The organism is Arthrobacter tumbae (assembly GCF_016907495.1).
In the GTDB taxonomy this organism is placed as follows: domain Bacteria; phylum Actinomycetota; class Actinomycetes; order Actinomycetales; family Micrococcaceae; genus Arthrobacter_D; species Arthrobacter_D tumbae.
Genome location: NZ_JAFBCC010000001.1, coordinates 229,127 through 459,812, shown reverse-complemented (window position 1 = coordinate 459,812; position 230,686 = coordinate 229,127). Strand labels below are relative to the sequence as shown.

Annotated in this window: 210 protein-coding genes, 2 tRNA genes, 1 other RNA gene and 1 riboswitch (2 of these 214 cut by a window edge); of the genes, 122 read left to right on the top strand and 91 right to left on the bottom strand. The window is 63.4% G+C overall.

Annotated features, from left to right (window positions below):
• On the bottom strand, window positions 1-148 hold the 5' portion of the coding sequence (locus tag JOD47_RS02135; RefSeq protein WP_204531496.1) for a tetratricopeptide repeat protein. It extends 32 nt beyond the left edge of the window; the window shows 148 of its 180 coding nt (coding positions 1-148); it begins with the start codon at window positions 146-148; the stop codon falls past the left edge of the window.
• Window positions 145-585, bottom strand: coding sequence for an alternative ribosome rescue aminoacyl-tRNA hydrolase ArfB (gene arfB, locus JOD47_RS02130; RefSeq protein WP_204531495.1), 441 nt, complete (start codon window positions 583-585; stop codon window positions 145-147). The genes JOD47_RS02135 and arfB overlap by 4 nt, the downstream gene beginning before the upstream one ends.
• Before the next feature lie 220 nt (window positions 586-805).
• Between arfB and JOD47_RS02125 the strand changes: the two genes are divergently transcribed.
• A complete protein-coding gene (locus JOD47_RS02125) occupies window positions 806-1,177 on the top strand; it encodes a hypothetical protein (protein ID WP_204531493.1) in 372 nt (123 codons plus the stop codon).
• A 43-nt stretch (window positions 1,178-1,220) separates the two neighbouring features.
• Here JOD47_RS02125 and JOD47_RS02120 read toward each other — a convergent pair whose 3' ends face one another.
• From JOD47_RS02120 to JOD47_RS02110, 3 genes are all read right to left on the bottom strand, one after another.
• Window positions 1,221-1,814, bottom strand: a complete 594-nt coding sequence (locus JOD47_RS02120; RefSeq protein ID WP_204531491.1) for a DUF8817 family protein — start codon at window positions 1,812-1,814, stop codon at window positions 1,221-1,223.
• 92 nt (window positions 1,815-1,906) lie between these two features.
• Window positions 1,907-3,133, bottom strand: coding sequence for a glycine cleavage T C-terminal barrel domain-containing protein (locus tag JOD47_RS02115; RefSeq protein ID WP_307836179.1), 1,227 nt, complete (start codon window positions 3,131-3,133; stop codon window positions 1,907-1,909).
• A gap of 204 nt (window positions 3,134-3,337) precedes the next feature.
• Complete coding sequence (locus tag JOD47_RS02110) at window positions 3,338-4,117, bottom strand: IclR family transcriptional regulator (protein ID WP_204531487.1); 780 nt, start codon at window positions 4,115-4,117, stop codon at window positions 3,338-3,340.
• Between the two features lie 177 nt (window positions 4,118-4,294).
• Here JOD47_RS02110 and JOD47_RS02105 point away from each other — a divergent pair, with 177 nt between their 5' ends.
• From JOD47_RS02105 to JOD47_RS02090, 4 genes are all read left to right on the top strand, one after another.
• Window positions 4,295-6,931, top strand: coding sequence for a GcvT family protein (locus JOD47_RS02105; protein ID WP_239547977.1), 2,637 nt, complete (start codon window positions 4,295-4,297; stop codon window positions 6,929-6,931).
• Between the two features lie 209 nt (window positions 6,932-7,140).
• Window positions 7,141-8,934 (top strand): ABC transporter family substrate-binding protein, encoded by a 1,794-nt coding sequence (locus tag JOD47_RS02100; protein WP_204531484.1) that lies wholly within the window; start codon window positions 7,141-7,143, stop codon window positions 8,932-8,934.
• A gap of 233 nt (window positions 8,935-9,167) precedes the next feature.
• Window positions 9,168-10,709 carry an ABC transporter permease gene (locus JOD47_RS02095; protein ID WP_204531482.1) on the top strand — a complete coding sequence of 514 codons (1,542 nt, stop codon included), beginning with the start codon at window positions 9,168-9,170 and terminating at the stop codon, window positions 10,707-10,709.
• Complete coding sequence (locus JOD47_RS02090; protein ID WP_204531480.1) at window positions 10,706-11,734, top strand: ABC transporter permease; 1,029 nt, start codon at window positions 10,706-10,708, stop codon at window positions 11,732-11,734. The genes JOD47_RS02095 and JOD47_RS02090 overlap by 4 nt, the downstream gene beginning before the upstream one ends.
• Before the next feature lie 62 nt (window positions 11,735-11,796).
• Here the strand turns inward: JOD47_RS02090 and JOD47_RS02085 are convergent, their stop codons facing one another.
• The gene (locus tag JOD47_RS02085) at window positions 11,797-12,426 is read right to left on the bottom strand and encodes a PH domain-containing protein (protein ID WP_204531478.1); all 630 of its coding nucleotides are present in this window, start codon (window positions 12,424-12,426) and stop codon (window positions 11,797-11,799) included.
• Window positions 12,427-12,527: 101 nt separating this feature from the next.
• Here JOD47_RS02085 and JOD47_RS02080 point away from each other — a divergent pair, with 101 nt between their 5' ends.
• The 3 genes from JOD47_RS02080 to JOD47_RS02070 all read left to right on the top strand — a co-directional run bounded on the left by JOD47_RS02080 (window position 12,528) and on the right by JOD47_RS02070 (window position 16,995).
• Window positions 12,528-14,363, top strand: a complete 1,836-nt coding sequence (locus JOD47_RS02080) for an ABC transporter ATP-binding protein (RefSeq protein WP_204531476.1) — start codon at window positions 12,528-12,530, stop codon at window positions 14,361-14,363.
• 187 nt (window positions 14,364-14,550) lie between these two features.
• Window positions 14,551-16,467 carry a translational GTPase TypA gene (typA, locus tag JOD47_RS02075; protein WP_204531474.1) on the top strand — a complete coding sequence of 639 codons (1,917 nt, stop codon included), beginning with the start codon at window positions 14,551-14,553 and terminating at the stop codon, window positions 16,465-16,467.
• A 27-nt stretch (window positions 16,468-16,494) separates the two neighbouring features.
• Complete coding sequence (locus JOD47_RS02070) at window positions 16,495-16,995, top strand: hypothetical protein (RefSeq protein WP_204531471.1); 501 nt, start codon at window positions 16,495-16,497, stop codon at window positions 16,993-16,995.
• A 7-nt stretch (window positions 16,996-17,002) separates the two neighbouring features.
• Here JOD47_RS02070 and JOD47_RS02065 read toward each other — a convergent pair whose 3' ends face one another.
• Together JOD47_RS02065 and JOD47_RS02060 are read right to left on the bottom strand one after the other, a co-directional pair.
• Window positions 17,003-17,497 (bottom strand): ArsR/SmtB family transcription factor, encoded by a 495-nt coding sequence (locus JOD47_RS02065; protein ID WP_204531468.1) that lies wholly within the window; start codon window positions 17,495-17,497, stop codon window positions 17,003-17,005.
• Window positions 17,498-17,552: 55 nt separating this feature from the next.
• Entirely contained in the window at window positions 17,553-17,795 is a 243-nt protein-coding gene (locus JOD47_RS02060) for a putative acetyltransferase (protein ID WP_204531466.1), read from the bottom strand.
• Window positions 17,796-17,917: 122 nt separating this feature from the next.
• Between JOD47_RS02060 and fdxA the strand changes: the two genes are divergently transcribed.
• The 3 genes from fdxA to JOD47_RS02045 all read left to right on the top strand — a co-directional run bounded on the left by fdxA (window position 17,918) and on the right by JOD47_RS02045 (window position 20,806).
• A complete protein-coding gene (gene fdxA, locus JOD47_RS02055) occupies window positions 17,918-18,244 on the top strand; it encodes a ferredoxin (RefSeq protein ID WP_056544327.1) in 327 nt (108 codons plus the stop codon).
• A 7-nt stretch (window positions 18,245-18,251) separates the two neighbouring features.
• Window positions 18,252-19,391 (top strand): succinyldiaminopimelate transaminase, encoded by a 1,140-nt coding sequence (gene dapC, locus JOD47_RS02050; protein WP_204531464.1) that lies wholly within the window; start codon window positions 18,252-18,254, stop codon window positions 19,389-19,391.
• 131 nt (window positions 19,392-19,522) lie between these two features.
• Complete coding sequence (locus tag JOD47_RS02045) at window positions 19,523-20,806, top strand: citrate synthase (protein ID WP_204531462.1); 1,284 nt, start codon at window positions 19,523-19,525, stop codon at window positions 20,804-20,806.
• A 98-nt stretch (window positions 20,807-20,904) separates the two neighbouring features.
• Here JOD47_RS02045 and galE read toward each other — a convergent pair whose 3' ends face one another.
• On the bottom strand, window positions 20,905-21,918 hold the full coding sequence (gene galE, locus JOD47_RS02040; RefSeq protein WP_204531454.1) for a UDP-glucose 4-epimerase GalE: 1,014 nt from the start codon (window positions 21,916-21,918) through the stop codon (window positions 20,905-20,907).
• 148 nt (window positions 21,919-22,066) lie between these two features.
• Here galE and JOD47_RS02035 point away from each other — a divergent pair, with 148 nt between their 5' ends.
• A complete protein-coding gene (locus JOD47_RS02035; RefSeq protein ID WP_204531452.1) occupies window positions 22,067-22,678 on the top strand; it encodes a hypothetical protein in 612 nt (203 codons plus the stop codon).
• A gap of 6 nt (window positions 22,679-22,684) precedes the next feature.
• Here the strand turns inward: JOD47_RS02035 and JOD47_RS02030 are convergent, their stop codons facing one another.
• Both JOD47_RS02030 and dapD read right to left on the bottom strand, forming a co-directional pair.
• Window positions 22,685-23,554 carry a hypothetical protein gene (locus JOD47_RS02030; protein ID WP_307836178.1) on the bottom strand — a complete coding sequence of 290 codons (870 nt, stop codon included), beginning with the start codon at window positions 23,552-23,554 and terminating at the stop codon, window positions 22,685-22,687.
• Between the two features lie 8 nt (window positions 23,555-23,562).
• On the bottom strand, window positions 23,563-24,531 hold the full coding sequence (gene dapD, locus JOD47_RS02025) for a 2,3,4,5-tetrahydropyridine-2,6-dicarboxylate N-succinyltransferase (protein ID WP_204531450.1): 969 nt from the start codon (window positions 24,529-24,531) through the stop codon (window positions 23,563-23,565).
• A gap of 63 nt (window positions 24,532-24,594) precedes the next feature.
• Between dapD and dapE the strand changes: the two genes are divergently transcribed.
• On the top strand, window positions 24,595-25,686 hold the full coding sequence (gene dapE, locus JOD47_RS02020) for a succinyl-diaminopimelate desuccinylase (RefSeq protein ID WP_204531448.1): 1,092 nt from the start codon (window positions 24,595-24,597) through the stop codon (window positions 25,684-25,686).
• A 40-nt stretch (window positions 25,687-25,726) separates the two neighbouring features.
• Here dapE and JOD47_RS02015 read toward each other — a convergent pair whose 3' ends face one another.
• The 4 genes from JOD47_RS02015 to JOD47_RS02000 form a co-directional block, all read right to left on the bottom strand.
• Window positions 25,727-26,602, bottom strand: a complete 876-nt coding sequence (locus tag JOD47_RS02015; protein WP_204531447.1) for an amino acid ABC transporter permease — start codon at window positions 26,600-26,602, stop codon at window positions 25,727-25,729.
• Window positions 26,599-27,273: an amino acid ABC transporter permease gene (locus tag JOD47_RS02010; RefSeq protein ID WP_204531446.1), complete on the bottom strand. Its 675-nt coding sequence runs from the start codon at window positions 27,271-27,273 to the stop codon at window positions 26,599-26,601. The genes JOD47_RS02015 and JOD47_RS02010 overlap by 4 nt, the downstream gene beginning before the upstream one ends.
• 75 nt (window positions 27,274-27,348) lie before the next feature.
• Window positions 27,349-28,197 carry a glutamate ABC transporter substrate-binding protein gene (locus JOD47_RS02005; RefSeq protein ID WP_204531445.1) on the bottom strand — a complete coding sequence of 283 codons (849 nt, stop codon included), beginning with the start codon at window positions 28,195-28,197 and terminating at the stop codon, window positions 27,349-27,351.
• A gap of 42 nt (window positions 28,198-28,239) precedes the next feature.
• Window positions 28,240-29,028: an amino acid ABC transporter ATP-binding protein gene (locus JOD47_RS02000; protein WP_204531444.1), complete on the bottom strand. Its 789-nt coding sequence runs from the start codon at window positions 29,026-29,028 to the stop codon at window positions 28,240-28,242.
• Window positions 29,029-29,145: 117 nt separating this feature from the next.
• Between JOD47_RS02000 and JOD47_RS01995 the strand changes: the two genes are divergently transcribed.
• From JOD47_RS01995 to JOD47_RS01980, 4 genes are all read left to right on the top strand, one after another.
• A complete protein-coding gene (locus JOD47_RS01995) occupies window positions 29,146-29,928 on the top strand; it encodes an LOG family protein (protein ID WP_204531442.1) in 783 nt (260 codons plus the stop codon).
• A 3-nt stretch (window positions 29,929-29,931) separates the two neighbouring features.
• Window positions 29,932-30,261, top strand: a complete 330-nt coding sequence (locus JOD47_RS01990) for a DivIVA domain-containing protein (RefSeq protein WP_204531440.1) — start codon at window positions 29,932-29,934, stop codon at window positions 30,259-30,261.
• Window positions 30,258-30,836 carry a DNA-3-methyladenine glycosylase I gene (locus JOD47_RS01985; protein WP_204531438.1) on the top strand — a complete coding sequence of 193 codons (579 nt, stop codon included), beginning with the start codon at window positions 30,258-30,260 and terminating at the stop codon, window positions 30,834-30,836. The genes JOD47_RS01990 and JOD47_RS01985 overlap by 4 nt, the downstream gene beginning before the upstream one ends.
• Before the next feature lie 147 nt (window positions 30,837-30,983).
• Window positions 30,984-31,151 (top strand): DUF3117 domain-containing protein, encoded by a 168-nt coding sequence (locus JOD47_RS01980; RefSeq protein ID WP_081737717.1) that lies wholly within the window; start codon window positions 30,984-30,986, stop codon window positions 31,149-31,151.
• Between the two features lie 29 nt (window positions 31,152-31,180).
• Here JOD47_RS01980 and JOD47_RS01975 read toward each other — a convergent pair whose 3' ends face one another.
• Window positions 31,181-31,819: an O-methyltransferase gene (locus JOD47_RS01975; protein ID WP_204531436.1), complete on the bottom strand. Its 639-nt coding sequence runs from the start codon at window positions 31,817-31,819 to the stop codon at window positions 31,181-31,183.
• Window positions 31,820-32,123: 304 nt separating this feature from the next.
• Between JOD47_RS01975 and sigE the strand changes: the two genes are divergently transcribed.
• The 3 genes from sigE to JOD47_RS01960 are packed head-to-tail and all read left to right on the top strand — an operon-like array spanning window position 32,124 to window position 34,226.
• Window positions 32,124-32,759 carry an RNA polymerase sigma factor SigE gene (sigE, locus tag JOD47_RS01970; RefSeq protein WP_204531434.1) on the top strand — a complete coding sequence of 212 codons (636 nt, stop codon included), beginning with the start codon at window positions 32,124-32,126 and terminating at the stop codon, window positions 32,757-32,759.
• A 4-nt stretch (window positions 32,760-32,763) separates the two neighbouring features.
• A complete protein-coding gene (locus tag JOD47_RS01965) occupies window positions 32,764-33,735 on the top strand; it encodes an anti-sigma factor family protein (protein WP_204531431.1) in 972 nt (323 codons plus the stop codon).
• A 41-nt stretch (window positions 33,736-33,776) separates the two neighbouring features.
• Window positions 33,777-34,226, top strand: a complete 450-nt coding sequence (locus JOD47_RS01960) for a twin-arginine translocase TatA/TatE family subunit (RefSeq protein ID WP_204531429.1) — start codon at window positions 33,777-33,779, stop codon at window positions 34,224-34,226.
• A gap of 33 nt (window positions 34,227-34,259) precedes the next feature.
• Here JOD47_RS01960 and JOD47_RS01955 read toward each other — a convergent pair whose 3' ends face one another.
• The 3 genes from JOD47_RS01955 to JOD47_RS01945 are packed head-to-tail and all read right to left on the bottom strand — an operon-like array spanning window position 34,260 to window position 37,253.
• Window positions 34,260-35,384, bottom strand: coding sequence for an Mrp/NBP35 family ATP-binding protein (locus tag JOD47_RS01955; protein WP_307836177.1), 1,125 nt, complete (start codon window positions 35,382-35,384; stop codon window positions 34,260-34,262).
• Window positions 35,381-35,980: a DUF1003 domain-containing protein gene (locus JOD47_RS01950; RefSeq protein ID WP_204531427.1), complete on the bottom strand. Its 600-nt coding sequence runs from the start codon at window positions 35,978-35,980 to the stop codon at window positions 35,381-35,383. Before JOD47_RS01950 ends, JOD47_RS01955 begins: the two co-directional genes overlap by 4 nt.
• A complete protein-coding gene (locus tag JOD47_RS01945) occupies window positions 35,973-37,253 on the bottom strand; it encodes a magnesium transporter MgtE N-terminal domain-containing protein (RefSeq protein ID WP_204531425.1) in 1,281 nt (426 codons plus the stop codon). Before JOD47_RS01945 ends, JOD47_RS01950 begins: the two co-directional genes overlap by 8 nt.
• A 129-nt stretch (window positions 37,254-37,382) precedes the next feature.
• On the opposite strand from JOD47_RS01945, the gene JOD47_RS01940 reads away from it, so the two are divergent.
• A complete protein-coding gene (locus JOD47_RS01940; RefSeq protein WP_204531423.1) occupies window positions 37,383-38,267 on the top strand; it encodes a YflT domain-containing protein in 885 nt (294 codons plus the stop codon).
• Window positions 38,268-38,431: 164 nt separating this feature from the next.
• On the opposite strand, the gene JOD47_RS01935 is transcribed toward JOD47_RS01940, so the two are convergent.
• Window positions 38,432-40,006, bottom strand: coding sequence for an aminopeptidase P family protein (locus JOD47_RS01935; RefSeq protein WP_204536350.1), 1,575 nt, complete (start codon window positions 40,004-40,006; stop codon window positions 38,432-38,434).
• A 117-nt stretch (window positions 40,007-40,123) separates the two neighbouring features.
• Between JOD47_RS01935 and JOD47_RS01930 the strand changes: the two genes are divergently transcribed.
• Entirely contained in the window at window positions 40,124-40,969 is an 846-nt protein-coding gene (locus tag JOD47_RS01930; RefSeq protein WP_204531419.1) for a PHP domain-containing protein, read from the top strand.
• Here JOD47_RS01930 and JOD47_RS01925 read toward each other — a convergent pair.
• The 3 genes from JOD47_RS01925 to JOD47_RS01915 form a co-directional block, all read right to left on the bottom strand.
• The gene (locus tag JOD47_RS01925) at window positions 40,959-41,837 is read right to left on the bottom strand and encodes a DNA-methyltransferase (protein ID WP_204531418.1); all 879 of its coding nucleotides are present in this window, start codon (window positions 41,835-41,837) and stop codon (window positions 40,959-40,961) included. The two genes, JOD47_RS01930 and JOD47_RS01925, sit on opposite strands and share 11 nt — an antisense overlap.
• Window positions 41,838-41,845: 8 nt before the next feature.
• Window positions 41,846-43,465, bottom strand: a complete 1,620-nt coding sequence (locus JOD47_RS01920; protein WP_204531416.1) for a DEAD/DEAH box helicase — start codon at window positions 43,463-43,465, stop codon at window positions 41,846-41,848.
• Window positions 43,466-43,759: 294 nt separating this feature from the next.
• Window positions 43,760-45,274: an RNB domain-containing ribonuclease gene (locus tag JOD47_RS01915; protein ID WP_307836176.1), complete on the bottom strand. Its 1,515-nt coding sequence runs from the start codon at window positions 45,272-45,274 to the stop codon at window positions 43,760-43,762.
• Window positions 45,275-45,349: 75 nt separating this feature from the next.
• On the opposite strand from JOD47_RS01915, the gene JOD47_RS01910 reads away from it, so the two are divergent.
• Complete coding sequence (locus JOD47_RS01910; protein WP_307836175.1) at window positions 45,350-46,075, top strand: ferritin-like fold-containing protein; 726 nt, start codon at window positions 45,350-45,352, stop codon at window positions 46,073-46,075.
• Window positions 46,076-46,204: 129 nt separating this feature from the next.
• Window positions 46,205-47,713 carry an HNH endonuclease signature motif containing protein gene (locus JOD47_RS01905; protein ID WP_239547975.1) on the top strand — a complete coding sequence of 503 codons (1,509 nt, stop codon included), beginning with the start codon at window positions 46,205-46,207 and terminating at the stop codon, window positions 47,711-47,713.
• Between the two features lie 125 nt (window positions 47,714-47,838).
• Here the strand turns inward: JOD47_RS01905 and thiE are convergent, their stop codons facing one another.
• Window positions 47,839-48,489, bottom strand: a complete 651-nt coding sequence (gene thiE / locus JOD47_RS01900; protein WP_204531414.1) for a thiamine phosphate synthase — start codon at window positions 48,487-48,489, stop codon at window positions 47,839-47,841.
• A gap of 149 nt (window positions 48,490-48,638) precedes the next feature.
• On the opposite strand from thiE, the gene thiO reads away from it, so the two are divergent.
• Genes thiO through JOD47_RS01885 form a run of 3 tightly spaced genes read left to right on the top strand, consistent with a single transcriptional unit; the run spans window position 48,639 to window position 50,810 of the window.
• Window positions 48,639-49,772 (top strand): glycine oxidase ThiO, encoded by a 1,134-nt coding sequence (thiO, locus tag JOD47_RS01895; RefSeq protein ID WP_307836174.1) that lies wholly within the window; start codon window positions 48,639-48,641, stop codon window positions 49,770-49,772.
• A complete protein-coding gene (gene thiS, locus JOD47_RS01890; protein WP_204531413.1) occupies window positions 49,769-50,017 on the top strand; it encodes a sulfur carrier protein ThiS in 249 nt (82 codons plus the stop codon). Before thiO ends, thiS begins: the two co-directional genes overlap by 4 nt.
• A gap of 1 nt (window position 50,018) precedes the next feature.
• Window positions 50,019-50,810, top strand: a complete 792-nt coding sequence (locus JOD47_RS01885; protein WP_204531412.1) for a thiazole synthase — start codon at window positions 50,019-50,021, stop codon at window positions 50,808-50,810.
• Window positions 50,811-50,863: 53 nt separating this feature from the next.
• Here JOD47_RS01885 and JOD47_RS01880 read toward each other — a convergent pair whose 3' ends face one another.
• From JOD47_RS01880 to JOD47_RS01870, 3 genes are all read right to left on the bottom strand, one after another.
• Window positions 50,864-51,169, bottom strand: a complete 306-nt coding sequence (locus JOD47_RS01880; RefSeq protein WP_204531411.1) for a hypothetical protein — start codon at window positions 51,167-51,169, stop codon at window positions 50,864-50,866.
• 17 nt (window positions 51,170-51,186) lie between these two features.
• Window positions 51,187-51,411 carry a DUF3107 domain-containing protein gene (locus JOD47_RS01875; protein ID WP_204531410.1) on the bottom strand — a complete coding sequence of 75 codons (225 nt, stop codon included), beginning with the start codon at window positions 51,409-51,411 and terminating at the stop codon, window positions 51,187-51,189.
• 79 nt (window positions 51,412-51,490) lie between these two features.
• The gene (locus JOD47_RS01870; protein ID WP_307836173.1) at window positions 51,491-52,111 is read right to left on the bottom strand and encodes a TetR/AcrR family transcriptional regulator; all 621 of its coding nucleotides are present in this window, start codon (window positions 52,109-52,111) and stop codon (window positions 51,491-51,493) included.
• Between the two features lie 187 nt (window positions 52,112-52,298).
• On the opposite strand from JOD47_RS01870, the gene moeB reads away from it, so the two are divergent.
• Complete coding sequence (gene moeB, locus JOD47_RS01865; protein WP_275577869.1) at window positions 52,299-53,480, top strand: molybdopterin-synthase adenylyltransferase MoeB; 1,182 nt, start codon at window positions 52,299-52,301, stop codon at window positions 53,478-53,480.
• An 87-nt stretch (window positions 53,481-53,567) separates the two neighbouring features.
• Here the strand turns inward: moeB and JOD47_RS01860 are convergent, their stop codons facing one another.
• Complete coding sequence (locus JOD47_RS01860; protein ID WP_204531408.1) at window positions 53,568-54,890, bottom strand: glutamyl-tRNA reductase; 1,323 nt, start codon at window positions 54,888-54,890, stop codon at window positions 53,568-53,570.
• A 205-nt stretch (window positions 54,891-55,095) separates the two neighbouring features.
• Here JOD47_RS01860 and hemE point away from each other — a divergent pair, with 205 nt between their 5' ends.
• The 8 genes from hemE (at window position 55,096) to hemL (ending at window position 63,755) form a co-directional block, all read left to right on the top strand.
• Window positions 55,096-56,163, top strand: coding sequence for a uroporphyrinogen decarboxylase (hemE, locus tag JOD47_RS01855; protein ID WP_204531407.1), 1,068 nt, complete (start codon window positions 55,096-55,098; stop codon window positions 56,161-56,163).
• Window positions 56,160-57,605 carry a protoporphyrinogen oxidase gene (gene hemG / locus JOD47_RS01850; protein ID WP_204531406.1) on the top strand — a complete coding sequence of 482 codons (1,446 nt, stop codon included), beginning with the start codon at window positions 56,160-56,162 and terminating at the stop codon, window positions 57,603-57,605. Before hemE ends, hemG begins: the two co-directional genes overlap by 4 nt.
• Window positions 57,606-57,692: 87 nt before the next feature.
• The gene (gene hemQ / locus JOD47_RS01845) at window positions 57,693-58,418 is read left to right on the top strand and encodes a hydrogen peroxide-dependent heme synthase (protein ID WP_204531405.1); all 726 of its coding nucleotides are present in this window, start codon (window positions 57,693-57,695) and stop codon (window positions 58,416-58,418) included.
• Entirely contained in the window at window positions 58,415-59,617 is a 1,203-nt protein-coding gene (locus JOD47_RS01840) for a ferrochelatase (protein ID WP_204531404.1), read from the top strand. Before hemQ ends, JOD47_RS01840 begins: the two co-directional genes overlap by 4 nt.
• Window positions 59,614-60,570, top strand: coding sequence for a hydroxymethylbilane synthase (gene hemC / locus JOD47_RS01835; protein ID WP_204531402.1), 957 nt, complete (start codon window positions 59,614-59,616; stop codon window positions 60,568-60,570). The genes JOD47_RS01840 and hemC overlap by 4 nt, the downstream gene beginning before the upstream one ends.
• A gap of 74 nt (window positions 60,571-60,644) precedes the next feature.
• Window positions 60,645-61,445, top strand: a complete 801-nt coding sequence (locus JOD47_RS01830; RefSeq protein ID WP_204531400.1) for a uroporphyrinogen-III synthase — start codon at window positions 60,645-60,647, stop codon at window positions 61,443-61,445.
• Window positions 61,446-61,448: 3 nt separating this feature from the next.
• Complete coding sequence (gene hemB / locus JOD47_RS01825; protein ID WP_204531398.1) at window positions 61,449-62,432, top strand: porphobilinogen synthase; 984 nt, start codon at window positions 61,449-61,451, stop codon at window positions 62,430-62,432.
• Window positions 62,433-63,755 (top strand): glutamate-1-semialdehyde 2,1-aminomutase, encoded by a 1,323-nt coding sequence (gene hemL, locus JOD47_RS01820; protein WP_204531396.1) that lies wholly within the window; start codon window positions 62,433-62,435, stop codon window positions 63,753-63,755.
• Between the two features lie 108 nt (window positions 63,756-63,863).
• On the opposite strand, the gene JOD47_RS01815 is transcribed toward hemL, so the two are convergent.
• The 4 genes from JOD47_RS01815 to JOD47_RS01800 all read right to left on the bottom strand — a co-directional run bounded on the left by JOD47_RS01815 (window position 63,864) and on the right by JOD47_RS01800 (window position 67,573).
• Window positions 63,864-64,709, bottom strand: a complete 846-nt coding sequence (locus JOD47_RS01815) for a MetQ/NlpA family ABC transporter substrate-binding protein (RefSeq protein ID WP_204531394.1) — start codon at window positions 64,707-64,709, stop codon at window positions 63,864-63,866.
• A 140-nt stretch (window positions 64,710-64,849) separates the two neighbouring features.
• Window positions 64,850-65,602 carry a methionine ABC transporter permease gene (locus tag JOD47_RS01810; protein ID WP_204531392.1) on the bottom strand — a complete coding sequence of 251 codons (753 nt, stop codon included), beginning with the start codon at window positions 65,600-65,602 and terminating at the stop codon, window positions 64,850-64,852.
• The gene (locus JOD47_RS01805; RefSeq protein WP_204531389.1) at window positions 65,599-66,579 is read right to left on the bottom strand and encodes a methionine ABC transporter ATP-binding protein; all 981 of its coding nucleotides are present in this window, start codon (window positions 66,577-66,579) and stop codon (window positions 65,599-65,601) included. Before JOD47_RS01805 ends, JOD47_RS01810 begins: the two co-directional genes overlap by 4 nt.
• 307 nt (window positions 66,580-66,886) lie before the next feature.
• On the bottom strand, window positions 66,887-67,573 hold the full coding sequence (locus JOD47_RS01800) for a 3'-5' exonuclease (RefSeq protein WP_204531387.1): 687 nt from the start codon (window positions 67,571-67,573) through the stop codon (window positions 66,887-66,889).
• A 100-nt stretch (window positions 67,574-67,673) separates the two neighbouring features.
• On the opposite strand from JOD47_RS01800, the gene JOD47_RS01795 reads away from it, so the two are divergent.
• Genes JOD47_RS01795 through JOD47_RS01785 form a run of 3 tightly spaced genes read left to right on the top strand, consistent with a single transcriptional unit; the run spans window position 67,674 to window position 74,922 of the window.
• Entirely contained in the window at window positions 67,674-68,117 is a 444-nt protein-coding gene (locus tag JOD47_RS01795) for an MGMT family protein (RefSeq protein ID WP_307836172.1), read from the top strand.
• A 2-nt stretch (window positions 68,118-68,119) separates the two neighbouring features.
• Window positions 68,120-71,416 (top strand): ATP-dependent helicase, encoded by a 3,297-nt coding sequence (locus JOD47_RS01790; RefSeq protein WP_239547973.1) that lies wholly within the window; start codon window positions 68,120-68,122, stop codon window positions 71,414-71,416.
• Window positions 71,413-74,922: an ATP-dependent helicase gene (locus JOD47_RS01785; protein ID WP_204531385.1), complete on the top strand. Its 3,510-nt coding sequence runs from the start codon at window positions 71,413-71,415 to the stop codon at window positions 74,920-74,922. The genes JOD47_RS01790 and JOD47_RS01785 overlap by 4 nt, the downstream gene beginning before the upstream one ends.
• Here JOD47_RS01785 and JOD47_RS01780 read toward each other — a convergent pair.
• Window positions 74,919-75,959, bottom strand: a complete 1,041-nt coding sequence (locus JOD47_RS01780) for a phosphotransferase (protein WP_204531383.1) — start codon at window positions 75,957-75,959, stop codon at window positions 74,919-74,921. The two genes, JOD47_RS01785 and JOD47_RS01780, sit on opposite strands and share 4 nt — an antisense overlap.
• Window positions 75,960-76,092: 133 nt before the next feature.
• On the opposite strand from JOD47_RS01780, the gene nudC reads away from it, so the two are divergent.
• Genes nudC through JOD47_RS01765 form a run of 3 tightly spaced genes read left to right on the top strand, consistent with a single transcriptional unit; the run spans window position 76,093 to window position 79,743 of the window.
• Complete coding sequence (nudC, locus tag JOD47_RS01775; protein WP_239547972.1) at window positions 76,093-77,070, top strand: NAD(+) diphosphatase; 978 nt, start codon at window positions 76,093-76,095, stop codon at window positions 77,068-77,070.
• Entirely contained in the window at window positions 77,070-79,175 is a 2,106-nt protein-coding gene (locus tag JOD47_RS01770; protein ID WP_204531381.1) for an ATP-dependent DNA helicase UvrD2, read from the top strand. The genes nudC and JOD47_RS01770 overlap by 1 nt, the downstream gene beginning before the upstream one ends.
• A gap of 28 nt (window positions 79,176-79,203) precedes the next feature.
• On the top strand, window positions 79,204-79,743 hold the full coding sequence (locus tag JOD47_RS01765) for a M48 metallopeptidase family protein (protein WP_204531379.1): 540 nt from the start codon (window positions 79,204-79,206) through the stop codon (window positions 79,741-79,743).
• 60 nt (window positions 79,744-79,803) lie between these two features.
• Here the strand turns inward: JOD47_RS01765 and JOD47_RS01760 are convergent, their stop codons facing one another.
• On the bottom strand, window positions 79,804-81,258 hold the full coding sequence (locus JOD47_RS01760; RefSeq protein WP_204531377.1) for a zinc-dependent metalloprotease: 1,455 nt from the start codon (window positions 81,256-81,258) through the stop codon (window positions 79,804-79,806).
• A 291-nt stretch (window positions 81,259-81,549) separates the two neighbouring features.
• On the opposite strand from JOD47_RS01760, the gene JOD47_RS01755 reads away from it, so the two are divergent.
• From JOD47_RS01755 to JOD47_RS01740, 4 genes are all read left to right on the top strand, one after another.
• Window positions 81,550-82,668 (top strand): YlbL family protein, encoded by a 1,119-nt coding sequence (locus JOD47_RS01755; protein ID WP_307836171.1) that lies wholly within the window; start codon window positions 81,550-81,552, stop codon window positions 82,666-82,668.
• Window positions 82,669-82,830: 162 nt separating this feature from the next.
• A complete protein-coding gene (locus tag JOD47_RS01750; protein WP_372432779.1) occupies window positions 82,831-85,854 on the top strand; it encodes a UPF0182 family membrane protein in 3,024 nt (1,007 codons plus the stop codon).
• Window positions 85,855-85,911: 57 nt separating this feature from the next.
• Window positions 85,912-85,985, top strand: a tRNA-Met gene (locus JOD47_RS01745).
• Window positions 85,986-86,082: 97 nt separating this feature from the next.
• Window positions 86,083-86,607, top strand: a complete 525-nt coding sequence (locus tag JOD47_RS01740; RefSeq protein WP_204531375.1) for a DUF6328 family protein — start codon at window positions 86,083-86,085, stop codon at window positions 86,605-86,607.
• Here JOD47_RS01740 and JOD47_RS01735 read toward each other — a convergent pair.
• The 3 genes from JOD47_RS01735 to JOD47_RS01725 all read right to left on the bottom strand — a co-directional run bounded on the left by JOD47_RS01735 (window position 86,576) and on the right by JOD47_RS01725 (window position 90,990).
• The gene (locus JOD47_RS01735; protein WP_204531373.1) at window positions 86,576-87,964 is read right to left on the bottom strand and encodes a cryptochrome/photolyase family protein; all 1,389 of its coding nucleotides are present in this window, start codon (window positions 87,962-87,964) and stop codon (window positions 86,576-86,578) included. The two genes, JOD47_RS01740 and JOD47_RS01735, sit on opposite strands and share 32 nt — an antisense overlap.
• Window positions 87,965-88,061: 97 nt before the next feature.
• Complete coding sequence (locus JOD47_RS01730; protein WP_204531371.1) at window positions 88,062-88,829, bottom strand: PspA/IM30 family protein; 768 nt, start codon at window positions 88,827-88,829, stop codon at window positions 88,062-88,064.
• Between the two features lie 52 nt (window positions 88,830-88,881).
• Window positions 88,882-90,990, bottom strand: coding sequence for a TPM domain-containing protein (locus tag JOD47_RS01725; protein WP_204531370.1), 2,109 nt, complete (start codon window positions 90,988-90,990; stop codon window positions 88,882-88,884).
• A gap of 295 nt (window positions 90,991-91,285) precedes the next feature.
• Between JOD47_RS01725 and JOD47_RS01720 the strand changes: the two genes are divergently transcribed.
• The 4 genes from JOD47_RS01720 (at window position 91,286) to JOD47_RS01705 (ending at window position 95,443) form a co-directional block, all read left to right on the top strand.
• On the top strand, window positions 91,286-92,743 hold the full coding sequence (locus JOD47_RS01720) for a S1C family serine protease (RefSeq protein ID WP_204531369.1): 1,458 nt from the start codon (window positions 91,286-91,288) through the stop codon (window positions 92,741-92,743).
• A gap of 130 nt (window positions 92,744-92,873) precedes the next feature.
• Window positions 92,874-93,692, top strand: coding sequence for an electron transfer flavoprotein subunit beta/FixA family protein (locus JOD47_RS01715; RefSeq protein ID WP_204531368.1), 819 nt, complete (start codon window positions 92,874-92,876; stop codon window positions 93,690-93,692).
• Between the two features lie 42 nt (window positions 93,693-93,734).
• On the top strand, window positions 93,735-94,682 hold the full coding sequence (locus JOD47_RS01710; protein ID WP_204531367.1) for an electron transfer flavoprotein subunit alpha/FixB family protein: 948 nt from the start codon (window positions 93,735-93,737) through the stop codon (window positions 94,680-94,682).
• A 2-nt stretch (window positions 94,683-94,684) separates the two neighbouring features.
• Complete coding sequence (locus JOD47_RS01705; RefSeq protein ID WP_204531366.1) at window positions 94,685-95,443, top strand: PIG-L deacetylase family protein; 759 nt, start codon at window positions 94,685-94,687, stop codon at window positions 95,441-95,443.
• Between the two features lie 42 nt (window positions 95,444-95,485).
• Here JOD47_RS01705 and JOD47_RS01700 read toward each other — a convergent pair whose 3' ends face one another.
• The 5 genes from JOD47_RS01700 to JOD47_RS01680 all read right to left on the bottom strand — a co-directional run bounded on the left by JOD47_RS01700 (window position 95,486) and on the right by JOD47_RS01680 (window position 99,330).
• Complete coding sequence (locus JOD47_RS01700; protein WP_239547971.1) at window positions 95,486-96,274, bottom strand: anti-sigma factor; 789 nt, start codon at window positions 96,272-96,274, stop codon at window positions 95,486-95,488.
• A 16-nt stretch (window positions 96,275-96,290) separates the two neighbouring features.
• Complete coding sequence (sigK, locus tag JOD47_RS01695; RefSeq protein ID WP_239547970.1) at window positions 96,291-96,908, bottom strand: ECF RNA polymerase sigma factor SigK; 618 nt, start codon at window positions 96,906-96,908, stop codon at window positions 96,291-96,293.
• A 197-nt stretch (window positions 96,909-97,105) separates the two neighbouring features.
• Window positions 97,106-97,903, bottom strand: a complete 798-nt coding sequence (locus JOD47_RS01690) for a class I SAM-dependent methyltransferase (RefSeq protein ID WP_204531362.1) — start codon at window positions 97,901-97,903, stop codon at window positions 97,106-97,108.
• On the bottom strand, window positions 97,900-98,394 hold the full coding sequence (locus JOD47_RS01685) for a tRNA (cytidine(34)-2'-O)-methyltransferase (RefSeq protein WP_204531360.1): 495 nt from the start codon (window positions 98,392-98,394) through the stop codon (window positions 97,900-97,902). Before JOD47_RS01685 ends, JOD47_RS01690 begins: the two co-directional genes overlap by 4 nt.
• 9 nt (window positions 98,395-98,403) lie before the next feature.
• The gene (locus JOD47_RS01680) at window positions 98,404-99,330 is read right to left on the bottom strand and encodes a J domain-containing protein (protein ID WP_204531358.1); all 927 of its coding nucleotides are present in this window, start codon (window positions 99,328-99,330) and stop codon (window positions 98,404-98,406) included.
• A gap of 107 nt (window positions 99,331-99,437) precedes the next feature.
• On the opposite strand from JOD47_RS01680, the gene JOD47_RS01675 reads away from it, so the two are divergent.
• From JOD47_RS01675 to JOD47_RS01665, 3 genes are all read left to right on the top strand, one after another.
• Complete coding sequence (locus JOD47_RS01675; RefSeq protein ID WP_204531356.1) at window positions 99,438-100,025, top strand: pentapeptide repeat-containing protein; 588 nt, start codon at window positions 99,438-99,440, stop codon at window positions 100,023-100,025.
• Complete coding sequence (locus JOD47_RS01670) at window positions 100,022-100,912, top strand: diacylglycerol/lipid kinase family protein (RefSeq protein ID WP_204531354.1); 891 nt, start codon at window positions 100,022-100,024, stop codon at window positions 100,910-100,912. Before JOD47_RS01675 ends, JOD47_RS01670 begins: the two co-directional genes overlap by 4 nt.
• Window positions 100,913-101,034: 122 nt before the next feature.
• On the top strand, window positions 101,035-101,733 hold the full coding sequence (locus tag JOD47_RS01665) for a hypothetical protein (RefSeq protein WP_204531352.1): 699 nt from the start codon (window positions 101,035-101,037) through the stop codon (window positions 101,731-101,733).
• Here the strand turns inward: JOD47_RS01665 and JOD47_RS01660 are convergent.
• Together JOD47_RS01660 and folP are read right to left on the bottom strand one after the other, a co-directional pair.
• A complete protein-coding gene (locus JOD47_RS01660) occupies window positions 101,730-102,476 on the bottom strand; it encodes a pyrimidine reductase family protein (RefSeq protein WP_204531351.1) in 747 nt (248 codons plus the stop codon). The two genes, JOD47_RS01665 and JOD47_RS01660, sit on opposite strands and share 4 nt — an antisense overlap.
• A complete protein-coding gene (folP, locus tag JOD47_RS01655; protein ID WP_307836170.1) occupies window positions 102,473-103,405 on the bottom strand; it encodes a dihydropteroate synthase in 933 nt (310 codons plus the stop codon). The genes JOD47_RS01660 and folP overlap by 4 nt, the downstream gene beginning before the upstream one ends.
• 85 nt (window positions 103,406-103,490) lie before the next feature.
• On the opposite strand from folP, the gene JOD47_RS01650 reads away from it, so the two are divergent.
• From JOD47_RS01650 to JOD47_RS01635, 4 genes are read left to right on the top strand one after another with little or no spacing between them, the layout of a single operon-like run.
• Window positions 103,491-104,699 carry a cysteine desulfurase family protein gene (locus JOD47_RS01650; protein ID WP_204531350.1) on the top strand — a complete coding sequence of 403 codons (1,209 nt, stop codon included), beginning with the start codon at window positions 103,491-103,493 and terminating at the stop codon, window positions 104,697-104,699.
• A gap of 14 nt (window positions 104,700-104,713) precedes the next feature.
• On the top strand, window positions 104,714-105,853 hold the full coding sequence (mnmA, locus tag JOD47_RS01645) for a tRNA 2-thiouridine(34) synthase MnmA (RefSeq protein ID WP_204531349.1): 1,140 nt from the start codon (window positions 104,714-104,716) through the stop codon (window positions 105,851-105,853).
• Window positions 105,854-105,913: 60 nt separating this feature from the next.
• Complete coding sequence (locus JOD47_RS01640; RefSeq protein ID WP_204531348.1) at window positions 105,914-106,276, top strand: chorismate mutase; 363 nt, start codon at window positions 105,914-105,916, stop codon at window positions 106,274-106,276.
• Window positions 106,269-107,306 (top strand): uroporphyrinogen decarboxylase/cobalamine-independent methonine synthase family protein, encoded by a 1,038-nt coding sequence (locus JOD47_RS01635; RefSeq protein WP_204531347.1) that lies wholly within the window; start codon window positions 106,269-106,271, stop codon window positions 107,304-107,306. The genes JOD47_RS01640 and JOD47_RS01635 overlap by 8 nt, the downstream gene beginning before the upstream one ends.
• Before the next feature lie 16 nt (window positions 107,307-107,322).
• Here JOD47_RS01635 and JOD47_RS01630 read toward each other — a convergent pair whose 3' ends face one another.
• From JOD47_RS01630 to JOD47_RS01605, 6 genes are read right to left on the bottom strand one after another with little or no spacing between them, the layout of a single operon-like run.
• A complete protein-coding gene (locus tag JOD47_RS01630; RefSeq protein WP_204531345.1) occupies window positions 107,323-107,994 on the bottom strand; it encodes a DUF4166 domain-containing protein in 672 nt (223 codons plus the stop codon).
• Window positions 107,995-108,049: 55 nt separating this feature from the next.
• Entirely contained in the window at window positions 108,050-109,342 is a 1,293-nt protein-coding gene (locus JOD47_RS01625) for a DUF58 domain-containing protein (RefSeq protein WP_204531344.1), read from the bottom strand.
• A gap of 13 nt (window positions 109,343-109,355) precedes the next feature.
• Entirely contained in the window at window positions 109,356-110,408 is a 1,053-nt protein-coding gene (locus JOD47_RS01620; protein WP_204531343.1) for an AAA family ATPase, read from the bottom strand.
• The gene (locus JOD47_RS01615; protein ID WP_204531342.1) at window positions 110,405-111,640 is read right to left on the bottom strand and encodes a DUF4350 domain-containing protein; all 1,236 of its coding nucleotides are present in this window, start codon (window positions 111,638-111,640) and stop codon (window positions 110,405-110,407) included. Before JOD47_RS01615 ends, JOD47_RS01620 begins: the two co-directional genes overlap by 4 nt.
• Window positions 111,637-112,314 (bottom strand): DUF4129 domain-containing protein, encoded by a 678-nt coding sequence (locus JOD47_RS01610; RefSeq protein ID WP_204531341.1) that lies wholly within the window; start codon window positions 112,312-112,314, stop codon window positions 111,637-111,639. Before JOD47_RS01610 ends, JOD47_RS01615 begins: the two co-directional genes overlap by 4 nt.
• Window positions 112,315-112,319: 5 nt before the next feature.
• Window positions 112,320-113,549 (bottom strand): DUF7847 domain-containing protein, encoded by a 1,230-nt coding sequence (locus tag JOD47_RS01605; protein ID WP_204531340.1) that lies wholly within the window; start codon window positions 113,547-113,549, stop codon window positions 112,320-112,322.
• Window positions 113,550-113,845: 296 nt separating this feature from the next.
• Between JOD47_RS01605 and mtrA the strand changes: the two genes are divergently transcribed.
• From mtrA to secA, 7 genes are all read left to right on the top strand, one after another.
• Entirely contained in the window at window positions 113,846-114,523 is a 678-nt protein-coding gene (mtrA, locus tag JOD47_RS01600; RefSeq protein ID WP_204531339.1) for an MtrAB system response regulator MtrA, read from the top strand.
• Window positions 114,524-114,650: 127 nt separating this feature from the next.
• Window positions 114,651-116,243: an MtrAB system histidine kinase MtrB gene (gene mtrB, locus JOD47_RS01595; RefSeq protein WP_372432778.1), complete on the top strand. Its 1,593-nt coding sequence runs from the start codon at window positions 114,651-114,653 to the stop codon at window positions 116,241-116,243.
• A 2-nt stretch (window positions 116,244-116,245) separates the two neighbouring features.
• The gene (locus JOD47_RS01590) at window positions 116,246-117,937 is read left to right on the top strand and encodes an LpqB family beta-propeller domain-containing protein (RefSeq protein ID WP_204531336.1); all 1,692 of its coding nucleotides are present in this window, start codon (window positions 116,246-116,248) and stop codon (window positions 117,935-117,937) included.
• Window positions 117,938-118,012: 75 nt separating this feature from the next.
• Complete coding sequence (locus tag JOD47_RS01585; RefSeq protein WP_204531335.1) at window positions 118,013-118,960, top strand: ComF family protein; 948 nt, start codon at window positions 118,013-118,015, stop codon at window positions 118,958-118,960.
• A gap of 110 nt (window positions 118,961-119,070) precedes the next feature.
• Entirely contained in the window at window positions 119,071-119,790 is a 720-nt protein-coding gene (hpf, locus tag JOD47_RS01580; protein ID WP_204531334.1) for a ribosome hibernation-promoting factor, HPF/YfiA family, read from the top strand.
• Between the two features lie 29 nt (window positions 119,791-119,819).
• On the top strand, window positions 119,820-121,136 hold the full coding sequence (locus JOD47_RS01575; RefSeq protein ID WP_204531333.1) for a winged helix-turn-helix domain-containing protein: 1,317 nt from the start codon (window positions 119,820-119,822) through the stop codon (window positions 121,134-121,136).
• Window positions 121,120-123,858 (top strand): preprotein translocase subunit SecA, encoded by a 2,739-nt coding sequence (gene secA / locus JOD47_RS01570; protein ID WP_204531332.1) that lies wholly within the window; start codon window positions 121,120-121,122, stop codon window positions 123,856-123,858. Before JOD47_RS01575 ends, secA begins: the two co-directional genes overlap by 17 nt.
• A 30-nt stretch (window positions 123,859-123,888) precedes the next feature.
• On the opposite strand, the gene JOD47_RS01565 is transcribed toward secA, so the two are convergent.
• Both JOD47_RS01565 and JOD47_RS01560 read right to left on the bottom strand, forming a co-directional pair.
• Window positions 123,889-124,434, bottom strand: coding sequence for an Rv3235 family protein (locus JOD47_RS01565; RefSeq protein ID WP_307836169.1), 546 nt, complete (start codon window positions 124,432-124,434; stop codon window positions 123,889-123,891).
• A gap of 14 nt (window positions 124,435-124,448) precedes the next feature.
• Window positions 124,449-125,192 carry a LysM peptidoglycan-binding domain-containing protein gene (locus JOD47_RS01560; RefSeq protein ID WP_204531331.1) on the bottom strand — a complete coding sequence of 248 codons (744 nt, stop codon included), beginning with the start codon at window positions 125,190-125,192 and terminating at the stop codon, window positions 124,449-124,451.
• 120 nt (window positions 125,193-125,312) lie between these two features.
• On the opposite strand from JOD47_RS01560, the gene JOD47_RS01555 reads away from it, so the two are divergent.
• The gene (locus tag JOD47_RS01555) at window positions 125,313-125,861 is read left to right on the top strand and encodes a hypothetical protein (protein WP_204531330.1); all 549 of its coding nucleotides are present in this window, start codon (window positions 125,313-125,315) and stop codon (window positions 125,859-125,861) included.
• Window positions 125,862-125,914: 53 nt separating this feature from the next.
• On the opposite strand, the gene JOD47_RS01550 is transcribed toward JOD47_RS01555, so the two are convergent.
• Window positions 125,915-126,142: a helix-turn-helix domain-containing protein gene (locus JOD47_RS01550; protein WP_307836168.1), complete on the bottom strand. Its 228-nt coding sequence runs from the start codon at window positions 126,140-126,142 to the stop codon at window positions 125,915-125,917.
• Window positions 126,143-126,353: 211 nt separating this feature from the next.
• Here JOD47_RS01550 and JOD47_RS01545 point away from each other — a divergent pair, with 211 nt between their 5' ends.
• Genes JOD47_RS01545 through JOD47_RS01530 form a run of 4 tightly spaced genes read left to right on the top strand, consistent with a single transcriptional unit; the run spans window position 126,354 to window position 134,737 of the window.
• Window positions 126,354-127,007: a CpaB family protein gene (locus tag JOD47_RS01545; protein WP_307836167.1), complete on the top strand. Its 654-nt coding sequence runs from the start codon at window positions 126,354-126,356 to the stop codon at window positions 127,005-127,007.
• Window positions 127,004-128,329 (top strand): CpaE/TadZ family protein, encoded by a 1,326-nt coding sequence (locus tag JOD47_RS01540; RefSeq protein WP_204531329.1) that lies wholly within the window; start codon window positions 127,004-127,006, stop codon window positions 128,327-128,329. Before JOD47_RS01545 ends, JOD47_RS01540 begins: the two co-directional genes overlap by 4 nt.
• Window positions 128,330-128,375: 46 nt before the next feature.
• Window positions 128,376-133,217: an NAD-glutamate dehydrogenase gene (locus tag JOD47_RS01535; RefSeq protein ID WP_204531327.1), complete on the top strand. Its 4,842-nt coding sequence runs from the start codon at window positions 128,376-128,378 to the stop codon at window positions 133,215-133,217.
• Window positions 133,218-133,228: 11 nt separating this feature from the next.
• Window positions 133,229-134,737 carry a sensor histidine kinase gene (locus JOD47_RS01530; RefSeq protein ID WP_204531325.1) on the top strand — a complete coding sequence of 503 codons (1,509 nt, stop codon included), beginning with the start codon at window positions 133,229-133,231 and terminating at the stop codon, window positions 134,735-134,737.
• A 93-nt stretch (window positions 134,738-134,830) separates the two neighbouring features.
• On the opposite strand, the gene JOD47_RS01525 is transcribed toward JOD47_RS01530, so the two are convergent.
• Window positions 134,831-135,079, bottom strand: a complete 249-nt coding sequence (locus JOD47_RS01525; protein ID WP_019483052.1) for a WhiB family transcriptional regulator — start codon at window positions 135,077-135,079, stop codon at window positions 134,831-134,833.
• Between the two features lie 237 nt (window positions 135,080-135,316).
• Between JOD47_RS01525 and JOD47_RS01520 the strand changes: the two genes are divergently transcribed.
• On the top strand, window positions 135,317-135,748 hold the full coding sequence (locus JOD47_RS01520) for a hypothetical protein (RefSeq protein WP_307836166.1): 432 nt from the start codon (window positions 135,317-135,319) through the stop codon (window positions 135,746-135,748).
• 10 nt (window positions 135,749-135,758) lie between these two features.
• On the opposite strand, the gene JOD47_RS01515 is transcribed toward JOD47_RS01520, so the two are convergent.
• On the bottom strand, window positions 135,759-139,673 hold the full coding sequence (locus JOD47_RS01515) for a type VII secretion EssC family protein (RefSeq protein ID WP_204531323.1): 3,915 nt from the start codon (window positions 139,671-139,673) through the stop codon (window positions 135,759-135,761).
• Between the two features lie 187 nt (window positions 139,674-139,860).
• Between JOD47_RS01515 and JOD47_RS01510 the strand changes: the two genes are divergently transcribed.
• From JOD47_RS01510 to JOD47_RS01490, 5 genes are read left to right on the top strand one after another with little or no spacing between them, the layout of a single operon-like run.
• A complete protein-coding gene (locus JOD47_RS01510) occupies window positions 139,861-141,150 on the top strand; it encodes a nucleotide sugar dehydrogenase (RefSeq protein WP_204531320.1) in 1,290 nt (429 codons plus the stop codon).
• Between the two features lie 20 nt (window positions 141,151-141,170).
• Window positions 141,171-141,767, top strand: a complete 597-nt coding sequence (locus JOD47_RS01505) for an acyltransferase (protein ID WP_204531318.1) — start codon at window positions 141,171-141,173, stop codon at window positions 141,765-141,767.
• Window positions 141,764-142,855 (top strand): DegT/DnrJ/EryC1/StrS family aminotransferase, encoded by a 1,092-nt coding sequence (locus JOD47_RS01500; RefSeq protein ID WP_204531316.1) that lies wholly within the window; start codon window positions 141,764-141,766, stop codon window positions 142,853-142,855. Before JOD47_RS01505 ends, JOD47_RS01500 begins: the two co-directional genes overlap by 4 nt.
• On the top strand, window positions 142,855-143,847 hold the full coding sequence (locus JOD47_RS01495; protein ID WP_204531314.1) for a Gfo/Idh/MocA family protein: 993 nt from the start codon (window positions 142,855-142,857) through the stop codon (window positions 143,845-143,847). Before JOD47_RS01500 ends, JOD47_RS01495 begins: the two co-directional genes overlap by 1 nt.
• Entirely contained in the window at window positions 143,844-144,986 is a 1,143-nt protein-coding gene (locus JOD47_RS01490) for a glycosyltransferase family 4 protein (RefSeq protein ID WP_204531312.1), read from the top strand. Before JOD47_RS01495 ends, JOD47_RS01490 begins: the two co-directional genes overlap by 4 nt.
• Window positions 144,987-145,017: 31 nt before the next feature.
• Here the strand turns inward: JOD47_RS01490 and wecB are convergent, their stop codons facing one another.
• Window positions 145,018-146,079, bottom strand: coding sequence for a non-hydrolyzing UDP-N-acetylglucosamine 2-epimerase (gene wecB, locus JOD47_RS01485; RefSeq protein ID WP_204531311.1), 1,062 nt, complete (start codon window positions 146,077-146,079; stop codon window positions 145,018-145,020).
• A 10-nt stretch (window positions 146,080-146,089) separates the two neighbouring features.
• Window positions 146,090-147,250: a glycosyltransferase family protein gene (locus JOD47_RS01480; RefSeq protein ID WP_204531310.1), complete on the bottom strand. Its 1,161-nt coding sequence runs from the start codon at window positions 147,248-147,250 to the stop codon at window positions 146,090-146,092.
• A 117-nt stretch (window positions 147,251-147,367) separates the two neighbouring features.
• Here JOD47_RS01480 and glf point away from each other — a divergent pair, with 117 nt between their 5' ends.
• Genes glf through JOD47_RS01460 form a run of 4 tightly spaced genes read left to right on the top strand, consistent with a single transcriptional unit; the run spans window position 147,368 to window position 152,147 of the window.
• Complete coding sequence (glf, locus tag JOD47_RS01475; RefSeq protein WP_204531309.1) at window positions 147,368-148,555, top strand: UDP-galactopyranose mutase; 1,188 nt, start codon at window positions 147,368-147,370, stop codon at window positions 148,553-148,555.
• Window positions 148,552-150,561 carry a glycosyltransferase gene (locus JOD47_RS01470; protein ID WP_239547969.1) on the top strand — a complete coding sequence of 670 codons (2,010 nt, stop codon included), beginning with the start codon at window positions 148,552-148,554 and terminating at the stop codon, window positions 150,559-150,561. The genes glf and JOD47_RS01470 overlap by 4 nt, the downstream gene beginning before the upstream one ends.
• Complete coding sequence (locus JOD47_RS01465; protein ID WP_204531308.1) at window positions 150,558-151,421, top strand: ABC transporter permease; 864 nt, start codon at window positions 150,558-150,560, stop codon at window positions 151,419-151,421. The genes JOD47_RS01470 and JOD47_RS01465 overlap by 4 nt, the downstream gene beginning before the upstream one ends.
• Window positions 151,422-152,147: an ABC transporter ATP-binding protein gene (locus JOD47_RS01460; RefSeq protein ID WP_204531307.1), complete on the top strand. Its 726-nt coding sequence runs from the start codon at window positions 151,422-151,424 to the stop codon at window positions 152,145-152,147. It begins immediately after the preceding gene.
• Window positions 152,148-152,161: 14 nt separating this feature from the next.
• Here the strand turns inward: JOD47_RS01460 and JOD47_RS01455 are convergent, their stop codons facing one another.
• Window positions 152,162-154,150 (bottom strand): DUF6541 family protein, encoded by a 1,989-nt coding sequence (locus JOD47_RS01455; RefSeq protein WP_307836165.1) that lies wholly within the window; start codon window positions 154,148-154,150, stop codon window positions 152,162-152,164.
• Between the two features lie 156 nt (window positions 154,151-154,306).
• Between JOD47_RS01455 and JOD47_RS01450 the strand changes: the two genes are divergently transcribed.
• Genes JOD47_RS01450 through JOD47_RS01430 form a run of 5 tightly spaced genes read left to right on the top strand, consistent with a single transcriptional unit; the run spans window position 154,307 to window position 159,381 of the window.
• Window positions 154,307-154,945 carry a glycosyltransferase family 2 protein gene (locus tag JOD47_RS01450; protein WP_239547968.1) on the top strand — a complete coding sequence of 213 codons (639 nt, stop codon included), beginning with the start codon at window positions 154,307-154,309 and terminating at the stop codon, window positions 154,943-154,945.
• Between the two features lie 2 nt (window positions 154,946-154,947).
• Window positions 154,948-155,346 carry a DUF2304 domain-containing protein gene (locus JOD47_RS01445; RefSeq protein WP_204531305.1) on the top strand — a complete coding sequence of 133 codons (399 nt, stop codon included), beginning with the start codon at window positions 154,948-154,950 and terminating at the stop codon, window positions 155,344-155,346.
• A gap of 18 nt (window positions 155,347-155,364) precedes the next feature.
• Window positions 155,365-157,164, top strand: a complete 1,800-nt coding sequence (locus JOD47_RS01440; protein ID WP_204531304.1) for an ABC transporter ATP-binding protein — start codon at window positions 155,365-155,367, stop codon at window positions 157,162-157,164.
• A 10-nt stretch (window positions 157,165-157,174) separates the two neighbouring features.
• Window positions 157,175-158,383 carry a glycosyltransferase family protein gene (locus JOD47_RS01435; protein ID WP_204531303.1) on the top strand — a complete coding sequence of 403 codons (1,209 nt, stop codon included), beginning with the start codon at window positions 157,175-157,177 and terminating at the stop codon, window positions 158,381-158,383.
• Window positions 158,380-159,381: a glycosyltransferase family protein gene (locus JOD47_RS01430; protein ID WP_204531302.1), complete on the top strand. Its 1,002-nt coding sequence runs from the start codon at window positions 158,380-158,382 to the stop codon at window positions 159,379-159,381. The genes JOD47_RS01435 and JOD47_RS01430 overlap by 4 nt, the downstream gene beginning before the upstream one ends.
• Before the next feature lie 196 nt (window positions 159,382-159,577).
• On the opposite strand, the gene JOD47_RS01425 is transcribed toward JOD47_RS01430, so the two are convergent.
• Entirely contained in the window at window positions 159,578-160,843 is a 1,266-nt protein-coding gene (locus tag JOD47_RS01425; protein ID WP_239548206.1) for a GH25 family lysozyme, read from the bottom strand.
• A gap of 645 nt (window positions 160,844-161,488) precedes the next feature.
• On the opposite strand from JOD47_RS01425, the gene JOD47_RS01420 reads away from it, so the two are divergent.
• The 15 genes from JOD47_RS01420 to JOD47_RS01350 all read left to right on the top strand — a co-directional run bounded on the left by JOD47_RS01420 (window position 161,489) and on the right by JOD47_RS01350 (window position 172,460).
• The gene (locus tag JOD47_RS01420) at window positions 161,489-162,712 is read left to right on the top strand and encodes a TadA family conjugal transfer-associated ATPase (protein ID WP_204531299.1); all 1,224 of its coding nucleotides are present in this window, start codon (window positions 161,489-161,491) and stop codon (window positions 162,710-162,712) included.
• Window positions 162,709-163,566 carry a type II secretion system F family protein gene (locus tag JOD47_RS01415; protein WP_204531298.1) on the top strand — a complete coding sequence of 286 codons (858 nt, stop codon included), beginning with the start codon at window positions 162,709-162,711 and terminating at the stop codon, window positions 163,564-163,566. Before JOD47_RS01420 ends, JOD47_RS01415 begins: the two co-directional genes overlap by 4 nt.
• Window positions 163,566-164,495 (top strand): type II secretion system F family protein, encoded by a 930-nt coding sequence (locus JOD47_RS01410; protein WP_204531292.1) that lies wholly within the window; start codon window positions 163,566-163,568, stop codon window positions 164,493-164,495. The genes JOD47_RS01415 and JOD47_RS01410 overlap by 1 nt, the downstream gene beginning before the upstream one ends.
• Before the next feature lie 94 nt (window positions 164,496-164,589).
• Entirely contained in the window at window positions 164,590-164,772 is a 183-nt protein-coding gene (locus JOD47_RS01405; protein WP_239548205.1) for a hypothetical protein, read from the top strand.
• A 4-nt stretch (window positions 164,773-164,776) separates the two neighbouring features.
• Window positions 164,777-165,193, top strand: coding sequence for a TadE/TadG family type IV pilus assembly protein (locus JOD47_RS01400; RefSeq protein ID WP_307836164.1), 417 nt, complete (start codon window positions 164,777-164,779; stop codon window positions 165,191-165,193).
• Entirely contained in the window at window positions 165,174-165,629 is a 456-nt protein-coding gene (locus JOD47_RS01395; RefSeq protein ID WP_204531290.1) for a hypothetical protein, read from the top strand. The genes JOD47_RS01400 and JOD47_RS01395 overlap by 20 nt, the downstream gene beginning before the upstream one ends.
• Window positions 165,629-166,090 (top strand): pilus assembly protein TadG-related protein, encoded by a 462-nt coding sequence (locus tag JOD47_RS01390; RefSeq protein ID WP_204531289.1) that lies wholly within the window; start codon window positions 165,629-165,631, stop codon window positions 166,088-166,090. The genes JOD47_RS01395 and JOD47_RS01390 overlap by 1 nt, the downstream gene beginning before the upstream one ends.
• A 37-nt stretch (window positions 166,091-166,127) precedes the next feature.
• Entirely contained in the window at window positions 166,128-167,243 is a 1,116-nt protein-coding gene (prfB, locus tag JOD47_RS01385) for a peptide chain release factor 2 (protein ID WP_204531288.1), read from the top strand.
• Window positions 167,244-167,406: 163 nt separating this feature from the next.
• Window positions 167,407-168,117 carry a cell division ATP-binding protein FtsE gene (gene ftsE / locus JOD47_RS01380; RefSeq protein ID WP_204531287.1) on the top strand — a complete coding sequence of 237 codons (711 nt, stop codon included), beginning with the start codon at window positions 167,407-167,409 and terminating at the stop codon, window positions 168,115-168,117.
• On the top strand, window positions 168,114-169,025 hold the full coding sequence (gene ftsX / locus JOD47_RS01375) for a permease-like cell division protein FtsX (protein WP_204531286.1): 912 nt from the start codon (window positions 168,114-168,116) through the stop codon (window positions 169,023-169,025). The genes ftsE and ftsX overlap by 4 nt, the downstream gene beginning before the upstream one ends.
• Before the next feature lie 28 nt (window positions 169,026-169,053).
• Window positions 169,054-170,634 (top strand): M23 family metallopeptidase, encoded by a 1,581-nt coding sequence (locus JOD47_RS01370; RefSeq protein ID WP_204531285.1) that lies wholly within the window; start codon window positions 169,054-169,056, stop codon window positions 170,632-170,634.
• A 125-nt stretch (window positions 170,635-170,759) separates the two neighbouring features.
• Window positions 170,760-171,233 carry an SsrA-binding protein SmpB gene (gene smpB / locus JOD47_RS01365; protein ID WP_204531284.1) on the top strand — a complete coding sequence of 158 codons (474 nt, stop codon included), beginning with the start codon at window positions 170,760-170,762 and terminating at the stop codon, window positions 171,231-171,233.
• The gene (locus JOD47_RS01360) at window positions 171,230-171,601 is read left to right on the top strand and encodes a hypothetical protein (RefSeq protein ID WP_204531282.1); all 372 of its coding nucleotides are present in this window, start codon (window positions 171,230-171,232) and stop codon (window positions 171,599-171,601) included. The genes smpB and JOD47_RS01360 overlap by 4 nt, the downstream gene beginning before the upstream one ends.
• A 118-nt stretch (window positions 171,602-171,719) precedes the next feature.
• Window positions 171,720-172,087: a transfer-messenger RNA gene (gene ssrA, locus JOD47_RS01355) on the top strand.
• Between the two features lie 148 nt (window positions 172,088-172,235).
• A complete protein-coding gene (locus JOD47_RS01350; protein WP_204531279.1) occupies window positions 172,236-172,460 on the top strand; it encodes a hypothetical protein in 225 nt (74 codons plus the stop codon).
• A gap of 1 nt (window position 172,461) precedes the next feature.
• Here JOD47_RS01350 and JOD47_RS01345 read toward each other — a convergent pair whose 3' ends face one another.
• Window positions 172,462-173,601, bottom strand: a complete 1,140-nt coding sequence (locus JOD47_RS01345; RefSeq protein WP_204531277.1) for an ROK family transcriptional regulator — start codon at window positions 173,599-173,601, stop codon at window positions 172,462-172,464.
• A gap of 129 nt (window positions 173,602-173,730) precedes the next feature.
• Between JOD47_RS01345 and JOD47_RS01340 the strand changes: the two genes are divergently transcribed.
• Genes JOD47_RS01340 through JOD47_RS01320 form a run of 5 tightly spaced genes read left to right on the top strand, consistent with a single transcriptional unit; the run spans window position 173,731 to window position 180,676 of the window.
• Window positions 173,731-175,890 (top strand): alpha-galactosidase, encoded by a 2,160-nt coding sequence (locus tag JOD47_RS01340; RefSeq protein WP_204531275.1) that lies wholly within the window; start codon window positions 173,731-173,733, stop codon window positions 175,888-175,890.
• 10 nt (window positions 175,891-175,900) lie between these two features.
• Window positions 175,901-177,178 carry an ABC transporter substrate-binding protein gene (locus JOD47_RS01335; RefSeq protein ID WP_307836163.1) on the top strand — a complete coding sequence of 426 codons (1,278 nt, stop codon included), beginning with the start codon at window positions 175,901-175,903 and terminating at the stop codon, window positions 177,176-177,178.
• Window positions 177,175-178,065 carry a carbohydrate ABC transporter permease gene (locus JOD47_RS01330; protein ID WP_239547967.1) on the top strand — a complete coding sequence of 297 codons (891 nt, stop codon included), beginning with the start codon at window positions 177,175-177,177 and terminating at the stop codon, window positions 178,063-178,065. Before JOD47_RS01335 ends, JOD47_RS01330 begins: the two co-directional genes overlap by 4 nt.
• A complete protein-coding gene (locus JOD47_RS01325) occupies window positions 178,065-178,958 on the top strand; it encodes a carbohydrate ABC transporter permease (RefSeq protein WP_204531273.1) in 894 nt (297 codons plus the stop codon). Before JOD47_RS01330 ends, JOD47_RS01325 begins: the two co-directional genes overlap by 1 nt.
• Complete coding sequence (locus JOD47_RS01320) at window positions 178,955-180,676, top strand: alpha-glucosidase (RefSeq protein WP_204531271.1); 1,722 nt, start codon at window positions 178,955-178,957, stop codon at window positions 180,674-180,676. The genes JOD47_RS01325 and JOD47_RS01320 overlap by 4 nt, the downstream gene beginning before the upstream one ends.
• Before the next feature lie 61 nt (window positions 180,677-180,737).
• On the opposite strand, the gene JOD47_RS01315 is transcribed toward JOD47_RS01320, so the two are convergent.
• From JOD47_RS01315 to JOD47_RS01285, 7 genes are all read right to left on the bottom strand, one after another.
• Window positions 180,738-181,838: a carboxylate-amine ligase gene (locus JOD47_RS01315; RefSeq protein WP_204531270.1), complete on the bottom strand. Its 1,101-nt coding sequence runs from the start codon at window positions 181,836-181,838 to the stop codon at window positions 180,738-180,740.
• Between the two features lie 73 nt (window positions 181,839-181,911).
• Window positions 181,912-182,310: a fluoride efflux transporter FluC gene (locus JOD47_RS01310; protein WP_204531268.1), complete on the bottom strand. Its 399-nt coding sequence runs from the start codon at window positions 182,308-182,310 to the stop codon at window positions 181,912-181,914.
• The gene (locus JOD47_RS01305; RefSeq protein WP_204531266.1) at window positions 182,307-182,705 is read right to left on the bottom strand and encodes a FluC/FEX family fluoride channel; all 399 of its coding nucleotides are present in this window, start codon (window positions 182,703-182,705) and stop codon (window positions 182,307-182,309) included. Before JOD47_RS01305 ends, JOD47_RS01310 begins: the two co-directional genes overlap by 4 nt.
• Window positions 182,702-183,427 (bottom strand): metal-dependent transcriptional regulator, encoded by a 726-nt coding sequence (locus JOD47_RS01300; protein WP_204531264.1) that lies wholly within the window; start codon window positions 183,425-183,427, stop codon window positions 182,702-182,704. The genes JOD47_RS01305 and JOD47_RS01300 overlap by 4 nt, the downstream gene beginning before the upstream one ends.
• Before the next feature lies 1 nt (window position 183,428).
• On the bottom strand, window positions 183,429-184,307 hold the full coding sequence (locus tag JOD47_RS01295) for a metal ABC transporter permease (RefSeq protein ID WP_204531262.1): 879 nt from the start codon (window positions 184,305-184,307) through the stop codon (window positions 183,429-183,431).
• A complete protein-coding gene (locus JOD47_RS01290) occupies window positions 184,308-185,081 on the bottom strand; it encodes a metal ABC transporter ATP-binding protein (RefSeq protein WP_204531260.1) in 774 nt (257 codons plus the stop codon). It lies immediately after the preceding gene.
• Window positions 185,078-185,989 carry a metal ABC transporter substrate-binding protein gene (locus JOD47_RS01285; protein ID WP_204531258.1) on the bottom strand — a complete coding sequence of 304 codons (912 nt, stop codon included), beginning with the start codon at window positions 185,987-185,989 and terminating at the stop codon, window positions 185,078-185,080. Before JOD47_RS01285 ends, JOD47_RS01290 begins: the two co-directional genes overlap by 4 nt.
• 152 nt (window positions 185,990-186,141) lie before the next feature.
• Between JOD47_RS01285 and JOD47_RS01280 the strand changes: the two genes are divergently transcribed.
• Window positions 186,142-186,306 (top strand): hypothetical protein, encoded by a 165-nt coding sequence (locus tag JOD47_RS01280; protein WP_204531256.1) that lies wholly within the window; start codon window positions 186,142-186,144, stop codon window positions 186,304-186,306.
• Here JOD47_RS01280 and JOD47_RS01275 read toward each other — a convergent pair.
• The 7 genes from JOD47_RS01275 to JOD47_RS01245 all read right to left on the bottom strand — a co-directional run bounded on the left by JOD47_RS01275 (window position 186,303) and on the right by JOD47_RS01245 (window position 193,157).
• Window positions 186,303-187,061: a class I SAM-dependent methyltransferase gene (locus JOD47_RS01275; RefSeq protein WP_204531254.1), complete on the bottom strand. Its 759-nt coding sequence runs from the start codon at window positions 187,059-187,061 to the stop codon at window positions 186,303-186,305. The two genes, JOD47_RS01280 and JOD47_RS01275, sit on opposite strands and share 4 nt — an antisense overlap.
• A 109-nt stretch (window positions 187,062-187,170) precedes the next feature.
• The gene (locus JOD47_RS01270) at window positions 187,171-188,526 is read right to left on the bottom strand and encodes an aminotransferase class V-fold PLP-dependent enzyme (protein ID WP_307836162.1); all 1,356 of its coding nucleotides are present in this window, start codon (window positions 188,524-188,526) and stop codon (window positions 187,171-187,173) included.
• 41 nt (window positions 188,527-188,567) lie between these two features.
• Window positions 188,568-188,682, bottom strand: a riboswitch (SAM riboswitch).
• A gap of 57 nt (window positions 188,683-188,739) precedes the next feature.
• The gene (gene hisN, locus JOD47_RS01265) at window positions 188,740-189,564 is read right to left on the bottom strand and encodes a histidinol-phosphatase (protein WP_204531252.1); all 825 of its coding nucleotides are present in this window, start codon (window positions 189,562-189,564) and stop codon (window positions 188,740-188,742) included.
• A 209-nt stretch (window positions 189,565-189,773) separates the two neighbouring features.
• A complete protein-coding gene (locus tag JOD47_RS01260; RefSeq protein WP_026545912.1) occupies window positions 189,774-189,977 on the bottom strand; it encodes a cold-shock protein in 204 nt (67 codons plus the stop codon).
• Window positions 189,978-190,150: 173 nt separating this feature from the next.
• Complete coding sequence (rsgA, locus tag JOD47_RS01255) at window positions 190,151-191,272, bottom strand: ribosome small subunit-dependent GTPase A (protein ID WP_204531250.1); 1,122 nt, start codon at window positions 191,270-191,272, stop codon at window positions 190,151-190,153.
• Window positions 191,269-192,603, bottom strand: coding sequence for a 3-phosphoshikimate 1-carboxyvinyltransferase (aroA, locus tag JOD47_RS01250; RefSeq protein ID WP_204531248.1), 1,335 nt, complete (start codon window positions 192,601-192,603; stop codon window positions 191,269-191,271). Before aroA ends, rsgA begins: the two co-directional genes overlap by 4 nt.
• Before the next feature lie 5 nt (window positions 192,604-192,608).
• Window positions 192,609-193,157 carry a DoxX family protein gene (locus JOD47_RS01245; RefSeq protein WP_204531246.1) on the bottom strand — a complete coding sequence of 183 codons (549 nt, stop codon included), beginning with the start codon at window positions 193,155-193,157 and terminating at the stop codon, window positions 192,609-192,611.
• A gap of 308 nt (window positions 193,158-193,465) precedes the next feature.
• On the opposite strand from JOD47_RS01245, the gene JOD47_RS01240 reads away from it, so the two are divergent.
• Window positions 193,466-194,143 (top strand): sigma-70 family RNA polymerase sigma factor, encoded by a 678-nt coding sequence (locus tag JOD47_RS01240; RefSeq protein ID WP_239548198.1) that lies wholly within the window; start codon window positions 193,466-193,468, stop codon window positions 194,141-194,143.
• A complete protein-coding gene (rsrA, locus tag JOD47_RS01235) occupies window positions 194,140-194,400 on the top strand; it encodes a mycothiol system anti-sigma-R factor (protein WP_204531244.1) in 261 nt (86 codons plus the stop codon). Before JOD47_RS01240 ends, rsrA begins: the two co-directional genes overlap by 4 nt.
• Before the next feature lie 79 nt (window positions 194,401-194,479).
• Here rsrA and JOD47_RS17840 read toward each other — a convergent pair whose 3' ends face one another.
• Complete coding sequence (locus JOD47_RS17840) at window positions 194,480-194,554, bottom strand: 50S ribosomal protein bL37 (RefSeq protein WP_369299106.1); 75 nt, start codon at window positions 194,552-194,554, stop codon at window positions 194,480-194,482.
• Between the two features lie 192 nt (window positions 194,555-194,746).
• Between JOD47_RS17840 and JOD47_RS01230 the strand changes: the two genes are divergently transcribed.
• The gene (locus JOD47_RS01230; protein WP_204531242.1) at window positions 194,747-195,718 is read left to right on the top strand and encodes a zinc-binding dehydrogenase; all 972 of its coding nucleotides are present in this window, start codon (window positions 194,747-194,749) and stop codon (window positions 195,716-195,718) included.
• 40 nt (window positions 195,719-195,758) lie between these two features.
• Here the strand turns inward: JOD47_RS01230 and JOD47_RS01225 are convergent, their stop codons facing one another.
• The gene (locus JOD47_RS01225) at window positions 195,759-196,358 is read right to left on the bottom strand and encodes a GDSL-type esterase/lipase family protein (RefSeq protein WP_204531240.1); all 600 of its coding nucleotides are present in this window, start codon (window positions 196,356-196,358) and stop codon (window positions 195,759-195,761) included.
• 131 nt (window positions 196,359-196,489) lie between these two features.
• The gene (locus tag JOD47_RS01220) at window positions 196,490-200,344 is read right to left on the bottom strand and encodes a multifunctional oxoglutarate decarboxylase/oxoglutarate dehydrogenase thiamine pyrophosphate-binding subunit/dihydrolipoyllysine-residue succinyltransferase subunit (RefSeq protein WP_204531237.1); all 3,855 of its coding nucleotides are present in this window, start codon (window positions 200,342-200,344) and stop codon (window positions 196,490-196,492) included.
• Between the two features lie 233 nt (window positions 200,345-200,577).
• Between JOD47_RS01220 and guaB1 the strand changes: the two genes are divergently transcribed.
• The 6 genes from guaB1 (at window position 200,578) to JOD47_RS01190 (ending at window position 207,725) form a co-directional block, all read left to right on the top strand.
• A complete protein-coding gene (guaB1, locus tag JOD47_RS01215; protein ID WP_204531235.1) occupies window positions 200,578-202,026 on the top strand; it encodes a GMP reductase in 1,449 nt (482 codons plus the stop codon).
• Window positions 202,027-202,419: 393 nt separating this feature from the next.
• Complete coding sequence (locus JOD47_RS01210; protein WP_204531233.1) at window positions 202,420-203,769, top strand: hemolysin family protein; 1,350 nt, start codon at window positions 202,420-202,422, stop codon at window positions 203,767-203,769.
• Window positions 203,766-204,866 carry a hemolysin family protein gene (locus JOD47_RS01205; RefSeq protein ID WP_204531231.1) on the top strand — a complete coding sequence of 367 codons (1,101 nt, stop codon included), beginning with the start codon at window positions 203,766-203,768 and terminating at the stop codon, window positions 204,864-204,866. Before JOD47_RS01210 ends, JOD47_RS01205 begins: the two co-directional genes overlap by 4 nt.
• A gap of 134 nt (window positions 204,867-205,000) precedes the next feature.
• Window positions 205,001-205,972: a metal ABC transporter solute-binding protein, Zn/Mn family gene (locus tag JOD47_RS01200; RefSeq protein ID WP_204531229.1), complete on the top strand. Its 972-nt coding sequence runs from the start codon at window positions 205,001-205,003 to the stop codon at window positions 205,970-205,972.
• Window positions 205,973-206,016: 44 nt separating this feature from the next.
• Window positions 206,017-206,847 (top strand): metal ABC transporter ATP-binding protein, encoded by an 831-nt coding sequence (locus tag JOD47_RS01195; RefSeq protein ID WP_204531227.1) that lies wholly within the window; start codon window positions 206,017-206,019, stop codon window positions 206,845-206,847.
• On the top strand, window positions 206,844-207,725 hold the full coding sequence (locus JOD47_RS01190) for a metal ABC transporter permease (RefSeq protein WP_204531225.1): 882 nt from the start codon (window positions 206,844-206,846) through the stop codon (window positions 207,723-207,725). The genes JOD47_RS01195 and JOD47_RS01190 overlap by 4 nt, the downstream gene beginning before the upstream one ends.
• On the opposite strand, the gene JOD47_RS01185 is transcribed toward JOD47_RS01190, so the two are convergent.
• Window positions 207,722-208,153 (bottom strand): Fur family transcriptional regulator, encoded by a 432-nt coding sequence (locus JOD47_RS01185; RefSeq protein WP_204531223.1) that lies wholly within the window; start codon window positions 208,151-208,153, stop codon window positions 207,722-207,724. The two genes, JOD47_RS01190 and JOD47_RS01185, sit on opposite strands and share 4 nt — an antisense overlap.
• 176 nt (window positions 208,154-208,329) lie before the next feature.
• On the opposite strand from JOD47_RS01185, the gene JOD47_RS01180 reads away from it, so the two are divergent.
• A complete protein-coding gene (locus JOD47_RS01180) occupies window positions 208,330-208,992 on the top strand; it encodes an MBL fold metallo-hydrolase (protein WP_204531222.1) in 663 nt (220 codons plus the stop codon).
• A gap of 8 nt (window positions 208,993-209,000) precedes the next feature.
• On the opposite strand, the gene JOD47_RS01175 is transcribed toward JOD47_RS01180, so the two are convergent.
• Complete coding sequence (locus tag JOD47_RS01175; RefSeq protein ID WP_204531221.1) at window positions 209,001-210,671, bottom strand: alkaline phosphatase D family protein; 1,671 nt, start codon at window positions 210,669-210,671, stop codon at window positions 209,001-209,003.
• A gap of 159 nt (window positions 210,672-210,830) precedes the next feature.
• Between JOD47_RS01175 and JOD47_RS01170 the strand changes: the two genes are divergently transcribed.
• Together JOD47_RS01170 and JOD47_RS01165 are read left to right on the top strand one after the other, a co-directional pair.
• Complete coding sequence (locus tag JOD47_RS01170) at window positions 210,831-211,664, top strand: sulfurtransferase (protein WP_204531220.1); 834 nt, start codon at window positions 210,831-210,833, stop codon at window positions 211,662-211,664.
• 71 nt (window positions 211,665-211,735) lie between these two features.
• On the top strand, window positions 211,736-212,161 hold the full coding sequence (locus tag JOD47_RS01165) for an HIT family protein (protein ID WP_204531219.1): 426 nt from the start codon (window positions 211,736-211,738) through the stop codon (window positions 212,159-212,161).
• Window positions 212,162-212,242: 81 nt separating this feature from the next.
• On the opposite strand, the gene hrpA is transcribed toward JOD47_RS01165, so the two are convergent.
• Window positions 212,243-216,169: an ATP-dependent RNA helicase HrpA gene (gene hrpA / locus JOD47_RS01160; RefSeq protein WP_204531217.1), complete on the bottom strand. Its 3,927-nt coding sequence runs from the start codon at window positions 216,167-216,169 to the stop codon at window positions 212,243-212,245.
• A 52-nt stretch (window positions 216,170-216,221) separates the two neighbouring features.
• Between hrpA and pip the strand changes: the two genes are divergently transcribed.
• The gene (gene pip, locus JOD47_RS01155; protein ID WP_204531216.1) at window positions 216,222-217,160 is read left to right on the top strand and encodes a prolyl aminopeptidase; all 939 of its coding nucleotides are present in this window, start codon (window positions 216,222-216,224) and stop codon (window positions 217,158-217,160) included.
• 11 nt (window positions 217,161-217,171) lie between these two features.
• Here pip and JOD47_RS01150 read toward each other — a convergent pair whose 3' ends face one another.
• Both JOD47_RS01150 and JOD47_RS01145 read right to left on the bottom strand, forming a co-directional pair.
• A complete protein-coding gene (locus JOD47_RS01150) occupies window positions 217,172-217,858 on the bottom strand; it encodes a DNA alkylation repair protein (RefSeq protein WP_204531215.1) in 687 nt (228 codons plus the stop codon).
• 31 nt (window positions 217,859-217,889) lie between these two features.
• Window positions 217,890-218,897 (bottom strand): helix-turn-helix transcriptional regulator, encoded by a 1,008-nt coding sequence (locus tag JOD47_RS01145; protein WP_204531214.1) that lies wholly within the window; start codon window positions 218,895-218,897, stop codon window positions 217,890-217,892.
• A gap of 86 nt (window positions 218,898-218,983) precedes the next feature.
• Between JOD47_RS01145 and JOD47_RS01140 the strand changes: the two genes are divergently transcribed.
• Window positions 218,984-219,565 carry a DinB family protein gene (locus tag JOD47_RS01140; RefSeq protein ID WP_204531213.1) on the top strand — a complete coding sequence of 194 codons (582 nt, stop codon included), beginning with the start codon at window positions 218,984-218,986 and terminating at the stop codon, window positions 219,563-219,565.
• Here JOD47_RS01140 and JOD47_RS01135 read toward each other — a convergent pair.
• From JOD47_RS01135 to JOD47_RS01095, 9 genes are all read right to left on the bottom strand, one after another.
• Window positions 219,543-220,088, bottom strand: coding sequence for a hypothetical protein (locus JOD47_RS01135; RefSeq protein ID WP_204531212.1), 546 nt, complete (start codon window positions 220,086-220,088; stop codon window positions 219,543-219,545). The two genes, JOD47_RS01140 and JOD47_RS01135, sit on opposite strands and share 23 nt — an antisense overlap.
• Entirely contained in the window at window positions 220,085-221,461 is a 1,377-nt protein-coding gene (locus tag JOD47_RS01130) for a DUF58 domain-containing protein (protein ID WP_204531210.1), read from the bottom strand. Before JOD47_RS01130 ends, JOD47_RS01135 begins: the two co-directional genes overlap by 4 nt.
• A complete protein-coding gene (locus JOD47_RS01125) occupies window positions 221,451-222,428 on the bottom strand; it encodes an AAA family ATPase (RefSeq protein WP_204531208.1) in 978 nt (325 codons plus the stop codon). Before JOD47_RS01125 ends, JOD47_RS01130 begins: the two co-directional genes overlap by 11 nt.
• A complete protein-coding gene (locus JOD47_RS01120) occupies window positions 222,425-222,928 on the bottom strand; it encodes a hypothetical protein (RefSeq protein WP_204531207.1) in 504 nt (167 codons plus the stop codon). The genes JOD47_RS01125 and JOD47_RS01120 overlap by 4 nt, the downstream gene beginning before the upstream one ends.
• Window positions 222,925-223,698, bottom strand: coding sequence for a DUF4129 domain-containing protein (locus JOD47_RS01115; RefSeq protein WP_204531206.1), 774 nt, complete (start codon window positions 223,696-223,698; stop codon window positions 222,925-222,927). Before JOD47_RS01115 ends, JOD47_RS01120 begins: the two co-directional genes overlap by 4 nt.
• A gap of 81 nt (window positions 223,699-223,779) precedes the next feature.
• A tRNA-Arg gene (locus tag JOD47_RS01110) sits at window positions 223,780-223,852 on the bottom strand.
• A 100-nt stretch (window positions 223,853-223,952) separates the two neighbouring features.
• Entirely contained in the window at window positions 223,953-225,464 is a 1,512-nt protein-coding gene (locus tag JOD47_RS01105; RefSeq protein ID WP_204531205.1) for an FAD-dependent oxidoreductase, read from the bottom strand.
• Window positions 225,465-226,334 (bottom strand): FAD:protein FMN transferase, encoded by an 870-nt coding sequence (locus JOD47_RS01100; RefSeq protein ID WP_307836161.1) that lies wholly within the window; start codon window positions 226,332-226,334, stop codon window positions 225,465-225,467. It lies immediately after the preceding gene.
• Window positions 226,331-226,795 (bottom strand): FMN-binding protein, encoded by a 465-nt coding sequence (locus JOD47_RS01095; protein WP_204531204.1) that lies wholly within the window; start codon window positions 226,793-226,795, stop codon window positions 226,331-226,333. The genes JOD47_RS01100 and JOD47_RS01095 overlap by 4 nt, the downstream gene beginning before the upstream one ends.
• Window positions 226,796-226,967: 172 nt before the next feature.
• Here JOD47_RS01095 and argS point away from each other — a divergent pair, with 172 nt between their 5' ends.
• The 3 genes in view from argS to JOD47_RS01080 are tightly spaced (at most 8 nt apart) and all read left to right on the top strand, a layout consistent with a single transcriptional unit that may run on beyond the window.
• Complete coding sequence (argS, locus tag JOD47_RS01090; RefSeq protein ID WP_204531203.1) at window positions 226,968-228,608, top strand: arginine--tRNA ligase; 1,641 nt, start codon at window positions 226,968-226,970, stop codon at window positions 228,606-228,608.
• A gap of 1 nt (window position 228,609) precedes the next feature.
• Window positions 228,610-230,070, top strand: coding sequence for a diaminopimelate decarboxylase (gene lysA, locus JOD47_RS01085; protein ID WP_204531201.1), 1,461 nt, complete (start codon window positions 228,610-228,612; stop codon window positions 230,068-230,070).
• An 8-nt stretch (window positions 230,071-230,078) separates the two neighbouring features.
• Window positions 230,079-230,686, top strand: the beginning of a protein-coding gene (locus JOD47_RS01080) for a homoserine dehydrogenase (protein ID WP_204531200.1). The gene runs 727 nt beyond the window's last position; 608 of the gene's 1,335 nt are visible here — the first part of the coding sequence; it begins with the start codon at window positions 230,079-230,081; its stop codon lies beyond the right edge, outside the window.

Below are 230,686 nucleotides of genomic sequence, written 5' to 3'. Positions count from 1 at the left end.
ACTCAGTGAGCGCGGCGGCGTAGATGCGCATCGACCGCTGGTGGCGGGGCAACGTTTCTGTCTTCGCTTCGATAGTGATACGGAGTGCTTCATCCTTGCGTCCAACGCTATGTCTTGGTAGCCACGCTCCATAAATCACGCGGCTCATTCGGGCCCAGGGCGCCTGCGGTCGCGCTTGGTCTCGGAGCGTAACCGTTTTCCTTCGAGGCGACGACGTCGCGAGCCACTCGTCGGACGGGTCGGTCGCCGGATGACAGTGGGAGCCACTGCGTCTCGCAGGACTGCGGCGAGGCGTTGTCTCGCCGCAGTCCTATTAAGTCGTTGGGAGCGGTGCGCGGAGGCACTTATCGTAAGCACCGTGCCCGAGAGTCTCCCGGAGAGCCGGTCGATGACGAGTTCGCGTTGGGCCTCACTCAGTGCCGTTGTCGTACCTAGATCGAGACTGAGTTGCACACGTGAGTCGGCGGTATTGACGCTCTGGCCGCCGGGGCCGGAGGCTCGGGAGAACTGCTCGACCAGCTCTCCCGCTGGTACCCGGAGGCCGCGGGGCGCTCCGGGCCCCGGGGCCACACGCAAGTCGTCCACATGATTATTGTGCCGCAACCCCGACGACACGGTTGCCCCGATCAGCGCCGGTTGGAGGAGTTCCGCTTCACCGTCTAGATCGGCCCGGTAGTGGCCGCGGCCGTAGCCGTCCGCTGCCTTGTTCCGGCGAATCTTGCCAGAGCATGACCTTCTCTACCTCGACAAGGCAGGGACGCACCTGCAGCGGCCAACCGCTTCTCGCATCCCGTATCGTTAACTGGTGGTCACACGACGTGAAGCAGCTCAGATCCTTGATATTCCGCTGGAGATGGCACACCGTCACGGAATCCCTGCCAGACTGTCAGACGCTGAGTTGTCGGAGCTTTTGCACAATCCACCGGTCTGGCTCGTCCAGTCCAAGGAAAACCGGACGAGCAAGCGACCTGTCTGGGTCCAGTTGACCTGCGCGGTCTGTGGTTTCTCGGAAGCCACGCGGCCTAAGAAGTGGTGGCCGACGTTCACCTACGTTTGTTGCGCCCACCACGCCCTCGATGAAATCCCGCCGGTAATGCCGGGTCTGGTTCGCAGCGAGTACGACGGAATTGGCAGCCGGTTCGTCGGCATCGTTGATGTAGAAGTGCCCGTTTCCTGACATCCGTCGCCCGGCCGTGATCCGAGCGAATCCCGGCTCAATCTCAGCCGTCCGACAGGCGCTCGGTCAGCTCGTCGATGAAGCTCCGAGCGTCGCCTTGCGCCGGATCGTCAGCGGATGCGCGCTTGATGGCACCCTGGAGGACCTTGGCGGCCTGAGCGACGTCCCCTTTGCTATCAGCGAGCACCACCGCGTTCTGAACCGCCTCGCCCAACCGACTGAGCTCGGAAGGCGAGGTCCCCGCGCTTCCGTCGCGGAAGAAGCGAAGCCAGTTGCCAGCAGGGTCGACGAGTCTGAATCCGCTCATACCGTCCGCGTTCTTGCGGGAGCGCGGCCGTGTGATCCGCGGGAATCCCTTGATCGGCAGTTTTCCGTACGCCTCGCGGAGGCCTGCAGCGAACTCCTCCCAGATCGGGCCGGTGTCATCGACGATGACGAGGCAGGAGCTGTGCGAGGACTCTGGTGTGTGGCCGTCCAGTCCGTAGTACTGCAGGTCGAACCCGTGACCGTTGAGGCCGAGGGCCGGATTCGGTCGAAGTTGGCGGTAGGTGGTGCGGAAGCCTAGGGTGGCGAAGAAAGGTTCGATCTCGTCGATGTCGGCGCAAGGCAGCAGGGGAATCGTGCGGGGGTAGGACACCTCAGCACTCTACGCCGGGAGAATCGACGATCCAGACCTTGCTCCGTGCTGGAACATGGTTGAGTTCCGCCAGGTCGGTCGTGTCCGCAACCTCAGATGGCGGCGTCCATCCCGCGGGTCTTCAGCAGCTCGCGCTGGTTGGGGTGCACCGACTCGCGGAACGGCATCTCAACCACGTCGGCGCTGACTGGGCTCCCGGGCTCCGTAGCGTAGGAGTCAGGCAGGTGTACCCACATCTTCGTGCCAAGCGCAGCGAGATCAAGTGGAACAAATCCCATCGCGATGTTGGTGCCCAGCTCCGGCGAATACCAGGGTGAGGTGACGTAGCCGATGGGATCGCCGTCCTGCGCTGCGCTGATCAACCAGAAGTCGGGTGCATAGTCGTCGATCGGCAGGCCACCGAGTTTCATGCCCACGAGGGTGTGGGTATATGGAGGTGATCCGGCTTCCACTGCGTCACGCGCCGCTTCCAAGGCTTCTTTCCCGATGTAGTTCGCGGTCTTCTGCCTGGGAATCTGATAGCCCAGATTGACCTGGAACGGCAGCGTCTCGGCATCCATATCCTGGCCCCAGGACAGAATCCCTGCTGCGATCCGCCGGTGGTGTGCCGGAGCGACCACCATGAGGCTGTGTCGTTTGCCTGTTTCCAGAACGGCATTCCACAGTTGCTCCGCGTGCAGGGTCGCGTCACGAAGATAGATCTCGTACCCTTTCTCGCCGGTGAACCCAGTCTGCGAAACGATGACCTCACAACCGCCGACCGATGAGGAAAGCAATCCGTAGGAGGGGATCTCCGCGGCTTCCTGCCCAATCAGGTCCACCATAAGGTCGACAGATTTAGGTCCCTGGATCTGCACGGGCGAAACGTCGATCTCGCTGATACTCACATTGAAGCGCTTGCCTACATTGACTCCTTGAAGCCATAGCCACAGGTCGGAGTCGGAGAGACTGAACCAGAACTCGTCGTCCGCAACGCGAAGCAACACCGGGTCGTTGAGGATTCCTCCGGCTTCGTTGCACAGGATTACGTATCGCGCCCGCATAGGTGGAATCTTTGTGGCATCGCGGGTGATGACAAAGTCCACGAAGGCCTCCGCATCCGGGCCCTTGACCTGAATCTGGCGCTCGACGGCAACGTTCCACATGGTGACGTGTCTGACCAGTGCCTCATACTCGGCCATCATCCCGCCGTCCTCGGGGCGAATGTAGCCTCTCGGGTGGTACATCCGGTTGTAGACCTGCGCACGCCAGCAGCCTGCTTCGTGGGAAAGGTGCCAATACGGTGATTTCCGGACCCGGGTGTCTATCTGCAATTCCACGGGCGTTGGTCCCGATTGGCGGAGGTTGATCGGAACTATTCGATCACGCTGGTTAACCGATGGGACGTTGTGATGCATCGGAACTCCCTCTCGGCCGGCGCAGGGGAACTATAGACCGAAGCAGTCGGCGTAGTCTCATAAGGTGGAACTGAAGTCCCACATAATGAGTGTAGGAGCACGCGGATGTGGCGTGCAAGGGATCTGTCAGCTGAAAGCGCCGGGGTCAGGAAAAGATGCTTCTTTGCCTGCACGCCGGGCCAGGATTCGTGAAAGCAAGCCGGCTTCGGAAACCAGCAGGGCACCAATTTCCTGGTGGGAGTGCTCCAGCCTGAAGGCCGGACCTGATACTCCAATGGCCGCAAGAACTCTTCCATGGCTGTCACTGACGGGTGCGGCGAGTGCGTCCAGCCCCTCCTCAAGCTCACTTCGGGTCAGCGAATAGCCCTGTTCCCGGACCGTGGCGAGCTCACCCTCGAGCGCTGCAACACTCCGCACCGTGGTGGGTGTCCTCTGCTCGAGTGGATCTTTGGGTAGGGGGAGAGCCCCGAAGGCATACAGCACTTTGCCGAGTGCCGAGCAGTGCGGCGGTAGATCCACTCCCACCCAATTAGTCGTGCCAAGGAGATAACTGGAGTCGGTCTGGGCAACGTGAACTACCGCGTCACCGCGGGGAACACCAAGAGTTACAGATTCGCCGGTTTCCTCGGCGATCCGTTCAAGCATTGGTTGTGCGGCGGTGGCCAGGGACTCCACGCGGTCAAACCGGTTCGCATAGTGGGTGAACAGCGCGCCTCCCTGGAAGTGCCCCTCATGGTTGCGTTCCAGCATTCCATTGCGTTCAAGCGCCTGTAGCAGTCGCGAAACGGTGGACCGCGCCAACCCGGTCCGGTCCACCAGCTCGGTGAAGGAGATCGGATCGGCGGCACGTACTACCAGGGAGAGCAGCAGCGCGGCACGGTCAATGGATTGAGATCCGTTGGTCACCTGCTGCCTCCTTCACCTGCTCGCCGCAACACTTCTCCGATCCGCCCGAAAGTCGGCCGCTGACGGCAGGTCCAGACTCTACCAGCGGCGAGCGCGCGGGCGTCGCGCCGGGCAGCGACCATGCCATTCCCGGCTCACTGCACGACATTGCAGGGCCCACGGAATCGAGGCGGATTCTTGACACCCGGATTCCTGACAACGATTCTGGGAGGGCTCCGTGCGGAAGCAGGCGCGGCGGACGACGGCGAGACGCAGGCTGCAGGGCACGCGGAGAACCGGGTGATGGAGGAGCAGACCATGAATACCGTTCCAACCCGGGCGCAGGCAGTGGTCATTGGCGCAGGCATTGTAGGCAACTCCCTGGTGCATCACCTTGCGCGGCTGGGTTGGCGGGACATTGTGCAGATCGACAAGGGCCCTCTCCCCAATCCCGGCGGTTCAACCGGTCACGCATCCAACTTCATTTTCCCCGTGAACCACCCGCGGGGCGTTACAGACCTCATTCTGGACAGCGTTCGCCAGTACAGGGAAATGGGGGTGTTCACCGCATCCGGCGGGTTCGAGGTGGCGCGCACGGAGGAGCGGATGGAGGAACTCCGCCGGCGTATGTCCTCAGCGAAGGCGTGGGGCATTGATTCCGAACTGGTCACACCAGGGCAAATTCATGAGTTGGTTCCCTTCCTTGACCCGTCGGTACTTGTCGGTGGTTTCTGGACCCCGTCAGCCGGCGTCGTCGACTCCGTGCGTGCGGGTGAAATCATGCGCGAACAGGCGCTGCAACGTGGGGCGCTGCAGGTTGTTTCCGAGGTGGAGGTGATCGGTCTCGACGTCGAGGGTGGCCGGATTCGCCGTGTCAGGACCACCGGAGGAGATATCGAGGCCGCGACCGTCGTCGTGGCATGTGGGGTGTGGAGTCCGCGCATAGCGGCAATGGCCGGGGCATCCATCCCGCTGACGCCTGCCGTGCACCAGCTCATCAAGGTGGGTCCGGTGCCCCGGTTCGCAGATACATCAGGGGAAATTTCCTTCCCCATCATCAGAGACATGGATACTTTCTGCTACGAACGCCAGCACGGTTCCGACCTGGAGGTCGGATCCTATGCGCACCGTCCCATACTGCTCGATGCCGACAGGATCCCATCGATTGACCAGGCGGTTCTCTCGCCCACCGAAATGCCGTTCACCGCGGGTGATTTTCAGCCGCAACTGGAGCAGGCCAGGGAGTTGATGCCTGAGATTCTGGGGAATCCGGACGTGAAGATCAACTACGCGATCAACGGACTGCTCTCGCTTACCGCGGATGGCGGACAGATTCTGGGAGAGACGCCGGAGGTTGCGGGCCTCTGGTCAGCGGCCGCGGTGTGGATCAGGGAAGGTCCGGCCGTTGGGCGTCTGTTGGCCGAGTGGATGACCCATGGGAATCCCGGAATCGATCTTCACCACGCCGACGTCGGGCGTTTCTATCCACACCAACGGACCCGCGAGCACGTAAGGGCACGCGCAGCGGAGGGATTCAACAAGACATACGGGATTGTGCATCCCGGGGAGCAGTGGGGCAGCAACCGCAACGTACGGCTGGCACCGATGCACTCCAGCCAGCGCGAACTCGGGGCGGAGTTCTTCGAGGCCGCCGGCTGGGAACGACCCATGTGGTACAACTCCAACGAGGCCCTGTTGGGTGAGTACGGTGACGCCGTCATGCCGCGGGAGGTGGAGTGGGACAGCCGGTGGTGGTCGCCCATCATCAACGCCGAGCATCTTGCGATGCGCGAGCGCGCGGGTGTCGTTGACCTGTCGTCGTTCGCGATCTTCGATGTCGTTGGTCCGGGGGCGCTCGCGGCAGTTCAGCGCACGATCGTGGCGCAGGCCGACGTCGGGATTGGCCGGGTCATCTACACGCCTGTGCTCGATTCCCGCGGCGGTATCCGCGCCGACCTCACGGTGATGCGGCTCGGCGACGGGCACTACCGTGTGGTTACCGGCGGGCTGACGGGCAATATCGACCGCAGGCGGTTTCAGGATCATCTGCCGACCGATGGCAGCGCCCAGCTTGTCGACCAGACATCGGCCTATACAACCGTCGGACTCTGGGGGCCGCGTGCCCGGGACATTCTTGGGGCCCTCACGGATCACGACGTCAGTCATGAGGGCTTCCTGTTCAGCTCCTGCCGCAACATCCAGGTTGGCCCGCTCTCCGTGCTCGCGTCCCGGATATCCTACGTTGGCGAGCTGGGATGGGAACTCTATGTACCGATGGAGCAGGGCGCGCGGCTGTGGGACCTCGTCCGCTCGGCGGGGGCGCCGCACGGGCTTGTTCCGGTGGGAACCGGTGTCTATGGAGGCACCGGACGCATCGAAAAAAGCTACCGGGCGCACGGCGCCGAACTCGACACTGAGCGCACCCTGGTTGAGGCCGGACTGATGCGGCCCCGCGTCAAGGACGCCGAGTTCACCGGCCGCGACAAATACATTGCACAGCGCGCCGAGGATCCCGCAGCCATCCTCTGTTCCCTGACGGTGGACGATCATGTCTCTGCCAACGGACGACGTCGATACATGCTTGGCGGCGAACCGATCGTTGAGCGAGATGGAGCGCCCCTGATCGACGGACTCGGGCGGCGCGCATACGTCACCTCAGCGGGGTCCGCGCCGTCCCTGGGAAAGCATGTGCTGATGAGCTATCTTCCGCCCGCGCTCGCAGTAGTTGGCACCGAATTGGCCGTCGACTACATGGAGGATTTGTATCCCGTCACGGTGGCGGCGACCGGTGCCACACCACTGTTCGATGCGGAGAACAAACGGATCAAGGCGTAGCGGCCCGTTGCCTTGCCGTGCCCTGATGGGAAAATTTGGTTGCATCTCGGTAACAACCATCACCACGCTTTGCTTTTGATACCTAGTGGTAACAATTACCCCTTAGGCTTTTCTGCATGTGAGGCACGCCACTTTGAAGACCAAAGTGCGTGTCAGTCCTTTGTAAAACCATGAAGGACATCTTCCACAACATGAAACAAGGAGGCGGAATGCGTTTCGGACGTACTTCCAAAGCCGTAGGTGTAGCTGCTGTAGCTGCACTTGCACTGAGCGCCTGCGCCGAAAGCGGCGGCGGCGAAGATCCCGGCACAGGGGGCGAGGGGCAGGCCCAGGGCGGCACCATAAGCGTTGCTGAAGTGAACCCCTTCAGCTCGTTCAACTCGGACACCGCCACTGGCAATGTGGATATCAATAACAAGGTTGGGCTTCTCACCAAGAACAACTTCAACTACATCAACAGTGACCTTGAGGTAGTTCCCCGCGAGGAATTTGGCACCTACGAGGTCGTCTCTGAAGATCCGCTCACGGTCACTTACACAGTTAACGAAGGCGTTACCTGGTCTGATGGTGAAGCGGTTGACGCTGACGATCTCTTGCTGTCATGGGCTGCCACTTCTGCCTACTTCGACGACGAATCGGATCCCGATCCGGAGGTAGAAGGCGACGAGACCGGCACTACTTACTTCTCCGCTGCCTCTACTGCTGGGCTCGACCTCACCGCAATGCCGGAACTTGGAGAGGATGGGCGTTCAATCACCCTTGTCTACTCCGAACCCTACGCGGATTGGGAGATCGCCTTTGCGGTCACCGATACTCCTGCGCACGTCGTTGCTACCAATGCAGGGCTCGCTGACGGTGACGCTCTGATCGAAGCAATTCAGAACGCCCCGGAAGGGGACCCTGAGAACCCTGAGGATCGACCGGATATCTCTGCCATGGCAGACTTCTGGAATGCCGGATTCGACTCGACAAGCCTGCCGAGTGATCCTTCCCTCTACCTCTCGAGCGGACCTTACGTCATCTCGGAGATGGTCCCGGACCAGTCCATGACGCTGATTCGCAACGATGACTACAACTGGGGCCCGGTCCCTGCGATCGATGAGATCACCATCCGTTACATCGGAGATGCGAACGCTCAGGTTCAGGCGTTGCAGAACGGTGAGGTTGACATCATCCAGCCTCAGGCTTCAGCGGATACCTTGACGGCCCTTGAGGCGATTGACGGCATCGAGGTTCTTCAGGGACCAGAACTGTCCTTCGATCACCTTGACCTTTACCAAGAGGGTGGAGTCTTCGCCGATGAGAACGTGCGCAAAGCGTTCATGAAGACGGTGCCGCTGGAAGCAATCGTTGATGCGACAGTTCGCCCCCTCGATCCTGAGATCGGTCCGCGTATGTCGCACATTTTCGACTTCGGCACTGAGCCTTACAATGCTGCGATCGAGGAGAACGGCTCATCTGAGTACGCTGAGGTCGACATCGAGGGCGCCATGGAGTTGCTTGACGGGGCGACTCCGGAAGTTCGGATCATGTACAACGCGGAGAACCCCAACCGCGTGGATGCTTATACGCTCATTGCCGAAAGTGCCGAGCAGGCTGGCTTCCGTGTAGTTGACGTCGGGCTTCCCGGCGCTGAATGGGGACCTGCCCTTGAAGAGGGTGGCGCTCGCTGGGATGCGACGATCTTCGGATGGATCAGCCCCGGAGTTGGCGTAACCGGAGTTCCTCAGCTCTACGGCTGTGGTTCTGCATCGAACTACGCGAAATGGTGCAATGAGGAAGCCGATGCCGCAATGGACGAGCTCATCCTGACCACTGATCCGGCCGAGCAGCAGGAACTTCAGATCCAGGTTGACACGGCGCTCTACGAGACCGGTTTCGGCCTCCCGCTGTTCCAGTCTGTTGGTATCAACGGCGTCAGTGACCGAATCGAAGGCACTGAGTACATGTCCAACCAGGACGGCATCTGGTGGAACTACTGGGAGTGGACCGTAGCCGAGTAGTTAGCGGCCGGCCATAAGTCCGGACGACGACCGAAAATCAGGAAGCGCTGGGGTCGCTAGGCGGCTCCAGCGCTTTCTGACGTTCGACGCGGTTCCTGACACGAGCTTTCTACTGATTGGGAAAACCCAAATTCTAGTTCGGCGTGACCTGGATTACGCTCTTTCATGACCTCCCGGCTTGTCCGGGTCCAACCGGGGAGATCCCGGACGCTCAACCCTGAGGCTTACAAAAAATGCTGACGTATATCGTTCGGCGGCTGATCGTCGCTGTACTCATACTTCTTGGCGCTTCTTTCCTGGTCTATATTCTGACGGCGGTGTCAGGCGATCCCCTCGGAGACCTTCGTGAGAGTAACGCGCCCAATAGGGAACAACTCATAGCGTTTCGCATAGATCTGCTGAACCTGGATGTTCCACCCATACTCCGATACTTCGAGTGGCTCGGTGGAGCGGCTGGGTGCCTCGTCCCCTTCGCCGCAACCTGCGATCTCGGCAACGCCATCAACGGCGCAGAGGTGACCGTTCTTCTTGAGAGGGCCATGGGTCAGACGATCCTTCTGGTCACCGCGGCAACGATTCTGGCGATCCTGATCGGCATCACCCTCGGGGTCATTACTGCGCTTCGCCAATACAGCGGACTCGACTATGGCGTCACTTTCATGGCGTTCCTCTTTTTCTCACTGCCCATCTTCTGGGTGGCGGTTCTGCTCAAGGAGTATGGGGCGATCAGCTTCAACAACTTCCTTCGAGAACCTGATATTTCGCTATTTGCCTTGGTTGTTTGCGGGCTACTCAGTGCGTTCCTCTTCTATCTGGTGTCCGTCGGCAACTTGAAGAAGCGCCTCCTTGCTGCCCTGATCGGATTTGTATTCGCGGTTGCGCTGTTGTGGACATTGGACACACTGGGCTGGTTCCTGACACCCGCGTTTGGGCCAGTCGTTATTGCAATTATTGGCATCGGGCTGGCGTATGGCGTCACTCTCCTCACCGCAGGCCTGAAGAACCGCAGGGCTTTGTACAGCGCGCTCACCGTAGTAGGAATCGGCATGGTGGCGTACTTCGCAGTTCAGCCGCTTCTGGACCGGGCCACCGGCCTCATGATTCTGCTACTCGCAGTAGCGACAGTGCTCGTTGGAGCGGTCGTGGGTTATTTCATGGGCGGATACGACCGTCGGCAGAATATGACGGCCGCCGGGCTGACAGCGTTCCTCATGGGATTCTTCATTCTGCTGGACCGCTTCATGCAGTCGTGGCCGGACTACTTCGACAACAGCCGAATCCGGGGCCGGCCGATTGCCACTATTGGTTCAGCAACGCCCAACATCCAAGGTGATTTTTGGATCATAGGACTCGACACCTTCACTCATCTCCTTCTTCCGACAATCGCCTTGATGCTCATTTCACTTGCGGGCTACAGCCGGTACTCTCGTGCGTCAATGCTCGAAATCATGAATCAGGACTACATCCGCACCGCCCGCGCCAAAGGTTTGGGTGAACGGACCGTCGTCATGCGCCATGCATTCCGCAATGCCCTGATTCCACTGGCTACCCTCGTTGCCTTCGATATCGGTGGGTTGATTGGCGGGGCAATCATCACGGAACAGGTTTTCGCATTCAGCGGCATGGGCCAACTGTTTGTACAGGCGCTGCGCGATGTCGACCTCAACCCGGTCATGGGTGTATTCCTGATAACAGGCATACTTGCCCTGGTCTTCAACCTGGTGGCTGACCTTGTTTATTCGGTCCTTGATCCGCGCGTAAGGGTGAAAGCATGAGCACACGAATCGGCGAAAAAAAGAACAAAGTGAACGTGGGCGGCGAGACAAAGGGTCTCAGCCAGGGACAAATCGTTCGTAAGCGTTTCCTCGGCCACACGGCAGCTGTAGTCAGCATGGTGGTGTTCATTGCAGTAGTACTGCTGGCTTTCACATCCATCGGCTATGCAGGCATACCGGGGTGGTGGAAATGGGACTATGTCGAAACACCAACGTTGGCCACTCCCAATGGCGCTCCGACCTGGACTCTTCCGTTCAACTTCGGAGACCATCCCTTCGGGCAGGACCGGGTTGGCAGAGATCTCTTCGCGATGACCATGCGCGGGGCGCAGCTCTCCCTGATCATCATGTTCATCATCGGTACTATCGGAGGCATCATCGGCGTCGTCGTCGGCGGGGTATCGGGTTACTTCCGCGGATGGGTAGAAGCGGTGTTGATGCGCCTCACCGATGTCATCATCATCATCCCGTTGCTCATTCTTGCCGCAGTTCTTGGCACCGTGGGCTCCGAACTATCCGGACGAGGAACTTTCTTCGACGCGATATTTGGCGGAAGCGCCGGAATCATACTGCTCGGTGTCTTCATCGGGCTGGTCATCTGGACCGGCCTCGCAAGGCTTGTCCGCGGTGAGTTCCTCTCCCTCCGTGAGCGAGAGTTTGTAGACGCCGCAAGAATTGCGGGGGCGTCGAACTCGCGGATCATCTTCAAACACATTCTTCCGAATGCCGTGGGAGTGATCATTGTGAACACCACCCTGGTCATGGCCTCCGCAATCCTCCTGGAATCCGGGCTTTCGTTCCTTGGGCTCGGCGTGCAGCCACCGGATATCTCGCTCGGGAATCTCATCAGTCAAAATCAGGCCGCATTTGCTACGCGCCCTTGGCTCTTCTGGTGGCCGGGTCTGTTTATCGTGATCATCTGTTTGTCGATCAACTTCATCGGCGACGGGTTACGCGATGCGTTCGACCCCCGGCAGAAGAAGTTCAACGCCAAGAAGGCTGCAGAACCAAAGAAGCCGGCCTGATGACCCGCACGATCGTTGGGACTCGACCCAGCGCCGGCCGCGCGCGCGGTGCGGGCATGCTGTCACTGCAGCAAGAAAGTAAGCACGCTCAGCAGCAGCAGCCCGACGACCACGCAAAGCGGTCGCCAGTTGATCCGGCGCTCCACCCTGGCCGCTTCGGTGGCGTCGACGTCGATCAGTCCGCTGTTCACCTGTCGTTCCCATTCGGACCGCACCAGCAGCGCGGCGAGACCGGAGTCAGTGTTGCTCAGGTCCCCGGGCCGGACGCTTCCACCCGCTCCGTAACTCGTGCCCGGAAGGTTCTGCATGTGCTCGGGTTTGCCCGCATGGGTTCCGCGCACTCCGGGAGCGGGGGCGGCCCACGCACTATAGCTACCGTTCGGTGTGACCAACTTCAGCGCGTACTTGGTGTCCACGTGAATCAGGCCGGCCCAGGGAACATCCACGGTCTGGACAGGATTGCGCAGTTGGACTCCGCCGGGCCCGACAACCACCGCCGGAAACCAGAACAGCCACCATGCAAGGGCCGCTGCCGCCAGCAGCGGCGCGGCCGTAACCAGCGCCTGCGGTCCGGACGTCACGACGGAGGCCAACAGACCAACGGCCACAATGACGCCCGCAATCGCGAGTATCCAACGGCTGCTGCGGGGACGGAAAACAGTGGTTTGAGTGGGACCTGCAGGCGAGTTCATACCCCCATATTCCCAACATTTAGCATCAGCGCAGTATTCAGTGGGCAAACAGTCCGCTCGACTGCGCCATATGCACGGTCACACAGTGGAAGGACAGCACTATGACCCACGACATCATTGACGGCAACGGGAGCAATGGATCACCAGAATCCGCTCGCGGACCGGTGCTCGAAGTTCGCAACCTCAGCGTCGACTTCGGGGTGGAGAAGGAATGGGTCCCAGCGGCCATTGACTTGAATTACCACGTGAACGCCGGTGAGGTACTGGCCATCGTCGGCGAGTCCGGTTCCGGCAAGAGCGCAAGCTCGATGGCACTCCTCGGGCTCCTACCCAGCAACAGCCGTGTCACCGGAGAGGTGATGCTGAACGGCAGGTCCATCCTCAATCTCTCTCCTGGAAAGATGCGCGAGGTTCGCGGCAACGACGTCGCGGTCATCTTCCAGGAACCGATGACGGCGCTGAACCCCGTGTACACAGTCGGGTTCCAGATCGTGGAGACGCTCCGCCTGCACAACGCAATTTCACCGGACGAGGCGAGGGAGCGAGCCCTCAAGCTGCTGGACATGGTGGAACTTCCGGACCCGGAGAAAGCCTTCCGTTCCTACCCGCACCAACTCTCGGGCGGGCAGCGGCAGCGTGCCATGATCGCACAGTCCCTCTCCTGTGACCCCAAGCTCCTCATCGCAGATGAGCCCACCACCGCACTCGACGTGACCGTCCAGGCCGAAATCCTCGACCTGATGCGTAACCTCCGCAACAAGCTGGACAGCGCCATCGTGCTCATCACCCACGACATGGGCGTGGTGGCGGACCTTGCGGACCGCATCGCCGTCATGCGTCGGGGTGTCATCGTGGAATCCGGCACGGCAGAAAAGATCTTCAGCCGGCCGGAACATCCCTACACGCAGGACCTACTGTCTGCGGTGCCGCACCTGGGCCAGGGAGCAGAGGGCGGCGGTGACGACGTCGACATCACTGCTGCCCTTGCGGCTGCGACCAAGTCGGAGCTGGCGGGTGTGGACCCGGAAGAGCTTCAGCGGCGGGAACGCGCTGTCCTTCAGGGACTTCAGGAGGAGATTCAGGCTGAGAGGGAGAGCAGGGGAGAAGCAGTACTCGACCTCGTGAATGTGGCCATCGAGTACCCCAAGCAGGGACGGGTTCCGGCATTCAGGGCAGTCGAGAACGCAACCTTGAGTATTCGCCCCGGCGAAGTCATGGGGCTGGTGGGGGAGTCCGGATCGGGCAAGACCACCATCGGACGCGCCGCTGTCGGGCTCCTTCCAGTGTCCGAAGGAGCGCTCCGGGTCGTTGGCACAGACATTTCCGGCCTCAAGCCCACCTCCCGGGAACTCGGTGCGGTACGGCGCAACGTCGGCATGGTTTTCCAGGATCCGTCCTCGTCGCTGAACCCCCGGCTTCCCATCGGCGAGAGCATCGGCGAACCGATGTTCCTCGCCGGAGAAGCCAAGGGCGGCGCGCTGCAAAAGCGGATCGAAACGTTGCTCGACCAGGTTGAGCTTCCCCGCTCCTACCGCAACCGTTACCCGCACGAGCTCTCAGGCGGACAGAAGCAGCGCGTCGGCATTGCCCGCGCGCTGTCGCTGAAGCCCAAGCTCATGGTTGCTGACGAGCCCACGTCCGCGCTGGACGTGTCCGTCCAGGCCAAGGTGCTTGAGCTGTTCCAGAACCTGCAGAAGGAAATGGGCTTTGCCTGCCTGTTCGTCACCCACGACCTCGCCGTGGTCGACGTTCTCGCCGACCACATCTGTGTGATGCGGCGCGGCAGAATCGTCGAGCAGGGCACCCGCGACCAGATTCTGCGTAATCCCCAGGATCCTTACACCCAGCGGCTCCTGGCGGCTGTCCCGTTGCCTGATCCGGAGAAGCAGCGCGAGCGTCGTGAACTGCGCGCCCGGCTTCTGGCCTCGGCCGAGTAACCAGATCCAACGCACGACGACGGCGCCTCCTGAGGGGGGTGCCGTCGTCGTCGTTTAATCTGCCCGTTAGGCCATCTTTTACCTAGCGCTTAGACTGGTAATAGTGCGCGCTGTGCTGCCCGCTTCCTTTTTCCCCCGGACACCTCCGTAAGCCTGAAGAAATCCCCGACGAAACGAGTCATTTCGCATGTCTGTATCCACGAGCAACACTGCAATCCGCAGTGACCTTCGCAACGTTGCCATCGTGGCGCACGTAGACCATGGCAAGACGACGCTCGTTGACGCGATGCTGAGGCAGACCAATTCCTTCGCCGCCCACAACCACCTCGAGGACCGGGTCATGGACTCAGGGGACCTGGAGCGCGAAAAGGGCATCACCATCCTCGCCAAGAACACCACTGTGTTCTATGACGGACCGTCGGCCGAGGGCGAAACGATCACCATCAACGTGATTGACACGCCCGGGCACGCCGACTTCGGTGGCGAGGTGGAGCGCGGATTGTCAATGGTCGACGGCGTGGTCCTCCTCGTTGATGCGTCCGAAGGCCCGCTTCCGCAGACCCGCTTTGTGCTGCGCAAGGCGCTTGCCGCGAAGCTGCCGGTTGTCCTGCTGGTCAACAAGACCGACCGCCCGGACTCCCGTATCGACGAGGTCGTCAGCGAGTCCATGGATCTGCTGCTCGGCCTGGCTTCGGACCTCGCCGACGAAGTCCCCGATCTCGATCTGGACCTCGTGCTCAATGTTCCGGTGGTCTACGCCGCGGCGCGCGCTGGAGCCGCGTCCCTGGAGCAGCCGGCAGACGGAACCGTCCCGGAGAATGACAATCTTGAGCCGCTCTTCAAGACCATCATCGACCACATTCCCGCTCCCCGGTACAACCCGGACGGCGTCCTCCAGGCCCACGTCACCAACCTGGACGCCTCGCCGTTCCTCGGCCGCCTCGCGCTGCTCCGTATCTTCAACGGAACGCTCCGCAAGGGCCAGCAGGTAGCCTGGGCCCGCCAGAACGGTGAACTGAAGACCGTCAAGATCACCGAGCTGCTCGCCACCAAGGCGCTCGACCGCGTACCCACCGAATCCGCAGGACCGGGCGAGATCGTTGCTGTTGCCGGCATCGAGGACATCACCATCGGTGAGACCCTCACCGACGTCAACAACCCGCAGCCGCTTCCGCTGATCACCGTGGATGATCCGGCCATTTCCGTCACCATCGGTATCAACACCTCCCCGCTGGCCGGAAAGGTGAAGGGCGCGAAGGTCACCGCGCGCCAGGTGAAGGACAGGCTTGATAAGGAACTGATCGGCAACGTATCGCTGAACGTTCTGCCCACGGCCCGCCCGGATGCCTGGGAAGTCCAGGGCCGTGGCGAGCTCGCGCTGGCCATCCTCGTGGAGCAGATGCGCCGGGAAGGTTTTGAGCTCACCGTCGGCAAGCCGCAGGTAGTCACCCGGACCGTCGACGGCAAGATCCATGAGCCCATGGAGCACATGACCATCGACGTGCCCGAAGAGTACCTCGGCGGCGTCACCCAGTTGATGGCGGCACGCAAGGGCCGGATGACCAACATGTCCAACCACGGCACCGGTTGGGTCCGGATGGAATTCATCGTTCCCGCCCGGGGGCTCATCGGTTTCCGTACCAAGTTCCTGACGGACACGCGCGGTGCCGGAATCGCTTCCTCCTACTCCGAGGGCTACGAGCCGTGGGCAGGGGACATCGAGTACCGCACCAACGGATCAATGATCGCGGATCGCGCCGGGGTGGTCACCCCGTTCGCCATGATCAACCTGCAGGAACGCGGTTCCTTCTTTGTGCAGCCGACCTCAGAGGTGTACCAGGGCATGATCGTTGGCGAGAACTCGCGCGCCGATGACATGGACGTGAACATCACCAAGGAAAAGAAGCTCACCAATATGCGTGCCGCCTCCTCCGACACCTTCGAGAACCTGACGCCGCCCCGGAACCTCACCCTTGAGGAATCACTTGAATTCGCCCGTGAGGACGAGTGCGTCGAGGTGACCCCGGAGTCGATCCGCATCCGCAAGGTCGTTCTCGATCCTAACGAGCGCCTGCGCGCAGCGCGTTCACGCGCCCGCGCCTAGCAGCGCAGGCAGTTGCCGGTTTCCGGCATGCAGCTAAAAAAACAGAAGGACGACGACGGCGCCAACCCGGCCGCCGTCGTCGTTCCGTCTGCGCGGCGCGGCGCCCGCTGGCGCGGGGTAGTTGCCGCTGTCCTTGGGGGCGCGCTGGCCGCGGTGCTTGGTACCGCGCTTCACGCCCAGATCTGGTATCTCAACGGCGTCGGCATTCCTGCCGGAGCGCTTGCCTCCGTGGTGCTGGCCACCAGTATCGCCGTGTTCGTTGCAGTGTCAGCCCGCAGCGTCTTCTTCGCAGCCCTGACCGGCGGAGTCGCCTACATCCTGGTGGGGTTGGCGGCGTCTTTCTCCGCGGGTGCCCTCATCGCCGCCGGCGTTGAGGTAGAGGGTGCGCTGCCGCCGGTGGCCGTTGCCGGCTACGTCTGGGTGGTGGGGCTGGCCGTCGGAACGGTCGCGGCCGTTGCCCTGTCCTGGTGGGCGTTGCGGCCCTCAGCACGACGGCCGGGCTCTAGCTCTGTAGCGGACGCTCTGTAGGAGCGCCTCAGTCCGCCGTGCGGTCTATGTGGTGGGCCAACATGATCGAGGTCGCGGTGCCATCCTCGTCGGATTCACGGCGGGCGTATTCCTCGAATACGTGGCGGATCTTCTCCATCATCTCGGCGCGATTTGCGTCATTGAGCCGCACTCCAAGACGCCATACGTCAATCTCCGAGGGGCCCAGCCCGTCGATCTCCTGCAGGAACGTCTCGACGAGTACGGGTGCTGCATTGGGCATGCGGCTTCCCCAGGACAGCCCGGTTGCGCGGTAGGGGATTTCCTTTGCGCCACGGTTGCCGGTGCGTGGTTCCTCGGCCTTCAGGAACTCTGTGGCTAGCAGCGTCCGCACATGGTGCAGCGCCGTGGCAGGGTTGAGATCCAGCACCTCGGCGATTTCCTTGTTGGTGCGTGCCTTGTGCAGGCACAGCCGGAGGATCCTGAGCCGAACGGGGGAGCTCAACGCCCTGCCGCGCGCCTGGACGTCCTCATCTGTTTCCATAATCCACAGCATACGTCAGCAAGCGCTCACTGATTGAATTTAGTCAATCGCGCGTTCACCTGGCTGTAACGGTTCCCGGACCGCGCCGTGGAGGTGGAGGAGGGACCGGCTTGGCCGCCGTCACAGCATCCAGCGGAACGACGACGTCCCCGCGCCTTCCTGCGATGGTGCAGGACACCGCATCCCGCGAGGCCAGATCGCCGAGGGCATCGGTGAGGCCTCCTTCGATCCGATACCGGACCACCACACGGGTTCCCAACGGCAGGGAAGTCAGCAGGTGTGCGGCTGGGCTGGACATGGGCATAGCCTGTCATATTACGGTGGGCGCCGGTCGATGCCGATCCCAACTCCTGTTGGGTTAAGCTGGAACAGCGAGGAAGAGCCGTTAGCGGCACCAGATTTCTAGGGAAGGCGTGGGAAGTGACCTACGTAATCGCACAGCCGTGCGTGGATGTGAAAGACAAGGCCTGCATTGAGGAATGCCCGGTTGATTGCATCTATGAAGGTGAACGCTCGCTGTACATCCACCCGGATGAGTGCGTGGACTGCGGTGCATGCGAGCCGGTCTGCCCGGTCGAGGCTATCTACTACGAGGATGACACCCCCGACGAGTGGGCGGAATACTACAAGGCCAATGTCGAGTTCTTCGACGACCTCGGGTCCCCGGGCGGCGCCGCAAAGCTCGGCAACACAGGGAAGGATCACCCCATAATCGCCGCCCTGCCGCCGCAGAACCAGGAAGCGTGAGCGCAGCGTGACACCCAACCGGGCCTTCGGGCTCGACCTTCCCGACTATCCCTGGGATGCCATGGCACCCTATGTCGAGGAAGCGCGGCAACATCCCGACGGGGCGGTCAACCTCTCGATCGGAACCCCCGTGGACCCCACGCCGGAGGTCGTCCAGCGCGCGCTCCGCGACGCATCGAATGCCCCCGGATATCCCACCACTCACGGCACCATCGAGCTGAGGGAAGCAATCAGCGAGTGGTACCGCCGCCGTCGTTCTGTTGCCGGTCTCGATCCGGAGAATATTCTGCCAACGGTGGGCTCAAAGGAGCTGGTCGCGTGGCTGCCCACCCTGCTGGGGCTGGGAGCCGGGGATGTCGTCGTGCGCCCCACGGTTGCCTACCCCACCTATGACATGGGAGCCCATTTCGCCGGTGCAACACCGGTGGCCGCGGACTCCCTGGCCGACTTGGATCCCGGCACACGGGCACGGGTACGGCTGGTCTGGATCAATTCGCCGTCGAACCCCACCGGCGCGGTCCAGGACGTCGAAGCGCTGCGAGCGATGGTCGACGCCGCCCGCGAACTGGGTGCCATGGTTGCCTCCGACGAGTGCTACGCCGAGCTGGGCTGGGGGGCCTGGGACCCCGCCCTGGGCGGGAACCCGGTACCCAGCATCCTCGATGAGCGGGTGAGCGGTGGGTCCTCGGACCTGCTGCTGTCCGTCTATTCATTGAGCAAGCAGTCCAACCTCGCCGGTTACCGGGCCGCGTTCGTGGCCGGTGACAGCGCGGTGCTGCCCAATCTCATCAATTCGCGGAAGCACGCGGGAATGATCGTGCCGTTTCCGGTCCAGGAAGCCATGCGCGCAGCGCTTGCGGATGACGCGCATGTCGCGGCGCAAAAAGACCTGTACCGGGCGCGGCGCAGCCGGCTGGTGCCGGCCCTCGAGGCCTTCGGGCTGACCATCCACTCGTCCGACGCCGGCCTTTACCTGTGGGCCACTGCGGGGGAGGACACCTGGCTGACGGTGAAGAGATTCGCGGAGCTCGGGATCATCGTTGGTCCCGGTACGTTCTACGGTGATGCCGGGAACGGGTTCATCCGGGTGGCGCTCACCGGCTCCGATGAACGGGTCGCTGCTGCGGCTGCCCGACTCGGTGCGTGAGGCCGTGTTGCTATTGCACAACAACGCCCCAACCGATTAGTGCTGGAGGCGTTTGTGCCGGTAGCGTTTTAGCTGACTGAGCTGATCCAGCAATCACGCATGCTTTTCCATAAGCTCCACAAGGAGAGTCAATGACTGAGCACAACGGCGCCTCACTCCAGTATGACGGAGGAAGCCTGAGCCTCCCGCTGATCCAAGCGGCAGAGGGCAACCATGGGTACGATGTCTCGAAGCTGCTCAAGCAGACCGGTGCCGTCACCTTCGATCCCGGCTTCATGAACACCGCGGCCACCACCTCAGCAATCACCTACATCGACGGCGATCAGGGCATTCTGCGCTACCGCGGCTACCCGATCGACCAGCTGGCGCAGCACTCGAGCTTCCTCGAGGTTTCCTACCTGCTCATCTACGGGAACCTGCCAACGCCCACCGAGCTGGCCGCCTTCGACAACCGTATTCGCAGGCACACGCTCCTGCATGAGGAGCTCAAGGGCTTCTTCGGTGGGTTCCCGCGGGACGCGCACCCCATGCCGGTGCTGTCCTCAGCCGTCTCGGCTCTCTCCACGTTCTACCAGGACTCGCTGGACCCGTTCGACGACGAGCAGGTGGAGCTTTCCACGTTCCGCCTGATGGCGAAGCTGCCGGTCATCGCCGCATATGCACACAAGAAGTCCATCGGGCAGCCGATGCTGTACCCGGACAACTCCATGAACCTCGTGGAGAACTTCATGCGCCTGTGCTTCGGCCTCCCCGCCGAGCCCTACGATCTTGATCCCACAATGGTCAAGGCGCTGGACCTCCTGCTGATCCTCCATGCGGACCACGAGCAGAACTGTTCCACCTCCACGGTCCGCCTGGTGGGAAGCTCGAACGCCAATATGTTCGCGTCAATCTCCGCCGGCATCAACGCCCTGTTCGGACCGCTGCATGGCGGCGCCAACGAAGCCGTCCTGAACATGCTCCGGGACATCAAGGCCAAGGGCATGCAGCCCGAGGACTTCATGGAAAAGGTCAAGAACAAGGAAGACGGCGTGAAGCTCATGGGCTTCGGGCACCGCGTCTACAAGAACTATGATCCGCGGGCCAAGATCGTCAAGGCCACGGCCCACGAGATCCTTTCCAAGCTCGGGGGCAATGACGAGCTCCTGGACATCGCGATGCGCCTGGAAGAGAAGGCACTTGCTGATGACTACTTCATCGAGCGCAAGCTCTACCCAAACGTGGACTTCTACACCGGCCTCATCTACAAGGCGATGGGCTTCCCCGAGAAGATGTTCACCGTCCTCTTCGCGATCGGCCGCCTGCCCGGATGGATTGCGCAGTGGCGCGAGATGATGCAGGATCCGCAGACCAAGATCGGCCGCCCGCGCCAGCTGTACACAGGCGCCGGGGAACGGCACTACCCCGCACGCTAAGAAGTTCCAGTACGACGACGGCCGGTCACCTCTGTGGGGAAGGTGACCGGCCGTCGTCGTACGTTAACTTTGCGGCAGGGCCGTGGGAGCAGGCAGGATCAGGAGGCGTAACCCTGCGGGTTGTTCTTCTGCCAGCGCCAGTGGTCCTCGCACATCTGGTCCAGCGAATTATGTGCAGACCACCCGAGGTCCGCCAGGGCTGACGAAGGGTCCGCGTAGCTGACCGCTGCATCTCCCGGTCGGCGGGGGGCGAACTCGTAGGGAACCTCATGGCCGGCGGCCTTCGAGAATGCGGCGAGCACCTCGAGCACTGACGATCCATTGCCGGTACCCAGGTTCCAGCGGTGCACCCCGGCGTGGGAGGTGAGGTAGTTCAGGGCCGCTACGTGGCCGTCCGCTAGATCCACCACATGGATGTAGTCGCGGATGCCGGTGCCGTCCGGGGTGGGGTAGTCGTTGCCGAATACCATCACTTTCTCGCGCCTGCCGACCGCCACCTGCGCCACGAAGGGCAGCAGGTTATTCGGGATACCCGTTGGGTCTTCGCCGATACGCCCCGACTCATGCGCACCTACCGGGTTGAAGTAGCGCAGCAGCGCGATGTTCCAGCGGCTGTCGGAGGCTCCGACGTCGCTCAGGATGTCTTCGATCTGCTCCTTGGTGCGGCCGTATGGGTTGGTCGCATCCAGCGGCATTTTCTCGATGAGCGGCACCTCTTCGGACGCACCGTAAACGGTGGCTGAGGAACTGAAGACCAGGGTGCGGACGTTGTGGCGGTCCATGGTGCGCAGCAGATTCAACGTGCCGCCGACGTTGTTGTGATAGTAGAACAGCGGCTTTTCCACTGATTCACCGACTGCCTTCAACCCGGCGAAGTGGATGACGGCTTCGACGGCTTCGGCTTCGAACACGGCGTCGAGCGCGTGCTCATCGAGCAGATCCACCTTACGGAAAGCCACGTCGCGGCCGGCAAGCTCCTCGACCCGCTTCAGGGCGGTCTCGCTTGAATTGTAGAGATTATCCACTACGACGACGTCGTGGCCCGCCTCCAGGAGTGCAAGCGTGGTGTGCGAGCCAATGTAACCGCTTCCGCCGGTAACGAGTATCTTCATGGATTCAAGCCTACCGACCGGGGGCATTTCGGACCTAAGTGAGTCACCGGGCTCTTGCTCTGGAGACGTCGGGGCTATCGGTCTACCCTTGGAGGATCACGCGCGCGAGCCGTTCTGGGTTGGACCGGCGGAGAGGCGAGGACACCGTATGCACGTCAATGGAGCGCACTCCTGGAAAGTGGGAGCGGGTACGTCTCTGGCCATGTGCTTCGCGCTGTATCTGCGGGACTGCGCAGGTCTCGGTGTGATCGGCAAACCGGCTGTATCTCCGGTGAAACCTGCTGTCCGCTGCCTGGATCCGCGACAGGTGGTCCACGCCGCCGGCGGAGTTCCTGCGCTGCGGGTCGAGTGGGAAGCCTGGTGGTATGAACTGGTTGCCGGTCACGGGAACGGGACGGAACTTCCCACGCCGCCGGACTTCCCGGAGTTCGATTCCATGCCCGCACTGCAGCGCCTCACCCACGCTCACTATGGGACAGCGCTGGCATGGACGCAGGAGCGTGACGCGTTCTGGCGACAGCGCGAAGTCAAGCGCATGCACGACGGCGGTCAGCGGCGGTTCGGTGATCTCGTCCGGGAACGCGAACTCGAGCTCGGACGGCCCGCGAGGAACTTCTCACTCGCCGTGGTGGAGCTGCCCCTGAGCGAGATCCGCGCCTGGTACATCGAACCGGACATGCTCATTCTGAGTGAGGACCTGTACGACGACGAAGCCACCTTCCGTAGCTACGTCCAGCCGGTGGTGGAAATCATCGCGTAGCGCCTGCTAGGTAGCGACCTCGGCGAGGGTGATGAGCACCTGGCCGGTCTCTGTATCCGCGGTGGTCCAGCCGCCGTCGGTCCGGTTCCACTGCAGCCCCGCGTGGGAGACAGACGTGATGCCGAGTTCTTTCGCATGGGCCACCGCGAACTGGGCCGCGGCCCACCCTTGAGATCCGGATGCGCTGGTCACCAGACCCTGTTCCGTGGGTCCGGTGGGGAGGGCGGGAAAGACGGCGGCGAACCGTTCGGTCACGGCTGTCGCGTCCCCGGATTCCGCCGGCTTGCGCAGCACACAGTTCAGCGAAGCGGGGGACTGGCCGGTCAGCGCTGAGGCGAAGGCGCGCGCCTCCGGCTCGTGATCGGCATAGGCGTCCGGGTAGGCGCTGCGTTGAACGAGTTGTGCGGCTTCCGTGACGGGCAGGGTCTGGTATCCCGGAACGGTGACCAGCTCGTCGTAAAAGGCGCCGGCAGCGTAAATCGGATCCTGCACCTGCTCCTCGGTGCCCCAGCCCTGGGATGGACGCTGTTGGAACAATCCGCGTGAGTCCGGCCCCGCCTGGTCACCGTAGTCCAGATTCCGCAAGCCCGATTCCTGAACCGCGGTGGCCAACGCGATTGAGACCGCCCGCGGCGGGAGACCGCGGGTCACGGCCACGCCCGCGATGGTGGACGCGTTCGCGGCCTGCTCCGGTGCCAACTCATAGGTATCTGTTCCGACGACGGCGCTGCACCGTTCACGGACCAGCACCTCAGAGGAGTTCAGCTGGCTGATGGCCAGGTAGGCTCCACCCCCGACGACAGCCGTCAGCACCGTGAGGACACCGGCTGCGCGGAGGCGGCGCCGTCGTCGGGCCTGCTTTTTGGTCTGGCGCACTCAGTTCCCTAGTTGGCGTGGAGGGCAGCGTTCAGTGCGATTCCCTGCCCTGAACGCTGCCGTGCTTCAACGACGCCGGTGGTCGAGTTGCGGATGAAGAGCACCCCGGACTGTCCGGAGAGCTCAGCGGCCTTGGCGATTGAGCCGTCCGGAAGAGTCACCTTGGTTCCTGCGGTGATGTAGAGACCGGCTTCCACCACGCAGTCGTCACCGAGGGAAATACCGATCCCGGCCTGTGCGCTCAGGAGGCAGCGCTCGCCGATGCTGATGCGTTCCTTGCCGCCGCCGGACAGCGTACCCATGATCGAGGAGCCGCCGCCGATGTCGGAGCCGTTGCCCACGACGACGCCGGCGGAAATGCGACCCTCGACCATTGAATGGCCGAGCGTCCCGGCATTGAAGTTCACAAAACCTTCGTGCATGACGGTGGTGCCTTCGGCCAGATGCGCGCCCAGGCGAACCCGGTCGGCGTCGGCGATCCGAACGCCCGAGGGCATCACGTAGTCAACCATGCGCGGGAACTTGTCCACGCCGTACACCACCACCGTGCCGCGGGTACGCAGGTGCAGGCGAGTGGTTTCGAAGTTGTTGACGGCGCAGGGGCCGAAGTTCGTCCACACCACGTTGGCGAGCAATCCGAAGAGCCCGTCGAGGTTGATGCTGTTCGGCTGTACGAGGCGGTGCGAAAGCAGGTGGAGCCGGAGGTAGGCATCCGCTGCGTCGGTCGGGGCGTCGTCGAGCAGGGAAGTTGTCGACAGTACTTCCTGGGTGACGCCGCGCAGTGCATCCGGGGCTGCGATGGCGGCGAGTTCGGCGGACAGCGCATCAGCATCGCCGGAAGCTTCGCCTAGAACCGGCTGCGGGTACCAGACATCGAGTACCGTTCCGTCTTCGGCCAGCGTGGCCAGGCCGACGCCGAAAGCGGTTCGTGCGGTGGTTTCGGAGGGGGTCAGGGAAGCGGAAGCCGTCTCAGTCATGGCCTCCATTCTACCGAGTAGCGGCTACCGGCCCCTGCCACCTCGCCCAGTAGGCTTGAGGTCATGACAGATTCCGGATTCCAGCGCCTCGATCCCCGTGCAGACGTCGCGCAGCTCACAGCCGACATCATGGACATCAACAGTGTCTCGGGTAACGAGCGCGCGTTGGCCGATGCGGTGGAGGGGATCCTTCGAGCGTGTTCCCACCTGGAAGTGGTCCGGGACGGTGACTCGCTGATCGGCCGGACGAATCTGGGTCGTGCCGAGCGGGTCATCCTTGCGGGTCATCTCGACACCGTGCCGCTGCCGCATGTGCCCGGTTCCCGCGGTACCGTGCCGAGCGCCTGGGATGGCGAAGTTCTCTATGGGCGCGGCGCCACCGATATGAAGGGCGGTGTCGCCGTCCAGCTCGCGCTTGCTGCTGCACTGACCGAGCCGTCCCGGGACATCACCTATGTCTTCTACGACCACGAGGAGGTCGAGGCATCCCTCAGCGGACTCGGCCGGTTGGCCGAAAGTCATCCCACCTGGCTCGAGGCCGATTTCGCGGTGCTGCTCGAACCCACCAACGGCACCGTCGAAGGCGGTTGCAATGGAACGGCCCGCTTCAACGTCACGACGACGGGGCGCGCAGCCCACTCTGCCCGGGCCTGGATGGGGGAGAACGCCATTCACAAGATGGCGGAGGTACTTGTTCGGCTTCGGGATCACCAGCCGGCCACGGTATCGGTGGACGGGCTCGATTTCCGGGAGAGCCTCAACGCTGTCCTGATCAGCGGCGGCACCGCAGGCAATGTGATTCCCGATAGGGCCATTGCCGAGGTGAATTACCGGTTTGCTCCGGATAAGAGTCCGGAGGACGCTGAAAAGTACGTCCGTGACCTGCTTGTTGGTTTTGAGTTGGAGCGGACGGATGCCGCTGCCGGTGCGCGTCCCGGGCTGAATCATCCCGCTGCCGCTGCCTTTGTTGCGGCGGTCGGTGGGGAGCCGAAGCCGAAGTACGGCTGGACCGACGTGGCCCGCTTTAGTGCGCTTGGCATACCGGCTGTGAACTTCGGTCCCGGTGACGCGCTCCTCGCCCACTCGGACGATGAACATGTCCATGCAGATGCAATCCGTGTTTGCCTCAAGGCGTTAAGCGAGTGGCTCGCCTGAACGGGAGGTTCAGGCGAGCCACTCGCACGAATCGTGGGCGCTACGCGTTGGTGGGATCTGCAACTACCACGTTGCTGACGTTCTCCTTCTTTGTCGTTCCCGTTGTCCGGAAGCTGAGGAGCTTCGACAGCCGGTTTGCCAGGGATGAGAGCGCGAAGTTGATGATGATGAAGATGACGGCTGCGATGAGCAGGGCCTGAAGCAGGTTTCCCTCACCAACGCCCAACCGGCGCGCATTCTGCAGGAGCTCGGTATACGTGATGATGTAGCCGAGCGCTGAGTCCTTCAGGATCACCACGAACTGACTAATCAGCGCGGGCAGCATGGCTGTGAGGGCCTGGGGCACCTCGATGCTTCTCAGCGATTGATTGCGGGTCATACCGATGGCCATTCCGGCTTCCCGTTGTCCCTTGGGCAGTCCTTCCACGCCGGAGCGGACAAGTTCAGCGATGACTGATCCGTTGTAAAGCGTCAGCGCCGTGACCACAGCGACGAAGGGGATATCCTGTGGGCGCATGATGCCCGCCGCGCCGATGGCGAGCCAGAGAAAGATCATCATCAGCAGGACCGGAACCGCGCGAAGGAACTCGACGACCACGCCGGCCAGCCACCGGAGCGGAAGGAAATGCGAGAGCCGTCCGATGCCGAGAAGGAGTCCGAGGACCACCGAGGTGACGATCGCTACGCCGGCCGCCCGGAGAGTGTTCAGGAGTCCCGGGAGGAGGAAGAATTCCCAGGTCCTGCCTTCCAGGAAAGGTGTCCATTTCGCGGGTTCCAATTGCCCACGCTCCGCGAGCGTGATCGTCAGCCATGCGAGTAACCCAACGATGAGCAGGGCGCCGGCGATGTTACCGATCAGTATGTTGCGCTTTGCCTTGGGGCCCGGCGCGTCGAAAAGGACCTGTTGGGCGCTCATCGTGCCACCGCCAGTTTCTTGGATGCCCAGGTAGTGAGCAGGCCGATCGGGATCACGATGATCACAAAGCCCATCGCGAAGGTGAAGAAGATCGGGATCACCATGTCAGAACGGAACTCGATCATGGTTTTCATCAGGCCGGCGGACTCAGCGACTGAACCGGCGGCAGCAACGGTTGAGTTTTTGGTGAGCGCGATCAGAACGTTGCCGAGCGGCGCGATGGCGCCGCGGAACGCTTGCGGAAGAATGACGAGCCGGGCAGCCGGAAGGAATGACAGACCGATCGCGCGGGCTGCCTCTGCCTGTCCCAGCGGGACGGTGTTGACGCCGCTTCGAATTGCCTCACAGACGAAAGCTGCGTGGTAAAGGCTCAGTCCGAGAACCGCCAGCCGGAAGAAATTCAGGTCAAAGTCATCTGCCAGGCTGACAACCAATTGGCCGAACAGTGCCAGTACACCGAAGGCGAGGATGATCGTCAACGGCGTATTGCGGAAGATGTTGACGTAGGAGGCGCCGAACCACTGCAGGCTCGCGATGGGTGAGATCCTGAACAGGGCCAGGAGCGTTCCGAGGAGCAGGGACCAGATCGCCGCAAAGAATGTTAACTGGATGTTGACCCAGAACGCCCCTGCGACGTCGTATTGCTCGAAGAGCGACAGGAAACCGTCCACGGCAACCTTTCTTGTCAGTTCGTCAGACGGCCGTGTGGGGGCTGCAAAGCAGCCCCCACACGGATTTCGAGGGTGTTAGGCGCAGTCGTCCGGCGTCGGCGGGTTCAGTTCCGCGTTCGGCTCGTAGTCGACGCCTTCCAGGTTGTTTGCCAGGGCTTCTTCCCAGGCACCTTCCTCGATCATCTTCTCGATGGCGGCATTGATGTCGGAGCACAGTTCGCTGCCCTTGGTGAGGCCAACACCGTAGTTCTCCTCCGAGAACGGGTTGCCCACGACCTTGAACTGTCCCTGATTGGATTCCTGCGCAGCAAGACCCGCAAGGATGATGTCATCTGTGGTGACGGCGTCGATCTGTCCGCCGCTCATCAGGCTGACGCACTCCGCGTATCCGGGCTGCTCGACCAGGTTGACGCCCTCGGCGAATTCGTCCTTCACGCGCTGGGCGGAAGTGGACCCGGTGACGGAGCAGAGGTTCCTGCCATCGAGGTCTTCCGGACCGGTGATGTCGCTGTCCACAGGAACCAGCAGGTCCTGGCCGGCGATGAAGTACGGACCGGCGAAGTCCACTGTCTCCTTGCGGGTGTCGGTGATCGAGTACGTCGCGAAGATCATGTCAACCTGCTCGTTGGAGAGCAGGTTTTCACGGTTGGCGGAAGGTGCTTCCACCCATTCGATCTGGTCTTCGCTGTAGCCGAGTTCACCGGCGACGTACTTGGCCACATCGACGTCGAAGCCGGTGTACTCGCCGCCCTCATCGAAGCCGAGGCCCGGCTGGTCGAATTTGATGCCGATGCGTACGGATTCGGCAGCTGCTTCGCCGGTGCCTTCTCCTCCGCCTTCGGTCTCGCCGCCGCCGCCGCAGGCGGACAGGGTGAGTGCGGCAGCCGCGGCCATGGCCAGTGCCCCGTATCGTGTTGTTCGCATGATTTCTCCTCGCGTTATTTCCTGATGGGAATTCGTCGGTGGTTAGTGGGCGAGGATCTTGCCGAGGAAGTCCTTGGCACGATCGCTCTGCGGGTTGGTGAAAAACTCTTCCGGCTTGGCCTGCTCGACAATCTGACCGTCAGCCATGAAGAGCACACGGTCGGCAGCCTTGCGGGCGAAGCCCATCTCGTGGGTGACGACGATCATGGTCATCCCTTCCTTGGCCAGGGCGACCATGGCGTCCAGGACTTCGTTGATCATCTCCGGGTCCAGCGCAGACGTAGGTTCATCGAAGAGCATCACCTTCGGCTGCATCGCGAGCGCACGCGCAATCGCGACTCGCTGCTGTTGGCCTCCGGACAGCTGTGCGGGAAGCTTCTGCGCCTGGTTGTCCACCCCAACGCGCTTCAGCAGCGACATCGCGAGCTCCTTCGCCGCGGGAGTCTTCATTCCCTTGACCTTCACGGGGCCGAGAGTCACATTCTCGAGGATGGACTTGTGCGCGAACAGATTGAAGGACTGGAACACCATGCCGACGTCGGCGCGCAGCTTTGCCAGCGCCTTGCCTTCAGCGGGCAGCTCCTTGCCGTCGATCCGGATTTCGCCGTTGTCGATGGTTTCCAGGCGATTGATGGCGCGGCACAGCGTGGACTTGCCGGACCCGGAGGGCCCGATCACCACCACCACCTCGCCGCGGGCAACTTCGAGGTTGATGTCCTTGAGCACATGGAGTTCGCCAAAGTGCTTGTTGACGTTCTTCAAAGAGACGAGAGGCTGTGCTGACGAGTTGGACGCGGACGTGGGCGTGCTCGACTGTGTGTCACGAGTCATAGAGAGAAATGTAGCGAAGAATTCCCCGCCGGCGATACATCGGCTTGCGGAAAGTGGAAATCGTGATTCAAGAGCAACCAACGCGCAAGGGTGTTTGCGGCGGTTAGCCTTGGGTGTATGAGTCTCCACAGCGGCACAAACGATCAGCACACCGGTCCTCCGGCGGCACCTGCGCGGCGCCGTGGCCAGGTGGAACTCCGCCGGGACCAGGCAAGGACCGCGCAGTCCGATCGGTACCTGTTGGACTCCGAGGAGGAGACACCTTTCACCAAAACGGACCCATGGCGGGTCCTGCGGATCCAGAGCGAATTCGTGGAAGGCTTCGGGACCCTCTCGGAATTGGGACGGGCCATCAGTGTGTTTGGTTCCGCGCGGACTCCGAGGGACTCTCCGTACTACGCGGTCGGCGAGGAAGTGGGACGGCTCCTGGTGGAGGCCGGATACGCCGTGATCACCGGCGGGGGCCCGGGTGCAATGGAGGCTGCGAACAAGGGTGCCTGCGAGGCCGGTGGGGTTTCAGTGGGGCTCGGCATCGAACTTCCCTTTGAGCAGGGAATGAACGAGTGGGTGGATCTCGGCATCAACTTCCGCTACTTCTTCGCCCGCAAAACCATGTTCGTCAAATATGCGCAGGGCTTCATTGTGTTGCCGGGAGGTTTTGGGACCCTGGATGAGCTCTTCGAGGCGATGACGCTGGTCCAGACCCAGAAGGTCACGTCCTTCCCGATCGTGCTGATCGGTACCGAGTTCTGGGGTCCGCTGTGGAACTGGGTACGGGACACACTGCTCGCCAACGGAATGATTTCGGAGAAGGACCTGTCACTGGTTCACCTGGTCGATGACCCTGCAGACGCCGTTCGCGCCGTACTCGCTGACACAGCCCGGCATACCGGACCCTAGGTCATGACGGTGTTCCTCGTTGTGATCGCGGTTGCGGCAGTGGGCGCCACAGCCTTTTTTGCCGTCGGGCGGAGTTGGCCGGGCCCCGGTGCGTCTTCAGGAGGAGAGCCCAGAGCCCTTCCTGGACTGGTTGAACCGACGCCTTCCCTGCCGCCGGTGCTGCTCCCGGAACATCCGGGCGCTGCGGACGTGGGCCGGGTCCGGTTCTCGCTTGGTCTGCGCGGATATCGCATGGACCAGGTGGACGAGGTCCTGGACAGCCTGGCCGCAGCCCTCGCTGAGCGCGATGCGCTCATTGAAGCGCTGCAGGAACAGAACCGGGACGGCCGGTGACCGCGGTCAGTGGCAGCGATGGCCACCTGCGGTGCGCCTGGGCGGTGTCGAGCGCGGAATACGAGGCCTACCACGACAACGAGTGGGGGCGTCCGGTCACTGGCGATGCCGCGCTCTTCGAAAGAATCAGCCTCGAAGCGTTCCAGTCCGGGCTGAGCTGGATCACCATCCTGCGCAAGCGGGAGAATTTTCGGGCTGCCTTCGCCGGTTTCGATCCCGACGGAGTTGCCGCTTTCGACGACGACGACGTCGCGCGCCTGCTCGGAGATGCGGGCATCGTGCGCAACCGGGCCAAGATCCTTGCAACCGTAGCGAACGCCCGCGCTCTACTCGCCCTGCCTGCCGGCGCCACGCTGGAGGGAATACTGGACGCACACCGGCCGCCGCCTCAAGCCGCGCCCAAGTCGCTGACGGATGTCCCCGCCGTCGTGCCGGAGTCGGTTGCGCTCGCGAAGGAACTGAAGTCCCGAGGGTTTCGCTTCGTCGGTCCCACCACCGCCTATGCCATGCAGCAGGCAACCGGATACGTCAACGACCACCTTGCGTCCTGCTGGGTGCGGGACTCTTCACCGTAGCGGTGTGATGGGCGCCGCACCCGCGATTAGCTCGGCGCGCACTTCTGCGGGATAATAAGTGTGGACGAGCGTACGGGGGGAGTCTCCGCCGTGCAATGTTGACCGCGGCCTTCGTCCGGTCGCGCACCGTGGAAGGAAACTACTTAGATGGCTGCGATGAAACCCCGTACCGGTGATGGACCCATGGAGGTCACCAAAGAGGGACGCAGCCTCATCATGCGGGTTCCGATCGACGGCGGTGGACGCCTGGTCGTCGAACTCAATGCCGAAGAAGCAGGCAAGCTCAAAGACTGCCTGCTCACGGTAACGGGCTAGAAAGCCTGATCGGCCAGACGGCACGCTGATCAGGCGGGCATCTTCACAGCCATCAGAAGACCATTCCCGGCGGGCAGCAGCGTGCTGACCAGCTGATCGTGAGTGCGCAGCGTCTTCCCGACCTGCCGCAGGGTGTTCGTGGAGGCGTCCCGTGCCGCGGGATCAGCAACCTTGCCGCTGTCCAGGGCATCGTTGATCAGGAGCAGTCCTCCCCGCTTCAACAGACGGACCGCCTGGTCAGCATAAAGCGGGAGGTTCGCCTTGTCCGCATCGAGGAAAACAAGATCGTAGGCAGCATCTGTCAGGCGGGGAAGTACGTCGGCTGCCCGCCCGGAGATGGTCCGGGTGCGGTTCGCAGGAATCCCTGCCTCCCCGTAGGCCTCGCGTGCGGCCCGAAGATGGTCTACATCCGAGTCAATCGTTGTCAGTACTGAGTTCGGTCCCATGCCGCGCAGCAGGCATACTCCGGAAACACCGGCCCCGGCACCGACTTCCACCACGGTCATCGCCTTCGACGCGGCGGCGAGTACGGTCAGGGCCGCCGCGATACCCGTACTGACCGGGGAGACCCCGAGTTCATGGGATCGGTCCCGCGCCCGGAGCAGAACATCATCTTCAACGGGCAGGCCTTCCGTGTATGACCAGTTAGCCTGCTTCTGCGCGCTCATGATGTTCCGTTCTGTCCAGGAGCCTGATGATGATGACGGCCGGGTCCGGGCTACCGGGCGCCGCCGCCTCCAGCCTACTGCGGATCACGGACGGTCCCGGTAACGCAGACCCGGGGCCCGCCGCGCCCCGTGATCTCCCTCCATATCTTCAGCGGGCTCTCAGCTAGTTCCGGCACCATGGATAAGCAAGAGATGCAATTCAAGGCATCCAACAGAGGCAAAGCCCCGAATACAAGATGCATGCGATTCCTGCTCTACAGACGGGGGTTGCGCACATTCATTCGAGGGCGAGAGGAGAAGGTCGATGTCTACTTCGCGCACAGTGGCACCAGCGGGGAACGCCACCACCGGAGAGCACGATCAGGAGGTATCCGACTGGGTGCCGCCGTCATGGGAGGAAGTGGTCAGGGACCACTCACCGAAGGTTTACAGGCTTGCATACCGCCTGACGGGCAACAAGTACGACGCTGAGGACCTCACGCAGGAGGTCTTCGTACGTGTGTTCCGTTCGCTAGCGAACTTCAAACCGGGAACTCTGGATGGCTGGCTCCACCGCATCACCACCAACCTCTTTTTGGATCAGGCACGGCGCAAGAACCGCATCCGCTTCGACGGGCTGGCCGACGACGCCGAGAACCGCCTGCCCAGCACGCACCCGAGCCCGGAGCGCAGCTTCGAATTCAATAACCTCGACCTTGACGTTCAGGCAGCCCTTGAGGAACTGCCGCCGGACTTCCGCGCTGCTGTTGTCCTCTGTGACCTGGAGGGGCTTCCGTATGATGAGGTAGCCCGTGCGCTCGGCGTCAAGCTCGGTACGGTGCGCTCGCGCATTCACCGCGGCCGCACCATCCTCCGGGAGAAGTTGGCCCACCGGGACCCCCGGCAGTCCGCTCCCGTCCCACCCCGTCTCAGCCTGCCGCGCATAGCAGGTGCCCGCTAGGTCCATGCGCCACCCAACCCGTTTCCTGATCGACTACGTGGCCGGCGAGCTCAGTCAGGCTCGTCAGTGCGCGGTCGAGAAGCACCTGCTCCGGTGCGGCCAGTGCCACGAATTCGTGGAGCAGGAGCAGGCCATCCGCCGTCGGCTGAGGAGTACTTCGACTCCCGGACCGTCCGAGGAGCTGTTCGAGCGTATTCTGCGCAGGTCTGCTCCGCAGCCGGACGATGCCCGTGTGCCGGGACCCGCTGGAGCTGGGCCAACCAACCTCACCCTCGCCGACAGGCAACCTGTCGGCGAGCCGTTCATGCACCGGAACCGTACCGTCATCGCCGTCGGCAGCGGTCTCGCCGTCGCTGCAGTAGCAACGCTCACGGCCGCGTATGCGCTTGGCTCGGAGGTGAACTCCGGTGACCTGACGGCGGCAGGCGGTTCAGCATCAGTGACGGAGAGCTTTCAGACCGTCGCAACAGCCGCGCCGGCAACTTTGACTGCCACGCAGGTTGACCAACTGCGCGACGACGGCTGGTTCTGTCCCGAGCTGCAGACGCTCGGTTTCGAGCTCGTCCGCGCTGAGGCGCTTGAGATTGAAGGCAAGCCCACCCTGCAGCTCGATCTCTCCGACGGAAACCATTCCCTGACTATTTATGAACAGCGCGGAGAGGTAGAGCGAATGGAGGCCGCTCCGGTCAATGCGGCGACCGGCAATACCGTCCAGGAAGACGGATTCGAGGAGATCGGCGGGACAGAGCAGACGGTGTGGCTGCATCCCGGACGCGCCTGGCAGCTGGTGATCGATTCCGGTTCTGCGACGTATACGGTGGTCTCCACACTGCCCGTCGCCGACATGCCGCGTGCGGTCAGCCAGCTGATGTTCAATGAACACTCCCAGCTCGCCTACTCACGCCCTGAGGCCCCGAGCGATCCCATGAGCCGCATCCTTCGCGGCCTTGGGAAGCTGGCGCAGCCGGCGCCGTGACGTAAATAGATTCAGGGTTGTCCGGCAGGTAGGCTTCGAAGGTGTTTGGAATCAATGGATACGAGTTCCTCCTGCTGGCGCTCATCGCCGTCATCGTCCTTGGTCCCGAACGGCTGCCCCAATACGCTTCCCAGCTTGCGGAACTGGTCAAGGGGCTGCGCCGGATGGCCACCGGAGCCCGCGAACAGCTCCGCGAAGAAGTCGGCACAGAGTTCGACGACGTCGACTGGCGCAAGCTCGATCCCCGCCAGTATGATCCGCGGCGCATCATCAAGGAGGCACTCCTTGACGACATCGAAGACGCAGTCAAGCCGGTCAGCGAAAATGGCTCGAAGCCCCAGACACGCTCAATTTCAGCTCCAACCGGACCAGCACCGAATGGCGCCGCTTCAGTGAACCCGCCGGAGGGCTCCAGCCCGGCCCATCCTCCCGCCGGCTCGCCGCGGCTGACTGCCGGTCAGGCAGCCCCCTACGACCACGAGGCCACCTGACCGGCTCCTCGGGATCCCCGCACGTGCCGGCGGTCAGGCCCGTTTCGGAGTGACCTTCAGCAGTCTCTCGCTCAGGCCGCGCGGCCGCCCGGCCAGGGCGGAGGCAATCCGGTTCAACTCCTCAGAAGCATGGATACCCTGTTCCAGGACCACTGGTTGCCCATTGTCCCCGCCCTGCCTCAACGCGGGTTCCAGCGGGATACGGCCGAGCAGAGCCACGTCGTAACCGACCGTCGTGGTCAGCCGCCGCGCAAGCTCGGCGCCGCCGCCGCTGCCGAAGACTTCCATGCGCTCACCGGAGGGAAGCTCCAGCCACGACATGTTCTCGATGACTCCCGCGACCTTCTGCCCGGTCTGCACTGCCAGAGAGCCGGCCCGTTCGGCGACATCCGCCGCTGCGGACTGCGGCGTGGTCACAATCAGGAGTTCTGCGTCGGGGAGCAGCTGCGACACTGAAATAGCGATGTCGCCCGTCCCGGGCGGCAGGTCCAGGAACAGCACATCCAGATCGCCGAAGTACACATCCTGCAGGAATTGCTCCAATGCACGGTGCAGCATGGGCCCGCGCCACGCAACGGCCTGGTTTCCCGTGACGAACATACCGATCGAGATCGCCTTGACCTCGTGTGCCACCGGCGGCAGGATCATCTCGTCGACCCTGGTGGGGGATTGGTTGATTCCCATCAGTCCCGGTACTGAGAATCCGTAGACATCCGCATCCACGATTCCGACCCGCAGCCCCCGCGCAGCCATCGCCGTTGCCAGGTTCACGGTGACGCTCGACTTGCCTACCCCGCCTTTACCGCTTGCGACGGCAAGAACCCGGGTGAGCGAACCGGGCTCGTTGAACGGGATTCCACGCTTGGCGCCCGGGCCGCGCAGCCGCTCCTTGAGGGCATCCCGCTGGTCCTGGGTCATGACTCCCAGTTCCACCGAAACTCCGGTGACTCCGGGCAGTCCACCGACCGCTGCTTCCACATCCCGGGTGATGGTGTCCCGGAGGGGACACCCCGCGATGGTGAGCAGGACGCGTACGGTGACGGCGCCGTCGTCGTGCTCTGTAATGCCCTCCACCATGCCCAGTTCAGTGATCGGGCGCCGAAGCTCCGGGTCTATGACCTTCCCGAGCGCAGCGAGGACGGCGGGTTCACGCGTCACTGTCTGTCCTTGCGCGCCGGCGGCACCTGGGGGAGGGAGACCGTGGCATCCGATACCCTGCGCTTGGACTTGCGCGCCGGCGGCGCATCCTGCCCGTCCGCTGATTCGAGCAGCTCTTCCATGACCGAGCGCAGCTCGGACCTGACGAAGTCACGTGTGGAGACCTCCCGCAGCGCGATGCGCAGCTCCGCAATTTCACGCGTGAGGTATTCGGTGTCCGACAGGTTGCGTTCCGCGCGCTGCCGGTCCTGCTGCAGCGACACGCGGTCCCGGTCATCCTGGCGGTTCTGGGCCAGCAGCAGCAGTGGGGCTGCATAGGACGCCTGCAGGGACAGCATCAGCGTGAGCAGCGTGAAGCCAATCGCCGCGCTGTCGAATCTCCATGCCTCCGGAGCCCAGCTGTTCCAGATCAGCCAGAGCGCAACGAACACCGTCATGTAGAAGAGGAACTGCGGCGTGCCCATGAACCGCGCGAAGTTCTCGGTTGCACTCCCGAACGCGTCGGGGTTGGGGCGCAGCCTGGGCAACAACCGGGCACGGCTTTCGCGCGGCGTGTCCAGGCCGCTCGTGGTCGCAGTTCTGGTTCTCTCAGCCATTTATGCCTCCCCGCGTCAGGTCGGGCGTGACATCCTGGGCACGCCAGTCTTCCGGGAGCAGGTGATCCAGAACGTCGTCCACGGTCACCGCCCCCACCAATCGGCCATCACCGTTGACGATCGGCAATGAGTTCAGGTTGTAGGTTGCGAGGATCCGCGACACCTCGCTGATATTCGCCTGGTCGCTCACCGGCTCCAGGTCGGTGTCCACAATGTTGCCCAGCGGTTCCGGCGGCGGATAACGCAACAGTTGCTGGATGTGGACAACACCGAGATAGCGGCCGGTCGGAGTCTCCAGCGGCGGCCGGCAGACGAAGATGGCGGAGGCCAGCGCGGGCGTCAGCTCCTCCCTGCGCACATGCGCCAGTGCTTCCGCAACCGTCGCTTCCGGGGGCAGAATGACCGGAACGGGTGTCATGAGGGATCCAGCGGTGTCCTCTTCATACTGCAGCAGGCGGCGGACGTCCTTCGCGTCATCCGGCTCCATGAGCTGGAGCAGTTCTTCTTTCTGGTCCTCGGGAAGTTCGTTCAGGAGGTCGGCGGCGTCGTCGGGATCCATTTCTCCCAGGACGTCCGCCGCCCGTTCCCGGTCGAGGGAAGACAGAATCTGCACCTGGTCGTCGTCGGGCAGTTCCTGGAGAATGTCAGCGAGTCGCTGGTCCTGAAGTTCGCCGGCCACTTCGATCCGGCGCTTGTCGCTCATTTCATGGAGCGCGTCGGCGAAGTCGGCCGCCTTCAGATCATCATGCTGGGCCAGGAATGAGGTTGCGGCCTGCGGCTCGTCTGCGGCACCGTGATACGCGTCGAGCCAGTCGATGATGAGCCGCTCACCCCGGCGCAGACCGCGAAGCCGGGACTGCGGACCGCCGCGGCGAACAAAAATCTGGGACACGTGCCAGTCGCCGGAGCGGTCCTTCTCCATGGCGACGTCTTCTATCGTGGCCTCACCGCTGCCGTCGCGGAGCGTGATCCGGCGGTCGAACACCTCGGCGACCACGAGCCGCTCAGCGCCGCGCTGGTCGAACCGGCGGAGATTGACCAGTCCGGTGCAGATGATCTGTCCGGCATCGATGGAGGTTACGCGCGTCATCGGGACGAAAACGCGCTTTTTCCCGGGTACCTCGACCACCAGGCCCACCACCTGGGGAACAACCGCTGGTCCGCGGTCCAGCACGACGGCGTCACGAAGGCGCCCGAGACGGTCTCCGAGCGGGTCGAAAACGTCCAGGCCCAGGAGACGTGCCACGAATACGCGCGTTGGGTTGCTGCTCACATGCTCAAGGCTACTGCCGTTGGGGTATCAGAGCCGTATTGCGTGACAGCACGCACAGCATGGTGCCGGTGAAGTTCACCCCGAGCGATACGGCGACACGGCGGGAGGTATCTAGGCAACAATGAAAGTATGTCAAACGTTTTTGGACGAACCGCCTCACGCGATCAGGGCCGTACCCTGCCGAAGGGCGAAACCATTGGCCGGTATGACTCCTACCTGGATGCGCAGAAGGCGGTGGACTACCTCGCGGACACCAAGTTCCCGGTGCAGCAGATTTCAATCATCGGTAATGACCTCAAGACTGTGGAACGTGTGACCGGGCGGCTCAGCTACCCGCGGGTGGCACTCGCCAGCGCAGCGACCGGCGCATGGTTCGGACTCTTCGTCGGTTTCATCCTGACGCTCTTCGGCGGAGATTCGACCTACCTGCCGATCCTGTCCTCCATGGCGCTCGGTGCCGTGTTCTGGGTGCTGTTCGGTGTGATTGCGTATGCGTTCCAGCGGGGTAAGCGTGACTTCACCTCCACCAGCCAGGTGGTGGCCACCAGCTATGACGTCGTAGTCGATCCGGCCGCTGCAGGCGAGGCCAGGAGAGTGCTTCAGCAGCTTCCCATGAACTCGCGGCCCCAGGAAGGCACAGGTGCGCCGTCGCAGCCGTGGGGAACGCCCCCACAGCACAATCAGCACCCGCCTCAGGGCCAGCCCCCACAGCGTCCCGAGGGCTGGAGCCAGCCACCTGCCGAGCCGCCGCACGTGCAGGCGCCGGACTCGCCGAACGGCGCCACGTCCGCGGAAATTTCCCAGCCCTCTGAAGGCGGCGACGAACAGAACGCCGCCAACAAGCGCTCCACACGCGGCCAGTTCCCCGATCTGCCGGATGGCAGGCCTCAGTACGGAGTGCGCGTAGAGTCCCAGCCCACCACGGATTCGGCTGAGCAGCCCACCCCGGATTCGGTTGAGCAGGCCCAGCCGGCCGGGCAGGATGCGCAGCCACAGGAATCCCGCAAGGAATAGCTGGAACAGGGCGCGTGTGAAAACACGGTGCGTATGAAACGAGGAAGGCGGACAGCCAGGGCTGTCCGCCTTCCTCTTTCTATGCGTTCTTCGTTTTATGCGGTCTTCGTTCTACGCCGCGTTCGTTCGAGCCGCATCCACCGCGGTGGACGCGGCTCCACCCTTCACTCACCGGTAGGGCTGTAGATGCCTGCCATCCATGCTTCGACATCGTCGGGTTCGCGGGGGAGCGCCGAGCTTAGGTTCACCGGCCCGTCCGCCGTCATCAGGATGTCGTCCTCGATGCGGACGCCTATGCCGCGGTACTCCTCGGGAACTGCCAGGTCCTCTTCCTTGAAGTACAGGCCGGGTTCGATGGTGAAGACCATCCCTTCCGTCAGGGTCCCGTCAAGGTAGAGCTCGCGCTTGGCCTGGGCGCAGTCGTGCACATCCATGCCAAGGTGGTGGCTGGTGCCGTGCGGCATCCAGCGGCGGTGATGCTGCCCTTCGGGGGAGAGCGCCTCCTCCAGCGGCACCGGCAGGAAGCCCCACCCGTCAAGACGTTCAGCAAGGACGGCCACAGCGGCGGCGTGTACCTCCCGGAACTTCACACCGACTTTTGCGGCGGCGAATCCGGCATCCGCGGCGTCCAGCACTGCCTGGTAGACCCTGCGCTGGATCTCCGAATACTTTCCGTTCACCGGCAGGGTACGCGTGATGTCCGCGGTGTACAGGCTGTCTGCCTCGACACCGGCATCCAGGAGCAGCAGGTCGTCAGCATCCACCTGGCCGTTATTGCGGATCCAGTGAAGGATGGTGGCGTTGTTTCCTGAGGCGGCGATGGTGTCGTAGCCGAGGTCATTGCCTTCTTCCCGGGCGCGTGCGAAGAAGGCTCCTTCGACAACCCGCTCGCCTCGCGGATGGGTGATGGCGCGCGGCAGTTCCTTGACGACCTCGTGGAAGCCGTTCACCGTTGCCTCCACAGCCTTGCGCATCTGCGCGATCTCCCACTCGTCCTTGATCAGGCGGAGTTCGGACAGGGCTTCTGCGAGCTTTGCGTCGAGTTCGTCGGAGGCTTCGAGGTCCACGGAGGTGTTGATGCGTGATGTGTCCACCAGGGCGTCCGCGTTCAGGTCGACTTCACGCAGCAACCGGATCCGGATACCACCGATTTCGACAGCCCCTGCATCCTTCGTGATCGCAGCTTCAAGATCGGCGAGGTCGGCTGTTTCCAGGGCCAGCAGTGCGCGCACTTCCGCGCGGGACAGCCGGGAACCGATCCAGAATTCGCCGTAGCGGGCGTTTGCGTAGAACTCCGCGCTGTCCCGGCCGGCCAGCTCCCGGAAGTAGAGCGCGGCATGGTGATTGCCGCCGTCGTCGCCCTTTCCCTCTCCGGCGGGTTCCATCACAAGCACTGCATCGGGCTCGTGGTCGAGGCCCAGGCCGGTCAGGTGGGCAAATCCGGAATGCGGCCGAAAGCGGTAGTCCGTGTCGTTGGAGCGGACCTTCAATGGTCCCGCGGGAATGACGAGGCGCTCACCCGGGAACTGCCGGGAGACTTTCAGGCGGCGCTGGGCGGCGTACCGTGCCACCTCAGCCCCTGCGGGAAGATCAGTGCCTTTCGCCGCCCAGCTGGAGCTCATGAAGGCCTTGAAAGCCTCGGAATCGGGCCGTTGGGAACGGTTTTCATTGCGGCTGGAAAGTGGCTGTTCCTCCGGTGTGACAGGTGTGGCGTCACTGCCGGTGCCGGTCGGGTTCATGGTTACTGCCGATGGGGTGTTCTCTGCTGTACTCACCTCACCATGGTCCCACCGGCGATGGGATGAGCCAAACGTCCGGGGCCGTTGCCACGGGCGGCGCGGGCGTACAGTTGTTTGGTGAGAATTGACCTGCACGCCCACTCCACCGTGTCAGACGGTACTGAAGGTCCCGCGGACCTCATGCGCGCCGCGGCGGCAGCCGGTCTGGACGTCGTCGCACTGACGGATCATGATGCGACCGCCGGGTGGGCTTCGGCCACGCAGGAAGCACGGAACCTGTCGCTGGTGCTGGTGCCCGGGATGGAAGTGTCCTGCCGCACGGATACGGGTATCAGCGTGCATGTGCTGTCCTACCTCCATGATCCGGAGCACCCGGGGCTGCTCGCCGAGATCGGCCGGTCCCGGAACGCCCGGCTTACCCGGGCCGAACGCATGGTCGAGAAACTTGCCGCGGACTACCCCATCTCCTGGGCGCATGTACTTGAACACGTTGCCGAAGGCGCCACCATCGGCCGTCCGCACATTGCGGACACACTCGTGGCGCTGAAAGTTGTCGGCACGCGAAGTGAAGCATTTGCGAGCATTCTCAGCGCCCGGTCGCCCTACTGGGTGAGCCACTATGCACCACACCCGGCGGACGCCGTCGCACTGGTTCGGGAGGCCGGTGGGGTTCCGGTGTTCGCCCACCCTGTGGCGTCCTCACGCGGCCGGATTGTGGACAGCACTGTCACCGGGGAGATGATCGACGCCGGCCTCCTCGGTCTGGAGATCCATCACCGGGACAATCCTCCCGAAGGGCGGGCGGAGCTGGAACGAATCGCTGCCCGGAACAACCTGCTGGTGACCGGCTCCAGCGACTACCACGGAACGGGAAAGCCGAACCGGCTGGGGGAGAACCTCACGAGCCCGGAGATGTTCGCCCGGCTGGAGGAGATGGCAACCGGAAGCAGCGTTATCCGGTAGCGGTTGCCAGCCAGGGACCGAGGCGCCTGGTCATCACGTCGATTGCCTGTTCATTGCTGTCCACGCAGACGAAGCGCCGCCCAAGTTTGCCTGCGACGGCGCCGAGCGTTCCCGAGCCCGCGAAGAAATCCAGGACCCAGTCTCCGGGCCTGCTGCTGGCGGCCACCGCACGGCGAACCAGGCCCTCCGGCTTCTGGGTTGGATAGCCGGTCTTCTCCTTGCCCGTAGGGGAGACGATGGTGTGCCACCACACGTCGGTGGGCAGCTTGCCGAGCGCAACCTTCTCCGGTGTGACGAGGCCCGGGGCCATATACGGTTCACGGTCGACCTCGGCACTGTTGAAGTAGTACCCGGCCGGATCCTTCACGTACACGAGGATGTTGTCGTGCTTGGCCGGCCACCGGCTCTTCGCGCGGGCCCCGTAGTCGTAGGCCCAGATGATCTCGTTGAGGAAGCACTCGCGGCCGAACAGAGCATCGAGCATCACCTTGGCGTAGTGCACTTCCCGGTAGTCCAGGTGCACGTACAGCGTCCCGTCCGGTGCCAGCAACCGCCACGCCTCCACCAGGCGCGGAGCGAGGAACTCCCAATAGTCCTCGAACGCATCGTCGTAGCTCGCCAGCATGCCCTTGACTGTGGAGTAGCTGTGCCCCTTGAACCCGACACGGTCGCCGGAGCCGGGCGCGCTGCGGACCATCGACGTCTGCTGTCTGCGTTGAGCGCGTCCGGTGTTGAACGGCGGATCCACGTAAATCATGGAGAAGGAGTTCGCCGGCAGTTGGGCAAGGTATTCGAGATTGTCTGCCTGCACCACAAGATTGGGTCCATCCGGCCGCCAGGCCGCCGGATGGACCGGTGTCTTTTCCACGCTATCGATCAGCTGTCAGCAGCGGGTTTGGGAATCACTTCACCGTTGCGCCGACGCGTACGCGACCGGTTGCGTTTAGGCCGCTCGGATCTTTCGGTCCGGTCCGCCTGCCTGGTACCGCTGTCCGCAGCATTGCGGTCCTCACCGGCTGAGTTGGATCCACCGGTACGACGACGGCCCCCAGCCTTCTCATCGGAACCCTGGCGCCCGCCGTGGCCGCCGGAGCGGGAGCGGTCATTCGTGCGGTTCTTCTTGCCGGTCTCGCCAAGATCCTCCAGCTTCTCGGCGTTGATTCCGGCCAGCTTCCGCTGCGCGCGGGGCAGCCGTCCCTTGGTGCCCTCGGGAATGTCAAGGTCCGTATACAGATGCGGTGAGGAGGAATAGGTTTCCACCGGTTCTGCCTGGTTTAGGCCGAGGGCCTTGTTGATCGGGCCCCAGCGGGGAACATCATCCCAGTCCACGAAGGTGACGGCGGTGCCCTTCTTGCCGGCTCGCCCCGTACGGCCGACACGGTGGAGGTAGGCCTTCTCATCCTCAGGGCACTGGAAGTTGATGACGTGAGTAATGTCCTCAACGTCGATACCGCGGGCCGCGACCTCGGTGGCGACCAGGACATCGATCTTGTCACCGCGGAAGGCTCGCAGGGCCTGCTCGCGGGCTCCCTGGCCGAGGTCGCCGTGGATGGCGCCGGCCGCGAAACCGCGGTCAATCAGCTCTTCCGACAGTTTGGCGGCCGTGCGCTTGGTCTTGGTGAAGATGATGGTGCGTCCGCGTCCGCGGGCCTGGAGGATCCGGGCTACCACCTCGTCTTTATCCAGGTTGTGCGCACGGTAGATGACCTGGCGGATGTCCTTCTTGGTGGCGCCGTCGTCCTCGGGGTCAGCGGCGCGGATGTGCGTCGGGTGGGACATGTAGCGGCGGGCCATGGCAACGACCGGGCCGGGCATGGTAGCCGAGAACAAGAGCGTCTGGCGGACTGAGGGCGTTGCCGACATCAGGGTCTCGACGTCAGGCAGGAAGCCTAGGTCGAGCATCTCGTCAGCCTCGTCGAGCACCACGATGCGGACGTTCTTGAGCGACAGGATCTTTTGGCGGTACAGGTCGATCAGGCGACCCGGTGTTCCGACCACAACCTCGGTTCCGCGCTTGAGCGCCTCAATCTGCGGCTCGTAGGCCCGGCCTCCGTAAATGGTCACGATGCGGGCGTTGCGCTTCGCCGCGGCTTTCGTCAGGTCAGCGGCAACCTGGACGGCAAGCTCACGTGTGGGAACAACGACGAGCGCCTGCGGAGCGCCCGGCGCGGGAAGCTTGTCATAGCCGTCATCCGACGGGCCGACCACGCGCTGCAGCGCGGGCACACCGAAGCCGAGCGTCTTGCCCGTTCCGGTCTTGGCTTGGCCGATGATGTCGTGGCCGCCCAACGCAATGGAAAGCGTCATGGCCTGGATGGGAAAGGGATGCACGATCCCCGCGTCCGCGAGTGCTTCGACGATGTCGGCGCGGACGTTGAAGTCAGCGAAGGTCTCTGGAGCTTCCTGGTGCGGTTCTTCAGTGGTGACGAGGGTTTCTTCTACGAAGATCTCGTCGTCGCTGTTGTCTGCATGGAGGTGGTGGTTGTCTGTGGTCACTCTTACTACCGTTTCAATTAGGCACTGCTGCCGCCGGGCTCAACGCCGGGCCCGAAAATAGGGGCCCGCTCGGAGCAGGACGAAGCAGGGCGTCCAGTGGAAGCCGATCGCGGGCTAACAACTGCGTCTCGGAAGCGGAACGTTCCGCTCCGAGCTGGGAAGACTCAAGATCGCGTAGGTATTGCGGGTCGATTGCAGGGAGGCCGCCTGTTCATTGAACTGCGGCCCACCACGTTCGGAAACTGGAACAAAGTTCTTAAGAACGACCGGGCATCCATTACTACGCGCTCAAGTCTACCCTGCCGCGCTTTCACTTTCCGACGGCGACTCCACCTGCCGGACGCTCCTCACCAGTTGAAAGCGCAGTTCCCGCCGGGCGATATCAGCGGTAACCAACCTGACCCGCACCTCATCGCCGGCCGTCATGGCGCCGTCGCACCGTGCCTCGACCGCAGGGTCGGCAACCTGAATGACTCCGTGGGGAACTCCGTTTCCATTGGCGGCGACCGCCGCGTCCGGAGTCGGCTTTGAGCCGGTGATCACGACGGCGTCGAACTCCTCGCCCACCCGGTTGCTCAGCAGTGCTGCCTCCACGGCAGCGATTGCGCCGCTCTCGAGGCGTGAAGCCAGTTGGTTCGAGGACGACATCAGTGCGTTCAGTTCCGGAAGCGCATTCCGGACCCAGCCGGGAACTTCCCTGCCTGCACACAGCGCTTCGCAGGTCACCAGGACGAATCTGTCCACCAGTCGCCTGAGCGGTGCGGTGGTGTGGGCGTAGGGAGCCGCAATAGCCGCCTGCTCAACGGACTCGGGGAGCGCGCCGTCGAACGCTGTATAGCCGGCGCCACGAAACAGCGAGGCGGCAGCGTGCATGAGCGAAAGCTGGCGGGGGTCCGAGGTGTCCAGACTGCGGAGGAATTCGCCGTAGGGGACATTCGCGGGCCAGGAGCGCCCGAGCGCGCGGGCCTGATGCCGAAACCGGGCCAGGGAAGTTTCATCGGGAGCCGGCATGGTGCGGAGTATCCCCACGCCTCCCTCGAGCATGATTTCGGCGGCCGCCATGCCGGTCATGAGCGAAAGCTGCGCGTTCCAATCTTCCGACACAAGGGGTGGGCGCGTCACGATGAAGTAGCGTTCGCCGTCGTGCGCGATTTCCTGCTCCGGAAGATTCAGGCTCGCGCCGCCGCGCTCCTTCTCAAGCGCGATGCGCTTGGTTCCAATCTCCTTCAGGAGGGTCAGGTTCTCAGCGGCACCGCCTGAGTCGATGTCTTCCTGCACCTGGTCGTAGGTGAGTTGCGCGCGGCTCTTGACCACAGCACGACCGACGACGACGGACTCAACCCGTGCGTCCTCGTCCAGTTCGAACTCCCAGACGAAGGCAGACCGATCCCGGCCAGGCAGCAGGCTGGCTGCGTCCTCGGCAATCCCCTCAGGGTGGAGCGAGATGCGACCGTCCGGCGCATACATGGTCTGGCCACGGAGGCGGGCTTCCGCATCGACCGTCCCGCCCGGCGCCACGAAGGCGGGAACGTCCGCGATGGCATACCAGACGCGGTAGCCGGATCCGGCGCGCTCAAGGTGAAAAGCCTGATCCAGATCGGTCGAGCCGGGAGGATCAACCGTGATGAAGCCCAAGTGGGTGAAGTCGCGTTCCGGCGGAACGAAGGCGTCCACCGCAGATCTGGCCTCCGCCATCACCTCGGGAGGGAAGTCTGCACGCAGTTCCAGTTCCTGCCGTAGGCCTTCCAGCGCGGCGGTGAGCTGAACCTGGGAGTCCCGGTTACTCAAATCCAGATGCGAATACGGCACAATGCCAACCGTAGTACACAGCAGCGGCAAGCCGCCGGAGCAGCAGGGAAACGGCGCGCGGGTACCCTTGTTCCCATGACTGCCTTGCACCCGCCATCCTCCTCGAGCCCTTCGCCAGCATCCCCGGCGGATGGGTCCGGCGCCGGAATGGGGTCGCTCAACTGGTTTGTCGTCGACCTGTTCGGCGTCATGGCCTATGGTGAGCTTTCGGCGTTCGAGCGGCTGTCTTCGGATGCGCGTTTCTCTCCCACCCTGCGGGATCGGGCGGCGCTCGGGCGGCTTGCAGTGACGGAGTTCGAGCACTTCGAAATGGTCAGCACCCACCTTGCAGGCCTCGGCGTCGATGCTGAAGAGGCAATGCGGCCCTTCCAGGCTTCAATCGACTCCTTCCATGAACGGACCCGCCCGGCTGACTGGTACGAGTCGCTGATGAAGGCTTACGTCATCGATGCGATCTCCGGTGATTTCTATACCGCGCTCGCCGAACACCTCGACGACGATACGCGCGAGATGATCGCCCGTATCCAGTCGACTGCCGCGCAGGGCGGCTTGCTGCAGCAGCGGTTGAAGTCAGCGCTTTCCGACGATCCCCGGCTTGCTTCGCGGCTTGCGCTGTGGGGACGCCGCCTGGTGGGGGAGGCGCTGACGCAGGCGCAGCGCGTGGGTATTGAACGCCAGTTCCTGGGCGGCCTCCTGTTTGAGGGCTCCGCGGCGGATCGTGAACGGCAGACTGCGCAGCTCTTCGCCCAACTCACCCGCAACCATTCGCGCCGGATGAGCTCGCTGGGGTTAACGGCCTGAGTGAAGCTGTAGTTGCCTTCACGAGTCGGCGGCATTCACGTACGGGGTTGTGGATAAGTTTGTTTCACTTGTCCTCCACATTGGGGGGATTTGATCGCGGTTAGAACGCGTGTTCGATAAAATTTGGGTATGGCCGTCGCAGTGCTCGAACCCACCATGGAGGATGTGTCTCTTCTGGGTGGCCTGCGGTCGGACCTATTGGGCTTCGTGCAGCAGTTTGAGTCGTCGTACTTGACGTTGAGTCCGCAGGAGGCCGCGGCAGCCCTGGTCGAGGTCGAGCAGCTTTCCAAACTGGTGGATCATTTGCAGACCGTGGCTGCCCGTGCCGCCGAGGACCACCAGCTCGCCACCACGGACGCCCTGGACCCCTATAAGAACACCGCGGAGTACCTGCGGGCGAAAATCGGTATCAGCCGCACCGAAGCGAACCGCCGGCTACGGCTCGGACACGACGTCCTACCCGAGCTTCCCGGACCAGGAGCCGCCCTCACACCTCCGTTGGGTGTTCTGGCTGAAGCGACCAGTGCCGGTGCGCTCAGCAGCCGTGCCGCGACCATCATCCGCAACGCCGTGCACCGCGTGTCACCCGCCGCGACCCGCCCCGAGCTCGATGCCATGGAAGAGCACCTGGTCCGCCAGGCCGTCGAGTCCGACGAGGACGTCCTGCGGGCCCTGGCCCAACGCTGGGAAGACATCATCGACCAGGACGGCACCGAACCCACCGACAAGATCCTCCGCGCACGCCAGGGCGTGTTCCTGCGCGGCAGACGCCACGGCCTGCACTTCATGGAAATCGGCGCCACCGACGAACAATACGAACACCTCATCACCGTCATGAACACCGCCACCAACCCACGAGCACAAAACACTGCTCACAAGGGAACCGGCACGACCGACGGCAAACTCACCAACGGCGGCGACAACGACGCCGGCTCCAGCCCCGACGAGCCGACCCGTGAACAGAGCCTTCTCGACGGTCTCGTCTCAGCCTGCCGGATCGCACTCGCAGGTGACGGCCTCCCCGCAACCGGAGGGCACCGCCCCCAAGTAATGGTCACCATCAACTACCGCGACCTCCTCAACGACATGAGCGACCTGGCAGACCGCGGGCATGACGGGCATTCGGTCTTCGCGCAACAGTTGAGCGCCCGCAGTATCCGTAAACTCGCGTGCGACGCTGGCATCCTCCCACTGATTCTCGGCGGCGAAGGCCAGGTCCTGGACATCGGACGCACCCAACGCCTCTTCCCACCCCACCTCAGACGGGCACTGGTCGCACGCGACAAAGGCTGCGCCTTCCCCGACTGCACCACGCCCGCAACCTGGTGCGAAGCCCACCACACCATCCCCTGGGCAACAGGTGGAACCACCACCATCAACCACGGCGTCCTGCTCTGCTCCTGGCATCACCACCAAATCCACCAAGGAAACTGGACCGTCGAATCAATCAACGGAATCCCCTGGTTCACACCACCCAAATACCTCGACCCCCACCAAACCCCCAAACGCAACCGCTACTGGCAAGTAGAACAAGCCATCCACAACCACCTCGCGCGCTCTAACACCGGCACAGACTCCAACACCCACGCGAGCACCCACACCCACACGGGCACCGGTGAACGCGCGGCACCACCCTGACCAACGGCAGAACCCTGACCACAGGCGAAGCCCTGACCAGCGGCGAAGCCCTGACCAAAGACACCGGACGCCGGTTGTGGAGAGTGCGCCGATTGCGCGGAACACGCCGGATGTGGGCACTACAGCTAGGCGGGAAGCTGTGCCCGGATCTTAGCCGCCGCTTCCTGTGGGTTATCGGCCTCGGTGATGGCGCGAACCACGACGACACGCCGCGCTCCGGCCGACAGCACCTCATCAACGTTCTGCAGGTCGATCCCGCCGATGGCGAACCAGGGCTTCATCGCCACGCCCTCCTGAGCCTGGGCTGCCTCCAGCCGCGACGCCTCCCGCACGAGCTCCAGTCCGGCGGCGGCCCTTCCCGGCTTGGTAGGCGTGGCCCAGACCGGGCCGGTACAGAAGTAGCCGACGTCGTCGTTTGCTGCAGCACCGGCCACCTGCGCTGGTGAGTGCGTCGAGAGTCCAATAGTGCCGCCGTCGTGCAGGAACTGCTGCGCGAGCGCGGGAGGAAGATCCCGCTGCCCCACGTGCAGCACCGGGGCGCCGCTGACCGCGGCGATGTCTGCGCGGTCATTGACGGACCAGAGCTTTCCGTGTGCAATAGCCGACGCGCGCAGCACAGAGAGCAGTTCGAGTTCCTGTGCGGCTTCCAAGGACTTGTCCCTCAACTGGATGATGTCCACGCCGCCCTCGAAAGCGGCGTCGACGAAAGCGCCGAAGTCCTGTTGCTGCTGTCTCGAATCCGTGCACAGGTAAAGGCGGGCGGCGCTCAGTTTCATACCCCTAGAATAAGGGGGTACTGCGGGAGCCGTGCCGCGACCGGGAACCACCCGGTCCGCCACATCGGCTGAGAGGGCGTTCGACGCCGACCGCGTTGTGAGAACAACGAACCTGATCCGGATCATGCCGGCGTAGGGAAGGACTCCTGGTGGAAACAAACGTGGACGTCGCCGTGGTCGGCGGAGGCATTATCGGGCTCGGAATCGCCTGGGAGGCAATCCGCAGGGGGCACTCGGTTGCGCTGGTGGATCCCGATCCCGCGACAGGTGCCACCCATGCGGCAGCAGGCATGATCGCCCCGGCCAGTGAACTGCATTATCGCGAAGAGCACCTTCTCCAGCTCACCGTCGACTCCGCATCCCGCTACCCGGAATTCCTCGCCTCCCTCGCCTGGACGGGTATCGACCCCGGCTACCGCACGACCGGCACCCTGGTTCTGGCAATCGACGCGGCCGACCGCACTGCGCTCGCCGACCTCCGGGCAGTACAAGCCCGCCATCTCTTGCCCGTCGAACAGGTGTCACTGCGTGAGGTGCGCCGGTCAGAGCCGATGATCGGGCCGGCTGCCACCGCGGCGTTTAGCTCGCCGGAGGATCACCAGGTGGATCCGCGAAAGCTGGCTGCAGCACTGCTGGCTGCCGTAGGCGAACGCGGGCGCCTGATCCCGGCACGGGTCTCCGGCTTTGAGTATGCCGGCCGTCGTGTAACGGGGGCGGTCCTTGAAGACGGCAGCGTTCTTCCGGCCCGCCACACCGTTGTTGCCAACGGCCTCGCGGCAGCCCAACTTCAGGGACTGCCATGCCGGCTTCCGCTGCGGCCGGTCTACGGTGACATCCTCCGCCTGCGGGTGCCTGCTGCACTGCAGCCACTGCTCACCCATACCGTGCGCGGGCTGGTGCGCGGTTCCGCCGTCTATCTGGTTCCCCGCGGAGACGGAACCGTTGTGCTCGGCGCAACTATGCGGGAGGACGGCAACTACGGCGTATCCGCAGGGGGCGTATACCAGCTGCTGCGTGACGCCCAGCTGCTCATTCCGGCCGTTGCGGAGCTCGAACTCGAGGAAGTGCTGTGCCGCGCACGTCCCGGGACACCGGACAATGCGCCGCTGCTCGGTGGTGTCCCCGGAGTTGACGGGCTCGTTATCGCTACCGGCTTTTTCCGCCACGGCGTGCTCCTGACTCCGGCGGCGGCCGCCCTGTGCGTGGACCTGATGGAAGGCAAGCCGGGTCCGCCGGGCTTTGAGCGGTACAGGCCGGACCGTTTCGAGGAAGGACAAGCATGAACTCATCGACCAGGACCATCATCGTGAACGGGGTGCAATCAGCCACCCTCGCTCCGGACCTGCTGCACCTCGTGGCCGAGCTCACCGGGAGGGCGCTGACGCCCGGCGGACAAGCGGCCGATGGGTCACGGCTCGGTGTGGCCGTGGCAGTCAACGCAGCGGTCATTCCGCGCAGTGAGTGGTCGGGCCGGGAACTGACTGCCGGTGACAACGTCGAACTCGTTACCGCCGTACAGGGAGGATGACATGGAACCGACCACAACCTTGAACGCTGACACCTTGATGATTGACGGGATCCCGTTGACCTCCCGGCTGATCATGGGAACCGGGGGAGCGCCAAGCATGGAGGGACTCGGGGAAGCGCTTGCTGCCTCCGGGACCGAGCTGACGACCGTCGCGATGCGCCGTTACACACCGCAAACCGGTGCATCGCTCTTTCAACTCCTGCACTCGCAAAGTATGCGCGTCCTGCCGAATACAGCCGGATGCTTCACCGCGCGTGAAGCTGTGCTGACTGCTGAGCTTGGTCGGGAGGCCCTGGAAACCAACTGGGTCAAGCTCGAGGTCATCGCTGACGAACAGACGCTGCTACCGGACGCGGTGGAACTGGTGGAGGCCGCCGAAGCGCTGGTGTCCCGTGGGTTCACCGTCTTTGCCTACACGAATGACGATCCCGTCCTGGCCCTGCGCCTCGAGCAGTTGGGGGCCGCCGTGGTCATGCCGCTGGGTGCACCGATCGGCACAGGACTGGGCATTCTGAATCCGCACAACATCGAGCTCATCGTGTCGCGCGCAGGCGTGCCGATTGTGCTCGACGCCGGAATCGGCACCGCCTCGGATGCGGCGTTCGCGATGGAACTGGGCTGCGACGCGGTTCTCCTGGCCACCGCGGTGACCCGCGCTCAGGATCCCGTGGCCATGGCAACTGCGTTTCGCCACGCTGTGATAGCTGGCCGCCTGGCCTCGCGGGCGGGAAGGATTCCGAAGCGGGAACATGCACTCGCTTCCTCGCCACGTGACGGCCGGGCTGATCTTTAGTTGTTCCTCTTCAGCTGTACCCCTGAGTTGTACCTCTCGGAGGAAGCAGCTGATCAGCGCCGCCTGAGAATCGCAGTCATGGCCTCGGCGTCTGCCTGCTCGCGGTGACGGCCGAACCACCAGGCGGCAGCCGCCGTCACAATGGTCGCCGACACCAGCGGCAGGAGCCAGGCCAACCAAAACAGGTCAGGATGGTAGCCCAACCCCGCGAACTGCAGGATGATCCACAGGACCAGGGCTGTGCAGAGGGAGACTGCGGGAAGCAGCAGCATTCCGTACCGATGATGCCGCTTGTCTGCGAACCAGACGAAAAACCCGACGGAAATGGCGACGCCGGTGACGACTATCAGCGAGACCATGGGTGGGTCATTCCCGGCTAGAGAGCGCCGAACCCAATGCGACGCGACTCGCTCTCGCCGATCTCGACGTAACCGAGAACACCGGCGGGGACAATGACCTGGCGACCCTTGGAGTCGACCAGGCGAAGTTCTGCACCACCGTTCATCGCTTTGCTGACAACGTCCGCCACCTCGTCTGCCGTCTGGTTGGACTCCAGCACTATCTCGCGGTTGACGTTCTGAACGCCGATCTTGATCTCCACAGCTAAAGCCTTTCGTTGACGAGCAGGTGATTCTCGAAGGCGCACACCGGGGGCGCCGCCGAACTAAGGGAAATGTAACTCACATTTCCTTGGGGAACCGACTTATTCCGCGCCAAGCTAAACGGTAGACCAGCTCACTGGCCGCATCGATGTCGAGGCTGCCGTCTGTCTCCAGCCAATACCGGGCGCTGACCTGCGCCATGCCGGCCATCGCCCGCCCGAGCAGGGTTGCCTCGAGATGGGAGAGTCGGGTGTCTCCGGAGATGACGCCGGCGATCTCGTCCGCGAAGCGCGCATTGAACGCTTCAAGGCGCCGGCTGACATCCGGATCATTGTTGAGGTCCGATTCGAACACGATGCGGTGGGCCTGGCTGTCCTGGGCGATGAACTGGAAGTATGCGCGCATGGTTGCATGCACGCGAAGCTTGTTGTCCGTGGTGGACCGCAGCGCCTCGACCAGCAGCTCGGTCAGCGATGCGAGGTGGCTCTCCAGCAGGGCAAGGTACAGCTCCCGCTTTCCGGGAAAGTGCTGGTAGAGCACCGGTTTGCTGACGTGCGCAACTTCGGCGATCTCATCCATTGCCGCACCGTGGTAACCGTTCGCGACGAACACCTCATGGGCAGCGTTCAACAATTGCCGCCGCCGCTCGTCTCGCGGCAGCCGAATGGCCTTTCCGCTTGCCGGTGCCTCTGAACTCACGTGTCTGGGCTTTCGGTTGTGTGTCTGTCAGGAACTTGTTTCCCCAGCGGTGCAGCGGGGTTTCCCAGTCTACCCACGCAACCGGGCGTCAACTGGCTCCGACGGCATCAGATTGCGTCGTGCCGTGGACGCCGCGCCAGTGTTGCGCAGTACCGCGCCCGTGGGCATACATTGAAGCATGCGTCCTTTGACTCTTTCCCCCGGTCCGTTGGTGGAACCGGATGCCGAGCTCAGCAAGGAAGAGATGGAGCGGTACTCCCGCCACCTCATCCTTCCGGAGTTCGGACTCGAGGCCCAGAAGCGGCTCAAGAACGCCCGGGTGCTGGTGATCGGTGCGGGTGGCCTGGGCTCACCTGCGCTTCTGTATCTTGCCGCGGCAGGCGTCGGAACGTTGGGAATTGTGGATGACGACGTCGTCGACGTCTCAAACCTGCAGCGGCAGGTAATTCATGGAGTGGGCAATGTCGGCCAGACCAAGGCGAGATCGGCCGAACAAACCATCTCGGACCTCAACCCGCACGTATCGGTGATGCGGCACGAGGTGCGTCTGGACAACAGCAACGTCCTCGACATCTTCTCCGGCTATGACCTGATCCTGGACGGCACAGATAACTTCGCCACCCGGTACCTTGTCAGTGACGCCGCGGAGATCCTTGGCAAACCCTATGTCTGGGGCTCCATCCTGCGTTTCGACGGGCAGGTGAGCGTTTTTTGGGCCGAGCCGTCGGTGGGGGGCCCCAGTTACCGGGATCTCTACCCGGAAGCGCCGCCGCCGGGCGCAGTTCCGTCCTGCGCTGAAGGCGGCGTGCTTGGTGTGCTGTGCGCACAGATCGGCTCAGTGATGGTCAATGAGGCGATCAAACTGATCACCGGCATCGGTTCAACGCTTCTGGGTCGGGTTCTGATCTTCAATGCACTCGACATGACGTGGAGGGAACTGCGGGTGCGCAGGGACCCGTCCGCTGAACCGATCACTGAGCTCGCCGACTACGAAGCGTTTTGCGGCCTCACGCTGAGCGCTGAGCAGGAAGCGGAAGAAATCCCGTCGATTACCGCAGCACAACTGCGGGAACTGCTGGAGGAGCGTTCTGCGGGCACACGCGACTTCGACCTGATAGACGTGCGGGAACCGGGCGAACATGACATCGTCCGCATCGAAGGAGCCGCCCTGCTGCCGCAGAACCGGATTCTCTCCGGTGAGACGGAACTCGACGCAACCCGGGAGATCTATGTCCACTGCAAGGCCGGCAGCCGCTCCGCCAACGTTGTACGGCATCTTCGCGAACAGGGTGCGCGCCGGGTCTACAACGTGGAGGGCGGAATCCTGCAGTGGGTCCGTGATGTTGAACCGGAGAAACCAGTGTACTGAGCGGTACCGGGCAGTACTCGGATTGTATGGGCAGAATCAAGCAAGTAGCGAGGAGTTGGCCCGGATTTTTTCAGCAGTTCCAGTTTTTCAGGCAGTTCCAGTGCGGGCTTCCAGCTCGTGAACCGGGCAGGACTGTTCCGGCGGCGGTGAAGCTGTGTCCTCGGGTTCAATCCCGTACAGGGCCTCCAGGGCCGCTGTATAGTCTTCCTGCCGTCCCTCCGCCGCGAGCTGCCGCGCACGAACCGTGGGGACGTGGAGCAGTTGGCGGACCATCCGGCGCAGCGCAAACTCCACCTCTTCCGCGGCGGCGGTGCAGCCGTGCTGCGCACGAACACGGGCCATCTCGGCATCGAGCACCTGTTGGGTGTGCTTGCGCAGGGCGACGATTGCCGCGTCAACGGATCGCGAAGCTACCTGTTCCTGGAAGGACTCGGCCGCACCGGACACCAACTCACCAGCCTGGCGAAGCGACTCCGCCTGTTCTTCCGGTGCGGCCAGGCGCACTGACTCCAGGGTGATGAGTTCCACGTTCTCCACCGAAGCCACCCCGGGATCGAAGTCGTGGTTCAGAGCGAGGTCGACGATCACGAGGGTGCGGTCAACACCTTCCCTCAGCTGCTGCATGTCTACAGCGCTGACGCGGCGCTCACTGCCGCTGCAGCCGATGACGACGTCGGCCCGGGTGAGCGCGCCGGGCAGTGCTGCGTCCGTGAGCGCGGTTCCGCCGCGCGTGGCAACAAAACCGTCAGCGCGCCCCGAAGGAGAGTAGACGGAAACATCGGTGCAGCCGCGTTCCCGGAGAAGAGCCATTGTGGCTCCCGCGTAGGCGCCGGTGCCGAAGACAACCACTGATTTCTCCGCGAGGTCGCGGGTGCTTGAGAGATCCGCGGCTAGATCGAGGGCAACGGAGACAATTGAGCGGCCGCGGGCACCGAGGGCCGTCTGCGCGCCGACATCGCGGGCGGTGCGGGACGCCGCCTGGAAGAGACGGACAAGACCGCCGCTGGCCGTTCCCGTGCTCTGGGACTCGACGAGCGCACGGCGTACCTGACCCGCTATTTCCCGTTCGCCGACGACGGCGGAATCCAGCCCTGCGCTCACGCTGAAGAGGTGGCGCGGTACATCCTGTCCGGTGAGGGTGGTGAATGATCCGGAGACTTTGCTCTTGGGCAGTCCGGACGTGTCACTGATCGCTGCGATGATCGAGGAACGGGCTGCCTCGATGTCCGCTTCCGAGCTAGCCTCACCGTAGATTTCGAAGCGGTTGCAGGTGGCAAGCGAGACCGCTCCAGTCAGCGCCGGGCTGTCCTGAATCGCGGATGAAGCGACCTGGGAGGCCCCGACGCTCAGCCGGGCGACAGTCTCCAGGTCGATATCCGAGTGGGTCGCAACCAAGGAAAAGTAATTCACAGCCATCCCAGCATAGCCAAAACGGGCATTCGAACCCTAATAGGGTTGCCTAACTCACCAAGGTTCTTCCAGCCTCCTAAATCCGCGCCGTTGAGCGGAAGTACACGAAAATGATCGCTTACCTCGGTGCCTGCTGGGAGGTGATTTCGACCACCAGCGAGGGGTGCGGTTATCCAAGCGGGTCGAACTTCGGCAGAATCGACCCATGACCCTCAGCGCAACGCACCCCCTGACGGACGGAACGACGTCGGAGTCTCCGCTTATCCAGTCCTACCGCGGCAGGACACCGTCCCGCAGGCCGGTCTGGTTCATGCGCCAGGCGGGACGTTCGCTGCCGGAGTACCGTGCGCTGCGCGAGGGCACGGCCATGCTCGATGCGTGCCTCGATCCGGCCATGGCCGCTGAGATCACCCTGCAGCCGGCCCGGAGGCATGACGTCGACGCCGCCATCTTCTTTTCCGACATCGTGATCCCGCTCAAACTCGCGGGTGTCGATGTAGACATCGTGCCGGGTGTGGGCCCCGTTCTGGGAAGCCCGATCCGAAGTGCGGCGGACATCGCAGCGTTACCCGAACTGACGGATCGGGCACTCGATCCGATCCGCGAGGCCGTGGCGCGTACAGTCGCTGAGCTGGGGAGCACGCCGCTGATCGGATTCGCCGGCGCTCCGTTCACGCTTGCCGCCTACATGGTCGAGGGCAGGCCCTCCCGTGACCACCTGGGCCCGCGCACAATGATGCATGCCGATCCCGTTGCCTGGCGGGCACTCACCGAGTGGGCTGCAGACGCCTCCGGCCGGTTCCTGCGTGCACAACTGGAAGCCGGCGCCAGCGCCGGCCAGTTGTTCGATTCGTGGGCCGGGTCGCTGGGTCTGGCCGACTACGTGGAGCACGTCGCGCCGGCGTCATCCCGTGCGCTGGACCATATCCGCGATCTCGGAGCACCGCTCGTGCATTTCGGAACCGGCACCTCGGAGCTCCTGGCCGCCATGCGGGATGTCGGCGTGGACGTGGTGGGCGTGGACTACCGTCTTCCGCTCGATGAAGCCAACAGGAGGCTCGGCGGAACGGTCGCACTGCAAGGCAACATCGACCCAGCTCTCCTCTCGGCACCGTGGGACGTGCTCGAGGCGCATGTCCGGGCAGTGCTTGACGCCGGATCGTCTGCTCCCGGTCACGTGGTCAACCTCGGCCACGGCGTTCCCCCCGATGCGGACCCCGAGGTTCTGACCCGGGTTGTTTCACTGATTCACTCGGTGCCGCCGAGCCGATGAGCCGCGCCAAGCAGGTCGAGCCTGGTCCCACCGTCGTCGTTATTGGAGGCGGGATCGCCGGGCTGTGCGCAGCGCGGGAACTGGTGGCGGCGGGTCTGCAGGTGACCGTGCTCGAGTCCTCCCCGGGCTTTGGCGGGTCCGTAGCCAGCCATGAGCTGGCCGGGCTGGCGCTCGACGCCGGCGCGGAGTCGTTCTCTACCCGCTCCGACACCGTGCCTGCCCTCGCGCGTGAGCTGGGGCTGGGCAATCTGATCTGCACGCCGAATGCCGCCGGTGCGTGGCTGTACCTGCCGTCGGAGGAGAGCGGCGGGTCCATCGCTGTCCCGCTTCCCCAATCCGGGCTCCTCGGGATACCCGCGGACGTGCGCGATCCTGCCCTGCCCGGGCTGATCGGGCGTGCAGCCAGCCTGCGGGCCGGCCTGGACCGCGCACTGCCTCTGGGAGCCCTGCTGAACCAGGACCAGCTAAGTCTCGGAGCGGTGGTCCGCGCCCGAATGGGCCCGGAGGTGCTGAAGCGGTTGGTGGCTCCCGTCGTCGGGGGAGTGCTTTCGGCTGATCCTGATGACCTCGATGTCGACGCCGCCGTCCCAGGCCTGCGGGCGATGATGCACAAGCACGGATCGCTTGGTGCGGCTGTCGGTGCCATGCGAAAAGCTGCGCCGGCGGGCACCGCCGTCGCCGGCCTCGAGGGCGGAATGCACCAGTTGGCGTCGGCGCTGTCGCAGCGGCTGGAGAGTGACGGCGCAATCCTGCGGGCGTCGGAGCGGGTGCAGGGTCTCGCGCGCACTGCCCACGGCTGGACCGTGATCACCCGGACCGGCGCTGTCCAGGCCGATGCCGTGGTGGTCGCAACCGATGGTCCCACCGCCGTCGACCTGCTCACGCCGACCGTGCCGGGACTGGCTGATGACAGTCCGGCTGTGGTGCCGGCGGTGGCTCTGGTCAGCCTCGTGGTGGATGTGCCGCAGCTGGATGCGGCACCACGCGGCACGGGCGTGCTGGTGGCCCGTCAGACGCCCGGCGTGCGGGCGAAGGCGTTGACCCACGCCACAGCCAAGTGGCTCTGGCTTGCCGACCGGGCGGGCCCTGGAAGCCATGTGCTGCGCCTGTCCTTCGGTCGCGGCGCAGCTGACGATGCGACGGCACAACAGTCCGACGCGGACCTCTACCAGGCTGCCCTGCAGGATGCATCGGTGCTCCTTGGAGTCGATATCCAGCAGACGGACGTCGTTGACTGGGATGTGGTGCGCTGGACCAACGCACTGCCGCACGCCACGCTAGGACACCGGGACCGTGTCGCGCGTATCCGCGCTGCCGCGGGCTCTGAACGCGGGCTGGAAATCACCGGTGCGTGGCTCGCGGGTACGGGGCTGGTAGCGGTGATCGACAATGCCCGCGACCGCGGAGCTGCGCTCGCGAGGCGTCTGCTTGCGAATCACTGACTACCGGGGTTGTGAGATTGATAACCTTCTACCAGCTGTAGAACTCCCCAATTTTTATTTGCCTGTTGACAGGAGCAGACTGGATCCATGAGCGAAAATGCGGGCGACAATCACGTGCAGAGTACCTCCACCAGCCATACCTCGCAGAGCGGTGAGGACGCCGGAACTGACCAGTTCTACACGCTTTGGACGGTCTTCAAAAGGTCAGCAGCCGCTCCGGACGACGGCGCAGCGCTCGAAGCAGCGGTCTCCGAACTGGAGGCCACTGGCGTCAGCGTCCGCGGCTTCTATGATGTTTCTGCCATGCGTGCAGACGCGGACATCATGATCTGGCTTCACGGTTCCCAGGCGGAAGACCTCCAGATGGGCGTCCGCACCCTCCGTCGAACGGCAACCCTTGCCGGCGCCGACATCGCGTGGTCCGCAATGGGCGTACACCGTGACGCCGAGTTCTCCAAGAGTCATTCGCCGGCGTTTGCCCGCGGAGTGGCGCCGGCGGAATGGGTCTGTGTCTACCCCTTCGTACGGTCCTATGAGTGGTACATCCTCCCCACCGAGGAACGCCGGGAAATGCTGTACGACCACGGCATGAAGGGCCGCACGTTCCCCCAGGTGCTGTCCAACACCGTGTCTTCGTTCGCGCTCGGCGACTGGGAGTGGATCCTGGCCCTCGAAGCTCCCGAACTCGTTGATCTGGTGGATCTCATGCGCCATCTGCGCGAAACCGAGGCCAGGCGGCATGTCCGCGAAGAAGTTCCGTTCTACACGGGCCGGCGGATCAGCGCCCGGGAAGTCGCAGAGGTACTCCGATGAGCACGTCCACGTTCCACCCTGTCGACGGCGTCGATGAAAACGGCCGGATGGCACCGAAGAAGTACGACGCCATCGTGCTCGCGTCCTTCGGCGGCCCGGAAGGCCAGGACGACGTCATTCCCTTCCTCCGCAACGTGACCCGCGGCCGCGGCATCCCCGACGAGCGCCTCGAAGAGGTTTCACACCACTACCGGGCCAACGGCGGCATCAGCCCGATCAACCAGCAGAACCGCGAGTTGAAGGCAGCCATGGAGGCGGAGCTCGCCCGCCGCGGCATTGACCTGCCGGTGCTGTGGGGAAACCGGAACTGGGCCCCCTTCATCGCGGACACGCTGAAGGAAGCGTACGACGCCGGTCACCGCCGTATTTTGGCTGTCACCACCAGCGCATACTCCTGCTACTCCAGCTGCCGGCAGTACCGGGAGGACCTCGGTATGGCACTGGTGGAGACAGGACTGGCCGGTCAGCTTGAGGTGGACAAGGTACGCCAGTACTTCGATCACCCCGGCTTCGTGGAGCCCTTCGTCGAGGGAGTCACTCGGGGGCTGAAGTCTGTCCGGGAACGCCTCGCCGCAGACGGCGAGTCCGGCGCGCTGGTGCACATTCTGTTCGCCACCCACTCCATTCCCACCGCTGATGCTGAAGCCGCCGGTCCCCGGAACGACGACGGCGGGCCTGTCCTCGAGGAGGGCGCCTATGTCGCCCAGCACCTTGCCACTGCGCAGGCCGTGCTTGACCGTGTGCCGGGGGCGGCGGACTCCGCGTGGTCGCTTGTGTACCAGTCGCGGTCGGGGGCACCGCACGTGCCCTGGCTGGAACCGGATATCAATGATGCCCTGGGCGATCTTTCGGCGACCGGTGTCAAGGGTGTGGTCATCGTGCCGCTGGGATTCGTGAGTGACCACATGGAGGTTGTCTGGGATCTTGATACCGAGGCGAAGGAAACCTGCGCGGAACTGGGGTTGGTTGCCGAGCGCGTCCCGACCCCGGGCACGCACGCAAAATTTGTCGGCGGCCTCATAGACCTCGTCAGTGAGCGCACCGCGGACAACACCATCATCGAGCGGCCCTCCACCACGGACCTCGGTCCTTGGTATGACGTCTGCCGGCCCAACTGCTGTGCAAACCGCAGGGGAGAGAAGCCCACGGTTGCCGGTGCGGATTCCACCCTCGGGCTCCCGGGAGCAGACCAGGCATGAACTCCGCTGTCCGGGTAGGGACCCGTGCCAGTGCGCTCGCGCTGACACAGACCACGACGGTCGCGGAATCGCTCGCCGGCCTGGGCGGATTCGATTACGAGCTCGTGCGCGTCAGCACCACCGGCGACGTCAACCGGGCGTCCCTGTCACAGATCGGCGGCACGGGCGTCTTCGTCGCGGCCCTGCGTGAGGCACTGCTCGATGACACCTGCGATGTCGCGGTCCACTCCCTCAAGGATCTCCCGACCGGCGAAGCCGAAGGGCTTACTGTTGCGGCTGTCCCTGCACGCGCCGATATCCGGGACGCGCTGTGTGCCCGCGACGGACTGACGCTGGCCGGGCTACCCGAAGGCGCCAGCGTGGGAACCGGCTCCCCCCGACGGGCTGCACAGCTCAGGGCTGCCCGCCCTGACCTCTCCATCATCGATATCCGCGGCAACGTGGACACCCGCCTGGCACGCGTCGCCGGACTGGTGGATGGCGGACCGGGTGACCTCGATGCCGTGGTGCTGGCAGCTGCGGGCCTGACGCGCCTTGGCCGTCAGGGACTCATCACGGAGTACCTGGCGCCCGAGCTGATGCTGCCCGCGCCCGGCCAGGGCGCGCTGGCTGTCGAGTGCCGGTCCGACGACGCCGGTGCCTCCGTCTTCGCCCAGGCTCTTCAACACTATGATCACCTGCCTACCAGACTGGCCGTCACCGCCGAGCGGGCAGTCCTGCGCAGGCTCGAAGCCGGCTGCACGGCGCCTATCGGCGCCCATGCAACAGTGGCCGATGATCTGCTGACCCTCGAGGCTGTGGTGTGCAGCGCGGACGGCAGCCGTTTGCTGCGCCGAACAGAACGCACAGCGGACCTTACAGTGAATGGAGCAGCCGCCGCCGGCGTCGTGCTGGCCGAAGAACTCCTCGCCAACGGAGCGGCGGAGATTGCCGGGCTCAGCGCGGATCTATGACCGGCTGTCTCACTGCCGGTGACCTTTCAGGGCTGACCGTCGCGCTTCTTCGGAGTGCGGATCGGGGTGCCGCGATGGCAGCGGAACTGAACAGACGGGGAGCGAAGGTGCTGTTTGCTCCGCTGATCGACTGGGAACTGCCGGCGGACACCACCGAGCTGGACCGGTTCCTGAATACCGCAGATTCCTACGACTGGCTGGTAATCACGAGCGTCACCACCGTGCGCGTTCTGGCGCAGCGGGCACGCATTCGGAGGGTGTCCCTGTCATCGCTCGTCGGTTCCGCGAGGGTAGCCGCAGTTGGAGCCGCCACGGGCGCTGCGCTTTCAGAACTAGGCGTGACGGTTCAGCTGACCCCGGGGAAGGACCAGTCTGCTGAAGGACTCCTGGCAGAACTGCCTGCGCAGCCGGCCAGAGCCCTGCTGCCGCAATCGGATCTGGCAGACGACACGCTCCGGGCAGGCTTGGCCGGCCGCGGCTGGACGATCGATGCCGTGACCGCCTACGTCACCGTCGATTATCCTGCTGCCGCCGATCGGCGGGTCGGTGCCGTGAGCGACGACGTCAGCCACGACCCGGTCAGCGGCAACCCCTGCCAGGCGGCAGGAACGATCACGCAGCAGGACCTGTTGGGTGACCTTCGGCAGGGACGGATCGACGTCGTCGTTCTTACCTCACCCAGCATTGCGGCCCGGCTGCATGCCATGATGGAAACGCTGCCGGATACCGTGGCCACGGTGGCCATCGGGCGCCGGACGGAGCGGGATGCATCAGCGCTGGGAATGCGGATCGACGCAACAGCTTCCGTCCCCAGTCCCGCAGGAATTGCAGATGCGGTTCGCACCGCCGTCGTCAATCATCGGAAGAGGAATTAACGCATGAGCTTCCCTGAACACCGGCCCCGCCGGCTGCGCTCCACTCCGGCAATCCGCCGGTTGACGGCGGAGAACCGGCTCAGTCCGGCAGAGCTGGTTCTGCCGGCATTTATCCGTGAAGGACTGACTGAGCCGGTCCCCATCAGCTCAATGCCGGGAGTGGTCCAGCACAGTTCGGACACCCTGAAACGCGCTGCCGTGGAAGCCGTCGAGCTCGGCGTGGGCGGCATCATGCTCTTCGGCATCCCCGCGCATCGTGATGCGACCGGAAGCGCGGGGATCGACCCCGACGGTGTCCTGAACCGGGCCATCGCCGATGTGCGCTCTGAAGTCGGGGATTCACTCGTCATCATGAGCGACGTATGCCTCGACGAGTTCACTGACCACGGCCACTGCGGCGTGCTGGCGGCCGACGGTGCCGTGGACAACGACGCCACGCTGGAGCTCTATGCGCAGATGGCGGTCGCCCAGGCCGAAGCCGGTGCGCACATGCTCGGCCCGTCCGGGATGATGGACGGCCAGGTGGGTGTCATCCGCCGCGCGCTTGACGCCGCCGGCCATCAGGAGACCTCCGTGCTGGCCTATGCGGCCAAGTATGCTTCCGCCTTCTACGGCCCGTTCCGTGAGGCCGTGGACTCGCAGCTGACCGGTGACCGCCGGACCTACCAGATGGATGCGGCCAACCGCCGTGAAGCGCTCCGCGAGGTGCAGCTGGACCTCGCGGAAGGCGCAGACCTGGTGATGGTCAAACCGGCAATGAGCTATCTCGACATCGTCGCGGACGTGGCAGCGATGTCACCCGTGCCGGTTGCCGCGTACCAGATCTCGGGGGAGTACGCCATGATCGAGGCGGCTGCCGCGAACGGCTGGATCGACCGTCGTCGTTCCATCGAGGAGTCGGTCCTCGGGATCAAACGGGCCGGCGCGCAGATCATCCTCACCTACTGGGCAACCGAACTGGCCACCTGGCTGAAGGAGTGCAAGTAAATGACACAGTCCGAAGATCTTTTCGCCCGGGCGCAGACCCTCATGCCCGGCGGAGTGAATTCGCCGGTGCGGGCCTTCGGCTCCGTGGGCGGCACCCCCCGCTTCCTCGTATCGGCTCAGGGACCCTATGTGACCGACGCCGACGGACGCCGGTACGTTGACCTGGTCTGCTCCTGGGGACCTGCGCTGCTTGGGCATGCCCACCCTGCGGTTCTGGACGCAGTCCACCAGGCTGCTGATCGCGGACTGTCCTTCGGCGCATCCACGCCGGCCGAAGCGGACCTGGCCCAGTTGGTCCGGGACCGGGTGTCCGCCGTCGAACGCATCCGCATGGTTTCCACCGGCACCGAAGCGACCATGACCGCCGTCCGCCTGGCGCGCGGTTTCACCGGCCGCAACCTCATCGTGAAGTTCGCGGGCTGCTACCACGGACACCTCGACGGCCTGCTGGCCGCCGCTGGATCAGGGGTGGCAACGCTGGCCCTGCCGGGTTCCGCGGGCGTGACCGATGCGACGGCTGCCGAGACCCTCGTGCTGCCGTACAACGACGTCGAGGCAGTCGAAGCCGCATTTGCCGAGCACGGAGCTTCCATCGCCGCCGTCATTACCGAAGCTGCTCCGGCCAACATGGGCGTCGTTGAACCCGCACCCGGCTTCAACGCGGCCCTGTCGCGAATCACTGCCGAGTACGGTTCGCTCTTCATCATGGACGAGGTCCTCACCGGCTTCCGGGTGGGTGCGGGCGGCTATTGGGGGCTCACCGGCGAGAGTGAGGGGTGGGTCCCGGACCTGCTGACCTTCGGCAAGGTGATCGGCGGCGGGCTTCCTGCCGCCGCCCTCGGTGGCCGGGCGGACGTGATGGAATACCTCGCGCCGCTGGGACCGGTCTATCAGGCGGGCACACTGTCCGGCAACCCGCTGGCGATGGCAGCAGGTGTTGCCCAGCTCACCCACGCAACCGATGAGGTCTACCGGCACATTGATGCCCGTTCCCTGGAGCTGTCCGCCGCGGTATCGGAGGAACTGTCCCGGACCGGCGTCGACCATTCCGTCCAGCGTGCCGGGAATCTGTTCAGCATCGCCTTCGGGACGTCCGAGCGGGGTGTGGTGAACTACGCCGACGCCCAGGCGCAGGAGACGTTCCGGTACGCGCCGTTCTTCCACTCCATGCTTGAATCCGGCATCTACCTCCCGCCGTCGGTGTTCGAGGCGTGGTTCCTTTCCTCAGCCCACGACGACGCCGCCATGGAACACATCGTGTCGGCGTTGCCGGCCGCCGCGCGCGCCGCGGCCGCCGCAGGGGCAACACCCCCGGGCGTATAGGTTCTCCCTCCGGTTACCATCGCCGGGCACGGAAATGGCCGGTTCCCCAGAGGGGACCGGCCATTCCTGTTCTGCGATACGTTCCGGGAAGTACGGGAGCTTCGGGGCCTAGAAGGCGGGAGCTACGTCTCCGCTCGGCCAGGTCTCCTCGATGTACTGCTTGACCTCCGGGGAGTGCAGCAGCTCTTCGAGCTTGGCAATCCGCGCATCGCCCTCGGAGGAGGTGTTCCATGCGAGGAAGTTCGCATACGGGTTGCTGTCGACGGACTCCACGATCAGGGCATTCTCCGTGCTGAGGCCCGCGTCCAGGATGTAGTTTCCGTTGATGATGGCAAGGTCAACGGTGGGATCCTGCAGATCATTGAGCAGCAGCTCCGGCTGATTCTCGATGAACTCCAGACCCTTGGGGTTCTGCTCCTCGGTCAGGGACAGGACGGAAGCATCGGCTTCGATGTTCTCCAGCACGCCGGCTTCCTGCATGAGCGTGAGGGCGCGCGCCTGGTTGGAGGGGTCATTGGTGATGGCTATGCGGCCGCCGTCGGGGATGGCCGAGACGTCGTCGTGCTTTTCGGAGAAGGCCGCGTAGGGCTCAATATGTACGCCCTCGCCATGCGCGAACTCATAGCCCTGGCTCTCGACCTGGCTCTCGAAGTAAGGCAGGTGCTGGAAGTAGTTGGCATCCAGGTCGCCCTCGCTCAGTGCGATGTTGGGGGTGGTGTAGTCGTCGAACTCCTGGATTTCCAGCTCGATGCCCGTCCCCTCGGCGAGGTTGTCCCGGACGAACTCCAGAATCTGGGCGTGGGGTACAGGGCTCGCGCCGACGGTGACCGTTGCCGGGCTCGCGGGGTCGAGGGTTTCGACGGCGGCGGCCGGAGCGCTGTCGCCCGCTCCGCAGGCTGAGAGGGTAAGAAGTGCGGCCAGTCCGGCGGCTGCCAGCGAAAACTGCTTACGCATGTTCGGTGCGTTCCTTTCGTAGTACCGGCGGCCGATGGTACCCGGGCGCCGGATTCAAGACGGCTGGCGGCTACCGGCCGTCGTCGGCCACGCCTGGGAAGCGCGGCAAGTTGTGGGTAAGAAGAAGGTCGAGGGCAGGGTCAGACTCCGACGACGCTCGTGGCGTCTTCCCGCCGGACGCGCCTGCTGCGGCGGGCACCGGCCGTGGCCGCGGTGCGGTGGTCCACCCGCTGTGCAAGCCGGTCGCCGATGAGCTGGATGATCTGCACGATGGCGACAATGATCACGATGATGACCACCATCACTGTCGTGTCGAACCGCTGCAGGCCATAGTTGTAGGCCAGCCTGCCCAGACCACCGCCGCCGATGATTCCGGCCATCGCCGAGTACCCCACAAGAGTGACGAGCGTTGTGGTGAATGCAGCGATCAGGGACGGGAGGGCCTCGGCGATCATGACTTTGGTGATGACCTGAAGGCGGGTTGAGCCCATGACCAGGGCGGCGTCGATTTTGCCTGAAGATACGTCGCGCAGGCTCGTTTCCACGAGGCGGGCGAAGAACGGTATGGCTCCGATGCTCAGCGAAACCGAGGCGGCGACCGGGCCGATCGAAGATCCGGTCAGGAAGCGGGCCAGCGGAATCAGGGACACCATGAGGATCGCGAAGGGAATGGACCGTGTGATGTTCACGACCACATCGCTCACCACGCGGTTGGTGACCGGCATTGGCCGCAGGCCTCCCGGGCTGCTGGTATGCAGGAAGATGCCGAGCGGAAGTCCGATCAGCAGGGTGAAGAAGCCCGAGATGCCGATCATCTGGAGGGTTGCGAGGAACTCCTCCGGCAGTGCTTCGGTGATCCCCGGGTTCTCGAAGAGATTATCGAGGACGTTCATGCCGCTACCTCCACGTGTACGCCGGCGCCTTCCAGATAGGCGGTAATTTCGCTGAGGGGCCTTGGAGAATCAACCTCGACGCGGAGCCTGCCGAAGCGGGATCCTCCGAGCGTCTCCACCGTTCCGGCAATGACGTTCACGCTGGCATCAAAACGCCGGGTCAGTTCGGAGAGGACAGGCGCTGAAGCGCTCTCGCCGACCAGCAGCAGCTCCAGCTCCGGTAGGGCTGCGTTCGCGGTGCTGGAGGGCAGTGGCATCAGGGACTTGCCCAGGGACCCGGTGCGGTCACCGACAACGTTCTGAAGGGGACCGTGCTCGATGATCCGGCCGCGCTCAAGCAGGGACACCGAGTCGCAGATCCGCTTCACGACGTGCATCTCATGCGTAATGACCAGGACCGTCAGGTTCAGCGTGTGCGTGAGGTTGCGGATGAGCGCGAGGATGTCCTCAGTGGTGGTGGGGTCAAGCGCCGAGGTCGGCTCGTCGCACAGCAGCACGTCGGGATCGGACGCCAGCGCCCGGGCGATTCCTACGCGCTGCTTCTGGCCGCCGGAGAGCTGGGAGGGGTACGCGTCCGCGAATTCCGTGAGACCGACCAGGGAGAGCAGCTCAGCGACCTTGCGCGCGATTTCCGCCTTCGGCGTCTTCACCAGTTCCAGAGGATGCGCAATATTCTGGGCGGCCGTCCTCGAGTCCATGAGGTTGGCGTGCTGGAAAACCATGCCGATACGACGCCTCGCCGTGCGGACTTCCGAGTCCTTGACGCGTGTCAGCTCGCGTCCATCAATGACGACCGAGCCGGATGAAGGGCGGTCAAGAAGGGTCAGGCATCGGACAAGAGTCGATTTGCCGGCGCCGGAGTGTCCCACAATGCCGTGAATTGAACCCTTGGGCACTGAAAGGGTGACGTCGTCCAGGGCCGTAACGGTTCGCTCGCCCTGGCGGTAGGTTTTGCGCAGGTTGGTGACTGTAATCATTGGTCCTCATGCTGTCTGGGGATCCGCAGGATCTTCTCCGGATCCGCTGCTCCGGCGAGCAGGGAAGAAGCATCGGTCAGCGCGCTGTTCGGGTGGAAATAACGGCCCGCAGTCGCCCGGGAATCGGCCGTGACGGGCGCGCAGTGATGCCCTGTAATTCTGGCACGAATGAAAGATTCGACTGATATTTAGTGCTGAGAATCACGGTGGACGCGCCGTCGTCGTATTTATGCGGTTCGGATCGAAGAATGTGCGCCGGTCCGCTGAGTGTGACCAGGTCAACGTGGTTGCCATCAATCCGGTGCACTCACGACGCGATCGCCGGCCAGCGACCTTCAACCACGGCCTCCGGATTGCTGTGGCGGAGGTATTCCTGAAAGCTTTCCGCCTGCCGGAGAGCCCAGGTCATCTGGAACTCGTGCAGGTCCGGGGCAGTCCTGCGCAGTTGTGGGAACCGCTCTGCCAGGACCGCTCCCACGCCGAGAGTCGCCAGGACATCGGCGGCCGAGGTGTGCGCGTTCTCCAGTGGGACACCGTAGTGCGCGCACATGGCAGTGAGCGTCCTCTTTCCGGGCCGGTACCGGTCTGCGTGCTTGTCCATCACATACGGGTCCAGTACCGGAAACGGGTCGGGAGTGTGAACGCCATGCCGCAGACCCTCACGTGCGAGGACCGTGAAGTCATAGCGGGCGTTGAAAGCGAGCACGGGAATTCTTTCGCGGAAGAATCCGCTGAGGACGCCGGCAATCTGGCTCACCACGTTGGCAGCAGGGGACCCGCATGCCTGCGCCGTCCGGGTGGCAATTCCATGAACGGCGGTGGCCTCGGCCGGTATGTCCACACCGGGGTTGGCCAGCCACTCATGCTGCTCCAGAACTGCGCCGTGTCCATCGACGAGGATGACAGAGGCGGTCACGATACGTGCTGTGAGCGGATCGCGGCCGGTCGTTTCAAGATCGAAGGCCGCCCGGGGAAACATGTGCCAACTGTTCATGGCTCAGACGCTATCCGCGGGCTCTGACAATTCCGTTTCTGCTGTCCATGGACACCGGGGCACGTCCCGGCTGCCGTGTGCTTGTCGATAGTCTGGGTTGGTGCACGAGAAGGGTCTGGACTATGAAGAGGCGGTTCTGGGCGTCGTCAGCATGATCCCTCCAGGAAAGGTGCTGACGTATGGCGATATCGCCGAGATTCTTGAGAAGGGCGGCCCGCGTCAGGTCGGATCGGTCATGTCGCGGGGCAGTGCCGATCTGCCGTGGTGGCGCGTTCTCCGTGCCGACGGCAGGCCGCCGCTCGGATTGGAAGCTACCGCCGTCGGGCACTATATCGACGAATCGACGGCGCTGCGCCCCGTGGCCGGACGCAGTCAAGGGGTTGGCGGTTCCACTGGGCGCAGGGTCGATCTGCAGAAGTCCCGGTGGAACCCTGAGCCGGCTGAGCAGGCCTCACTTCAGCGCATCCACGCCGCCTTTCACGCTGGCGTTCACGCTGGCGAAGGCGGTTTGTCCGGATTGTCGGGGCCGGATGATGGGGTGTAACCATGAGTAGCTTCCCGCGCGCCGCCACCGCTTTCATGCCCCCCGCTGAGCTGCGGTTGCCCGCAAACGCTGCGGAGGCCATGCCGGGCCCGACCCTCAGCGCGGAACAACAGCATGTGCTCGCCCTGGGGACGGGAGCAGGTCCCGTGCTGGTCCTTGGTGGTCCGGGAACCGGCAAGACGCAGTTGCTGGTTGAGACAGCGGTCAGCCGGGTTCTTGACTCAGGTGTGGAACCTCACCGGATCCTCATCATGGCGCCCACCAGGCTGGCAGCATCACGCCTTCGGGATGAAATGACGTCCCGGCTGGACCGCAGTGTGAGCGCGCCGCCGGCGCGCACCTGGTCGTCCTATGCGTTCGATCTCATCCGGCGGGCCCGTGTGGAAGGGTTGCTGCCGGAGTTGACTCGTGCCCCCCGACTGCTCTCCGGCGCGGAACAGGACCTGATTATCAAGGAACTCCTTGAGGGCCACCGCCTGTCGGGTCAGCTGGAGGCCCGATGGCCGGATGGGTTGCGGCTCGCACTCGGAACCAGGGGGTTCAGGCAGGAAATCAGGGAGCTCTTCGACCGTGTCAGCGAGTATAGCCTGCACGCCGATGAACTGGCTGACCTCGGGCGCAGGTTCGATCGCCCTGAATGGGTCGCCGCAGCGGCCCTCTATAGCGAGTACCGGGACGTCCTGGACCTCCGGATGCCGGAAGCGTTTGATCCCGCCGGAATCCTGACCGCCGCTCGGGGCATCCTCGAGACCAATCCCGGGTTCTGTGCCGAGGAACGCAGCAAATACTCCCTCATCCTGATCGATGACTATCAGGAATCCAACACTGCCATGCACGCGCTGTGCGGCGTTCTTGCCGAGGGGAAAGACTCGCTGATCACCTCCTGCCCCGACACCGCAGTCCAGGGTTTTCGTGGTGCGCGTCCCGAGCTTGCCGCACGGTTGCACGAGGTGCTCGGTGGTGTCCACACCGTGCAGCTGACCACCTCCCACCGCCTGTCGGGGATACTGGCATCGGGCTGGGCATCGGTTGCTGCGAGGACGCCTGTGGGCGGCACACCGGTGGGCTACCGCAGGCTCATGGCACCGGGTCGGGTTCCTTCAGCCGAGGCTGCGGAGGCCGCTGACAATCCAGCAGGCGGATCGCTCTCCGTTCACGTGGTTGACTCAGGATTCCACGAGCAGCGCTACGTTGCGCAGCGAATCCTGGAAGCACACGTGGAAGACGAGCGGAGCTTTGACCAGATCGCCGTCATCACGAGGACGGGCACGCAGGTTGCAGAGCTTCAGCGATACCTCGCCAGCCAGGACATCCCGGTCAGTGTCCCGCCGGCCGAGCGCGCTATCCGCGATGAACCGGCCGTCCGGCCCTTACTGGATATCCTTGCCGCCGTGACGGGCGTGAGGCAGCTTGACGCCGAATTAGCCGTTTCACTCATGACGTCCCGGATCGGCGGGGCTGGGCCGCTCGAGATTCGCCGCCTGCGCCAGCTGCTCAGGCAGGAGGAACGGCTGGAAGGGGGAGTAAGGGACTCTGACCAGCTGATTGTCGATCTCCTGAGTGAGTCTTCGCTCGATGACCCCAGGGCGCAGCTCCGCCCCGCCCGCCGGCTTCATGCGATGCTGAGTGCTGGCCGTGAGGCGCTGCAGGATGAGGCAAGCACGCCGGAAACAGTGCTGTGGGCTGTGTGGTCCGCTTCCAGGCTCTCCTCCCGGTGGGAAGAGGCAGCAGTCCAACAGGGAGTCTCAGCCGCACGCGCGGACCGCGATCTTGATGCCGTCGTCGCACTGTTTCAGACGGCCGAGCGCTACGTTGACCAAATGCCCGGGGCACCCACAACCGGTTTCCTGGAGTACCTGCTGAGCCAGGAGCTCCCGATGGACACGCTCGCAGCACGGGCACAGAAGGGTGCCGCCGTCGCGGTCATGACACCGGCCGCTGCAGCCGGGCGCCAATGGCCGGTAGTGATCGTGGCTGGAGTGCAGGAGGGGGTATGGCCCAACCTGCGGATCAGGGGGGAGCTGCTTGGCTCCGGGGATCTGGTGGCGCTCCTGGAACACGGTCGGAATTTCCGGTACCACCGTGATCCGCTTTCCCTCATGCAGTTGACGCGGGCCGACGAGCTGCGAAGTTTCTCAGCAGCGATCAGCCGTGCATCCGAGGAGCTGGTCTGCGTTGCAGTTTCATCGGAAGATCAGCAGCCCTCTTCCTTCCTCGATATCCTCGACCCGCTGCCGCCGGGCACGTATGAGCGCCCGCGTACGGAGGTGAAGCGTCCATTGACCCTGCGTGCGCTGGTTGCAGAGCTGCGGAAGTACGCCCAGCAGCCTGAACGTCATGCCGGCACCGCTTTGGAAGCCGTCCGGCACCTCGGACAAATGATGCTGCACGAGCCGCGGGTTCCCGGCGCAGATCCCGCGCAGTGGTGGGGCCTGGCGGGGCTCTCCTCCGTGGAACCGGTCATTCCCCTTGATGCCGTCATACCCGTCTCGCCTTCGAAGGTGGAAGCGGTACTGGCCTCGCCTTTGAATTGGTTTGTCTCGGCGGCGGGAGGGGAAAGGCCCACTGACTTCGCCAGGTCACTGGGAACGCTCGTCCACTCCATCGCACAGGACATGCCGGACGCCACGGGAAATCAGTATGTCGCGGAACTGGTCCGTCGCTGGCCCACCCTTGGAATGAAGGATACCTGGGAGACCAAAGCGGACCTGCGGCGTGCTGAGGACATGGTGAGGAAGCTGGGCGCGTACCTCGTGGAGATGAGGAAGTCCGGCCGCTCACTGGCCGGCACCGAGGTGAGCTTCAAGGTTGACCTTCCCGTTATGGTTGACGGCGTCGAGCGGCAGGCTCGCCTCCGCGGCCAGGTCGACCGCCTTGAGATCACTCATGACGGCGGCCTTTACATTGTGGATCTCAAGACAGGTAAGAACGCTCCGAAGGACCCCGATGTGCCGGCCCACCCGCAGCTTGCCGCGTACCAGGTCGCCGCCGCTGCAGGCGGGCTCAGCGCGTCTGACAACCCTGATATGGCTCCAGAACCCGCGGGCACGCGGGCGCTGGGAGGAGCCGCGCTCGTACATCTGGGCACAGGTGCCAAGTCTCCCAAGGTGCAGGACCAACCCGCTCTAGGACCAGAGGACACCTGGCCCCACGAGATGATTGAGCAGGCTGCCGGCCTGATGTCGGCAGCCGAATTCGATACCGTCCATGATCCGAGCCGGTCAGCTTACGGGGGAGGCGGATGCCGGCTCCCGGAAATCTGCCCGCTGTGCGTTGAGGGAAGGCAGGTCACCGAATGAGCCTGGAAACGGCACGCCACGGTGCGGCGGACACTGCAGCGGCGGACACTGCGCCGGCGGATACTGCGCCGGTGTTCTCTGCGGAAGCACTGGCGCAGCTGCTCGCAGGCGAGGCCGGTGCGGACATCCTTTACCCAACCGAAGAGCAGCGGCGCATCATCGAAGCGCCGCTGCAGCCGCTGCTGGTTATCGCCGGCGCAGGGTCGGGGAAGACCAAGACCATGGCCGACCGCGTGGTGTGGCTCGTCGCGAACGGTCTGGCCAGGCCGGATCAGATCCTTGGCGTTACCTTCACCCGGAAGGCTGCCGGCGAGCTTGCTGCCCGTATCCGGCAGCAACTCCAGGCGTTGTACCAAGCTCAGGGAGAGCGAGCTCTCCAATCAGGAGAGGACCGGCTGGAACCCACCATTTCGACCTATCACTCCTACGCGAACGGAATCGTGCAGGACTACGGTCTACGCCTCGGTGTTGAGCGCGATGCCGTCATGCTTGGCACAGCACAGTCCTGGCAGCTGGCCGGCAGGATCGTTGAATCCTACCGGGGGCCGTGGGAGCACCTGTCAGCGGCGAGGACAACGCTGACGGGAGCTGTTCTCACCATGGCTTCGGAGTGTGCCGAACACCTCGTTGATCCTGCGGCAGTAAGGATGGCGCTGCTCGAACAGATTGACTCAGTAGCAGCCCGTCCCTACCTGCTCGGAAAACCAAAACCGGCCACGCAGGGTGCACGGGATCTGTTGAATAAACTGCGAACCCGTGTCACTGTCACTGAACTGGTGGAACAGTACGCAGCAGCGAAACATCAGGGCGGGCAGCTTGACTACGGTGACCTCGTGTCGCTGGCCGCCCGCATCGTCAGCGAAGTGCCGCAGGCCGTCGATGCTGAACGGCAGAAATACGCGGTTGTCCTCCTCGATGAGTTCCAGGACACCTCGCACGCACAGATGGTTCTTTTCGCCAGGTTGTTCGGTGACGGTCGGGCGGTGACAGCTGTGGGAGATCCGCACCAGTCCATCTACGGGTTCCGCGGAGCCTCGGCCGGTCAGCTGGGGACGTTCAGGTCGCGGTTCCCGGTGCACACCGGCACTGGGCTGGAGCCTGCGCCCATGGTCAATCTTTCGGTGGCGTGGCGGAACTCCACCAGCATCCTTGCGGCAGCCAATGCAGTGGCTGATCCGCTCAACGTCCCGCCTCCATGGCTGGGCCCACAGCACCAGCTCAAGGTTCCCGCCTTGGTGGCGAGGCCGAAGGCACCGCTGGGAGAGGTGTATGTTGCGCGCTACCGCAGCGAAAGCGCTGCTGCTTCGCAGGACCCGTCCGCACCGGACAATCCGCAGGCCACCGAGGCTGCTGCGTTGAGCCGCATTATTGAGGCGCAGCGGCGGCGGTACTTCGACCTGAACGACGACGGCAAGCCGCTGCGCCCCACCATCGCCGTTCTCTGCCGCGGGCGGCGGCAATTCGAGCCGTTACGCCAGGAATTGCAATCGCTGGGCATACCGGTCCAGGTCGTCGGACTGGGAGGACTTCTCCGCACGCCGGAGATCATCGAGATTCTCTCCGTGCTGCGGGTCCTCGGGGATCCTGAACGGTCCGATGCCATGCTGCGGCTCCTCGCCGGAGCACGCTGGCGCCTCGGCAGCGCTGACCTGTCGGCTCTCGGTGACTGGGCACGACAACTGGCTTACGATCGGGACCTGCGGATGAGCCAGCTCCGGGCGGACACCGCGAAGCAACACGGGTCGAAAGGCACCGCACCCCAGGGCGATGTTCCGGGTGCGGCTGAAGCTGGGCCTGAGCAGCCGCCCTTGCCAGCGGAAGACGCGGAGCCGGCCAGCCTCGTTGACGCCGTCGACCACCTTCCACCAGCCCGCTGGGTCTCGGGCGGCGGGCGCAGTCTTTCGGAAACGGGAAGGGAGCGTCTGATACTCCTGCGGGACGAACTGCGCGGGCTGCGTCAGTCAGTGGGAGATGACCTTCATACCCTTATCGGTGAGATCGAGCAGACACTCCTGCTGGATATCGAGCTGGCAGCCAAGCCCGGAGTGAGCGTGCATGAGGCCAGGCGCAATCTCGACGCCTTCGTAGACGCCGTCAGCGGGTTCGTCTCGACGTCGGACCGAATCGACCTTCAGGCCTTCCTTGCCTGGCTGGAAGCCGCTGACGCTGAAGAGGACGGATTGCCTGTCACCGCACTGGAGACAAGCAGGGAGGCAGTCCAGCTGCTCACAGTGCACGCTGCCAAAGGCCTCGAATGGGACGTGGTGCTGGTGCCGGGCATGAATGAGGGCTCGTTTCCCAGCGGAACCGGATCGCGCTGGAGTTCCGGGGACGCTTCGGTGCCGTGGCCGCTGCGCGGTGACGCCGCCGAGCTGCCGCAATGGGACTGGGACCAGCCCGACCAGAAGTCCTGGCTCGACAGCGAGAAACTCTTCGCTGAGGACGCCCTGACCCACACCGAACGCGAGGAACGGCGGCTCGCCTACGTGGCACTCACACGTGCCCGTCACGTTCTGGTCTGTTCGTCGTCGGCATGGGGAGGAGGGCGGTCCAAACCGACGGCGCCGTCTCGCTATCTCGAACGGCTTCGGGAGCTCGCGACGGCCGGCGAGCCGGGCTACCGGGAACTGGCATGGATCGAAGACGGTGCAGTGGGTGCTGACAATCCTGCCCGTGCGCAAAGCGACAGGGCGGCCTGGCCCATCGACCCGCTTCGCCAGCGCCGCGGTGTCATGGAACAGGCCGCCGCGGCCGTTCGGGCAGCCGCGGATGAACTGCGCCACCGTCCCGGCCCTGGACTGGGTGCCGGAAGTACCGACTCGCCGGGACGCTGGAACGAGGAGGTCCGCAAGGCACTCGTGCGGCAGCAGCACAGGTCTGTCTCCCCACCGGTTGAACTTCCCACCCACATCTCGGCTTCCCTGATGGTCGAGCTCACCGAGGACAGCACCGCCGTCGCACGGCGGCTGCGACGGCCTGTGCCACGGCGACCGGGTGCTGCAGCCCGGCGCGGCACGGCGTTCCATGCCTGGATCGAGGAATTTTACGGAACAACGGGAATGCTTGATCTGGGGGAGTTCCCAGGCGCCGCCGACTCCTTCGTGGACGACGGACTGAGGCTCGAGCAGCTCACCGAAACATTCCGGAAGTCGACCTGGGCGCAGCGGGTCCCGTACGGCATCGAAGTGCCCGTGGAAACACGCGTTGGGTCAGTCGTTGTCCGCGGCCGGATTGACGCGGTCTTTCAGGACGACGACGGCACCTGGGACCTCATCGACTGGAAGACCGGGCGGCCGCCCGCCCCGGTGGACCGGGAAGCGAAAGCAATCCAGCTGGCCGTGTACCGGCTGGCATGGTCACGTCTGATGAACGTCCCGCTCTCTGGTGTTCGGGCAGCGTTCTACTACGCAGCGGAAGACCAGCTGGTTCGGCCACACGACCTCGCCGACAGCGAGGCATTAAAAGGCATTGTGCGAAGGGCCACGGGAATGGACCCTGGCGGTTAGGGGCGCGGAATGACGGGAAGGGCGGACGTTTCGAGATTCTCCTGGTCCTGGGGGTCCGCAATCACAGCTTCGTCTCCCTCTTCTGTGGAGTCGTCATCTTCACCCCTGGCAGCCAAAGCTGCTTCCTCGGCGGCGAGGTCAGCTGAGAGTGAGCCCATCATCTCTTCGGCTTCGCTGATCATGCCGTCGTCCCCGAGGGCAAGTCCGCGAACCATCCACTGCGCCAGGGCAAATTCGGCTGCCAGTGCGGCGCGGCGCAAGAGGTGTTCGTCCGCTGCATCCGGACGGGAGCTCACATAGGCCTCGTGCACCTCGTCGGCGAACCGGGTGTCCTGCGTTGCGGAAAGCCAGGCGAAGTCATCCGCGGGGTCTCCGACGGAAAGGTCCGTCCACCCCGTCACCGCACAGACCCGGCCTGCTGCAAGGAGCAGGTTGTCTTCATGGATATCGCCGTGAATCACGGTGGGATTGAACCGCCAGAGTGAGACATCCTCCAGCGCGTGCTCCCACCGGCGCAGCAGATCCGACGGGATCCTGCCGGTGGTAGCGGCCTGATCCAGCTCGTTGAGCCGGCGCTGCCGCACTTCGTTCGCTTCATAGGCAGGCAGATCGGCTTCGCTGACGAGCGTCCTCGGCAGTTCATGAACGGCAGCGATCGCCCGGCCGATTTCCCGGGCGAGTTCACGACCACCCGCCGCGAGCTCGTCAAGAGAGCGCGTTGATCCTTCAATGTGGGAGTAAACGAAGGTGCGAAGGTCGCCGAGCCTCACGGTGCCCGCAACGTGGGGAATGAGGAACGGGAGTTCCGCACGGACAGCGGGCGTGAATGCGCGCAGTACCTGCAGCTCCGTCTCCAGCCGCATGCTGGCCTCGGCGTGCCGTGGTGCACGGACGCGCCACTGCTTGCCGGCGTCATCGATCAGCAGGGCTGACTCGAAGTCGGCCGGATCGTCGGGGGCGCTGGAGACGCCGGTCGGGGCGAGACCCGGCACGGCCGCGCTGGCAAGGGCCGCAAGTTCCATCGGTGAGCGTTTCACACCATCAACCGTAAGCGCGCGAGGGCTCCGGCTCGAATGTCCCGCAACGGCGAGTCGCCGCTCACTCCCACTATTCCTCCAGAAAAGCCCTTTGGAATGTATTTTTGTGGGTGCGGGACCGTACCGTAGAAATATGACCCACGCCGTCGGCATGCAGCCAGCCGGAATCGCAAGCCTCCCTCCACTCGGATCCCTGCCACTGGCACGTGGCACGGCGGACCGCGGCTCAACCTTCCGCATCACCCCGGATCTCTTCGATAAGTTATGGGACCGGCCGGATACCCGCATCCTGCACCTTGCCCGCAAGCGCGCTCCTGTTCGCAACGGCAGGCTGGTCCTGAGCCCTGCTGCGGAAGTGGAGCGCCCGAAAAACGCTGTCTACCTGGGCAGCACGGTGGAAACAACGGTTGATATGGCGGCGGGCACACACGTTGTGCTGGTGGAGCATGAAGACGTTCAGCCCGCGCTCGCGGCTGACGAGGACTGGGTCGGATTACGGGACGCCGCGGCGGGTCTGCCGGCGCAGGAATCCGGGTTGTTCGTGGAGGCAGTGGCCATCTCCAACTGGCACGCCACCCATACTCACTGCCCCCGCTGCGGGCACCCCACAGAACCTATCGACGGCGGTTGGGTGAGGCGGTGCTCTGCGGATGAAAGCCTGCACTACCCCCGCACTGATCCGGCCATCATTGTCACGGTGACGGACGAGGAAGACCGGCTGCTGCTTGGCTCCTCCGCTGCATGGCCCGAGAACCGGTTCTCAACGCTCGCAGGGTTTGTTGAACCCGGGGAATCGCTGGAGGCGGCAGTTGTGCGTGAGGTCGAGGAAGAATCAGGAATAGTGGTCCACTCGCCCACCTACCTCGGCTCACAGCCCTGGCCGTTCCCTGCGTCGTTGATGCTTGGGTTCACGGCGAAGGCAGCACATGCACTTCCCGTGCCTGACGGCGTCGAGATCAGGGACGTGCGCTGGTTCAGCAGGGAAGAATTGTTCACCGGTCTGAAGGAGGAGCGGTTGTCCGTGGCATCCGGTGCTTCCATTGCACGCGCACTCATCGAACACTGGTACGGCGGTCCCCTGGAGGAAGAGCCGTCCGCCGGGAGACCATAGTGGACGGTTCGGTCGAAGAAAAGATCCTCGCCGGCCTTGACGAAGAACAACGGGCCGTGGCCTCCCAACTGAGCGGCCCGCTGTGCGTTCTCGCAGGAGCCGGAACAGGCAAGACACGCGCCATCACGCACCGCATCGCCTACGGGGTGCACACAGGCGTGTATAAGCCCCAGCAGGTCCTTGCAGTGACCTTCACCGCGAGGGCTGCCGCCGAGATGCGCACCCGTCTCCGCGATCTCGGAGCGCAGGGAGTTCAGGCACGCACCTTTCACGCCGCAGCACTTCGGCAGTTGCAGTACTTCTGGCCCCAGGCTGTCGGCGGAACCCTGCCGGCGCTTGTCGATCACAAGGCACAACTCATCGCCGAAGCCTCGCGGCGGTTGAGGTTGAGCACGGACCGCGCCACAATCCGCGATCTTGCTGCTGAGATCGAGTGGGCCAAAGTATCCATGCTCACACCGGATACCTATGTCGAGTCCGCGAACGGCCGGGCGGAACCGGCAGGCATGGATGCCACAACCGTGGCCCGCCTGTTCAGTGCCTACGAAGACCTCAAAGTGGACCGCAACGTCATCGACTTCGAGGACGTGCTGCTTATCACCGTCGGCATCCTGCAGGAAGACCCGAAGGTGGCAGCAACAGTGCGCGCGCAATACCGTCACTTCGTGGTGGACGAATACCAGGACGTTTCGCCGCTTCAACAGCGGCTCCTCGATCTGTGGCTGGGCGAGCGAGAAGAGCTCTGTGTCGTCGGCGATGCCAGCCAGACCATCTACTCGTTCACCGGTGCCACCAGCGCGCACCTCCTGAATTTCACCGGCAGGTACAAGCAGGCAGAGGTCATCAAGCTCGTTCGCGACTACCGCTCCACACCACAGGTCGTCAACCTCGCCAACTCTCTGCTCGCGGCGCGCACGGCGGAAGCTGGTCGCCGTGGCGGGACGGGCACGTGGGCCACGCCGCTTCAACTCATTGCACAGCGCCCGCCCGGCCCAACCCCCACCTTCACGGAATGCAGCGATGACGAGGCTGAGGCTGCGGACGTCACCCGCCGGATCGCCCGCCTGCTCAGCGACGGTGTGCCCGCAAGCGAAATCGCGATCCTCTACCGGACCAACGGCCAGTCCGGCTCCTATGAGCAGGCGCTCGCCGCCGCGGGAATCGGCTACCAGCTTCGGGGGGCCGAGCGGTTCTTCGCCCGGCGGGAAGTGCGCGACAGCCTGCTGCAGCTGCGTGCTGCAGCCCGCGCAGCAACAGATGACGACGTCCCCCAGCTGGTACGCGATGTCCTTGCGTCCCTCGGATACACCCGCGAAGCGCCGCAGAGCTCGGGCGCGGTGCGGGAGAAGTGGGAATCACTCGCTGCGCTGGTATCCCTTGCCGACGAGCTTCACCAGGCCCGCTCCGCGCAGGGCTTCACGCTGCAGGATTTTGTCGCCGAGCTCGAAGAGCGGGCAGCCGCTCAACACGCTCCCACCGTTCAGGGTGTGACGCTTGCATCGCTTCACTCGGCGAAGGGCCTTGAGTGGGATTCGGTGTTCCTTGTGGGGTTGAGCGAGGGGTTGATGCCGATCTCCTTCGCAGATACTCCTGATGGGGTCGATGAGGAACGCCGCCTCCTCTATGTCGGTATCACACGGGCGCGCAAGCACCTCGGCCTGTCCTGGTCCACGTCCCGTACCCCGGGAGGCAGGGCGTCACGCAAGCCGTCCAGGTTCCTGGATGGTCTTCGTCCGGATTCCGGCGGCACGCGCTCTTTCCGGCAACCCACGCCCCGTCGTGAGCGCAAGGTATCGGCGCCCGCACACTGCCGCACGTGCGGCAAGGTGCTGGGTTCGGGTGCAGAACGAAAGATTGGGCGCTGCAGTGAGTGCCCGGCGAACTACAGCGAGGAGACGTTTGAGGCACTACGGGAATGGCGTCTGCACGCCGCGCGTGAAACAGACGTCCCTGCCTTTGTCGTCTTCACAGATGCAACGCTGGTAGCCATCGCAGAAGCCCGCCCCGACTCACTGGAGAAGCTCGCGCAACTCGCGGGGGTGGGGCCGGCCAAATTGGACCGCTACGGAGAGTCGGTGCTGAGTGTCCTTGCACAAAGGGCCTAGCGGCCCTCACGGTCGGCGGGAACCTGGCGTGAGGCCCGTCAGCGCCTCGGATTCCGAACCTTATCCGGTGGAAGTGCGCCGCTCGGCCCGTCGCCGCAGAACCGTCAGCGTGGACCTTCGCGACGGCGTGGCGGTCGTTTCGATTCCAGCCACTTTCACCGCAGGACAGGAAAAGCAGTGGGTTGAAAGGATGGTAGCCAAGCTGCACGCGAAGTCCATCCAGCCCACACACTCGGACACCGGACTGGGCGAGCGCGCTGCAGAGCTGTCGGCTCGATTCCTGGGAGGACGTGGAGCGCCCAACAGCATCCGGTGGGTGACCAATCAGAATTCGCGGTGGGGATCGGCCACGCCCGTAGCCCGCGCCATTCGACTGTCCCACAAACTGCAGGGAATGCCGGACTGGGTCGTGGACTACGTGATCCTGCATGAGATGGCTCACCTGATCGAGCCCTCGCACAACGCGACCTTCTGGGCCCTTTTGAAGAGCTACCCACACACAGAAACCGCCAAGGCATTTCTGCTGGGCGCCGCTTACGCGGCGGATCACGGCCTCAGCGGACGTTAGCGCCCACTATCGAAACTGACCAGAACCGATGGAAGGGCTGACGGCAGGCACTCTGATCACTCAGCGGGCATCGTCGCCCTTGCCTGTCGGGCCGTTATCGCCGTCCTCTGCGTCAGGCCCGTCTGTCGGGCCGGTATCGCCGTCAGTCCCGTCCGTCGTTGTCGGTTCTTCACCCCCCGGGGACTCAAACCCGCCAGCCAACAGCTTCTCGAGCGCTGCATCGACGTCAGCGTCGGCGGATTCGGCCAGTTGGCGCCGCTTGCTGAAACCTGCTGGATCATCGAGGTCTTCCGGCGTTGGCAGCAAATCCGGGTGCTGCCAGATCGCATCCCGCCCGTCGATTCCGCGCTCCTGACGCACCTGGTCCCACAGTGCTGCGGCGTCGCGGAGCCGTCGGGGACGCAGTTCCAGGCCGACAAGCGACGCAAAGGCGTTTTCCGCCGGCCCCCCTGTGGCCCGGCGGCGCCGAACCACTTCGCGCAGCGCGATCGATGAATCGAGATTGGCGGTAGCGGCTGCGGTGAGTTCATCGACCCAGCCTTCAACGAGCGCGAGCGTCGTTTCCAGGCGGGCGAGCGCAGTATCCTGTGCAGGTGTGCGCTCGGGCATGAAAACACCCTCGGACAGCGCACTCTGCAGTGACTCGGGGTTCGACGGGTCGATGTCCCGGGCGACTTCCTCGATCTTCGACATGTCGATATGGATGCCGCGCGCATAGCTCTCGATCGCCCCGAGAAGGTGCCCGGTCAGCCATGGCACCTGCGTGAAAAGCCGGACGTGGGCGGCTTCCCGGACGGCAAGGAACAGCCGAACGTCATACTCGGAGATGTCCAGGCCCTGTCCGAACGCGGCGACGTTGGCAGGAAGGAGCGCCATGCTGTTCTCCGCCAGCGGTATGCCGATGTCCGTCGAACTCACGACATCGCGGGACAATGCGCCGACGGCCTGCCCCAACTGCATGCCGAACATGGCGCCGCCCATGTTCTGAAGCATTGACGTGGCTCCGCCCATCATGGACTTCATCTCTTCCGGCATCTGTTCGGTGATCGCGTTGGAGAGGGCGAGAGCGATGCTGGTGGCCACGGGTTCAGTCAGCCGCTTCCAGGTTGCCATTGTTGCCTCGACCCACTCCGCACGGGACCACGCCCTGCCAAGGAGCGCGGTGGACGGGAAATCGGTCACTGGATCCAGCCACATCTCAGCGAGCCGCAACGCATCGTCGACCTCGCGCTGGTCCTTGCTGCCCACCGACGGGTCACCTCCGGTCGCAGCGGCGCGCCGAGCCTGATCCCTGGCCATCGTCCAGTTCACGGGTCCTTCAGACTGCGCGGAGAACATGGCCTGGACCTGCTGCATCATCATCGCCATGGCCTGGGGATCATTGGGCAGCCCGGCTGCCTTGGCAATCTCCTGCGGGTTCATGCCCTGCATGTTGCCGCCCATCAAGCGTTCGAGCATCTCGGAAAGCGGATCCTTGGGAGTGTCGTCGTCGTTGTTCGACGGATTGGAGCTCATCGATACCACCGGTCCTTGGTCGAAACTTGGTCGGATTGTGCTCATATGGTGCTTCATCGAAGCAAACCGTGGGGCTTGCAGTTGCCATAGCCGGCCGAAGCAATGGTCAGTCGGGACCTCAAACGTTACCGGCAGGCCCCAGACTTGTCCCGCACGCCCTGCATGAGTTCGCTCTAGGCAAAGCGCATTCACGCGGATGCGATGAGCGCATGGCGGGCTTGTACGCTTGGGATGTGATGCCCTGTCACCCCGCGCGCCGGGGTGAACTGCGGCGCCCTCAATAATTTAAAGGTGAAACCGTTGACCCAGCCGCTTTCCCAGGACATCAGCCGGCCAAAGCACGACGCCGTGAAAAGGGACCCCCGCTTTACCGTCATGTCGGTATCGGGGCTGCTCGCGCTGGGCCTCGGAGCGGCCGCTGTCCTGTTACCGTCTCCCTACGTTGTCGAGTCGCCCGGTCCCACCTTCAACACCATCGGTCAGATCAACGGGGAACCGCTGATCACCGTCGAAGGCAGGGAAACCTATCCGACCGACGGGGCACTGGATCTGACAACCGTTTTCGTGGCTGGAGGCCCAGGGCAGACCATCAGCGTTTTCGACGCCTTCCGCGCCTGGGCGGATCCTGCGCAGGCGGTCACGCCCCGCGAATTGGTCTACCCGCCGGACGTCTCGGAGTCTGACATTGAGGAGCAGAACGCCGAGGCGATGACATCCTCGCAGGAATCTGCAGTGGCGGCCGCGCTTGCCCACCTTGAGATCCCCTACGGGGAAACGCTCTCGGTCGTAGGCTTCGCGCCGGATTCGGCTGCTGAAGGCATCCTTGAGGAAGGCGACCAACTCACCCGTATCGATGGCGAGACGATCGAGTCGCTGGAGCCGTTGAAGGAAGCGTTGAATGCGGCGGCCGGAGAAGGCGTTGAGATCACGGTGACGCGGAACGGTGCAACGGTGGTGGAGTCCGTGGAGCCCCTGCTGGGGGAGTCCGGAGACTATCAGCTCGGTGTTTTCCTGATGTCCGAGTTCCAGTTCCCGTTTGAGGTGGACATCGCCCTGAACAATGTCGGCGGTCCGTCAGCCGGAACGATGTTCGCTCTCGGGATCGTCGACACGCTGACGGAGGGGCAGCTCACCGGCGGGAGGCACTTCGCCGGAACCGGAACGATTGACTCATCCGGCGCCGTCGGCCCCATCGGAGGGATCCGCCAGAAGCTGGCCGGCGCGCGTGACGCGGGTGCCGAGGTATTTCTCGCGCCGGCGGCAAACTGCACTGAAGTAGTCGGCCATATTCCGGACGGTCTTCGGGTGGTCCGTGTCGAAACCCTCGAGGACGCGGTCACGGCTGTCCGGACGCTGGGAGAAGGGAATGACGACGGCGCGCAGCTCGCAACGTGTGAGGACCCCGCCTAACAGGCAAGGTCAGATTGGACACGATTGAGAAACGATTCCGGGGTACTACCGTCCGGGCGGAACTGAATTGTGTGGGCCGGACGTGCACAGGGCAGAATAAACAACAGTGAACCGTGCGCCACTGCGCACTAGCACTCCCGTACCCCCAAGGATGAGGTAATAGTGACATCCGGACCTGACCGGCCGTTCGGCAGCAGACCAAGCCAGCCGTCTTCCTCCCCACCCCGGCGGCGTGGACCGCTGGTACCGACCCTGATCGTTCTCGGTCTGCTCGTCGTCGGCTTCGTGTATTTCTCCCAGGTTTATGCCGATGTGCTCTGGTACAACCAGCTGGGCTTCCTCGAGGTGTTCGTCACCGAGAACCTCTCGCGGATCGGCCTGTTCGTGGCGGCCTTCCTGCTCATGGGTGCCAGCGTCTACTTCAGCCTGCGCATCGCCTACCGTTCACGGCCCATCTACGCTCCTGACAGCAGTGTCCAGGACAATCTGAACCGCTATCAGGCCCAGCTTGAACCGATCCGCAGACTCCTCATGATCGGCATCCCCGTCGTGCTGGGCGCATTCGCCGGAACGGCAGCGTCGTCACAGTGGGAACGGATGCTCCTGTTCTTCAATTCGGAGCCTTTCGGAGAAACCGATCCGGAGTTCGGGCTGGACATCGGGTTTTACGTCTTCACCCTGCCGTTCCTGAGCTTCCTGCTCGGGTTCCTGGTGAGCGTCATCGTCATCAGCGCTATTGCCGGCGTGCTTACGCACTATCTGTACGGAGGCATCCGCCTTGAGGAGAAGGGGCTCTTCACAAGCAAGGCCGCCCGGACGCACATCGCGGTCCTGGCTGCCCTCTTCCTGATCCTGCAGGGCGTCAATTACTGGCTGGACCGGTATTCCACCGTCATCAGCAGCGACGGCAAATGGGCCGGAGCGCTGTACACCGATGTCAACGCCGTCATCCCCACCAAAGCGATCCTCGCCGCGGCCGCTGTCATCGTCGCGGTCCTCTTCATTGTTTCCGCCGTGATCGGCCGGTGGCGCCTGCCCGTGATCGGCACGGCCATGCTGGTCATCACGGCCATTCTCGCGGGCGGCGTGTATCCCTGGGTCATCCAGCGCTTCCAGGTTGTTCCGTCGGAGTTCAGCCGTGAAGAGCCGTTCATCGAGCGCAACATGGAGATGACGCGCGCGGCCTACGGCCTGGATGAAGTGCAGGTCAATGACTATGGGGTGGACGAAGTTCCTCAGGAGGGAGCGTTGAACGAAGACGGCGAGACCACGGCCAACATCCGGTTGCTGGACCCCAACCTTGTGAGCGACGCGTTCAGCCAGCTCCAGCAGTTCCGCCAGTACTACCAGTTCCCCGAGATCCTGAACGTTGACCGCTATGAGATCGACGGTGAGATCGAGGACACCGTTATTGCAGTACGTGAGCTGAACACGGCCGGCGTACCCGATGGCTGGATCAACGAGCACGTCTACTACACGCACGGCTACGGTGTCGTGGCAGCGGCCGGTTCAACGGTGGAACCCGACGGACGCCCCGAGTTCATCCAGTCAGGCATCCCGTCCACAGGCCTGCTGGGGGATGAGAGCACGTTCGAGCCGCGTATTTACTTCGGTGAGGAATCACCGGAATACTCGATCGTCGGTGCTCCCGACGGCGCCACACCACTTGAAATCGACCGCCCCCAGACAGAGGAATCCGACCAGGAAGCGCGGAGCACGTTTGTCGGCGACGGCGGACCGCAGGTGGGCAACTTCTTCAACCGACTGGTGTACGCACTGAAGTTCCAGTCCACGGACCTGCTCCTGTCGGACCAGGTAACGGGTGAATCCCAGATCCTGTATGACCGTGATCCGGTTGACCGTGTGGAGAAGGTTGCCCCGTACCTCACACTGGACAGCAACACCTACCCGGCCATCGTTGACGGCCGCGTCAAGTGGATTATCGACGGTTACACGACTACGTCCGACTACCCGTACTCGACCCAGCAGGAACTGCAGTCAGCCACCGTCGATTCCCTCACCGCGGAAGGAGTCGCCACCGCCCTGCCTGCTGAGCAGGTCAACTACATCCGGAACGCTGTCAAGGCTACGGTCGACGCCTATGACGGCTCGGTGGACCTGTATGCCTGGGATGATCAGGACCCGATCCTGAAGGCGTGGCAGAAGGTGTATCCGACGTCACTGCAACCGTTCAGCGAAATGTCAGCTGATCTCATGGCGCATGTGCGGTACCCGGAGGATCTTTTCAAGGTCCAGCGCGAGCTGCTTGCCCGTTACCATGTGATGGAAACCCAGCCCTTCTACAGCAACAACCAGGCCTGGGCGGTGCCGGATGATCCGACGCTGGAAGAAGGCGAACAGGACGTCAAGCAGCCCCCGTTCTACCTCTCACTCCAGATGCCCGACCAGGAGTCGGCAAGCTTCTCGCTCACCACTCCGTTCATTCCTTTTGTGCCGGAGGGCCAGGAGTCGCGCAATATCCTCTATGGATTCCTCGCGGCGGACGGTGACGCCGGTACCGGTGAGCCCGGTGTCAAGGCGGAAACCTACGGGACTCTGCGGCTACTCGATTCGTCCGGTCAGGACTCGGCTGTGGGACCGGGTCAGGCGGCGAACCTGTTCAACTCGGATACCGAGGTTTCGCAGGAGCTGAACCTGCTGCGCCAGGGCGCCTCCGAAGTGATCAGCGGTAACCTCCTCACGCTGCCCATCGGCGGCGGCATCGCCTATGTGCAGCCGGTGTACGTGCAGTCCTCGGGCGACTCATCCTTCCCCGTCCTGCGGCGTGTACTGGTGAGCTTCGGGGAACAGGTCGGCTTTGCGCCTACCCTGGACGAAGCGCTTGACCAGGTGTTCCAGGGAGATTCCGGCGCAGTAACCGGAGACAGCGAGAATGTCGGCGAGACCCCTGATGACCCGGCCGCGCCGCCGGCATCCGAGGAACCGACCGCGGAGCCCACCGAAGCGCCCACCACCCCGGTGGAACCGGGCACTGGCGATCCGGCAGCAGATCTGCGCGCGGCACTGGAGGAAGCCAACGCGGCGATCCAGGAAGGGCAGACCGCCCTCGCGGAGGGAGACTTCGCAGTCTACGGCGAGGCACAGGAGCGGCTCGACCAGGCACTGCAGCGCGCACTGGATGCCGAGACGCGTCTCTCTGAAGCGTCTGGAGGAGCCACCGAATAAGGCAACCGGGTCCCGATTTGGGATCCACCCCCGCGGCGGGTAGAGTAGGTATTACGCCGCGGGGTGGAGCAGTTCGGTAGCTCGCTGGGCTCATAACCCAGAGGTCGCAAGTTCAAATCTTGCCCCCGCAACAAGATGACGAAGGTCCCGAAAGCCAGGCTTCCGGGACCTTCGTCATTCCCGCATTGCTGTCGCCTTTTGCGCATGCAGCTCACCTAAACTGTGTTCATGATCGATCAGGGCGCGGTGGGCGGGGACAAGGAGCGGGGGGAGACAGCGCTCCAGCGTGTTGACCGGAACTGGCTCGAAATACTGCAGGAACTTCGTGTCCTCCAGACCGGTATCCAGATCCTCACCGGCTTCCTGCTCACACTCCCGTTCCAGTCCCGCTTCACGGAACTGGATTCATTTCAGATCGCGGTATACCTCGTGCTCGTCGTGTTGTCCGCTCTCATCACGGCACTGCTGCTCGGCACGGTGATCCTGCACCGAACCTTTTTCCGATTGCGCATCAAAGAGGCACTGGTGCGCCATGCGCACCGGATCCTGCGTACCACGATGGTCCTCGTGGCCCTCGTCCTGGTCGGTACAACCGGTCTGATTTTCGACATCGTGCTGGACCGGACAGCGGGAACCGTGAGCGCAATCGGTCTCTCCGTGACCATCCTCGCGCTGTGGGTCGCTGTGCCGCAGGTGCTCAAACGACGGTCGATGAAGGCGGTCAGTCGCGGCGAAGGTCCTGATATGCGCTGAGCGCCCGGTCCCGCGAGGCTTTCAGATCCAGCAGCGGAGCGGGATAACCGGCAGGTAATTCCGTCCACGGTTCGTGGACATTCTGCGCGGCGCGCAACTCCGGAACCCATCGACGAAGGTAACCGCCGTCGGAGTCAAACTTCTTGCTCTGGGTGACCGGGTTGAAGATCCGGAAGTAGGGTGCGGCGTCGGCTCCTGAGCCGGCCACCCACTGCCAGTTCGCTGCGTTGTTCGCCGGATCCGCATCGACCAGCGTGTCCCAGAACCACTGCTCGCCCACACGCCAGTCCACCATCATGTTCTTCACCAGGAATGAGCCGACCGCCATGCGCACCCGGTTGTGCATCCAGCCGGTATCCCAGAGCTGGCGCATTCCTGCATCGATCAAGGGGAACCCCGTGCGCCCGTAGTGCCAGGCGTCAAGTTCGTCGGGGTCCGGCTGCTGCCAGGGAAAGGCATTGAACTGCGGCCGGTAGTTTTCCGTCGCCAGCTGGGGCTGGTGGTACAGCAGCTGCCAGCAGAACTCGCGCCAGCCGAGTTCCTGTGTGAAGACAGTGAGATCTCCCGAGGTGGTGGATGTGGATCCGGCATGCGCGAACTGCCACACCTGAAATGGACTGATCTCGCCGAACCGAAGGTGCGGAGAGAGGCGGCTGGTTCCTTCGACGTCAGGCAGCTGCCGGGCTTCGGCGTATCCGTCAACGGTGTCGGTTACGAAGCGTTTGAGGAGCGCCTGCCCTGTCTGTTCTCCGGGCGTCCAGGTCTGTCTGAGGCCGCCCGCCCAGTCAACCGGGCCAGGCAAGAGGTGCCACTCGTCCAGGTCCTCTGAGTCGATTCCTGGACCGCTCAGCACAGGCGGCACATCGAGGGGCTCCCGCGGTGCCGGCCGATTCCGGCATGCCCGCCAGAAGGGGGTGAAGACTTTGTACGGGGAGCCGCTCCCAGTAGTCACTTCCCAGGGTTCGAACAGCAGGTTCGCCTGAAAGCTGTGCACCTGGTACCCCTCATCACCGAGAGAAGCCTTGAGAGCGGCGTCGATGTTCCTCTCGGCGAGCACATACCGGCGATTCCAGAAGACCGCATCCGCTCCGCACTCTGTGAGGAGCTGGGGGATGACATCTGCTGCGCGACCTGATCGGAACACCAGCGGAATCCCCCGCTCCTGAAGGGCGCGCTGGAGCGCTGACAGCGAGTGATGGAGCCACCAACGGCTGGCACTGCCCAAGGGCCGAATACCCTCACTCACCTCATCACGCACATAACAGACGACGACGTCGCCTCGCTCGGCAGCAGCGTGCAGGGCAGGATTGTCGGCGATGCGCAGGTCGTCGCGGAGCCACACCAGAGTCAGGGCCATAGGGCCAATCTACCGGCGCTCTGCTGCGGCCGACGAGCCGTTAACGGGAACGGCGGCGGTCCGAAGCCTGAACCGCCGCCGTATCGCCAGTGCTGAATCAGTACTTGGGGCTGTCCTCGCCCTGCTCAATGGCAGAGGGGGCACTGGCGCCGGAGCCACCTGACTTCAGTGCGGCGAGGCGCGCCTCAATCTCACTCTGTTCGCCGAGGTCCTCGAGACTTTCGAACTGTGAGTCGAGGCTTGAGTTTGCCAATTCCGCCTGGCCGAGAACGCGGGCCTCCTCCCGGCGGATCTTCTCCTCGAAGCGCCCCACCTCGCTGGTCGGATCCATGAAGTCGATGCTCTTCATCGCATCATGCACCTGCGCCTGTGCTGCCGCTGTGCGCGAGCGCGCAATGAGTTCATCGCGCTTGCTGGTCAGTTCGTTGAGCTTGCCCTTCATCTGGTTCAGCCCGGTCTTGAGCTTTTCGACGATCTCGGTCTGCGATGCGATGGTGGGCTCAGCGCCCTTAGCCTCGTTCTCTGCAGTGATCTGACGCTGGATGGCGACCTTGGCCAAATTGTCGAACTTCTCCGCATCCGGGGCGTCGCCCGAGGTACGGTACTCGTCAGCTTTCTTCGATGCCGCCAGCGCCTTGTTGCCCCAGTTGCGGGCGTTCTCGCGGTCCTCGTTGTAGTCCTCCTGCAGCATGCGCAGGTTGCCGATGGTTTGCGCTACTGCGCTCTCGGCTTCGGCGATGCTGTTCGAATAGTCGCGGACCATCTGGTCGAGCATCTTCTGCGGGTCTTCCGCCTGATCCAGCATCGCGTTGATGTTGGCCTTCGCCAGTGTCGCGATACGTCCGAAAATTGATTGCTTTACCATTGGATACCTTTCGATCTTCCTGAGTAGTTCACTGCCTGTTGAGGTCGCTCACCTAAAAATCTCCGAAGCCGCCCCCGAAGTCACCGAATCCGCCGCCGCCGGCATCGAAACCACCGAATCCGCCGCCGCCGAACATTCCGGCATCGCCACCTCCGCTGAATCCGCCACCGCCGCCGCCGAAGAGTCCGCCGCCGTGTCCGCCGCCGTTGAGAATGGACCCGATCAAAATGCCGCCGAGCAGGGCGCCGCCCATGCCGTCCCCACGGCCGCCGAACATACCGCCGCCCCCGAAGCCGCCCATACGTCCACCGAAGCCATCCACATCACTTTGCGCGATCTGGCCGGCCTGCTCGGCAAGCGCGACAGCCTGCTGGGCATGGGAGAGCGCCGTCACCGGGTCATCGGTCTGGACGCCCATCGCATACTCAAGGTTGCGCTCCGCCTCCGCCAACCGGGTCCGGGCTTCGCTGCCCACACCCCCGCGGCGGGCGCGAATGTAGTCCGCCGTTCCGGAAATCCGTGACTGGGCGGCCATGATGGTGTGCTGCAGGCTTTCCCGTGCCCTGCGGGTCTGTTCGGCGTGGTCTCGGACACCACCGATCGCGGAGTCCAGTTGCGTGTGCGCTGTCTCGACTCGCTGAAGGAGCACGACGGGGTCGATTTTGCCCGACGCGATCTCCCGCTTCACCGATTCCAGCGCCGCTGTTGTGCCCGCTACGGGACCGGCGAGTTCGGGATTGGAACCGGCAGCAACCATGGCCTGCGCCTGCGCGACGTCCTGGGCCGTATCCGAAACAGCTTGTTCCATTTCACGTTCGGCAGTGTCCAGTTCCGTGGCGCGGCGATCGATGGCTTCCAGCAGGACCTTGGTCTGGTGGCCGCCTTCTTCGGCGGCGCGGACGGCGACGACGGCGGCACCGGTGTTGCCCTCGGACAGATGCCTTTGTGCCGTGGAAGCGGCATTGTCGACGAATTGCAGCCGTTCACGCGCCTGGACCACGTTGTCCTCGATCTGCGAGGTTGCCGAGGCAGCGTACCGCCCCTGGAGCTCCCGCAAAGTCCGTTCAGCCGCGTTCAACCGGGTCTTGACATCGCCCGCGGAGGCCTGTGCCTCTGCCAGGGCCTGCGGGGCGTTGCGTTCAAGCATTCGCAGGGCATCGAAGTCCGCCTTGTGTTCCTGCAGGCTGGCGTTAACCGACTCACAGCGGCGGATGATGTCGCCAAGCCATTTACGCTGATCCTCTTCAGTATCCGGGATGTGGTCATCAAGCTGCTGCTGAAGTTTAAACGACTCGCTCATATGGGCCTTTGCCGCCGTGATGTCCGCGGCGAACGGCTTGACTGCCTCATCGCCGTACTGGGCCTGAGCGAAGCCGACTTCCTGTTCACTCGACTTGATCGCGTCGTCGGCGGCTATCAGCAGGCTTCCTGCACGAAGCCGCAGGTCTTCCACGCTCAGTGAAGCCAACGGATCCAGCACCTGACCGTCGGCACCCCGGCCCGGTCCGAACTCGATCTCCGACGGGTGCTGGTTCTGCTCCTGAGCGACCGGCTTCCGGCGCTTGGACCGGAGATAGAAGTACCCGCCCACACCAGCGAGAACCAGCAGCCCTCCGATGAAGAGGACTGAACCTCCACCACCGTCAGCGGACGTTTCAGCAGCACTGACGGTTCCGCCGTCGAGAACCTGCGCGATGGCTGTGGTGGCCGCGATCGCAGCGCCGTCCCAGTCGCCGTCGGACAGTTCCGGAAGAACCACGGAGTCGTTGATCTCTCTTTCCTGATCGCCGATCGGACTTGAATCGTCCGCAACCAGCCCGGCACGTTCCTGCTCCAAGCCAACCACCATGATCGCGTCGGTAGGGCCGAAGTCGCTGGCTGCTGCGGATTCTTGCGCCCATTGTTCAGCGTCCGACGGGTTGGTGAAGGAGTCAACGTAGGCGACATGGAGCGTGTAGCCGTGCTCAGCCTGCAGCTGCCCGATCGACTGTTCCACCTCCTGCTGCTCAGTGTCAGAGAGGACATCGGCCTGGTCAACCACCGTCTCCGAGCTGAAGTCAACCGGATCCACGGCCCAGGCGGGAGCGGCAGCCACAGGGCTCAACAGGGCGAATGCCCCAACACCCGCGGCGGCGCAGATGCGTGCAATGCTCGACTTCATTCGCAACCCTTCAGCAGTGTCCGCCGGGCGCTCCGGGAACAGGCAAACAGCCGTTGGCAAGGCACAGATCCCCCGGGTTCGCCTGACTGCGATTCTATGGTGCGCTCTGGAGGCAGTCCACCGGCAGGGCTATGCCGCAAGCGAAACCTCGTCGTGAACCGCCATCAGCGGCATGCGGGAGAATGGGAGAAGCGCCCGGACGTCCGGTTGGCTCACAGCCGCCGCACAGGCAACGTCAGTCATGAGCACAGATTGCTTTGCCATAGTTCAGGGAGCATCAGTGAAAGGACAACCGATGACCGAGAACACTAACGGTTCCTACAACGGACCGCTTCCGCCACGGCCGACGAATCCGCCAAGCCACAACCCGAACGTCCCGCCGACGCAGCAGCATCAGCCCCAGTCGCAGCCGTTCACCACGCCTCTCGAGGATTCGCACTATCCGGCCGGGAACGGGCCGGAGACGCAGGCAGCCGGCGGGCACCCGCAGGGAGCTTCCTTCGGTTACGGACCGTATGCCCGTCCAGCGGAACCGGGGAAGAAGCAGCGCGCATCGCGGAAACGCGTCGGAACCGGCACTTTTCTGACCGGCATGCTCGTGGCCGGCCTTCTCGGTGGAGGCGTGGCTGTCGGTGCAGACGCCATCCTTGACACGGGGGACGAGGGATCCAACAGCGGCACCTCCCAGGCCCAGTCGGTTGTGGTGAATGACACCGAAAGCGTCAACGAAATCACCGGCGCAGCCGCCAAAGCCTCGCCCAGCGTCGTGACCATCTCCGTCAACGGCGGCGGTTCCGGCGGATCAGGTTCCGGCATCATCCTCGACGCTGAGGGCCACATCCTCACCAACACGCACGTCGTCACCCTCGGCGGCCAGGTCGCAGACCCTGCTGTCGAAGTACGAACCAATGACGGGCGGGTCTTCCAGGCCCAGGTAGTAGGCACGGATCCGCTCTCAGACCTGGCCGTTATCAAGATCGATGCGCCGGACCTTCAGCCCGCAACTCTCGCTGATTCCTCGGAATTGAACGTCGGTGATGTCGCGATAGCTATCGGAGCACCGCTGGGACTGAGCGGCACCGTGACGGACGGCATCGTCTCTACGCTCAACCGGACGATCAGCGTGCAGTCGTCGGCCGTTCCCGAAGAGCAATCGGATGCTCCGGAACAGGATCCGGGAGACGGGTTCAACTTCCTCCCGCCGGATGGATCCCAGGCGCCGCAGCAGGGGTCCCAGGGCTCCATCTACCTGAATGTGATCCAGACGGATGCCGCCATCAACCAGGGCAACTCCGGGGGAGCGCTGGTTGATTCCCAGGGTCAGATCATCGGAGTCAATGTCGCCATCGCGTCGGCCGGCACGGGGGAGAGCGCCGGCAACATCGGCGTTGGATTCTCCATTCCGATCAACTACGCCCAGCGCATTGCAGAAGAAATCATCGCCAACGGCGAAGCAACGCATGGTTTCCTCGGTGTGGGCGTCGGTGCGGCCGCATCCGGCGATGCAGAGAGCGCCAGCTCATTCTCCGTCGGTGCGCAGGTGCAGTCTGTCGAGCCCGGCAGTCCCGCTGAAACCGCAGGGTTCCAGGAAGGGGACGTCATCACCCGGGTGGGTGAACTGCCGATCGAGGACCCACAGGCCCTCACCGCAGCCATCCGGATGCTCGCCGAAGGACAGTCAACTCAGATCGAACTTGTCCGCGGGGAAGAGGCCCTGACCCTTGATGTGACGGTCGGCCAGTCACCGGCCTGACCCCCTGATAGACGACGCAGCGGCAGCTCCCTATCCGGGGGCTGCCGCTGCGTCATATACCTGCTGTGATCGGGACATGTGTGTGGTTAGCTTGTCTGCGGGCAGCAATGGGCCGCAAGGAAAGGCAGCAATGGACGAGGCAATACCCGCGCTGAATATCGCGGTGTTGGTCAAGCACGTACCGGACACCCAGTTCGACCGTCATCTCAGCGGAGGGCACAACACCACCGACCGCTCGGAAAGCATTCTGTCGGAACTCGACGAGTATGCCCTTGAAGCGGCGCTGCAGCTCGTGGAAGCCCAGGGTGGAGACGGCCACCGTGTCATGGCGGTCACCATGGGACCCCCAGCCGCGGTCAACGCCGTGAAGAAAGCGCTGCAGATCGGTGCACACGAGGGCATCCACCTCTGTGATGATGCCCTCGCCGGCTCGGATGCGTCCGGCACCTCACGCGCCCTCGCTGCCGTCGTCCGCCAGCTGGGCCCTGTGGACCTTGTCCTGACGGGCATGGCCTCCACAGACGGCGAAACCTCCCTTGTTCCCGCGCAGCTGGCAGAGCTGCTGGAGTTGCCGCAGGTCACTTTTGCGTCCACCCTTGAACTCACTCACGACGACGGCGCCCGGCAGCTCATCGCCCGCCGCGAAAGCGACAACGTGGCTGAGACGGTCCGGAGTACCGTGCCCGCTGTGGTTTCCGTGACCGACCAGATCAACGAACCGCGGTATCCGAACTTCAAGGGCATCATGGCAGCCAAGAAAAAGCCGATCGCCACCCTTAGCCTTGCCGACGTCGGGCTGGATGCGTCGGAGGTCGGCTTCAGCGGAGCCTGGACGCGGGTGGAGCAGGCGCAGCAGCGTCCTGCGCGCTCGCAGGGCGTCATCATCACGGACGAGGGCGACGCCGGTCGTCAACTGGTTGATTTCCTCGCCGATCAAAAGCTGCTCTGACCGCAGCCGGAATCAGCGAACCACTTCCCAAGGAGCCCTGGAATGGCACATGTCCTCGTTTACATCGACACGCCCGGTGAGCACCTGCACAAAACCGACCGTGAGCTTTTGACGCTTGCCGGAATGTTGGGAGAGCCGGTCGTTGCCCTGCTTGGAGACCTGACGGACGGAGTTTCCGCAGAACTCGGCGCACACGGTGCCGGCGTGCTGTATCAGCCTGCAGTGGACGGGCTCGGCGAACTGCTCGTGGCGGGCAAAGCGGCTTTCCTCGCAGCAGCAGCCGAAGAAGCAGCAGCTGATGCAGTGCTTCTTGGCAACACGTTCGAGGCCAAGGAGATTGCTGCGCGAGTAGGTATCCGCCTGTCAGCCGGTGTCATCACTGATGCCATTGCAGTGGGTAAGGATTTCAGCGTCACAAAGTCGGTGTTCGCGGGCTCCTACACAGTGAACGCTTCCGTCACAACCGGGCGCCCGATCATCACGGTCAAGGCAAACAGCGTGGAGATCGCAACGCCCCAGAGCGGTTCCATCCCTGAGGTTCGCAGGGTGGACGTCGCGGTACCGGGCGCCGCAGCACGGATTACGGAGCGCTCCGAACGGGCCGCGAGCGGCCGTCCGTCGCTGGATGAGGCACGCATCGTGGTGGCAGGCGGCAGGGGAGTGGACGGCGACTTCGGGCCGATCGAAGATCTTGCCGACGCGCTCGGCGGCGCTGTCGGTGCATCGAGAGCCGCCACGGATGCGGGATGGATCGATCATTCCGCACAGATCGGCCAGACCGGCAAGACGGTCTCCCCGCAGCTGTACGTGTCCGCGGGCATCTCCGGCGCCATCCAGCAGAAGGCCGGCATGCAGACGGCCAAGGTCATCGTTGCGGTGAACAAGGACCCTGACGCCCCGGTCTTCGACATCGCGGACTTCGGCATCGTGGGTGACCTGACTACTGTCCTGCCGCAGGCAACCGCAGAAATCAACAAACGCAGGAGCTGAGCATGCCCATCGTGCCTGAACGGCCGGAAGACGGTGTGAGCCGGGTCCTCTGTTTCGTAGCGCATCCAGATGATGTCGATTTCGGCGCAGCAGGTACGGTTGCGCGGTGGAGCGCGGCCGGCGTCGTCGTTGATTACTGCATCATGACCGATGGCGACGCAGGAGGCTTTTCCGATGAGCATCGTCCGGACATCGTGGACCGGCGTCGGGAGGAACAGCGGGCAGCCGCCCGACTGGTCGGCGTCGAAAACGTACACTTCCTTGGCTACCGGGACGGTTACCTGGAACCCAGCCTGGAACTGGTGGCCGGCGTCGTCGAGCTCATCCGGAACGTGCGGCCGCAGATAGTGCTGTCCATGCACCCTGAGCGGAACTGGGAACGCATCCAGAAGAGCCATCCCGATCACCTCGCATGCGGCGAGGCCGTCACCCGTGCGATTTATCCCGCTGTGGAAAATCCCTATGCTTTCCCCGAGCTTGCTGCGCGGGGGGTGGAAGCCTACCGCGTGCCCTGGCTGTGGTTCTTCGGCGGGCCCACATCGCTGGAGAACCATTTCGTCGATGTGACTGACCATGTGGAAGACAAGATGCGGGCGCTGCGGTTCCACGCCAGCCAGCACCCTGACCTCGACCGGATGGACAGCACTGTTCGTGCGTTCCTGGCGGCTAACGCACAGCGCGGCGATCTTGCGGCGGGCCGAAGCGCCGAGGTGTTCCAGGTGGTCCCGGTCAACACCGACGCGACGATCGCCGGGTTCTGACAGTCCGCCTGCAGGCCCTGACCGCGTTCCCAGCGTGTCCGGTCAGGCGTCGAAGGGAATTTCCACCACGATCGGGAGGGTAGGCGTTTCCGAGCCACCCTCGGGTTCGACAGTGATCGCCAGGCCGCTATACGTTCTGATGCCTTCAATTTCCAGCTCGGTGTGTGCTGCATCTTCGGCATTCATGGTCCCCAGCGACTCCGGGGATGCGCCGTCCGCAGGAAGGCGCCACATCTGGTACACCTTGCCCTCCGGCGGGGCAGGAACACCATCGAGCGTGACGACAGCGGCATCCCTGGATTCCGAGAAAGCGAGGTCAGCGGTACCGGTATCACCGATCGCGACCTGTTCACGTTGGACGTCGCCTGCCTGCAGGACCTGCTCCTGGATGGAGGAAGGCTGCAGGTTCTGCGCCACCGTCACGCCGCCGACCGCCACAACCACAGCAGCCGCTGCTGCAAGCAGCCAGCGTCCGACAGGCGATTGCCTGTGACCGGCAGCGCGTCGTGCAGCCAGCTCATCCCCAGCAGGAGACACGGGGGAAGCAGCGGGAGAGGGCTTTTCGGCCGGCAGATTACCGACGATGCGGGTAAAGAGGTCAGCGGGGGGTTCCTCCTCCTGCGTCGCGTAGGCCTGGGCCAGCGTCTCGCGTGTGGACCGAACCCGCTGGTTGAAGGCCTCGCGGACCTCGGGAGAGGCTTCTGAGATGTAGTCCTCGAGTGTGGTGCGCTCCTCTTCGCTCACAGCATCCAGGGCATACATCTCAGCCCACTCGGCGGCCAGGCCGCCGGCCAGGTCCTGCCGAAGATCATCTGCAAACTGCTTGTTCATTTCCTTGTCCTGCATCTCAGTTCACCCCCAAACATGTTTTCAATCGGATGAGTCCGTCTCTGATTCTCGACTTGATGGTGGGTACCGCCACGCCAAGCTTTTCTGCCACTTCCCGATATGTCAGCCCGCCGTAGTAGGCGAGCCGCACGGACTCCTGCTGTGTCCCGGTCAGGGTCTCCAGGCACCGGACGACGGCTTCGGCTTCCAGCCGCTGCGTTACGGTGTCGACGACGTCGTCATGGTCCTTGACCTGCATGGCTGCGCCGTACCGGGCTTCCCGGTCAGTGGAGCTTTGCTCGGACCGCACCCTGTCCACCGCGCGGCGATGGGCCAGCGTCATCAGCCAGGCCATGGGGCTACCCGCGTCCGCGTTGAACCGGTCCGCCATGTTCCACACCTGCAGGTAGACCTCCTGCGTGGTGTCCTCGCTGAGCTCGGGGTCGATCAGAACGCGTCGTGCCAGGCCGAACACCCTGCGCGAGGTCTGTGCGTAGAACTCCGCGAAGGCGCTTTGGTCCTGCTGGGCGATCCGCGCCAGCAGACCAGCCAGGTCAGGTGCGGCGCCGGAAGACGCGGCGGTCTGGTCACGGTCTGATCCAGCTGGGGTTATCCGGCTCACACGTGGCGTATCCATAGGCTTCAAGCATAAAGCGCCGGGATGGGTATCCCGAACATGATGACCCACGGCGCGGGTCAGGACATCTCGCCCAACTGGCCTTCCGCCCATGCCCGACCGCCGTTTCTGCAGGTTTCCGTGCCCGATCCACTACAACTGATGACATCTCCTATTCGAAGCAGGTCACGCGATGGATGGGTCCCCTGAGTGAGGCGTCACTGGCGAATCGCGACAGCGATCAGGGAGTCGGCGTTGAGGGTGGGCTGGCTACCCAGTTTCTCCAGGAAGCGGTCACGTACGCGTTCCCTGCTCCCGGCGTCGGGGGGTAGCAGGAACCGGTAGCCCGTTCCAAGCACCAAAGCCCAGGCAAGGTCTGAATCGAGCGGGATCTGCAGAGGAGCGACGTGGACTTCGATCGACGTGAAACCGGCCGTCTCGAGAAAGGCCTGCAGCTTCCCGACCGAGGAGATCTGGGCCATTTGCCGAATTGGCTTGGGGACCGGTGCATCGCGCAGGCCGGGCTGCTCTTCGAAGCAGACCTCCTGCAGCAGCGACGCAAACGGTTCGTGGGCGCCTTCCTGCCAGGTGCTGATGGCAAGTTTGCCGCCGCTGCGCAGCTGCGACGCCAGATGCCGCACGCCGTCGGCCATGTCCGGAAGAAAGAAGAGTCCGTAGCAGCAGAGCACAGCATCGTAGGCCTCGTCGGAGGTCCACACGGAAACGTCGGCCTCAGTGAAACTGACCGCGTCCAGGCCCAAAGCGTTAGCCTTCGCCGCCGCCAGCGCCAGGAGCTCGGCGGAGAGGTCCACCGCGTCGATCCGCGCGTCCGGGCCCACAACCTGGGCTGCGGGAATGGTGCTCGCTCCGCTTCCGCAGCAGGCATCCAGCACGCTCTGGCCGACGTGCAGGTCGGCGGCGGCCACCACCGCGTTGCCCATGGTGTTCCAGAGGGCCGGAGCGAACCGCTCGAAGTGCTCAGCGCCGTCGTCGAACAGATTGCCTACGGTGGTCACAAACGGTCCTCCATGATGGATTGGGCCGGCTGCGCGCCCTTGAAGTCCTGCTGACGCCAGGCCTCGTACACCACGATGGACGCCGAGCCGGCCAGGTTGAGCGAACGCCGGGAAGGAAGCATCGGAAGCCGCACCCGCGCCGTGACCGCGGCATGGTTCTTCACTTCGGAAGGCAGCCCGACGGATTCCGGTCCGAAAAGGAGCACGTCGCCTGGACGGTACTGGATATCCGAGTACGTGACTGTGCCCTCGGAGGTGTAGGCGAACAGCCGATCGGGTTGCAGGGCAGCGAGGGCGGAATCCAGATCCGGGTGCACGGTCAGGACGGCGAGGTCGTGGTAATCCAGCCCCGCCCGCCGCAATTTGGAATCCTCCAGGTCAAAGCCCAGCGGCTCGATGAGGTGCAGTTCCGCGCCGGTGACCGCAGCCAGGCGAATGGCATTGCCGGTATTGCCGGGAATCTCGGGAGTGTGGAAGAGGATGCGGAACACTGTGCAATCCTAGCGCCCGGACGCAGCGAGCAAGCGGGCGAGCACCGGCACCTGGACGGTATTGGGCTGGGGTCCCTCGGACAGGAACCGCCGAACCTCGCGAAGCAGCGTTCCGGCGTTGGCCACGTGGACAGAGACGAGAGCGGAACGGTCCAGGGAGGGCGGGTAGTCCACGATCGGTTCGAATGGGTTGTTCTGCCTGCCGTGCAGAGCCAGCCATCCCCGCACATTGCACTCGGGAAACAGATCCTGGACCTTGCGCACCGTTTCCGTGAGCCGCACGTCGCCGGCATGGCGCCCGCGATGACGCAGGCGTTGACCGTCCCACGAATAGTTTCCAGGCGGGGCCAGGAGGGAATCGACGACGGCGATGCGGTACCCCGCCAGCATCGCATGTCCGACGTCGGACCCCCCACCGAACGAAAGCCCGTTGACGAGCCGTGCAGCGGGAAAACCGGGAAGCAGGCTGGTCTCCAGCAGGCGGGCCGTCGCCCGCTCCCCGTCATAGCGCGCGGTGGTGCCCGGGCGCAGCCGGCCGAGGGCGCCGGGCTGGCGGGCAGTGCCGTGGACCTGCTGTTGCGCCAGGGCGAGCGGTAGCGGCGGACTGTGTGTGCCGCCGTCGTAGGCTGGCTCGTACCGCGGGGGTTGTGCATGCGCTTCTGAGGGCGCCGGCGGCGGCTGCCGCCTAGCGCTGGACGCCGCCCGCGCGCCGGGCAACGGGTCTTCGACGCCGAGGGTGCGGTCGTAACGGCGGCGGCGCTCCGGATCGGAAAGCATCTCGTAGGCTACGGCCACCTCATGGAACAGTTCAGCGTTCCCTCCCTGGTCGGGATGAGCTGTCCGGGCAGCTCTGCGGTAGGCATCCTTGATCTGTTTCGCAGTGGCGCTTCTGCTCACCCCGAGCACGGCGTAGAACGTGCGGTCGGGGGCTGCCATAGTGGCCTTTCGTGGCGATTTGGGATCAGGAACGGTGTGCGCAGGTTCCGCGCTTGACTGTAAACGGTGTCGTTCCCTCCGGCAAATGGGCCGATAGCATCAGGAGCATGGCGGGCAAGAGCGAGGTACACAGCGGGTTGGACTGGTACGCAACCGGAAGCGAGCGCGAGGATCACCGCGGGAAGCGCTTCACGGACTGTGACTTCACCGAAATGCGCAGCGAAGGCACCGTCTTCAGCGGCTGCGTTTTCCGCAACGTGAGGTTCAACGTGTCGACCCATGTCAACAGCGCGTTCGACAATTGCCGGTTCGAGCACTGCAACTTCTTCGATGCCACCTTCGAGGGCTGCAAGTTCACGGGCAGCGTCTTCGCAGATTCCTCCCTCAAACCGATCCGGGTGGTGGGCGGCAACTGGTCGTTTGTCTCGTTAGCGGGGGCCGACCTGCAGCGCAGCGCGTTCTCCGAGGTGAATTTCACGGAGGCCGATTTCACCCGTACGGACCTCCGGGACGTGGAGTTCCGGGACTGTCGCCTCACCAGCATTTCCTGGAGCGGCGCCCGGCTGAGAGGTGCTGACCTGCGCGGAAGCACGCTCGAGGGAATTGATGCGGAGAACTTCAACGTCCGGGGTGCCGTCGTCGACGTCTCCCAGGCGCTCGCCGTTGCAGAGGCGCACGGGGCGGTCATCCGTTGAAGCTCGTTGTTGCGCTCAATCCAGTGGCCGGTTCCGGCGCCGGGGCGCGCGCAGCACCGGACATCGTGCGGGGCTTGGAATCGGCTGGGCACACGCTCGATGTGGTGGGCCTGCAGGGACCAGAACAGCTGCGGACCGAACTCGAAAGCGCGCTCACGCGGCATCCGGACGGGCTCGTAGCCGTCGGCGGGGACGGCCTGGTGTCCGTCGCCATCAACGTCCTCGCAGGAACGGGTGTGCCGCTCGGCATCATCCCCGTGGGCACCGGGAACGACATCGCGCGCTCACTTGGCCTGCCGCTGCGCTCTCCGCCGGCCGCGCTCGCAGTTCTGCTGCCCTCGCTGGGGCGGGAGGCACGCCGGATGGACCTGGGGCGGATCACGGCGGCCGGCAGGCAGGACATCTGGTTTGCCGCTGCCTGTTCCGCCGGTCTTGACGCTGTGGTGAATGCCCGGGCCAACCGCTGGGCCCGCCCGCGCGGTCGGGCCAGATACGTACTGGCACTGTTGCGCGAATTGCCGTTCTTCCGCCCCCTGGACTACCGGCTGAGCATCGATGGCGAGGAAGCTGACGTGTCTGCAATGCTCGTCTGCGTGTCCAACCTGCGTTCCATCGGCGGCGGCATGCTCATCACTCCGGAAGCAAGGACCGACGACGGGCGGCTGCATGTGCTGGTGGTGGATCCGCTGTCCCGGCTACGGCTCCTGGCGCTGTTCCCGCTGCTCTTCTCCGGCCGGCACGTGGGGCTGCGCGAGGTGCACCTCCGGAGGGCATCCTCGGTTGAGCTTGGGGTGCCGGGCATCGAGCTCTACGCCGACGGCGAGCCCGTCGGAACCGGACCTGTGCGCATCGACGTCGTACCGGGAGCCCTGAACATACTGGCCTGAAGGGCACGCCTTCCATCCGGGGAGCTTGTGTGGCGTGCGCTCGCTAGAGTAGGTGCCGGCGTCGTCAAGGGCCGCCTTACGGGTCAAGAGGGTCAAGGATCGAGAGGGACGGGGAGGCTGGAATGGCATGGAGGGATCGGCCGCTGCCGGCGTGCGCCATTCTGCTTGTCCTTGCACCACTGCTCGCCGGATGCCGGATCGAGGTGCCCGTGTCGCCGGACGCACCTGCATCGGACAGCATGATGACGACGGCGCCGGAGCCCTCCGGCGATGCCTCCGGCGGTTTGTCTGAGTTGCCGCCACTGCCGCGTGCCGACATCGTCGGCAATGACATGACGTTTGACCGTGGAAGCTACATTGAGGAAGCTGACACGGTTGCCTTCTCCGACGGGCTGTCAAGAGCTCCGGGGTGGTCGCAGGAGAAGGTCCTGGTCAACGGCGAGTCCGTGTACGTCAGCGACGCCGGCTGCACTGCGTCACTGCGCTCCACACCGCCGCAGGGCCCACTGGTGGTCAGCGGTAATGACCGGGCCTCCACCGAGGCGCTGTTCCGGTTTCTGGATCCGAGCATCCTGCCGGAGTACCTGGTGACCACTGACTGGTTATGGGGAGCCTCGCCGGCGGAATCGACGGCATCGATCGAGTTCCTGACCTATGTGCAGGACGCTGCGGGAGATCATCCTGCCAGCGCCATATCGTTGCGTCTCTTCGAGGCAACGGGGACCGGGCTGGCCTTCATCATCTCGTGTCCGTCGGACGAGCAACTGACCGCGGCCTCCGTCGAGGTACGCAGCAGCATCTCCGTCGTTCCACCGGGTTAGCGGCTCGTCGCGCGCGTCCAGCGTCCATAGAGGGCAGAGTCGGACTCCAGCAGTGACGCCAACGCCAACCGGTGGAGCTCCGGGTTGTCAGCGCCGGCGGCGATAGGCGAGCCCTGGCCACCGGTCAGCAACGGGCTGAGTGAGAGGCACAGTTCGTCCACTGCGTCTTCAGCCAGAAATGCGCCGAAGATGCTGGGCCCGCCTTCACAGAGTATGCGGCCCAATCCGCGGTCGTTCAGCGTTGAAACGCACGTGCGCGCGCCAACGCTCTCAGCACCCGCGATCACGACGTCGGCAACCTCCGATAGGGACCGTACGCGCTCCGGGTCCACCGCCGCCGTCGTCAGGAGAAGGGGGCGCACGGGAGAGAGCCGGAACAGGTCGCTGTCCGGATCCAGGCCCAGCGTGCCCGAAATGATGGCGAGGGCGGGGTGGGCAGACAGCCCCCGATCGGTGCGCCAGCGGGTGTCCCCCTCGCTGACCAGGGGCCCAGCGTAGCCCTCGGCGCGCACGGTTCCCGCCCCGATAAGGATCACATCGCTGAGCCGCCGGAGGAGACCGAACAGGCGCCGGTCGCCCTCATTGCCTAATGGCGCGGAAACGCCCTGATGCGCCGCTGAGCCGTCGAGGCTGGCGATGAAGTTGAACCGCGCCCAGGGGCGCTTGGATGGGTAGTCGTAGAGCGCAAGCAGATCGTCGTCGGATCGGTCGGCTGCGCTGCGGGGGAGGAGCTGGTTGATCATGGCTGGTTGTACTCTCCCATGTTGTGACGGAGATAGGCCGGTTGGCGCCAGCCCATGGCTGCTTCCACCACAGTGATGGCGGAATGGGCTGCGGCTACGTTGTGCATCCGGAGGATCCGGGCGCCGCCGAGTGCACACATGACGGCGGCGGCAATGGATCCTTCCACCCGTTCCGGCTTGGGCCGGTTCAGCGTCTCCCCGATGAAATCCTTGTTCGACACTGCCGCGAGCGTCGGAAACCCAAGCCCGGCGATTTCGGCGAACCGGCGCGTGATTTCGAGTGAGTGCAGGGTGTTCTTGTTCAGGTCATGTCCGGGATCCACCAGGATGCGGTTTTCGCCGATGCCCAGGTTGACCGCGAGCTCCACCTGCCGGACCAGGAAGTCCGCCACCTCCGCCACCACATCCGCGTAGGCCGGCCGTCCAAGCACGGTGCGCGGCTCGGCAAGGCTGTGGGTGATGACTACGTGCGCGCCCGTCTCGGCAACCACCGCCGCGAGATCCCGGTTGCGAAGGCCGGTGGTGTCATTGACAACGTTCGCCCCCGCCTTGATGGCCTGCTCCGCCACTTCCGGCAGGAAGGTATCGGCAGAAATGACGACGTCGGACGCGTCTCTGACTGCACGGATCACCGGAAGAATCCTGTCGGCTTCCTCATCAGCCGGGATGGCCGGCCCCGGCGCGAAAGGCGCGCCGCCGATGTCCACCCAGTCCGCGCCGTCGGACACTGCCTGCAGCGAAGCATCGACCGCCGCCTGCAGTGCGAAGGTGCGTCCGCCGTCGTAGAAGGAATCCGGGGTGCGGTTGATGATCGCCATCAGCGCGATCTGCCGGTCGAAGTCCAGGACGCGCTGCCCGAACGTGTGCCTGGCATGCAGCAGGTGGGGAACGAACTGCGGGAAGCCGGGATGTGCGGGGATCTTTTCCACAGCTCATTTCTATCAGCCGTTCCTGACAGCGCCCGCGCTCCCGGGCCCGTTCGGCTTTGGAAGCGTCCGACGGTAGAATCGACGGGTGCCCGTGTACCTCGATCACGCGGCGACCACGCCCCTCTCGGCGCCCGCGCTCGCCGCACTCACCACAGAACTCAGCCGTAGCGGCAATCCTTCATCGCTGCACGGCTCCGGCCGGCGTGCCCGCAGGGCTGTCGAAGACGCCCGCGAAACGCTGGCCCGGGCAGCCGGGGCACATCCGTCCGAGGTCATTTTCACGTCCGGCGGTACAGAGGCGGACAACCTTGCCGTCAAGGGACTGTTTTGGGCCCGCCGTGACGCGGAACCGCGGAGGACCCGGATCCTGTGCAGCGCCGTCGAGCACCCCGCTGTCCAGGACACCGTCGAATGGCTGGAACGGCACGAGGGCGCCCAAGTGACCTGGCTCCCGGTGACAGCGGAGGGCATTGTCCGGCTGGACGCGCTCAGGCAGGAGCTCGACAGCGGCGCGGACGAGATCGCGCTGATCACCGTCATGTGGGCGAACAACGAGGTGGGTGCGCTGCAGCCGATTGCCGAAATTACCTCCGCTGCGGCGGCTCACGGCATTCCGGTCCACTCGGACGCGGTCCAGGCCTTCGGATCAGTGCCCGTTTCCTTCGCCGAATCGGGGCTGGCCACCATGGCCGTCAGCGGGCACAAGATCGGCGGCCCGGTGGGCGTGGGAGCGTTGTTCGTTGGCCGGGCCGTGAAACTAACGCCGGTCCAGCACGGCGGCGGCCAGGAGCGGGACATCCGCTCCGGCACGCTGGATACCGCCGGTATCGCCGCATTCGCGGCAGCAGCCGACGACGCCGCCACTCACCTTCCCAATGAATCTGCGCGGATCGCGGGCCTGCGGGACCGGCTCATCGCCGGCGTCCAACGGGTTGTACCGGAGGCAGTCCTGCGGGGGCCTGAAACCGAACGGCTGCCGGGCAACGCCCATTTCACCTTTCCGGGGTGCGAGGGGGACTCGCTGCTCTTCCTGCTCGACGTAGCGGGGGTCGAGTCCTCCACCGGATCGGCGTGCACCGCCGGAGTGCCGCGGCCCTCCCACGTGCTGCTGGCCATGGGGCTAAGCGTTACCGAGGCCCGCGGCGCCCAGCGTTTCAGCCTCGGGCATACATCGACGCCGGAAGACGTTGACGCCTTGGTGGCCGCGCTGCCGGAAGCGTATCAACGTGCCCTCAAGGCGGGCATGTCAGACCATGCCTCATCGATCCAGACAGCAGGAACAGGCTTCAGTTAGGGAGAGCGCAAACAATGAAGGTACTCGCAGCGATGAGCGGCGGAGTCGATTCGGCCGTTGCGGCTGCCCGTGCGGTGGAGGCAGGGCACGACGTCGTCGGCGTCCACCTCGCGCTCTCACGCATGCCCGGGACCCTGCGCACCGGCAGCCGTGGATGCTGCACCATCGAGGACAGCCGCGATGCCTGGCGCGCCTGCGACATCCTCGGCATCCCGTACTACGTGTGGGACTTCTCCGAGCGGTTCAAGGAAGACGTGGTGGACGACTTCATCGCCGAGTACGCCGCCGGTCGCACGCCGAATCCCTGTATGCGGTGCAACGAGCGGATCAAGTTCGCAGCGCTGCTCGAGAAGGCGCTGGCCCTCGGTTTTGATGCGGTCTGCACCGGCCACTACGCGAAGGTCATCGAGAACGTCGACGGCAGCCGGGAACTGCACCGCGCGGCGGACTGGGCCAAGGACCAGTCGTATGTGCTGGGCGTGCTCACGCACGAACAGCTGAAGCATTCCATGTTCCCGCTCGCTGAGACGCCGTCCAAGGCGGAAGTACGGGCAGAGGCCGAGCGTCGCGGTCTGTCCGTTGCAAACAAGCCGGACAGCCACGACATCTGCTTCATCCCCGACGGTGATACCCGCGGTTGGCTTGAGGAGCGGATCGAGCTCAGCGAGGGCAACATCGTGGATGTCGAGGGCGAGACCATCGGCACCCACCCCGGAGCCAATGCATTCACGGTCGGCCAGCGTAAGGGCCTCAAGCTGGGACGGCCGGCTCCGGATGGCAAGCCCCGGTTCGTCCTGGAGATCCGTCCGAAGGAAAACACCGTGGTGGTCGGACCGGAGCGCATGCTCGCCGTCGACCAGCTGCGCGGTATCAAGGTTTCCTGGGCCGGGCTGCCGATTCCCGCCGTCGAAAGCGGCGAGGAATTCGACTGCATGGCGCAGGTACGTGCGCACGGTGACCCGGTCGACGCGCGTGCGCAGGTGGAGTACGACGACGATGGCCGCCAGAGCCTCGTAGTCCGGCTCACCGAACCCATGCGCGGTGTCGCGCCCGGACAGACGGTCGTCATTTATCAGGGAACCCGCGTGCTCGGGCAGGCGACGCTGGATTCGGCCCGTTCGCTCGAGCGCCCGGATCTTGCTGCGGCACGCTAGCCGCACGCACCGCGCAGACACAATGCGTGATGCACCTGCGCGGTCTGCTTAACTGGAACCATGACTGAGAAGACCCGGCGCTTCGACCCATCCGCGAGTTCGCTCGCCGGCGAGGTGAATTCCGCCGTGATGGATGAACTGCTCTCGGTTCGGGGCAGCATCGACAACATCGACGCCACGCTCGTGTATCTGCTGGCTGAACGGTTCAAGGCAACACAGCGTGTCGGTCATCTGAAGGCTGAGCACAAACTCCCGCCTGCGGACCCTGACCGCGAGGCAGCGCAGATTGCCCGGCTGCGCGCGCTGGCGGAGGAAGCCCATCTCGATCCGGCGTTTGCGGAGAAGTTCCTGAACTTCATCATCTCCGAGGTCATCCGCCACCACCAGGATATTTCGCAGAACCACTCGTCGCGAGATGAGTAGTTCCGCAGGGGCGCCTGAACCCGCTGCCGTGACGGTCACCGCCCTGGGGGATTGGCCCGGCCAGGATCCGATCGAAGCTCAACGGATCATCCGCGGCGAGCTGGGCAGCCCGAATCTGCCGTTCCTACCATCCCTTCCGGACCGCGGGGTTGGCAGCGATGAAATAGGCCGGACTGCCGCGCTGCTCGCCGACCTCCCCGTGGACCTCCAGCCGCACGGCTGGAGACTGGTGGACCGTCCCGGAAAAGACCTGCGCAGGGCAGTGTCTGCGCTGTCCACGGATCTAAACGTTCTTGCCGATCTGGTGGGGGCCGAAGAGCGTCCGGCAGACTCGCTCAAAGTGCATTGTCAGGGACCGCTGTCGCTTGCCGCAAACCTTCATCTCCATCATGGCGAGCGAGCACTGCTCGATCACGGAGCCCGGCGCGACGTCCGAGATGCGCTTATTGACGGGGTCGCTTCGCTTCTGCGGCGCGCCGCGGTTGCGAGCCCCGGCGCCCAGCTCACACTGCAGCTGGATGAACCGCAGATCGACGGCGTCCTCGCCGGCACCATACCGACTTCGAGCGGCTACCGGACACTGCGCGCCGTACCGGAGCACGAAGCAGTCGAAGCCTGGACGCTGCTGGCGGAAGGAGCACGCAAAGCCGGCGCTACCGCCGTCGTGCTCTCCTTCAAAACCGCAGGGCCGGTTCCACTGCTTGAACGCGTTCCCGGTGTGGGTGTCGCAGTTCCCGTCGGCGGCGTCTCACACAGCGAATGGGAGACGCTGGCGGAACTGATCGAAGCCGGTCGAACGCTGTGGGCAGGAGTCCGGGTTCGCCGCGGCAAACCTGCGCGGGTGCAGGAAACCGCAGACGCCCTCTTACGCCCCTGGCGTGGACTCGGGCTTGCCCTGGAATCACTCGCTTCCATCCGTCTGACGCCCGCCGATGCCCTGGCAGACGATGCACCGGATTCTGCCCGCAGGGCGCTGGCACACCTGAACCAGAGCGCGGACGCACTGAACCAGGCGATCGCGGACGCCTGAGCCGCTGTTTCTGGTTCTACGTGCGCCGCTCCCAGCGCGCAGGCGCCACGTGAGGCGGGAGGCCGCCGTCGTACTCGGTGAGCTCATAGGTGAACCATCCCGCGTACACGAGAACCGGCCCGAGCTGCCGGTGCAGCACGTTGGTCTTGATGCGGAACCGGTGCTCGTCCCCATCCCACCACTGCTCCATGTACGCCTGGGCGCCGACGGCGTCGGGCAGCGGCAGCCTGAGACCGGCGAACAGGCGGGTGGCTGAGGAGACCATCCGCATGTGACCGTTGCCCGTGACCTCGCAGGCGAGGGCGGTGGCCATGCGCCGATGGACTCCGAGGTAATCGACCAGCCGGCCATCCGACCACGAGGTGGTGTCCTCGAATACCCTCGACACGTTACTGAAGGAAAGATCTCGGCGGGCGGTCAGTGAAGGCCTTCCGAACGGGTCCCGGTGGGCCCAGTTCCGCACGGTGAAGTCCACATTGTTCTCGTACTCCGGGAAGAACGAGTTCTCCTGCGCGGCAAGTGCGAAAAACGGCCGGACAAGTGGGGCAGGGCAGCCGGCCACGTCGAACGTACCGTGACCGGTGCCGTAGACTCCCGAGTTCTCGTGCAGGCTGAAATACTCCTGAAGCTCCGGTTGCAGCCGGCTGAAGCGGGCGCCGAGGGCCTGCTGGTAGATCGAGGATGTCATGGCTATCTCCTTTGTATGAGCCAGTCCAGTGCGATACCGGCCGCCGGTTCGCTGGTCACAGCCGGCCGGCTGCCTTCAGCCGGATATAGAGGTCGGCGAGCTTCGACGGGAGTTCATGCGGGGGTTCGTCAACGACCTCCGCGCCGAGCTGGCGAAGCCGCTCCTTGATTGCAGCGCGGTCCAGCAAAGCGCGTTCGGCTGCGGCGGCGCGGTATGTTTCGGCGGCAGTGCTGCGCTGGATCCGCAGTTCGTCGAGTTGGGGGTCGCGGACGGAGGCAACCACCACGACGTGCTGTGAGGTAAGCGAGGGCAGCATCGGAAGTAGACCCTCCTCAACGGCACCCGAATCAAGCGCTGTGAGGAGCACCACCAGGCTGCGGTGAGGGGAAATCGAGCGCACCTGTGCAGGAATCTGCGAGAAATCCGCTTCGATCAGCTCGGATTCGAGCGGAGCCATCGCCGTTACCAGTGATTTGAGCAGATTGCCTTTGGCCGCAGACTGCACGCGGGCACGCGGGCGCCGGTCAAAGGCGAGGAAATCGACGCGGTCACCGCCGCGCTGCGCCAGCACCGCGAGCAGCAGAGACGCCTCGATTCCGGTGTCCAGGCGGGGCTCGTCCTCGATCCGGGCCGCCGACGTGCGTGAGGTGTCCAGCACAATGACTACTCTGCGGTCCCGTTCCGGTCGCCAGGTCCGCACCACAGTGTCGCGTCTTCGTGCGGACGCCCGCCAATCGATTGAACGGACGTCGTCGCCGCGGACATAGTCCCGGAGAGAATCGAACTCGGTGCCCGCTCCACGTATCTGAACTGCTGCGCGGCCGTCAAGTTCACGCAGACGCCTCAGCTTCGACGGCAAAAGGCGCTTGGAATGGAAGGGCGGCAGCACCCGCAGGGTTCCCGGCGCCTTGATGGTGACCTGCCGGGCCGCGAGTCCAAGCGGACCGGCGCTGCGGATGGTCACGTGGTGTACTGACAGGTCGCCGCGGCGACGGGGAGCCAGCTGCACGGAAAGATTGCGGCCCTCACCGGCCGGAACGCTCAAGCGGTGTACCGGGTTCCGCGCTCCTGCGGACGGTTGCCAGCCCTCCCGGATCCATCCGCGGAAAGGCCGTTCGGCATGGTTGCGCACAGTGAGGGTGCTGACTGTCTCCTCGGTCAGGCGGACGGTTCCCGGCAGGCTTCGCTGAACGCCGATAGCCCGCGGCGACGCAGCGAAAGCGAGGTCCACAGCGCAGCCGAGAACAAGGAGCGCAACCCAGAGGGCGATCGATACGGCGCCTGGATAGAGAAGCACAGGGACAACTCCGAGGAGCGCCAGGAGAACGAGGCGAGCAGTGATGCTCATGCTGGACCCACACCTACCTCGGCACGGGGACGGTGCTGAGGATATTGCCCAGGACGCTGTCCACGCTGACGCCGTCCATCTGCGCTTCGGGCCGCAGCGCGACCCGGTGCCGCAGGGCGGGGAGCGCTAACGCCTTGACATCATCAGGTGTGACGAAGTCGCGGCCGGAAAGCCAGGCCCAGGCTCGGGAGGTGTTCAGCAGCGCAGTGGCGCCGCGGGGAGAGACACCGAGCTGGAACGACGGCGCGGAGCGCGTTGCGCGCACCACATCGACAATGTAGCTCAGCACCTCAGGAGCAACACCAACCCGCTGTACGGCGTGTCTCGCGGCGGCTAGATCCGCTTCGCCTGCAACGGCCCTCACACCAGCAGCCGCGAGATCCCGGGGGTCGAACCCCGTACTGTGCCGGCGTATCACCTCAATTTCATCGTCCCGCTCGGGCAGCGGGAGGGTCAGCTTGAGAAGAAAACGATCGAGTTGGGCTTCGGGCAGTGGATAGGTGCCCTCATACTCAACAGGGTTCTGCGTGGCGGCGACGATAAACGGTTCGGGCAGGGGGCGGGTTACCCCGTCCACCGACACCTGCCGCTCCTCCATGGCCTCCAGCAGGGACGCCTGCGTTTTGGGCGGCGTGCGGTTGATTTCATCGGCAAGGAGGATGTTGGTGAAGACAGGACCCTCGCGAAAAGTGAACTCGGCCGTTCTGGACTCGAAGATGAGCGAGCCGGTCACGTCGCCGGGCATGAGGTCAGGCGTGAACTGGACCCGCTTCGTGTCCAGGCTGAGAGCGGCGGAGACGCTGCGCACCAATAGCGTCTTGGCGACGCCCGGAACCCCTTCCAGGAGCACATGCCCCTTCGCGAGCAGCGCAATCAGCATTCCGGTTACCGCAGCGTCCTGACCGACGACGGCCTTCGCCACCTCCTCCCGTACAGCCACAAGGGCACGGCGCGACGGGTCCGCCGTAGCCGTGCCCTGCGCGTGATCGGCAGTGTGAGCGGAAGCTGAATGCTGCTCCTGATGGTCGACAGGCGGTGCCGGTTGATGCGGGTATTGCTGATTCATGAACGACGAATCTCCTGTTCGAGTTTGTCCAGTTCCTGGCTCCACTGCACCAGTTGTGCATCGGAGTGCGGGCTATGGGAGTTGAGCAGCCAGTCAAGTTCCGCGGGGTCCCTGCTGGTTTTCGCGGTCGCGGCAGCCACAATGGACGCCCGTGGGTGAGCGGGCGGTATGCGCAGTGCTGCCGCGAGTCGCGTCAACGTTCCTGCGCGCAGCGTCTCCGCGGCATGGTGCACCGCGCCGGCATCCTGATACAGGCGTGCCCGGCCTGCGGCGGTTTCAGCCGACCGGACGACGACGGGAAGCGGCTCGGTGACCAGGGGACCCAGACGGCGTGCCCGCCACAGGATGGCGAGCAAAGCCGTGAGCAGCAGCCAAAGCATCAGCGGGTTGACGAAGTCGGGAAGCAGACTCAGTGGATCAGCCGGTCCGGCGGTGACCGCGAGGTCATCCTGCGTGGGCTGGTACCAGACGAGGGTTTCCGTGCTGCCGAGGACCCTCAGTGTGAGTGCGGCGTTGCCGTGTTCGTCAATGCGGCCGTTGCTAATGATTTCGCCGTTACCCAGGACGCCGACTGTTCCATCAGCGGTGGTCGCAAAAGTTCCCGCGGCATCGCCGTCTCCATCCCCGGGGAGCGGGAAACAGGTGACCGCGCCGCGATAGGAAAAGCCTCCCGGACTCACGGCGGCCGCTGCCCTCGCGGCGGCATTGGCGCAGTCTGCCTGGAGCGGGTCAACGATGTCAGCCGGAACAACTCCGGCGGACCGTATACCTCCGGCCAGTTCGGTCAGGATGGTGAGGCTCGGCTCAATCAGGACGGTCCGGTCAGCGATCCCGCCGCCGAGTGACCCCAGTTGCTCCGACGTCAGCCAGGATTGGGGATCGTGCAGGAGCAGGGTGTCGTCGGATCCCTGCAGCGCGTCGACGGCGTCCTCGAGCGAGCCCGCACGGACGACCTCGACGCCGCTGCGGTCCAGCACTTCCGCGGCAGCCCTGGCCCCAACCGGTGCTGCATTGTCGGGGGAGAGCGGATCCTGCGCTCCGGACCCGGCAGCGAGGGCACCAATCAGGACGGCGATTCCGAGGAGGAAACCCAAGGCGATCCAGCCGCGGGCCCGTTTGAGCGTGGCAAGGAAGGTGGAACGCACGCTCTGTCCATCGCCCACTACTTCGGCACCGGCGCTCCCGCCATGAGCCCCGGCGGGTGGGTTTCTCGTCTCCGTTGTGCCGCTCATACCGGTGCCGTCCACTGTTTGGCGTGGGTCTCACGGCGGGGCTGGGCCCCCTGCAGATCCTGATCGAGCTCCACAGCCCGCTTATAGTCCGCCTGGGCCGCCGGTCGGGCGCCGTAGTGCACTTCATTGAAGCGCGACGCCAGCCAGTCAAGGCTCTGAGACTGCGCGGCGAAGAGGTCCTGCAGCAGGCGGGCAACCTCGACGGCGGTGCGCCCTGCCTGCTCATCAAGGATCACGCGTTCTTCCGCGGCGCGGGTAATGGCCCGGAAACGTTCAGTGAGTGCCTCATCCCAGTTCCCGCTGCGGGCCGCAGCATCTGCCCGCGACCTATGCAGCTGGGCAGCAAGCCGGGATTGTGCCTGAAAAACGGTTGCATCGGCGCGCTTCCGCGCGTTGAGCCGCGGCTTCACCAGGAGCACGGCCGCGATGATGACGACGGCGGCGCCCACTGCCAGCAGAATGGTTCCCAGCCCCGCATCGACGCTCCTGATCTGGCCCAGAATTTCACCGAGCCAGGTGAGGAAGGCCGTCCAGGCGCGTTCGAGGAGCGACGGTTCAGCCTCCTGGTAGATGCCCTTGGCCAGTTCCTCCCGCAGAAGTTGCCGCGCTTCGTCGGCGTCCACCTGTTCGGGCACGACGACAGGCAGCAGCGCCACCGCTCGATCAGCCGGCATGCAGCTTAAGCCCCTGGCTGGTCTTGGGTGCCCTGCGGACCCGGGTGGCCGAACCCGTCACGGTTCGACTGACCGGGGATGGGGGAGTACGTGCCCTGAGCGCGTGCCTCGTTCTCCCGCAGAAGGACGATATCGAAACCCTCCCGCCGGATGCGGAGGTCAACGTATAGCAGCGCGGTGACACCGGCCTGGAAGGCGAAGCCGATTGCCGTGAATACCGCTGTCACTGCCTGGACGATGAGGAGCACGGGGAGCGACTCGAGCAGCGCCGCCTCAGTTGACGCAGGCGCCGATGTGAAGGATCCGAAGCCGAAAGCCAGGAAGGATACCGGCGCCGCAACCACCTGCGTGATGATCGAGACGATGATCGAGGTGAGCACGAGGATCCCGAAGGTCCGCCACCAGTTCCCGGTGGTGAGGGTCCACGACCGGCGGAGTGCCGCTATGGGCCCGACGCCCTCAAGCATGAGCGCCGCCGGAGCCATGATCCACTTGATATTGAGCCAGACGGCAACTGCCACGGCAGCCAGCACACCGATCACGACAATGGCGATGGCGGCATCCTCCAGGGCAAGTGACAGGCCGATCAGAATCACGACGAGTACGCCAATGGAAACGGTCCAGAGAAGGAAGAGCATTGCTCCGAGCCCGATGAGCGGGAGGATTCTGCGCCCGGCGAGCTTCCATAGCTCCTTGAACCCGGTGCGCTCATCGAGGACGGCCCGGGCAATTGGAATGATCAGGACGCCCTGCAGGATGAGGACGCCCACCGAAGTCAACAGGATGAGGACCGACCCGACGGAGAGGGCTGACGCTACGAGCCCGGTGACCTCCGCCGACGAGGCAGTGATTGGATCGAAGGTAGCGAGGGACCCCGTCAGCCCGATCGTGAGCAGAACCGTAAGGACAGCGACGATCACCTGGAACAGGATGGCTGTTCCGAAGGTTGAGAGCGGGTTACGGCGGCACGCCTGGAAGGCGCCATCCAATATTTCGCCCAGGCCGAGCGGACGCAATGGAATGATTCCGGGCTTCGGCGGAGCGTGATAGCCGTGGAACTGGCCCGGCGGAGGCACAGGCCACCCGGGGTTTGCCTGACCTGCTGCCTGCCCGGCGGGCCAGGGCTGGTTCTGTCCCCACTGCGGTTGCTGCTGGTTCTGACCCCACGGTGCTGGTCCGGAAGGGGACTGCCATGGGCGGTCCTCCGGTTGTCCCTCCGGAACGTTTCCGCTCATTCCAATCCCCTTACACCCGGTGTGTTGCCGACTGCGCACTGGCAGGCGCGTTGGCCATGTATGACTCCTGAAGCCACTACACCTAGAACTATAGTTACCGGAACCGACGTTTCCGGCGTCAAACCGGAGCTGTGGACACGGCCAGGTTCCATTGTTCTTCATCGAGCCTCCTCCCAAGCACGCTTTTCGCGAACCCGCCCGCAAATCGTCCTCTAGGATGACAAAGGCAGACAGGCCGCAGGTGCGGGACGCGCGCCAATGCGACATTGGTGGGGGCAATGGGACAATATGGAATTATGAAGGCACGCATTCTGGTCATAGACGACGACGAAGCACTGGCTGAGATGATCGGCATCGTCCTGCGCAACGACGGTTTCGACCCGGTGTTTTGCGCCGATGGCGCGCAGGCGGTTGATGTCTTCAGGAGCACCAAACCTGACCTCGTGCTTTTGGACCTCATGCTCCCGGGCATCGACGGGATCGAAGTGTGCAGGCAGATCCGTAACGAATCCGACCTCCCCATAGTCATGCTTACCGCCAAATCCGACACGTCCGACGTCGTTCGCGGACTGGAGTCCGGTGCGGATGACTACGTGCCCAAGCCATTCAAGCCCGCCGAGCTGGTTGCCCGGGTTCGCGCCCGACTGCGCCCCGGCGACCAGAAAACACCCGAAACCCTGCGCATCGGCGAGGTCAGTATCGATGTGGCAGGGCACTCGGTCACGAGGGCAGGGGAGCCGATTTCCCTGACGCCGCTCGAATTCGATCTGCTCGTTGCGCTGGCACGCAAACCCTGGCAGGTCTTCACCCGCGAGCTCCTGCTGGAACAGGTCTGGGGATACCGGCACGCAGCGGACACCCGGCTCGTTAACGTCCACGTACAGCGGTTGCGCTCCAAGATCGAACGGGATCCTGAAGCCCCCGAAATCGTACTGACGGTTCGCGGCGTCGGATATAAGGCAGGACAAGCGTAAGTTGGAATGGCGTGTAAGCCGGTTCCTGAGCTCGGCGTCAACCGGCGCCGCGCGGGGGTGGGGGTGGATTCAGTCCATCATGGCGCAGACCGCGAGGCGTTGGCGTCAATCGCTGCTGTTCAGGACCGTGACCTCCACACTGGTGCTCACCGCCGTCGCGCTGGTGGCCGTTGGGGCGTTCCTCTCAAGCCAGATTGCAAACGGCCTCTACCAGGAGAGGTTTGATCAATTCAAGGCTGAGGCAAGCGCGGGCCTGAGCGAGGTTCGGGAGATTTTCGCCCAGACCTCGGTCACCGACCGCGAGTCCACCGCGCAGCTCGTCCGCGATACGCTCCCCAGTCTGGAGGGTGGTGGAGCTGACGCTCCACGCCAGTTCATGATCAATAGCGTGCCGGGCCAGGAGACACCAATCTTCGTTACTCCAACCGCCAGTACTGGATTGATCGAGTCTTCCGCTATCCCGGAAGCGCTGGCGGAAGCCGTCCAGAACGGTGACGACCAGTACTGGTCACCGATTACCCTTGCAACGTCCGCTTCGGGCACCGAGTTCGACGTGCCGGGTATCGCCTTCGGGACCAAGGTCACCCTCCCTCCTGCACAGACCGAATATTCGCTCTACCTGATCTACGACCTCTCATCCATGCAGGGCACCCTCGATTACATCCACGGGGTCACCTGGATCGGCGGAACCCTCTTGCTGGTGACCATCGGCGCGATTGTCTGGCTCGTCACAAGGAGCGTGGTCGGGCCGGTCAGCCACGCGGCGCTGGTGTCGGAGAAGCTTGCGGCCGGGCAGTTGCAGGAACGCATGGAGACGCAAGGGGAGGATGAGGTCGCGAGACTTGGCGCGTCCTTCAACCACATGGCGGCCAGCCTGCAGGATCAGATCACCCAACTGGCGCAGCTGTCTCAGATGCAGCAGCGGTTTGTGTCCGATGTTTCACATGAGCTGAGAACCCCGCTGACAACAGTTCGGATGGCCGCTGAGGTCCTGCATGACGCACGGGAAGATTTCGATCCGGTCAACCGGCGGTCGGCAGAAATTCTGTACAACCAGGTGGAACGTTTTCAATCTCTTCTTGCCGACCTCCTGGAGGTTTCGCGTTTCGATGCGGGAGTAGCTGTTTTGGAGGCTGAGCCCACTGACATCTTCGGGCTCGTCCACCACGTGATTGACGGCGCCCGTCCACTCGCCGAGAGCCACAAGTCCGACATCACGGTGATCTCGAACGAAATCAAGTGCGTTGTCGACGTCGATCCCCGCCGAATCGACCGCATCCTCCGCAACCTTGTGGTCAACGCCCTCGAACACGGCGAGGGAAGACCGATCAACATCTACATAGCCTCCAACCCGGATGCTGTTGCGGTGGCCGTTCGCGACCACGGTATAGGCATGAGTCCGCTTGACGCTGCCCGGGTATTTGACCGGTTCTGGCGCGCGGATCCCGCGCGGGCACGAACGACGGGAGGCAGCGGTCTCGGGTTGTCGATTGCCACCGAGGACGCACGGCTCCACGGTGCGTGGCTGCAGGCCTGGGGGTCTCCGGGGGAGGGTTCCTGCTTCCGTCTTACGCTGCCGAAGCGTCGGGACTCCGTGCTCAAGGTGTCACCCCTGCCCCTCCCGCCGCGGCAGGCGGCACTTCCGCCCGGCCCGGTGTCATCCGCAACGACGCCGGACGCGGTGCCGACGCTTCATGGTGCGGCAGGGAGCGAGCGGTGAGCATGCGTTCACGTCCACTGCAAGCCGTTCTGGTGATGCTCGTTCTCTCGCTGCTGACGGCCTGCTCCTCGATCCCTACGGCCGGACCGGTGGGCACGATCGAGGCAACGGCCGAGGCAGAGCCAGACGCGCGCTTCGTCAACAACCCCCCGCCTCCGCGGGAGGGCGCAGGCGCCGGTGAAATCCTCAACGGTTTCCTCGTGGCGGGTATCGGCGTTTCGGACAACTACAGCGTAGCCCGCTCCTACCTCACCGAATCAATGGCGCAGACGTGGGAGCCCGAAGAAGAAATCACCATCTACCGCTCTGATTACAAGATCAGCTCGACTCCGACGGAGGGACAGCTGCAGCTTCAGGTGGAGGTTGCGGGCTACATCGACGCCGCGGGCATCCGACGGAACGTAGGCCCGGGCACTACGGAATCCATGACGGTTCAGATGGAGCAGGTCCAGGGCCAGTGGCGCGTAGCGGAGATTCCGAGCGGCATCATGATCTCCACTGCGGATGCGGCGAACCTCCTGCAATCGCACGAGCTCTACTTCTATAGCAGCAGTTATCAGTACTGGGTTCCCGACGTTCGCTGGTTCGTCAACCGGCAGGGGATTGCCACGAATATCGTTACGGCTCTCATCAATGGCCCTGCCCCCTATCTCCAGGGTGCTGTGACCAGCGCCTTCCCTGAGAACGCCGCCCTCGCCGTCGAATCCGTTCCGATCGAATCCGGCACGGCGACCATCGACTTCACGCAGGACATCCTTACCGCAACGGACAACCTGCGCCGTCAGCAGATGGAACAGCAGCTGAGGGTCACAATGACCGGACTCAACACAGTGAACTCGGTTGAGCTGCGTGCCGGTCAACCGATTCCCTTCGAACGGGACCCTGATCTGGTGCTTCCTAAATTGGACCCGGCCGTTCCGAGCAGACAGATCGTCATCAGCGAAAATGAGTTGGCCTTTTTCGAGGGTGGTCAGCTGACGCCGGTCAATGATGTGCCGTCCGTTGCCGGATTCGATCCGGTCGATCCCGCGATGTCCTACGACGGCAAGAACTATGCGTTCCTCAATGATGAACGGACCGAGCTGATGGCCACGGGCGAGGGTCAGACTGTCCGGACGATCACGGTCGGATCGAACCTCACAGCTCCAAGTTATGACCCTGCAAACTGGATCTGGACGGCCGGGACGGCCGACGGGCGCTCCTATATTCGGGCGGTGCCGCCAGGCGGAGGCGCGAACAACGCTATCGAGGTTCTGGCACCCTGGCTGGGAAACCGGACAATCAGCGAGATCCGTATCTCGCGCGACGGTGCGCGGGCCCTCATCGTTGCCCAGCAGTCAGGACAAAGCCAATTGCTGCTCTCCGGTGTGAGTCGGAGCGAGGACGGAGTGCCTCAGACGTTAAGCGACCCGATATCGCTCAACCCAACGGGTGCCATTGACACAGCGAAGTGGGTGACTGAGACCTCGGTTGTCGTTGCGGATACTTCGAGCGAGGATTCGGTTATTGCCACACTCATCCCGTTCTCCGCGGGGGCAGACGAATTCTCGCCTCTCGAGGGCCTGCAGCACTTGAGCGCCGGCACGGGCCGCACCAATGTGTTTGCCCAAATGGGAAACAGCATCTTCGGCGTTGTGGGCAATAGTTGGACGGATCAGGGCGTCACTGCCCGGGACCCGGCTTTCGCCGGATAGCAGCAACTCCGGCCGGTTTTCCACATTCCGGGCTCAGTGCAGCCCGGTCGCCTTTAGTCGTGACAGCGTGGAGCAATGTGGTGGAAAAACTTTTTGCGAAGTCTGGATAGTGCCCGGCTGCACCCATCCTGGAATCAGACTGGTGTTGCGCTGCAGGAATTCTGGTCCCTGATCTTCCCGACAGAGTGTGTGGTGTGTGAGCGCGCTGACACCTCCCTCTGCGCCGACTGCGCAGCGGTTCTGAGACGCGCAACGGTGCGGCCTTTCCGGGCGGAGCAAGGCGCGGAGGGCCTGCCGGAATCCGAAGGGTCACGGACGGCGGCCGCAGCGGGCGGGGCTGAAGCATTCACACCGCTTCCCGTCCTTGCGGCCGGGCAGTACGCCAAGGCGGTGTCCGCGGCACTCCTTGCGTTCAAGAATCATGGTCACACGGATATTGCCCGGTGGCTGCAGGCCGCCCTGGCCGGAGCACTGCATGAGGCCAGATGGACACTCTGTCCAAACTCGCCGGAGGTGCTGCTGGTTCCGGTCCCTGGCCGGGGAGCGTCAATCAGGCGCCGCGGCTACGACCCGCTGACCCTTCTGCTCGGTGGACTGGCCAGGCGCAGTGAGCTTCCCGCAGGAGCAACCATCGCGCCCGCAGTACGCCTTGGCAAGCGCCCGGCACCACTGTTGATGCTGGCCTCAGGCGGTTTGTCACAGAAAGCCCTCGGCAGGCGGGGTAGACGGAAGAACCTCGTCGGCAGTATGGAAGCTGCACCGGGAATCCGGAACATCGGTATCACGCGGCCATGCCTCATCGTGGACGATGTTCTGACAACAGGGGCAACCATCGCTGAAACCGCGCGCGTCCTGCGCGCGTCGGGAGCGGTGGTGGCAGGCGCCGTCGTCGTCGCCGCCACGCCGGCACCAAGCGGCAAAGAGGGAACGACGACGACGGTCCTCCCAGTGAGCCTGAAGGTTGCTTACAGCGAACCCACCGAAAAAAACCGGCGGGTAGGGGTGAATTCAAACAACGGGTGAACTACCGTGAAGTATGGGTATCACAACGAAGACAGTTACCCGTCGACAGCGGCTGGAAGGAGCGGATCCTCGGCCGCTGTTGTGTCACCTGAGCGATTTTGGAGGGCACTATGGAATTCATGATCAACGGACGAAACCTTGCTGTTTCTGACCGGTTCCGGGAATACGCGGAAGAAAAGATCGACAAAATCGAACAACTGGGGGACAAGGTCCAAAGGCTGGACGCGAAGGTAACGAAGGAGCCCAACGCACGCCAGGCAGACAGCGCACTCACCGTTGAGCTCACAGTGATGCAGAAGGGTCCCGTCATCCGGGCGGAAGCTTCGGCCGCGGACAAGTTCGCGGCATTCGACCTGGCCTACAGCAAGCTGCTGGAGCGGCTACGCAGGGCCAGGGACCGGCGCAAGGTGCACCATGGAAGGCACACACCCGTCGCGGTCCGGGAAGCGACTGCCACGCTCGAACCCGCGGGGACGGAGCCGATTTACGCAGCTTCCAATCACACGGGCAGCGCCGGCGCGCAAGCGACTGATCAGACCGGGTATGACGCCGAGAGCGACATCCCGGCCGGGGATTCGCCGGTGTTGATCCGCCGCAAGGTTTTCTCGGGAATTCCGATGAGCCTCGATGACGCGGTCGACAATATGGAGCTTGTCGGTCACGCTTTCTATCTGTTCGTGGATTCACAGACCGGGGCGCCTTCGGTCGTTTATCGTCGCCAGGGCTGGACCTACGGGGTCATCACGCTCGACTCGAAGTGCGCAGACGGGCCCGAAGACCCGCATGAGGAACTAGTCGCGTACCGCTCACGCGAGTCGGCAACCGCCTAGCTCCCGGGTCGGGAATCTACGATCGAGCAATGACCTCCTCCCTGACTCTCCTCCAGGCACGTCGGATCGCACTGGAGGCGCAGGGGCTGGCACGGGAACGGCCCACTAAAACCCCGGGAACGCGGGAGGTGGGCCGTATCCTTGCCCAACTGCAACTTCTGCAGATCGACTCCGTGAATGTTCTCTCGCGCAGCCACTATCTGCCACTGTTTGCGAGGCTGGGCTCCTACGACCGCACGCTGCTTGACCGGCTCTCATCCCGCGCGCCCCGGCGCCTGGTGGAGTACTGGGCACACGAGGCCAGTCTCGTCCTCCCTGAACTTTTCCCCTACCTCGTCAGCACCCAGAGCCGGAAGTGGGCGAGTGCGTCGTCGATGCCCACTGATGTGCGGGAGGTCCTCAGCAGCCGCATCCTGGAGTTGCTGAGCATCAGTCGGCCGCTGACTGCGGGCGAGGTGCAGGATCGGATCGGCCATGCCGAACAGAGGACATCGGACCAGTGGGGTTGGAACTGGAGCTCAGCGAAGAGGGTGCTTGAGGACCTCTTCCAGCATGGGCTCGTCTCGTCGGCGGGAAGGACCGCGCAGTTCGAGCGGCGATACACACTGACCGGGAAGGTTCTGCCAGATCCGGCTCTTGCCGACCTGGAAGTCCCTACTGCCGACGCCTACCTTCACCTGACTGAGCGTGCAGCCCGCGCACTCGGTATCGGTACCATCCGCTGCCTGGCGGATTATTTTCGCATTCCCGCGAAGGCGGCAACGGCGGCCGTCCATGTCCTGGTCCAGCGGGGCACACTCATTCCCGTATCAATTGCGTCATGGAAGCAGCCCGCCTACCGCTATGCGGGATCTGTTCTTCCGCGCGCTGCCACCGGAAGGGCGTTGCTGAGCCCCTTCGACTCAGTCGTCTTCGAACGGCGGAGACTTGAGTCGCTGTTTGGCTTCCACTACCGCATCGAGATCTACACGCCTGCCCATAAGCGAATTTATGGCTACTATGTGTTGCCATTCCTTCTTCGCGACTGCATGGCGGCACGGGTGGACCTCAAGGCGGACCGGGCGCAAGGGCGGCTGCTGGTGAGGGCGGCGCATGGTGAACCTTCGATGCCCGCCGACACCGCCGTCGAACTTGCGGCGGAACTTGTTCTCATGGCCGGCTGGCTGGGACTGGACCGGGTGATCGTGGAACCGCGAGGTAACCTGTCGGCTCAGCTGGCCGCACAGCTGGCCGAGGAATACGGCGGGGAACTGAATCGAGGGACGGTGCGTCTCTCACGTAGACTGAATCCGCCAGGAAACGGCGTACCTAGATTGGGAGCAAAAACCAGTGCCATCACTTCTTGAACGAGTCCTTCGTACCGGCGATAAGAAGACACTGAAGCAACTCCGCAACTACGCCGACGCGATCAATGTACTTGAAGACGAGTTCCGTGCCCTCAGCGACGAGGAACTGCGCGGGGAGACCGACAAGCTGAAGAAGCGCTATGAGGACGGCGAGACCCTTGAGGCGCTCCTGCCGGAAGCATTCGCGGCAGTGCGGGAAGCGGCCGGACGCACCCTGGGGCTCCGTCACTTCGACGTTCAGCTGATGGGAGGCGCTGCGCTCCATCTGGGAAACATTGCCGAGATGAAAACCGGTGAAGGAAAGACCCTCGTCGCCACCGCGCCCGCGTACCTCAACGCTCTCACCGGCAAAGGCGTCCACATCGTCACCACGAACGACTACCTGGCCGAGTACCAGTCCGACCTCATGGGCCGCGTTTTCCGTTTCCTCGGATTGAGCTGCGGCTGCATCCTGTCCAAGCAGGACCCCGCCACACGGCGGGCGCAGTACGCATCGGACATCACCTATGGCACAAACAATGAGTTCGGCTTCGACTACCTTCGCGACAACATGGCCTGGAGCGCCGGCGAACTGGTCCAGCGTGGACACAATTTCGCCATCGTGGATGAGGTTGACTCGATCCTGATCGATGAGGCCCGAACGCCGCTAATTATCTCCGGGCAGGCATCCGGTGATGTGAACCGCTGGTACACCGAATTCTCCAAGGTGGTCACCCGCCTCACACTGGATACAGACTATGAAGTTGACGAGAAGAAGCGCACCGTTGGTGTTCTTGAGAGCGGGATTGAGAAGGTTGAGGACTACCTCGGCATCCAGAACCTCTACGAATCCGCGAACACTCCCCTGATCGGCTTCCTGAACAACGCAATCAAGGCGAAGGAACTCTTCAAGCGGGACAAAGACTACGTCGTCCTGAACGGCGAGGTCATGATTGTCGATGAGCACACGGGCCGGATGCTCGCCGGTCGGCGTTACAACGAGGGAATGCACCAGGCGATCGAGGCCAAGGAAGGCGTCGAGATCAAAGCAGAGAACCAGACTCTCGCCACGGTGACCCTGCAGAACTACTTCCGCCTGTACGACAAGCTGTCCGGCATGACCGGCACTGCGGAAACAGAAGCGGCCGAATTCATGGGGACGTACAAGCTGGGTGTCGTCCCAATTCCCACCAACCGGTCGATGGTTCGGGAGGACCGCTCGGACCTCATTTACAAGAATGAGATTGCCAAGTTCGATGCCGTCGTCAAGGACATTGCGGAGCGGCATGAAAAGGGTCAGCCGGTGCTGGTCGGTACAACATCGGTTGAGAAGAGTGAGTACCTGTCCAAGCAACTCGCAAAGGCGGGCATCCGCCACGAGGTACTAAACGCAAAGAACCATGCCCGTGAGGCCTCGATCGTTGCGCAGGCGGGACGCAAGGCTGCGGTCACGGTAGCAACCAATATGGCCGGCCGTGGCACGGACATCATGCTCGGTGGAAATGCCGAGTTCAATGCAGTGGCCGCAATGGAGAAGAAGGGTCTTCATCCGGCGGAGAATCCAGAGGAATACGAGGCCGAATGGCCGAACGCGCTCGCTGCGGCAAAGGAAGCAGTGGAGGCGGAGCAGGAGGATGTCCGGGATCTCGGCGGGCTGTACGTGCTCGGAACCGAACGGCACGAATCCCGGCGCATCGACAACCAGTTGAGAGGCCGTTCCGGTCGCCAGGGCGACCCCGGAGCTTCCCGCTTCTACCTGTCCCTCACCGACGATCTGATGCGCTTGTTCAACTCCGGTGCAGCGGAGCGCATCATGAACAGTTCGTCGATGCCCGATGATGTCGCGCTGGAATCAAAGATGGTATCCAAGGCGATCGAGAGTGCTCAAGGCCAGGTTGAGGGCCGCAACGCGGAGCAGCGGAAGAACGTCCTGAAGTACGACGACGTGCTGAACAGGCAGCGCGCAGCGATCTACGGTGACCGCCGGCGCATCCTTGAGGGCGACGACCTGCATGAAAAGGTCGAGCACTTCCTGGAAGACGTCGTCACGGCGATGGTGGACGAGGCGACCGCACAGGGCCACGGCGATGATTGGGACTATGAACTGCTCTGGACCAACCTCAAGACGCTCTATCCGATCAGTCTCACGATCGACGAGGTAGTCGAGGAGGCAGGCAGCAAGTCGAAGATTACCCGTGACTTCCTCCACGCCGAGATTCTGTCGGATGCGAAGGTCGCCTACAAGCAGCGTGAAGAGGCTCTCGGCGAGAAGTCCATGCGGGAGCTGGAGCGCCGCGTCGTCCTGTCGGTCATCGGCAGGAAATGGCAGGAACATCTCTACGAGATGGATTACCTGAAGGAAGGTATCGGTCTGCGTGCCATGGCACAGCGCGATCCGCTCGTTGAGTACCAACGTGAGGGTTTCGTGTTGTTCCAGGCGATGATGGAAGCTATTCGCGAGGAGAGCATCGGCTACATCTTCAACCTTGAAGTTGAGGTAGCGCCAGCGCAGCAATCGGGGCTTCCTGGTGTTGCAGATGGCCGGGGACTGGTTGATACCCCGACTATCAAGGCTGCTGGTCTTGAGGAACCCGAGCGCCCGGCCAGCCTGGCGTTCACGGCACCCAACGCACAGGGTGGGGTGGAGACCCGGGTTGAGCGGCGGCGCAGCGAGTCTGATGACGAGGCCGCGAAGGGCAGCCGGGCAGAGCAGCGCGCTGCCGCCAAGCGCCGCCGTAAGTAGCCGTTCGAAAGCACTGCCCGAACGGCGGCGTCATCCGATCTGAAGCTCGGTGACGCGCCACTGGCCGCGCCAGCGCTCGATTCTCAGTGCGATTGCCCGTGCGCGTTTTTGCTCCGCCGCCACAACTGACACTTCAAAGATGGACGAAGTAATGGGGCAAATGCGCACGCTCCGAATGAGTACATTGCGGTGGAGGCGTGGGGTGCTGCTACCGGGACTTCCGCCGGGCGCTGGCCCTCGTGTTTGTTCGATGCTGCGAACCAAATTGGAGCGTAGCTGCAAGCGCTCGTAGCTACGTCCGTCGAGCAGCCTGGCCATCTGCTGGAGGGGCCTCGTTCCACCAAGGACCTCGAGCGCGCCCCGGGCGACTTTTCTTGCCACGGCCTCGAGCTCTTCGGGGATTACCGGTTCGGGGCTTGGCATGGGCGCCGGCGGCAGGGGAAGCGGATGCACCGTCGCGTGATCTTCCCGGCGTGTGGCCACCGGGTCGCGGAGCAGAAGCGGTCGTGGTGCGCCGCTTGCGTTCGCCAGGGACGCGATGTCGGCGGTGGTGGGTAGGTGGGAGATGGCGCTCACGTGGATTCCTCGCTTCATTTCGATGCCGATGATGTACCCGTTGGCGGATGAAGTATCTGTCCGGGCTGGAGCAATTCGGGATTGTCTCCGACGACGTCCCTGTTCGCCGCGAACCATTGCGGCCAGAGCTCGGCTATTTTCGCGTCTGATGCTGCCGGACCCAGCTGCCGCGCAGCGAGTGTCCATAGAGAGTCACCTGGCTGCACCACTATCTCCGTCTGTGCCGCGTCAGGCGCAGACACACTGTCACGGGGGTCTTTGACCAGCAGGCCTCCGGCGGGCGGTGGTGCGCTTGGACGCCAGGAAGGGTCGAGCACTTGCGGTGCCTCGATCGGTACCCATTGCGGGTTGAGACTGGAGGCTTCCTCCGCAGCGTGAACCTGCTGGGCGGCGGAGGACAACGGAGCTATGGCCGTACCGGCGTGCGCGGATGGTGACGCGATGAGGTTAACACCCAAAGCCAGGCAAGCCGCCCGACGCATGAAGGTGGGAGCAAGAGAGCCGATCCGTAGTGCGGCTTCCGGACGGCCTCGCCGACGAAGCAATTCCGCCAGGATGGCGAAGCAAAAGCTGAGACCCCACCACGCCAGGACCAGCGTTCCAAGGCCGGCGACTCCCGTCCCGACCATCGTCGCCAATCCACTGCCTGTAGCAGAGAACCCCTGGCCGTCCACCAGCACCTTCCCTCCGAAAGCCAAGGCGCCGCCGAGCAGCAGAATGGCAAAGGCTGATCCCGTTTCCGTCCGGGTAGATTCCATCTCAACTCCGTTTAAGATTATTTAATGCAGTTTGCTGCGTTTGACACCACTTGTCTATCTTGAATCAAGTTGAATGTCCACTGGTTGACCAAATGATTCGGCCGACCATAGGCTGGCCGGATGCGCTGGACGGCACTTTTCGACGACATGGAGGCACAGTTCGACGCGGCCAGGCGGGCGGCGGGTGATGCTGAAGTAGCGGACCGGGTTCGGCGTGAACAGGGTACGGTGACCCTCGTTGACCGCGTCCGTGGTCAGATTGGTTTCGTTCTTCGGGTGGAAACGTCCGGTGGGGAAAATTTCGAAGGGGAGTTGACCCATGTGGGATCGGAGTGGCTCGTCCTGAGTAAAGCCTCAGCGGAGGTGATCGTTCCGCTGGCCGCCATCCGCCTTGTCGAGGGCCTGGGCCGCAACGTCGCAGGAGAGAGTTCGCGCGTCAGGGAAGGGCTCGGGCTTGGATCCGCCCTTCGAACCCTCGCGAGAGACCGCGCCGCCGTCATTGTGCACCGGGTTGAGGGCAGCGCACGGATAGAGGGAATCATTGACCGAGTGGGCAAGGACTTCATGGAGATTGCGGCGGTGTTGCCCGGTGAGCTGCGGCGATCGGCGCGCGTGTCTGCCGTCTACGCCGTTCCCTTTGCGGGAATTGCTGCGGTCTCCTCGGGTTGACTGAGGGCGGTGCCTTCCAGCCACCGCCCTCAGTCAACGTCGAAGCAGGTTTTCTAGATATCCTGCTCGACGTGCACGCCGTCCTTCACGCTTGCCGCCGTTCTCTGGTAAGCGCGTGCGATGTAGTCCTCGAGTACTTGAGTTTCAACGCGCCATTGTCCGCGGCCGCCGACCTGGATTGCCGGAAGCTCACCGGAGCGCACCAGCGCGTATGTCTGCGACGAGGAGATATTGAGCACCTCGCCTACATCGGCCAGTGTCATGAATCGTTTCTGTGCCACGAAAGCCGCCTTTCCCTTCGTTCCACGTAAGAAACCCCGCTGTTCTATCTTGCCATCCCGGAGCACCTTGGATGTCGATATCCACAGTTTGGAGCCGATTCGTCCGCTTGGTTTCCATTTGCCCGGGCACTGCAACAGAATTACTTCTGGCGCTACTCTCTCGGCGTGTTGTGCAGATGATGATCAAGAGCGGGGAACAGGGGAACTACACGTGAGTCTCAAGCTAGATAACCCGGTGAGCGCAGGTGCGCCGGCCCGACTGCGGAAGCCGTCCTGGAAAGACCCACGCCTTCTCGTCGGCATATTGCTGGTGTGTGTATCGATCGTCGGCGTGATCGGACTCGTCGAAAGCGCAAACAAAACTGTCGGAGTCTACGCCGCGCGAGGGGACCTGCCGGTTGGCTCGGAGCTCACCGAAGAAGACTTCCGCATTGTGCCGGTGCGGTTGGGGGAGGTCGAGGGCTCCTACAGGGCAGTCAGTGAAGGCCTCCCGGAGAACGCAGTTGCCCTGAGGCTGATTTCTGCAGGGGAATTGCTTCCTGCCTCCGGCGTAGGAGCGCCTGATTCCCTGGACCGTAAACCTGTGGGTCTGACCATCGAAGACCCACTGCCCGCCGGAACCGCCACTGGGGACCGTGTGGATGTCTGGGTGTCACCGCGGGGCGAGGGCAACAGCTTCGGCGCTCCGGAGCTGCTGCTTGAGGGTGCCGAAATTTATGATTATGCCGAGGAAGATTCCGCGCTCGGCGCGACCTCCTCTGCCCGGGTTTTTGTGCTGGTCAATGACGAGACCCTTCCCGCGCTCCTCGATGCACTGTCCAACGAGGCGAGGATCGCCGTCGTCGTCAACGCCGGTGCGCAGTGAGTATCCCCGTAGTAACCGTCGGGCGTTCAGCCAGCGACTGCGTGCCCGGTCTGGAACAGCTTCGCGGCCCAGTCACGGTGGTTCGGCGCTGCGCTGAATTCGCAGAAATGATTGCGGCCTGCCAGACGGGGATTGCGCGCGCCGCAATCATCACCTTCGATGCAGACGAACTCACGGCCTCCCTGGTGGAACGCCTGCGCACTGCCGATGTAGCCGTCGTTGCACTGACCGACGACGAGGACGCAAGGGAGCGGCTGCGTGCGCTCGAGATACGGCATATGCCCAACTCTGTGGACTCGGGTGCCCTGGCAGACGAGGTCGCCGCAGCCGTTGCGGATCTTGAACAACAGCGCAGGGAAAGCTCAATCGGCGCCTTCGCGGATACTTCCCGCGCACTCGCGCCCACAGCGCCTTCCCCGACGGAAGGAGTCGAGCCCGGCGGGAAGGGCGTCGTGCTCGCTGCGTGGGGTCCAACCGGCGCTCCAGGCCGCACGACGGTAGCCGTCAATGTCGCATCCGAACTGGTTGCAACGGGCTCCCGCGTCCTGCTTGTCGACGCCGACACCTACGGGGCGAGCGTTGCTGCATTCCTGGGACTGCTGGAAGAATCGTCGGGGATTGCCCAAGCGTGCCGCCTCGCAGACCAGGGCTCCCTCAACACAACGGCGCTGGAGCGAATCTGTACAAAAGTGGCTCTCGACGGGCACCCGCTACTCGTCCTGACCGGTGTTACCCGCGCCGACCGGTGGGCGGAAGTGAGACCGTCCGCGCTCACCCATGTCCTGGCACTTGCACGTTCGATGTTCGACTTCATAGTTGTTGACTGCGGCTTTGGTCTTGAAGCGGACGAGGAGTTGAGCTTTGACACCCTGGCCCCACGACGGAACGGGGCCACGCTGCGGTGCCTTGAGTTGGCGGACGAAGTGTATGCAATCGGTTCCGCTGATTCGGTCGGGGTGCCTCGCCTCGTGCGGGCGCTGACGGAACTCGAGGAAGTGGTGCCCACAGCCACACCAAGGGTTGTGCTCAACAAAGTGAGGGCAGCGTCGGTGGGCCGTTCGCCCGAGCGCCAGCTTCGCGAGGCGTGGGACCGGTTCGGTCCGTCCGTGCCCATCTCAGCTTTCCTGCCCGCTGACTTCGCGGCTGCTGATGACGCGCTCCTCAAGGGCTCGACACTGCGCGAAGCCTCCACTGCTTCACCACTTCGCCAGGCGATTGCCTCACTGGTCGATGCACCGATTGAACAACGCAGGCGGGGCTCTTCTAGGCCAACCTCCAACGAAATGAAGTTTTCCAGCAACGGCGTTAGGCTTCCACAGTAAGGGGGTCGCGAAGGGGCGGCCTTTCATTTCGTTACGGAGGCGGTTCATGTCGTCTGGATCCAGCACCACGGAACAGTCCAGCTCTGACACTTCATTCACCGAGTTCATCCAGCACTATTACCAGCACCTCGCGGATGACGACGCCAGCACCTACTCGCCGGACGCGCTAACCGAACGGGCGCTTGAGCACCGCTCGGTGGCCGCGATCCGGCCCGCGGGTGAGGCACTTGTTGGGGTCTTTGACCAGGATGACGCGAGCATTGTCATGATCGTCACTGACGATATGCCATTCCTCGTCGACTCCGTAACGGCGGAGCTTGTGGGGCAGCAGGCAGCAATTCGACTGGTGGTGCACCCCACGTTCGTCACAGTGCGTCACCGCTCGTCCCACGAACTCATGAGGCTCCGGCGCGTTCCTTCCTCCGCAGGTTCATCGAGCGGAGATACTGCAGCGCTACCAAACCTGGCCGATTTGGTGGCCGAGAGTGACGTGAGCGCGCACGTCGAGTCCTGGATCGCGGTCGAAATCGGCAGGATCGGCGACGAGACGCGGCGTGCAGAGATCATCGACGGCCTTCAGCGCGTCCTCTCCGACGTCCGTGCCGCAGTCGAGGACTGGGCGGCGATGCGCAGCAAACTGCGCGAAGTGTCGTCCACACTTCAGCAGGTGCCGGCAGATGCCGGAATACCCGGCCTCGAGCAGGCGCAGGAGCTGCTGGCATGGCTGGACGGAGGAAATTTCACGTTCCTCGGCTACAAGGAATACGACCTCGAGACGGAAAATGGTGAAGACGTTCTCCGCGTCCGTGACGACAGCGGGTTGGGCCTGCTGCGCCACCCGATCGATGGCCGGCCGGTCCAGCATCTGACCCAGGCCGGTCGCGCCAAAGCCCGTGAGAAGCAGCCGCTCGTCATCACCAAGGCCAATTCACGCTCGACGGTTCACCGGGCAGCCTACCTCGATTACATTGGCATCAAGCGGTTCGACAGCCAGGGCAACGTATGCGGGGAGCGACGGTTCATCGGACTGTTCGCCACGAGCGCATACACGGGGTCCGTTCGCAGCGTTCCGATTGTCCGGGATAAGGTGAACGAGGTATTGCATCGTTGCGGATTCCCAAGAGACTCCCATTCGGGCAAGGATCTGCTGTCCATCCTCGAGACGTATCCGCGGGATGAACTTTTCCAGGTCGATGTCGACGACCTCGTCTCGACGGCCATGGGCATCCTGAGACTTCAGGAGCGGCGCCGTACAAGGTTGTTCCTTCGACCGGATACCTATGGTCGGTTTATGTCGGCGCTGGTGTATCTTCCGCGGGACCGCTATACAACCAGTGTGCGGCTGCGCATCGAGGATGAGCTGCGGCGTACTTTCAAAGCAGAGTCCATCGATTACGAGGCACGGATGAGTGAATCCGCGCTCGCGCGACTGTTCTTCCGCATTCGGCTTCCCAAGGGCGCCGAAGTCGCGCATGTCGAGGTAGCCGAGCTTGAGCAGCGACTCGTAATGGCTGCCCGATCCTGGTCCGAGGGCATCGATGAAGTAGCACGGACCCGGTTCAACCGCCCTGATGCAGATCGATTCTCGCGTCTCTGGGCTGAGGCGTTTCCGGCTGCCTATCGTGTTGACTACGAAGTTGAGGACGCGCTCGAAGACATCGAACGGTTCGCGGTCTATGACCGCACGGAAACTACCGGTCCGATCATGCATGTATACGTCCCGTCCGGTGCAGGCGAACATCTGGAAGAGGACGCGCGGCTCAAGCTGTATCTCACCGAGCCGAAGAGCCTCAGCCAGATTCTGCCGTTCCTGCACAATCTCGGTCTGGAGGTCCTCGATGAACGTCCCTTCGAGATTGAGCGCTCCGACGGCAGGGATTTCTTCCTCTACGATCTTGGGCTCCGCTACCCACAGGGAATCGATCCGAAGGGTACGGGTGAATTGCTGGAGGAGGCGTTCGCCGCTGCTGTGGCTGGCGCCAGTGAATCCGACTCATTCGACCGACTCGTCCTGAAGGAAAACCTGCGTTGGCGGCAGGTTGCCATCCTTCGCAGCTATGCGAAGTACATGCGGCAAATGGGAAACATGAACTCCTACGGGTTCATCAGCGACACACTGTTGGCCAATCCCGAAGTGACGCGCAAGCTGGTTGCGCTCTTCGAGGGCCGCTTCGATCCCGACCTCAGTTCAGGGCAGCGCGAAGAAACGACGACGCGGGTGCGTCGCGAGTTGGACGCTGACCTGGAGCAGGTTCCTACACTGGACGCTGATAGGGTTCTTCGCACTTTCGCCAATGTCATCGAAGCGACGCTGCGGACGAACTATTTTCAGGAACGGCATCACATCAGTTACAAACTGGATACTTCTGCGATTGAGGGAGCTCCGCACCCGCGACCGAAGTTCGAAATCTGGGTGTATTCGCCTCAGGTGGAAGGTGTTCACCTGCGTTTCGGTGATATTGCGCGCGGCGGACTGCGCTGGTCCGACCGACGGGAGGACTTCCGCACGGAGATTCTTGGTCTGGTGAAAGCCCAGACAGTGAAGAACGCGGTCATCGTGCCCACTGGCGCCAAGGGCGGCTTCTACGCCAAGCAGCTGCCCGATCCTACACAGGATCGCGCAGCGTGGCTGGCGGAGGGTCAGGCAAGTTACCGCACTTTCATCCGTGCCCTCCTCGATATCACGGACAATCTTGTGACTACGGAGGATGGTGAGCAGGTGCTGCCGCCAGAAAGGGTGGTGCGGCACGACGGCGACGACAGCTATCTCGTAGTGGCCGCGGACAAGGGCACAGCTTCCTTCTCGGATATAGCCAACGAGCTCTCCGCTGAGTACGGCTTCTGGCTGGGAGATGCCTTTGCCTCGGGTGGTTCCGTGGGGTATGACCACAAGGCGATGGGAATCACAGCCCGCGGTGCGTGGGAATCGGTGAAGCGCCACTTCAGCGAATTCGGGGTAGACACGCAATCCGACGACTTCACCGTCGCCGGCGTAGGTGACATGAGCGGAGACGTCTTCGGTAACGGAATGCTGCTCTCGACGCACATCCGCCTCGTCGCGGCTTTCGATCACCGCCATATCTTCCTGGACCCGAGACCGGATGCATCGAGATCGTTCGATGAGCGCAAGCGTCTCTTCGAACTCCCGCGGTCCAGCTGGGCCGATTACAACCCGGAGCTGATCAGTGAGGGTGGAGGTGTGTACGCGCGCCATGTGAAGTCCGTACCGGTTTCCGCGCAGGTACGCGAAATACTTGGTCTTGATTCCTCGGTGTCGAGCATGAGTCCGCCGGAGCTTCTACGTGCGATCCTCAGCGCGCCGGTTGATCTTCTGTACAACGGCGGTATCGGCACATACGTGAAGGCTTCCACCGAGACCCATACCGACGTGGGTGACAAGGCGAACGACGCCATCAGGGTCAACGGAAACCAGTTGCGTGCACGTGTGGTCGGCGAGGGCGGGAACCTCGGGATGACCCAGCGCGGACGGATCGAGGCGGCGCTGAAGGGAGTAATCCTGAATACTGACGCGATCGATAACTCCGCAGGTGTCGATTGCTCTGATCACGAAGTCAACATCAAGATCTTCGTTGACCGGATGGTGCGCATCGGCCGGCTCCGCGAGGAAGAGCGCGCAGAGTTCCTGCACTCGATGACTGACGAAGTGGCTGAACTCGTTCTCCAGGACAATATCGACCAGAACGTACTGCTTCTCAACGACCGCCAGCGGGTTCTTGAGTGGAGCCCGAGCTTCGAGCGGCTGATGGACTGGCTTGAGTCCCATGCAGACCTCAACCGGGACCTGGAAGCACTTCCCACCACAGTTGAGCTCCGGTCACGGGTAGAGAACGGACAAGGCCTCACCGCGCCGGAGCTTTCGGTCATCGCCGCCTACGCCAAGATTGAGCTGACCAAGGCACTGACCCGCAGCGATCTCGCGGATGACCCCTGGTTCAAGGGCACCCTGCGGAGGTACTTCCCCCGCCAGGTTGTCGAACGGTTCGACGAGGAACTTGATACCCATCCTCTTCGCCGGGAAATTATCTCGACTGTTATCGCGAACGACATGATCAATATGGGCGGAATCACCTTCGTCTTCCGTGTGATGGAAGAAACCTCGGTCAACGAGTCCGTCGTCGCACGTGCATTTGTTGCACTGCGGGAGATCTACGAACTGGACCACATAGTCGAGGCTCTCTCGGAGCTTCCGCCAAGCTTCCCGACTGAGCATTGGGCGACAGTCCACCTCGACGTCCGGAGACTGCTGGACCGTGCTGTGCGGTGGTTTGTCAACCACGTGGGGCGTGGAACAACGGTGGAAGAAGACATTGCTGCCTTCAAACCGCTGATTGATGCGCTTCGTACCAAGCTCATCAACTACGTGCGCGGAGGGGACCTTGAACGGGTGCGAAGCTGGTTCCACCGCGCTGAGGAGTGGGGGCTGCCTGATTCGATCGCGCAGCACTGGGCGGAGCAGTTCGAATCATTCGGTCTGCTCGACGTTGCGCTTATCTCGCGTCGCGTCGATGAGCCGGTCGAGCGCATCGCCGAGGTGTACTACGCCATCTACGACCGCTTCAACGTGGACAACCTGCTTGAGCGCATCACTTCTCTGCCCAGGGAGGACCGTTGGCAGGCACTCGCTCGTGCTGCACTCCGCGATGATCTCTACTCGACGGTCTCTGAGATGACGGTGTCAGTCATGAACAGCTCGTCACATCTGGGATCATCGGAGGCGTCCATCAGGCTTCAGGAGTGGGAGAATCTCAACGCTGAGCACCTCGATCGGGCGAAGAAGATGTTCGCCGAAGTCAATCAGCTGGAACGCGACGACATGGCTTCCCTGTCCGTTGCATTACGCTTGCTGCGTTCAATCGTGCGGCAGTAAGGGAGGCATAGGTGGCAATCTTCACCGACCCGATCCGGGAACACACGGGTTTTGCGCCGGGAGATGCTGAGTGGCTGCATCTGTTGGTGGGGGACTGGCAGATGGTCGCAGACCTTGCATTCGCTGACCTTGCGCTGTGGTTTCCCCTTCACGACGGCGGCTATGTTGCCCTGGCACACGTGCGCCCTTCAACGTCGCACACCGTGTTTCACAGCGACTTCGTGGGCGAACGGATCCGTGCCGATCTTCAGCCACTGGTCGACAAAGCCTGGGAAAGCCAGCAGATCGAGCGTTCCGGGGAAACCAACTGGACCACAGAGATGGCGATGCGAGTCGAAGCGGTTCCCATGGTGCGAAACGGGAGAACGCTCGCCGTCGTGACGTCGCATATGGACCTATCCAGCTCGCGCATGCCATCCCGGCTGGAGCTGACCTACCGCCAGTGCGCGTATGATCTGCTGCGGATGGCAACTCTCGGCCTGTGGCCCGATTTTGCTACCCCCACTGGATCAAGGCGTGGTGCTCCGCGCGTGGGCGACGGACTGATCCGGCTCGATGTTGACGGCGTGGTGCAGTACGCCAGCCCTAACGGTGTCTCGGCATTCCGAAGGCTGGGCGACGTTGAAACGCTTGAGGGCCGTCCGCTCGCCGAGATCGTGACGTCCTTGCTGACGGACCGGAGGGTGGTCGACGAGACCCTTCCCCTCGTGCTGACAGGGAAGATGCCCTGGCGGACGGAAATCGAATCGCGGGGCGTCAGTCTGTCCCTGCGTGCCATTCCGCTGCGCGATGAGAAGGAGCGTTTCGGTGCCCTCGTGCTCTGCCGCGATGTGTCTGAGCTCAGGCGCCGGGAAATGGAGTTGGTCTCCAAGGACGCCACCATCCGCGAAATTCACCATCGTGTGAAAAACAACCTGCAGACCGTCGCCGCACTGCTGAGAATGCAGTCTCGTCGAATGGTGAGCGACGAGGCCAAGCTGGGTCTGGAACAGGCTATGCGACGGGTCGCCACCATTGCCCTCGTGCACGAGACCCTGTCGCAGGGTCTCTCCCAGAGTGTGGACTTTGACGAGCTCATTGCACGCCAGTTCCGGCTGTCCGCTGAAGTAGCCTCGCCCAACCAGGCGGTGCGCACTGAGCGGGCAGGGGAGTTCGGCGAGCTGCCCAGCGACTTCGCTACCCCGCTTGCGCTGGTCATCAATGAGCTGGTGACAAACGCCGTCGAACATGGACTGGCGGACCAGCCGGGTACAGTGTGGCTGAAAGCCGACCGAAGCGTGGGCGACGACGGCGAGATGCTCACCGTATCAATCATGGACGACGGCGCCGGCCTGCCCACTGACGGCTACAGCGAGGGACTTGGTCTGCAGATCGTTCGGACGCTGGTGATGAGTGAGCTCGGCGGAACGATCGAATGGACCTCCCGTGAGGGAGGGGGCACGGTCGTGTCCATTGAGATGGGCATCCCGGGAGCACGCCGCAAAACGGGAGCATCGGCGCCCACTCCGCACAGGAACTGACGCATTGCACCACAGATAGAGGAACTGCAGACAAGGGAAAGGGAGGGCATCGCTCGATGCCCTCCCTTTCCTGTGTCTATTAGCGCAAACTCGTCAGGAGGCGCGACGTGCGCGGGCCGCGCGCCGTTTGAGCGCGCGTCGCTCATCTTCGCTCAGGCCACCCCATACGCCAGCGTCCTGGCCAGATTCGATTGCCCACTGGAGACAGGTGTCCACCACCTGGCAGCGGCGGCAAACGCTCTTCGCTTCTTCGATTTGAAGCAGGGCAGGCCCTGTGTTGCCGACCGGGAAGAACAGTTCCGGGTCTTTGTCTAGGCAGGCAGCGCGGCTACGCCAGTCCATGCTGATCACTTTCTCCTTACGACTCGCGAGCTTTGTGAAAACATTCACGAGGGGTGTCATAGTAAAGGGGGCCACTACGGCCCCCGCATTTTCCTTCATTAAGGCTGTCACGTTAAGAACACGCAAACAAGGGGTAGCCGGAAGGTAATTGCCTCAAACCATGAGGGATGCGTCACACAGTTGACATCAGGTAAAGCAGTCGTAGCTGTGAACGACTATGTCCGGTAGGGTGCGACTGTGTCAAGACCCGTACCCCTGCCTCAGCACGATGGAACAACCCGGCCGGTGGGGGTGACAATCATCGCGGCAATTCTGCTCTGCGAGGCAGCAGCCCTCCTCGCCGCCGCCGGCTGGTTTGCCTTCGGCCTGATGACAAGCACACCCACCTCGCTGGGTGGCGCGGTTTTCATGCTGGTCCTTCTGCTTCTCTTCGCAGGTTGGCTTCTGACCGTGGCCCACTTTTTCTTTCGTGGCTACCGTTGGACACGATCAGCGGCCCTCGTCTTCCAGTTCTTCGTGATCGTTGTGGCCATACCCACGTTGACCGGCGGAATCATCTGGGTCGGTCTTCTGCTCCTGGTTCCCGCTGTGGTCGTGATACACCAGCTCTTCACCCGTCCGGTGGTCGCGTTCACCACAGCGACCGCTGACGGCACGCCGATGTTGTGACGGAGAGCTGTCAGGAAGGCCCGTGAAGCCTCCTGACCTGAACGCCGTCTTCGCATGTCGCGATCTGGATCTCCAGCACTCCGTTCGAATCCACCAGAACGCCCCGTCCCGGCGGCGCCATGCCGTCCACATCGACGCGCAATCCGAAGGCATCGCCATCGACCGCAGACCTGGGTCCGAGGACGATTCCCAGCGGATTGGTGCGAAGGGCAGCCAGGGCGGGGCTGGTCGCAATTGCGGGGGATGGCGAGCAAGCGAGGACCGCCCGCGCGCCGCTCATCAGAAGCACGGCGAGCTGTTGATGAACATCGCGCGGCAACAGGTCGGCGTCATCGACAAGTAAGAGATCGTCCTCGCTTGTCCCGGCGATGGCGACACGCTTCCAGAAGGTTGCGTCGTCTTCTCCGTCGGGCCGTAGGCAGTTGACTGACGAAGGGGCCAGATGCGCTATGACGTCAAGCGTTTGCGATTTGCCCGTGCCACTGGCCCCTACGATGAGCGCCGCGGTCCGTGGTGGAATCGTTAGTTCTGCAGGAGCGAGAGCGTCGCCGCCTTTGCCAACCGGAAGCCGGATTGACCGCTTGCCCTTTGACCCCGGTTCAAGCTCGGCAATGCTCACAATGCGCGGAAGTACTGCAACTGGAAAGGGCTGCTGTTCCGGCTGCCGGGGAGGCACGGGGCAGGGATCCATGAGAAGTTGCGCCACCGCATCGCCGTCGGCACTGATGCGACCCCGGACGAAGGCGCGGCCGGGCATGGACTCAATGGCAGGAAGCTTCGGCCAGCTGAGTAGCGCCTCGGCACTGGCGCCGAGCGGAAGGTACAAGCGGTTGGGCAGCATGGAGAAGAACCGGCTGGCGATGAGGTCCCGCTCTCCCGAAATAACGAGTGTGATTCCGGCGGCTTCGCCATCCCGCGCGATGTCCTGGAGCGCGTCTTCAGCTCTCGCGAACCGGCTGGATCGAAACGCGGTTGCCCATCTACCCCAGCCCGTAATGACAACGGTGATGTGTGGAGCAGCCTCAGCAAGTCCTGGAGCCCCGTTGAGACGATCGACGAGGAGCTCGGCGATCCGTTCCAGGACGCGGGCGGCTCGTTTGACTTCGGTGGCGGCTACCCAGGCGCCAACCTGCGGAGCGTCGCTGACCGCGCGCAGGCTCGAGTCGCCGTCGAGCAGGTACAGGTGCCCGTCGGGCAGCGCCCGGAGATGTTCGGCAGACACGTAGGAGAGGACTCCGGCCAACCCGCTGCCGGGCTGTCCGACGAGCGCAAGATGGGAGTGTTGAGCGGGTTCCCACGCGAGGGGACGCTGCTCCTGCTGCTCAGGAATGTCCAGCAGGCCAAGCTGGAGAATGTTTGGCGGCACCGCAATGGAACGGGCGATCGTAGCGGGCAACGTCGGACGCACGGGTGCACGCAATGGCGGCAGCGGCAAGGTCCGTGAGGCGGAGATGGCAGAGGCGACCAGAGCATGAAGGCTATCCACCGCGCTTGGCTCTCCTTCGTGCGCCCGGTGTCTCGCCCTATCGAAGGAGATGTCTGCATCAGAGCCACTGGCCAGGAAAGAAGCGAAGGTCATGATGCGGGGTGCCAGCGAGGCAGTGCCGGGCGCCGTCGTCGTCGCTGTCTGGAATTCGATGGGCTGCCCGGAGGCGATGCGCAGGAATCCACGGCCGGGCAGGTTGACCGGGATGGAGGAGGCGGCTGCTGACTCAAGCACGTCCTGGGACTCCATCGCTGATTGAACTCTCAGGGCAACACTTGCAGTGATGTTTGCTCGAATGTCGGACGTGATCGCGCCCTGCGGGCGCTGCGTTGCAAGGACGAGATGCATTCCCAGCGATCGTCCGAGGGTTGCAATCCGCATTAGTTCATGGACGGAACCGGGAACTTCGTCACTGAGCATCCGAAACTCGTCAATCACGGTGATCAGGCGGGGAAGCGGCCTGGAACTGCGCTCGCTGTATTCAAGGTAATCGGCGGCGCCAACGTCTGCAAAGAGCGCCTCCCGCCGTTTGACCTCGGCTTTGAGCGAGACGAGGGCGCGCGAGACGGCCGCTGCAGACAGATCGGTGAGCATGCCGGTGACGTGCGGCAAGGGTGCAAGCACGCCGAGACCGGAGCCTCCCTTGAAGTCGATGAAGAGAAAGTTCAGGTTTCCAGGGGAGTGGTTGAGCGCGAGGCCGAGGACCAGAGTTCGCAGGAACTGGGATTTGCCGGCACCCGTAGTGCCGGCGACGAGCATGTGCGGACCGTCGGTGACCAGATCAAAGGTCAGAGGTCCCGCAGACGATGATCCGATAGCCGTGGTCATCCGGGCGTTATCCGGGGAGGCACGCCACCGTGCAGCAATGCTTTCGCTGCCGCACGGGATCAGATCCGGGAGAGCGACAGCCTCCGGGACCGGTGCCTGGGTGCCTGCCGCCGCTTGCGGGGAGGCATGGGTTCCCATTGCGCGAGCCAGTAGCTCGAACGTATCCGACCGCACGAAGTCGGGCTGGAAGCGGACGGTGCCCTCGGGGTTCGTGAGCAGGGGGTCGGGAGGGAAGTAGTCGATGGCCCAGGGACCCTTTTCCCGGTCGTTGGACGTGGAGAAACGGTAGGCGCGAACGCCTTTCACCTCCGCTGCCGTGCCGGCGCCGAAGAGCAGGACGGTGGAGTACCGGCCGGAGGCGGCGAGTTCCGCGAATCGTGCGCGATCTGCGACGAGGGTGACCCGTGGCAGGAACCGGGCTGCCTCCGGAAGGTCTGTGCGGGCGTCGAAACAGAGAATCTCTCCGGCTTCGGACAGGGCGGAGAGCTGCAGAATCAGGAGGCGGGCGACATCGGGAAGGATGTGTTGCGGACCACGGATGTCCACATTGACGGGTTCCCCGCCTCCCGGTACAACCAACGGGATCAGCACGGGCGCGGCCGGGATGATGGGTGGCCGCCAATCCACCGGCTCGGGTTTGGGCTGAACATTGGCGGGCTGGTCAGCGATGCCCAGTCTCAGATAGCGCCCGCCCGGGCTCAGCTGTGATGTATACCCGGAAGCGGTCGTCTGCGGACGAAGGGCCGCGAGGGTGAGGCCGCCCGCGTCCGGTGCTGCGCGTCGTCGTCGTTTCCTGTCTTTGGCCACCGCGGCTGCTACCGCATAGTCGAACGCGCGGCGTTTCTTTCGTCCGGTGATGAGCGGAACCATCCCGGTGGCGGCGGAGAGCGCGCTGAACGCCAGGAAAAACCACATCCCGGTGGTCACGGCGAGCACGATGCCGAGTACGAGGGGTAGGAAGGCAGTGAGGATCAGTAGCCGGCTGCTTTCCGGCGGCGGGGGAGCGCTGACTTCGCAGGGTTCGGTGAGGTCCTCGGCGAGTGGCGGATCATCGGCGGTATGTGCGAGCACGACGGCGCAGCGGCTGCTCCCGATGCGGATGTCGGAGTCGGTGGTGATGGGGATTCGCTCGGCTCTGGCGCCGTTGACCCAGATGCCGTTTGACGACTGCCGGTCGCGGAGGGTCAGCGCGTCATTGGTGACCGTGAGTACGGCGTGGACGCGTGAGAGATCGGGGTCGTGGATGGTGATGTCTGCAGCGCTGCGACCGATCGTGTAGACGCCGCGCGAGAGCGGTATGGCCTTGCCGGCGTCGGGCCCGGACCGGACGAGAAAGAGCAGGCTGCCGGGAGAGGACGGGCGCGTGCTCGGGTGTGCACCCGTGGCAGCGACGATCACCGCGCCGGATGTGAGGGGTGGTACGCCTGGCTGCAGCTCAGCGAGCGGCTTCCCATCGATGAGGAGGTGGTGGGTGCCGGCCCGGCTGGAGAGCTGTTCGTGCAGCTGGCTGCCGCTCGCGAGGTGCGCCTTCGTGATGATCAATTCTTCTGTAGGTTGGCCTCCTGGCAGCTGCACGCCGGGACCTGCGGCGAGCGTGACGTGCAGATCCATGGTCCGAGCCTAGGGGCTGCCATGGCCCGGTTTGTTGGGCCGCATCAGATCTGTGGATAAGGTCGCGGTGCGAGGGCGTCGGTTGCCATCTCGGTTGAATCGGGCGATATCGCGATCGGGACGATAGGCTTGGCTACTGGATCTGGAGCTGTGTCTGCTCCACGTACAGAGAAAAGGTCATTCCGTCGTGAAGATTGCTGTCATTGCCCTTGGGAAGATCGGTCTGCCGCTGGCAGTCCAGTTCGCGTCAAAGGGCCACGAAGTGGTGGGCGTGGACGTCAACGCCACGGTCGTCGAGTCCATCAATAACGCGGTCGAGCCATTCCCCGGTGAAGCGCACCTTCAGGAGAAGCTTTCCGAGCTGGTTCCTGCGGGTAAACTCCGGGCGACAACCGACTACGGGCAAGCTGTTCCCAACGCTGACGCCGTGGTCTTGGTGGTGCCCTTGTTCGTTGACGCTGATGCCAACCCGGACTTCGGATGGATGGACGGAGCCACTGCCGAGCTTGCCAAGCACCTCACTGCGGGCACGCTCGTCTCCTATGAGACAACCCTCCCGGTGGGCACCACCCGTGATCGTTGGAAGCCGATGCTGGAGGAGGGTTCCGGTCTGGTCGAAGGCAAGGACTTCCATCTGGTGTTCTCACCGGAGCGTGTACTGACCGGACGTGTCTTCGAAGATCTCCGCAAATATCCCAAGCTGGTCGGTGGGCTTTCTGACGACGGCGCCAAGAAGGCCGTTGAGTTCTACGAGGCAGTACTCGATTTCGATGACCGGGCCGATCTGGTCCGCGGAAACGGTGTCTGGGACCTCGGATCAGCCGAAGCATCTGAGCTTGCCAAGCTTGCTGAGACGACCTACCGCGATGTCAACATCGGGCTGGCGAACCAATTCGCACGCTTCGCCGCGACTGCGGGCATAGACATTTATCAGGTGATCGAGGCCTCGAACTCCCAGCCGTACAGCCACATTCATCAGCCGGGCATCGCCGTCGGCGGCCACTGCATTCCCGTCTACCCGCGTCTGTATCTGTGGAATGATCCGTCGGCGACGGTTGTACGGGCCGCCCGTGAAGCCAATGCAGGTATGCCGGAGTACACCATCGGGCTGCTGGAAGGCGCCCATGGGGATCTGGGCGGTGCGACCGTCGTCGTGCTTGGCGCTGCCTACCGCGGTGAGGTCAAGGAAACGGCCTTCTCAGGTGTCTTTGCGACGGTTGACGCGCTGAAGGAGCGCGGCGCGAAGGTACTGGTGCACGATCCGATGTACACCGATGAAGAGCTCTCCGCTCTTGGATTCGATGCCTACCATGTTGGCGATCCGGTGGACGCTGCCGTCGTGCAGGCGAACCATGCGGAGTACGCACACTTGAAGCCGACAGATCTGCCCGGGGTGAAGACGTTCATCGACGGCCGTCGCGTGAGCAGCGCGGATAAGTGGGCTGGAGTTACCTACCGGGTCATCGGCAAGGCCTGATCGCAACGAAAGGTAGTCGCATGACTTACATCGCTGATAGCGCCGATGTGTCGGATCGGGCGGAACTAGGTGAAGGCACAAAAGTATGGCATCTCGCGCAGGTGCGGGAGAATGCCAAACTGGGATCCAACTGCATTGTCGGACGTGGGGCCTACATCGGTACAGGCGTCTCGATGGGGGAGAACACCAAGGTCCAGAACTACGCGCTGGTGTATGAGCCGGCGTCGCTCGGCAAGGGCGTGTTCGTCGGTCCTGCCGTTGTCCTTACCAACGACACCTATCCGCGATCGATTTCGCCGGACGGCACGTTGAAGAGCGCACACGACTGGATTCCGGTCGGAGTCACCGTCGAGGACGGTGCGTCCATCGGTGCTCGTGCTGTGTGCGTGGCTCCCGTGACGATCGGTGCATGGGCGACGGTTGCCGCCGGCGCAGTTGTCACCAAGGACGTTCCTGCCTATGGGCTGGTGGCTGGAGTACCTGCCCGCCGTCTCGGGTGGGTAGGCAAGGCAGGTCACCCGCTCAAGAAGCAGGACGGTCTGTGGGTCTGTCCCGAGACCGGTGAGAAATATCGCGAAGCACACGGAACACTGGCACCAGTAGAGGATCAGAAATGAGCACAGGATTCATTCCGGCGGCTAAGCCGATCGTAGGAGACGAGGAGCGTGCGGCCGTCGATGCGGTGCTCGTGTCCGGCATGCTGGCGCAGGGCGCTGAAGTTGCGGAGTTCGAGAAAGAGTTCTCGGAAGTCCTTCTCGACGGTCGTGCGTCCGTCGCCGTGAACTCGGGCACCTCCGGACTGCATCTCGGTCTGCTGGCCGCGGGTGTTGGTCCGGGAGACGAGGTCATCGTTCCGTCATTCACGTTTGCTGCAACCGCGAATTCTGTGGCGCTTACCGGTGCGACGCCGGTCTTTGCTGACATTGAGCTCGACCACTACTGCCTGGATGTCGCTCACGTAGAGTCGCTGATTTCCGACAAGACCAAGGGAATCATGCCGGTGCACCTGTACGGGCACCCGGCGAACGTTGTCGCGTTCCGGGAACTTGCTGACTCCCGCGGGATCAAACTGTTTGAGGACGCGGCACAGGCTCATGGAGCTGCGCTGGATGGCCGAAAGGTCGGCACCTTCGGTGATTTCGCCATGTTTTCGCTGTATCCCACGAAGAACATGACCTCAGGCGAGGGCGGCATGGTGTCCACCGGTGACGCCACGGTTGAGCGGAACCTTCGGCTGCTGCGGAACCAGGGCATGGAGCGCCAGTACGAGAACGAACTGGTGGGGTTCAATGCGCGCATGACCAATCTTCACGCTGCGATCGGGCGAGTCCAGTTGACGAAGGTGCTCGGGTGGACTGCACAGCGCCAGTCGAACGCCCAGTTCCTCAACGACAACCTCGAAGGGGTAGGCATACCGGTGGTGGCCGAGGGCGCTGAGCACGTGTACCACCAGTACACAGTCCGTATCCCGGGAGATCGGGACGGTTTCGCAGCGGCCTTGAAGGATGAGTACAACATCGGCAGCGGGGTCTACTACCCGATTCCGAATCACCGACTGCCCTCGTTCAACCGGACCGAGGACCTCCCGAGCACGGAGATCGCGGCACGCGAGGTGCTCTCGCTTCCGGTGCATCCCTCACTCGATGACGAGGACCTGGACCGGATCGTGACAGCCGTGAACAAGCTCGCCGGAGCGGGTGCGTAATGGGGGACCTTCGGGTAGGCATTATCGGTTTGGGGATGATGGGCCGTCATCACGCTCGCGTTGTGCGTGAGCTTGATGGTGTCCAGTTAGTTGCCGTTGCAGATGCGTACGGAGATCCGCATGGTGTCGCCGGGGACTTGCCGTTGTGCGGCTCCGTCGATGAGCTGATCGCGCAGGGAATCGACATGGCCGTGTGTGCCGTGCCCACCGGGTTGCATGAGGAAGTCGGTCTTGCTCTCGCCGCTGCAAACGTGCACACGATGGTTGAGAAGCCGATCGCATCTACGATCGAGGGCGGCGTCAAGCTCGCTGATGCCTTCGAAGCTGCCGGTTTGGTTGGCGCTGTGGGGCACATCGAACGGTTCAACCCCGCGTTGCAGTCGCTGCGGTTCCGCATTGAGAACGGCGATCTTGGTGACGTTTACCAGGTCGCGACCCGCCGGCAGGGGCCGTTCCCCTCTCGGATTGCTGACGTCGGCGTGGTGAAGGATCTCGGGACTCACGATATCGATCTCACCGCCTGGCTGGCGCAGTCGCCCTATGAATCGGTTTCCGCGCGCACGAGCACGCGCTCCGGGCGTCCTCACGAAGACATGGTGACCGCCTCCTGCCAGCTGGAAAACGGCGTCATCACCTCTCATCTTGTGAACTGGCTCTCCCCAATGAAAGAGCGCCTGACTGTCGTGACCGGGGAAAAGGGTGCTTTTGTCGCCGATACGCTGACAGCCGATCTGACGTTCTACGAGAACGGGACAATCAACACGGAGTGGGAAGCGGTGTCGAATTTCCGCGGCGTGAGCGAAGGTAATATCACCCGTTTGGCGCTCACCAAGCGCGAGCCATTAAAAGCTGAGCATGAAGCGTTCCTCGATGCTGTGCTCGGCAAGCGCAATGACGTCGTGACTATGCGTGAGGGCCTCAATACCCTGCGTGTGGCAGAGGCGATGATCGAGTCATCCCGGACCGGGCACATGGTGGACGTTACCGCGTGAGTCTGCGAGTAATCCTTGCCACAAGACTCTTTCCACCGGAAGTTGGTGCCGCAGCCTTCCGGCTCAAGGCACTTGCGACGGCGCTGCAGGAGTCCGGGGTAGCAGTCAAGGTCCTGACCTCTGTACCGCCAGCCGAGTACACGGTCGAGTCAGGAGTCTCGCGGTGGCCCGTCCTGCGAGACTCGGGCGGAAACGTCAGGGGATACGTCCAGTATTTGAGCTTCGACGCTCCCTTGTTTTTTCGGCTGCTTTTTAGCCGCGCGGATGTGGTGGTTTCTGAGCCTCCGCCCACGACCGGTCTCGTCGTAGCCGTGACTTCATGGCTCAGGAGACGCCCCTACGTCTATTACGCTGCGGACATCTGGACCGACGCGCTGATTGCGATAGGCGCTGCAGCGCCGGTTGTAGCGGTCATGCGTTGGATAGAGGGCGTAGCCGTCAGGAACGCTGCTCACGTGGTGGCCATATCCGAGGGAGTGGCGGACCGCATCTCCCAGTTTCGTGTTGCCCCCGGACGCGTAAGCGTGGCCGGCAACGGTATAGACACCGACACTTTCAGGCCCGATGGCGAAACCAAGACCCCCGGGCACCCTTACTTCGTCTACACCGGGACGATGTCCGAGTGGCAAGGCGCAGAAGTCTTCATTCAAGCACTGACGACTCTTGACGATCGGCCCGACGTGCGGCTGTACTTCTTCGGTCAGGGATCCTCAGAAGGTGCGCTTCGAGCGTTAGCCGAACGCGTCGCACCCGGTCGGGTAACCTTCGGCGGTGTGATCTCCCCTCAAGAAAGCGCCGCCTGGATCCGCGGAGCTGCGGGTGCTCTTGTAAGCATTGTTCCTGGACAGGGTTATGATTTCGCGAAACCCACAAAGATCTATGCGGCTGCGGCTTGTGGAACCCCGGTAGTGTACGCGGGCGCGGGAGAGTGCGCTTCAATGGTGGCGGAGAATCATCTGGGAGAAAGTGTGCCGTTCGAACCGCGACAGGCGGCCCAAGCCATGCGGCGTCTTCTCGAAGGGGAAGACCCCCATCGCGACGCCCGCATCAGCTGGGTGGATAAGAATGCGTCTTTGCAGACAGCGGGCGAACGTGCCGCCGCGGCTGTTTTAGCCACGCGAGCTCAGGGACGCGGCTGAAACAGCGGCGCGTACATGTGGACCTGTGGGCTTACTGCGTCTGATTCAGTAGTGCTGTGACAACTTGCTGTGCAGCCTGCCCGGATCCATACGGAGCAGCGTTGGTTGGAGCAGGCGCCGAGCGTGTTGCGGCCGGCCCTAGTTGGCCAAGATCATCGGAGACCAGCACGTTCCAACCGAGGTCCACAGTCTCCACCCATTCGGTTTCTGGTCTGACCGTCGTGCAGGGAACCCGCAACAGGAAGGCTTCCTTTTGAAGACCGCCGGAATCAGTGACCACACCGGCGGAGTGCTGGACTGCGTTGATTAGTTGTGGGTATGCAAGCGGGTCGATGGAGATGAGCGATCCCTGATTGAGGGAAATGCCGTGTTCTTCCGCAAGCGCACGTAGACGCGGGTGTGCCAGTAGAAGTACTGGCTTGTCGAGCCCTGCAAGCTGGGTCAAGATCTCGGAAAGGCGATTGGCATCATCCGTATTGTCCGGACGATGAATGGTGCTCACGTAATACTCGCTGGCGGCAAGTCCCTGCGGAAGCGGTTCCTGCTTTAAGTTGACTGCATCGCGCGTAAGGAATAATACGTCTGTCATTACGTCGCCGACCAGCACGCTGCGCCCAGCCAAGCCTTCGGCCGCCAAGTGCTTCATCGCGACTTCGGTGGGAGCGAGAAGAAGATCCGCTGCGTGATCAGTGAGAACCCGGTTGTGTTCTTCCGGCATGCGCCGATTGAATGATCGCAAACCTGCCTCAAGATGTGCGACAGGAATGTGCATCTTTACCGCCGCGATTGCCGCGGCCAGGGTTGAGTTCGTGTCTCCGTACACGAGCACGCAGTCCGGACGAGACTGCTCCAAAACGTCTTCGAGCCCGGAGAGCATCGCGCCGGTTTGCCTGCCATGCGGGCCTGACCCCACGGCTAAATTAAAGTCCGGCGCCGGAATGCCTAGATCGTTGAAAAAAACGTCTGACATGAGTTCGTCGTAATGCTGGCCGGTGTGGGCGATCAGATGATCCGCCTTGCCCTGCAATGCAGAGGCGATAGGAGCCAACTTCACGAACTGAGGGCGCGCACCTACAACGCTGAGAATTCGCATGGTTTCCACTCTACCGGCTTGCTGGGCGGCTTCGTTCGAGGAGCAGCCGACGCACAATACCGCGGGCCACTTCGCTATCCGACTCCGAACTCAACGCCTGCGCTGCATGATGAGTGTTCTGTTTGTACGTCCAAATCTGATCTCGTGACAGCGATTTGATCGCCGACGCAAGCGACCCGGCGGAGAAATCCTCGGTGACCACTCCGACGTGGTGCTCCTCAATAAGGCGAGAGGTCTCGGGCGAGGGACTGAAAACGATTCCGAGACGCGCCTGAACAAAGTCGAAAAACTTATTTGGCAGCATCAGAGCCTGATTGCGCGTCTGTGGCGGGAGGCTATAGATGCCGAGATCGTAATCGTTCAATACCTCGGGCAGCTCATGTGGAGCTACGGAGGGGAGAAAGCGGATCTGTTCGTTCCCTGCTGCAAGGTGCTGGATCTGCCGCAAATAGCGACCGTTGTCTCGTGCCTCAATAAGATAGAAATCGAGTGTATATCCCGGCCCAAGGAGACCTACCGCTTCGATCATGCCCTCCAGATTGCGCCCGGGCACGGCAGCTCCGCTGTGAACCAGACGGATTGGCCCGTCAGTGAGTGGCTCAGGAACGAGTTCGACGTACGGGCGGGCATTCCGAACAGTCTCAGTACTGCAGGAAAAATGCTCCTGATACAGCTCAGCGATTGAGTCATTGACCACAGAGATTGCTTCAGTTTTAGGTAGATATCGCTTGCAGATGCTAGTCATGAGCGGCGCGACGAGAAGCTTCCAGGAGAGCACCTGCACTCTCTCTTCCGGAGCCCATTCGTGCATGTCTCCCCAAATCGGCGTTCCGCCTGCGATGTAGTGCGCAAGAGGGAGGGCCCGTGCTTCGTTCGCAACAATGAGATCGAATCGGCGCCCCTTGACTAGAGCAAGGGCACGTTGCACTGCTGGGGCTGCCAGCTCGGCTTTGGAATGCCATCTGATAGCGAGGAGAGCCACTCCCAGTGGTGTCTGAGGGAGCGATGCGAGCTTCGTATCGACTTCAAGATGATCTGCTGCCGCAGCTGGCTGCGCACCGTAGGAGAGAGTAGTTACATCGCCGAATTCGGCCAGCAAGTCGAGTTGCCTCAAGACGCGGGAATCCGCAGTTATCTCAGAGAAGGAGATGCAGAGTATTTTCGGGCGCATAAGCACAACTCTAGACGGTGGCAGTCCGGCGATGAGCTTCTTCTGAGGCGGTCGGGTAACCTTGACCCCGCGGGCGCATGCCGCTTGCGCACTGCCGAACCCAACCCAGGAGAATTTGTGAACGTTGACCTCGTCGTCGTCGGATCGGGCTTTTTCGGCCTAACGATCGCCGAAAGGGCCGCAACAGAACTAGGGTTGAAAGTTGCAGTCCTGGACCGTCGTCATCACATAGGCGGGAATGCATACAGCGAGAACGAAAAGCAGACAGGCATCGAGGTTCATCGGTACGGGGCACACCTTTTTCACACCTCGAACGAGCGGGTGTGGGAGTACGTCAACAGGTTCACCGGTTTCACCGCCTATCAGCACAAGGTCTACACAAGCCACAAGGGCGAGGTGTATCCGATGCCGATCAACCTTGGCACGATCAACCAGTTCTTCCGCGCATCCATGAGCCCGGGAGAAGCACGGGCGTTGATTCAGGAGCAGGCGGGTGAGTTGGCCGGGACCGACCCTGAAAATCTCAATGACAAGGGAATCCAACTCATCGGACGCCCATTGTACGAAGCATTCATCAAGTACTACACAGGCAAGCAGTGGCAGACGGATCCCAAGGATCTTCCAGCGGAGATAATTTCTCGGCTGCCTGTCCGATACACGTACGACAACCGCTACTTCAACGACAAGTACGAGGGACTTCCGGCGGACGGCTATACCGCATGGATTGAACGCATGGCGGCGCACCCGAACATCACCGTAGAGCTGAACACCGATTTCTTCGATGACGGACACGCCTACTCCCGAAGCGCCACTCTGGGTCAGGTGCCAGTCGTGTATACCGGGGCGGTTGATCGGTACTTCGACTATGTCGAAGGGGACTTGTCGTGGCGGACGATCGACCTTGAGGAAGAGGTGTTGCCGATCGAAGACTTTCAGGGATGTCCTGTCATGAACTATCCGGACGAGAACGTTCCATATACCCGCATCCACGAATTCAGGCACTTCCATCCCGAGCGCGACTACACGAAAGACGCCACCGTCATCATGCGCGAGTATTCCCGCTTCGCCGAAAAGGGAGACGAGCCATATTACCCGGTCAATACAGAAGCTGACCGTGCAAAACTCCTCGCGTACCGTGACCTTGCAAAGGGGGAGGACATGGTCCTCTTCGGCGGGCGCCTCGGCACCTACAAGTACCTCGACATGCACATGGCCATCGGTTCAGCTCTATCGATGTACGACAATAAAATCAAGCCCCACTTCGGGGGCGGCGCGAAGCTGGAGAGCGGGGGAATTGACGCATGAACACAGTACGCATGGCTACTAATTCGGCGACCGGAATCGATACGCGATGGGAGACAGTCCAGCAGATCATTCTTCCCACCGAGGCGAATGTCGATACTGCGCCGCTATACCTGGACACGGGAAGCGCACTGAGTGTCCAGCTCAACACTATGGACGGCAGTGCCTTCAACGACAAGGCCTCGCAGAGCAGCTTCGGCAGCGCAAAGGAGATCCATGCTGAGGACTTTCGGTCCCGGCACTCGACCTCGATCCGGCGCGGCGAACGTGTGTCCTTCGGTAGTTACTTCAATGCCTTCCCTGCCAGCTATTGGCGCCGCTGGACCTCCGTCCAAAATATTCGGCTGCGGATAGACACTCTCGGGGCCGGCAGCGTTAGTGTCTACAAGTCGAACGCCAGGGGATCCCTGCAACACGTCGATACCAAGCGTGTCGTGGACCCCGGCACAACGACCTTCGACCTTTCACTCACGCCGTTTGGCGACGGCGGGTGGTACTGGTTCGACCTCGTAGCGGCATCCGAGGACTTTGTCCTTGAGTCTGCGCAATGGCAGGCGCCCGCTCTCGGTAAGCCGTCCGGACAGATAACCCTCGAAATCACGACCCTGAACAAACCGGACTTCTGCCTGAACAACCTGAGAATTCTCGCAGAGAATCCCTCGAGCCTCGAAAATCTCAAAGAGGTACTCGTAGTGGACCAGGGCACCAAGAAAGTCGCCGACGAGCCCGGATTTGACGGGGTGCGAGCAGCACTACAGGGCAAGTTGCGCATCATCGACCAGGACAACCTAGGGGGATCGGGTGGGTTCGCCAGAGGAATGTATGAAGCCGTTGAAAACGGCAGCGACTACGTTCTGCTGCTCGACGACGACATAGTGATGGAGCCCGAGAGCATTTCCCGACTCCTCACCTTCGCCGATCGGTGCAAATCTCCCACCATCGTGGGTGGCCACATGTTCGACCTCTACAACCGAACTGTCCTCCACACCTTCGGCGAGACCGTCAACCCCTGGCGGTTCCAACCCGACCAGCCTGTTGCCGAACAAATTCTCGGACACGACTTCGTGCGCTCCAATCTCCGCCAGACGCCGTGGCTGCACAGACGGGTGGATGTGGATTACAACGGCTGGTGGATGTCCCTGATCCCGACAGCCACAATCCGCGACATTGGGCTTTCCCTACCCGTCTTCATCAAGTGGGACGATGCCGAGTACGGGCTGAGGGCAAAGGCGGCGGGCTATCCAACAGTTTCCATGCCCGGCTCCGCCGTATGGCACGTTTCTTGGATCGACAAGGACGACCTCGTTGGATGGCAGGCATACTTTCACACCCGCAACCGAATGATCGCTGCATTGATACACAGCCCGTATGAGCATGGCGGTCGAGTGGTCAGAGAGTCCGGCTACATGGACATCAAACACCTGATTTCCATGCAGTATTACACTGCAATGGGTCGGGTGCAAGCGATGCAGGACGTCCTGAAGGGACCCGAGCAGTTGCACGCTATCCTCTCGACCAAGCTTCCGGAAATACGGGCCATGGCGAGCCAATACCCTGATTCGCAATTTCGAAACGACCCAGACGCCTTCCCCGGCGCAAGGATGGATAAGCCGCCGCGCCATGGCCAAGGATTCTCAGCCCCCTCCTACCTCAAACTCGTACCGTGGGCAGCCAAAACGATCGCTCGTCAGCTCAGTAAGCCTGTGCTGCAGTCCAGCAAGGAGCGTCCGCAAGCGTTTGTGGCGCATCAGGACAACAAGTGGTGGCGAATGTCGCAATATGACAGTGCAGTGGTTTCGAACGCTGAGGGCACTGGCGCATCCTGGTATCAGCGGGACCCGCAGAAGTTGCGGGCGCTGCTAGCAGAGTCGGCACGCCTCAATGCCGAGATTCTGCGGCACTGGCCCCGTCTCCGCGAGCAGTATCGTGCAGCGCTGCCCGAACTCACGTCGTTCGAATCGTGGAAAAAGACGTTCGAGGCTTCTTCCCAGAAGAGTCAGGGAGATTGAGCGGGGAACTGGTTGCGCCTGGACTCGGGCGCGGCTTGAAAGACGTACTGCGATCTCGGTACCTATTGCAACTTCTGGTTGCTAAGGAGCTCAAGGTCCGCTATCGGGGATCGGTGCTGGGACTCCTCTGGTCGTACGTGAAACCCGGCGTGCAGTTCGTGGTCTTTTGGTTCGCGCTTGGTGTGTTCTTGGGAATGAATCGCAATACCGAAAACTATCCTATCTATTTGTTTTCTGGGATTATTCTCATCAATTTTTTTACCGAGGCGCTCGGCAATGCCTCCCGTTCGATTGTCGGCAACGGTGGCTTGATCAAGAAGATCTACCTGCCGCGGGAACTTTTTCCAGTCGCTTCAGTTTGGGTTTCCGCCGTACATTTTTTTCCGCAGCTAGTGGTCTTGCTTGCCGCTTGTCTTTTCACTGGATGGACGCCGGGAATTTTTGAAGTAGCTGCAGCTGCGGCGGGATTCGTGATCGTTGCACTCCTTGCGACTGGATTGGGGCTGTTCTTCGGCGCCGCAAATGTCTATTTCCGGGACTCGGAGAATTTTGTCGATATGTTGTTGATGATAGCCACTTGGGCTTCCCCGGTGCTCTACTCATGGACAATGGTTCGCGATACCCTAGGCACGGGTTTTCTTGCTGTTTACCAAGCGAATCCGCTCACTATTGCCGTGGAATTGTTTCACTTCGCGTTCTGGAAACCGACGACTACGTCGATCACCGATGCCGCAACAGCGGCACCCCCGAACCTCTTCGGAGTGTGGTTACCGATAGGAGTTGCGACGGCGGTTCTCGTCATTGTGCTCGGTCAGTACACTTTTCGACGCCTTGAGGGGCGTTTCGCCCAGGAGCTATGAGTGAGTACGGCTATACACGTTCACAACGTTTCAAAGCAGTTCGTGCTGCGGCACACGCGGTCTATCAAGGAAGCATTCGTTTGGTTGATGAGGGGCCGAAAAGGCGACTTATCAGAGAAGTTTTTTGCTTTGAGGGGTGTCTCGCTCGAGATTGAGCAAGGTGAAACGGTCGCGCTACTCGGACTGAACGGCTCGGGAAAATCAACCCTGCTGAAACACATCTCTGGTGTCATGCTTCCGGATGTCGGTACGGTGCTCACACGAGGAAGAGTCGCTGGTCTGATTGAAGTGGGGGCAGGGTTTCATCCTGATCTCAGCGGTCGGGACAATGTCTATCTCAACGGTGCAATTCTCGGCATGAGTGAGAAGCAGATAGAAGCGTGCTTTGATTCCATTGTCGAGTTCTCCGAAATCGGTCAGTTCATCGATACCGAAGTGAAGTTTTACTCTTCGGGTATGTACCTGCGTCTCGCGTTCTCAGTAGCCGTCCACACCAATCCTGAGGTCTTTCTGGTCGACGAGATACTCGCTGTCGGGGACGAGCCGTTTCAAAAAAAATGCATAGCCAAAATCAAGGAGTTGGCGGCGGCTGGCCGAACCCTAGTCGTTGTAAGTCACGACTTGGACCTTGTTTCGCAGATCTGCGAGCGTGGCATTCTGCTCGAGAACGGACACATCGTGATGGACGGGTCGGTAGGAGACGTCGTCGCTAGGCTAAGGTCATAGCGCACTGTGAGGTCTCAGCAGGTGGTGATCTCGTACAGAGTCGCCTGACCTTCTGAGTCAAGGACCCTCAAGCCTGGCTGACCGGCAAGACCCTCAACTCCGGGATAGAAGTGGTCGCCTGCATGGATCTCCTTGCCCGCGAATTCAAGCACATATTGCACTCCAGTGCTCTCAAGGAGTGGACAGATCGCCGGGTTGGTGGCCGCTTGGTCGAGCTCCATGAGCAACTGAAGGTTCTCCGGTGCTCCGGTGGTCCCCAGATGCGGAGTAAGTACCTCAACTCCTGAAAGCGCGTACGCATATGCCATCCCACTCCATGGATTACCAGCAACTACAGCATCATCGGGGACATGCTGAGGAAGTCGGCCAATGAGCTCCCGCTCATCAACGGACAGAGCAGACTCCTCGTTGAGATCGTAGTTCAGCCTATGTGCTTCACGAACTGGCACGCTGACGGAGGGGCCTTGAACGAGGGGGACAAGCACTGCGACCGCTGTGATTGTGGCGGCGATTGCGGGTACCGTCGTCGTCAGGCGCGGATGGACCCGCTGAAGCACGATGTGCTTTCCCCGCTCCTGTAGGTGTTGTGCGGTTGCGGTTACGATCCATGAGCCTCCGATCGAAGCGAGGACTATCGTCGTGACGGGCAGCAGGGCTGCAAGCCTGAAACTGTCGTTGTACCAAACGCCGGTGATGAGGTTTCTGAAGTCGCCCTGTGGCTCTGACGAGGCCACGACATAGAGAAAAGCTGTCACGAGGAATATGCCGAAACCCCACCATGTCCCTCGCTTTAGCACGATGTGAAGTAGGCCGGCGAATGTCAGGAACATGATCATCCACGCTGCTGGTTCCCCCATAGGAGCTGCGGCGAGGATTTCACCTACCGCGCGCGCGTTGGTTTGAAAAGGTTCCCATTGCGATGCAGTTTCACTGGGACGGAGTTCCTGCCACAGCACGACTACGGCAGCTGTGTAGCAGACAAGCGCGGCGAAAGACGGGATGAACCGGGCGGCATGTGCTCTCCGCCGCCTGAGCTGGCGCCAGTGGCGAACCATGGCGACACCGCCGAGAGGGAGGAACAGGGCGGCAAGGGCCATCAAAGTACTGGGATGCGCGAGGCCGAGGCCTGGGAGACTGGCGAGCAGCGCAAGGAAACTGACCATCCATGGCTGGCGGTTATCGCTGCTTACCCTTAGAACCATGGCCGCAAGAGCAACGCAGGCGGGAAGCAGCGCAACAGAGAGGAAATTCGGGTAGAGGACGCCGAAATCAAGGAGTAGGTAAGGAAATGCGCTGAAACCGCTCGCGAGTACCCCGGTCACCAGCACGGGAATTGGACGGTTACCGGTTATCCGGGTGCATAAGAAGATGCAACCGATAGGCCAGACAATCGCACCAACTGCGATACTGGTGGCATTCACAGCGACCGGGATCGATGTATCCGTTGCCTGGATAAGTAGCGAAACGAGGCCATGCCAGGCCGCTGGGTAAAAGGACGGATCGTCGCCACCTGTTGGCATACCACCCAGGCTCAGCGAGGAGGCTGATCCGGTGTCCATGATGTAGCGCAAAGCATTTAGATGGAAGACGCCATCGTATGTCTGCGAAACACTCTCGGGACGGCCGAAAAGCTGGGTCAAGCGCCATCCGATAATCGCGCCAGACAGAGTCACCGCGAGAAACAGGACAGCAGAGCGAAGACTAGGCCGGTTCAAGCCCCGGAGCCCGATCCTTCGTGGTCTTCTAGCACCGGTGAAATGGCGGACAATGACGCCTCCGATGGCAAGAGCAAGCGTTGGAAGCACCAGCCACCAAAGAGACCAATCGCTACGGAGGGCGCCCGCCACGATTGCCGACATTGATACAACGCTCGTGGTCAGAGGCGCCGCCAACCCAAGCCTGCTCATGCCCTTGGCGCCGCAGCCGGCAGCGACGACGTATCCGGGCAGGAGGATCAGGCCCACAGCGCCCACGACTACTGGCAGTACCTGCCACCACGACATTCAATCTCCTGAGCTTTCGTTTATGCGCCGGACTGTACCTAAGCAAAACTTCAACCAACGATACAAGAGCATTCCGACGCTACGGGCTTCGCGCCAAGTGCAGGCTTCACCCTATGGGATACTTGGCTGGTGAGTCGTACGTGGATCGTGATGCCTATGTTCAACGAGGCAACTGTCGTTGGGGAGGTGATCCAGGGTCTTCTCCCCTCATTTCCTTATGTTGTGTGTGTTGACGATGGAAGTGACGACGATTCGGCGGCTGTCGCGCGGGCGGCCGGAGCCGTCGTGGTTGAGCATCCATTCAACCTGGGTCAAGGAGCGGCGTTACAGACGGGATTTGAGTACGCTCTTCAGGATCCAGGGCTGGAGGCAGTGATCACTTTCGACGCCGACAGCCAGCACCGAGTCGAAGATGCCGTCGCAATGCTTGAGCGGCTAAGGTCCGGTGAGGCCGACGTTATATTGGGGTCCCGCTTCCTGGACAGCCGAACAAAAATTTCCCCGTTGAAGCGCCTTGTGCTCCGCACCGCCGCCGTTCAGTCCAGCCTGAGTACCGGGCTGGAACTCACTGATGCTCATAACGGATTGCGAGTCATCGGATCTGCCGTATTGAAGCGTTTGCACTTGACCCAGAACCGTATGGCCCACGCGTCGGAGCTCATTCAGCAACTCGCGCAAATCAAACCGCGCATCGTTGAGCATCCAGTCGAAATCGTGTACACGGAGTACTCGAAGTCCAAAGGTCAGTCACTGCTGAACGGCGTCAACATTCTGGCCGATCTCTTTTTTAGGTAGATATGCTCTTCATTGTTCAGACAGTACTGGTGCTGGCGGTCGCCGTCGGAGCTTTGGCGCTGATGCGCGGCGGCACGAACGCCCGCCACCTCGCCATCCGCCGAATAATGCTCATGGCGTTCGCGCTCGTCGCGGTGTTTTCCATATTCTTCCCCGTTGTTCTCACTAGAATTGCGCAGGCATTGGGGATCGGCCGAGGTACGGACCTTGTTCTCTATGCGCTCATCGTGAGCTTCATGGTGTTCGTCGCTTCGACCGCCCAGCGCCATCGCCGCATGGAAGACGCTGTGACGAAGCTGGCGCGTCGGCTTGCGCTCGACGAGGCGCCTCACCCTGATGGGGACTCGACGAGACCGCTACGGGGAGCGTGCCCATCTTGTCATCCGCGAAACGACGGTTAGGTTGAGCAAGCCAAGAATATGAAATCTCTGATAAGAATCAACCGGCGTTTATTGGCCGTCCTGCCCGAATCTGCCACCCGCTTCCTAGTGCGTTATGCGCTCCTGCTTTCATCGCTGTCGCTCCTCGACGTGGTCGCCCTAGGTTTGTTGGCGCTACTCATGTCAAGCATAATTTCGGGAGATCCGCTGACATTGGGCCCGGTTGGGCCCGTCGATTCAGTGAGTGGTTACGTTGTACTGCTTGTCATCTTCTGCGGTTTGATCATGCTGAAAAGCGTCCTCAATATAGTGCTCTTGCGCGTTGCAACCTCGAGATTCGCTGCTCACGAAGTCTCGATTGGAGACCGGCTTCTTGCCGCCTATATGCGTGCGCCTTGGGTGGATAGGTTGAAGCGGAACTCTGCCGAGCTTGTCCGCTCGGTTGATTCAGGAGTTGCAAGCACGGTTTCGGGAGTGCTGATGCCTTCCATGGGCTTAGCGGGAGAGATTGTCTCCGTGGTTGCTGTGCTCCTTGTGCTGTTCGTTTCCAACTGGGTCACAGCGCTGACTGCAATCGTCTATCTCGGTGGAATCGCGTTGATTCTTTCTCGTGTCATCTCCCGCCGGGCAGTGGCCAATGGAAGAAGGAACAGGCAATTCTCGTTCCGAACTGTCCGACTACTCACCGAGGCTGTGGGAGCTCTCAAGGAAATCACCCTGAAGGGCGCAACAGACGATGTCGAACGGGCAGTGCACAACAATAGAATTCATTCCTCAAGAGCGCGAGCGATGGCGGTATTTCTGGGACAAGTTCCACGGTTCGTCCTGGAAGCGGCCCTGATCGGTGGGTTTTTGCTTGTCGGAGGTATGGCGATGATTACTGCGCCGGAGGGCGTGGACCCCGTGACTAATGCGCTCGCTGCGATCGCCATTTTTGGTGTTGCCGGGTTCAGAATTGTCCCTTCGCTGACGCGCTTCCAAGCCATCCTGTCGATCGTGCATTCGAGTACGCCTTTTGCAGAGCAAGTACTTGAGGACATCGAAGAAGCGGAAAACAGTGCACGTGCGGTCGACATAGTCGATCAAACCAAGCTTCCTGAAGGCGTCCCAACCATCGATTTGAAGGATGTCACCTTCTACTACCCGGACGCCGAGCAGCCCGCTCTCGATTGCGTTTCGATGAAGATACCGTCGGGTTCGCGAGTTGCAGTCGTCGGGGCGTCCGGGGCCGGCAAATCAACTTTCATCGACTTGATTCTGGGGTTACTCCTTCCCAGCTCGGGGCAAGTGCTTATCGGCGATGTTCCCATGGGAAGCGTCTTGGTCTCCTGGCGATCACGAGTTGGTTACGTGCCGCAGGAGGTTTCGTTATTCGACGCGCCGATTGCCCAGAACGTGGCGTTGACGTGGGATCCTGACGAAGTTGATGAGAATCGAGTACGAAGCGCTCTACGTCAAGCTCAACTTCTTGAGACGGTTGAAGGCCGTGAAGGGGGCATCTGGGCGCCGGTGGGTGAGCGTGGAATGGCCCTCTCGGGTGGCCAGCGGCAACGTCTGGGTATAGCCCGCGGTCTGTACGGGCATCCCGCCGTTCTGGTGCTCGATGAAGCTACAAGTGCTTTGGATACGTCTACCGAGGCTGCTGTAACGGAGGCGATACGGGGATTGGCCGGGAACGTTACCACCATCACTGTCGCTCACCGGCTGAGCACTATCCGGGACAGTGACGTAGTCTTTTTCTTCGCCGACGGGAAGTTAGCCGCTCGGGGTACATTCGAAGAAGTTGTAGATCAAATGCCTGATTTCGCCAGACAAGCCGCCCTGGCAGGTCTGGCGTGAGTTACAAACGATGACCAACGAGAAAGAGATTAATCCCTCGATGTTGACCGATAACAACAAAGGCACTCGGCTGCGCGTCCTCGTCCTTTCCTTTTCTCCCATCATCCGTGACCCGCGAGTGCTGCGGCAGGTCCGGCTGTTTGAAGAGGTAGCTGACGTCACCACATGCGGCTATGGGGAAGCGCCATCGGGCGTCGTCGAACATATTGAAGTTCCTGCGCACCTCGCCGGCTGGCGTTCTGATTTCAAGAAGACGGCTCTCTTACTCGGTTTGCGGCGACATGAGCAGCTGTACTTCGGATCTGAACGGATACGTTACGTGCAGGACCGGATTCCCGAGGGGAAATTCGACGTGATATTCGCCAATGACGCGTTGGCGGTCCCCGCGGCCATATCGTTGAAACCGCGCCTTGGTGTTCATGCAGATCTTCACGAATATGCGCCAAGGCAGGGCGAGGACCGACTCCAATGGCGACTTCTCATTGGTCCATTGATGAACTGGGCTTGCAAGCACTACGTGACCAAGGCAAATTCGGTCTCTACGGTGGCCCACGGCATCGCGGAGGAATATGCAAAGGTATACGGCATAGATCGTCCGGTAGTCGTACCTAATGCGTCAGCATACGAACCTTCGTTGAGCCCCGTGCGCACTCAAGCGCCGCTTCGAGTCGTGCACGCCGGGGCTGCAGCTCGAGCTCGCCGAATCGAGGTCATGATTGATGCGGTCGCACGTGCTAACGAGTTGAAGCCGGGTACGGCCACCTTCGACGTCGTGTTGGTGCCTGGTGATCAGAAATATATCGACGAGCTGAAACGAAGGGCCGAATCGAAGGGTGACGGTTCGATTCGGGTCCTTCCACCTGTAGGGTTCAAAGAGATCGTTCCTATGCTTCATCAGTACGATATAGGCTTCTACCTTTGCCCTCCACTCAACTTCAATATGATGCATGCTTTGCCAAACAAGATCTTCGAGTACGTGCAAGCGCGGCTCGCGGTTCTCATTGGGCCGTCGCCCGAGATGAAGCGGTTGGTGGAGGAACACAACATCGGCTCGGTTTGCTCATCCTTCGATGCAGATTCAGCCGCTCACGAGCTACTGAACCTGTCGCCGAGCCAGGTGGATGTGCTGAAGCGGAATGCTCACGAAGCGGCCGCATCCTTGAATGCCGAATCTCTTACCAAACCGTGGCTTGAGGCTCTTTCTGTGCTGACCAGATGAACAACGTGGACGCTAGCTCGCAGCAGGACAAAAATATTCGGGCGTTGCACGTGCATGACGCGGCAGGCGTGGGCCACGACTTGGTAACGACCGCCAACGAGATGGGCCTGCGCTGGCAGACGCTTCCTATGCCCTCGAGCTATAAGTGGCGTTGGCCTGGGCCTTTGAACCACGTACTGATACGCGGCCGACGAACCCTATGGGATGCAAATATCGCGATGCGTGGCCGCTTCGTCGATGTGGTTCATATCCACACCGGAGGGCTGGCGCCTCACGCACGCTGGGTAAAGTCACCGTGGGTGCTGCATCTTCATGGCACGGACATAAGGACGAGACAGTACGAAGAGAGTTGGCACAATAAGATTCAGTACGGTCTCCAGCGCGCGGCTCGTATAGTTTACTCAACACCCGATTTAGCAGAGCACGTAGCATCTGTCAATCACAAAGCAACATATCTCCCGCTTACCGTGCGAGTTGAAGAACTGCCTGATTGGAAACCATTTAGTGGTCGCGTCGTATTCGCATCTCGGTGGGACGATGTGAAGGGTGCGCAGACGCAAATCGAGCTTGCCCGGCTATTGAGAGCGGACTACCCCCATCTTGAGCTACATGGCCTCGACTGGGGTAAGAGGGCGGTCGAAGCCGCAGCAGCGGGTGTCACGCTTTCACCGAGAATGGGCAAAGAGGAGTACACGCACTGGATCGCAAGCAGCAGCGTCGTGGTCGGCCAGATGTCTACGATCCTCTCGGTTAGCGAATTACAAGCCTTGGCAATCGGCGTGCCAGTGGTTAGCAGTTTTGACCAATCGTTCTATCCAGGTTTGAGGAAGCTGAACGAGCGGGATGCCCCAGGAGCTGTTGCACCATTGATAAATCAGATAGTCAGCGATCCAGTGCGGGCTGCAGAGCTTCAATCCGGCCGACAATTTATCATCGAGAATCACTCCTCACGACGTGGCGTGGAGACTCTGTTGCGTGTCTACCGGACTTTAGTTTAACTGTCGATCCGTACTGAACGCGTGTAGTGCAGACGGGTAGATTCAAATAAGTTGAGCAATTGTCTTTGACCCATCCCAGACCGCCAAGGGTTGCCGCCCGCCCCCCGGAGTCTGCGACCCTCCCTTCTCCGTTACCATCGGTCACAGCAGCGGTCCGATGGAGGAACACGATATGGTTGCGCAGGAAGTTTCCGCTCTAGTTCCTAAAACGGTAGATGAAGGCGGCCATCGCGTCTCGGTTGATCTGCTGTAGCGGCCGGTAGGTGCGGGTTCCGTCGGTTTCGGTCCAGCCGGTGGAGATTCCAGTCTCGGCGAGCCAGGCAACTTCTTCGTAAAACTTTTGGTCGGTCGAGACGTCTCTGAAGGGCGAGGTTTTTGGCGCCGTGTAAGTCGGTGTGTCTGCCAGGCGGTACATGAACGCGGCCATCGCGTCGCGATTGATTGGCAGCAGAGGGCGATAGGTGCGCGTTCCGTCGGTCTCGGTCCAGCCGGTGGAGATTCCCGTCTCGGCGAGCCAGGCCATCTCTTTATAGAACAGCTGATCCGGGGAGACGTCTTTGAAGGGCGAGGTTTTCGGCGCAGTGTAAGGCGGGGAGCCTGCAGTGCGGTACATGAATGCGGCCATCGCGTCGCGATTGATTGGCAGCAGTGCTCGGTAGGTGCGGGTTCCGTCGGTTTCGGTCCAGCCGGTGGAGATTCCAGTCTTGGCGAGCCAGACCATCTCTTTGTAGAACAGTTGGCCCGTCGAGATGTCCTTGAAGGGCGACAGGGGCGGGGCCGTGGCGGTGGCGCCCCTAACAAAGGAGGCAAGACCAGCAGCAGAACCGTTCCACACGTTGGAGTCGCCGACGAAGGGACCGGTGGAACTGTACTGCCAGAACGAATAGGTCTTCCAGCCATAGGGGACCGGACCAGCACCAACCTCGTTGTAGGCAGCGACGTGCAGTGGATGGTCTGCAAATGCAGCCGTGTTGCCGATGCAGTAATTCCACCAGTTAGTGGCCGTGTAGATCATTGGTAGGCGCCCGGTGCGGGCCTTGATCGTGTTTGAGAAGTCGCGGATCCAGGAGATCAGCTCTGTAGGAGACATCGCATAACAGGTATCACCTTCGCCCGACGGCATTGTCTTAGCGTTGTACGGGTTGTACTCGATGTCCAACAAAGGTGGAAGCGTCTTTCCATCTGAAGACCACCCGCCGCCGTTGTCGACAAAGTAGTTGGCCTGTTCCCGTCCGGATGTGAGCGTCGGCATGGCGAAATGGTAAGCGCCGCGGTACATACCCACGTTGGCGCTGCCGCTGTACTGCTGATTGAAATTGGGGTTCTTATAGAAGGTTCCCTCACTGGCCTTGACATAGGCGAAGCGGGCACCCTGTGCCCACGCAGTAGTCCAGTTGACGTTTCCCTGATAGGCACTGACATCCATGCCCTGTATGCCGGGCGGACGCCACGATCCCGCCATCAGTTCGGATTCAGTCGCGGCGGCTGCTTCAGGAGAGGCAGTTGGGCTGCTGGATTCGACCTGTATGAGCTCTCCCAAACGCTCCGGTGAGATCCGGGTTTGAGGGGTGAGTCCTGCTTGCAACCGCTCGAGCCCCTGTCCCATGTAGGCGCCGTTTCCAACATCGCCGATACCGCTTCCGCCGAGCGGTGGCGAGGCGTTCTCGGCCTTCGCAGGCTCCGAGAGGAGTTCCGCATCCGCCGTCGGCACCGCCGTCGGTGTCCCAGTTGAAGTTGGAAGAGGCATCGGCGCCTCAGTTCCTACCGCGGGCGTCATTCCAGCGAGGAGGCCAAGAGTGACGAGCGAGGAGAGTGCGAAGGTTTTCGAGGTGCGGGAAGCTATCACGGGAGATCTCCAGATAGTGCAAGCCCCGGCAGGGGCCGGGCGTTTCCCAGAGAAGGGTACTTGCGTGCTACTTATGTGGCTAGAGGGACAGATGTTACGAGCCGCAGCATAGTTCTCCACAGGTCGCTTCATCGGGCTAGGTAAGTTGTTTCGCTGTGGCCTACGCTTTGAGGCAGGGAAACAACCTTTGATCGTGCATTACCAGTCTGACAGTCTCCGGCGTGCGCTTCCCTCCTGCATGCCTAATCCTTGGGGAAAACTATGGATGCAGTGCGCATTGTTGAGGATGAGGTGAGAGAACTCATCCGTCGTCGTGGTCTTGACCCGTCGCTACAGGGCCCGGAAGTGCGTCGGCTCGTGGAGGCTGCAGTCAATGACTACGACGAGCGGTCCCTCGTCGGTCCTCTGCCTCCACTTGGCCATCTGGAACAGGCCAGGCGCCATGTCTTCGACGCTGTTGCCGGATACGGTGCACTACAGCCGCTGCTCGATGATCCAGCCATCGAAGAAGTCTGGATCAACTCTCCCTCCGAAATTTATGTGGCGCGTGCGGGAGAATCTGAACTCACTTCGCTGACTCTCACCGAACAGCAGGTCCGCGACCTCGTCGAGAAGATGCTGAAGTCGTCCGGCCGCAGGCTGGACCTCTCTTCGCCTTTCGTCGACGCCTCCCTGCCGGACGGATCCAGGCTGCACGTCGTAATACCGGATGTCACCCGCAGGCACTGGGCAGTCAACATCAGGAAGTTCATCTCTCGCGCCACGCGACTTGAGCACCTGGTCGCGCTGGGGACCCTCTCGCCGCAGGCCGCGAGATTTCTCAACGCCGCTGTAGCAAGTGGGCTGAACATACTCGTCTCCGGCGCAACGCAGGCAGGCAAGACCACGATGCTCAATTGCCTCGGAGCGAGTATTGGCTCACGCGAACGGGTCGTGACTGTGGAGGAGATCTTCGAGCTTCAGTTTCCCTTGCGTGACGTCGTTGGTCTGCAGTGTCGGCAGCCCAACCTCGAGGGCCATGGCGAGATACCGCTGCGACGCCTTGTGAAGGAGGCACTCCGAATGCGTCCTGATCGCCTCATCGTCGGTGAGGTCCGGGAAGCTGAGAGTCTCGACATGCTTATCGCTTTGAACTCGGGCCTGCCCGGCATGTGCAGCGTGCACGCCAACAGTGCCCATGACGCAGTGACGAAGATCTGTACGCTGCCGTTGTTGGCGGGCGCAAACATCTCGAGCGCGTTCGTAGTACCGACCGTTGCCTCCTGCATCGATCTGGTGGTGCATTGCGTACGCGAACGATCCGGGCAGCGGCGGGTGGCTGAGATCGTTGCGCTGGGACGCCGGGTCGAGAACGGCGTGATCGAGACCTCGACTGTGTTCAAGCGAACCGATGGTGAGCTGCGTGCCACAGCGTCGAACATGCCAGCCGAGGAGAAGTTTGCGGCCGCCGGCTACACCGTCGCCTCCCTCCTGAGCCCGGCATGATCGTTGCAGTCGGCGTGGCCCTCGGAGCCGGCCTGTTCCTGATCTGGTGGTCGACCTGGGCGGTGCCGCCGCGTCCCGTCAAGGCCAGGCGCGGCATCGGCAAGGTGGAGGAACTGCTCCTGAGAGCCGGCGTCGAGCGGGTAACAGCCGGCGGTCTACTGGCAGCCAGCGGGGTTGCCGCCCTCTTCGTGTTTCTCTTTGTCTTCGTCTTCACCGGCACACCGGCCATTGCGGCCTGCTTCGCGCTCTTCGGTGGGGTGTCACCGCTCATGCTGGTCCGCTGGCGTGCGCGAAAGCGCACTGCCTCACTGCGGGAGCTGTGGCCCGATGTCGTGGACCACCTTCGGTCCGCTATCCGTGCGGGCCTGTCCCTGCCCGAAGCGCTGATGCAGCTGGGCGTGAAGGGACCGGAGGAATTGCGGCCGGCTTTCCGCGAGTTCGCCGGCGATTATCGATCCGGCGGACAGTTCGATCAGTCCCTCGATCGGTTGAAAGACCGGCTGGCTGATCCTGTGGCCGACCGCATCGTGGAGGCGCTGCGCCTCACCCGGGATGTCGGAGGCACCGATCTGGGCAGGCTACTGGGAACCCTCGCGGAATTCCTGCGTGACAGCGCAAGAACCCGAAGCGAGCTCGAGGCGCGCCAATCCTGGACCGTCAACGCCGCCCGGCTTGCCGTGGCAGCGCCCTGGATCGTGCTGGCTCTGCTCTCGACCCGTCCTGAAGCCGTCGCGGCGTACAACACAGCTGGCGGTGCAGTAGTGCTCATCGGGGGACTACTGGTTTCGGCGTTCTGCTATTGGGTGATGCTGCGGATCGGCGCCTTGCCCGACGACGAGCGGGTGCTGAGCTGATGGAGTTTGCATTGGCTGCACTCGTGGGCGCAGGTCTGGGGTCCGGGCTCTGGCTGATATTCGTTCGACTGCCGATCATGCGTCAGCCGCGTTTCGTCGAGCGCATCGCTCCCCAACTCAAATCCGTAGACGTGAGCTCCAGGCTCTTGCATACCCAGACTGTGACTCCCTTTGGCCCGCTGGAACGAATCATCCGTCCAGTGGCGCGCGACGCGGTCACCTGGCTCAACAGGTTCAGTCCGGCGTCGTCCGTTCTCGCGCGCAGGCTGGAGCAGGCGGGCCGCAGCCAATCCGTCCTCGACTTCCGTGCTGAGCAGATCATCTGGGGGAGCATCGGGCTCGCAGCATCGACGACAATCCTCCTCACCCTTGCAGCCTCCGGCAGCTTCAATGTGATGCTCGCGATCCTCATCGTCTTCGGAAGCGCTGCCGGCGGCTATCTCCTGCGCGATTATCTGCTGGGCGCACAGATAAGGAAGCGGGAGAGCCGCATCCTCGCAGAATTCCCAAGCCTCGCCGAGTTGATGGCCCTCGCCGTCAGCGCGGGCGAGAGTGCCACCGGCGCACTGGAACGTATCTGCAGGACAGGCCACGGCGAGCTAACCAAAGAATTTGCCCGCGTTCTTGCCGAGACCCGAGCCGGAACGCCGCTGATGCAGTCCCTGCAAAACTTCTCGAACCGCACTCAACTGGCGCCGCTCGTACGGTTCGTTGACGGCATCAGTGTGGCAGTAGAGCGTGGAACCCCGCTCGCCGATGTGCTCCGTGCCCAGGCTCAAGACGTCAGGGACCTCTCCAAGAGGGAACTCATGGAATCCGCCGGACGCAAGGAGATCGCGATGATGGTGCCCCTGGTATTCGGCGTGTTGCCGCTCACCGTTCTGTTCGCCGTCTACCCGGGTATCGCCCTGATCAACCTTGGACTCTAAACACCCGATGTCTACCTTCCTGCCCCTACACAACACCACCCGAAAGAAAGGAACCAGCATGCGTCACCGCCTCATCGCACGCTTCCTGTTCACCATGACCCTTCTCCGAACCCGCGGGTACTTCCTGCGCACTACGGACCACCCCGAGCGCGGTGACGTGCCTGGCTGGGTGATGATCACGCTGATGTCAGCGGTCCTGGTGGCTGCACTTCTGGCTATTGCCTCGCCGGCGCTGGAGGGACTATTCAACGAGGCGATCAACCGCGTCAGCCCCTGACACGGTGCGTTTCCTCTCCCGAAGGATCAACGACCGGCACCGGCGTCGGCACTCGAACGAACGAGGCGCCGCAACGGTTGACTTCGCGCTCATTGGCGGCCTGCTCACGATCATCTTCATCGCCATCGTTCAGCTCACGCTGGTACTCCATGTGCGGAACACCCTGATCGATGCAGCCTCCTCCGGTGCGCGCTACGGGACTCTTGCCGACCGCTCACCAGCGGATGCAGCAGCGCGCACAAGCTCCCTGATCGCCGATTCGATCAACAGCGCCTATGCGCAGGACGTGTCGGTGAGCCGGGTCAACCGGGGCGGATCTCCGGTCCTTCAGGTCACGGTTCGGGCCCCCATTCCCGTGATCGGACTGATTGGTCCGTCCGGAACCATGGAGGTCAGCGGACATGCTGCGCTTCCTTCCTGAGCGCGTCCGTGCAGCCGGGCAACAGAACGACGACGACGGCAGCGCAGTTCTCGAATTCACCTTTCTTGGCCTGCTCCTGCTGGTGCCCGTCGTCTACCTTGTGCTGACTGTGGGCTCAGTGCAGGGGGCGTCGTTCGCCGTCGTCGGTGCTGCCGACCAGGCAGCGAAGGTCTTCGTTGACTCCGGAAGCCCAGAGGAGGCCCATGCCCGCGCGGAACAGGCTGTGGAATTCGCCATCAGTGATTTCGGATTTGCACCCGAAGACGCGGCCGTGATGATTACCTGCGCAGGCACCTGCCTGGAGCCTGGTTCGAGCGTCACCGTTGCCGTGGATCTTGAGGTTCCGCTGCCGCTGGTACCCACAATGCCCGGCCTCAACCCGTCAGCAGCCACGGTCGATTCGAGCGCAACCCAACTCGTGGAGCGTTTCGGGTGATGTCTCTGCGAACAGACGTGGACAACGACGAAGGCGAACAGGGGCAGATCACTGTTCTGATCATCGGTTACATTCTGCTCTCGCTCCTGGTGGTTGCAGTCGTCACAGCGGTCTCCGCCGTCTACATCGAGCACAAGAAGCTGCTCTCGATTGCGGACGGGGCCGCGTTGAGCGCAGCCGATACCTTTTCGGTCGCCTCCATAGACGCAGGCGGGGGGGAACCAGCACCTGCACTTGAGGCCGACTCGGTCTCGCGGGCTGCAGCAGCCTACCTTGAGCGGTCGGGCGCACTGTCCCGATTCAACAACCTGGACCTGGACCCGGCGACAGGAGCGCCGGACTCGCGAACCGCCCGGGTGGTTCTTACCGCCGTCGTCCACCCGCCGATCGTGAACTTCCTGATTCCCGCCGGCATCCCCATTGCCGCGACGGCTGATGCGCGAGCGGACCTGACGCGTTAGCCGTCTCCGCAGGACCATGACGTAGTCTTGAAACACCATGGCAGCTATTGATTTTTCCGCGGAGATCCGCGCCCTTCGTGCAAAATACGACTCCATCGTGGCAGTGACGGACGTGGAGGAGATCCGGGCGGACGTCGCCGTACTCAGCGAGCAGGCCGGCGAACCGAACCTGTGGGATGATCCTGCCGCCGCACAGCAGATTACATCCAGGCTGTCCCACAAGCAGACCGAACTCGACCGGTTGGCGAAGCTGACGGCCCGCATCGATGACCTCGAAGTCCTCGTTGAACTGGCCCAGGATGAGGACGACGAAGAATCACGGGTCGAAGCCGTCAAGGAGCTCACTTCCCTGAGTAAAGCCCTGGACGAACTCGAAGTCGTCACGCTGCTCGCGGGGGAGTGGGACGAACGCGAGGCCGTCGTCACTATCCGCTCGGGCGCCGGAGGAGTGGACGCTGCGGATTTTGCGGAGATGCTCCTGCGCCTGTACCTGCGCTGGGCGGAACGCCGCGGCTATCCGACCCAGGTGCTCGACACTTCCTACGCCGAAGAAGCCGGCCTCAAGTCAGCAACGTTCGAGGTCAAGGCCCCGTACGCGTTCGGCACCCTGTCCGTAGAAGCAGGTACACACCGCCTCGTGCGCATCAGCCCGTTCGATAACCAGGGGCGGCGCCAGACCTCCTTCGCGGCGGTAGAGGTGATTCCGCTGATCGAGCAGACTGACTCCATTGAGATTCCTGACAATGAGATCCGGGTCGATGTCTTCCGGTCGTCCGGCCCCGGCGGCCAGTCGGTCAACACTACGGACTCAGCGGTCCGGCTGACGCACATCCCCACGGGCGTCGTCGTCTCCATGCAGAACGAGAAGTCGCAGATCCAGAACCGGGCCGCAGCACTCCGGGTCCTCCAGTCCCGGCTCCTCCTGCTCAAGAAGGAGCAGGAGGACGCAGAGAAGAAGGCGCATGCCGGTGATGTCAAGGCTTCCTGGGGAGACCAGATGCGGTCTTATGTGCTGAACCCGTACCAGATGGTGAAGGACCTGCGCACCGAGCACGAGGTAGGCAACACGTCCGCGGTGTTCGACGGCGAGATCGACGACTTCATCGACGCGGGCATTCGCTGGCGCGCCAACAACCGCAACAGCGAGGCCTGAGCCGGAAGCACCGTTCCACCACGGCGGCGTCCGTTATAGATGCGCGACACACCGTGATGATGCCCGTCGTGGCGCGGATCTGCTGCCTATAGTCAAGGAGGCCGGTCTCCCTTTCCCCACCCATGCCCGTGTACCGGCGATGTTATGTGGGCGCAGAGTAGTCATGATCAGATTCGAGCAGGTTACCAAGGTCTACGACCAGAAATCGAAGCCGGCGCTGGACAGCGTCAGCCTTGACGTCGACCGGGGCGAGTTTGTCTTTCTGGTGGGCGCATCCGGCTCCGGCAAGTCGACGTTCATCCGCCTGGTGCTCAAGGAAGACCGCGCAACACGCGGTGCTGTGTATGTGGCTGGGCAAAACGTCGCCAATATCCCCAGCTGGCGCGTTCCGAGACTGAGACGCGGTATCGGCGTCGTCTTCCAGGACTTCCGTCTGCTGCCCAACAAGTCCGTCTTCGCCAACGTGGCTTTTGCCATGCAGGTCATCGGCAAGAGCCGGGCCGTGATCCGCGAAACCGTCCCGGAAGTACTGAAGACCGTGGGCCTCGAAGGCAAGAACAACCGTATGCCTCATGAACTTTCCGGCGGCGAGCAGCAGCGCGTGGCCATTGCCCGCGCGATCGTGAACAAGCCCGGGATCCTGCTTGCTGACGAGCCCACCGGAAACCTGGACCCAACAACGTCCATGGGCATCATGAAGGTACTCGACAAGATCAACCAGAACGGCACCACAGTGGTGATGGCAACCCACGACGACGACATCGTGAACACCATGCGCAAACGCGTGGTCGAACTTCGGGACGGCTGTGTGGTTCGCGACGATGCGCAGGGCATCTACATCGGATCAACGACGACGACGGCGGCTGCCGGATGAGGTTTGCATTCGTTCTCGGGGAGATCGCATCTGGGATGCGACGAAACCTCGTGATGGTGGTTTCGGTTGTGCTGGTCACTTTCATCTCGCTGACCTTTGTTGGCGCGGCGGGCCTGCTGCAGCTGCAGATTAACCAGATGAAGGGGTACTGGTACGACCGCGTGCAGGTGGCTGTGTTCCTCTGCGTCGAGAACTCAACTTCGGAGAGCTGTGCCTCCGGCCCAGTCACCGATGAGCAGCGCAGCGCGATCGAGGCGAAGCTGACTTCGCCCGAACTGAGCGCCTATGTGGACACGGTGGAGTACGAGTCGCAGGATCAGGCGCTGGTCCACTTCCGTGAGCAGCTTGCGAATTCACCGATCGTGGAGGCCGTGACAGCCGAACAGCTACCGGAGTCCTTCCGTGTGGGACTCGTCGACCCGGAGAAGTACGAGGTCATCAGCGAGGCTTTCTCTTCCGAACCAGGCGTGGATATCGTCAGCGACCAGCGGGAGTATCTCGAGGAGATTTTCGGCTATATCAATATCGCATCGCTCGTCGCGTTGGGTATTGCCGTGGTCATGAGCGTCGGGGCGATCCTGCTGGTTGCAACGACCATCCGTCTCTCAGCGTTCAGTCGAAGACGGGAGACGGGCATCATGCGCCTGGTCGGCGCGAGCAAGGCAATCATCCAGCTGCCTTTCGTTCTTGAGGGAGTCATCGCCGCCATTGTGGGCGCTGCCATCGCCTCCGGGACCCTCTGGGCAGTACTGCGCTACGGCGGGGAATGGCTGTCCCGGGAGTATCCGCAGATGGGCTTCATCTCCACGCAGGAGCTTCTGCTGGTGGTACCTGCCATGTTCCTCCTGGGGGCCTTGCTGGCGGGCGCATCGTCGCTCTTAACCCTCAGACGCTACTTGAAAGTTTAGGGTGGATTCTTGTGAGAAATGAGACTGTATGCGCAGCGTGACCTGTTGTTCGCTTCGTTTGATTCCCCGTCCACCGGCGGTAAAGACGCTGACTGCCCTGTGGCTTGCCGCCGTGGCTGCTCTGACGTTGACGTTGAGCGGCCCGGTCCACGCTGATCAGCTTGAGGACCGCAAGTCCGCCCTTGAGGAGCAGATTGCTGAAGTCCAGCAGTCGATCGAATACCTCGACGAGGACATCACTGAAACGATCGCCCAGCTGAAGGTGTACCAGGGTCAGCTCCCCGGTGCGCAGCAGTCGCTGGCGGATGCGCAGGGTCGTGTCGAGCAAGCAACAGGTGAAGTCAACGCCCTCGCTCAACGGGTGCAGTTGGCACAGGAAACCAAGAACAAGATCACTGAACAGCTGAAGCAGGACGAGGCCGAGATGGCTGAAACCCGAAAGGTGATCGGTCAGATCGCGACGCAGGCTTACAAGAGCGGGGGAGTCCCCACAGGTCTCTCGCTGATGCTTGGCAGCGACGGTTCCGATGGCTTCGCGTCTATGGAACTGGTTGAGCAGGCGCTGCGTAACCAGAATTCCGCCTTGGAGCGCATGGCACAACAGAATGCCACCAACGTGAACTCGCAGGCTCGGCTGGTCGCGGTTGAAGAGGAGATCGTGGACCTGAAGGCGAAGGCCGAGGCTGCGCTTGCGGCGGAGCAGGTCGCGAGGGATGAGGCCGCTGCCGAGAAGGTGAAGGTCGACAAACTCATCTCCGACACGTCAACGCTTTCAGCGAAGCTGCAGAAGCAGAAGCCCGTGATCGAGGCAAAGCTCGCCGAGGTGGAAGAGGCGCACCAGCAGGTGGTCGTCGACATCGCTGAACGTCAGCGCAAGCTGATCGAAGAGGCGCGCAAGCGGGAAGAAGCGAGGCTCAAGGCTGAGGCCGAGGAGCGGGCACGGGTCGAGAACGAGCGGCGCGCAGCGGCCGCGGCCGAAGCGAACCGCCGCGCGGCAGCAGAGGCAGCAGAGGCTAACCGCCGTGCGGAGGCAGAGGCAGCGGAGGCGAATCGGCGCGCAGCGGCAGCGGCGGCAGCAGCCAACCGGCCCAAGCCGGCTCCGGTAGTGCCACCCGTCGTCGTGCCGGCCCCGGTCGTCCCGGAGCCGGTGGCGCCTGTCATTGTTCCGCCGCCCGCATCCAGTCCGTCGGCCTTCGGGCTGCGCTCTCCTGTGAGCGGCCCGATCACCTCCGGTTACGGCTGGCGTCCTACGCCGTTGGGCACGATCGATTTCAACGGCAGCGGCGGCTACACGCACACCGGAATCGATTACGGGGTGGCCTGCGGAACCGCACTCTATGCTCCGGCGGCCGGCGAGGTCTGGTATGCGGACTCGAATGTACTTCCTGGTGCAGGCAACCGGATCGTGCTGAGTCACGGCGTCGTCGGCGGCAATGCGCTGGCCACCAACTTCTACCATCTGTCCAGCTTCGTCGTAGGCACGGGGCAGCGCGTGAGTGCGGGCCAGCTGATCGGTTACACCGGTACCACCGGTAACTCAACCGGCTGTCACCTGCACTTCGAGACCGTGCTCAACGGGAGCCTGGTCGACCCGATGGGTCTCCTCTAGCGCTGTAATGCGGTGAACACCGCATCCGGCTGTGGATGGGCACAGCACCGGCCCTGCCGGACGCCGTAGACTGGGACGCGTTGTTCGCATTCTGAAGCGCACCGCACTATTGAAGGAGTTGAACCGTGCCCAAGGAAAGTGGCCGTCAGGTAGTGGCCACCAATCGGAAGGCCCGGCACGACTACCAGGTGCTGGACACCTACGAGGCGGGAATAGCCCTTCAGGGTACCGAGGTGAAGTCTCTTCGGGCCGGTCGGGCGTCCCTGGTCGACGGATTCGCAATTTTCTACAACGACGAGCTCTGGCTCGAGGGAATCCACATTCCCGAGTACACGCAGGGCAGCTGGACCAACCACGCTGCGCGCCGTCGTCGTAAATTGCTTCTGCACCGCGAGGAGCTCACGAAGATCTCCCACAAGATCCGCGAAAGCGGGTTCACCATCGTTCCGCTGCAGCTGTATTTCCTCAACGGACGTGCGAAGGTGGAGATAGGTATTGCGCGCGGTAAGCGTGAGTATGACAAACGTCAGACGCTGCGTGAGCAGCAGGACAGCCGTGAAGCACAGCGCGCCATGCGGGAACGGAACCTTGGCGCATGAGCGATGTCTTCTGGGATGCCCAGGAACCCGACGACGTCGAGGAAGAATCCGAGCTCAGGTACAAGCGCCCCTGGTGGGTGACGGTAGGCGCTATCGTCAACCTGCTGTTGCTGTTCGCCGTGGTTCCGGCCGGATTCCTGTCGCTGATTCCGTTCTTTTTCCTGATCTATGTGTACTTCGCGCAGATCCTCGTCTGGATCTCTCCGGTACTGATCCTGCTCAACGTTGCGGTGTTTTGGTGGAGCTTCCGTCGCAAGCAGGCGGCAACGACGGCGCTGGCCGCTTTGGGGTTGGCGTTCGTGGCCGTCTCCTTCGTTGTCCTGATGCTGTGGCAGGCGCAGATCGTCATTCTCGGAATCAGGTTCTAGCGCCCGGTACCGTTTTCCGAGCTTCACGGAATGATTCCGGCAGCGGGTGCGTTAGAATGGATAGTCCGGGGCAACCCGGGGAAACAGCGAGTAAAGGCGCTGCTTGAAAATTGAACATGGGGATGACAGGTTTCGACGATGTTAGTCGCGACAGGTGAAGCGGGCCGAGGATACAGAGTTATCTCGTAAACGCTCTCTGTAAAACAATAAGTGCCGAACAAAAGCGCACTGACTTCGCTCTCGCTGCCTAAGCAGCCGAGCTAGTCCGTCAGCCCGGGTACGCTCTCGACCCGGTTCCTGGCGTCATTTAGAGGGCCACTGCTCTTGGTTTTCGTTGCAGGAACCAAGGGGACTCTTATGCAACTGAGCTTGGCAGCCACTTGTTTGCATGATGGCTGAAGCTGAGAAAAACCGACGCAAACTGCGCCCGGAGAAGCCCTGACTACACTGCATCGGACGCGGGTTCAATTCCCGCCATCTCCACTGACTAAGCCCCGGTTCGCCGGGGCTTTTTCTCTGCCCTGTGGAGGACTGAGGCCCTGTGGAGGACTGAGGACGGGACCTACTGATGCCCTGTGTGCAGCGCGCACGTCGCAGACCACCGCAGGAGGATCCGCAAACGTAGACTGGACAGGTGAGTTCGTCGAACGACCGCCCGTCGTGGCTGCCTCCGCTTCCCCCTCCGAACCGTGGCCGTGCACTGATCGCGGTGGGTCTGGTGCTCGTGATCGCGACCTTCATCTACATCTTCGTCATGAGCTACGTCGGTGGAACCCACACGCTGTACACGCTGCTTCCGTTGGCAACCGGACTGATCTGCCTCATCGTAGGCCTCACCCGGCGTAACGAGGGCCGGTAGGTCAGCGCGTTGGCCCCAGGATCGAGCTCTGGATCGCCACCGCTGCGGCTCCTCGAGCCCACTGACCGAAGTCGGTTGGTTCACGTGCCAGCTGCACCGGGGCTGCCTCCGGGTCCCGGTGAACACGTATGGACGCCGTAATTTCCTCCGATGCAATGTCAGCGAGAGCGGCGCCCTCACCGGACAGGACAACCAGGTTCACCATGGTGAGGTTGGCTACCGCGGCAATGAGGACACCAAGGGCAGTGCCCGCGTTCTTCACCACCAGCGAGGCGAGCCTGTCCCCGTCTTGCGCCCGTTGCAGGACCTCCTCGTACGTCCATTCCTCCTCAGTGGCCATCTGCACCTGGCCGCTGATGGCCGCCATGGTGAGTACAGCACCTGCGCACCCCCGGTGACCCTCCTGGCACAGTGGGCCGGCGGAGTCGACCGGGTAGTGCCCCACGAGACCAAGCCCGGCATCAACAGGGGCGATAACCCGGTCATTGATCACCAGGCCGTAACCCACGCCCGCCCCCACCGTAAGCACCGCGAAGTTGCTGATACCCCTGCCCGCACCGAACCATTGCTCACCCACGGTGAGGGCAACGACGTCGTTCTCCACGGTGACTGGAATGCCGGTTCGCTCCTGAACCAGCGAACCGAGCGGCACATTGCGCCAGTGCAGGAAGGGTGCGCGCAGCACCGTGCCGTCGTCGCTGATCTTGCCGCCGATGCTGATCCCGATGCCGTCCACCGCGTTGCCGTCGTTCAGCCTGCCGACCACAGAAGCGATCGCTTCAACGACGTCGGAGACAGCTTCGCTGGCGAGCGGTTCCTCGGCAGTCGCGACCGTCTGGCACCGCAGGTCCGTCGCTACACCGGACGCGGCGGTACCGGTCAACTTGATCCCTATAAAGCGGTGCGTACCGCCGGGCACCTCAAGGGGCCGGGTTGGACGGCCGACACCGCCTTCGACTACTTCACGGCCCTCCTGCAGGATTCCGGCTTCGATCAGCGGCTTGCTCAGGCGGGTCAGGCTGGCCACGGAGAGGCCGAGGCGTCGTGACAACTCGCCCCGCGACAGCGGACCGCCGATCAGGACCTCCCTGGCGAGCAGGCGGGAGGGGCTGTCAGGGGAGAGGGACGCGACCACGTTCATTAGCGTACCTTTCACGCGCAGTAGTTTTCACTACGAAAATATAAACACACATAGTGAACCTGTAACGGACTAGTTGGAGATGAAGTGTGATGATTGACACTTACTTAGTTCTACGATAAAAATTATTGCATGCATCCATCACCTCCTGTCCATCTCGCCCGGGGCGGCACCAGCGTCGTCGTCGATGCCTCCACCGCGGGGCTGCCGTCCATCCTGTACTGGGGACCGGCGCTCGGTGAGAGCCCGGCTGACGAGCTGGACGCCCTCGCCGCGGCTTCCGTTCCGCAGCGGGTCTCCGGAAGTATTGACATCCCGGCCCGTCTCACGCTGATTCCGCAGGAGGCCCACGGCTGGCAAGGCACTCCGGGGTTCACCGGACAACGCGGTGGAGGCTTCCTCACCCCTGCGTTCCAGCTGACGCACCTGACAGCCGACGACCATCAGCTCACCATCGAGGCAACCGACGACGACGCCAGCCTCGCCTTGAGAGTACAGCTCACCCTTACGGAGGCAGGACTCCTCCGCCAGCGGCTTGCGGTGACCAACACTGGCGCGGATGAGTACGAGGTGCGTTCCCTCCTCGCCTTTTTCCCCCTTCCCGCCAATGCGCAGGAAGTCCTCGACCACACCGGGCGTCATCTGCGCGAGCGCTCACCCCAGCGGCACAACCTCACCACCGGCTCCTATCACAGAGAGAGCAGGCGGGGCCGCCCCGGCGCAGACGCAACCGTGCTCGTTGCAGCGGGGGAGACGGCATTCGGTTTCGAACGCGGCCAGGTCCACGCCGCGCACACGGCCTGGAGCGGGAATCACCAGTACATCGTGGAGCAGACGCCGTCGGGAGATAAGTTCCTCGCGTGCGGTGAGCTTCTGTTGCCCCAGGAAATGGCGCTGGCTCCCGGCGCCACCTACACAGCTCCGGATGCCATCGGTTCCTGGGGTGACGGGCTGAATGAACTCGCCTCCCGCTTCCATGCCGAATTCCGCAGCCGGCCGGAACACCCGGTCCGGCCCCGGCCGGTCACGCTCAATACCTGGGAAGCCGTCTACTTTGATCACGACCTCGCCACCCTCAAAGCGCTCGCGGACAGGGCCGCCCAGGTAGGCATTGAACGCTACGTGCTCGACGACGGCTGGTTCAGCGGGCGCCGCGATGACACTGCGGGTCTGGGGGACTGGTTCATCGACGGGACAGTGTGGCCGGATGGTCTCACGCCGCTGATCAATCATGTGCGCTCACTCGGGATGGAATTCGGGCTGTGGTTCGAACCCGAGATGGTCAACCCGGACTCCAAGCTTGCCCGGAACCACCCGGAGTGGATCGTCCAGACGCCGGGCCGACTGCCCGTCGCCGCGCGGCAGCAGCAGGTGCTCAACCTGGCGATCCCGGATGCGTACGACTACATCCTGACCTGTATCGATGATGTGCTCAGAACCAATGACATCGCCTACATCAAGTGGGACCATAACCGCGACCTGCTGGAGGCCGCCGACGCGATCAGCGGTGCCGCCGTCGTGCATTCGAATGTGTTGGCCGTCTATCGACTCATGGCCGAGCTGAAGGAACGTCACCCGGGGCTGGAGATCGAGTCCTGCGCCTCGGGAGGCGCACGCGTGGACATGGGGATTCTGCGCCATACCGACCGGATCTGGACGAGCGACTGCATCGACCCCATCGAACGGCTGGTCAACCAGAAGCACACCGGGCTCCTGGTACCGCCAGAGTTGATGGGCATGCATGTTGGCGGTCCCCGTTCCCATTCGACCGGCCGCACGCACACCCTCCCATTCCGTGCAGCTACGGCGATCTTCGGCCACTTCGGGGTGGAATGGGACATATCCGGTCTCAGCGCCGAAGAGCTCGGCCGGCTCGGTTCCTGGATCAACCTCCACAAGCGCTGGCGGGACGTCCTCCACACCGGGACGACCGTGCACGCGGATCTTCCGGACCCGTCAATGGACCTGCGCGGCGTAGTCGCGAGCGACAAGCGAAGCGCCCTGTACGGCTACTCCCTCACGGGCTCCAGCGCGTCCTACCCGCCCGGCCGAATCACCTTCCCCGGCCTTGATCCTGCAACCACCTACACCATCGCACCGGCTGCTTACGACTACGAGGACCAGGGCCAATCCGGCCTTGCCTGGGTCGAAGCCGCCCGCAACGGCGCACCCCTTGCCATGAGCGGCCGGATTCTGGGCGCACCCGGCGTCCAGGCGCCGGTACTTTTTCCCGAACAGTCCGTTCTCATCGAGGTCCGGGCACACACACCAGAGCGACACCACACACCCTAAGGAGATATTCGTGAAGCATTCCGCTACACGAAGGAAACTGGCGGCGGCCTCATCCGCCGCGGCGCTGGCGGCGCTGACGCTGTCCGGTTGCGCCCCCGCCAGCGGGAACGACGACGTCGTCACCCTCGATTTCTTTCAGTTCAAACCTGAAGCGGTGGGCAACTTCGAAGAGATCATCGCTGATTTCGAGGCCGCCAACCCTGATATAGACGTGGTCCAAAACCATGTCCCGGACGCTGACACCGCGATCCGCACGCTGCTGGTCAAGAACAAGACCCCGGATGTGCTGACGCTGAACGCGAACGGAAACTATGGACTGCTCGCCGAGGCTTGTGTCTTCGCCGACCTCACGGACATGGCCTCCGCGCAGACGGTGCTTCCTGCGGTGCAGGACATTGTGCAGGAGCTCGGTAGCTGCGACGGGTCAGAGGTCAACGCGCTGCCCTTCGCCAACAACGCGAGCGGGATCATCTATAACAAGGACATCTTCGAGGAGTACGGCGCCGAGGTGCCCGGAACGTGGGATGAGCTGGTAGCGCTCGCCGACATGTTCGAGGCGAACGGAGTTACCCCGTTCTACACAACGCTGAAGGACGGCTGGACCGTCAGCCCCGCCTTCGTCAACCTCGGCGGGGCCCTTCAACCGGAGGGTTTCTACGACGCGCTGCGGCAGGACGAGACGTCTTTCTCCGCTGAGTACGAGGAAGCCATGGAGATGGTTTCGAAACTGTTCTCCTATGGCCAGGAAAACTCCCCAAGCCGCGACTACAACGCAGGGAACGCAGCGTTCGCCAACGGGGAATCCGCCATGTACCTGCAGGGCAGCTACGCCATACCTCCTATTCGGGCAGCGAACCCGGACGCGAACATCGGTACGTTCCCCTACCCGGCCACCGATAGTCCACAGGACACAGTCGTGGTCTCAGGTGTCGACGTCGGAATTTCCATCGGCCGGGATACTGAGCACCCGGAAGAGGCTCGGCGCTTCGTCGAATTCATGATGTCGCCGGACATCGTCGCACGATACTCGGAGGCCCAGAGTACCTTCTCACCGCTGAGCGAAAGCCCCTCCAACACGGATCCCGCCCTTGAGGGGCTGGCCCCCTACTTCGAGAGCGGCCGCATCATCGGATTCATCGACCACCAGATCCCGCCCAGCCTTCCCCTGCCCGCCTACCTCCAGGAATTTGTCCTCAGCGGAAACACGGAGAACTTCCTCGCGAGGATGGACAACGAATGGGACAAGATTGCCGAGCGCACCATCACCCGTGAGGAGGCACGCTCATGAGCGTTCCCACCCTGTCCCGGCCTGCCAAGAAATTGCCACGCGCTTTCTACATCATGGTGCTGCCGGCATTCGCGCTGTTCCTGATCTTCCATACCGTACCGGTGCTCACCGGTATCTACTACAGCTTCACCAACTACGCCGGCTATGGAGAATGGTCCTTCATCGGGCTCAGCAACTACATCAACCTGTTCCGTGATGAACGGATCCTGAACGCGTACGGGTTCACCTTCCTGTTTGCCATCGTCTCCACCATCGCAGTGAACATCATCGCCCTGTCGGTGGCCATGGCTCTGAACAGCCGGATCAAGTTCAAGACGGGATTCCGCGGAATCTTCTTCATCCCCAACATCCTCTCGATCCTGATCGTCGGGTATGTCTTCAACTACCTTTTCTCCAACTCCGTGCCGGCCATCGCCGAAGCGCTCGGGATCAACGCGCTCACCAGCAGTATTCTGGCCAGCGGGGATACGGCGTGGATCGGCGTCGTCATCCTCTCGGTCTGGCAGGCAGCGGCCTTCAACATCATCATTTACCTGGCCGGCCTGCAGACCATTCCCGGTGAGCTCTACGAGGCGGCTTCGCTTGACGGCGCTTCACCCTGGCAACAGTTCAGCAGCATCACCTTCCCGCTGATCGGAGCGTTCTTCACCATCAATATGGTCCTGTCCCTGAAGAACTTCCTCCAGGTCTTCGACCAGATCATCTCCCTGACCGGAGGCGGACCGGGAACGTCCACGGAGTCGATCTCCGTGCTCATCTACCGGGGTGGATTCCAAGGCGGCGAATACGGCTACCAGACCGCCAACGCAGTGATCTACCTGTTTGTCATCATTGCCATCTCGTTCATCCAGCTGCGCATCCTGCAGCGCAGGGAGGCCTCCTTCTAATGACTGCTACTGCCTATTCCGCCGAGCGAAGCGCCCTCAAGAATGGCGACCGCGACCCAGGCGTCCACCGCCCCGACCGGCGGCAGATCAACTGGTGGCTGACCGCGCTGGTCGCGGTGCTCTCACTGACGATCTTCATTCCGCTTTACTTCACTGTGGTGACGGCACTGAAGACCCCGGATGAGCTGGGTGGTTCCGGTTTCGGGCTGCCCGGCACTCCTGCCTGGAGCAACTTCGCGGAGGCCTGGACCCTGACCGACTTCCCGCAGGCGTTGATGAACAGCGCGCTGATCACGGTGGGGGCAGTGCTGCTGACGCTGCTCACCAACTCCATGGTTGCCTATGCGATTGCCCGCAACATGCACCGGAAGCTCTTCAAGGGCCTGTACTTCTACTTCATTGCAGCGCTCTTTGTACCTTTCCCGATCATCATGCTCCCGGTGGTGAAGGAGACTGCGCTGCTCGGGCTGGACAACCAGCTCGGCCTGATCCTGCTCTATACGGTGTACGGCCTCTCGTTCAACATCTTTGTCTACGTCGCGTACATTCGATCCATCCCGCTGGAACTTGAGGAAGCAGCAATTACCGACGGCGCCAGCACCTGGACGGTCTTCTGGAAGGTCATCTTCCCGCTTCTCGGCCCGATGAACGCCACGGTCGGAATTCTCACTTGCCTGTGGGCCTGGAACGACTTCATCCTGCCCCTGGTCATCCTCTCCGACCCGTCGGCCCAAACTCTGCCGCTGGCCCAATACGTCTTCCAGGGCCAGTTCAACACCAACTACTCCGTGGCGTTCGCCTCGTACCTGATGGCGATGGCGCCACTGCTCCTGGTGTACCTTTTCGCCCAGCGATGGGTTATCTCCGGCGTGATGAGAGGATCAACCAAATGAGCACCATCAACTCTCCCGAGACTGAACCCGCCTGGTGGACAGGCGCCGTTGTCTATCAGGTCTACCCCCGCAGCTTCGCCGACTCCAACGGAGACGGAATCGGCGATCTTGGCGGAATTCTCAGCAAACTCGATCACCTCGCGGAACTCGGCGTGGACGTCGTGTGGCTTTCGCCGATCTACTCCTCGCCGCAGCACGACAACGGCTATGACATCAGCGATTACCGTCGGATCGACCCGACCTTCGGCACGCTCGAGCAGTTCGACGAGCTCCTTGAGGGCGTGCACCGCCGCGGGATGAAGCTGGTCATGGACCTCGTGGTCAACCACACGTCCAGCGAGCATCCGTGGTTCGTTGAATCGGCGTCGTCAACCGATAACCCCAAGCGGGACTGGTATTGGTGGCGGGACGCACGGGAGGGCTTTGACGCGGGGGAGAAAGGCGCCGAGCCAAGCAACTGGGGCTCGGCCTTCAGCGGTCCGGCCTGGACGCTGGATTCAGCGTCGAACCAGTACTACCTGCACCTCTTCGCTCCCGAGCAGCCCGACCTGAACTGGGAGAACCCGGAGGTGCGCCAGGCTGTCTACGAGATGATGAACTGGTGGGTGGACCGGGGTGTGGACGGCTTCCGGATGGACGTCATCAACTTCATCTCAAAGGACCCGGCGCTACCGGACGGCCCGGTGCAGCCCGGAAAACTGTGGGGCGACGGCTCCCAGTATTACGTGTCCGGACCACGGATCCACGATTATCTGCAGGAAATGCACCGCGAGGTCTTCGAGGGGCGCAAGGCCGAGCTCATCACGGTCGGAGAAATGCCTGGGGTCACCATTGACGAGGCGAAGCGCTTCACCGATCCCTCCCGCCGGGAAGTCGACATGGTTTTCCAGTTTGAGCATGTCGGCCTCGACCATGGGCCGGGCGGCAAATGGGACTACAAGGGACTCGACCTCCGCGATCTCAAGACCTCGTGGAACCGCTGGCAGAAGGGCCTGGCCGAGACGGGCTGGAACAGCCTGTACCTGAACAATCACGACCAGCCGCGACTGGTGTCCCGGTTCGGCAACGACGGCGCATTCCGCTACGAGTCGGCCACGTTGTGGGCCGCGTTGCTCCACCTGCACCGCGGGACGCCATATGTCTACCAGGGCGAGGAAATCGGCATGACCAACGCCCCCTTCGACAGCGTCGAAGACTTCCGGGACATCGAGTCGATCAATCACTTCTATGAGGCCACCGGGCCGCTGGGCCATGATCCCGCGGAAGTGCTGCGCAACCTGCGCATCATGAGCCGGGATAACGCGCGCACACCCGTGCAGTGGACGGCGGGGGAGCAGTCGGGCTTTACGAGCGGTACGCCCTGGATTGCGATCAACCCGAACTATCCGACGATCAATGCGGACACGGACCGCTCCGCCGGACAATCGGTGTTCCGGTTCTACCAGCAGCTCATCGAACTCCGGCATAAGGACGAGACGGTCCGTCTTGGAGAATTCGCGATGTTGGCGGAGGACGATCCCACGCTCTACGCCTTCACCCGCACGTACCAGGGCGCGTCGCTCCTCATCATCGGCAACGTCTCGGGTGACACGCTGTCGCTGGATGACGCAGCACTGCCTGAGACAGCGCGCGAAGGAACGGTGGTCCTCGGCAATTACGACGGCGATCCCACGTCCGAACTCCGGCCCTGGGAGGTACGTATCCTCCGCACCGCCTGACCCCGTTGATTCAGCAGGACACGCCCCTGATGGCTCGCCATGAGGGGCGTGTCCTGACAACTCAGCGTTCGGCGATCAGCGTTTCGGTGTACAGGTCAATCAATCCGGTGACACCGCTCTGCTCCATTGCGCGGCGCTGGCGGACAGCGCCGGTGCCGCGCTCCCACACCGTCTTGAGGCCGGTCTCGATCCAATGCGAATCTCCGGCGTCATCCAGAGCCGTGCCGATGTATTCGAGCAGGCGGTCCAGCTGTTCACGGGCCGGCGCGAGTTTTCCGGTCAACGGATTGACGACGACGTCGGTCAGCCCCTGCCGCGCTGCCTGCCATTGCGCCGCATCCAGCAGTTCGGCGTCCGGATCCGGGTACGGTGCGCCGTTCAGGGCGTCGCCGACCGCCGTGCTGACGAGGCCGCGCACCATACCGGCGATGAGCACTGAGTCCTGTGCCTCCAGCTGAGCGTCCGCAGTGCGAACTTCCAGCGTGGGGTAACTGTCGGAGAGCCGGGCAACCCAGGTAAGAACGCCGCGGTCGATGATGACGCCGGTATCCACCAGGCGTTCGATCCGGCGCTCGTACTCCGCAGCGTCCGCGAAGATGGGCGGAATGCCCTGTACCGGCCAACGGCGGTAGTGCACCGTCCGCCAGCTGGCGAACCCGCTGTCCCGATCCAGCCAGAACGGTGAGTTTGCACTCAACGCGGTGATGATGGGAAGCCACGGCCGGATCCGGTTGAGCGCTTGTACACCAGTTTCCTTGTCTGGGATCGACACATGCACATGGAGTCCGTTGACGAACTGGTCCGCTACGATCCCGGGCGCGCTCGACTTCAGTTCGTAGTAGCGCTGCTTGTCCGTCAGCTCCGGGTATCCCTCTTCGATGCGTGGCGCCGTTGCCGATCCGCTGGCCCGCACGCCTGACTTCCGCGCCGCCGCCGCCAATTGGCGTCGGAAATTCAGCAGGGACTCCTCCGCTTCGGTGAGCGTATGGCACACCGGTGTTGCGGTCTCGATCTGGCAGCTCAGCAATTCGCGCTGGATGTCCTCGCCGTCAACTGAGCCGCCGGATTGGAGAAGCGCCTGGACATCCGCTGCGTTGAAGACGGGCAACCCCGAATCGGGATGGAGCAGGAGGTACTCTTCTTCGATTCCCAGCGTGGTCATGGAGCGCCTTTCGATGCATCGACGGATTGCCCCCAGTGTAAACAGACTTCCCTGATGGTTCAGTGCCGCTGCGTCACATAGCCCCGGTTGCCAGAAGCCCCAGCCACACGGCGCCGAGCCCGCATCCGACATGGGCAAGCACATGCACGACGGCGGCCACCTGCCTCCTGCCCTGCCACAGCAGAACGGCAGCGACCGTGAAGGTGCTGAACGTGGTGTAGCCGCCGGCCAGGCCTGCCCCCAACACGGTATAGACGGGGCTCGTGAGTGCCGAGTTCAGCAGCAGTCCCCAGGAAACGCCTATTACACCCGATCCAAGGATGTTGACCACCAGCGTTCCCACGGGAAAGGGCGGTTCCGGCGAAGACGGGTGCCGCCGTCGTGCACGCAGAGCTTCACACGCTGTGTCGACGGCGAAGCGAAGCAGCGCGCCGACCATGCCTCCCAGACCTACCAGAACCGCAGCCGTCATGCCGTGTGCCTCTGCCCCCACGCGATTCCGGCGGCAGCGGCCGCCACGCCGAGGGCGAGGGACAACCCAACGTACGGCACGAGCAGCGCAGGCTCGGTCACCGCAGCGAGTGAGACCGCCGAGAATGTAGTGAATGACCCGAGGAGCCCCGGCCCCAGCCCGGCCCGTAGCCACCGCGGCCAGCGAGTGGCTGCCCAGAGCGCTGTCAACCAGCCGAGCAGGAAGCTTCCGCCGACATTGATGAGGAGGGTGGTCCAGGGAAAAGCCCCGGGTTGCTCAGGAACAAGCAGACCGAGCAGATAGCGCGCTTCGGTTCCTCCGAAGCCTCCGAGGGCGACGGCGGTCCATACCTTCCAGCCGACAGGTGAAGGAAGGGCATCTGGTTGCGCTGTCATGGCACCAAGCTACAGCCCGCGTGCCTTCCCACCGACTCGACCCAGATGGCCCGGGTGAGTTCGTTGCCGAAGCTGAAGTCCCGGGCGCCCGTCCCGCTGCCGACGCGCGCCTGCAGCGGACCGCCGAAGGGAGTCCTTCCCAGCACTTCCACGGGAGAACCAATACCGATGTCTTCGGCTGCCAGGAACCTCAAGAGCTGTGGATCCTCATCGCTGATCCGGATAACCCGTCCGGCATGCCCGGCATCGAAGCTCTCCAGGGGTAGCGCGTCAGGGAGTGTGATCGAACCTGCCGCAGTCGGAATCGGATCACCGTGCGGGTCCGCGGAAGGGAACCCCAGCCGGGCGTCGAGACGGTCAATGAAGGTATCGGAGACAGTGTGTTCAAGCAGTTCAGCCTCGTCATGGACTTCGTCCCAGCGGTAATCGAGATCGCGAACCAGAAAGGTCTCGATCAGCCGGTGACGTCGGACCATGGCCAGCGCCAGCCTGCGGCCGTCGGCAGTGAGTTCTACGGGCCGGTACGGTGTGTGGTTCACGAGCCCGAGCTCGGCCAGCTTCCGGATCATCTCGGAGACCGACGAGTTGGCGACCGACAGCCGTGCGGCGAGCCGCGACGACGTGACGGGCTCGGCATGCCATTCGGAGAGGGCGTAAATCGTCTTCACATAGTCCTGGACGCTCGAGGAATCCATGCCGGGGGTGTTTGCTTTCGCTGCCATGTCACGCAGCCTGCCTGACCGGTGGACCGGCCCGCCGCCGTCGTTGTCTGAGCTGTGCAATCAGGCCTGTGCGCGGTGCAGCTATGTAGGCAACTGAGAACGCGAAGGCCTGCGCAAGCACCACTGAGGCTCCGGTCGAAATGTCGAGGTAGTAACTCACGTAGATGCCGGAGACCGCGGCAGTGGTGGTGATCAGGACAGCGAGTATCAGCATGCGGTCGAAGCTGCGTGTCAGGAGAAAGGCGGTGGCTCCGGGCGTGATCAGCATGGCCACGACGAGGATGATGCCGACAGCCTGCAGCCCCACCACCACGCTGAGGGCGAGCAGCCCCAACAGAAGTGCGCCCAGCGCTTTGGTATTGAGACCTATGACGTGCGCATGCGTGCGATCGAAGGCGAGCAACGTGAGGTCCCGCCGCTTGACCAGCACGATCACCAGCGTCAGCGCGCCCAGGATCAGGACCTGCCACAGCTCGCTGTCCGTGACGCCGAGAACATTACCGAAGAGGATGTGCATCAGGTCCACCTGGGACGGCGTTCGGGAAATGATGGCGAGCCCCACGGCGAAAAGCGCGGTGAACACCACGCCGATCACCGTGTCGGACTTCAGCCTGGTGGTCGATTTGACGGCGCCGATCAGTGCAACGGCACCGGCTCCGAAGATGAAGGCGCCGATTGAGAATGGAACACCGACGATGTAGGCGAGCGCGACCCCGGGCAGGACTGCGTGGGAGACGGCGTCGCCCATCAGGGACCAGCCCATCAGGATGAGCCAGCACGACAGAACCGAGGCGACGACTGCGGCGGCGAGTGTGACGAGCAGGGCGCGGGTCAGGAAACCGTACTGCAGCGGTTCGAGGAGAAACATGATGGGGTCCATTCACGCTCCCGGGCGGGCAGGCGAAGCTACGGAGGCAGGAGCGCCGGACCCGAAGGCGCGCGCGAGGTTGGCGTGGGTGAGCACATCGTCGGGCGTTCCCTCGGCAAGGATGCGCTGGTGGAGGAGGATTGCGCGGTCGCACAGGCGGGGCAGGCCCGCGAGGTCGTGGGTTGACACCAGTACTGTGCGGCCCTCATTCTTCAGTTCGCGGAGGAGTTCGACAATGGTGGCCTCGCTGCCCCTGTCCACGCCGGCGAACGGCTCATCGAGCAGGAGGAGCTGTGCATCCTGGGCGATTCCGCGGGCAAGGAAGGCGCGCTTTTTCTGTCCGCCGGAGAGCTCCCCAATCTGCCGGTTGCGGAGTTCGATGAGCCCCACCCGATCCAGGGCGTCAGCCACCGCGGCGCGATCACTTCGTGAGGGATGCCGCAGCAGACCCATGTGCGCGTACCGTCCCATCATGACGACGTCACCCACGGACACCGGGAAGTCCCAGTCCACGTCTTCGGCCTGCGGAACGTAGGCCACGAGCCTGCCTTTCCGGGCTGCCGTGGATGTTCGGCCGAAGAGTGACAGGGTTCCCTGCTGCGCTGCCACCAACCCCATCAGGCACTTGAACAGCGTCGATTTTCCTGACCCGTTCACCCCGATCAGACCGCAGACCTGCGCACGGTCAATCGTGAAGCTCACGCCGTCAAGCGCAGTAACGTCCCCGTAGTGGACGCTCAACCCTTCGACGGCGATGGCTGGCTGTGCGCTGGTTGTCACGGTCACGGGGTCAGCCCTCCAACGATGAGGTCGATGTCATGCCGCAGCAGGTCGAGGAAGGTGGGAACCGGTCCGTCAGCCTCCGACAGTGAGTCCACATAGAGCGGGCCGGCCAATTCCGCCCCGGTGCTGCGTGCAACCTGTTGCTGAGCCGACGGATTGACGGTGGACTCGCAGAAGACTGTGGGTACCTTGTGTTCCTCGACGAATGAGATGACGTCCCTGATCTGCCGGGGAGTGCCCTCACTGTCGGAATTCACGGGCCAGATGAAGGCTTCTTCAATCCCTGCATCCCGCGCGAGATAGGAGAACGCGCCTTCACAGGTGACCAGGGCCGGCGTTGCCGCGCCCGTTTCGAAGGCACTCTGGAGAGTGGTCAGCAAGCCCTGGAGTTCCCGCTTCACAGCTGCGCCGTTCGCTGCGTAGTCTGCGGAGTGGGCAGGATCGAGGTCGGAAAGCGCCGCAACGATGTTGTCGACGTACGTCTGCGCCGCTTTGGGAGACATCCACGCATGTGGGTTGGGCAACCCCTGGTAATCCCCGGACCGGATATCGACCGGGTCAACACCGCGGGACAGCACCACATGCGGCGCATCGACGGACAGGACGAAACGCTCGAACCAGCGCTCCAGTCCCAGACCGTTATCAAGGATCAGATCCGCGTCCTGTGCGTTGATGAGGTCGGAGGGCGTGGGTTCGTAACCATGAATTTCGGTTCCGACTTTGGTGATGGACTCAACCCGGATATGGTTCCCTGCTACCGATTTCGTGAGGTCTGCTAGAACGGAGAACGTGGTCAGCACGACGGGGCGCGGGTCGCCCTGCGTGCCGGTCCGCTCCACGAGCGGCGTTCCACAGCCTGCCAGCACCAATGCTGCCAGGATGAGGTGTACCTGAATCCGAACTTTCGGCATACCGAAAATATAGCCTGATCGTGCTGCTGCCGCCACTGCTCGTGCGGTACCGGTGCGAGGTACTCGACAGGAGCGCGGCCGACAGTGCATGGTGGGCTGGATGGGCATGACGCCGCAGAACACAGCAGGACAAGTCACCGGGAGGTTGGGTAATGAGCGAAGAATCACAATACGAGGAAGAGCCGCGCGAGCACTCTGAGCAGCCGGCAGAGGGGGATCGCTCACAGGATCCCGCTGACACAGGCACTCACTCGCAGGACCCGGCGGAGGGTGCCGATTCCGGGCCGGAAACGTCCGGAACCGCCGGGCAGGGCTAAAGCCTGCTGGCCCGCCAGCAGTAGGTCAGGTACGGCAGGTCAAGGACGGCGTCTGATGCGTGCCCCAGATGGTCGTGCAGATACCAGGACAAATTGGCTTCGACCTTGCCGCGAACACCGGCCGACGCGTTCTGGTAGTAGCTGCGGGAGCGCGCAAGCTCAACGATGTCTGAGACCGGCAGAGCCTGCGTCCAGGGAAAGACTCGCGACTCCGGCTCCGAGAAGCGGGGACCGAACTCCGGCCGGTAGCTTGGCCGGAACACGTCCCCGGCATGCATGATGCGGGAGAGCCGGTGCACCCAGGGCACGGTGACATCGAGTTGGTTCCAGACGAGGCCGAATCTTCCTTCAGGTGCGAGGACGCGCGCGGCTTCCTCGCTCGCCGCTGCGGAGTCACACCAGTGCCAGGCCTGGGCGATCGTGAGTACATCAGCGCTCGCCGTTCCGAGTCCCGATGCCTCCGCAGTGCCCTGCACCCTTGCCACGTCCGGGAGTTGCTGTCCGAGGACTGCGAGCATGTCCCGGGATGGATCCACAGCTGTCACCTCCGGGCAGCGGCGGACGAGTTCACGGGTGAACTTGCCGGTCCCGGCACCAATGTCCACTGCCCGCAGCGTTCCGGCGGGAATCACCCAGTCCACGCTGTCTTCCGGGTAGCCCGGACGCACGCGCTCATAGCGTTCACTGTCCTGCAGGTAGCCCCGCGCCAATTCACGACGACGGTGCTCCGCAAGGCGCGGACCTCCAAGGCCCATGTAGGCAACTCCTGGCGTGACGGGTACGGAACCCGACCATTAAACCACCCGGTTGAAGGCAACGCCGCAGCCAGGAAGTGCGGTGGTGAAGTATGTGCTGCGGCGGCGCTCAGTCGGTTGTGGTGCAGGGCGCGGCGCCGGCAGTCCCCGGCGTGTGGGGAGCCCAGTCAGGGAAGGAACGGGTCTCGACGACGGGTACCCAGCGCCCCGCGTCGACTACATAGTCAGTCCCCAGCCCATCCCGAAGTAGCGAGCCCAGACCGGTGAGCAGCCTGTCAACGTCGTCCTGCCGTGACCCAAGCCCGAAACTCGCCCGCAGCGAACCCGACGGCAGGCCCAGTCGCTTCAGCAGCGGGTGGGCGCAGAACTTTCCGTCACGCAGCCCGACTCCGTGTTCTGCGGACAGATAGGCTGCCACGAGCCCGGCGTCGTAGCCGTTGACAGAGAAGTTCACCACGCCGATTGCATCGGTGCTGTCCGCGAAGATGCGGTGGACCGTGATGCCGGCAAGGTCGCTGAGCCCTGCCACGAGTGCATCCCTAAGTTCTGATTCGTGCGTCAGCCAGGCCTGCGCATCCAGGGCTGCGATGACCTCTGTTGCCTGTGCCAGCGCAGCTGCGCCCAGGACGTTCGGTGACCCGCCCTCGTGGCGCGCGGGGCCGGTTGTCCAGGACACCGAATCCACTTTCACGGCCTTCACTGCGCCGCCGCCGGCAAGGTGGGGCGTTCCGGTATCGAGCCAGTCGCCTCTGCCGACCAGAACGCCGGCGCCGAACGGTGCATACATTTTGTGGCCGGAGAAAGCCGCGTAGTCGATGCCGTCGCGAAGTAGATCCAGCCGTCGGTGGGGAGCAAGCTGAGCTGCGTCGACGACGATCCGCGCACCGTGCGCATGAGCCGCCGCTGCGAACCGGTCGATGGGAAGAACTTCGCCGGTCACGTTCGAGGCGCCCGTTACGGCAAGCAGGCTGATTCCGCCGGATTCCAGTTCCTCTTCCACAGCGGCGAGAGTTTCCTCGATCGTTCCCGCGGCGACGAGTCCACGATGAGGAAGCCGCAGCCAGGGCAGGAGATTGGCATGGTGTTCCAGATCGAGGTAAAGGACTTCGCCGTCTTCCGGCAGGCATCCGGCCAAAAGGTTCAGGGAATCGGTCGTGTTGCGGGTGAAGATGACCGCATCATCTTCCCTGCCGCCAACAAAACTCCGCACCGTCTTTCGGGCGTTCTCGTAGAGCGATGTGGAAATCTGCGAGGCGTAGCCGGCTCCCCGGTGCACACTCGCGTAATAGGGCAGAACGCTCTGCACATAATCATTGACCTGCTGCAGCGCCGGCGTTGAAGCGGCATAGTCCAGATTCACGTAGCGGACGGCAGTACCGTCAACCAGCGGCGCCTGAAGCTCAGCGCCCACCACTGACGCCAGCGGTGCAGCGGAAAGTTCGTTCTCAAGAAGTGTGTTGCTCACAGGAGATACCCCACGGTGGTTCAGGGGACCTGACTGGGTAGGCCCCGCGCTTGCCGAACCACGTTCTGGCCCGGCCAGGTCGTCACCCGGGGCACCCCGCCGCGGAAGGAGGGTTGCCGGCCAGCAAACCGGGGTTTAACGCTGGCACTCGTGACCTAGGAATTCAGACTAAGGCAGGCTGGGCCCGTCCGCCCGTTGTGTTACGCAATAAACTCAGGCGCCGGCGCTTTCCTGAAGCAGATCGTCCAGCGACGGGTTGAGCATCTTCAGGACGTCATTGTGCAGTGTGCTGTTGGTGGCCAGCGCGTTCCCGCCGAACGGCCCGTCCGCGCCTTCAAGTGAGGTGAAACGGCCGCCGGCTTCTGTGACGATGGGGACCAGCGCCGCCATGTCATACAGGTTGAGCTCAGGCTCACAGGCAATGTCTACGGCACCCTCAGCTACAAGGCAGTAAGACCAGAAGTCGCCATAGGCGCGTGTGCGCCACACAGAGTCGGTGAGCGAAACGAACTCGTCAAAATTGCCGCGCTCTTTCCAGCCGGACAGATTCGAGTAGGAGAGCGAGGCGTCCTCTAGACGGGATACGCTCGAAACCCGGAGCCGGCTGGCTGCGGCCAGCGACTTACCCATGAACGCGCCGGTTCCCGTTGCAGCCCACCAACGCTTTCCGAGAGCGGGGGCGCTGACGACGCCGACGACCGGGCGGCCCTCGTCCACCAGTGCGATGAGGGTGGCCCATACCGGTACACCGCGGACGAAGTTCTTGGTGCCGTCGATGGGATCGATGATCCACCGCCGGGAGCCGGCGCCGCTGCTTCCGTATTCCTCACCCAGTACGGCATCGCGTGGACGCGCGCGTGAGAGTTGCCCGCGAATTGCCTCTTCGGCCGATTTGTCCGCGTCTGTGACCGGGGTGAAATCCGGCTTGGTTTCTACCGCCAGATCCAGCGCCTTGAACCGGGACATGGTCTGGTCGTCTACGGAGTCGGCCATTACATGGGCAAGGCGGAGGTCATCGTTGTAGCTCTGGAGGTTCATACTCTTCAACCTATATGGTCAGGGTGCGCAGATGCGGGAGGTCCGGAAGCGGACGCGCTCAGCGCTGGCTCCCACGGTCAGCACCGCGCAGGGACGGTGTCCTTAAGTGCAGGGTCCTTAAACGCAAGGGAGGGGACATCGGCCGATAGCCGATGTCCCCTCCCTTTGAAGCGCTAAACTTGCAACGCTAAAACTTGGAGAGCTAAGACTTAGAGAACGGAGATGTTCTCAGCCTGGGGGCCCTTGGGGCCCTGGGTGGTCTCGAAGCTGACCTTCTGGTTCTCCTCAAGCGAGCGGAAGCCGCCGGAGTTGATTGCGGAGAAGTGAGCGAAAACGTCAGCGCCGCCGTCGTCAGGAGCGATGAATCCAAAGCCCTTTTCAGCGTTGAACCACTTGACTGTACCTGTTGCCATTTTTTATTCCTTGAGTGTGAGGATCCCCCCGTACTTCGGGGTTCCTGTCGCGGTGTTCATTTCGCCTGCAAAAAAAGCTTTCGAACTCCGGAGAGAAATCAAGGCTTAACATTCGTGCGCAACACAACAACTCCGTTCAGTCTAGCAGGCAAAAGCGGCTGCAGTCACATCGACTACTGAGCGCCCAGTTCCTTGGCGCCCTGGGCCTGCTCGACGCCCGCTCCAAGAAGCCGGCGCAGCGACGCCAGGCGCACCGGACCGGACTCGCCGGCAGCGCCGGAAGCAACCCATTCCTCCAGTCCGCAGTTGACTGCGGCATCGTCATGGCGGCAGCCCCGTTCGCATTCCTCGGTTCCGGGTGCAAGATCCGGGAATGCTGCAAGAATGCGGTCGGCATCGACGTGGGCAAGGCCAAAGGAACGGATACCAGGCGTGTCGATGATCCACGTGCCCGGTGCGGAGTCAGCAGCCTTGAGCGCATAGGCCGACGAGGAGGTGTGGCGTCCGCGTCCCGTGACGGCGTTCACTCCGCCGGTTGCCCGATTGGCACCGGTGAGTGCATTCACCAGCGTGGACTTGCCCACTCCGGAGTGACCGAGGAGCACGCTGACCTGGCCGTCCAAAAGCTTTTTCAACTGCTCGACGGCGCCGGGGGCGAGAAGCGCGGACGCGCCGGACGCGGACGTCGTTTCCACCGCGTCCGGCGTGGACGCCGTCTGGCTGGTGATGATGAACAGGTCAAGGTGTTCATAATTGGCCAGCAGATCGGACGGATCCTTCAGGTCCGTTTTGGTGACGCAGAGCAGGGGCTGGATGCCGGCGTCGTACGCGGCAACCAGCGCGCGGTCGATGAATCCGGTGCGGGGCTCCGGATTGGCGGCCGCAACCACGATCACCAGCTGGTCCGCATTGGCAACCACCGCGCGTTCTACGGGATCAGTGTCATCCGCGCTCCGGCGAAGCAGGGTACGTCGTTCCTGGATCCGGACCAGCCGCGCAAGGGTATCCGGTTCACCGCTCACGTCACCCACCAGCGCCACCAGATCTCCGGCGACGACCGGGGACCGCCTGAGTTCCCGCGCCCGGGCGGCAATGACAACCCGCTCGGCGTTGGTGTCCTCGTCCACGACAGCGGTATAGCGTCCACGGTCCACCGTGATGATCCGGCCGGTCACCGCATCTTCGTGGGCCGGACGGTCCTTGGTGCGCGGCCGGGAACCCTTCTTGTTCGGCCGGATCCGGACATCCGACTCATCCCAGGAAGCGGTCCCGCGGCGGGACCCGGCGGAGGTCACCGCGAGCCGCTCGGCTCAGCGGTGGCTGCCAGGGCCTTCCACAGCTCGGGGAACTGGGGCATGGTCTTGCCGGTTGTCGCGATGTTCTCGATCTCCACGCCGTTAACCACGAGGCCCAGAATGGCGCCCGCAGTGGCCATTCGATGGTCCTCGTACGTATGGAAAGGGCCACCATGCAGCGGTGCAGGGCGAATAACCAGCCCGTCAACAGTCTCTTCAGCGTCACCACCAAGGCGGGTGATCTCGGCTACGAGGGCGGCGAGCCGGTCAGTCTCATGTCCGCGCAGATGTCCGATGCCCGTGAGCACTGACGATGTCCGCGCGAGCGCGCACAGCGCAGCGGCGGTCGGTGCCAGCTCGCTGGTGTCGGCCAGCTCGGCGCCGTTGATCGTCCCGGTGCCGCGGACCACAAGGGTCGAGTCGCCGGTCAGCTCAACGTCCGCGCCCAGGAGGGGAAGAATGGTCAACCACTTCGCTCCGACCTGGGTGGTTTCCGAGGGCCAGTGCGGCACGCGTACGGTGCCGCCTGTGGCGACAGCGGCGGCGAGGAACGGTCCGGCATTGGAAAGGTCAGGCTCGATGCGCACGTCGAACGCGCTGATGGTTCCCGGTTCCACCCGCCACGAATTGGGAACGGAATCGTCGACGACGACGCCCGCCTCCCGCAGCACCGCAACGGTCATGGCGATGTGGTCAAGGCTGGGCACCGGCTTGCCCACATGCTGCAGGTTGAGGCCCTCGGTGAACCGGGCGCCAACGAGCAGCAGCGCCGAGACGAACTGGGAAGAGGCACTCGCGTCCATGACCAGCGTGCCGCCGCGGACCGCTCCGGTTCCGGCGACCGTGAAGGGCAGGGAGCCGTCGTCGTTCTCCAGCTGGACTCCCAGTTCCCGCAGAGCGTTGATGACCGCGCCCATCGGGCGCCTGCGGGCGTGCGGGTCGCCGTCGAACGAGGTGCGCCCGGTACGGAGCGCGGCCAGCGGGGGAACGAACCGCATGACTGTACCGGCCAGTCCGCAGTCCACGCCTGCATCCCCGGACGCGTCCACAGGAATGGGCGTGACGAGCAGGTCCGGGCCATACGTACCGTCGCCGTCGAGCTCCTCCACTGTGGCACCCAGCGATCGAAGGGCATCCACCATCAACAGGGAGTCCCGGGAGTGCAGTGGTGCGCGCAGCCTGCTCGGTCCGTCTGCAAGCGCAGCGAGGATGAGGTACCGGTTGGTCAGCGACTTTGACGCCGGAACCTCGACCGTTGCGTCAACGGGACCGGCTGCGTGCGGTGCGGGCCAGAAGGACGTGGCGGATGGTGCCGCGGACAGTGCGCTCATGCTCCTTAGCTGCCCGTGACTTCCGAGGCAGTCTTGCGCACAGCCTTTTCCGCCTTTTTGATGCTCTTGCGGGTGTCATGGCTGAGGGCCAGGGCATTACGGCGCGCATCCTCGGCGAAGTGCTCCGCACGCCACGCCCAGCTCGGCCGGCCGTTGGTGTCCACCGCGGCAAGCAGTACAGCGCCGATCAGTGAGAGGTTCTTGAGGAGCTGGCTGCGGCGGTCCTTGCGGGCCTTCGAGGTGGACGAATCCGCACTGTTGAACTCGACAACGGCGTTCAGCGTGGACGTGCCGACCAGCACCAGGGCCGACACGCGGGAAAATCGGCCAATTCCCAACAGAACCGCCGCACCGAGGTGGGCGGCTCCAAGCACCTTCGCAACACGCTGCTCATTGCTCGTGGCCGATGCCGTTGCGGGCACGGCCTTGGTGATGCGGTCAAGGGTGGGACGAAGGGCAGTTGCCGTGGCCTCGGTATTCCGGAGGCGGTCGATGCCCGTGAGGACGAAGCTGCTGGCAAGCAATGGGCGGGCGAGTACGCGAACAAGGGTCACAATGCCTCCTGGCTTCCAGCACCGTTGGAGGCACCGGATCTACGTGGCGAACAAAGTCAGTTACAACCGTGGATGAATGTGTCTAGTTTTGCACTTTTGGCGGACCGAGGCGATCCGGTCGCGGCATACGCACCGGAATATTCACTTGCTGCCCATGGTTGGAGATACATGAACACGCAGTAAACGGATACGAGGAGCAGATGGGTACAGCAACATCGGTGCGGGGCCACATCCCGCGCATCCACATTGATGCGCCGGCCGGTCCGGCGAAGCGCCGGCAAACCCGCGGACGCGTAGACTTTGCAGCAATGAATACCACAGCCGCGGCGGGGCCCTCCCCAGCCGAAGACGAGGAACTGGACCTGGCCACCGAATCCGTTGCGGAGCGCACGGCGAGGTTCGAGCGGGATGCCATGCAGTACGTGGATCAGCTGTATTCGGCCGCCATGAGGATGGCGCGTAACCCGGCAGACGCGGAAGACCTGGTTCAGGAGGCCTACACCAAGGCGTTCTCCGCCTTCCACCAGTACAAGCCGGGAACCAATCTGAAGGCCTGGCTGTACCGCATCCTCACCAACACCTATATCAACCTGTACCGCAAGCGGCAGCGGGAGCCCCTGCAGTCACACTCGGACACCATCGAGGACTGGCAGTTGGCGAAGGCGGCAGAACACACGTCCCTGGGCCTTCGTTCGGCCGAGGTGGAGGCGCTGGACCATCTGCCGGACTCCGATGTGAAGCAGGCTCTGCAGGCAATTCCAGAGGAGTTCCGGCTGGCGGTCTACTTCTCGGACGTCGAAGGTTTTGCCTACAAGGAAATCTCAGAAATCATGAACACCCCGATCGGCACCGTGATGTCACGGCTGCACCGAGGACGCAAGCTCCTGCGAGAGTTGCTGTCCGAGTACGCGCATGAGCGCGGCATGGGTGGTTCGGCACGCGCGTCCATCGTTGATGGTGGAATTACACAGGAGAGCGGAAAATGAGCGACTGCCATAGCCTGGGCAACTGCGACGATACGCGGATCGAGCGGCTGTACGAATATCTCGACGGCGCCCTTTCGCATGCCGACCTGGTCGAGATCAAGGACCACCTCGAGGATTGCCCGGAATGCGCCCAGGAACATGACCTGGAATGCCTGATCCGGTCAGTGGTGAAGCGCTCCTGCACGGAGGCTGCACCCGCGAAGCTGAAGGCCAGCATCCTTGATCGCATCAGCCAGATCAAGACAGTGGACCATTAGGCTTCGCCGCCTGAGACGCTGAGCAAACAGGAAACCCCCGTACAGGTACGGGGGTTTCCTGTTTGCTTTGACCGTGATGTCAGGTGTTGGGGCGCTTACCGTGGTTAGCGCCGCCGCGCTTGCGATCACGGCGCTTGCGTGCACGCTTGCTCATGGCTGCCTCCTTATTTTGCCTGTTGTGGCTTTGCCGATCGACCACATGGGTCCGGACTGCCCTCCAGTCTCCCACACGCAGGCGGCGCGAACCTAAACGTGCAGGGTGGGTCTTGCGCGCCGTTTGCTTCGGAGCACATGCCTAGGATGGAGCGGAGTGTTTCCCAGCCGGCCCGTAGCGAAGGAGCGCCGAATGCGCGCAGTGTATGCCGAGTCCATGTCTCCCCAATCCCCGCTTGACGGTTTGCGGGTGGGCGAGCTCCCCGAACCGGAGGCGCCGGCAGGTTTCCGCAGGGTAAGCGTGCGCGCCTCAGCCCTGAATCACCACGATCTCTGGTCGTTGCGTGGTGTCGGGCTTGGACAGGACAAGCTGCCCATGATCCTTGGGTGCGACGGCGCCGGAGTGGACGACGACGGCAACGAAGTGATTGTGCACAGCGTCATCTCCTCTCCTGGGTGGCAGGGCGATGAGACCCTTGATCCTCGCCGTTCACTGCTGTCGGAGAGTCATCCGGGCACCATGGCGGACTTTGTGTGGGTGCCGGAGCAGAACCTCGTGCCCAAGCCTGCTGACCTTAGTTTCCAGGAGGCCGCCTGCCTGCCGACGTCCTGGCTGACGGCCTACCGCATGCTGTTCACCACGTCGCCGGCGGCTCCGGGTTCCACGATTCTTGTGCAGGGCGCGGGCGGCGGGGTGTCCACCGCGCTTATCGCGCTGGCACGGGCAGCGGGCTATCGGGTGTGGGTTACCAGCCGCAGCGCTGAGAAAAGGGATCGGGCAAGGGAGCTCGGCGCCCAGGAAGTGTTCGACGCCGGTGCCCGCCTCCCGGAGCGGGTGGACGTGGTATTCGATTCCGTCGGTGAAGCAACCTGGGCGCACTCGCTGAAAGCGCTGAAGCCCGGCGGAGCCGTTGTCACCTGCGGTGCAACGAGCGGCCCTGCTCCGTCAGCGGACCTCAATCGTGTGTTCTTCCTGCAGCTGCGTGTCCTCGGTTCCACCATGGGGACCAGGAACGAACTTGAGCGCCTCGCACAATTCCTTGCGGGAACCGGCGTGCGTCCGGCCATCGACTCGGTGCATCCGCTCAAGGACGCGCGGGCAGGATTCGAGCGGATGGCGGCCGGAGAGGTTTTCGGCAAGGTGATTTTCGATCACGGAAAATAGTCGTGGACTGCCGGGGTGATGCTCCGACAGGGCAGGCGGATCAAACGGGCGCTGGTATCTCCAGCCACTGGAACCAGCCGCGGTGCAGGACAAGCCAGGCCATGAGGCCGTAGCCCGCCTGCCCTGGTCCGCCACCGTTGGCAGCGAGGTCCGAACGCCACTGTTCGTGGGCATGCAGGGGAGTGAAGGTGTCCACGTAAACGTGCTTCCGCCGCGTCGTCACATCCGCGAACGCAGCTGAGAGATCGGCAAGCCTGCGGTTGCGCTCAGCGTCCAACCCGGGCGGCGGTCCAACTACGAGCACCTTGATGCTCATATGCGCTGCGCCGTCGAGGATGTTGGCGAGATTGAGCCGGCTGCGCGCCGTTGAAAGGTCGAGGTCGAGGTCGCGGTCGGAGAGCGCAATCACCAGCCGGTTCTCTGTGCCGTCCGAGAACCGGCGGGAAGCTTCTTCGAGCCAACGTGCTGCCAGCGCTTCCGTGCCCTCGCCGGGCGCAGCCAGGCTGAATGCCTCAAGCGTTGCGTTGTCCGGCGTTGTTCTCGCCAGCACCCTGCCCAGCCAGCCGAGCGCGCGCGGGTCACCCAGTCCTGCTAGCAGTTCGTCTCCCACTGCGGCAAGCCTTATTCTGCGCTGTTCCACGTTTCCCCTCTGGTTGCTTGTCGGGTTGGTTACTCGCTGCGGCCGCTGGGCCGCGGCTGCTATCCGGTGCGGAAAACGCCAATGGGCAGGGTCCCGACAGACCCTGCCCATTGTACGTTCGGGCTGAAGGCTTATTTGTTCCGGTCGAATGCCTTCTTGATGAGGATCTCCTGCTCCACAGCGTGGTGCTTCGCTGAACCGGTTGCCGTCGCGGCTGAAGCCGGACGGGAGGCCAGGCCCAGCCCGCGGTCCAGCTGCTGGGGAAGATTCAGACCGATGAAGGGCCAGGGTCCCTGGTTTGCCGGTTCATCCTGTGCCCACACCAGGTCCGCATTGGGGTACGCGGCGATGGCGGACTTGATCTCCTCGACCGGGAGGGGCGCCAGCTGCTCAACGCGCAGAATGGCCGTTGTGGTGTCATCTGCCTTCTGCCGCGCTGCTGCCAGGTCAAAGTAGAGCCTGCCGGACACCAGCAGGACCCGCGTGACATCGGAGGGGTTGAGCCCCGCGGTATCCTCGATGACCGGCTGGAAGCTCCCCTGAGTGAAGTCCTCGACCGCGCTCGCTGCTGCCTTGAGGCGCAGCAGCTGCTTCGGTGTGAAGATCACGAGTGGCTTGCGGGGGCGGCTGTAGGCCTGGCGCCGCAGCAGGTGGAAGTGCGATGCCGCCGTCGTGGGGTTGGCGACCACCATGTTGTCTTCAGCGCACATTTGCAGGAAACGCTCGATGCGCGCCGACGAATGATCCGGTCCCTGCCCCTCATAACCGTGCGGAAGCATCAGCACCAACGATGAACGCTGGCCCCACTTTTGCTCCGCGGAGGAGATGAACTCATCGATGATGGTCTGTGCACCGTTGACGAAGTCGCCGAACTGCGCTTCCCAGAGCACCAGCGCGTCCGGGCGTTCCACCGAGTAGCCATATTCGAAGCCCATGGCCGCATACTCCGAAAGCAGGGAGTCATAGATCCAGAACTTGGCCTGCCCCTCGCTGAGTTCACCGAGCGGGAGCCACTCGTTGCCGTTGGCGCGGTCGTGGAAAACGGCGTGCCGCTGAACGAACGTCCCACGGCGGGAGTCTTGGCCGGCGAGGCGCACGGGGACGCCTTCCATCAGCAGCGACCCGAACGCAGCGATCTCGCCGAAGCCCCAGTCGATCCCGCCTTCGCGGGACATCTGCTCCCGCTTTTCGAGCAGGGCCTTGAGCTTGGGATGGACGGTGAAGCCCTCCGGGAAGGCAACGTGTGCCTTTCCGATATGCGCGAGGGTCTCGGCCGTGATTGCCGTGCTTGCCGGGGCCCCCACACTGTTGTCTCCGCGCTGCGCGATGGGGCGTTCGATGTCGGAGACGGCTGCGGCATCCTTGGTGACCACCGGAATGGGGGAGGTCTGCGCTGCATGGGTTTCCGCGAAGACGCGCTCCAGACGTTCCTGGTAGTCGCGCAGCGCCTGCTCCGCTTCTTCCTGGCTGATGTCGCCTCGACCGATCAGGGCCTCGGTGTACAGCTTGCGCACCGAACGCTTCGCCTCGATCAGGTTGTACATCATCGGCTGAGTCATCGAGGGGTCGTCGCCCTCATTGTGACCGCGCCGGCGGTAGCAGACCATGTCGATGACGACATCCTTGTTGAACCGCTGGCGGAACTGGTAAGCGAGCTGGGCGACGCGGACCACGGCCTCCGGGTCATCGCCGTTCACGTGGAAGATCGGTGCCTGTACCATCTTCGCCACGTCCGTGGAGTAAACCGATGAGCGGGACGCCGTGGGCGAGGTTGTGAAGCCGACCTGGTTGTTCACGATGATGTGGATGGTTCCACCCGTCCGGTACCCGCGCAGCTGGGAGAGGTTCAGCGTTTCCGCCACCACGCCCTGGCCGGCGAAGGCTGCGTCACCGTGGACCAGGATGGGCAGGACCGGGAAGGTGTCTCCCTGATCGAGGCGGTCCTGCTTGGCGCGGACAATACCCTCGAGCACGGAATCGACGGCTTCGAGGTGTGACGGGTTGGCCGCAAGGTAGACCTTGGTTTCATTCCCGCTGTCCGAGGTGTAGGTGCCCTCGGTTCCGAGGTGGTACTTAACGTCGCCGGAACCCTGGACGGAGCGCGGATCCTGTGTTCCCTCGAACTCCCGGAAAACCTGTGCGTAGGTCTTGCCGGCAATGTTGGTGAGGACGTTGAGGCGTCCGCGGTGCGCCATGCCGATGGCGACCTCATCAAGGCCGTCGTCCGCGGCGTCGGACAGGACGGCGTCCAGCAGCGGAATAAGTGACTCGCCGCCTTCCAGCGAGAACCGCTTCTGGCCGACGAACTTCGTCTGCAGGAAGGTTTCGAATGCCTCGGCGGCATTCAGACGGTGAAGGACGCGCAGCTGTTCCTCCCGGCTCGGCTTGGAGTACGAGTGCTCAAGCTCGTCCTGGAACCACTGGCGTTCCTCGGGATCCTGGATGTGCATGTACTCGATGCCGGTGGTCCTGCAGTAGGCGTCCCGAAGCACACCAAGGATGGTGCGGAACTTGAGGGCAGGCTTACCACCGAAACCGCCGGTCGGCCACTCGCGGTCGAGGTCCCACAGTGTGAGTCCATGGGTTCGGACATCGAGATCCGCGTGCTTGCGCTGCACGTATTCGAGCGGATTGGTGTCCGCCATGAGGTGTCCGCGTACGCGATAGGCGTGGATGAGCTGCTGGATACGGGCAACCTTGTTGATCTCATCCATGGGATCAACCTGGATGTCAGCGCTCCAGCGGACGGGCTCATACGGAATGCGCAGCGACTCGAAAATTTCGTCGTAGAAGTTCTGCTCGCCGAGGAGGAGCTGATGCACGATCCGCAGGAATTCGCCGCTGCCCGCGCCCTGGATGACCCGGTGATCATAGGTGGAGGTCAGGGTGATCGTCTTGCTGATGGCGTGCTGCGCAAGCGTCTTCTCGCTGGCACCCTGGAAGGCCGCCGGGTACTCCAGCGCGCCGGCTCCGATGATGCATGCCTGTCCCTTGGAGAGCCTCGGGACCGAGTGCACGGTACCGATGCCCCCCGGGTTGGTGAGGGAGACGGTGGTGCCGGCGTAGTCGTCCGCGCCGAGCTTGCCCGCGCGGGCCCGCTTGACGAGATCTTCATAGGAGTGCCAGAACTCGGAGAAGTTGAGCGTCTCCGCCTTCTTGATGTTGGGCACGACGAGCAGGCGGCTGCCGTCCGGCCGTGGCATGTCGATAGCCAGACCGAAATTCACATGCGCCGGCTGTACGGCCGCAGGCTTGCCGTCGACGACGTCGTAGTACACGTTCTGCGACGGGAACTGGGCCAGGGCGCGGATGATCGCGTACCCGATGATGTGAGTGAACGAAACCTTGCCGCCCCGCGCACGCTCCAGGTGGTTATTGATGACAACGCGGTTGTCGATGAGCAGCTTCGCCGGAACTGTGCGCACGCTGGTGGCGGTGGGCACCGTGAGGCTGGCGTCCATGTTGGTGGCGATAGCCTTGGCTGGCCCGCGCAGCACGGAGACGGTGTCCTCGTCCATCTCGGGGCTCAAATCAGACTTCGGGAGCTGGGCAGGGATGGGAGCCTTTTCCGACTTGGTTTCGGTCTTCGGCTCAGCCTTGGGCGCCGGCTTGGCCTCAGGTGCCTGCTTCGGCGCAGCGGCCGGCTTCCCTGAACCCTTGTTCTTCGACTCTTCCTTGGGGACCGGGGGCATTCCGGACTCCTGGCTTGCAGCAGGTGATTCACCGGATGCCTTGGGAGCATCCTGCTCCGTGCGGACCACGGGCAGTTCCCGTGTCGGGGGATTGGGATCCGAGCCGGGGGAGCGTGTGGCTGAATGCCGCCCGTTGTCCGAGCCGGTGTTTTCCGACTCGAAGGATTCGAAAAGGCTCCACCACTTCTTGTCTACCGAGTTCCGGTCCTGCTGGAATTGCTCATAGAGCTCATCCACCAGCCATTCGTTCCCGCCGAATTCTTCCGGTAGACGGTGGTTGGGTTGTTGTGGCACTTGTTATACGCCCTCTTCCATGAGTTGCCCTTTGGCCCAAAAAGATCCGCAGAAGGTTCCAATCGGCGCTTGCCTGACCCTGTTGACCTGCCCTTCAGTCTAATGACAGTTTCAGGCAACAAGCCAATCTCCGGGGCTTCCCTGCGCCCAGGTATTCCGGTGGCTCGCCGCAGATCCGAACACGGGCCGGATTCGGCATACACTCGCTTGTGTAACCGACTGCAGGAGCACCCGTGCGTTTCATCAACACGCCCTCGACCGACCTCACCTACTCGGACGTCTTCCTCGTCCCGTCCTCGTCCGAAGTGATCTCACGGTTCGACGTCGACCTCGCGAGCGACGACGGAACCGGGACGACCATCCCACTGGTCGTCGCAAACATGACGGCCGTCACCGGTCGTCGCATGGTGGAAACCGTGGCCCGGCGCGGGGGACTGGCAGTATTGCCCCAGGACATCCCCACGAAAGTGATCAGTGAAGTCACCGGATGGGTCAAGCAGCGCGACCTCACCTTCGAGACTCCGCTGAAGCTGCAGCCCGGGAACACCGTGATTGATGCGCTGCACCTGATCAACAAGCGTGCGCACGGCGCCGTGATGGTCGTCGACGACGCCAACCGCTGCGTGGGAGTGGTCCGCGCAGCCGACTGTGAGGGAGTGGACCGGTTCGCCTCGCTGGAGTCGGTGATGCGGAGCGCGCTCACACTCGATGCCTCGCGCTTCTCCGAGGATCGTGACGCCGCCCTGCAGCAGGCTTTCGAGGAACTCGACGCAGCAGGTGCGTCCCTCGCAGCAATCGCGCGGGACGGGCAACTGGCAGGTGTCATCACACGCAAGGGGGCGCTGCGCTCCACGATCTACCAGCCCGCCACTGACAACCAGGGGCGCCTGCGCGTCGCAGCCGCCGTCGGAATCAACGGAGACGTCGCTGCCAAGGCGGCCCAACTCCTCGAGGCGGGCGTGGATGTCCTCGTGGTGGACACCGCACATGGGCATCAGCGCAAGATGCTGGACGCACTCAAGGCTGTCACTTCCCTCGATCCGTCTGTGCCCGTGGTCGCGGGCAATGTGGTCAGCGCTGACGGCGTGCGCGACCTCGTCGAAGCAGGCGCCTCGATCATCAAGGTGGGTGTAGGGCCAGGCGCCATGTGCACCACCCGCATGATGACGGCGGTCGGCCGTCCGCAGTTCTCTGCCGTCCGCGAATGTGCGGAGGCTGCCGCAGAACTGGGCGCGCACGTCTGGGCAGACGGCGGCGTCCGGTACCCGCGCGATGTTGCCCTTGCACTCGCTGCCGGGGCCAGCCAGGTGATGATCGGGTCCTGGTTCGCCGGTACCTACGAGAGCCCCGGCGACCTGCAGACGGACAGCCAGGGTCGCCAGTACAAGGAGAGCTTCGGCATGGCTTCCGCCCGCGCGGTGCAGAACCGGACCCAGCGCGATGATGTGTTCGCCCGGGCACGCAAGGGCTTGTTCGAGGAGGGCATTTCGACCTCGACGATGTACCTGGACCCCGCCCGCCCCGGCGTGGAGGACCTGCTGGACATGATCACGGCGGGTGTACGGAGCTCAATGACCTACGCGGGCGCGCGCTCCCTCGCCGAATTCCGTGAACGCGCTATCGTCGGCGTGCAGTCGGCGGCAGGCTATGAGGAAGGCCGCCCGCTGCAGCAGAGCTGGTAGGGGTACGACGCCGGCTCTGACGGTTCTCGTGTCAGCGTCCGTGCCGTTGCTGTAAACTAAAAACCTTATGGACAGTTCCTCTAGGGGCCGGCCCATGGCGCGCACGCAGCGACAGTCAGCATCGATCCGACACGCAGCGCAGCCATCCAGTGCCGGCAATCCCCGCATACATGCCCATCCCCCACGTCTTTCTGCGTGTTCCGCTGTAGGCGGACCAGTTGCGGTCGGCGTTTCCTGCCCGGACGCCGCCGGTCCGGGCGACATCGCGTCCGGACGGTCCGCGTCGACGGACCTTTTCCAGCTTGACGAGCCCTCCGAACCGGCGGAACCTCCGAAACCCGGTGCGCCGGTTGGAACCGGCGCACCCCGCTTCGCCCCGGCGGTGATCAGGTAGTGGAATGGCTTTATCTGGCCATCGGCCTGCTGTTGATCCTCGGCACCGGTTTCTTCGTCGCTGTAGAGTTTGCGCTGGTCGCCCTGGATCAGACCTACGTTCAACGGGCAGTCGACGAGGGCGACAAGCGCGCGGAGCCGCTGCTTCGATGCCTGAAGTCGCTTTCCACCCAGCTTTCCAGCTGCCAGCTGGGTATCACGCTGACCACCCTGTTGACCGGTTACGTCATGGAACCGTCGGTGGGACGCCTTCTCGAATCGCCGCTGGGTGCCCTCGGAGTCCCGGACGCCGCACAGGGTTCGATTTCGCTCATCCTCGCCATGGTGCTGGCAACGCTGCTATCGATGCTGATCGGTGAGCTGGTGCCCAAGAACATGGCAATCGCGCTGCCCTTCAAGGTCGGCAGGACCCTCGCACGCCCGCAGCTCGTCTTCACGGCAATCTTCAAACCCGCGATCGTTGTCCTCAACGGCTTCTCCAACCGGATCCTGCATCTGTTCGGCCTGGAAGCAAAAGAGGAAATCTCGGGAGCCCGGTCTCCGTCAGAGCTGTCCTCGCTGGTGCGTCGATCGGCAGAAATGGGAACCCTGGACCAGGGCACAGCGAACTTCCTCGCCCGCACCTTCAGCTTCTCGGAGCGCACGGCAGCGGACGTCATGACACCGCGTATTCGAATGGCAACCATCGACTCCGACGAGACCGTGGCCGATGTCGTGGAGCTGGCACGGCGGACGGGGTACTCCCGGTTCCCGCTGATCGGGGAGTCGCCGGACGACATCCGCGGCGTCGTGCACGTCAAGAAGGCAGTCGCGGTGCCGCGGTCCAGGCGCGCCGAGCTGCCGGCCGGCACAATCATGACCGACGTGCTCCGGGTTCCCGAGACGGTGCACCTTGACTCCCTGTTGAGTGAGCTCCGGGAGGCCAACCTGCAGCTCGCTGTGGTGCTGGACGAGTACGGCGGTACGGCCGGCGTGGTCACACTCGAGGATCTCGTCGAGGAGATCGTGGGCGAGGTGGCTGACGAACACGACAAACTCAAGCCCGGCGTGCTGCAAAGCGCCGCCGGAAACTGGTTCTTTCCGGGCATCATGCGTCCTGATGAGGTCAGCGACCAGATCCCGCACCTGTCAGTACCCGATGAAGCAGGTTATGAAACGGTCGGCGGGTTCATGATGTCCGTCCTGGGCCGTATTGCCGAGGCCGGCGATCGTGTGGAAGTGCCTGGTGGAATCCTTGAGGTGGAACGCATGGATGGCCGTCGCATTGATCGCATCAGCTTCATTCCGGTCGAGCCTTCGGACGCCGGATCATCCGGCGACGGCACCTCGGCCGTAGGAGGTGCCCGATGAGCGACTGGGCAGGAATCCTCTGGCTGGTCCTTCTGCTGATCGGCAATGCGTTCTTCGTCGGTGCGGAGTTCGCGATCATGAGCGCGCGGCGCAGCCAGATCGAACCGCTCGCGGAAGCGGGTTCAAAGCGGGCGCGCACCACCCTGTGGGCGATGGAACACGTCTCCCTCATGCTCGCCTGCGCGCAGTTGGGCATCACCGTCTGTTCGCTGCTCATTCTTCAGGTGGCCGAGCCCGCTATCCATCACCTGCTGGTGGTACCGCTTGAGGCGATCGGGCTGCCGGGAGGGCTGGCCGACGGCATCGCGTTCGGTATCGCCCTGGCGCTCGTGACGTTCCTGCACGTGACGTTCGGCGAGATGGTGCCGAAGAACATTTCGGTCTCGGTAGCTGACAAGGCCGCACTGCTCCTCGCGCCGCCGCTCGTTATGGTCGCGAAGATTGTGCACCCGGTGATTTCGAGCCTGAACTGGACTGCGAACCACATCCTGCGCGCCATGCGCATCGAGCCAAAGGACGAGGTGACCTCGTCCTTCACGCTCGAAGAGGTGCAGTCCATTGTGCAGGAGTCCACACGCCACGGGCTGGTGGACGACGACGCCGGGCTGATCAGCAGTGCACTGGAGTTTTCAGGGCAGACCGCAGGTACGGTCATGGTTCCGTTGGACGAGCTCGTCACCCTCGGGACCGACTCCACCCCCGAGGAGTTCGAGAGAGCCGTCGGGCGCACCGGGTTTTCCCGTTTTGTGCTGGTCGATGAACTGGGAAACCTCACCGGCTATCTGCATCTGAAGGACGTCATGGCCATGCCGCAACAGGCCTACGCCCGGCCCATCACCGAAAACAAGGTACGGGCCCTTGCCAACCTGAGCATGGACGACGAGATCGAGGATGCGCTTGCCACCATGCAGCGCACCGGATCCCATCTGGCCCGGGTGATGACCTCCGATGGGCAAGCGCGCGGCGTGCTTTTCCTGGAGGACGTCATCGAGCAGTTGATCGGCGAGATCCGGGATGCCACGCAGAACCAGGGGCTCCGGAGGACCGGCGAATCCCTCCACGACGGCGTAAACCTCGGCACCACCGAAGCACGTTAGGCGGGCGCCTCCGGCCCTCCCCTGGCAAGAGAGGGCCGGTCGGGACTGAAATGCGAATGATTCGCGTTTAGGTTAGAGTTGGGTACACCCACCGAGGCGTCACAACCCATCCCTGGAACAGATCGAGGACATTCATGCGCAGCATTCCCGCGCGGACGACGGCGGTGCTCGCCGCTTCAGCCCTTCTTCCGCTGGCTCTGGCCGGATGCGGTCAGGACGCCGGCGGCTCCGGACAGGCAGCAGATTCGGGAGCGCTGCAGGTTGTGACCTCCACCAACGTGTATGGCAGCATCGTTGAAACCGTGGGTGGTGAGAACGTCGAGGTCACGGCGATCGTCAACAGCCTCAGCCAGGATCCGCACTCCTATGAGGCCACGGTGCAGGACAAACTGGCCGTGTCCAAAGCCGACCTCCTGGTGGAGAACGGCGGAGGTTACGATCCCTTCCTTCACCAGCTCGCCGACTCGGTGGAAATGAACCATGACTACGTGCTCAGCGCCGTCGAAATTTCGGGAGTAGCTCCCGAGGGTGAGGCACACGCAGAGGAAGAAGCCCACTCGGAGGACGAACATGACCACGGATCCTTCAACGAACACGTCTGGTACAAGCTCGATGCCATGGCAGACCTCGCAGACGCCATAGGGGTAAAGCTCGCCGAGCTGGATCCGGACAATGCGGACACCTATGAGAGCAACGCCGACTCGTTCGCGGAGCAGCTCGCAGGACTGCAGGACCAGGCCGTGGCGCTGGCTCCGGAGGCAGACGGTCAGGCGGTGGCAGCGACCGAACCCGTTCCCGCCTACCTGCTGGAGGCCGCCGGCCTGGAGGATGCGACCCCCGCCGATTACACCGAGGCCATCGAGGAGGGCGCCGATGTACCCGTCGCCGCGCTGAACGAGATGCAGGAGCTCGTGGAAAGCCAGTCTGTCGCCTTCCTTGCCTATAACGAGCAGACCGAAGGCCCGCAGACGCAGGCAGTACGAAGCACCGCCGAGGCCGCCTCCGTACCGGTCGTTCAGTTCACTGAGACGCTTCCCGAGGGGGAGGATTACCTCTCCTGGATGACCGCCAACGTCGAGAACATCGCTGAAGCCCTGAAGTCCTGACAGAATTGGCCAAGACCCTCCCGCCCCTGGATTTAGGACACTGCATGGTCACCGACGACGACGGCGGTGCTGCCGCCCACCCCGCGGTGAGCTTGCGCTCAGCTTCGCTTTCCTTCGGCCGCCGGAGGCTGTGGCATGACCTGGATCTGGACATCCGACCGGGCGAATTCCTCGCGGTGCTTGGCCCGAACGGGTCAGGGAAAACCAGCCTGCTGCGGGTCCTTCTGGGTCTGCAGGAGCTGGATTCGGGGACAGCCACAGTGAACGGCCACCCCCTGCACCGTGGAAGCCGCGCATTCGGCTACATACCGCAGCAGAAGTCGTTCGCACCCGAGACCCCGCTGCGTGCACGGGACCTGGTGGGGCTGGGCGTGGACGGGCACCGCTGGGGTCTTCGCCGGGGCGGCGCAGCCTACCGGCGGACGGTGGATGCCCTCCTCGAAAAGGTCGGAGCGTCGTCGTACGCGGATGCACCGGTCGGGCGATTGTCCGGCGGGGAGCAGCAGCGGCTGCGCGCCGCGCAGGCGCTGGCCACCGACCCGCAGGTACTGCTGTGTGATGAACCATTGCTTTCGCTGGACCTCCACCACCAACAGGCGGTGAGCCGGCTGATCGATAATCAATGCCGCGAGCACAACACGGCCGTTGTCTTCGTGACGCATGAGATTAATCCGATCATCGACTATGTTGACCGCGTCCTCTATCTGGCAGGCGGACAGTTCCGCGTCGGCAGACCGCGGGAGGTCATGACCAGTGAAGTGCTGTCCGATCTTTACGACAGCAGGGTGGACGTCATCCACAACAACGGCCGCATTGTTGTCGTGGGCCTGCCGGACGCAACCACCCACCACCACGCGGAAGTAGCGCAGCCATGACGTTCGAGGAGATGCTCCGGGCCATTTTCACGTTCGACAACTACAGCGAACTCCTACCGCTGGTGCAGAACTCGATTTGGGCGGGCGCGGTGCTGGGGCTGCTCGGTGGGCTGATCGGCACCTTCGTGATGATGCGGGATCTTGCTTTCGCCGTCCACGGCATTGCCGAGCTCTCCTTTGCGGGAGCTGCATTCGCACTGCTGATCGGCGCCAATGTGGTGTTCGGCTCACTGATCGGCTCGGTGATTGCTGCGCTCCTGCTTGGGCTGATGGGCATCCGGGCGCGTGACCGGAACTCGATCATCGGCGTCATCATGCCGTTCGGGCTCGGGTTGGGCATCCTGTTCCTGGCACTCTACGAGGGCAGGGCGGCCAACAAATTCGGGCTGCTCACCGGGCAGATCGTTTCAGTTGACCAGGTCCAACTCACGCTCCTGGCGGGATGCGCCGTCGTCGTCATGGTTGCCCTGGGCGCCATCTGGCGCCCGCTGACCTTCGCGAGTGTGGACCCGGACCTTGCGGAAGCCCGCGGTGTGCCGGTGCGCGGGCTCTCGCTGGTCTTCATGTTCCTGCTCGGAGTCTCCGTGGCGCTGTCCATCCAGGTGGTGGGCGCCCTGCTGGTGCTCGCGCTGCTCATCACTCCTGCTGCGGCAGCGCTCAAGGTCACCTCGTCACCGCGGCTCGTGGTGCTGTTGAGTGTCGCCTTTGCCTGCACATCGGTGGTGGGCGGGATCCTGCTGGCGCTTGGCGGACGGATTCCGATCAGCCCCTACGTGACGACGATTTCCTTTGTGATCTACCTGCTGTGCAGAGCTGTCAGCTGGCGTCGCTCACAGAAGGCGACGGCTTCGGAGTCCCGCGCGGTTCAGCCGGCCTAACCGTTCGCTGCGGCGCACTCCGGGCACAGTCCGTAGATCTCGACAGTGTGCGCCACATCCGTGTAGCCGTGTTCCTGCGCCACGCGGGCAGCCCATTGCTCGACCGCCGGCGCTTCAATTTCCACTGCCCGCCCGCACCTGCGGCAGAGCAGATGATGGTGGTGGTGTTCGACGGCGCACCGGCGGTAGACGGCTTCGCCCTCGCCGTTCCGCAGCACATCCACGAGGCCGTCGTCGGCCATCGACTGAAGGATGCGGTAGGCGGTCGCCAGTGAGGCCGACTCGCCCCGCTCGTGGAGTTTGCGGTACAGCTCCTGGGTACTGACGAAGTCGTCCAGCTCATCGAGGGTTGCGCTGACCGCACGGCGTTGCCGTGTAACACGCTGCTCCGAGCCCTTGCGCGTGGGCTGACCTGCTTCAGTTGACATGTCTGCCTGAGTCACCTCACTCTCGGAATCTGCCGTGGATTGCCGGATTGATCTTCCGGATTGAACCCGCGTCAAGGGTAGCACCGGCGCATGTACTGATCCGTTGCCCGGAAACGGAAACGGAAACGGAACCGGAACCGGAGACGGAGTTGGGGCGTCGGCGATAGTCTGGGCGCATGATGCTCACGAAGTACACCCACGCGTGCGTCCGGCTCGAGAAGGACGGGACATCCGTCGTCCTGGATCCCGGGAACTTCTCCGAGGTCGAGGAGGCAGTGTCCGGTGCGGCAGCGATCCTGATCACCCATGAACATGCCGACCACTTCGACCGGGACCGAATCGCCACGGCCGTCCGCGCCGACCCTACGCTGGAGGTATATGCCCCTGAGGGTGTTGCTGCCCAGTTGAGGGAGGCGTTGGACGGCGATCGCGCCGCCGACCGCGTGCATTCCGTCGAACCGGAACAGAGCTACACCATCGCAGGCTTTTCGGTACAGACCTTCGGCGGACAACACGCCCTCATCCATCCGCACATCCCGGTGGTGAGGAATATCGGTTACCTGATCAACGGCGCCCTCTACCACCCCGGTGATTCGTTCATCGTTCCTCACGGAGTGCAGGTGCAGACGCTGCTTGTGCCGGTTCACGCGCCGTGGTCGAAGACCGCCGAGGTGATCGATTTCGTCACCGCCGTCCGCGCGCCGAGGGCACACCAGATTCATGACGCGCTGCTGAACGGGACCGGGCTGGCGATGGTCGAGGGCCACGTCTCCCGGCTGGGGAAGCACTACGGGACGGATTTCGAGCATCTGGAGCCCGGTCAGAGCGTCGAGATCTAGCGCACCGGCTACCCGCGGGATCCCGACCCTCGTGGAGCAGCGGTGTAGGTTGCCACTTCCTTCAGACGGGGTGAGTGGGGATCACCGTCAGTCACGCCGGTTGCCCATCGCAGGCTCAGTCCGTCGTCGGTGTCTTCAAGCACCGCCAGGTTGTTGTCGAACCACGGACCCCTGATGCTTTTCCAGGAGAAGGGCGGCTTGGGCACCTTCACGGAGCGCGCCACCAGCGCGCCTACCGGGCCCGCGACTCCGTAGGACATCACCACTGTGGCGAACCGTAGAGCGCGGGGGAGCGGATTGCGGATCGGGGAACACACCGCCTGGATGATCCGGCTGCCGGAGGACCGTTCAACCTCTGCGATGTAGGAAAAGTGGACGTCGCCGGAGAGGAAGGTAACCGTCTCGGGTGCGGGCCCGCGCTTACCGTCAGCCACCTCTGTCGCGAGGTCCGCGACCGCCTTGAAGCTGCGCTGGAACGCGCCCCAGTGCTCAAGGTCCAGTGCCTGCCGCAGCGCCTCGCCGATGCGGGACCCGCGCTTCCCCCAGGCACCCTCTGCCAGCGCTTCGTCCCACGACTCAATATGGTGCAGTCCGCGCGGAAGGAGGAACGGAAGCGACGTTGCGACGATCAGATGACGCACTCCGCCCTGGAAGTGCTCATTCAGCCACGCGAGTTCAGCATCATCGAGAAGGGAGCGCCGTCCGGGATCGAGCACGCGTGCCGCACGTGAATCGACGGTGATGAGCCGGACATCCCCGACGTCCCGGCAGTAGCTCCAGCGGTAGCTGGTCGGTTCGGCGTCCGCCCGTACGGCAAAAGCTTCAAGGTCAGCGGTGAAATCGAGTTCGTCGGGGCCCTGATGGGCGCGGACTTTTTGCCACAGGATATCCCCGCCGCGTCCAGCCGGTGAGAGGTTTCCCAGGTGCTGATACACCCAGTAGGAAGCGAGCCCGGCAACGATGCGGCCCTGCCACCAGGTGGTGCCGTCCATTTTCTCCCGCCAGGAGAGGGACGCGTTCCAGTCATCACGGATGTCGTGGTCATCGAACATCATCGCGCTGGGAAGGGTGGAGAGCAGCCAGCGGTTCGCGTCGTCGGACCAGGCGAGTTTGTACAGCTGGGCATACTCCTCGTAGTCCTTCAGCTCCTCGCCCGGCGGATCATCGAGAGACCGCCGTGACCGGATGAAATCCTGCATCTCGTTGCTCGTGGAATCCGCGTAGACCTGATCTCCCAGGAAGGCGACCAGATCGGGGCGGGCGCCGTCGTCGTCGTTGTGTGCCTGATGCAGCGCGAAGGCACGGAGCGCGTCGACGCCGTGGGTAGCGTTGCCCAGAGTGTCATGCGGGACGCTGGTTCGGCATGAGCCGAAGGCGAGCCGCAGCCGCCCTTCAGGATGAAGGGTACGGATGGTCGGCGCAGGGAACGGCGACGCAGGTTCCGGCCACACGCGCTCGCCGGCTATGCCTACGGTGTACTCCACAGAGGTCCCCGGCGGCAGATCCTCCGCCTCCACCAGCGCATAGTGATGACCATGGACGCCGAAGGTGGCAGCGGTCCATGTTTTTCCACCGGCGCGCAGCTCCACCGTGCAGGCTGCACTGGTTTCCATCCACAGCGTCGCTGAGGTTTCATCGACATACCGGAGCATCGGACCGAGCACCAGTGAAGCTGTCATTACCCTTTTGTACCCCTTGGCGCCCGTCAGGACCAGAGCCCCGGCAGGGCCCTCGCCGGTTCGGTGCCGCCGGCTTGGAGGGGAGCGCGGAGCTGTGGTGAACTTGGCTCACACCTGTGACCGGTGTGCCACCGGTCACACTTTCATAAGGAGATCTTCATGGAGACTCTGATGGACGTGCAGGCGCTGCGGAACCGGATGACCTCCGGTCAGCAGACCGTCCTGCTGGATGTTCGCTGGACGCTGGGCAACCCCCACGGCCACGAGCAGTACCGATCAGCCCATATTCCAGGCGCCGTCTACGTTGACCTTGAAACGCAGCTGTGTTCCCGCCCATCCGCGGCGGAGGGACGGCACCCGCTGCCGGAACCGGCGGCGCTCGAGGAAGCGGCCCGTCAGTGGGGCATCAACGACGGCGATGTGGTCGTTGCCTACGACGACATGGGGAATCTTTCTGCAGCACGCCTGTGGTGGCTGCTTCGCGACGCGGGCCTCACCAGAGTCCACCTGCTCGACGGAGGGCTGAGTGCGTGGCAGGCGGCCGGCTACGAGACCGAGCGCGGCGAGGAGCAGCACTGCCTGGGCGAAGTCACCCTGAGCTCCGGACACATGCCTGTCCTGACGGCGGTCGACGGCGTTCTCACCCTGGCGCGCAACGGTGTCCTGCTCGATGCCCGGGCGCCCGAGCGCTTCCGTGGTGAGACCGAGCCGATTGACCCGAAAGCCGGGCACATTCCGGGAGCCTCCAACGCTCCCACATCCGCGAACCTCACGGCGGAGAACACATTCCTGCCGCCGGTGGAACTGCGCCGGCGCTTCGCTGCGCTGGGCATCTCCGAGACCGCAGACGTTGCCGTGTACTGCGGATCCGGTATCACTGCCGCTCACGAGATTGCCGCTCTTGAGGTTGCCGGCTACCAGGCCGCGCTGTATCCGGGATCGTGGTCACAGTGGTCCCAGCGTGCGGATCTGCCGGTGGCAACCGGTCCCTGACCCTGCGCCGGATCCACTCGGCTGCGGACGTTCGCCCGTGAGAGAGTAGCCGTGAACCTGAAGGAGGATTCATGAGCACGCTGTTCACCAAGATCATCGCCGGCGAAATCCCGGGCCGGTTCGTCTGGAAGGACGAGGACGTGGTGGCGTTCCTGACCATCGAGCCCATCACCGACGGGCACCTCATGGTCGTCCCGCGCCGCGAGGTTGCGCACTGGGTGGACCTCGAGCCGGATCTGCTCGGCAAGGTCATGGATGTGGCCCAGAAGCTTGCGAGAGTCCAGGAATCAGCCTTCAACGCAAAACGCATCGGAGTGCTGATGGAGGGTTACGAAATTCCCCACGTACACGTGCACATCTGGCCGACGCAGAGTCCGGCGGACTTCGACGTGCACAACGTTGACCGCGCTCCGGATCCGGCGAAGCTCGACGAGAACGCAGAACGGCTCCGGGCTGCCCTGCGCAGCGCGGGGTTCGGCGACAACGTTCCTGGCTGACTCCCCAAGCGAACTTTTGCGCAGCTCCGGCGGATCCGAGGGGTGCGGAACCCGCCGGAGCTGCGCAAAAGTTCCTGGTTCTCAGGCAGCCAGTGCTTCGCCGAGGGCTGTCCTGATGCGCTTCTCGGAGACCGAGTAGGCGGTTCCCAGCTCCTGGGCGAACAGGCTGATCCGGAGTTCCTCGAGCATCCAGCGAACGCGTCGTAGCGCGGGCGGCACCGGCCGTCCGTGCGGAGCGACGGCGGCAACGGCGTCGTCGTACTCGTCCTCCAGGCGCTGCACCGTTGCAGTGTTCACGCCATCGCGCTGGACATTGGTCTCCAGCTTCTCAAGCCGCCTTTCGATGCCGGCGAGGTAGCGGGGGAGGTGCGCCAGCTGTGCGTAGCCGGTCGTCGCGACAAAGCCCGGAAAGACGAGCTGCTCAAGCTGGCTCTTCACATCGTTGAGCGCGGTGATAAGTGCCGGGCTCGTGGTGCCCTTCAGCCGCTTTTCAATCCTTCGGGCACTGGCGAGGATCTTCTCAACCGTTGCCGTGACGGTGAACACCGTATCGATGAGTTCGGCGCGGACGGTTTCATAGAGCGCGTCGAACTCGCCGACGGTCCACGGCAGCTCCTCGGGAGTCAGCTTGTCGATCGCTGCGATGGAGCAGTCCTCGATCAGCGCCGCGACACTGCCGTGCGGATTCTGGCTGAACGTAAGCTTTTCTGCGTTGCTGAGGTGCTCAAGGACGTACCGGGCGGGGCTCGGAACCCGCAGCGCAAGCAAGCGGATAACGCCTGCCCGCATGGCAGCTGCCTGCCCGGCGGCGTCGGGGAAAACCCTCAGCCCAACCGCGGTGTTCTCGTCAACCAGCGCGGGGTACCCCGTCACCCGGTGGCCACCCACGATCCTGGAAACGTCCCGGGGAACTGTACCGAAGGTCCACGCCGTCGCGCCGCTGACCTCCTTGATCCCTGGTGTGGCTTCTCCTGATGATGACGACGACGACGACGGCGCTGCCTGTTGCTTTCGACTTGCCGCCTTCGAGATCTGCTGAACAGATCCAGGGGTGGCGCCGAGTGATTCGGCGATTGCCCGCCGGGTCAGCGGGGCAAGCCGCTCCTGGAGCGCCTGCAGGTCCTTGTCTTCGTCCAGAATGCGTCCGTTCCCGTCCGTCACCTCAAAGCTCATCAAGAGGTGCGGCGGCAGGGTGTCCCGGTTCCAGGACCCCGGGGGAATGATGTGTCCCTTCAATCTGCGCAGGGCCAGTTCAAGCGAGGGCTCAAGTGCGTCCCGGCCCGGATCGAAATCGGCGTGCAGGGCATCGACGGCGCTCCGTGCGACGTCGGGAGCGGGAATGAAATTCTTGCGAACCTGTTTGGGCAGGGACTTGATGAGCGCGGCAACCAGTTCGACGCGCAGCCCGGGGATTTGCCACTGAAAGGGGGCCGGCTCCAGCTGGTTCAGGAACAGAATGGGAACCTGCACGGTGACGCCGTCTGAGGCACCCGGAGTGTTGGGGGAGAACTCGTAACTGAGCGGCAGTTCAAAGCCCTGCTGGTGCCACGTCTTCGGGAACGCCCTCTCGTCGAGGTCGGCGTCGCGGCTGAGCAGTTCCTCGGGTTTGAAGTCCAGCAGATCCGGGTTGTCCTGGCGTGCCTGCTTCCACCACTTGTCGAAGTGGCGCTCCGACACCACATCCGAACCCACGCGGGCATCGTAGAACGCAAACAGGGTTTCATCGTCCACCATGAGGTCGCGGCGGCGCATCCGGTTTTCCATCTCTTCGATCTCGGCGATGCGCGCCTTGTTGCGATGGAAGAACTTGTGGTGGGTGCGCCAGTCACCCTCCACCAGCGCATGGCGGATGAAGAGTTCCCGCGCCAGCTCCCTGTCGATGCGGCCATAGTTGATGCGCCGCTGGGGCACAATCGGCACGCCGTAGAGGGTGACCTTCTCATAGGCCATGACGGAGCCCATTTTGCGCGACCAATGGGGCTCACTGTAGCTGCGCTTCACCAGATCCGGTGCCACTTCCTCGGCCCAGAGCGGATCAAATGCGGCGACCACGCGGGCCCACAGCCGGGAGGTTTCCACGAGCTCCGCTGCCATGACCCAGTCAGGGCTCTTCTTGAACAGTGCGCTGCCCGGGAAGATGGCAAAACGGGTGCCGCGCGCGCCGGAGTATTCGCGCTTGCGCTGGTCATACAGGCCGATGTGGCTGAGCAGGCCGGACAACATGCTGATGTGGATCGCATCATGCTGGCCCACCGGATCCACTTCGCTGGGAGCCAGTGTGATCCCCAGCGGCTTGGCGAGCTGCCGCAGCTGGGCGAAAAGATCCTGCCACTCGCGCACGCGCAGGTAATTGATGAACTCGTTTCGGCACAGCTTCCGGAACTGGGTGGAGGACAGCTCCTTCTGCTGCTCCTGCAGATACCGCCACAGGTTGAGGTATCCCGTGAAGTCGGATTTCTCATCCGCGAACCTGCGGTGCTTCTCGGTGGCGCTCTGGAGCTTCGCTGCCTGGTCCGGCTGCGGACGCTCCCTCGGGTCCTGGATAGTAAGTGCCGCAGCCAGGATCATGACCTCCTTGGTGCAGCCGCGGCGCCCGGCCTCAACGATCATGCGCCCGAGGCGCGGATCAACGGGCAGCTGTGCCAGTTGCCGACCCACCGGGGAGATGCCGCCGTCAGCGGTAAGCGCGCCGAGCTCGCGAAGGAGCGTGACGCCGTCGTTGATGGCTTTTGAGTCCGGCGGCTCCACGAAGGGAAAGGCTGCAACATCCTTCGGGCCGCGGGTGACCCCCATGGCCGCCATCTGGAGGATAACGGCCGCAAGGTTGGTCCGGAGGATCTCCGGATCAGTGAAGGGCCGTCTGGAGTCGAAATCCTCCTCGGAGTACAGGCGGATCGCTATGCCGTTGGACACACGGCCGCAACGGCCAGACCGCTGGTTCGCGGATGCCTGCGATACCCGCTCGATGGGCAGCCGCTGCACCTTCGTGCGGTGCGAATACCGGGAAATGCGGGCGGTTCCGGTATCGATGACGTACTTGATCCCGGGAACGGTCAGGGATGTTTCAGCAACATTGGTAGCGAGGACGATGCGCCGTCCGGCGCCGCCCGGTTTGAAGACCTGGTGCTGTTCCTGCAGTGACAGGCGGGCAAAGAGGGGCAGGATCTCGGTCCCGCGAAGCCGCGGGTTCACCTGTACCCGGGCGCGGAGTGCGTCGGCTGCGTCCCGGATCTCGCGCTCGCCGGAGAAGAAGACCAGAATGTCGCCGGGCGCTTCGCGGGCAAGTTCGTCAACGGCGTCGCACACGGCGTCCAGTGGATCGCGGTCTTCCTCAAGTTCGTCCTGTGCGCCGAACTCAGCGTCAGAGTCAGTGTCACCGGCGGGTTGGCTGAGCGGACGGTACCGGATCTCCACGGGGTAGGTCCGCCCGGACACTTCGATGATGGGCGCGGGCTGTTTGACCGGCGCAGCCTCATCTGCGGCGAAGTGGTTCGCGAAGCGCTCCGGATCAATGGTGGCCGAGGTGATGATGAGCTTCAGATCGGGGCGTTTGGGCAGGATGCGCTTAAGATAGCCCAGAATGAAGTCGATATTGAGGCTGCGCTCATGGGCCTCGTCGATGATGATGGTGCTGTACTTCCTCAGCAGCTTGTCATGCTGGATCTCGGCGAGCAGGATGCCGTCCGTCATCAGCTTGATGCGCGTGCTCCGGCCCACTTCGCCGGTGAACCGGACCTGGTATCCAACCTCTTCTCCGAGCTTGACGTCCAATTCCTCGGCGATGCGTTCGGCAACGGTGCGGGCCGCCAGGCGGCGCGGCTGGGTATGACCGATCATTCCCGACCGGCCGAGGCCGAGTTCGAGGCACATCTTGGGGATCTGCGTGGTTTTTCCCGAGCCCGTTTCGCCGGCGATGATGGTGACCTGATTCGCCGCGATGGCAGCCATGATGTCTGCCCGCCGTTCCGAGACCGGGAGCTGGGCAGGGTAAGTGATAGTCAGCGACATGATTACGTCAAAGTTTACTCGGCGCTATCCCGCCCGCGGTTAGGCTGGCTGGATGTTCACCTCAAACGAAACTGTCGACAGTGGAATGCTGTCCGTCGGCGATGCGAACACAATCTACTGGGAGGCGGCCGGCAACCCGGACGGGAAGCCCGCACTCTATGTGCATGGAGGGCCCGGCTCCGGGATGCGGGGCGGTTACAGACAGCACTTCGACCCGGAGAAATTCTTCATTGTCGGCTTCGAACAGCGAGGGTGCGGACGGAGCCGGCCGCTCGCAACAGATTCCGAGGCGGACCTGTCCACCAACACCACGCAGGCGCTCATCGCCGACATGGAGGTGCTGCGTGAGCACCTGCAGGTGCGGCAATGGCTGCTGTACGGCGGTTCCTGGGGGACCACGCTCACCCTTGCCTACGCTCAGGCACACCCTGATCGGGTGTCGGGCATCATCCTTGCAGCGGTTACGACGACGTCGGGCGCGGAGGTTTCCTGGATTACCGAAGACATGGGCAAGATCTTTCCCCGGGAGTGGGACGCATTCCGTGCTGCGGCGGGGCCGGCATCGGATGAACGGATCATTGACGCCTACCACCGGATGCTTACCGGCCCTGACGCGGCAGCCCGCGAGCGTGCGGCCCTGGCCTGGTGCACCTGGGAGGACGTGCATATGTCCCTGGATCCCAAGGCCGAGCCGCATCTTCAGCTTCAACCGCCGGAATTCCGGCTCCTCTTCGCCACCCTCGTGACCCATTACTGGCGTCATGCGGGCTTCGGAGGTGACGATCTGCTGAACCGCATGGACCGCATCGCCTCCATTCCCGGCGTGATGATCCATGGTCGTCTGGATGTCAGCTCCCCGCTCTCGACTGCGTGGAATCTCGCCCAGGCATGGCCCGCGGCGGAGCTGGTCGTTGTCGATCAGGACGGCCACGGCGGCAGCGGCATGATCGACGAGGTGAACCGCGCCGTCCTGCGCTTCGCCGACGGCTGACAGCCCCGGTCCTATCCGGCCTGCTGTCGGCGCACGATTTCATTGATCCAGACGGGGGCGAACGGCGAGGTGCAGCCGGGGGAGGTGGGGTAGTCCTTCAGGACCTCCAGCCGCTCACCGATCTCCAGTGCCCGAGTGCGGTGTTCGGGGTACGCGATCCCGATCTGGGCCAGACAGGTATTCATGGCCCACTGCAGGCGTTCCGGTGCGTTCTTCATCTCCGCCTCGATGACGTCCAGAAGCCCCGGCAGGTCGAGCCCGGCTGGCTTCTTCGCCACCCGGTCGGCGGTCAGTGCCCAGCCTGCACCGGCGACCACCGGATCCGGATCAGCGAACCAGGCGAGGCGCAGATCCTCCGCGTGCGGATTCTTCTTCACCACGTAGCTGATGAGCCAGTCCTCCACTTTGGGTGCGCGCGCCGTGCGCAGCATCGCATCCAGGTCATCCGGCCCGAGTGCTTTGGGGCGACAGATCAGGATCGCGAGGAGCCGAGCCGCGGTGTCGTTCGTCTCCCAGAGTTTGGAGGCAAGCTCCTCCTGCGTCTTCAGGCGCTTGGCGAGCGCACGCAGCTTGCTGAGGTTAACTCCGTGGTCATCACCGTGCCTGGCGTTCACCTCACGCATCCGCGGGTCCTCGAGCGCGGCAAGCTCGGCCATCACCTCATCGACAGTCGTCTCCGCGTGTGCTGCCTTAACCATGGTGGTCTCCTGTCTTCGTGCCGGGTCCAGCCTATGACGGACTTCGGGTTGGGCCATGGCCGACGCCGGGCTCCGTGGCGCGGGCGGCTGGCCCGGCCGCGCGGATCAGCCGCCCGGCAGCCGTGATTGCGTGTTCCTGGAGGGCCCGGGGCTCGAGAATGTCAAAGTCGAAGCCCAGAGCCACAACGTGCATCAGGGGCCAGTCGAGCGAGTCCGCGCCGAATCGCATAATGGTGCTCCCGGCGTCGTCCTCGAGTTCCGCGATATTGGGTGGGACCAGCTGGCTGACGTCAGCAGCAGGGGCGTGGATCCGCACCACTATGTCATGGCTGTACGGCGAGCGGGTGATCGCCTTCTGTACGTAGGCGGCAAGATCCTTGGCGGGAGGCGGACGTCCGGGAAATCTGTCCCGCGGCGACGGGACGCTCTGGCACCGGTCCACGCGGAAGGTCCGCCAGTCCTGCCGCCCGGTGTCCCACGCCACGAGATACCATCTGCGGCCCGTGTCCACGAGGCGAACCGGCTCAACGACCCGCCGGGAGGATTCACCGTCATGGCGTGCGTAGCGGAAGACCACCACCCGGCGCTCGGTGATGGCCGCTGATAAAGCAGTGAGAACTTCCGGGTTGACCGGTGTGCTGACCGCAGCCATCCGGGTGACGGCGGTACGCAGGCCGGCGAACTTCGGCCTGAGCCGGCCGGGAAGAACCTGTTCCAACTTGGTGAGAGCCCGGACTGATGCTTCACCGAGGCCCGACACAGGACTCGCCGTGACGGCACTCAATCCGATGGCAACGGCGAGGGCTTCGTCATCATCGAGCAGCAGCGGAGGCAGCTGGGCACCGGCGCCCAACTGGTAGCCGCCGGCGATGCCGGGGGAGGCGTGGATGGGGTAGCCGAGAGTGCGCAGCTTGCCGATGTCCCTGCGGACTGTGCGCTCGGTGACGGACATCCGTTCCGCGAGGGCGGGCCCCGTCCACTCGCGCCTTAGCTGAAGCAGGGAGAGGAGCTGGAGTAGCCGCGCCGAGGTTTCCAACATGCCACCACGGTACCGACCAATGCGGACACTTGCTGTCCGCAATGCTTCCTACACTGAACTCATCGCATACACGGAGGGAAAGACCAATGGACATTCGCAGGGAACTGACCGACCAGCTTCAGTGGCACTGGCAGAATCACGCGCGGCCACGATTGAACGGTCTGGGTGATGAGGAGTATTTCTGGGAGCCCGTGCCCGGTAGCTGGAGCGTGAGACCGCGGGGATCGGGCACAGCGCCGCTGCAGGTCGGCAGCGGAGCTTATACGATCGACTTCGCCGTTCCTGAACCGGTGCCCGCCCCGGTCACCACGATCGCCTGGCGGTTTGGCCACATCCTGGTCGGCGTGCTGGGAGGGCGGCTGGAGTCCCACTTCGGCGGTGCGCCGGTCAGCTACGAAACGTATGAGTATCCGGGAACAGCCGATGGTGCCCTCGAGCAGTTGGACGGCATGTATGCGCACTGGCACAGCGCTGTATCCTCGCTGTCACCCGTTGGCCTGGAGCGGCCGGTGGGACCTGCCGAAGGCCCGTTCGCGGAAGCTCCCATGGCTGCCCTGATTCAGCACATCAACCGTGAGATGATCCACCATCTTGCCGAGATCGCGCTGCTGCGTGACCTCTGGGCACACGGGCCCGGCAGGAATGCTACGTCCGCCGCAGCGTCCTGAGCAGCCAGAACGCCCATCCGCCCAGGGCAGCGCAGGCGATAGCGACAAGCACCGGTTGAGTTCCGGCGTCCTGCACGAGCAAGGCGACGGCCGCCGCCGGCTGTACGAGCAACTGAATCTTCCCGGCGCGAACAAGAAACTGCAGCGCCGCTGCGGTGCTCAGATCGGTTCGCCGCGGGATGCCGAGCAACAGGGCGTAGCACACGAAAAGCAGGTGGAGGCCGGCGGCATAGGGGAAGACCGCCCAGGATCCACCCGGAACAATCGCCGCATAGCTGCCTGCGATCAACAGGAGCGATCCAAGCGGCAGCAGGACGACCGGAACCAGCACCGAGGCAGCGAAGAAGGCCAGCGGCACGAGGACCAGGGGAGTGTTCTGCCATAGCGACAGACCGAGAACGGCAGACAGCGCGAAGGCGAAGATCCGCAGCCAGCCCACAGAAAACGAGGGTCCGATGTCCAGTGTTCGGACGGACCCGGCCGGAGGGCGCGTATTCGCGCCGCCCCTCAGGCTGCCCCTCATGCCGGTCCGCCTGCTGCGGACCGGGCGCGTCCGGCCGGCCGTCGCAACGCCGCCAGCCCCGTTTCGAGCGGAAGCTGCCCGGGAATCGAGTCCAGCGCACCGGCCCCATCCATCGATCCTTCGCCGCGGTAGCCAAGAACCGCCATCCCGGACGCCGCCAGGCTGTTCATCACTTCGCGGCGTCGTAGCAGTACAAGACGGGAGGCCCGGCGGCCGGAAGGGGACGCGGCGCTGCCTTCCAGCACAGGAAGAATGTCCACACCGATAACCCTGTGACCTGTCGCCTGCCATGACCGCATGAGCCTCACCGGTTCCTCGTCAGTGAAGGTGCTCACCACGTAGATGAGGGAACCCGCCGGCGCACCCGGATCGCGCAAGGGCCGCTCGGGCCGCCCGGAAGGCGCCATCAGGGCAAGATGAGTGCGGATCAGCTCCAGCTGCCGGCGCCCGCCGGCAGCCCGCACCGGCCAATGCCTGCCGGATAGATCGTTGAGCCCTACCCGGTCACCGGCGGCGAGATAGGACGCAGCGAGCAGTGTGGCTGCTTCCCGGGCGAGGTGGAGCGAGCTGAGTTCGCTCACGGGCCCGGTGCGCAGCGGGAACCAGGCGTGCAGACGCGCAGGATAGTCGTGTGCCGTATCCAGAACGAGGTGGACGCCTGCTTCGGAGCGTGCATAGGAACGGCGCACGTAAAGGCGATCTTCGTTCGCGGACTGTCGGGCGGTTGCCCGCCAGTCAATGCGTCGCAGCTGGTCCCCGGAGCGGAACTCGTCGATACTCCGAAGCTCCCCGCCGTCCCCCGTGTTTCGCGAGGTGTGCTCACCGGTGTGCCCCCGCAGGCGATGCGGCAATGGAAGCAGCCTGGCTTCACGGATCCCCGGCAGGACGGTCAACCGAACAGGCTCGAGTTCCCGGGCCTCCTGGCGCATGACACCGTCCAGGGTCAGCACGGCTGCACCGACCGCAAGCACCCTCGTCCGCCCGGAACGTGGAACCGGAACCGAAACCGCGAACGGACCGCCGACAAGCGTAAGCGCGGAAACAGCCGGCCGCCCCGGAGCGCCCGCCTGGATCAGGGCAATTCCGCCCGGACCGTCGGAGGCCACGCGGAAGCTGCGGTGTCCGTCGTCGGACTCCACGGGGTCCGCCTCGATCCCGAATGTCACCGGATCCGTGCCGGTCGAAGATTCAGCGCGCCCATCGGCTGCCCGACGGAGTGCGCTCCACCCCGAGGCGGCGGCGAAAGCGAGTGGAAGACCAAGCACGACGACGTCGGGCCGGCCCACGAACAGCCCGACGACGAGACACACCATCATGGTGATCGAGGCGAGGCTCCACTGTCCGCCAGGGCGAAAGCCGTCCCTACCGCTCATGGGCTGACGCGGTGGTCGGGGTGGACACCCTGTTCACCACCTGTGCGACGACGTCCGCTGCCCGTATCCCGCGCGCCCAGGAACCCGGGGTCAGGGTCAAGCGGTGCGCGAGTACGGGTGTGGTCCCCAGCTTGATGTCCTCGGGAAGGACAAATGCCCGGCCGTCCATCAGTGCCAGCGCACGCCCGAGCAGGACCAGCGCCTGCGAACCCCGAGGGGAGGCGCCGACATCGACGGCGTCATGCGAGCGGGTCGCGGCAGTGAGCCGCACCGCGTAGTCCACGACGTCGGGATCCACCTCGACGCGGTTGACCGCCCGTCGAAGCTCCAGGAGTTCGCCCGGTTCCAGGACGATACGCACTGCGGTCACCTCCGTACCCCGGTCGAGGCGACGGCGAATGATGTCCTGCTCGGCCGTTGGTTCCGGATAGCCGACATCGACGCGGATGAGGAACCGGTCCAGCTGCGCCTCGGGCAGCGGATAGGTGCCCTCGAATTCAATCGGGTTCGCTGTGGCGAACACGTGGAAGGGCTGATCGAGGACAAGCGTCCGTCCCTCGACCGAGACCTGCGCTTCGGCCATGGCTTCCAGCAGGGCGGACTGCGTCTTGGGCGAGGTACGGTTGATTTCGTCCGCCAACAGGAGATTGGTGAAGACGGGGCCCGGCACAAATTCGAAGCGACGTTCCGCCGGATCGAAGATGGAGGAGCCGGTGACGTCGGAGGGCAGCAGGTCCGGTGTGCACTGCAACCGTCGGAAGCCCAGTCCCAAAGCCTGCGCCATGGTCTTTGCGGCCAGCGTCTTGCCGAGTCCGGGAAGGTCCTCGAACAGGACGTGTCCACCGGCCAGGACTGCCCCGAGGGCCAGTTTGAGGGTGGCGTCCACGCCGACCACCACTGTTCCGATCTCGCTCAGGACGTCGCCGCAGCGTGCGGCGGCTTGCTCCGGTGTCAGGCTTCGCGTCATTGGGAATCCTTCGGTGGTGGGGATAGCCGGCGGTGGCCGGGCAGTACGTCCGGTTCCGCCCGGACCAGCTGTTCCAGCTGATCCATCGCGGCGTCGAACACGCCTGCGTCAACCACGGCTGACGGGTCAATTCCCCGCCGGGCAGCGAGGAGGGTTGCAAGCGGTCCTTCAATAGTGAGGGGGTTTATCCGCCGCGATTCAAGCGCGGCGGCAGCGAGGTCGGCCAGTTGGTTGACTGCGCGTATTCCCACGCCGGACTGGGAGCCGGACAGCGAGAACTCAAGGGCCTGTACCTCGGCCAGCCCCCTGGACCGTGGCGGCGTGCTCAAAGCAGGCAGGCGGTCGGCGTCGAGATTGTCAAGGATTCCGTTCACCACCCCGGCTGTGAATGCCGCTGTCACCAGGACGACGGCGTGCGCAGGATCGAGGCGGAGGAAGAGTGCGGACGCGAGGGCGAGTACCACCAGCAGAGCCGTTACCCGCCACTGTCCCGCGGTCACGGGTGGTCCGTCCGGGCCGAAGGGCGGGTGATTGCCGGGCCAGGATGGTGAGCTGCCGGCTCGTGCAGACTGACGGCCGCACTGATGGCACCGAGGCTCGTCCGTGCGCTTGCAAGGTCTTCTTCAGTCATCCGGCCGCTGGTGCCTGCGCCGAACCGCGCGCGGTCATAGAGTCGTTGAAGGACAGCGATATCGCTTGCCCGCGCATTGAATGCAGCGAGTACACGTCCGGCATATTCCGCCGTCGTTTCCTGGCGAACTCGCGGGAGGCCTGCAGCCGACGTTGCGCGCTCAAGGGCGAGCCAGCAGGCAACGATCGCGTTCCTTGAATCGGCTGGTCCATGCAGTTCTGCTTCGGCGAGCGCGAGACCGTCGAAGACGCCCCCGCGGCCAGCTTCCGGGCTCCCGGCAGCGCTGGAATCATCCACGTAATCAACCTGGTGGGCGTACGGCAGCCTCTCGCGGCGAAGGGATGCAAGGAAGGAAACGAGGTAGAAGGTGCAGGCGAGCAGAACGATCGTGAAAATCACAATAGGCAGCGAGGAACGCGTTGCATCGGGAAGTTCCCGCGACTCGTCCTGTCCAGAATCCGTGTTGGAGGGGGTGGGCTCAGCGGTGGGAAGGAGGGCGCCGTTGTTCAGCTCCAGCTCCGGTGCCACGGCGGTGAGCGGTCCAACGAAGCCGGCCGCAACCACGACAAGCAGCAGGGTCAGGACGCCGAAAAACAGGAGCGGATCGGCGCGCACGGCACGGGGTCTGCGCACCTGCATCAAGGCCTCCCGCGTCGTTCGTCCGTGGGATCAGTCTAGGCGGTGCGATGGAGTCCGCCGAGCCCGGCGGATGCGAAAAAGTGCCCTCGATAGGATTCGAACCTACGACCTTCTGCTCCGGAGGCAGACGCTCTATCCCCTGAGCTACGAGGGCACGGCCAGCCGGCGTTAACCAGCGGTCGAAAGGGACTTATGAAGCTTAGCAGGGAAAAGTTGGCGGAACGAAACCCCTGCGGGCGCTGCTCAGCAAAGCCCTAGTAGCCGAGGAATGCGTCGGTTCGGATGGACTTCCCGCCGGCGTCGCGAATGACGGGTTTGGCCCGTGCGAGGTTGGCCGGCGAACCCGACAGATAGACGCGCCGCCGGCCAACGTCCGGAACCGAGGAGCGCAGTTCCCCGGCGCTGGGGAAGCTTCCACCGCCGTGGGTCCAGGCAGCAGGCAGCTGTCCCGGATCGCCGGGACAGAACAGGATCACCCGGAAGTTCGCCAGTTCCTCGACGTAGCCCAGCTCGCTCGGTGCGCTCACAACGTAGACAAGGACGATGTCGCGTTCTGCTCCTGCCGCCGAGCGCAGCTGGCTGAGGAACGGCGTGACACCGATTCCTCCGGCGAACAGCATCAGCGGCACTGACGGATCGGCAGGGAGGAGGAAGTCGCCCGCCACACTCGTCGCATCGACCGGAGCACCTGGCCGCAGGTTCAGGAGAGCCGCCTTGAAGGAGCTGGGCGGATCCGAGAGGCGCAGGCCAAAACGGACCGTGCCGTCGTCGGGCGCTGAACTGATGCTGAAGATGCGGCGAAGGCCGCGCCGGTCCGCCCGCGCATGCGGCAGGGTGAGCTCCATGTACTGGCCTGGTTCGAACCGCACGGGCGCCTCCGGAGTGAAGGAGACCTCCGCGCTGGTCGGGGTCAGCTGCCGTGATCCCACAAAACGCAGGCGGATGCGCCGCCGCTGGCCCATGCCGAAAGCCACCACATTCCCGATCAGCAGGGCGTACTCCGGTCCGAGGAACACCGGCGGAATACTGATCTGCAGTGCCAGCACTACGGCGACGACGGCGGCAACCAGCAGCTGCTGCCAGCGCCGGGGCGGGAGGGTCAGCGGCTCAGTCAGCATGAAACCGAGCAGGAAAAGGACGGGGTACGACACAAAGACGAGCTGCAGGGCAGCGATAGGATCCGTGCCGCCGGCCGCGAGGCGCACCACCAGGATCCCGACGGCGAGGACAAGGAAGACGGCTCCCATGGAAAGTTTCCGCGTCCGGTACAGGATCAGGATGGTGCAGATGAGCACGAGAGGCAGCATGGCGGGATTGGCTGCCCACCACGCGGCTGCGCCGAGGCCCAGCAGCGTCACCGCTGCTGCTCCGAACGCGGCCGGATTGAAGATGTGCCGGCCGCGGACGGCGATCAGGTACTTCGAAGCGGCCGCCAGAAGGCCCGCCAGCGCAATCCCGCCCACACCGGCGGCGTCGTCCGAGGGAAACATCACGAAAAAGAGCAGCAGGCCGGTGATGAGTGAGGATTCCGTATGCGGGCGCGTCCGGAGCATCATCGCCATGACGCGCGTGCCACCCCAGGAGGCGATAACGGCGGTAGCCAGCGTCGCGCCGAGCTCCGCCGGGGTAAAGGCAAGGAGCCCAAGGCCGGACAGGACAAACGCGTACGCCGTCAGAATCAGCAGCAGAATCAGTACGAGCCGGTACATTGTGGCGCGGCCAAGGAACGTGTCGAGTTTGGTGAGCCACTTCGGCTGTCCGACCATCTAGAACAACGCTCCTGTCAGGAATGATGAATACTGTGCGCGTCCCTCGGAGCTGATCCGGACGTAGTCGAAGTCGAACTCGGCCAGCAGCACGTCGGGCGGAACAAGGAAAAGGGCAGTGGCGAGAGCGTCCGCAACCATTGCGTCGTCGGCCAGTACCCAGCTAGCCACCACTGTATCCACGCATCGTCCGGTTGTGGCATCCAGGACGTGGTGCAGGCCGTCCGCCCAGCGGCGCCGGTTGGAGGCGGATGCGCACAGCGCCCGGTCCTGAAGGTCCACCACCCCGATCGCCGAATCAGCGGCGTACGGGTGCTCGAGGGCGACCCGCAGCGGTGTGGGCCCGCGGTGCAGCATGTCCCCGCCCGCGTCAACCGTGTGCTCCGGGTAGCCGGCGTCCCGCAGTGCCGCGGACACGAGGTCAACGAGCTGTCCTTTGCCGGCTGCTCCGACATCCAGGGTCACCGGATGCTCGGACCGGATCGTGGTTCCGCTCCACTCGAACGTCCCGTCCCAGACAGCGGCAGGCACAGGGCCGCCGTGCGGCATGAAGGAATATCCGGCGTCGTACCCCAGCTGTTCAAGGGACCGCCCCACCAGGGGAGACATCGCCCCGTCCGTCAGCCGGTAGAGCTTCCGGTAGAGGTCACCCAGCGCCTCACCGGACGGCGGAAGGGTAACGCTGCCGCCGCCGGCGAGCGAAGAAATGACCGAGTCGGGACGAAAACGGGAGTAGACGGCGTCGTACTGTTCTATGACCAGGACGACGGCGGCGCGGGCCTCCGCTGACAACTCCGTCGCGGTATCGATGTGCCAGGCCGTGCCGATGGCGTCGAAGCTGAACCGTTGCAGTTGGCCCGCGGGGCTCACTGTGAGGCTTCGCCCATAATCTGCTCGACGGCGTTCCGAAAGCCGGCGCTGGTCAGCGACGAACCGGACACCTTGTCAACGTTCAGCTCACTGAGGGGCGTTCCAACGATCTGTTCTGCAATGCCGCTGCTGAACTTGCCCTGGTAGAGCTCGGTGGTGGGATTGCTCGGCATCGGCTCGGTCTGCACGTCGCTGACACTGCCCGATTCAAGCGTGACCGTCACCCCGATTTCCTCTTCGCCGCCGGGCGTTTGATAGGACCCGGTGGCGGAGTACGTTCCGTCCGCGTAGTCGCCGGACCCGGAAACCCCAGCGTCCGGCTCAGCTGCATTGGCGGCATCCCCACCGGCGCCGGGCGACGGCGTGGGGCCGGCAGCACAGGCTGCAGAGCCCAGGAGGGAAACGGCCGCCAGCCCCGTCAGGGCCCAGCGCTGGTAAGGCTTCTTCACGGCGGGGGTCACAGAATCTCCTTGGTCTCAGACGCAGCTGGGGCCGGTCTACGCTTTTGTACAACGCTAGCGAACCTGATTCGGTTCAGCGCGGTCCTCCGGATGGGCGGCGCTGCCGATGATCCCGGATAAGGCGTCCGTCACAGAACCCGGGGGATTGGACCCGCGCCGTTATGCTGGATGAGTGACTCCCGAAGAACTCTCCTCCGCAATCTCCTCATGCCTGAAAGACGCCGTCGCTGCCGGTGAGATCGACGTGGAGCTGCCCTCAGAGGTGCGGGTTGAGCGGCCCAAGAGCCGCGAGCACGGGGACTGGGCCACCAATATCGCGCTGCAGCTGTCGAAGAAGGCTGGAATGAATCCGCGCGCGTTCGCGGAACTCCTCAAGGGCCGGCTGGAGGCGCTCGACGGCGTTGCCTCCGTGGAGATCGCGGGTCCGGGCTTCCTCAACATCCGGGTGGATGCCGCCGCTGCCGGGGAATTGGCACGCAGCATCGTTGAAGCCGGCCCGGCATACGGCACCAACGCGGCGCTCGCAGGCCACGTGATCAACATGGAGTTCGTTTCTGCGAACCCCACCGGACCGCTGCATCTGGCGCACACCCGCTGGGCTGCCCTCGGTGACTCCCTTGCGCGCGTGCTCATCGCGAGCGGTGCGGAGGTCACCAAGGAGTACTACATCAATGATGCCGGTACCCAGATGAACAACTTCGCCGCGTCCGTGCTGGCTTCCGTCAAGGGCCGGCCGACGCCGGAGGGCGGCTACCCGGGCGAGTACATTGCCGACCTCGGACGCACCGTGCTCGCTGAGCGCCCCGACGCCGCGGACCTGCCCGACGACGAAGCGCTGCCTGCGATTCGGGACATCGCCTACCGCGCACAGATGGATGACATCAAGGAGACCCTGGCGGCCTTCCGAGTCCATTTCGACGTCTACTTCTCCGAAACCGGCCTGCATTCCGGCGGCGCTGTGGAGCAGGCGGTGGACCGGTTGCGCGGGCAGGGCCACGTGTTTGACGACGGCGGTGCGGTCTGGTTGCGCACCACCGATTTTGGTGATGACAAGGACCGCGTCCTGATCCGCGCCAACGGCGAGCCAACCTACTTCGCCTCGGATGCCGCGTACTACCTCTCGAAGAAGGACCGCGGGTTCACCGAGAAGATCTACCTGCTCGGTGCCGACCACCACGGCTACATCGGCCGACTGAAGGCCATCGCCGCCTGCGCCGGAGATGACATGGAGGCCAACATCGAGGTGCTCATCGGGCAGATGGTTTCCGTGAACGGTGCCCGGCTCTCCAAGCGCGCCGGCAACATCATCGAACTCCGCGATCTCCTCGACTGGCTGGGAGCGGACGCGCTGCGATACTCGCTCGGCCGGTCTCCCGCTGATTCAGCCATGTCCCTGGATCCGGAGCTGCTGAAGAAGAACACCAACGAAAACCCGGTGTTCTACGTGCAGTACGCCCACGCCCGCACCTGCGCAGTGGCACGCAACGCTGCCGCCGCCGGCGTTGACCGCTCGGCGTTCGACGCCGGTGCCCTCGACCAGCCGGCGGACAGTGAGCTGCTCGCCCACCTCGGTTCATATCCCTCAGTTGTCGCACAGGCCGCCAAGTTCCGTGAGCCGCACCGGGTTGCACGGCACCTTGAAGTCATCGCCGGTGCGTACCACCGCTGGTATGACGCCTGCCGCGTGACGCCTTTGGGCGATGAGCCGGTCACCGACACCAACCGCACCAGGCTCTGGCTGAACGACGCCGTGACCCAGGTGCTCGCCAACGGCCTCGATCTGCTGGGCGTCTCCGCGCCGGAACGGATGTAGCGTGCCTGCCTCACCCCTGGCTCCCGACTGGCTCTCCTACCCGGGGGACGCCAACGAGCTCAACCCCGCACTGTGGGCATCAACGGTCACGAGAACGCGAAGCGGCGTCCTGTCGGTGGACGGTGTCCCGGTGACCGAACTCGCTGAGAAGTTCGGGACGCCTGTGTACGTGGTATCGGAGACAGATTTCCGCACCCGCGCACGGAACTTCCGGGACGCGTTCAACGCTGCGTTCCGCGACCTGTGCGGGGGAGTGGACGTCTACTACGCGGGCAAGTCGTTCCTCTGCTCGGAGGTGGCCCACTGGGTATCGGAGGAAGGGCTGCGCCTGGACACCGCGTCCGGCGGAGAACTGGCGGTCGCAGTACGCGCGGGCCTCAAGGGCCGCCAACTTGCGCTCCACGGCAACAACAAGTCCGACGTTGAGCTGAACCGTGCGCTCGATCTCGAGGTCGGCCGCATCGTGGTGGACAGCCTCGATGAGCTGCAGCGGGTGGGCGCGCTCGCCCAGGCCCGGGGCGCGACCGCCAACGTCATGCTCCGGCTGACTCCCGGCGTGCACGCACACACGCATGAATTCATCGCCACCGCGCACGAAGACCAGAAGTTCGGACTGTCGTTGGCGCCGTCGTCGTCGGGCAAGGAATCACCAGCGGCGCAGGCCGTGGCCGCGGCGTTGGATCACCCCTGCATCCGCCTGGTCGGGGTGCACAGCCATATCGGGTCACAGATTTTCGAGTCCGCCGGGTTCGAGTTGGCTGCGCGCCGCCTCCTGGGCTTCCTCGCCGAGGTCCGGGACCGCCACGGCGTCGAGCTGAAGGAACTCGACCTTGGAGGCGGCTACGGCATCGCCTACACCGAAGAGGACACCCCGCGCTCGCCCGCCGTGATCGCCCAAGCGATGGCCGCCGTCGTCGGTGAGGCGTGCGCTGCGCACGGTCTGCGGGCACCCCGGATCTCGATCGAGCCCGGCCGTGCCATTGCCGGACCAAGCACTTTCACGCTGTATACCGCAGGCACCACCAAGACAGTCCAGGTGGATGCCGACGGCGCCTCCCATCCCCGCCGCTACGTCTCCGTTGACGGCGGAATGAGCGACAACGCGCGCCCTGTGCTGTACGACGCCGACTACTCGGCTGTAGTTGCGTCGCGCACCTCTGCGGCGGAACCAGTGCTCTCGCGGGTGGTCGGGAAACACTGCGAGAGCGGTGACATCGTGGTGCGCAGCGTCTACCTGCCCGGGGACACCACGCATGGCGACCTCCTTGCTGTGCCGGGAACGGGCGCCTACTGCTGGTCGCTGGCCAGCAACTACAACTACCTCACCCGCCCGCCCGTGGTTGCGGTGAAGGACGGCGAAGCACGCATCATTGTGCGCGGCGAAACCGAAGAAGACCTCCTCTCGCGCGACGTCTTACGCGGGACGGAAAACGACCGAGCAACTCTGGAAGCAGGAGCCTGATCGATTTGATGAATGCCCCCCAAACCACCGTTTCCGACGGCACGCTGCGTGTGGCCCTGTTGGGCTGCGGAAACGTCGGTTCGCAGGTTGCGCGGATCCTCCTTGAGGACGCGGACAACCTGGCTGCCCGTACCGGTGCGCGCCTGGAGCTCACCGGTATTGCGGTTCGAACCATCGACGCACCCCGTGAGGCGGAGCTTCCCCGGGAGCTGTTCACCACCGATGCGGAATCCCTGGTGGAGCGTGCGGACATCGTCATTGAGCTCATGGGCGGGATCGAGCCGGCCCGCAGCCTGATCCTGCGTGCGATCGACCATGGAGCCACCGTGGTCAGCGGCAACAAGGCCCTGCTCGCCCAGGATGGGCCCACCCTCTACGAGCGCGCGGATGCCGCGCACGTCCAGCTGTCCTACGAGGCCGCCGTCGCCGGGGCCATTCCCATTCTCCGCCCCATCCGCGACAGCCTGTCGGGAGACCGGATCACGCGCGTCCTCGGTATCGTCAACGGGACCACGAACTACATCCTCGACCAGATGGACTCCACCGGTGCGCAGTTCGCCGACGCGCTGGCAGACGCGCAGCGCCTCGGCTACGCGGAAGCCGATCCCACGGCGGA

Bases quoted from the DNA above. Each gene is read 5' to 3' on its own strand.
- JOD47_RS02100 (WP_204531484.1), top strand. From the start codon at position 7,141: ATGCGTTTCGGACGTACTTCCAAAGCCGTAGGTGTAGCTGCTGTAGCT.
- JOD47_RS02095 (WP_204531482.1), top strand. From the start codon at position 9,168: ATGCTGACGTATATCGTTCGGCGGCTGATCGTCGCTGTACTCATACTT.
- JOD47_RS02090 (WP_204531480.1), top strand. From the start codon at position 10,706: ATGAGCACACGAATCGGCGAAAAAAAGAACAAAGTGAACGTGGGCGGC.
- JOD47_RS02085 (WP_204531478.1), bottom strand. From the start codon at position 12,426: ATGAACTCGCCTGCAGGTCCCACTCAAACCACTGTTTTCCGTCCCCGC.
- JOD47_RS02080 (WP_204531476.1), top strand. From the start codon at position 12,528: ATGACCCACGACATCATTGACGGCAACGGGAGCAATGGATCACCAGAA.
- typA (WP_204531474.1), top strand. From the start codon at position 14,551: ATGTCTGTATCCACGAGCAACACTGCAATCCGCAGTGACCTTCGCAAC.
- JOD47_RS02070 (WP_204531471.1), top strand. From the start codon at position 16,495: ATGCAGCTAAAAAAACAGAAGGACGACGACGGCGCCAACCCGGCCGCC.
- JOD47_RS02065 (WP_204531468.1), bottom strand. From the start codon at position 17,497: ATGGAAACAGATGAGGACGTCCAGGCGCGCGGCAGGGCGTTGAGCTCC.
- JOD47_RS02060 (WP_204531466.1), bottom strand. From the start codon at position 17,795: ATGTCCAGCCCAGCCGCACACCTGCTGACTTCCCTGCCGTTGGGAACC.
- JOD47_RS02045 (WP_204531462.1), top strand. From the start codon at position 19,523: ATGACTGAGCACAACGGCGCCTCACTCCAGTATGACGGAGGAAGCCTG.
- galE (WP_204531454.1), bottom strand. From the start codon at position 21,918: ATGAAGATACTCGTTACCGGCGGAAGCGGTTACATTGGCTCGCACACC.
- JOD47_RS02035 (WP_204531452.1), top strand. From the start codon at position 22,067: ATGCACGTCAATGGAGCGCACTCCTGGAAAGTGGGAGCGGGTACGTCT.
- dapD (WP_204531450.1), bottom strand. From the start codon at position 24,531: ATGACTGAGACGGCTTCCGCTTCCCTGACCCCCTCCGAAACCACCGCA.
- dapE (WP_204531448.1), top strand. From the start codon at position 24,595: ATGACAGATTCCGGATTCCAGCGCCTCGATCCCCGTGCAGACGTCGCG.
- JOD47_RS02015 (WP_204531447.1), bottom strand. From the start codon at position 26,602: ATGAGCGCCCAACAGGTCCTTTTCGACGCGCCGGGCCCCAAGGCAAAG.
- JOD47_RS02005 (WP_204531445.1), bottom strand. From the start codon at position 28,197: ATGCGAACAACACGATACGGGGCACTGGCCATGGCCGCGGCTGCCGCA.
- JOD47_RS02000 (WP_204531444.1), bottom strand. From the start codon at position 29,028: ATGACTCGTGACACACAGTCGAGCACGCCCACGTCCGCGTCCAACTCG.
- JOD47_RS01995 (WP_204531442.1), top strand. From the start codon at position 29,146: ATGAGTCTCCACAGCGGCACAAACGATCAGCACACCGGTCCTCCGGCG.
- JOD47_RS01990 (WP_204531440.1), top strand. From the start codon at position 29,932: ATGACGGTGTTCCTCGTTGTGATCGCGGTTGCGGCAGTGGGCGCCACA.
- JOD47_RS01980 (WP_081737717.1), top strand. From the start codon at position 30,984: ATGGCTGCGATGAAACCCCGTACCGGTGATGGACCCATGGAGGTCACC.
- JOD47_RS01975 (WP_204531436.1), bottom strand. From the start codon at position 31,819: ATGAGCGCGCAGAAGCAGGCTAACTGGTCATACACGGAAGGCCTGCCC.
- sigE (WP_204531434.1), top strand. From the start codon at position 32,124: ATGTCTACTTCGCGCACAGTGGCACCAGCGGGGAACGCCACCACCGGA.
- JOD47_RS01965 (WP_204531431.1), top strand. From the start codon at position 32,764: ATGCGCCACCCAACCCGTTTCCTGATCGACTACGTGGCCGGCGAGCTC.
- JOD47_RS01950 (WP_204531427.1), bottom strand. From the start codon at position 35,980: ATGGCTGAGAGAACCAGAACTGCGACCACGAGCGGCCTGGACACGCCG.
- JOD47_RS01940 (WP_204531423.1), top strand. From the start codon at position 37,383: ATGTCAAACGTTTTTGGACGAACCGCCTCACGCGATCAGGGCCGTACC.
- JOD47_RS01935 (WP_204536350.1), bottom strand. From the start codon at position 40,006: ATGAACCCGACCGGCACCGGCAGTGACGCCACACCTGTCACACCGGAG.
- JOD47_RS01910 (WP_307836175.1), top strand. From the start codon at position 45,350: ATGACTGCCTTGCACCCGCCATCCTCCTCGAGCCCTTCGCCAGCATCC.
- JOD47_RS01905 (WP_239547975.1), top strand. From the start codon at position 46,205: ATGGCCGTCGCAGTGCTCGAACCCACCATGGAGGATGTGTCTCTTCTG.
- thiE (WP_204531414.1), bottom strand. From the start codon at position 48,489: ATGAAACTGAGCGCCGCCCGCCTTTACCTGTGCACGGATTCGAGACAG.
- thiS (WP_204531413.1), top strand. From the start codon at position 49,769: ATGAACTCATCGACCAGGACCATCATCGTGAACGGGGTGCAATCAGCC.
- JOD47_RS01885 (WP_204531412.1), top strand. From the start codon at position 50,019: ATGGAACCGACCACAACCTTGAACGCTGACACCTTGATGATTGACGGG.
- JOD47_RS01880 (WP_204531411.1), bottom strand. From the start codon at position 51,169: ATGGTCTCGCTGATAGTCGTCACCGGCGTCGCCATTTCCGTCGGGTTT.
- hemE (WP_204531407.1), top strand. From the start codon at position 55,096: ATGACCCTCAGCGCAACGCACCCCCTGACGGACGGAACGACGTCGGAG.
- hemG (WP_204531406.1), top strand. From the start codon at position 56,160: ATGAGCCGCGCCAAGCAGGTCGAGCCTGGTCCCACCGTCGTCGTTATT.
- hemQ (WP_204531405.1), top strand. From the start codon at position 57,693: ATGAGCGAAAATGCGGGCGACAATCACGTGCAGAGTACCTCCACCAGC.
- JOD47_RS01840 (WP_204531404.1), top strand. From the start codon at position 58,415: ATGAGCACGTCCACGTTCCACCCTGTCGACGGCGTCGATGAAAACGGC.
- hemC (WP_204531402.1), top strand. From the start codon at position 59,614: ATGAACTCCGCTGTCCGGGTAGGGACCCGTGCCAGTGCGCTCGCGCTG.
- JOD47_RS01830 (WP_204531400.1), top strand. From the start codon at position 60,645: ATGGCAGCGGAACTGAACAGACGGGGAGCGAAGGTGCTGTTTGCTCCG.
- hemB (WP_204531398.1), top strand. From the start codon at position 61,449: ATGAGCTTCCCTGAACACCGGCCCCGCCGGCTGCGCTCCACTCCGGCA.
- hemL (WP_204531396.1), top strand. From the start codon at position 62,433: ATGACACAGTCCGAAGATCTTTTCGCCCGGGCGCAGACCCTCATGCCC.
- JOD47_RS01815 (WP_204531394.1), bottom strand. From the start codon at position 64,709: ATGCGTAAGCAGTTTTCGCTGGCAGCCGCCGGACTGGCCGCACTTCTT.
- JOD47_RS01810 (WP_204531392.1), bottom strand. From the start codon at position 65,602: ATGAACGTCCTCGATAATCTCTTCGAGAACCCGGGGATCACCGAAGCA.
- JOD47_RS01805 (WP_204531389.1), bottom strand. From the start codon at position 66,579: ATGATTACAGTCACCAACCTGCGCAAAACCTACCGCCAGGGCGAGCGA.
- JOD47_RS01800 (WP_204531387.1), bottom strand. From the start codon at position 67,573: ATGAACAGTTGGCACATGTTTCCCCGGGCGGCCTTCGATCTTGAAACG.
- JOD47_RS01790 (WP_239547973.1), top strand. From the start codon at position 68,120: ATGAGTAGCTTCCCGCGCGCCGCCACCGCTTTCATGCCCCCCGCTGAG.
- JOD47_RS01785 (WP_204531385.1), top strand. From the start codon at position 71,413: ATGAGCCTGGAAACGGCACGCCACGGTGCGGCGGACACTGCAGCGGCG.
- nudC (WP_239547972.1), top strand. From the start codon at position 76,093: ATGACCCACGCCGTCGGCATGCAGCCAGCCGGAATCGCAAGCCTCCCT.
- JOD47_RS01760 (WP_204531377.1), bottom strand. From the start codon at position 81,258: ATGAGCTCCAATCCGTCGAACAACGACGACGACACTCCCAAGGATCCG.
- JOD47_RS01740 (WP_204531375.1), top strand. From the start codon at position 86,083: ATGATCGATCAGGGCGCGGTGGGCGGGGACAAGGAGCGGGGGGAGACA.
- JOD47_RS01735 (WP_204531373.1), bottom strand. From the start codon at position 87,964: ATGGCCCTGACTCTGGTGTGGCTCCGCGACGACCTGCGCATCGCCGAC.
- JOD47_RS01730 (WP_204531371.1), bottom strand. From the start codon at position 88,829: ATGGTAAAGCAATCAATTTTCGGACGTATCGCGACACTGGCGAAGGCC.
- JOD47_RS01725 (WP_204531370.1), bottom strand. From the start codon at position 90,990: ATGAAGTCGAGCATTGCACGCATCTGCGCCGCCGCGGGTGTTGGGGCA.
- JOD47_RS01720 (WP_204531369.1), top strand. From the start codon at position 91,286: ATGACCGAGAACACTAACGGTTCCTACAACGGACCGCTTCCGCCACGG.
- JOD47_RS01715 (WP_204531368.1), top strand. From the start codon at position 92,874: ATGGACGAGGCAATACCCGCGCTGAATATCGCGGTGTTGGTCAAGCAC.
- JOD47_RS01710 (WP_204531367.1), top strand. From the start codon at position 93,735: ATGGCACATGTCCTCGTTTACATCGACACGCCCGGTGAGCACCTGCAC.
- JOD47_RS01705 (WP_204531366.1), top strand. From the start codon at position 94,685: ATGCCCATCGTGCCTGAACGGCCGGAAGACGGTGTGAGCCGGGTCCTC.
- JOD47_RS01700 (WP_239547971.1), bottom strand. From the start codon at position 96,274: ATGAACAAGCAGTTTGCAGATGATCTTCGGCAGGACCTGGCCGGCGGC.
- sigK (WP_239547970.1), bottom strand. From the start codon at position 96,908: ATGGATACGCCACGTGTGAGCCGGATAACCCCAGCTGGATCAGACCGT.
- JOD47_RS01680 (WP_204531358.1), bottom strand. From the start codon at position 99,330: ATGGCAGCCCCCGACCGCACGTTCTACGCCGTGCTCGGGGTGAGCAGA.
- JOD47_RS01675 (WP_204531356.1), top strand. From the start codon at position 99,438: ATGGCGGGCAAGAGCGAGGTACACAGCGGGTTGGACTGGTACGCAACC.
- JOD47_RS01665 (WP_204531352.1), top strand. From the start codon at position 101,035: ATGGCATGGAGGGATCGGCCGCTGCCGGCGTGCGCCATTCTGCTTGTC.
- JOD47_RS01660 (WP_204531351.1), bottom strand. From the start codon at position 102,476: ATGATCAACCAGCTCCTCCCCCGCAGCGCAGCCGACCGATCCGACGAC.
- mnmA (WP_204531349.1), top strand. From the start codon at position 104,714: ATGAAGGTACTCGCAGCGATGAGCGGCGGAGTCGATTCGGCCGTTGCG.
- JOD47_RS01640 (WP_204531348.1), top strand. From the start codon at position 105,914: ATGACTGAGAAGACCCGGCGCTTCGACCCATCCGCGAGTTCGCTCGCC.
- JOD47_RS01635 (WP_204531347.1), top strand. From the start codon at position 106,269: ATGAGTAGTTCCGCAGGGGCGCCTGAACCCGCTGCCGTGACGGTCACC.
- JOD47_RS01630 (WP_204531345.1), bottom strand. From the start codon at position 107,994: ATGACATCCTCGATCTACCAGCAGGCCCTCGGCGCCCGCTTCAGCCGG.
- JOD47_RS01625 (WP_204531344.1), bottom strand. From the start codon at position 109,342: ATGAGCATCACTGCTCGCCTCGTTCTCCTGGCGCTCCTCGGAGTTGTC.
- JOD47_RS01620 (WP_204531343.1), bottom strand. From the start codon at position 110,408: ATGAATCAGCAATACCCGCATCAACCGGCACCGCCTGTCGACCATCAG.
- JOD47_RS01615 (WP_204531342.1), bottom strand. From the start codon at position 111,640: ATGAGCGGCACAACGGAGACGAGAAACCCACCCGCCGGGGCTCATGGC.
- JOD47_RS01610 (WP_204531341.1), bottom strand. From the start codon at position 112,314: ATGCCGGCTGATCGAGCGGTGGCGCTGCTGCCTGTCGTCGTGCCCGAA.
- JOD47_RS01605 (WP_204531340.1), bottom strand. From the start codon at position 113,549: ATGAGCGGAAACGTTCCGGAGGGACAACCGGAGGACCGCCCATGGCAG.
- mtrA (WP_204531339.1), top strand. From the start codon at position 113,846: ATGAAGGCACGCATTCTGGTCATAGACGACGACGAAGCACTGGCTGAG.
- JOD47_RS01590 (WP_204531336.1), top strand. From the start codon at position 116,246: ATGCGTTCACGTCCACTGCAAGCCGTTCTGGTGATGCTCGTTCTCTCG.
- JOD47_RS01585 (WP_204531335.1), top strand. From the start codon at position 118,013: ATGTGGTGGAAAAACTTTTTGCGAAGTCTGGATAGTGCCCGGCTGCAC.
- hpf (WP_204531334.1), top strand. From the start codon at position 119,071: ATGGAATTCATGATCAACGGACGAAACCTTGCTGTTTCTGACCGGTTC.
- JOD47_RS01575 (WP_204531333.1), top strand. From the start codon at position 119,820: ATGACCTCCTCCCTGACTCTCCTCCAGGCACGTCGGATCGCACTGGAG.
- JOD47_RS01560 (WP_204531331.1), bottom strand. From the start codon at position 125,192: ATGGAATCTACCCGGACGGAAACGGGATCAGCCTTTGCCATTCTGCTG.
- JOD47_RS01555 (WP_204531330.1), top strand. From the start codon at position 125,313: ATGCGCTGGACGGCACTTTTCGACGACATGGAGGCACAGTTCGACGCG.
- JOD47_RS01535 (WP_204531327.1), top strand. From the start codon at position 128,376: ATGTCGTCTGGATCCAGCACCACGGAACAGTCCAGCTCTGACACTTCA.
- JOD47_RS01525 (WP_019483052.1), bottom strand. From the start codon at position 135,079: ATGGACTGGCGTAGCCGCGCTGCCTGCCTAGACAAAGACCCGGAACTG.
- JOD47_RS01515 (WP_204531323.1), bottom strand. From the start codon at position 139,673: ATGGATCTGCACGTCACGCTCGCCGCAGGTCCCGGCGTGCAGCTGCCA.
- JOD47_RS01505 (WP_204531318.1), top strand. From the start codon at position 141,171: ATGACTTACATCGCTGATAGCGCCGATGTGTCGGATCGGGCGGAACTA.
- JOD47_RS01500 (WP_204531316.1), top strand. From the start codon at position 141,764: ATGAGCACAGGATTCATTCCGGCGGCTAAGCCGATCGTAGGAGACGAG.
- JOD47_RS01495 (WP_204531314.1), top strand. From the start codon at position 142,855: ATGGGGGACCTTCGGGTAGGCATTATCGGTTTGGGGATGATGGGCCGT.
- wecB (WP_204531311.1), bottom strand. From the start codon at position 146,079: ATGCGAATTCTCAGCGTTGTAGGTGCGCGCCCTCAGTTCGTGAAGTTG.
- JOD47_RS01480 (WP_204531310.1), bottom strand. From the start codon at position 147,250: ATGCGCCCGAAAATACTCTGCATCTCCTTCTCTGAGATAACTGCGGAT.
- JOD47_RS01470 (WP_239547969.1), top strand. From the start codon at position 148,552: ATGAACACAGTACGCATGGCTACTAATTCGGCGACCGGAATCGATACG.
- JOD47_RS01455 (WP_307836165.1), bottom strand. From the start codon at position 154,150: ATGTCGTGGTGGCAGGTACTGCCAGTAGTCGTGGGCGCTGTGGGCCTG.
- JOD47_RS01450 (WP_239547968.1), top strand. From the start codon at position 154,307: ATGTTCAACGAGGCAACTGTCGTTGGGGAGGTGATCCAGGGTCTTCTC.
- JOD47_RS01445 (WP_204531305.1), top strand. From the start codon at position 154,948: ATGCTCTTCATTGTTCAGACAGTACTGGTGCTGGCGGTCGCCGTCGGA.
- JOD47_RS01440 (WP_204531304.1), top strand. From the start codon at position 155,365: ATGAAATCTCTGATAAGAATCAACCGGCGTTTATTGGCCGTCCTGCCC.
- JOD47_RS01435 (WP_204531303.1), top strand. From the start codon at position 157,175: ATGACCAACGAGAAAGAGATTAATCCCTCGATGTTGACCGATAACAAC.
- JOD47_RS01430 (WP_204531302.1), top strand. From the start codon at position 158,380: ATGAACAACGTGGACGCTAGCTCGCAGCAGGACAAAAATATTCGGGCG.
- JOD47_RS01425 (WP_239548206.1), bottom strand. From the start codon at position 160,843: ATGGCGGGATCGTGGCGTCCGCCCGGCATACAGGGCATGGATGTCAGT.
- JOD47_RS01420 (WP_204531299.1), top strand. From the start codon at position 161,489: ATGGATGCAGTGCGCATTGTTGAGGATGAGGTGAGAGAACTCATCCGT.
- JOD47_RS01415 (WP_204531298.1), top strand. From the start codon at position 162,709: ATGATCGTTGCAGTCGGCGTGGCCCTCGGAGCCGGCCTGTTCCTGATC.
- JOD47_RS01410 (WP_204531292.1), top strand. From the start codon at position 163,566: ATGGAGTTTGCATTGGCTGCACTCGTGGGCGCAGGTCTGGGGTCCGGG.
- JOD47_RS01405 (WP_239548205.1), top strand. From the start codon at position 164,590: ATGACCCTTCTCCGAACCCGCGGGTACTTCCTGCGCACTACGGACCAC.
- JOD47_RS01395 (WP_204531290.1), top strand. From the start codon at position 165,174: ATGCTGCGCTTCCTTCCTGAGCGCGTCCGTGCAGCCGGGCAACAGAAC.
- JOD47_RS01390 (WP_204531289.1), top strand. From the start codon at position 165,629: ATGTCTCTGCGAACAGACGTGGACAACGACGAAGGCGAACAGGGGCAG.
- prfB (WP_204531288.1), top strand. From the start codon at position 166,128: ATGGCAGCTATTGATTTTTCCGCGGAGATCCGCGCCCTTCGTGCAAAA.
- ftsE (WP_204531287.1), top strand. From the start codon at position 167,407: ATGATCAGATTCGAGCAGGTTACCAAGGTCTACGACCAGAAATCGAAG.
- ftsX (WP_204531286.1), top strand. From the start codon at position 168,114: ATGAGGTTTGCATTCGTTCTCGGGGAGATCGCATCTGGGATGCGACGA.
- JOD47_RS01370 (WP_204531285.1), top strand. From the start codon at position 169,054: ATGCGCAGCGTGACCTGTTGTTCGCTTCGTTTGATTCCCCGTCCACCG.
- JOD47_RS01360 (WP_204531282.1), top strand. From the start codon at position 171,230: ATGAGCGATGTCTTCTGGGATGCCCAGGAACCCGACGACGTCGAGGAA.
- JOD47_RS01345 (WP_204531277.1), bottom strand. From the start codon at position 173,601: ATGAACGTGGTCGCGTCCCTCTCCCCTGACAGCCCCTCCCGCCTGCTC.
- JOD47_RS01340 (WP_204531275.1), top strand. From the start codon at position 173,731: ATGCATCCATCACCTCCTGTCCATCTCGCCCGGGGCGGCACCAGCGTC.
- JOD47_RS01330 (WP_239547967.1), top strand. From the start codon at position 177,175: ATGAGCGTTCCCACCCTGTCCCGGCCTGCCAAGAAATTGCCACGCGCT.
- JOD47_RS01325 (WP_204531273.1), top strand. From the start codon at position 178,065: ATGACTGCTACTGCCTATTCCGCCGAGCGAAGCGCCCTCAAGAATGGC.
- JOD47_RS01320 (WP_204531271.1), top strand. From the start codon at position 178,955: ATGAGCACCATCAACTCTCCCGAGACTGAACCCGCCTGGTGGACAGGC.
- JOD47_RS01315 (WP_204531270.1), bottom strand. From the start codon at position 181,838: ATGACCACGCTGGGAATCGAAGAAGAGTACCTCCTGCTCCATCCCGAT.
- JOD47_RS01310 (WP_204531268.1), bottom strand. From the start codon at position 182,310: ATGACGGCTGCGGTTCTGGTAGGTCTGGGAGGCATGGTCGGCGCGCTG.
- JOD47_RS01305 (WP_204531266.1), bottom strand. From the start codon at position 182,705: ATGACAGCGCAACCAGATGCCCTTCCTTCACCTGTCGGCTGGAAGGTA.
- JOD47_RS01300 (WP_204531264.1), bottom strand. From the start codon at position 183,427: ATGGCAGCGAAAGCAAACACCCCCGGCATGGATTCCTCGAGCGTCCAG.
- JOD47_RS01295 (WP_204531262.1), bottom strand. From the start codon at position 184,307: ATGGACCCCATCATGTTTCTCCTCGAACCGCTGCAGTACGGTTTCCTG.
- JOD47_RS01285 (WP_204531258.1), bottom strand. From the start codon at position 185,989: ATGCCGAAAGTTCGGATTCAGGTACACCTCATCCTGGCAGCATTGGTG.
- JOD47_RS01280 (WP_204531256.1), top strand. From the start codon at position 186,142: ATGAGCGAAGAATCACAATACGAGGAAGAGCCGCGCGAGCACTCTGAG.
- JOD47_RS01275 (WP_204531254.1), bottom strand. From the start codon at position 187,061: ATGGGCCTTGGAGGTCCGCGCCTTGCGGAGCACCGTCGTCGTGAATTG.
- hisN (WP_204531252.1), bottom strand. From the start codon at position 189,564: ATGAACCTCCAGAGCTACAACGATGACCTCCGCCTTGCCCATGTAATG.
- JOD47_RS01260 (WP_026545912.1), bottom strand. From the start codon at position 189,977: ATGGCAACAGGTACAGTCAAGTGGTTCAACGCTGAAAAGGGCTTTGGA.
- aroA (WP_204531248.1), bottom strand. From the start codon at position 192,603: ATGAGCGCACTGTCCGCGGCACCATCCGCCACGTCCTTCTGGCCCGCA.
- JOD47_RS01240 (WP_239548198.1), top strand. From the start codon at position 193,466: ATGAATACCACAGCCGCGGCGGGGCCCTCCCCAGCCGAAGACGAGGAA.
- rsrA (WP_204531244.1), top strand. From the start codon at position 194,140: ATGAGCGACTGCCATAGCCTGGGCAACTGCGACGATACGCGGATCGAG.
- JOD47_RS01230 (WP_204531242.1), top strand. From the start codon at position 194,747: ATGCGCGCAGTGTATGCCGAGTCCATGTCTCCCCAATCCCCGCTTGAC.
- JOD47_RS01205 (WP_204531231.1), top strand. From the start codon at position 203,766: ATGAGCGACTGGGCAGGAATCCTCTGGCTGGTCCTTCTGCTGATCGGC.
- JOD47_RS01200 (WP_204531229.1), top strand. From the start codon at position 205,001: ATGCGCAGCATTCCCGCGCGGACGACGGCGGTGCTCGCCGCTTCAGCC.
- JOD47_RS01195 (WP_204531227.1), top strand. From the start codon at position 206,017: ATGGTCACCGACGACGACGGCGGTGCTGCCGCCCACCCCGCGGTGAGC.
- JOD47_RS01190 (WP_204531225.1), top strand. From the start codon at position 206,844: ATGACGTTCGAGGAGATGCTCCGGGCCATTTTCACGTTCGACAACTAC.
- JOD47_RS01185 (WP_204531223.1), bottom strand. From the start codon at position 208,153: ATGTCAACTGAAGCAGGTCAGCCCACGCGCAAGGGCTCGGAGCAGCGT.
- JOD47_RS01180 (WP_204531222.1), top strand. From the start codon at position 208,330: ATGATGCTCACGAAGTACACCCACGCGTGCGTCCGGCTCGAGAAGGAC.
- JOD47_RS01175 (WP_204531221.1), bottom strand. From the start codon at position 210,671: ATGACAGCTTCACTGGTGCTCGGTCCGATGCTCCGGTATGTCGATGAA.
- JOD47_RS01170 (WP_204531220.1), top strand. From the start codon at position 210,831: ATGGAGACTCTGATGGACGTGCAGGCGCTGCGGAACCGGATGACCTCC.
- JOD47_RS01165 (WP_204531219.1), top strand. From the start codon at position 211,736: ATGAGCACGCTGTTCACCAAGATCATCGCCGGCGAAATCCCGGGCCGG.
- hrpA (WP_204531217.1), bottom strand. From the start codon at position 216,169: ATGTCGCTGACTATCACTTACCCTGCCCAGCTCCCGGTCTCGGAACGG.
- pip (WP_204531216.1), top strand. From the start codon at position 216,222: ATGTTCACCTCAAACGAAACTGTCGACAGTGGAATGCTGTCCGTCGGC.
- JOD47_RS01150 (WP_204531215.1), bottom strand. From the start codon at position 217,858: ATGGTTAAGGCAGCACACGCGGAGACGACTGTCGATGAGGTGATGGCC.
- JOD47_RS01145 (WP_204531214.1), bottom strand. From the start codon at position 218,897: ATGTTGGAAACCTCGGCGCGGCTACTCCAGCTCCTCTCCCTGCTTCAG.
- JOD47_RS01140 (WP_204531213.1), top strand. From the start codon at position 218,984: ATGGACATTCGCAGGGAACTGACCGACCAGCTTCAGTGGCACTGGCAG.
- JOD47_RS01135 (WP_204531212.1), bottom strand. From the start codon at position 220,088: ATGAGGGGCAGCCTGAGGGGCGGCGCGAATACGCGCCCTCCGGCCGGG.
- JOD47_RS01130 (WP_204531210.1), bottom strand. From the start codon at position 221,461: ATGAGCGGTAGGGACGGCTTTCGCCCTGGCGGACAGTGGAGCCTCGCC.
- JOD47_RS01125 (WP_204531208.1), bottom strand. From the start codon at position 222,428: ATGACGCGAAGCCTGACACCGGAGCAAGCCGCCGCACGCTGCGGCGAC.
- JOD47_RS01115 (WP_204531206.1), bottom strand. From the start codon at position 223,698: ATGCAGGTGCGCAGACCCCGTGCCGTGCGCGCCGATCCGCTCCTGTTT.
- JOD47_RS01105 (WP_204531205.1), bottom strand. From the start codon at position 225,464: ATGGTCGGACAGCCGAAGTGGCTCACCAAACTCGACACGTTCCTTGGC.